The organism is Klebsiella ornithinolytica (genome assembly GCF_030505655.1).
GTDB classification, from domain to species: Bacteria; Pseudomonadota; Gammaproteobacteria; order Enterobacterales; family Enterobacteriaceae; genus Klebsiella; species Klebsiella ornithinolytica.
In genome coordinates, this window is record NZ_CP130153.1 from 3,585,957 (window position 1) to 3,816,642 (window position 230,686).

General features: G+C 56.3%; 201 protein-coding genes, 2 tRNA genes and 1 pseudogene (2 of these 204 only partly in view). 92 read left to right on the forward strand and 112 right to left on the reverse strand.

Annotated features, from left to right (window positions below; all coding sequences use genetic code 11):
• Positions 1-943 carry the start of a phosphoenolpyruvate--protein phosphotransferase gene (gene ptsP, locus Q1L34_RS17190; protein WP_064359822.1) on the reverse strand. It extends 1,559 nt beyond the left edge of the window, so the window shows 943 of its 2,502 coding nt (coding positions 1-943); the start codon lies at positions 941-943; the stop codon falls past the left edge of the window.
• 308 nt (positions 944-1,251) lie between these two features.
• Here ptsP and Q1L34_RS17195 point away from each other — a divergent pair, with 308 nt between their 5' ends.
• The 5 genes from Q1L34_RS17195 to Q1L34_RS17215 all read left to right on the forward strand — a co-directional run bounded on the left by Q1L34_RS17195 (position 1,252) and on the right by Q1L34_RS17215 (position 6,304).
• Positions 1,252-2,328, forward strand: a complete 1,077-nt coding sequence (locus tag Q1L34_RS17195) for a PTS fructose transporter subunit EIIC (protein ID WP_004860366.1) — start codon at positions 1,252-1,254, stop codon at positions 2,326-2,328.
• 20 nt (positions 2,329-2,348) lie between these two features.
• Complete coding sequence (locus Q1L34_RS17200) at positions 2,349-2,669, forward strand: PTS fructose-like transporter subunit IIB (RefSeq protein ID WP_004860362.1); 321 nt, start codon at positions 2,349-2,351, stop codon at positions 2,667-2,669.
• A gap of 139 nt (positions 2,670-2,808) precedes the next feature.
• The gene (locus Q1L34_RS17205; protein ID WP_032724221.1) at positions 2,809-5,106 is read left to right on the forward strand and encodes a formate C-acetyltransferase; all 2,298 of its coding nucleotides are present in this window, start codon (positions 2,809-2,811) and stop codon (positions 5,104-5,106) included.
• Positions 5,072-5,947, forward strand: a complete 876-nt coding sequence (locus tag Q1L34_RS17210; protein WP_137056502.1) for a [formate-C-acetyltransferase]-activating enzyme — start codon at positions 5,072-5,074, stop codon at positions 5,945-5,947. Before Q1L34_RS17205 ends, Q1L34_RS17210 begins: the two co-directional genes overlap by 35 nt.
• 15 nt (positions 5,948-5,962) lie before the next feature.
• Positions 5,963-6,304, forward strand: a complete 342-nt coding sequence (locus Q1L34_RS17215) for a PTS fructose-like transporter subunit IIB (protein ID WP_015584681.1) — start codon at positions 5,963-5,965, stop codon at positions 6,302-6,304.
• Positions 6,305-6,677: 373 nt separating this feature from the next.
• Here Q1L34_RS17215 and Q1L34_RS17220 read toward each other — a convergent pair whose 3' ends face one another.
• A complete protein-coding gene (locus tag Q1L34_RS17220) occupies positions 6,678-7,445 on the reverse strand; it encodes a phytanoyl-CoA dioxygenase family protein (RefSeq protein WP_015584682.1) in 768 nt (255 codons plus the stop codon).
• A 250-nt stretch (positions 7,446-7,695) separates the two neighbouring features.
• Here Q1L34_RS17220 and Q1L34_RS17225 point away from each other — a divergent pair, with 250 nt between their 5' ends.
• Entirely contained in the window at positions 7,696-8,529 is an 834-nt protein-coding gene (locus tag Q1L34_RS17225; protein WP_163980458.1) for an AraC family transcriptional regulator, read from the forward strand.
• Positions 8,530-8,534: 5 nt separating this feature from the next.
• On the opposite strand, the gene Q1L34_RS17230 is transcribed toward Q1L34_RS17225, so the two are convergent.
• From Q1L34_RS17230 to hpxU, 8 genes are all read right to left on the reverse strand, one after another.
• Positions 8,535-9,440, reverse strand: a complete 906-nt coding sequence (locus tag Q1L34_RS17230; protein WP_004860347.1) for a GGDEF domain-containing protein — start codon at positions 9,438-9,440, stop codon at positions 8,535-8,537.
• 338 nt (positions 9,441-9,778) lie between these two features.
• Positions 9,779-11,041 carry an allantoate amidohydrolase gene (hpxK, locus tag Q1L34_RS17235; protein ID WP_065906278.1) on the reverse strand — a complete coding sequence of 421 codons (1,263 nt, stop codon included), beginning with the start codon at positions 11,039-11,041 and terminating at the stop codon, positions 9,779-9,781.
• Positions 11,038-12,279 (reverse strand): pyridoxal-phosphate-dependent aminotransferase family protein, encoded by a 1,242-nt coding sequence (locus Q1L34_RS17240; RefSeq protein ID WP_015584685.1) that lies wholly within the window; start codon positions 12,277-12,279, stop codon positions 11,038-11,040. The genes hpxK and Q1L34_RS17240 overlap by 4 nt, the downstream gene beginning before the upstream one ends.
• A 15-nt stretch (positions 12,280-12,294) precedes the next feature.
• Positions 12,295-13,032 carry an amino acid ABC transporter ATP-binding protein gene (locus tag Q1L34_RS17245; protein ID WP_004860340.1) on the reverse strand — a complete coding sequence of 246 codons (738 nt, stop codon included), beginning with the start codon at positions 13,030-13,032 and terminating at the stop codon, positions 12,295-12,297.
• The gene (locus tag Q1L34_RS17250) at positions 13,013-13,669 is read right to left on the reverse strand and encodes an amino acid ABC transporter permease (protein WP_015584686.1); all 657 of its coding nucleotides are present in this window, start codon (positions 13,667-13,669) and stop codon (positions 13,013-13,015) included. Before Q1L34_RS17250 ends, Q1L34_RS17245 begins: the two co-directional genes overlap by 20 nt.
• Positions 13,669-14,334, reverse strand: a complete 666-nt coding sequence (locus Q1L34_RS17255; protein ID WP_004860336.1) for an amino acid ABC transporter permease — start codon at positions 14,332-14,334, stop codon at positions 13,669-13,671. Before Q1L34_RS17255 ends, Q1L34_RS17250 begins: the two co-directional genes overlap by 1 nt.
• Before the next feature lie 9 nt (positions 14,335-14,343).
• A complete protein-coding gene (locus tag Q1L34_RS17260) occupies positions 14,344-15,129 on the reverse strand; it encodes a transporter substrate-binding domain-containing protein (RefSeq protein ID WP_004860334.1) in 786 nt (261 codons plus the stop codon).
• Positions 15,130-15,342: 213 nt separating this feature from the next.
• Positions 15,343-16,182 carry a MurR/RpiR family transcriptional regulator HpxU gene (gene hpxU, locus Q1L34_RS17265; RefSeq protein ID WP_004860331.1) on the reverse strand — a complete coding sequence of 280 codons (840 nt, stop codon included), beginning with the start codon at positions 16,180-16,182 and terminating at the stop codon, positions 15,343-15,345.
• 165 nt (positions 16,183-16,347) lie between these two features.
• Here hpxU and hpxW point away from each other — a divergent pair, with 165 nt between their 5' ends.
• From hpxW to hpxZ, 4 genes are read left to right on the forward strand one after another with little or no spacing between them, the layout of a single operon-like run.
• The gene (hpxW, locus tag Q1L34_RS17270; RefSeq protein WP_032717659.1) at positions 16,348-17,931 is read left to right on the forward strand and encodes an oxamate amidohydrolase; all 1,584 of its coding nucleotides are present in this window, start codon (positions 16,348-16,350) and stop codon (positions 17,929-17,931) included.
• Positions 17,932-17,940: 9 nt separating this feature from the next.
• On the forward strand, positions 17,941-18,129 hold the full coding sequence (gene hpxX, locus Q1L34_RS17275) for an oxalurate catabolism protein HpxX (RefSeq protein ID WP_004860327.1): 189 nt from the start codon (positions 17,941-17,943) through the stop codon (positions 18,127-18,129).
• Complete coding sequence (locus tag Q1L34_RS17280; RefSeq protein WP_032717658.1) at positions 18,126-19,523, forward strand: AtzE family amidohydrolase; 1,398 nt, start codon at positions 18,126-18,128, stop codon at positions 19,521-19,523. The genes hpxX and Q1L34_RS17280 overlap by 4 nt, the downstream gene beginning before the upstream one ends.
• Positions 19,520-19,906: an oxalurate catabolism protein HpxZ gene (gene hpxZ, locus Q1L34_RS17285; protein WP_071359281.1), complete on the forward strand. Its 387-nt coding sequence runs from the start codon at positions 19,520-19,522 to the stop codon at positions 19,904-19,906. Before Q1L34_RS17280 ends, hpxZ begins: the two co-directional genes overlap by 4 nt.
• 34 nt (positions 19,907-19,940) lie before the next feature.
• Here hpxZ and puuE read toward each other — a convergent pair whose 3' ends face one another.
• Genes puuE through Q1L34_RS17300 form a run of 3 tightly spaced genes read right to left on the reverse strand, consistent with a single transcriptional unit; the run spans position 19,941 to position 22,349 of the window.
• Positions 19,941-20,873 (reverse strand): allantoinase PuuE, encoded by a 933-nt coding sequence (gene puuE, locus Q1L34_RS17290; protein ID WP_004860320.1) that lies wholly within the window; start codon positions 20,871-20,873, stop codon positions 19,941-19,943.
• A 10-nt stretch (positions 20,874-20,883) separates the two neighbouring features.
• On the reverse strand, positions 20,884-21,633 hold the full coding sequence (hpxA, locus tag Q1L34_RS17295; RefSeq protein WP_004860317.1) for an allantoin racemase: 750 nt from the start codon (positions 21,631-21,633) through the stop codon (positions 20,884-20,886).
• Positions 21,633-22,349, reverse strand: coding sequence for a GntR family transcriptional regulator (locus Q1L34_RS17300; protein WP_015584690.1), 717 nt, complete (start codon positions 22,347-22,349; stop codon positions 21,633-21,635). The genes hpxA and Q1L34_RS17300 overlap by 1 nt, the downstream gene beginning before the upstream one ends.
• A gap of 145 nt (positions 22,350-22,494) precedes the next feature.
• Between Q1L34_RS17300 and Q1L34_RS17305 the strand changes: the two genes are divergently transcribed.
• Both Q1L34_RS17305 and guaD read left to right on the forward strand, forming a co-directional pair.
• A complete protein-coding gene (locus Q1L34_RS17305) occupies positions 22,495-23,988 on the forward strand; it encodes an NCS1 family nucleobase:cation symporter-1 (protein WP_015584691.1) in 1,494 nt (497 codons plus the stop codon).
• Between the two features lie 109 nt (positions 23,989-24,097).
• Entirely contained in the window at positions 24,098-25,414 is a 1,317-nt protein-coding gene (gene guaD, locus Q1L34_RS17310; RefSeq protein ID WP_327204212.1) for a guanine deaminase, read from the forward strand.
• Positions 25,415-25,447: 33 nt separating this feature from the next.
• On the opposite strand, the gene uraH is transcribed toward guaD, so the two are convergent.
• Positions 25,448-25,774, reverse strand: coding sequence for a hydroxyisourate hydrolase (uraH, locus tag Q1L34_RS17315; RefSeq protein ID WP_004860309.1), 327 nt, complete (start codon positions 25,772-25,774; stop codon positions 25,448-25,450).
• Positions 25,771-26,271 (reverse strand): 2-oxo-4-hydroxy-4-carboxy-5-ureidoimidazoline decarboxylase, encoded by a 501-nt coding sequence (gene uraD / locus Q1L34_RS17320; protein ID WP_004860307.1) that lies wholly within the window; start codon positions 26,269-26,271, stop codon positions 25,771-25,773. The genes uraH and uraD overlap by 4 nt, the downstream gene beginning before the upstream one ends.
• Before the next feature lie 498 nt (positions 26,272-26,769).
• On the opposite strand from uraD, the gene hpxO reads away from it, so the two are divergent.
• Complete coding sequence (gene hpxO, locus Q1L34_RS17325; protein ID WP_004860305.1) at positions 26,770-27,924, forward strand: FAD-dependent urate hydroxylase HpxO; 1,155 nt, start codon at positions 26,770-26,772, stop codon at positions 27,922-27,924.
• On the opposite strand, the gene hpxR is transcribed toward hpxO, so the two are convergent.
• Entirely contained in the window at positions 27,921-28,838 is a 918-nt protein-coding gene (gene hpxR / locus Q1L34_RS17330) for a LysR family hpxDE operon transcriptional regulator HpxR (RefSeq protein WP_004860304.1), read from the reverse strand. The two genes, hpxO and hpxR, sit on opposite strands and share 4 nt — an antisense overlap.
• A gap of 126 nt (positions 28,839-28,964) precedes the next feature.
• On the opposite strand from hpxR, the gene hpxD reads away from it, so the two are divergent.
• The 3 genes from hpxD to Q1L34_RS17345 all read left to right on the forward strand — a co-directional run bounded on the left by hpxD (position 28,965) and on the right by Q1L34_RS17345 (position 31,552).
• Positions 28,965-30,002, forward strand: coding sequence for a molybdenum cofactor-independent xanthine hydroxylase subunit HpxD (gene hpxD / locus Q1L34_RS17335; protein ID WP_032717653.1), 1,038 nt, complete (start codon positions 28,965-28,967; stop codon positions 30,000-30,002).
• A 13-nt stretch (positions 30,003-30,015) separates the two neighbouring features.
• Complete coding sequence (locus Q1L34_RS17340; RefSeq protein ID WP_327204213.1) at positions 30,016-30,990, forward strand: PDR/VanB family oxidoreductase; 975 nt, start codon at positions 30,016-30,018, stop codon at positions 30,988-30,990.
• A 220-nt stretch (positions 30,991-31,210) separates the two neighbouring features.
• Positions 31,211-31,552 (forward strand): hypothetical protein, encoded by a 342-nt coding sequence (locus tag Q1L34_RS17345; protein WP_044023548.1) that lies wholly within the window; start codon positions 31,211-31,213, stop codon positions 31,550-31,552.
• 177 nt (positions 31,553-31,729) lie between these two features.
• Here Q1L34_RS17345 and Q1L34_RS17350 read toward each other — a convergent pair whose 3' ends face one another.
• From Q1L34_RS17350 to Q1L34_RS17380, 7 genes are all read right to left on the reverse strand, one after another.
• Positions 31,730-32,050 (reverse strand): hypothetical protein, encoded by a 321-nt coding sequence (locus Q1L34_RS17350; protein WP_048023096.1) that lies wholly within the window; start codon positions 32,048-32,050, stop codon positions 31,730-31,732.
• Positions 32,047-32,289: a hypothetical protein gene (locus tag Q1L34_RS17355; RefSeq protein WP_015584697.1), complete on the reverse strand. Its 243-nt coding sequence runs from the start codon at positions 32,287-32,289 to the stop codon at positions 32,047-32,049. The genes Q1L34_RS17350 and Q1L34_RS17355 overlap by 4 nt, the downstream gene beginning before the upstream one ends.
• A 16-nt stretch (positions 32,290-32,305) precedes the next feature.
• Positions 32,306-33,031, reverse strand: coding sequence for a DarT1-associated NADAR antitoxin family protein (locus Q1L34_RS17360; protein WP_004860292.1), 726 nt, complete (start codon positions 33,029-33,031; stop codon positions 32,306-32,308).
• A gap of 4 nt (positions 33,032-33,035) precedes the next feature.
• Positions 33,036-34,091, reverse strand: coding sequence for a DarT ssDNA thymidine ADP-ribosyltransferase family protein (locus Q1L34_RS17365; RefSeq protein WP_327204214.1), 1,056 nt, complete (start codon positions 34,089-34,091; stop codon positions 33,036-33,038).
• Between the two features lie 364 nt (positions 34,092-34,455).
• Positions 34,456-35,478, reverse strand: a complete 1,023-nt coding sequence (locus tag Q1L34_RS17370) for an ABC transporter ATP-binding protein (RefSeq protein ID WP_004860286.1) — start codon at positions 35,476-35,478, stop codon at positions 34,456-34,458.
• Positions 35,479-37,053: an ABC transporter permease gene (locus Q1L34_RS17375; RefSeq protein WP_048023103.1), complete on the reverse strand. Its 1,575-nt coding sequence runs from the start codon at positions 37,051-37,053 to the stop codon at positions 35,479-35,481.
• A gap of 24 nt (positions 37,054-37,077) precedes the next feature.
• Positions 37,078-38,094: an iron ABC transporter substrate-binding protein gene (locus Q1L34_RS17380; protein WP_327204215.1), complete on the reverse strand. Its 1,017-nt coding sequence runs from the start codon at positions 38,092-38,094 to the stop codon at positions 37,078-37,080.
• A 471-nt stretch (positions 38,095-38,565) separates the two neighbouring features.
• On the opposite strand from Q1L34_RS17380, the gene Q1L34_RS17385 reads away from it, so the two are divergent.
• Positions 38,566-39,012 (forward strand): GNAT family N-acetyltransferase, encoded by a 447-nt coding sequence (locus Q1L34_RS17385; RefSeq protein ID WP_032717645.1) that lies wholly within the window; start codon positions 38,566-38,568, stop codon positions 39,010-39,012.
• 253 nt (positions 39,013-39,265) lie between these two features.
• Here Q1L34_RS17385 and Q1L34_RS17390 read toward each other — a convergent pair whose 3' ends face one another.
• From Q1L34_RS17390 to Q1L34_RS17430, 8 genes and pseudogenes are all read right to left on the reverse strand, one after another.
• Positions 39,266-40,333, reverse strand: a complete 1,068-nt coding sequence (locus Q1L34_RS17390; RefSeq protein WP_015584701.1) for a hypothetical protein — start codon at positions 40,331-40,333, stop codon at positions 39,266-39,268.
• 47 nt (positions 40,334-40,380) lie between these two features.
• Positions 40,381-40,959 (reverse strand): hypothetical protein, encoded by a 579-nt coding sequence (locus Q1L34_RS17395; RefSeq protein ID WP_004860277.1) that lies wholly within the window; start codon positions 40,957-40,959, stop codon positions 40,381-40,383.
• A gap of 414 nt (positions 40,960-41,373) precedes the next feature.
• On the reverse strand, positions 41,374-42,285 hold the full coding sequence (locus Q1L34_RS28495; protein WP_369974016.1) for a helix-turn-helix transcriptional regulator: 912 nt from the start codon (positions 42,283-42,285) through the stop codon (positions 41,374-41,376).
• 48 nt (positions 42,286-42,333) lie between these two features.
• Positions 42,334-42,447: pseudogene (locus Q1L34_RS17410) on the reverse strand (helix-turn-helix transcriptional regulator); the annotation flags it as partial.
• A 560-nt stretch (positions 42,448-43,007) separates the two neighbouring features.
• Positions 43,008-46,094 (reverse strand): efflux RND transporter permease subunit, encoded by a 3,087-nt coding sequence (locus Q1L34_RS17415; RefSeq protein ID WP_327204216.1) that lies wholly within the window; start codon positions 46,092-46,094, stop codon positions 43,008-43,010.
• Positions 46,091-47,200 (reverse strand): efflux RND transporter periplasmic adaptor subunit, encoded by a 1,110-nt coding sequence (locus tag Q1L34_RS17420; protein WP_015584704.1) that lies wholly within the window; start codon positions 47,198-47,200, stop codon positions 46,091-46,093. The genes Q1L34_RS17415 and Q1L34_RS17420 overlap by 4 nt, the downstream gene beginning before the upstream one ends.
• Positions 47,201-47,273: 73 nt before the next feature.
• A complete protein-coding gene (locus Q1L34_RS17425; RefSeq protein WP_004860265.1) occupies positions 47,274-47,888 on the reverse strand; it encodes a TetR/AcrR family transcriptional regulator in 615 nt (204 codons plus the stop codon).
• Between the two features lie 607 nt (positions 47,889-48,495).
• A tRNA-Ser gene (locus Q1L34_RS17430) sits at positions 48,496-48,583 on the reverse strand.
• A 146-nt stretch (positions 48,584-48,729) separates the two neighbouring features.
• Between Q1L34_RS17430 and Q1L34_RS17435 the strand changes: the two genes are divergently transcribed.
• Positions 48,730-49,512, forward strand: a complete 783-nt coding sequence (locus Q1L34_RS17435; RefSeq protein ID WP_004860193.1) for a hypothetical protein — start codon at positions 48,730-48,732, stop codon at positions 49,510-49,512.
• Between the two features lie 156 nt (positions 49,513-49,668).
• Here the strand turns inward: Q1L34_RS17435 and Q1L34_RS17440 are convergent.
• A tRNA-Ser gene (locus Q1L34_RS17440) sits at positions 49,669-49,756 on the reverse strand.
• Between the two features lie 145 nt (positions 49,757-49,901).
• Positions 49,902-51,530, reverse strand: coding sequence for an ABC transporter substrate-binding protein (locus Q1L34_RS17445; protein ID WP_015584707.1), 1,629 nt, complete (start codon positions 51,528-51,530; stop codon positions 49,902-49,904).
• 268 nt (positions 51,531-51,798) lie between these two features.
• On the opposite strand from Q1L34_RS17445, the gene yccA reads away from it, so the two are divergent.
• On the forward strand, positions 51,799-52,458 hold the full coding sequence (gene yccA / locus Q1L34_RS17450; RefSeq protein ID WP_004860189.1) for an FtsH protease modulator YccA: 660 nt from the start codon (positions 51,799-51,801) through the stop codon (positions 52,456-52,458).
• An 88-nt stretch (positions 52,459-52,546) separates the two neighbouring features.
• Positions 52,547-52,876 (forward strand): sulfurtransferase TusE, encoded by a 330-nt coding sequence (gene tusE, locus Q1L34_RS17455; protein WP_004860187.1) that lies wholly within the window; start codon positions 52,547-52,549, stop codon positions 52,874-52,876.
• On the opposite strand, the gene yccX is transcribed toward tusE, so the two are convergent.
• Genes yccX through Q1L34_RS17470 form a run of 3 tightly spaced genes read right to left on the reverse strand, consistent with a single transcriptional unit; the run spans position 52,873 to position 54,569 of the window.
• Positions 52,873-53,154, reverse strand: coding sequence for an acylphosphatase (gene yccX, locus Q1L34_RS17460; RefSeq protein ID WP_015584708.1), 282 nt, complete (start codon positions 53,152-53,154; stop codon positions 52,873-52,875). The genes tusE and yccX overlap by 4 nt on opposite strands.
• Positions 53,155-53,205: 51 nt before the next feature.
• Positions 53,206-53,994 (reverse strand): helix-turn-helix transcriptional regulator, encoded by a 789-nt coding sequence (locus Q1L34_RS17465; RefSeq protein ID WP_004860184.1) that lies wholly within the window; start codon positions 53,992-53,994, stop codon positions 53,206-53,208.
• Positions 53,995-54,014: 20 nt separating this feature from the next.
• Positions 54,015-54,569 carry a kinase inhibitor gene (locus tag Q1L34_RS17470; protein ID WP_004860181.1) on the reverse strand — a complete coding sequence of 185 codons (555 nt, stop codon included), beginning with the start codon at positions 54,567-54,569 and terminating at the stop codon, positions 54,015-54,017.
• Between the two features lie 190 nt (positions 54,570-54,759).
• Between Q1L34_RS17470 and rlmI the strand changes: the two genes are divergently transcribed.
• Both rlmI and hspQ read left to right on the forward strand, forming a co-directional pair.
• Positions 54,760-55,962 (forward strand): 23S rRNA (cytosine(1962)-C(5))-methyltransferase RlmI, encoded by a 1,203-nt coding sequence (gene rlmI, locus Q1L34_RS17475; protein WP_044349118.1) that lies wholly within the window; start codon positions 54,760-54,762, stop codon positions 55,960-55,962.
• A gap of 59 nt (positions 55,963-56,021) precedes the next feature.
• Complete coding sequence (gene hspQ / locus Q1L34_RS17480) at positions 56,022-56,339, forward strand: heat shock protein HspQ (RefSeq protein WP_004860177.1); 318 nt, start codon at positions 56,022-56,024, stop codon at positions 56,337-56,339.
• A 34-nt stretch (positions 56,340-56,373) separates the two neighbouring features.
• Here hspQ and Q1L34_RS17485 read toward each other — a convergent pair whose 3' ends face one another.
• Complete coding sequence (locus Q1L34_RS17485; RefSeq protein ID WP_004860175.1) at positions 56,374-56,787, reverse strand: CoA-binding protein; 414 nt, start codon at positions 56,785-56,787, stop codon at positions 56,374-56,376.
• Positions 56,788-56,940: 153 nt separating this feature from the next.
• On the opposite strand from Q1L34_RS17485, the gene mgsA reads away from it, so the two are divergent.
• Complete coding sequence (mgsA, locus tag Q1L34_RS17490) at positions 56,941-57,399, forward strand: methylglyoxal synthase (protein ID WP_015584710.1); 459 nt, start codon at positions 56,941-56,943, stop codon at positions 57,397-57,399.
• Positions 57,400-57,427: 28 nt separating this feature from the next.
• Here mgsA and helD read toward each other — a convergent pair whose 3' ends face one another.
• On the reverse strand, positions 57,428-59,482 hold the full coding sequence (gene helD, locus Q1L34_RS17495) for a DNA helicase IV (RefSeq protein WP_032717632.1): 2,055 nt from the start codon (positions 59,480-59,482) through the stop codon (positions 57,428-57,430).
• A gap of 122 nt (positions 59,483-59,604) precedes the next feature.
• On the opposite strand from helD, the gene Q1L34_RS17500 reads away from it, so the two are divergent.
• A complete protein-coding gene (locus Q1L34_RS17500) occupies positions 59,605-60,051 on the forward strand; it encodes a YccF domain-containing protein (protein WP_004860167.1) in 447 nt (148 codons plus the stop codon).
• A gap of 17 nt (positions 60,052-60,068) precedes the next feature.
• The gene (yccS, locus tag Q1L34_RS17505; protein WP_004860163.1) at positions 60,069-62,204 is read left to right on the forward strand and encodes a YccS family putative transporter; all 2,136 of its coding nucleotides are present in this window, start codon (positions 60,069-60,071) and stop codon (positions 62,202-62,204) included.
• On the opposite strand, the gene Q1L34_RS17510 is transcribed toward yccS, so the two are convergent.
• Positions 62,192-62,815: a TfoX/Sxy family DNA transformation protein gene (locus Q1L34_RS17510; RefSeq protein ID WP_004860161.1), complete on the reverse strand. Its 624-nt coding sequence runs from the start codon at positions 62,813-62,815 to the stop codon at positions 62,192-62,194. The genes yccS and Q1L34_RS17510 overlap by 13 nt on opposite strands.
• A 461-nt stretch (positions 62,816-63,276) precedes the next feature.
• On the opposite strand from Q1L34_RS17510, the gene sulA reads away from it, so the two are divergent.
• A complete protein-coding gene (gene sulA / locus Q1L34_RS17515) occupies positions 63,277-63,786 on the forward strand; it encodes an SOS-induced cell division inhibitor SulA (RefSeq protein ID WP_004860159.1) in 510 nt (169 codons plus the stop codon).
• Positions 63,787-64,138: 352 nt separating this feature from the next.
• The gene (ompA, locus tag Q1L34_RS17520) at positions 64,139-65,209 is read left to right on the forward strand and encodes a porin OmpA (RefSeq protein WP_004860157.1); all 1,071 of its coding nucleotides are present in this window, start codon (positions 64,139-64,141) and stop codon (positions 65,207-65,209) included.
• A 108-nt stretch (positions 65,210-65,317) separates the two neighbouring features.
• Here the strand turns inward: ompA and matP are convergent, their stop codons facing one another.
• Entirely contained in the window at positions 65,318-65,770 is a 453-nt protein-coding gene (gene matP / locus Q1L34_RS17525; RefSeq protein WP_004860155.1) for a macrodomain Ter protein MatP, read from the reverse strand.
• Positions 65,771-65,955: 185 nt separating this feature from the next.
• Between matP and Q1L34_RS17530 the strand changes: the two genes are divergently transcribed.
• Together Q1L34_RS17530 and fabA are read left to right on the forward strand one after the other, a co-directional pair.
• On the forward strand, positions 65,956-67,713 hold the full coding sequence (locus Q1L34_RS17530; RefSeq protein ID WP_004860153.1) for an AAA family ATPase: 1,758 nt from the start codon (positions 65,956-65,958) through the stop codon (positions 67,711-67,713).
• Between the two features lie 69 nt (positions 67,714-67,782).
• The gene (gene fabA / locus Q1L34_RS17535) at positions 67,783-68,301 is read left to right on the forward strand and encodes a bifunctional 3-hydroxydecanoyl-ACP dehydratase/trans-2-decenoyl-ACP isomerase (protein ID WP_327204217.1); all 519 of its coding nucleotides are present in this window, start codon (positions 67,783-67,785) and stop codon (positions 68,299-68,301) included.
• A 66-nt stretch (positions 68,302-68,367) separates the two neighbouring features.
• Here fabA and rmf read toward each other — a convergent pair whose 3' ends face one another.
• From rmf to rlmKL, 6 genes are all read right to left on the reverse strand, one after another.
• Positions 68,368-68,535, reverse strand: a complete 168-nt coding sequence (rmf, locus tag Q1L34_RS17540) for a ribosome modulation factor (RefSeq protein ID WP_004871568.1) — start codon at positions 68,533-68,535, stop codon at positions 68,368-68,370.
• 255 nt (positions 68,536-68,790) lie between these two features.
• Positions 68,791-69,351 carry a membrane integrity-associated transporter subunit PqiC gene (gene pqiC, locus Q1L34_RS17545; RefSeq protein WP_004860145.1) on the reverse strand — a complete coding sequence of 187 codons (561 nt, stop codon included), beginning with the start codon at positions 69,349-69,351 and terminating at the stop codon, positions 68,791-68,793.
• On the reverse strand, positions 69,351-70,988 hold the full coding sequence (gene pqiB / locus Q1L34_RS17550) for an intermembrane transport protein PqiB (protein ID WP_004860144.1): 1,638 nt from the start codon (positions 70,986-70,988) through the stop codon (positions 69,351-69,353). The genes pqiC and pqiB overlap by 1 nt, the downstream gene beginning before the upstream one ends.
• On the reverse strand, positions 70,978-72,246 hold the full coding sequence (gene pqiA / locus Q1L34_RS17555) for a membrane integrity-associated transporter subunit PqiA (protein ID WP_044346494.1): 1,269 nt from the start codon (positions 72,244-72,246) through the stop codon (positions 70,978-70,980). Before pqiA ends, pqiB begins: the two co-directional genes overlap by 11 nt.
• A gap of 14 nt (positions 72,247-72,260) precedes the next feature.
• On the reverse strand, positions 72,261-74,168 hold the full coding sequence (locus Q1L34_RS17560) for an ABC transporter ATP-binding protein (RefSeq protein WP_004860139.1): 1,908 nt from the start codon (positions 74,166-74,168) through the stop codon (positions 72,261-72,263).
• A 12-nt stretch (positions 74,169-74,180) separates the two neighbouring features.
• Positions 74,181-76,286, reverse strand: a complete 2,106-nt coding sequence (rlmKL, locus tag Q1L34_RS17565) for a bifunctional 23S rRNA (guanine(2069)-N(7))-methyltransferase RlmK/23S rRNA (guanine(2445)-N(2))-methyltransferase RlmL (RefSeq protein WP_015584713.1) — start codon at positions 76,284-76,286, stop codon at positions 74,181-74,183.
• Between the two features lie 98 nt (positions 76,287-76,384).
• Between rlmKL and Q1L34_RS17570 the strand changes: the two genes are divergently transcribed.
• A complete protein-coding gene (locus tag Q1L34_RS17570) occupies positions 76,385-77,494 on the forward strand; it encodes a YcbX family protein (protein ID WP_054828927.1) in 1,110 nt (369 codons plus the stop codon).
• A 6-nt stretch (positions 77,495-77,500) separates the two neighbouring features.
• On the opposite strand, the gene zapC is transcribed toward Q1L34_RS17570, so the two are convergent.
• Together zapC and pyrD are read right to left on the reverse strand one after the other, a co-directional pair.
• The gene (zapC, locus tag Q1L34_RS17575) at positions 77,501-78,043 is read right to left on the reverse strand and encodes a cell division protein ZapC (RefSeq protein WP_004860132.1); all 543 of its coding nucleotides are present in this window, start codon (positions 78,041-78,043) and stop codon (positions 77,501-77,503) included.
• A 167-nt stretch (positions 78,044-78,210) separates the two neighbouring features.
• A complete protein-coding gene (gene pyrD, locus Q1L34_RS17580) occupies positions 78,211-79,221 on the reverse strand; it encodes a quinone-dependent dihydroorotate dehydrogenase (RefSeq protein ID WP_004860131.1) in 1,011 nt (336 codons plus the stop codon).
• 250 nt (positions 79,222-79,471) lie between these two features.
• Between pyrD and ssuE the strand changes: the two genes are divergently transcribed.
• The 5 genes from ssuE to ssuB are packed head-to-tail and all read left to right on the forward strand — an operon-like array spanning position 79,472 to position 83,716.
• Positions 79,472-80,047 carry an NADPH-dependent FMN reductase gene (gene ssuE / locus Q1L34_RS17585; protein WP_004860128.1) on the forward strand — a complete coding sequence of 192 codons (576 nt, stop codon included), beginning with the start codon at positions 79,472-79,474 and terminating at the stop codon, positions 80,045-80,047.
• Positions 80,040-81,002, forward strand: coding sequence for a sulfonate ABC transporter substrate-binding protein (locus tag Q1L34_RS17590; RefSeq protein ID WP_075808834.1), 963 nt, complete (start codon positions 80,040-80,042; stop codon positions 81,000-81,002). Before ssuE ends, Q1L34_RS17590 begins: the two co-directional genes overlap by 8 nt.
• Positions 80,999-82,144, forward strand: coding sequence for an FMNH2-dependent alkanesulfonate monooxygenase (gene ssuD / locus Q1L34_RS17595; protein WP_015584716.1), 1,146 nt, complete (start codon positions 80,999-81,001; stop codon positions 82,142-82,144). Before Q1L34_RS17590 ends, ssuD begins: the two co-directional genes overlap by 4 nt.
• A 10-nt stretch (positions 82,145-82,154) precedes the next feature.
• Positions 82,155-82,946 carry an aliphatic sulfonate ABC transporter permease SsuC gene (ssuC, locus tag Q1L34_RS17600; protein ID WP_004860122.1) on the forward strand — a complete coding sequence of 264 codons (792 nt, stop codon included), beginning with the start codon at positions 82,155-82,157 and terminating at the stop codon, positions 82,944-82,946.
• On the forward strand, positions 82,943-83,716 hold the full coding sequence (gene ssuB, locus Q1L34_RS17605) for an aliphatic sulfonates ABC transporter ATP-binding protein (protein WP_004860120.1): 774 nt from the start codon (positions 82,943-82,945) through the stop codon (positions 83,714-83,716). Before ssuC ends, ssuB begins: the two co-directional genes overlap by 4 nt.
• Positions 83,717-83,826: 110 nt before the next feature.
• Here the strand turns inward: ssuB and pepN are convergent, their stop codons facing one another.
• Positions 83,827-86,442, reverse strand: coding sequence for an aminopeptidase N (gene pepN / locus Q1L34_RS17610; RefSeq protein ID WP_004860118.1), 2,616 nt, complete (start codon positions 86,440-86,442; stop codon positions 83,827-83,829).
• 330 nt (positions 86,443-86,772) lie between these two features.
• Between pepN and pncB the strand changes: the two genes are divergently transcribed.
• The 4 genes from pncB to aspC all read left to right on the forward strand — a co-directional run bounded on the left by pncB (position 86,773) and on the right by aspC (position 92,601).
• On the forward strand, positions 86,773-87,975 hold the full coding sequence (pncB, locus tag Q1L34_RS17615; RefSeq protein ID WP_004860115.1) for a nicotinate phosphoribosyltransferase: 1,203 nt from the start codon (positions 86,773-86,775) through the stop codon (positions 87,973-87,975).
• A gap of 177 nt (positions 87,976-88,152) precedes the next feature.
• The gene (gene asnS, locus Q1L34_RS17620; RefSeq protein WP_004860113.1) at positions 88,153-89,553 is read left to right on the forward strand and encodes an asparagine--tRNA ligase; all 1,401 of its coding nucleotides are present in this window, start codon (positions 88,153-88,155) and stop codon (positions 89,551-89,553) included.
• A 591-nt stretch (positions 89,554-90,144) separates the two neighbouring features.
• Positions 90,145-91,227: a porin gene (locus Q1L34_RS17625; RefSeq protein ID WP_004860110.1), complete on the forward strand. Its 1,083-nt coding sequence runs from the start codon at positions 90,145-90,147 to the stop codon at positions 91,225-91,227.
• Between the two features lie 183 nt (positions 91,228-91,410).
• Positions 91,411-92,601: an aspartate transaminase gene (gene aspC / locus Q1L34_RS17630; RefSeq protein WP_004860107.1), complete on the forward strand. Its 1,191-nt coding sequence runs from the start codon at positions 91,411-91,413 to the stop codon at positions 92,599-92,601.
• A gap of 65 nt (positions 92,602-92,666) precedes the next feature.
• Here the strand turns inward: aspC and Q1L34_RS17635 are convergent, their stop codons facing one another.
• The 7 genes from Q1L34_RS17635 to cmoM form a co-directional block, all read right to left on the reverse strand.
• A complete protein-coding gene (locus tag Q1L34_RS17635; protein ID WP_015584787.1) occupies positions 92,667-93,314 on the reverse strand; it encodes an MBL fold metallo-hydrolase in 648 nt (215 codons plus the stop codon).
• A 13-nt stretch (positions 93,315-93,327) separates the two neighbouring features.
• Positions 93,328-93,879 (reverse strand): peptidoglycan L,D-endopeptidase MepK, encoded by a 552-nt coding sequence (mepK, locus tag Q1L34_RS17640; RefSeq protein WP_015584788.1) that lies wholly within the window; start codon positions 93,877-93,879, stop codon positions 93,328-93,330.
• Positions 93,880-94,059: 180 nt separating this feature from the next.
• Positions 94,060-95,850, reverse strand: a complete 1,791-nt coding sequence (gene ldtD / locus Q1L34_RS17645) for a L,D-transpeptidase (protein WP_327204218.1) — start codon at positions 95,848-95,850, stop codon at positions 94,060-94,062.
• Positions 95,851-96,034: 184 nt separating this feature from the next.
• Positions 96,035-100,483, reverse strand: coding sequence for a chromosome partition protein MukB (gene mukB, locus Q1L34_RS17650; protein ID WP_004860100.1), 4,449 nt, complete (start codon positions 100,481-100,483; stop codon positions 96,035-96,037).
• Positions 100,483-101,187 (reverse strand): chromosome partition protein MukE, encoded by a 705-nt coding sequence (gene mukE / locus Q1L34_RS17655; RefSeq protein ID WP_004860098.1) that lies wholly within the window; start codon positions 101,185-101,187, stop codon positions 100,483-100,485. Before mukE ends, mukB begins: the two co-directional genes overlap by 1 nt.
• Positions 101,168-102,490: a chromosome partition protein MukF gene (gene mukF / locus Q1L34_RS17660; RefSeq protein ID WP_004860096.1), complete on the reverse strand. Its 1,323-nt coding sequence runs from the start codon at positions 102,488-102,490 to the stop codon at positions 101,168-101,170. Before mukF ends, mukE begins: the two co-directional genes overlap by 20 nt.
• 3 nt (positions 102,491-102,493) lie before the next feature.
• The gene (gene cmoM, locus Q1L34_RS17665) at positions 102,494-103,273 is read right to left on the reverse strand and encodes a tRNA uridine 5-oxyacetic acid(34) methyltransferase CmoM (RefSeq protein ID WP_032695666.1); all 780 of its coding nucleotides are present in this window, start codon (positions 103,271-103,273) and stop codon (positions 102,494-102,496) included.
• A 121-nt stretch (positions 103,274-103,394) separates the two neighbouring features.
• On the opposite strand from cmoM, the gene elyC reads away from it, so the two are divergent.
• Positions 103,395-104,174 (forward strand): envelope biogenesis factor ElyC, encoded by a 780-nt coding sequence (elyC, locus tag Q1L34_RS17670; RefSeq protein ID WP_004860091.1) that lies wholly within the window; start codon positions 103,395-103,397, stop codon positions 104,172-104,174.
• Here the strand turns inward: elyC and Q1L34_RS17675 are convergent.
• The 13 genes from Q1L34_RS17675 to Q1L34_RS17735 all read right to left on the reverse strand — a co-directional run bounded on the left by Q1L34_RS17675 (position 104,151) and on the right by Q1L34_RS17735 (position 119,195).
• A complete protein-coding gene (locus Q1L34_RS17675; protein ID WP_327204219.1) occupies positions 104,151-105,044 on the reverse strand; it encodes a YcbJ family phosphotransferase in 894 nt (297 codons plus the stop codon). The genes elyC and Q1L34_RS17675 overlap by 24 nt on opposite strands.
• Positions 105,045-105,185: 141 nt before the next feature.
• On the reverse strand, positions 105,186-105,932 hold the full coding sequence (gene kdsB, locus Q1L34_RS17680) for a 3-deoxy-manno-octulosonate cytidylyltransferase (RefSeq protein WP_004860088.1): 747 nt from the start codon (positions 105,930-105,932) through the stop codon (positions 105,186-105,188).
• Entirely contained in the window at positions 105,929-106,111 is a 183-nt protein-coding gene (locus Q1L34_RS17685; RefSeq protein ID WP_004860086.1) for a Trm112 family protein, read from the reverse strand. The genes kdsB and Q1L34_RS17685 overlap by 4 nt, the downstream gene beginning before the upstream one ends.
• Positions 106,112-106,212: 101 nt before the next feature.
• Positions 106,213-107,442, reverse strand: a complete 1,230-nt coding sequence (locus Q1L34_RS17690; protein ID WP_064368002.1) for a winged helix-turn-helix domain-containing protein — start codon at positions 107,440-107,442, stop codon at positions 106,213-106,215.
• A 55-nt stretch (positions 107,443-107,497) separates the two neighbouring features.
• The gene (lpxK, locus tag Q1L34_RS17695) at positions 107,498-108,478 is read right to left on the reverse strand and encodes a tetraacyldisaccharide 4'-kinase (RefSeq protein ID WP_032716986.1); all 981 of its coding nucleotides are present in this window, start codon (positions 108,476-108,478) and stop codon (positions 107,498-107,500) included.
• Positions 108,475-110,223: a lipid A ABC transporter ATP-binding protein/permease MsbA gene (msbA, locus tag Q1L34_RS17700; protein ID WP_004860079.1), complete on the reverse strand. Its 1,749-nt coding sequence runs from the start codon at positions 110,221-110,223 to the stop codon at positions 108,475-108,477. The genes lpxK and msbA overlap by 4 nt, the downstream gene beginning before the upstream one ends.
• Before the next feature lie 36 nt (positions 110,224-110,259).
• Positions 110,260-112,524, reverse strand: a complete 2,265-nt coding sequence (locus Q1L34_RS17705) for a ComEC family protein (RefSeq protein WP_327204220.1) — start codon at positions 112,522-112,524, stop codon at positions 110,260-110,262.
• Between the two features lie 209 nt (positions 112,525-112,733).
• Complete coding sequence (gene ihfB, locus Q1L34_RS17710) at positions 112,734-113,021, reverse strand: integration host factor subunit beta (RefSeq protein WP_004100704.1); 288 nt, start codon at positions 113,019-113,021, stop codon at positions 112,734-112,736.
• A gap of 151 nt (positions 113,022-113,172) precedes the next feature.
• A complete protein-coding gene (gene rpsA / locus Q1L34_RS17715; RefSeq protein ID WP_004860074.1) occupies positions 113,173-114,846 on the reverse strand; it encodes a 30S ribosomal protein S1 in 1,674 nt (557 codons plus the stop codon).
• Between the two features lie 136 nt (positions 114,847-114,982).
• Positions 114,983-115,666, reverse strand: coding sequence for a (d)CMP kinase (gene cmk, locus Q1L34_RS17720; protein ID WP_004860072.1), 684 nt, complete (start codon positions 115,664-115,666; stop codon positions 114,983-114,985).
• 204 nt (positions 115,667-115,870) lie between these two features.
• On the reverse strand, positions 115,871-117,154 hold the full coding sequence (gene aroA / locus Q1L34_RS17725) for a 3-phosphoshikimate 1-carboxyvinyltransferase (RefSeq protein WP_015584795.1): 1,284 nt from the start codon (positions 117,152-117,154) through the stop codon (positions 115,871-115,873).
• Between the two features lie 72 nt (positions 117,155-117,226).
• Complete coding sequence (serC, locus tag Q1L34_RS17730; protein ID WP_004860069.1) at positions 117,227-118,315, reverse strand: 3-phosphoserine/phosphohydroxythreonine transaminase; 1,089 nt, start codon at positions 118,313-118,315, stop codon at positions 117,227-117,229.
• A gap of 187 nt (positions 118,316-118,502) precedes the next feature.
• The gene (locus tag Q1L34_RS17735; protein WP_032716981.1) at positions 118,503-119,195 is read right to left on the reverse strand and encodes a DUF421 domain-containing protein; all 693 of its coding nucleotides are present in this window, start codon (positions 119,193-119,195) and stop codon (positions 118,503-118,505) included.
• Positions 119,196-119,310: 115 nt separating this feature from the next.
• Between Q1L34_RS17735 and ycaO the strand changes: the two genes are divergently transcribed.
• The 4 genes from ycaO (at position 119,311) to pflA (ending at position 125,588) form a co-directional block, all read left to right on the forward strand.
• Entirely contained in the window at positions 119,311-121,071 is a 1,761-nt protein-coding gene (gene ycaO, locus Q1L34_RS17740; protein WP_004860065.1) for a 30S ribosomal protein S12 methylthiotransferase accessory factor YcaO, read from the forward strand.
• A gap of 384 nt (positions 121,072-121,455) precedes the next feature.
• On the forward strand, positions 121,456-122,313 hold the full coding sequence (gene focA / locus Q1L34_RS17745) for a formate transporter FocA (RefSeq protein WP_004860063.1): 858 nt from the start codon (positions 121,456-121,458) through the stop codon (positions 122,311-122,313).
• A gap of 51 nt (positions 122,314-122,364) precedes the next feature.
• Positions 122,365-124,647 carry a formate C-acetyltransferase gene (gene pflB / locus Q1L34_RS17750; RefSeq protein WP_004860061.1) on the forward strand — a complete coding sequence of 761 codons (2,283 nt, stop codon included), beginning with the start codon at positions 122,365-122,367 and terminating at the stop codon, positions 124,645-124,647.
• 200 nt (positions 124,648-124,847) lie between these two features.
• The gene (gene pflA, locus Q1L34_RS17755; protein WP_004860059.1) at positions 124,848-125,588 is read left to right on the forward strand and encodes a pyruvate formate lyase 1-activating protein; all 741 of its coding nucleotides are present in this window, start codon (positions 124,848-124,850) and stop codon (positions 125,586-125,588) included.
• An 89-nt stretch (positions 125,589-125,677) separates the two neighbouring features.
• On the opposite strand, the gene Q1L34_RS17760 is transcribed toward pflA, so the two are convergent.
• Positions 125,678-126,526 (reverse strand): MurR/RpiR family transcriptional regulator, encoded by an 849-nt coding sequence (locus Q1L34_RS17760; protein WP_015584797.1) that lies wholly within the window; start codon positions 126,524-126,526, stop codon positions 125,678-125,680.
• A gap of 122 nt (positions 126,527-126,648) precedes the next feature.
• On the opposite strand from Q1L34_RS17760, the gene Q1L34_RS17765 reads away from it, so the two are divergent.
• From Q1L34_RS17765 to Q1L34_RS17785, 5 genes are read left to right on the forward strand one after another with little or no spacing between them, the layout of a single operon-like run.
• Positions 126,649-126,924: a PTS sugar transporter subunit IIB gene (locus Q1L34_RS17765; RefSeq protein WP_015584798.1), complete on the forward strand. Its 276-nt coding sequence runs from the start codon at positions 126,649-126,651 to the stop codon at positions 126,922-126,924.
• Between the two features lie 17 nt (positions 126,925-126,941).
• Positions 126,942-128,207, forward strand: a complete 1,266-nt coding sequence (ulaA, locus tag Q1L34_RS17770; protein ID WP_015584799.1) for a PTS ascorbate transporter subunit IIC — start codon at positions 126,942-126,944, stop codon at positions 128,205-128,207.
• A gap of 12 nt (positions 128,208-128,219) precedes the next feature.
• Positions 128,220-129,017 (forward strand): transketolase, encoded by a 798-nt coding sequence (locus tag Q1L34_RS17775; protein WP_004860052.1) that lies wholly within the window; start codon positions 128,220-128,222, stop codon positions 129,015-129,017.
• Positions 129,017-129,928 (forward strand): transketolase family protein, encoded by a 912-nt coding sequence (locus Q1L34_RS17780; RefSeq protein WP_099144542.1) that lies wholly within the window; start codon positions 129,017-129,019, stop codon positions 129,926-129,928. Before Q1L34_RS17775 ends, Q1L34_RS17780 begins: the two co-directional genes overlap by 1 nt.
• A gap of 52 nt (positions 129,929-129,980) precedes the next feature.
• The gene (locus tag Q1L34_RS17785; RefSeq protein ID WP_032716976.1) at positions 129,981-130,421 is read left to right on the forward strand and encodes a PTS sugar transporter subunit IIA; all 441 of its coding nucleotides are present in this window, start codon (positions 129,981-129,983) and stop codon (positions 130,419-130,421) included.
• 56 nt (positions 130,422-130,477) lie between these two features.
• Here Q1L34_RS17785 and Q1L34_RS17790 read toward each other — a convergent pair whose 3' ends face one another.
• The 9 genes from Q1L34_RS17790 to lrp all read right to left on the reverse strand — a co-directional run bounded on the left by Q1L34_RS17790 (position 130,478) and on the right by lrp (position 144,211).
• Positions 130,478-131,626, reverse strand: coding sequence for an MFS transporter (locus Q1L34_RS17790; RefSeq protein WP_015584800.1), 1,149 nt, complete (start codon positions 131,624-131,626; stop codon positions 130,478-130,480).
• Positions 131,627-131,897: 271 nt separating this feature from the next.
• A complete protein-coding gene (locus tag Q1L34_RS17795; protein ID WP_004860046.1) occupies positions 131,898-132,761 on the reverse strand; it encodes a dimethyl sulfoxide reductase anchor subunit family protein in 864 nt (287 codons plus the stop codon).
• Between the two features lies 1 nt (position 132,762).
• Positions 132,763-133,380 (reverse strand): DMSO/selenate family reductase complex B subunit, encoded by a 618-nt coding sequence (locus Q1L34_RS17800; RefSeq protein ID WP_015584801.1) that lies wholly within the window; start codon positions 133,378-133,380, stop codon positions 132,763-132,765.
• A 10-nt stretch (positions 133,381-133,390) separates the two neighbouring features.
• Positions 133,391-135,829, reverse strand: a complete 2,439-nt coding sequence (gene dmsA, locus Q1L34_RS17805) for a dimethylsulfoxide reductase subunit A (RefSeq protein WP_032716974.1) — start codon at positions 135,827-135,829, stop codon at positions 133,391-133,393.
• A 201-nt stretch (positions 135,830-136,030) separates the two neighbouring features.
• Entirely contained in the window at positions 136,031-137,323 is a 1,293-nt protein-coding gene (gene serS, locus Q1L34_RS17810) for a serine--tRNA ligase (RefSeq protein WP_004860040.1), read from the reverse strand.
• 91 nt (positions 137,324-137,414) lie between these two features.
• Positions 137,415-138,758: a replication-associated recombination protein RarA gene (gene rarA / locus Q1L34_RS17815; protein WP_015584803.1), complete on the reverse strand. Its 1,344-nt coding sequence runs from the start codon at positions 138,756-138,758 to the stop codon at positions 137,415-137,417.
• An 8-nt stretch (positions 138,759-138,766) separates the two neighbouring features.
• On the reverse strand, positions 138,767-139,378 hold the full coding sequence (gene lolA, locus Q1L34_RS17820) for an outer membrane lipoprotein periplasmic chaperone LolA (protein ID WP_004860037.1): 612 nt from the start codon (positions 139,376-139,378) through the stop codon (positions 138,767-138,769).
• Positions 139,379-139,501: 123 nt separating this feature from the next.
• Complete coding sequence (ftsK, locus tag Q1L34_RS17825) at positions 139,502-143,581, reverse strand: DNA translocase FtsK (protein WP_327204221.1); 4,080 nt, start codon at positions 143,579-143,581, stop codon at positions 139,502-139,504.
• A 135-nt stretch (positions 143,582-143,716) separates the two neighbouring features.
• The gene (lrp, locus tag Q1L34_RS17830) at positions 143,717-144,211 is read right to left on the reverse strand and encodes a leucine-responsive transcriptional regulator Lrp (protein WP_000228469.1); all 495 of its coding nucleotides are present in this window, start codon (positions 144,209-144,211) and stop codon (positions 143,717-143,719) included.
• Positions 144,212-144,746: 535 nt separating this feature from the next.
• Here lrp and trxB point away from each other — a divergent pair.
• The 5 genes from trxB to infA all read left to right on the forward strand — a co-directional run bounded on the left by trxB (position 144,747) and on the right by infA (position 150,786).
• On the forward strand, positions 144,747-145,715 hold the full coding sequence (gene trxB, locus Q1L34_RS17835; RefSeq protein WP_004860029.1) for a thioredoxin-disulfide reductase: 969 nt from the start codon (positions 144,747-144,749) through the stop codon (positions 145,713-145,715).
• 114 nt (positions 145,716-145,829) lie between these two features.
• Positions 145,830-147,596, forward strand: coding sequence for a heme ABC transporter permease/ATP-binding protein CydD (gene cydD, locus Q1L34_RS17840; protein WP_004860027.1), 1,767 nt, complete (start codon positions 145,830-145,832; stop codon positions 147,594-147,596).
• Positions 147,597-149,318, forward strand: coding sequence for a heme ABC transporter ATP-binding protein/permease CydC (gene cydC / locus Q1L34_RS17845; RefSeq protein ID WP_327204222.1), 1,722 nt, complete (start codon positions 147,597-147,599; stop codon positions 149,316-149,318).
• A 160-nt stretch (positions 149,319-149,478) separates the two neighbouring features.
• Positions 149,479-150,183, forward strand: coding sequence for a leucyl/phenylalanyl-tRNA--protein transferase (gene aat, locus Q1L34_RS17850; RefSeq protein WP_004860021.1), 705 nt, complete (start codon positions 149,479-149,481; stop codon positions 150,181-150,183).
• A gap of 384 nt (positions 150,184-150,567) precedes the next feature.
• On the forward strand, positions 150,568-150,786 hold the full coding sequence (gene infA, locus Q1L34_RS17855) for a translation initiation factor IF-1 (RefSeq protein ID WP_002211347.1): 219 nt from the start codon (positions 150,568-150,570) through the stop codon (positions 150,784-150,786).
• 130 nt (positions 150,787-150,916) lie between these two features.
• Here infA and clpA read toward each other — a convergent pair whose 3' ends face one another.
• On the reverse strand, positions 150,917-153,196 hold the full coding sequence (clpA, locus tag Q1L34_RS17860; RefSeq protein ID WP_004860019.1) for an ATP-dependent Clp protease ATP-binding subunit ClpA: 2,280 nt from the start codon (positions 153,194-153,196) through the stop codon (positions 150,917-150,919).
• Between the two features lie 30 nt (positions 153,197-153,226).
• Complete coding sequence (gene clpS, locus Q1L34_RS17865; protein WP_004860017.1) at positions 153,227-153,544, reverse strand: ATP-dependent Clp protease adapter ClpS; 318 nt, start codon at positions 153,542-153,544, stop codon at positions 153,227-153,229.
• Between the two features lie 325 nt (positions 153,545-153,869).
• Between clpS and cspD the strand changes: the two genes are divergently transcribed.
• Positions 153,870-154,091 (forward strand): cold shock-like protein CspD, encoded by a 222-nt coding sequence (cspD, locus tag Q1L34_RS17870; RefSeq protein ID WP_004860015.1) that lies wholly within the window; start codon positions 153,870-153,872, stop codon positions 154,089-154,091.
• A gap of 68 nt (positions 154,092-154,159) precedes the next feature.
• Here the strand turns inward: cspD and macB are convergent, their stop codons facing one another.
• The 3 genes from macB to Q1L34_RS17885 form a co-directional block, all read right to left on the reverse strand.
• Entirely contained in the window at positions 154,160-156,106 is a 1,947-nt protein-coding gene (gene macB / locus Q1L34_RS17875) for a macrolide ABC transporter ATP-binding protein/permease MacB (RefSeq protein WP_015584805.1), read from the reverse strand.
• Positions 156,103-157,218 (reverse strand): macrolide transporter subunit MacA, encoded by a 1,116-nt coding sequence (gene macA, locus Q1L34_RS17880; RefSeq protein ID WP_032716971.1) that lies wholly within the window; start codon positions 157,216-157,218, stop codon positions 156,103-156,105. The genes macB and macA overlap by 4 nt, the downstream gene beginning before the upstream one ends.
• Before the next feature lie 101 nt (positions 157,219-157,319).
• Positions 157,320-158,978, reverse strand: coding sequence for an ATP-dependent endonuclease (locus Q1L34_RS17885; RefSeq protein ID WP_004860008.1), 1,659 nt, complete (start codon positions 158,976-158,978; stop codon positions 157,320-157,322).
• Positions 158,979-159,373: 395 nt separating this feature from the next.
• Here Q1L34_RS17885 and aqpZ point away from each other — a divergent pair, with 395 nt between their 5' ends.
• From aqpZ to hcr, 4 genes are all read left to right on the forward strand, one after another.
• On the forward strand, positions 159,374-160,069 hold the full coding sequence (aqpZ, locus tag Q1L34_RS17890; protein WP_004860006.1) for an aquaporin Z: 696 nt from the start codon (positions 159,374-159,376) through the stop codon (positions 160,067-160,069).
• Positions 160,070-160,196: 127 nt separating this feature from the next.
• On the forward strand, positions 160,197-161,096 hold the full coding sequence (locus tag Q1L34_RS17895) for a LysO family transporter (protein WP_086816961.1): 900 nt from the start codon (positions 160,197-160,199) through the stop codon (positions 161,094-161,096).
• A 223-nt stretch (positions 161,097-161,319) separates the two neighbouring features.
• Entirely contained in the window at positions 161,320-162,972 is a 1,653-nt protein-coding gene (hcp, locus tag Q1L34_RS17900; RefSeq protein ID WP_015584806.1) for a hydroxylamine reductase, read from the forward strand.
• An 11-nt stretch (positions 162,973-162,983) separates the two neighbouring features.
• Complete coding sequence (gene hcr / locus Q1L34_RS17905; RefSeq protein ID WP_004860001.1) at positions 162,984-163,952, forward strand: NADH oxidoreductase; 969 nt, start codon at positions 162,984-162,986, stop codon at positions 163,950-163,952.
• A 151-nt stretch (positions 163,953-164,103) separates the two neighbouring features.
• Here hcr and Q1L34_RS17910 read toward each other — a convergent pair whose 3' ends face one another.
• Positions 164,104-164,538 (reverse strand): DoxX family protein, encoded by a 435-nt coding sequence (locus Q1L34_RS17910; RefSeq protein WP_327204223.1) that lies wholly within the window; start codon positions 164,536-164,538, stop codon positions 164,104-164,106.
• A gap of 151 nt (positions 164,539-164,689) precedes the next feature.
• Between Q1L34_RS17910 and poxB the strand changes: the two genes are divergently transcribed.
• The 4 genes from poxB to Q1L34_RS17930 all read left to right on the forward strand — a co-directional run bounded on the left by poxB (position 164,690) and on the right by Q1L34_RS17930 (position 170,116).
• Positions 164,690-166,408 (forward strand): ubiquinone-dependent pyruvate dehydrogenase, encoded by a 1,719-nt coding sequence (gene poxB / locus Q1L34_RS17915; protein ID WP_004859997.1) that lies wholly within the window; start codon positions 164,690-164,692, stop codon positions 166,406-166,408.
• 152 nt (positions 166,409-166,560) lie between these two features.
• The gene (gene ltaE / locus Q1L34_RS17920; RefSeq protein ID WP_015584808.1) at positions 166,561-167,562 is read left to right on the forward strand and encodes a low-specificity L-threonine aldolase; all 1,002 of its coding nucleotides are present in this window, start codon (positions 166,561-166,563) and stop codon (positions 167,560-167,562) included.
• A 10-nt stretch (positions 167,563-167,572) separates the two neighbouring features.
• Positions 167,573-169,006 carry an SDR family oxidoreductase gene (locus Q1L34_RS17925; RefSeq protein WP_015584809.1) on the forward strand — a complete coding sequence of 478 codons (1,434 nt, stop codon included), beginning with the start codon at positions 167,573-167,575 and terminating at the stop codon, positions 169,004-169,006.
• 96 nt (positions 169,007-169,102) lie between these two features.
• Positions 169,103-170,116 (forward strand): 3-beta-hydroxysteroid dehydrogenase, encoded by a 1,014-nt coding sequence (locus Q1L34_RS17930; protein WP_004859991.1) that lies wholly within the window; start codon positions 169,103-169,105, stop codon positions 170,114-170,116.
• A gap of 7 nt (positions 170,117-170,123) precedes the next feature.
• Here Q1L34_RS17930 and Q1L34_RS17935 read toward each other — a convergent pair whose 3' ends face one another.
• Entirely contained in the window at positions 170,124-170,951 is an 828-nt protein-coding gene (locus tag Q1L34_RS17935) for an N-acetylmuramoyl-L-alanine amidase (RefSeq protein ID WP_088884087.1), read from the reverse strand.
• Positions 170,952-171,355: 404 nt separating this feature from the next.
• Between Q1L34_RS17935 and yahO the strand changes: the two genes are divergently transcribed.
• Positions 171,356-171,628, forward strand: coding sequence for a DUF1471 family periplasmic protein YahO (yahO, locus tag Q1L34_RS17940; RefSeq protein ID WP_004859987.1), 273 nt, complete (start codon positions 171,356-171,358; stop codon positions 171,626-171,628).
• A 305-nt stretch (positions 171,629-171,933) separates the two neighbouring features.
• Complete coding sequence (locus tag Q1L34_RS17945) at positions 171,934-173,121, forward strand: OmpP1/FadL family transporter (RefSeq protein ID WP_327204224.1); 1,188 nt, start codon at positions 171,934-171,936, stop codon at positions 173,119-173,121.
• A gap of 50 nt (positions 173,122-173,171) precedes the next feature.
• Here Q1L34_RS17945 and Q1L34_RS17950 read toward each other — a convergent pair whose 3' ends face one another.
• Entirely contained in the window at positions 173,172-174,038 is an 867-nt protein-coding gene (locus Q1L34_RS17950) for a hypothetical protein (protein WP_327204225.1), read from the reverse strand.
• A 301-nt stretch (positions 174,039-174,339) separates the two neighbouring features.
• Between Q1L34_RS17950 and Q1L34_RS17955 the strand changes: the two genes are divergently transcribed.
• The 6 genes from Q1L34_RS17955 (at position 174,340) to artJ (ending at position 178,903) form a co-directional block, all read left to right on the forward strand.
• Positions 174,340-174,858, forward strand: a complete 519-nt coding sequence (locus tag Q1L34_RS17955; RefSeq protein WP_004859979.1) for a lipoprotein — start codon at positions 174,340-174,342, stop codon at positions 174,856-174,858.
• Between the two features lie 223 nt (positions 174,859-175,081).
• Positions 175,082-175,810 (forward strand): arginine ABC transporter ATP-binding protein ArtP, encoded by a 729-nt coding sequence (artP, locus tag Q1L34_RS17960; protein ID WP_004859977.1) that lies wholly within the window; start codon positions 175,082-175,084, stop codon positions 175,808-175,810.
• A 19-nt stretch (positions 175,811-175,829) separates the two neighbouring features.
• A complete protein-coding gene (gene artI / locus Q1L34_RS17965; RefSeq protein ID WP_004859975.1) occupies positions 175,830-176,561 on the forward strand; it encodes an arginine ABC transporter substrate-binding protein ArtI in 732 nt (243 codons plus the stop codon).
• Positions 176,562-176,567: 6 nt separating this feature from the next.
• Complete coding sequence (gene artQ, locus Q1L34_RS17970) at positions 176,568-177,284, forward strand: arginine ABC transporter permease ArtQ (protein ID WP_004859972.1); 717 nt, start codon at positions 176,568-176,570, stop codon at positions 177,282-177,284.
• Complete coding sequence (gene artM, locus Q1L34_RS17975) at positions 177,284-177,952, forward strand: arginine ABC transporter permease ArtM (protein WP_004859971.1); 669 nt, start codon at positions 177,284-177,286, stop codon at positions 177,950-177,952. The genes artQ and artM overlap by 1 nt, the downstream gene beginning before the upstream one ends.
• A 219-nt stretch (positions 177,953-178,171) precedes the next feature.
• Complete coding sequence (gene artJ / locus Q1L34_RS17980) at positions 178,172-178,903, forward strand: arginine ABC transporter substrate-binding protein ArtJ (RefSeq protein ID WP_004859969.1); 732 nt, start codon at positions 178,172-178,174, stop codon at positions 178,901-178,903.
• 78 nt (positions 178,904-178,981) lie between these two features.
• Here artJ and Q1L34_RS17985 read toward each other — a convergent pair whose 3' ends face one another.
• The 12 genes from Q1L34_RS17985 to Q1L34_RS18040 all read right to left on the reverse strand — a co-directional run bounded on the left by Q1L34_RS17985 (position 178,982) and on the right by Q1L34_RS18040 (position 190,139).
• The gene (locus Q1L34_RS17985) at positions 178,982-180,460 is read right to left on the reverse strand and encodes a sensor histidine kinase (protein ID WP_048756116.1); all 1,479 of its coding nucleotides are present in this window, start codon (positions 180,458-180,460) and stop codon (positions 178,982-178,984) included.
• Positions 180,457-181,173, reverse strand: a complete 717-nt coding sequence (locus Q1L34_RS17990; protein WP_004859966.1) for a response regulator transcription factor — start codon at positions 181,171-181,173, stop codon at positions 180,457-180,459. The genes Q1L34_RS17985 and Q1L34_RS17990 overlap by 4 nt, the downstream gene beginning before the upstream one ends.
• A gap of 78 nt (positions 181,174-181,251) precedes the next feature.
• Entirely contained in the window at positions 181,252-182,382 is a 1,131-nt protein-coding gene (gene rlmC, locus Q1L34_RS17995) for a 23S rRNA (uracil(747)-C(5))-methyltransferase RlmC (RefSeq protein ID WP_004859963.1), read from the reverse strand.
• A gap of 42 nt (positions 182,383-182,424) precedes the next feature.
• Positions 182,425-182,898 (reverse strand): YbjO family protein, encoded by a 474-nt coding sequence (locus tag Q1L34_RS18000; RefSeq protein WP_004859962.1) that lies wholly within the window; start codon positions 182,896-182,898, stop codon positions 182,425-182,427.
• Between the two features lie 75 nt (positions 182,899-182,973).
• Complete coding sequence (gene potI, locus Q1L34_RS18005) at positions 182,974-183,819, reverse strand: putrescine ABC transporter permease PotI (RefSeq protein WP_004859959.1); 846 nt, start codon at positions 183,817-183,819, stop codon at positions 182,974-182,976.
• A complete protein-coding gene (gene potH, locus Q1L34_RS18010; protein WP_004859957.1) occupies positions 183,816-184,769 on the reverse strand; it encodes a putrescine ABC transporter permease PotH in 954 nt (317 codons plus the stop codon). The genes potI and potH overlap by 4 nt, the downstream gene beginning before the upstream one ends.
• Positions 184,770-184,779: 10 nt before the next feature.
• Positions 184,780-185,913, reverse strand: a complete 1,134-nt coding sequence (gene potG / locus Q1L34_RS18015; protein ID WP_004859956.1) for a putrescine ABC transporter ATP-binding subunit PotG — start codon at positions 185,911-185,913, stop codon at positions 184,780-184,782.
• 187 nt (positions 185,914-186,100) lie between these two features.
• Positions 186,101-187,213: a spermidine/putrescine ABC transporter substrate-binding protein PotF gene (gene potF / locus Q1L34_RS18020; protein WP_004859954.1), complete on the reverse strand. Its 1,113-nt coding sequence runs from the start codon at positions 187,211-187,213 to the stop codon at positions 186,101-186,103.
• Between the two features lie 348 nt (positions 187,214-187,561).
• The gene (locus tag Q1L34_RS18025; protein WP_004859952.1) at positions 187,562-188,041 is read right to left on the reverse strand and encodes a type III secretion system chaperone family protein; all 480 of its coding nucleotides are present in this window, start codon (positions 188,039-188,041) and stop codon (positions 187,562-187,564) included.
• Between the two features lie 88 nt (positions 188,042-188,129).
• Positions 188,130-189,032 carry a 30S ribosomal protein S6--L-glutamate ligase gene (gene rimK, locus Q1L34_RS18030; protein ID WP_004859950.1) on the reverse strand — a complete coding sequence of 301 codons (903 nt, stop codon included), beginning with the start codon at positions 189,030-189,032 and terminating at the stop codon, positions 188,130-188,132.
• Between the two features lie 113 nt (positions 189,033-189,145).
• Complete coding sequence (gene nfsA, locus Q1L34_RS18035) at positions 189,146-189,868, reverse strand: oxygen-insensitive NADPH nitroreductase (protein WP_004859949.1); 723 nt, start codon at positions 189,866-189,868, stop codon at positions 189,146-189,148.
• Positions 189,852-190,139 carry a YbjC family protein gene (locus Q1L34_RS18040; protein WP_015584819.1) on the reverse strand — a complete coding sequence of 96 codons (288 nt, stop codon included), beginning with the start codon at positions 190,137-190,139 and terminating at the stop codon, positions 189,852-189,854. Before Q1L34_RS18040 ends, nfsA begins: the two co-directional genes overlap by 17 nt.
• Before the next feature lie 209 nt (positions 190,140-190,348).
• On the opposite strand from Q1L34_RS18040, the gene Q1L34_RS18045 reads away from it, so the two are divergent.
• The gene (locus tag Q1L34_RS18045) at positions 190,349-190,612 is read left to right on the forward strand and encodes a GrxA family glutaredoxin (protein ID WP_004859945.1); all 264 of its coding nucleotides are present in this window, start codon (positions 190,349-190,351) and stop codon (positions 190,610-190,612) included.
• A 6-nt stretch (positions 190,613-190,618) separates the two neighbouring features.
• Here Q1L34_RS18045 and Q1L34_RS18050 read toward each other — a convergent pair whose 3' ends face one another.
• On the reverse strand, positions 190,619-191,002 hold the full coding sequence (locus Q1L34_RS18050) for an inner membrane protein YbjM (protein ID WP_004859943.1): 384 nt from the start codon (positions 191,000-191,002) through the stop codon (positions 190,619-190,621).
• A gap of 268 nt (positions 191,003-191,270) precedes the next feature.
• Here Q1L34_RS18050 and Q1L34_RS18055 point away from each other — a divergent pair, with 268 nt between their 5' ends.
• The 3 genes from Q1L34_RS18055 to Q1L34_RS18065 all read left to right on the forward strand — a co-directional run bounded on the left by Q1L34_RS18055 (position 191,271) and on the right by Q1L34_RS18065 (position 195,105).
• Positions 191,271-192,956, forward strand: coding sequence for an aspartate:alanine antiporter (locus tag Q1L34_RS18055; RefSeq protein ID WP_004859941.1), 1,686 nt, complete (start codon positions 191,271-191,273; stop codon positions 192,954-192,956).
• 462 nt (positions 192,957-193,418) lie between these two features.
• Entirely contained in the window at positions 193,419-194,225 is an 807-nt protein-coding gene (locus tag Q1L34_RS18060; RefSeq protein ID WP_327204226.1) for a DUF6216 family protein, read from the forward strand.
• Positions 194,226-194,304: 79 nt separating this feature from the next.
• A complete protein-coding gene (locus Q1L34_RS18065) occupies positions 194,305-195,105 on the forward strand; it encodes an SDR family NAD(P)-dependent oxidoreductase (protein ID WP_064357222.1) in 801 nt (266 codons plus the stop codon).
• A gap of 43 nt (positions 195,106-195,148) precedes the next feature.
• Here the strand turns inward: Q1L34_RS18065 and Q1L34_RS18070 are convergent, their stop codons facing one another.
• The gene (locus Q1L34_RS18070; RefSeq protein WP_004859910.1) at positions 195,149-195,697 is read right to left on the reverse strand and encodes a TetR/AcrR family transcriptional regulator; all 549 of its coding nucleotides are present in this window, start codon (positions 195,695-195,697) and stop codon (positions 195,149-195,151) included.
• A gap of 158 nt (positions 195,698-195,855) precedes the next feature.
• Between Q1L34_RS18070 and Q1L34_RS18075 the strand changes: the two genes are divergently transcribed.
• On the forward strand, positions 195,856-197,058 hold the full coding sequence (locus Q1L34_RS18075) for an MFS transporter (RefSeq protein WP_048025043.1): 1,203 nt from the start codon (positions 195,856-195,858) through the stop codon (positions 197,056-197,058).
• Positions 197,058-197,870, forward strand: a complete 813-nt coding sequence (locus tag Q1L34_RS18080) for a Cof-type HAD-IIB family hydrolase (protein WP_327204227.1) — start codon at positions 197,058-197,060, stop codon at positions 197,868-197,870. The genes Q1L34_RS18075 and Q1L34_RS18080 overlap by 1 nt, the downstream gene beginning before the upstream one ends.
• A gap of 47 nt (positions 197,871-197,917) precedes the next feature.
• Here the strand turns inward: Q1L34_RS18080 and Q1L34_RS18085 are convergent, their stop codons facing one another.
• Positions 197,918-199,156 (reverse strand): MFS transporter, encoded by a 1,239-nt coding sequence (locus Q1L34_RS18085; RefSeq protein ID WP_004859906.1) that lies wholly within the window; start codon positions 199,154-199,156, stop codon positions 197,918-197,920.
• 326 nt (positions 199,157-199,482) lie between these two features.
• Between Q1L34_RS18085 and ybjG the strand changes: the two genes are divergently transcribed.
• Positions 199,483-200,076: an undecaprenyl-diphosphate phosphatase gene (gene ybjG / locus Q1L34_RS18090; protein WP_015584823.1), complete on the forward strand. Its 594-nt coding sequence runs from the start codon at positions 199,483-199,485 to the stop codon at positions 200,074-200,076.
• 70 nt (positions 200,077-200,146) lie between these two features.
• The gene (gene deoR / locus Q1L34_RS18095; RefSeq protein ID WP_004859902.1) at positions 200,147-200,905 is read left to right on the forward strand and encodes a DNA-binding transcriptional repressor DeoR; all 759 of its coding nucleotides are present in this window, start codon (positions 200,147-200,149) and stop codon (positions 200,903-200,905) included.
• A gap of 28 nt (positions 200,906-200,933) precedes the next feature.
• Here deoR and dacC read toward each other — a convergent pair whose 3' ends face one another.
• Positions 200,934-202,136: a serine-type D-Ala-D-Ala carboxypeptidase gene (dacC, locus tag Q1L34_RS18100; protein WP_015584824.1), complete on the reverse strand. Its 1,203-nt coding sequence runs from the start codon at positions 202,134-202,136 to the stop codon at positions 200,934-200,936.
• Positions 202,137-202,392: 256 nt separating this feature from the next.
• Here dacC and Q1L34_RS18105 point away from each other — a divergent pair, with 256 nt between their 5' ends.
• Positions 202,393-203,019, forward strand: a complete 627-nt coding sequence (locus tag Q1L34_RS18105) for a glutathione S-transferase family protein (protein ID WP_004859898.1) — start codon at positions 202,393-202,395, stop codon at positions 203,017-203,019.
• A 2-nt stretch (positions 203,020-203,021) separates the two neighbouring features.
• Here Q1L34_RS18105 and Q1L34_RS18110 read toward each other — a convergent pair whose 3' ends face one another.
• Positions 203,022-204,110, reverse strand: coding sequence for a PQQ-dependent sugar dehydrogenase (locus Q1L34_RS18110; protein WP_224050162.1), 1,089 nt, complete (start codon positions 204,108-204,110; stop codon positions 203,022-203,024).
• Between the two features lie 141 nt (positions 204,111-204,251).
• A complete protein-coding gene (gene bssR, locus Q1L34_RS18115) occupies positions 204,252-204,635 on the reverse strand; it encodes a biofilm formation regulator BssR (protein WP_004859892.1) in 384 nt (127 codons plus the stop codon).
• Between the two features lie 406 nt (positions 204,636-205,041).
• Between bssR and Q1L34_RS18120 the strand changes: the two genes are divergently transcribed.
• A complete protein-coding gene (locus Q1L34_RS18120) occupies positions 205,042-206,280 on the forward strand; it encodes an oligosaccharide MFS transporter (RefSeq protein WP_162098177.1) in 1,239 nt (412 codons plus the stop codon).
• A 128-nt stretch (positions 206,281-206,408) separates the two neighbouring features.
• Entirely contained in the window at positions 206,409-207,734 is a 1,326-nt protein-coding gene (rimO, locus tag Q1L34_RS18125) for a 30S ribosomal protein S12 methylthiotransferase RimO (protein WP_004859888.1), read from the forward strand.
• A 117-nt stretch (positions 207,735-207,851) separates the two neighbouring features.
• On the opposite strand, the gene gsiD is transcribed toward rimO, so the two are convergent.
• From gsiD to iaaA, 5 genes are all read right to left on the reverse strand, one after another.
• Positions 207,852-208,763 (reverse strand): glutathione ABC transporter permease GsiD, encoded by a 912-nt coding sequence (gsiD, locus tag Q1L34_RS18130; RefSeq protein ID WP_004859886.1) that lies wholly within the window; start codon positions 208,761-208,763, stop codon positions 207,852-207,854.
• 1 nt (position 208,764) lies between these two features.
• Complete coding sequence (gene gsiC / locus Q1L34_RS18135) at positions 208,765-209,685, reverse strand: glutathione ABC transporter permease GsiC (protein ID WP_015584828.1); 921 nt, start codon at positions 209,683-209,685, stop codon at positions 208,765-208,767.
• Between the two features lie 106 nt (positions 209,686-209,791).
• Positions 209,792-211,333 (reverse strand): glutathione ABC transporter substrate-binding protein GsiB, encoded by a 1,542-nt coding sequence (gsiB, locus tag Q1L34_RS18140; RefSeq protein WP_015584829.1) that lies wholly within the window; start codon positions 211,331-211,333, stop codon positions 209,792-209,794.
• Between the two features lie 37 nt (positions 211,334-211,370).
• Positions 211,371-213,227 carry a glutathione ABC transporter ATP-binding protein GsiA gene (gsiA, locus tag Q1L34_RS18145; RefSeq protein WP_327204228.1) on the reverse strand — a complete coding sequence of 619 codons (1,857 nt, stop codon included), beginning with the start codon at positions 213,225-213,227 and terminating at the stop codon, positions 211,371-211,373.
• Positions 213,228-213,238: 11 nt separating this feature from the next.
• Entirely contained in the window at positions 213,239-214,180 is a 942-nt protein-coding gene (gene iaaA, locus Q1L34_RS18150) for a beta-aspartyl-peptidase (protein WP_004859879.1), read from the reverse strand.
• Positions 214,181-214,459: 279 nt separating this feature from the next.
• On the opposite strand from iaaA, the gene moeA reads away from it, so the two are divergent.
• From moeA to Q1L34_RS18180, 6 genes are all read left to right on the forward strand, one after another.
• Complete coding sequence (moeA, locus tag Q1L34_RS18155) at positions 214,460-215,695, forward strand: molybdopterin molybdotransferase MoeA (protein ID WP_004859877.1); 1,236 nt, start codon at positions 214,460-214,462, stop codon at positions 215,693-215,695.
• Entirely contained in the window at positions 215,695-216,450 is a 756-nt protein-coding gene (gene moeB / locus Q1L34_RS18160; protein ID WP_015584830.1) for a molybdopterin-synthase adenylyltransferase MoeB, read from the forward strand. The genes moeA and moeB overlap by 1 nt, the downstream gene beginning before the upstream one ends.
• Positions 216,451-216,603: 153 nt before the next feature.
• Positions 216,604-217,503, forward strand: a complete 900-nt coding sequence (locus Q1L34_RS18165; RefSeq protein ID WP_004859872.1) for a glycyl-radical enzyme activating protein — start codon at positions 216,604-216,606, stop codon at positions 217,501-217,503.
• Between the two features lie 4 nt (positions 217,504-217,507).
• On the forward strand, positions 217,508-219,940 hold the full coding sequence (locus Q1L34_RS18170; protein ID WP_316960963.1) for a formate C-acetyltransferase/glycerol dehydratase family glycyl radical enzyme: 2,433 nt from the start codon (positions 217,508-217,510) through the stop codon (positions 219,938-219,940).
• A 250-nt stretch (positions 219,941-220,190) separates the two neighbouring features.
• Entirely contained in the window at positions 220,191-221,006 is an 816-nt protein-coding gene (locus Q1L34_RS18175; RefSeq protein WP_044348295.1) for a Cof-type HAD-IIB family hydrolase, read from the forward strand.
• 140 nt (positions 221,007-221,146) lie between these two features.
• Complete coding sequence (locus tag Q1L34_RS18180) at positions 221,147-222,412, forward strand: DUF1479 domain-containing protein (protein WP_327204229.1); 1,266 nt, start codon at positions 221,147-221,149, stop codon at positions 222,410-222,412.
• Here Q1L34_RS18180 and Q1L34_RS18185 read toward each other — a convergent pair.
• Positions 222,409-223,500, reverse strand: a complete 1,092-nt coding sequence (locus tag Q1L34_RS18185; protein ID WP_162897399.1) for a LacI family DNA-binding transcriptional regulator — start codon at positions 223,498-223,500, stop codon at positions 222,409-222,411. The two genes, Q1L34_RS18180 and Q1L34_RS18185, sit on opposite strands and share 4 nt — an antisense overlap.
• Positions 223,501-223,784: 284 nt before the next feature.
• Here Q1L34_RS18185 and Q1L34_RS18190 point away from each other — a divergent pair, with 284 nt between their 5' ends.
• The 3 genes from Q1L34_RS18190 (at position 223,785) to Q1L34_RS18200 (ending at position 227,860) form a co-directional block, all read left to right on the forward strand.
• Complete coding sequence (locus Q1L34_RS18190; RefSeq protein ID WP_015584831.1) at positions 223,785-225,086, forward strand: MFS transporter; 1,302 nt, start codon at positions 223,785-223,787, stop codon at positions 225,084-225,086.
• Positions 225,087-225,100: 14 nt separating this feature from the next.
• Positions 225,101-227,467: a glycoside hydrolase family 31 protein gene (locus Q1L34_RS18195; RefSeq protein WP_104896156.1), complete on the forward strand. Its 2,367-nt coding sequence runs from the start codon at positions 225,101-225,103 to the stop codon at positions 227,465-227,467.
• A gap of 144 nt (positions 227,468-227,611) precedes the next feature.
• Positions 227,612-227,860 carry a hypothetical protein gene (locus Q1L34_RS18200; protein ID WP_064359761.1) on the forward strand — a complete coding sequence of 83 codons (249 nt, stop codon included), beginning with the start codon at positions 227,612-227,614 and terminating at the stop codon, positions 227,858-227,860.
• Between the two features lie 406 nt (positions 227,861-228,266).
• On the opposite strand, the gene Q1L34_RS18205 is transcribed toward Q1L34_RS18200, so the two are convergent.
• On the reverse strand, positions 228,267-229,862 hold the full coding sequence (locus Q1L34_RS18205) for an ABC-F family ATPase (RefSeq protein WP_004859854.1): 1,596 nt from the start codon (positions 229,860-229,862) through the stop codon (positions 228,267-228,269).
• A 178-nt stretch (positions 229,863-230,040) separates the two neighbouring features.
• Here Q1L34_RS18205 and Q1L34_RS18210 point away from each other — a divergent pair, with 178 nt between their 5' ends.
• Positions 230,041-230,686, forward strand: partial view of a tyrosine-protein phosphatase gene (locus tag Q1L34_RS18210; protein WP_015584834.1) — the 5' portion only. The gene runs 137 nt beyond the window's last position; 646 of the gene's 783 nt are visible here — the first part of the coding sequence; its start codon is at positions 230,041-230,043; its stop codon lies off the right edge, out of view.

The window sequence follows — 230,686 nt, forward strand, 5'->3', positions numbered from 1 at the left end:
CCAGAGTCGGAATATTAAACGAACGCGCCAGAATCACGGTATGCGAAGTGGTCCCGCCGCCGCTCAGCAGCAGGCCTTTCAGCAGCGTTTTATCCAGCTCAAGAAACTGGCTGGGCGTTAACTCATCGGCAAGACAAATCGCCGGGACGGTCAGCTTACCCGGAGCCGGGAAGCGGGACTCGCCGTAGATATGCTGCAGAAGCTGGAAGCAGACATCGCGGATGTCCAGCACCCGCTCCTGTAAATAGCGGTTGCCGGAGTCGTGGAACTGAGCGCAGAAGTGCTCGCCGCTGGCGACGATCGCCTGGGCGCAGCTCAGGCCGGTCAGCAGCCCGCCAAGCAGATGCTGGCGTAGAGAAGCATCCGTCGCCAGCGAACGATGCGCCTCCAGAATGGCGCCGGCGGTTCCGTCGTTATCCAGCAGCCGCAGCTCGATATTTTTAACCAGCAGCAGCAAACCTTGATCCAGCAGCGCCTGCTCGTGCTCAACATTCCCGGCAGCGGGCAGCGGGCCCGGGTCGCGCAGATCGAAAGATTTCAGCCGGGTGAGCGTGCCCCCGGCGCTCCCGGCACACACTGGCCGCCCGTGCAACAGGATGGGATTCAGCCGCGACAGCGATTCCGGAACCGGCTGTACCTCTGGACTTTCCGCCGCCGGCAACGGCGTATCGCAGTGCGGAAATTCATCCTGAATAAATGCCGACAGGGCAGCAAGCGCCCGCTGCTCATCCTCACCGCGGATAATTAACTGGCACTCGTCGCCCTGTATTGTGTTGGTGGCAATAATAGCCAGCGCGCTTTTCGCATTGCCGCGCAGGTCGCTGCGCGTATTCCACCAGTCAACAGAAGACAAAAAGGTATTGCATAGCGTTTCTACCAGACTAGCCGGACGGGCGTGGACGCCATTTGGCAAATCACAACGGAATTTAATAACCTGGGCCATTGGCTTTCTCCTGAGCAAGACATCATTACCTCAACGGTAAAGAAAGCGCGCCGCAGGAACTACGCGAGAAAAGAGTGAATTACTGGAAAATTGTACACAGAGATCTTTTTTCTGTTCCGGCTCACAATTCTCTCGTTTGCTCGCAACATTCCCCCATAACACCTAAGATTTGAGGTGGATCGCAATTTCACGCGCACCTTACAAATATCCAGTAAATGCACTTTTTCTCTACTGTTTTCTCCCCCGCCATTTTCCTACTGTTGAAGCAACAATACTGTCACGAGCGTTAGCGCGCTCAGGAGCAAGCAATGAACGAACTGGTGCAAATACTAAAAAATACACGCCAGCATCTCATGACCGGCGTCTCACATATGATCCCCTTTGTGGTCTCCGGCGGGATCCTCCTCGCCGTCTCGGTCATGCTATACGGCAAAGGCGCCGTGCCCGATGGCGCGACGGATCCCAACCTGAAAAAACTGTTTGATATTGGCGTCGCCGGACTGACCCTGATGGTGCCTTTTCTGGCGGCCTATATCGGCTACTCCATTTCTGACCGCGCGGCGCTGGCCCCGTGCGCCATTGGCGCGTGGGTCGGCAACAGTTTTGGCGCCGGTTTTTTCGGCGCACTGATCGCCGGGATGATCGGCGGCCTGGTGGTTTACTACCTGAAGAAAATCCCTGTCCACAAAGTGCTGCGCTCCGTGATGCCCATTTTTGTTATCCCCATTATCGGCACTTTTATTACGGCCGGGATCATGATGTGGGGGCTGGGTGAACCTATCGGCGCGCTCACCGCCGGTCTGACAACCTGGCTACAGGGCATGCGCGAGGGCAGCATCGTGCTTCTCGCCATCATCATGGGGCTGATGCTGGCCTTCGACATGGGGGGGCCGGTCAATAAAGTGGCCTACGCCTTCATGCTGATTTGCGTCTCCCAGGGGGTTTATAGCGTGGTGGCTATCGCCGCCGTCGGGATCGCCATTCCGCCGCTGGGCATGGGTCTGGCGACGCTGGTGGGTCGCAAATACTTCACGCCAGAGGAGCGAGAAGCGGGCAAAGCCGCGCTGGTCATGGGCTGCGTTGGCGTGTCGGAAGGCGCCATCCCCTTCGCGGCCGCCGACCCGCTGCGCGTCATCCCGTCGATCATGATTGGCGCCGCCAGCGGCTGCGCGACGACCGCCCTGCTCGGCGTTCAGTGCTACGCCGGCTGGGGCGGACTGATTGTCCTGCCGGTGGTTCAGGGTAAAGGCGGGTTCATCATCGGCCTGCTGGTCGGGGCATTGGTCAGCGCCGCCTGCGTCATCGTGCTTAAAGCCCTCACCAGGAAGAAAGCGTCAGAAGCCAAAGCCGATGACGAACTGGATCTTGATTTCGAAATTAACTGAAACCGCAGAAGGAATAGTTTATGACCAGGATTATCGCCGTTACCGCCTGCCCGTCCGGCGTCGCACACACCTACATGGCAGCGGAGTCGCTGGAGAGCGCCGCCACAGCCAAAGGCTGGCAGGTCAAGGTGGAGACCCAGGGCTCCATCGGTATTGAAAATGAGCTGTCGGCAGACGATGTCGCCAGCGCCGATATCGTGATTCTGACCAAAGATATCGGCATCAAGAGTGAAGAGCGGTTTGCCGGTAAAACCATCGTTCGCGTCAATATCAGCGATGCCGTGAAGCGGGCTGACGCCATTATGAACAAAATCGACAGCCATCTTTCGCAGAAAGCCTGAATACCGTCGCGCGCAGCGACGCTGCGCAAGACTCAGCGCCCCGCTCCACGAGCGTCATAGTGACCGGCAGTCCGTGCGCAACGCGCGTCGCGAATTGCCTCAATCCGCGCGTGGAGAGGGCGTTCACATGGAGTTTGTCATGACCAATCGTACCCAACGCTTAATAGCGGGCCTGTTCGCTCACCCGCGGGAAATCTCGCTCGAACGCGCCCTGCTCTATACCGAAAGCCACAAACGCACCGAGGGGGAGCCGACGATGATTCGTCGGGCGAAGGCCACCGCCTGGATCCTTGACCATGTACAGATTTCGATTCGTGATGATGAACTGATCGCCGGCAACCGGACAATCAAACCGCGCGCCGGCATCGTCTCGCCCGAGATGGACCCCTACTGGTTGCTTAACGAGCTGGATCGGTTCCCGGTTCGCCCGCAGGATCGCTTCGCCATCAGCGATGAAGACAAGCGCATCTACCGTGAAGCGCTGTTCCCGTACTGGGAAAAACGCTCGATGAAAGATGTTATTAACGCCCAGATGACCGACGAGGTGAAAGCGGCGGTAGGCACGCAGATTTTCAGCATCAACCAGACCGACAAGGGCCAGGGGCACATCATTATCGATTATCCCCGCCTGCTGAATAAAGGACTGGCGGCGCTGGCGACGGAAATGAAAAGTCTGGCCCGACAGCATCCGGAGAACGATTTTTATCAGGCGGTGCTGATTTTACTGGCGGCCTCGCAGCGCCACATTTTGCGTTACGCCACCCTCGCCGCTGACATGGCCCGCCGCTGCGACGATCCGCAGCGACGCCAGGAGCTGGAGACGATTGCCGCTCATTCGCGCCATAACGCCGCGCATCGCCCGGAAGATTTCTGGCAGGCCTGCCAGCTGTTCTGGTACATGAACATCATTCTGCAGTACGAGTCCAACGCCAGTTCGATTTCGCTTGGCCGTTTTGACCAGTATATGCTGCCGTTTTATCAGGCGTCGTTAACCCGTGGCGAGGATCCCGCGTTGCTGAAAACGCTGCTGGAATCGCTGTGGGTCAAGTGCAACGATATTGTCCTGCTGCGCTCATCCAGCAGCGCCCGCTACTTTGCCGGCTTTCCGACGGGCTATACCGCCTTGCTCGGCGGCCTGAGTGAGACCGGACGCAGCGCGGTAAACGTGCTCTCCTTTCTCGCGCTGGATGCCTACCAGAACGTCCGTCTGCCGCAGCCCAATCTCGGCGTGCGCGTCAACGAACTGATCGACCGCCCGTTCCTGCACAAAACGGCGGAAACCATCCGCTTAGGTACCGGGATCCCACAAATTTTCAACGACGAAGTGGTGGTTCCGGCCTTTCTCAACCGCGGCGTCTCGCTGGAGGATGCGCGGGATTATGCCGTCGTCGGCTGCGTCGAACTCTCTATCCCCGGCCGCACCTATGGGCTGCACGATATTGCGATGTTCAACCTGCTGAAGGTCATGGAGATCGTGATGCTGGAGAACGAAGGTAACCCCGATATCAGCTGGGACGGGCTGATTCAGCAGATCCGCGAGAAAATCCGCTACTACATCAGGCTGATGGTCGAAGGCAGCAACATTTGCGACCTCGGCCACCGGGATCAGGCGCCGGTTCCCCTGCTCTCTTCGTTTATTCAGGATTGCGTGTTGCACGGAAAGGACATCACCGAAGGCGGCGCGCGCTACAACTTCTCCGGCGTTCAGGGAATTGGTATCGCCAATCTCAGCGACTCCCTGCATGCGCTCAAGGGGATGGTCTTCGAGCAGCAGCGCATGAGCTACGACGAGCTGATTCAGGTCCTCAAGGCCAATTTCCAGACGCCGGAAGGCGAGAAAATCCGCGCCCGACTGGTTCACCGCTTTGAAAAATATGGCAACGATATCGACGAGGTAGACAATATCAGCGCCGACCTGCTGCGCTTTTACTGTAAAGAGGTTGAGCAGTACCGCAACCCGCGCGGCGGGCACTTCACCCCCGGTTCCTATACCGTCTCGGCGCACGTTCCGCTCGGCTCGGTGGTCGGCGCAACGCCGGATGGCCGCCTGGCCGGCGAGCAGTTAGCCGATGGCGGTCTGTCGCCGATGGTCGGCCAGGATTCTCAGGGGCCAACGGCGGTCCTGAAATCGGTCAGCAAGCTGGATAACTACCTGCTCTCCAACGGCACGCTGCTGAACGTGAAGTTCACCCCGGCGACCCTGAGCGGAGAGAGCGGGCTCAACAAGCTGGCTGATTTCTTACAGGCTTTCACCAGCCTGAAGCTACAGCATATCCAGTTTAACGTGGTCAACGCACAGACGCTGCGCGAAGCGCAGCAGCGCCCTCAGGATTTCGCTGGCCTGGTGGTACGCGTCGCGGGCTACAGCGCCTTCTTTGTGGAGTTATCGAAGGAGATCCAGGATGACATTATCCACCGCACCACGCATCAACTGTGACGTTATCGAGACGCGCGCCGACCGGGCGCGCATTTTCAATCTCCAGCGCTACTCGCTGAACGATGGCCAGGGGATCAGAACCGTCGTCTTTTTTAAAGGTTGCCCGCATACCTGCCCGTGGTGTGCCAACCCGGAATCCCTCTCCCCCCAAATTGAAACCGTGCGCCGGGAAAGCCGGTGTCTCCACTGCGCTCGCTGCCAGCAGGACGTCGAAGAGTGCCCTTCCGGCGCATGGGAGCAGATTGGCCGCGATGTCACTCAGGAAGCTTTGCTCAAAGAGGTTCTGAAAGATGAGATCTTTTTTCGTGCCTCGGGCGGCGGCGTCACGCTATCGGGTGGAGAGGTGTTGATGCAGGCCGGGTTTGCCACCCGTTTCTTACGCGCGTTGCGCCAGTGGGGGATCCACACGGCGATAGAAACGGCGGGCGACGCCGCCTTCAGCCGCGTTTACCCTCTTGCCCAGGCGTGCGACGAAGTGCTGTTTGATCTGAAAATGATGGATCCCGGGCAGGCCAGAGAACAGCTCGCCATGAATCTCCCCCGGGTGCTGGAAAATTTCAGCCGGCTGGTGGAAAATGGCGTTCACGTCATTCCCAGAGTGCCGCTCATTCCCGGCTTTACCCTGTGTGAAAAGAACTTCAGCCAGATTCTCTCCTTCCTGGCGCCGTTTGCGCTGCCTGACATTCACCTGCTGCCGTTTCACCACTATGGCGAACCGAAATACTCGCTGTTGGGCAAGAGATGGGCGATGGCAAAGGTCGGAGCGCCATCGGCAGCAGAGATTAACCGATTCACTCTCATGGCTGAACAAGCTGGTTTTCGCGTAACTGTCGGTGGCTAATGCCCGGAGGATGCTATGGATCTCAAGATCGTTGCGGTCACGGCCTGCGTGAGCGGCGTGGCCCATACCTATATGGCGGCGGAGCGGTTACAAAAAGTCGGCCACCACGAAAAGTGGCAGATCAAAATCGAAACCCAGGGCGCGCTGGGGATTGAAAATAAAATTACCCCCGACGATATTGCCGGGGCCGATGTCGTCCTGCTGGTTACGGATATTGAAATCGACGACGCCAGGCGCTTTTGCGGCCAGCGCACGATTAAAACCAGCATCAAAACGTTTTTACTCCATCCGCAGCAGATCGCTGAAGCGGTAAAAAGCATCATGAAAAAGCCGGTCGTCTATTTAGAGATCCCCTGAGAGCGGGCTGGCGCATTCCACTGCTTCTCAGGAACGACGAACCGCTATCGTCTGCCGGTTTGTCGCCCGGACAGCAGAGCCGCGCCGCCGGGACGACAAGGGATGCCGGGCCGTAGCCCGGGCAAATAATCTATCCCGCCGCCCGGGAACCTCCCCGGTGACGCTGCGCTTACCGGGGCTAGCTGATACCGAACCGACAAGGGATGCCGGGCCGTAGCCCGGGCAAATAATTTATCCCGCCGCCCGGGAACCTCTCCCCGGTGGCGCTGCGCTTACCGGGGCTACCTGATACCGAACCGACAAGGGATGCCGGGCCGTAGCCCAGGCAAATAATTTATCCCGCCGCCATCTGGCAAAAAATGGACGCCCGGGCTTACTCCACATCCAGCAGCCATTTTTGCGCCGGCGTCAGGCGACTGGCGGTTTCCGGCTTTAACCAGCGCCGCTGGTCCTGCTGCGCGCTGTCCTGGCGGTCAATGTATAAACCGTGCAGCACCCGTCTTCTGCTGCCGGTGGTATTACAGGTTCCGCCGTGCCAGGTATGTGCGTTATAAATCATTACGCTCCCCGCCGGGGCGGCAAACACCACCTCATCCGGGTGCGGCAGTTCAGGGTCGCTCAGGACCTCCTCGGGCAGCTCCGGGCGCAGATGCGTACCGGGAATAATTCGCGGGGCGCCATTCTCAGCACTCAAATCATCGATTGCCCAAATGGTATTCACCAGATGCACTTTGGGAAAATCGGGACGCGGTTTTTTCCAGTCGGCATGTAGCGGCTGATGGCCGCCGTTAACCAGCGCCTCGCGCGCATTCAGGCTGGACACTTTAAAGTCGCCCTGAAAAATATAGCGGCAGGCCGACAGCACCAGCGGATGGGACCACACCTTCTCCCAAATCACCCCTTTATTCACCAGGTTGGCAATGCGCGTCGCGGTCGCCTCCTGATGGTGTTCCATGGCCAGGTTATCCCCTTCGCTCTCGACAAGCGTATCGATGAGCTCGCGCATCGCCGCCAGCCACGCCGGGTCGGCCAGATGATGCACCACGGTGTAGCCAAGCGTATCCAGCTCCTGTTTCATTTTGTCGGATAAGGCGATGTTGGCGCCGAGGGCATCCAGATAGACAGCAGATTGATGTTCCATATTTCCTTTCCTTAACCTTTCGATAACACGAAATAAACTCTAATCGTCGGCCAGGGGAAATACATGAGGCGATTGCTACGAAAAACTGGACATCCGTACGCGGGGAGGCAAAGTGTGATGATCGTCAAACTCTGAGACTCAGGTGGCCGCAGGCTGGCTCTGCGCGCTCAATCGGGCGAACTAAAAGAGATCTGCGGATATTAAATAGATTATATTCAACAGGATAATAGTTCGCTCTCGGGGTGAAGGGATGATTGAAGATCTGCCGGATATTTTAAATCGTCTGGTCAATCAGAAGGACAGGCTGCTGGTCAGGTTCCCGGAACCGGATATTTCTGTCCCGGAACTGGCCTATCAGGTCGCGTTTCCGCGTCTGGAGATTGTGCTGGAGGGCGAGCTGCAGGAGAACGGTTTACCCTTGTCCGATATGGTGCTGTCAACATCGCAGGTGCTTTATGTCCAGGCGGGAAAGTGGACCTGCCCGCAGTGGACCGGTCAGGCATCGACCTTAAGTATTTTATTTGGCAGACAAAAGCTGGGGTTTTGCATCCAGCACTGGGACGGTAAACGGCTGCGAACGGAGAAACAAAGCGTCGCCCGCCTGGGGCCGCGCGTGGGCTCTTATCTGCTGCTGGCGCTGAACGAAATCTGTCTGCAGCCAGACCCGGTCACCGCCCGGCTTGTGGTGTCGGCGCTGCTGAGCCACTGCCTTGAACAGCTGGTCGGCCTGGAGATGCGGGTCAGCCGCAGCCGCGATCTGTTTATGGCGGTACAGGATTATCTGGAGGAGAATCTCAGCCAGCCGTTAACCCGCGAATCGGTGGCGAAACGTTTTCATATCACCCCAAACTACCTGTCGCACATTTTTCAGAAATCGGGTTCCGTCGGCTTTAACGAATACCTGACCCGCGTCCGGCTGGAGCAGGCCAAAAAGCTGCTGCGGGGTTACGACTTAAAAGTCAAAGAGATTGCCCACAACTGCGGTTTTATCGACAGCAACTATTTTTGCCGGGTGTTTAAACGCTATACCGAACGTTCGCCTTCCGAATATCGCCGCCATTGTCGCAGCGCGCAGCAGGGGTAGCGGCCTCAGGATGCGGCCCACTCGACGCGTCCGCGGCCGTTATGTTTAGCCTGGTAGAGCGCTTCATCCACCTTCTTAATAAACGCATCCTGCGCTTCATCTTTTTCACGCATGCCGACGCCAATGCTGACCGACAGCGGATAATCATGATTAATCAGAATGGAGCGGACATTCTCCAGAATGGACTGCGCCAGATTGCGCACCTCTTCGGCCGACATTCCGTCAACAATAATGGCAAACTCTTCGCCACCAATCCGGGCAGGCAGAATTTTATCGCTGGTTAATTTTGCCAGCTGTTTACCCAACGCGAATAGCACCTCATCGCCCACCAGATGGCCGTAGGTATCATTTATCTTCTTGAAAAAATCAATATCCAGAATCATCAGCGCCAGCTGATGGCCCTGTTTTTCCCGGATAGTATCAATGAAAAAGCGCCGGTTAGGCAGTTGAGTCAGCTCGTCTTTTAACGATTGAGAACGCGCGTCCACGTACAGCACGTTAATACGCTCGATAATTTTGTAGATGCCGATAGTCGTCAACAGCATGCCGGAAAGGCGGAGCAGATCTTCGCAGTAATAGCCCATCCATTTCGGCTGGACAAATATCTCGTCCATTAAATCAAAGGTGCCGCCGGCTATCCAGAGTAACAGCCCGTAGCGCACCCAGTTTACCGCGACATAGCTCATTCTGACTTTTGCCGAAATCCATAACATAAACACCAGGAACAATAAGGCTAACAGATCAATATACAGCCCGGCGTTGGCGAAGATAACCTCCCAGGGACCTAATGGTTTCGATATCACGACACACAATGTGGAAACGGCGATAATCACCAGTAATGCGGGGAAAAGATTCATCCCGGAACGGGAGGACTGCGTCTGTATATTAATACTCTTATCTGAATTCAGCATCGGCATGTCTCTCGTCAGCAGCATATCTTTTCACAAGGTAGCATAACAGTCGGGGAATTTTCAGCGAATAAAAATGATGATTATCTGAGGGTTAAAGGCGTCATCGATGCTTGACAAGAAGAGCAGACTGACCCCGCGGAATTATTCCAACTGACTACCAATCCATGGCGACGAGGTCAGTGCCGCGGATGGTATAGAGTTCATCACCCGCACATTTAGCACTTTGTGCTACTTTCGCGTAAAAAAAGCCCTTCACTGCGGTCAATCTGCCGCCGGTCAGCGGCCTCCAGCGCGGCGCCGGCGCAGAAGAAGCCGCGAGTGCGACCGCGCGGGACGACTTATGCGTTTTCGGCCAGCGCCCAGGTCGCGCGGCGAAACGCGGCAATAGCCAACGCCACATCCTGCCGGGTCACGGACTCCGCCGGGTGGTGGCTGACGCCGCCTTTGCAGCGCACAAACAGCATACCTACCGGCCAACGTTCGGCGATGGCGATCGCATCGTGCCCGGCGCCGCTCGGCAGGGACAGCGAGCGCCCCTGAACCTCACTGACGGCTTGCGTCAACACCGCCTGTAGCCGCCGATCGCAGGCGGTCGCGGCGATGTGGTAGAACGCTTCGGCGGCAAAGTGCAGATGGCGACGAGCGGCTATCGCCTGCGCGGCATCCAGCAACGTGGCGAGCAGCGCGTCGAGCGGACCATCCTGCGGGCCGCGAATATCCAGCGTCAGCGCCACCTCGCCGGGAATGACGTTAACCGCACCCGGGGCGCAGCGCAGCGTCCCCACCGTAGCCACCAGGTTTCCCCCGTGCTGCCGGGTTGTCGTCTCAATGAGGACCATCCATTCGGCGGCGGCGGCCAGCGCATCCCGACGCTGACTCATCGGAACCGTTCCGGCATGGCCCGCTTCGCCGGTAAAACGGCAGTTCAGGCGGCGGGCACCGTTGATCGCCTCCACCACCCCGAGCGCCAGCCCCGCTTGCTCAAGGCACGGCCCCTGCTCAATGTGCAGCTCCAGATAACCAGCGATATCCGCCGTCGGACGCGCGGCCAGACTGACTCGCGCAGGATCAAGCCCGACCTGCACCATCGCCTGCGCCACGCTGATCCCCTGGGCATCGGTCTGCGTCAGCCAGCTCTCTGGCCAGGTTCCCGTCAGGCCGCGGCTGCCCAGCAACGTGATGCCAAAACGGGTCCCTTCTTCATCGCAGAAACCCACAATCTCTATCGCTTTCGCCAGGCGACGCCCCTGCTGATGCAGGTTTTCCACCACGTCAATCGCCGTGAGCACCCCCAGCATGCCGTCGTAGCGCCCGGCATTGCGTACCGTATCCAGATGCGACCCCAGCAGAATTGCCGGCGCCCCCTCCTGCTCGCCTTCATAGCGCCCGCAAATGTTCCCGACGCTATCCTGCCAGACGGTCATCCCCGCCTGCGTCATCCAGCGCGCCACCTGCTGATTGGCCTGCAAATGCTGCGGCGAGAGATACACCCGGGTCAGTCCTTCTGCCGTTTCGCTGATCGCGGCCAGCTCATCGGCGCGGGCCATCACCCGCTCCGCGGCCGCCATCATCTCCGCCTGCTGGCGTGTTGATTGATTCATCGCGCACTCTCGCTGCAATAGTGATCCCACGCCGCCTGCATCGCCGCGCCCTGGGTGGTAGAGAATTTCAGGTAATTCAGTACCGACTCCAGAGCGCTGAGCGTGGTCAGCACGCAATCTTTCCGCGCGTTATAGCCCATAGTGCCGATGCGCCACACTTTGCCATGCAGCGGGCCAAAGGAGGTGCCGATCTCAATGCCGAAATCTTCCAGCATCAGTTTCCGTACCTGGTCACCGTTGATGCCCTGCGGAATCATGACGCCGAGCACGTTGTTCATCTTATGTTGCAGGTCGCCAAAGGTCTCCAGCCCCATCGCCTGAATGCCTTTGAGCAGCGCATCGCCATGCAGCTTATGCCGGGCGATCCCCTGTTCCAGCCCCTCCTGCAGGATCAGGCGCGCGCATTCGCGGGCGCCAAACAGCGCCGATGTAGCTTCGGTGTGGTGATTCAGGCGCTCCGGCCCCCAGTAGTCCATCACCATGCCGAGGTCGAAGTAGTTGGAGTAAACCATCTCATCCACACCATCAAGGTGGGCGTCGGTACGAATGCCCTCCTCCACGCATTTGCGGCGGCGAATCACCTCCTCCATGCGCGCGCTGAGGGTAATCGGCGAGGTTCCGGACGGGCCGCCGAGGCATTTCTGCATGCCTGCCGACACCGCATCCAGCCCCCAGGCATCGGTCTCCAGGGCGTTGCCGGCCAGCGAGGCGGTCGCGTCGGTGTAAAACAGCACCTCGTGACGGCGACAGATATCGCCCAGCTCCGCCAGCGGCTGGAGCATGGTGGTCGAGGTGTCGCCCTGCACGGTCAGCAGCAGGCGCGGACGCACGCGTTTGATGGCGTCTTCAATCCGATCGGGAGTGAAGACTTCGCCCCACGGTACCTCGATGGTGTGAACCTCGGCACGACAGCGGCGGGCGATTTCGCACAGCAGATGGCCGAAGCGGCCAAATACCGGCACCAGCACCTTATCGCCAGGGCGAATAGCCGATACCAGAATCGCTTCGATTCCCGCGCGCGAGGTGCCGTCCACCAGCATCGTCCAACGGTTTTCGGTACGGAACACCCCGCGATACAGCGCCATGACCTCATTCATATAGTGGGTCATCGCCGGATCGTACTGACCAATCAGCTGACTCGACATGGCGCGCAGCACGCGCGGGTCGGCGTTAATCGGCCCCGGTCCCATCAGCAGGCGCGGCGGCGGGTTGAGTTGCGAAAATTGAGCGATATCCATTTTAGAGTCCTTTGATTAATTCAGGCCGCGAACGGAGGAGATAAACTGCTTCAGTTCATTGGTCTGCGGGTTGGCAAACAGCGTTTTACTGTCACCCTGTTCCCAGACCCGTCCCTGATGCATAAACACCACCCGATCGCCCACTTCACGGGCAAAATTCATTTCATGGGTGACGAGAATCAGCGTCATTCCCTCAGCAGCCAGCTGCTCAAGAACCTTGAGCACTTCACCCACCAGTTCAGGATCCAGCGCCGAGGTAATCTCGTCACACAGTAACACCTTTGGCGACATCGCCAGCGCGCGGGCAATCGCCACCCGCTGCTGCTGGCCGCCGGAGAGACTGGAAGGATAATAGTCCAGCCGATCGCCAAGACCGACCTTCTCCAGCATTCGCTGCGCCAGCTCACGACATTCGGCGGCGCTTTTTTTCAGCACCCGTCGCGGCGCCAGCATGACGTTTTCCAGCGCGGTCATGTGCGGAAACAGGTTAAAGTTCTGGAACACCATCCCGACGGAACGGCTGATCTCGCGGGCCTGCGAATCGCGGTCGGTGATGGTCATGCCGCCCAGTTTGATGCTGCCATCCTGATAACCTTCCAGCCCGTTGATGCAGCGCAGCAGCGTGCTTTTCCCCGAGCCGCTACGGCCAATAATGGAAATCACCTCGCCCATCTCGATGTCCAGATCGACACCTTTCAGCACGTGGTTGTCGCCGTAGTACTTCTGCATCTGATTAATGGTGATGAGAGGCATTGAATTTATTCTCCAGATAGCGGCTGTAGCGGGACAGCGGGTAGCACAGAATGAAGTAGCCCAGCGCCACCAGCGCAAAGACTTTAAACGGCTGATAGGTGACGTTGGTCAGCATCGTGCCGGCCTTGGTCAGCTCGACGAAGCCGATAATCGATGCCAGCGCGGTGCCTTTCACCACCTGCACCGCAAACCCCACGGTGGGCGCAATGGCGATACGCAGCGCCTGCGGCGCAATGACGCGAAACAGCGTCTGGGCGAAACTGAGGCCCAGACAGCGCGAAGCTTCCCACTGCCCTTTCGGCAACGCGCGGATGCTGCCAAACCAGATATCAAGTAAAAAGGCGCTGGTGTAGAAGGTCAGCGCCATCGACGCAGCGGTCCACGGCGAAACATCGATGCCGAACAGCGCCACGCCGAAGAAGGCCAGAAACAGCTGCATCAGCAGCGGCGTCCCCTGAAACAGTTCGATATAGCCGCGAATCAGACGTCTGACCTGGCGTCCGCCGGTCAGGCGCAGCAGCAGCAGCGGCAACGTCACCAGCGCGCCGCCGATAAAGGCCACCAGCGACAGCAGCACCGTCCAGCGGCCGGCCAGCAGCAGATTGCGAATAATGTCCCAGTCGGTAAAGGTGACCATCATGCCTGCACCCCCAGCCATTTTCGCCCTGCCGCCATCAGCAGCTGACGCAGCGTTATCGATAACACTAAGTAGATCCCCGTCGTCACCAGATAGACCTCGAAGCTCAGAAACGTCCGCGACTGGATCAGGTTGGCGGCAAAGGTCAGCTCTTCATAAGAGACCTGAGAAACCACCGACGATCCCAACATCACGATAATGCACTGACTGACCAGCGCCGGATAAATCCGCTGTAGCGCCGGCGGTAATACCACCCGGATAAAGGTCTGCGTGCGGCTCAGCCCCAGCACGCGCCCGGCCTCCCACTGCCCTTTTGGCGTCACCTGGATCCCGGCGCGGACAATCTCGGTACTGTAGGCGCCAAGGTTGACCACCATCGCCAGCAGCGCGGCTTCACCCGCCGTCATCTTGAGCCCGAGGTTAGGCAGCCCAAAGACGATAAAAAACAGCTGGACCACGAACGGCGTGTTGCGAATCAGCTCCACATAGCCGCCCCAAATCCGACTCAACCACGATGGCCGCCCGCTGCGAATGGCGGCCCCCAAAATGCCGATAGCCAGGCCGCCGATCGTGGCCATGACCGTCAGTTGAATAGTCACCCACAGCCCGGCCAGCAGCTCCGGCCAGTGCGGCCAGAGCGCAGAAAAATGAAGTTGTTCCGTCATTCACTGACCTTATGCGGAAAAGTCGGCGGGCAACGGCGCTTTCAGCCACTGCTGCGATAACGCGTTGAGGGTACCGTCTTTGATGCCTTGCTCAATCAGCGCATCCACTTTGGCTTTCAGCGCCGGTTCATTCTTTTTCAGACCAATCACGCACGGCGAATCTTTCAGCATAAAACTCGGTACCGGCGCTTTCGCCGGATTCTGGCGGGCGATCGCCGCTACCACCAGGTTCCCGGTCGCCACGTACTGTACCTGCCCGGAGAGATAAGCCGACAGCGTGGTGTTGTTGTCTTCGTAGCGTTTAATCTGCGCCTCTTTTGGCGCGATACCGGTCAGCACCATATCTTCCACCGCACCGCGGGTCACGCCGATGGTTTTCCCGCTCAGCGCCGCCGCCTCTTTGATCTCCGCCCCTTTCGGGCCAAACACGCCGAGGAAGAACGGCGCATAGGCGCGGCTGAAATCAATCACCTTCTCGCGCTCGGCATTCTTACCGAGGCTGGAGATCACTAGGTCAACTTTATCGGTTTGCAGATAAGGTACCCGGTTGGCGCTGGTGACCGGCACCAGCTGCAGCTTGAGCTTCATCTGACTGGCAAGGTAACGCGCCATATCGATGTCATAGCCCTGCGGCTGGAGATCGGTTCCCACCGAACCGAACGGCGGGAAATCCTGCGGTACCGCAATGCGAATCACGCCGCGCTTTTCAATATCCTGCAGCTGGTCGGCTTTTGCCGCTGTGATTTGCGTGAACAGACAAGCGGCCCCGGCCAGTGCGATCAGCAGTTTTTTCATGATGTTTACCCGTTACGTTAGTATGAAACAAAAGATTCTTTAAATAAACTTCTGCAACTAATGTGCCAGATACAAAAAATGAGAGGGCCACGCCAGAAAGCGCAAGAAAAGAGAGAATAAACAGGATATAGCGGAAAGAAGTGGGAAAACGGAGCTCATTTCCCCACTATTTTATTGCACCAAAAAAGAGCAAAGCACCAGCCTGAGGCCCCATTATCGTTGCTCAAGCTCGTCCAGCTGCTGATAGAGGGTGGCTATATCGTGGATACGCGGACGGCCTTTATCGAGAATTTCATGTAAAAACGCATTCGCCAGCAGGTTGATCAAGCTGTTTACCGAGCTGTAGCTGTCATAGGCCGAGACGCTATCCAGGGGGGCGCACAGCTGCCAGCGGGACAGCGGAAACAGGCTGTATGCCTGCGGTTCGCAAATCAGCAGTACCGGAATACCGCGCAGCTGGAGCTGCTGCAACAGCGGGCGAATAATGCGCGGACGGCGGCGAAAAGCCATAACCACCACCAGATCGTCCGCCGTCAGATCCACCAGCTCTTCGCTTAAACTCTGTCCCGGCTGCGGCAGCACCTGTACCTGCCCGCGCGCCTGCAGCAGCTGCTGGCGCAGGTGCAGCGCCACCGGCCAGGAGTTGCGCATTCCGATGATCGCAATGCGCCGGGCATCGACCATCCCGCTAATCGCATCGGCAAACTGCTGCGCGTCGAGCGCATTGACCCACTGCGTCAGATTCGCCATTTCCTGTTTATAGTGCCGCGCCAGCAGCGTGTTCCCCTGCACCGCATCGCGATGATCGGTCAGCGGCATTCCGCTCTGGCGTAACGTGCGCAGCTCATCGCGCATATCCTTATATTTTTCGTAGCCCAGCCGCTTAAACAGACGGCTCACCGTGGCTTTTGACACCCCGCTCAGCTGCGCCAGCTCGGCGCTGTTATAGCTAATCAGGTCGTCGAAGTGATCGAAAATAAAATCCGCCACCCGCTGTTCCTGAGGCGACAATGAGGCATATTGCCCTTTCAAGCGTTCATCCAGTTGTTCCATACGGCCTCTGTAACTTTTGTTTCATCAAACTATACATGATGTGAGCCCTTTCATAATGCATGCCAGTTTAAGAAAAAGGTCCGTCCCCTGACGAATGAAACTTTACGCTCAAAGTGGAACAGCTTTTGCAGCGTTGGCATCACGTTTGGATCATGAGGACAACCCATGCAGAGTAATGTATCCGCCCACGGGATGGCGGTCGCCCCGCACCATCTGGCCAGCCAAAGCGCGGTTGCCGTGCTGCGCGAAGGCGGCAGCGCGATAGAAGCCATGGTCGCCGCGGCGGCCACCATTGCGGTGGTTTACCCACATATGAACGGCCTGGGCGGCGATGGCTTCTGGCTTATCGTCCCGCCGGAGGGCGAACCGATAGCCATTGACGCCAGCGGCGCGGCGGGGTCGCTGGCCACCCCGGAAGCCTACGCCGGGCTGGCGCAAATTCCGCACCGCGGGCCGCAAGCGGCGCTGACCGTCGCCGGGACCGTCAGCGGCTGGGATGAAGCGCTCAAGATCTCGCAGACGCTGACCGGAAAAGCGCTGCCGCTGGCGCGCCTGCTGGAGGATGCGATTCGCTATGCCGCTGACGGCACGCCGGTGACGGCGTCCCAGTCCAGCGCCAGCGCCGGAAAACTCGGCGAACTCCGCGACCTGCCGGGGTTCGCCGAGACCTTTCTGGTCAACGGCCAACCGCCGGTCGCCGGCAGTCGGTTTCGCCAGCCCGCGCTGGCATCAACGCTTAAGCAGCTGGTCGACGATGGCCTCGACAGTTTTTATCGCGGCCCGCTGGCCCGCCGTCTGGCGGCGGGGATGGCGGCCTGCGGCCTGCCCGTCACCCTTGCAGACCTCCAGCAGCATCGCGCCCGTCGCCCTGCGCCGCTGAAGCTTCAGCACCAGCACGGCGAATTGTGGAATCTGGCGCCGCCCACGCAGGGACTGGTCTCGCTGGCGATCCTCGGGATTACCGACCGGCTGGCGATGCACGATGCCGATGACGCGCAGACCGTGCACCGTATCGTCGAGGCCACCAAGCAGGCTTTTGGCCTGCGCGATGCCCACATTACCGACCCCCGTCATCTCGACGTGGATATTCAAAGCCTGCTCGACCCGCAGGCGCTCCAGCAGCTGGCCGAAAACATCGACGATCGGCAGGCCGCCCCCTGGGGAGCGGGAAAAGGCCCCGGCGACACCGTCTGGATGGGGGTGATAGACAGCAGCGGGCTGGCGGTATCCTTTATTCAAAGTCTTTATCATGAATTTGGCAGCGGTGTCGTCCTGCCGGATAGCGGGATCGTCTGGCAAAACCGCGGCGCCTCGTTCAGTCTCGACCCCGCGCATCTGCTGGCGCTGGCGCCAGGCAAACAGCCGTTTCATACCCTCAACCCCGCCGCCGCGCGCCTTAACGATGGCCGGGTCATGGTATATGGGTCAATGGGTGGGGATGGCCAACCGCAAACTCAGGCGGCCATTTTCACCCGCTACATTCTGCAGGGCATCCCGCTGCAGGAGAGTATTTCGCGCCCGCGCTGGCTGCTGGGCCGGACCTGGGGGCAAACCTCAGATTCACTGAAGCTGGAAGGTCGCTTCCCGCCGGATAGCATCGCCCGTCTACGGGCGCTGGGTCATGACGTGGAGGTGCTGGCCGATTATAGCGAAGCCATGGGCCACGCCGGCGCCATCGTCCGCCATCCCAACGGCCTGTTTGAAGGGGCCTCCGATCCACGCAGCAACGGCTCCGCCGCCGGTTATTAGGAGACCAACATGACGCATAGCGTAAACGACTGGCGCGCTTATCTGGCGCAAATGGAACACCTGCTGGCGCTGGAACTGGACGACACCCGCCGCGGCGAGCTTCAGCTACAGTTCGCCCGCATTGCCGCCATGGCTGAGCCGCTGATGGCCTTTCCCCTCGATGAACGCCTGGAGATTGCCGGAGTGTACAAAGCATGACGCTGACTGAGATGACGATTGCTGATATTCAGCGCGCGCTGGCCGAGGGTGAGCTGAGCGCCAGAGAAATTGCCCGCCGCACCCTGGACGACATGGCGCAGGTTAACCCGCAGATTAATGCCTGGACGCAGATCACCGAACGCCGGATGCTCGCCGAAGCCGACCAGATTGATGCGCTGCGTCGAACCCGTCAGCCGTTACCGGCGCTGGCGGGGGTCCCCTACGCGGTAAAAAATCTGTTCGACGTTGCCGGGGAAACCACCCTCGCCGGCGCACAGCTGTTCAGCGACCGCCCGCCTGCCGTCAATGACGGCTGGGCGGTACGGCAGATCTGCGCGGCTGGCGGCCTGCTTAGCGGAATGGTCAATATGGATGCCTACGCCTACGGGTTCACCACCGAAAACAGCCACTATGGCGCCACCCATAATCCGCACGATCTGCAGCGTATTGCCGGCGGCTCTTCCGGCGGTTCGGCAGCGGCGGTTGCCGCCGGGCTGGTTCACTTCTCTCTGGGAAGCGATACCAACGGCTCAATCCGCGTCCCGGCCTCCCTGTGCGGCATTTTTGGTCTGAAACCGACGTTTGGCCGCCTGTCGCGTGCGGGCAGCCATCCGTTCGTCGCCAGCCTCGATCACATTGGCCCGTTTGCCCGCTGCGTCGACGATCTGGCGGCGGTGTACGATGCCTTACAGGGGCACGACCCCGATGATGATGCCCAGGCGGACGAAGCCGTTGCCCCCACTCGCCAGCGGCTGGAACGCGGGGCGGAGGATCTGCGCTGCGGAGTGCTGGGCGGCTATTTCAGCGACTGGTGCGATAGCGACGCCCGTGCCGCCGTGGCACGCGTGGCGCAGGCCCTTGAGGCCCGCGAAGAGCATGTTTTCCCCGAGGCGGAGCTTGCCCGTTCGGCGGCGTTTATCATCAGCGCCTCCGAAGGGGGGAATCACTATCTGCCGGCGCTGCGGCGTGAACCGGCTCGCTTTGAACCGAACTCGCGGGAGCGTCTGCTGGCCGGGGCGATGATTCCTTCGGCCTGGTATCTTCAGGCGCAGCGTTTTCGGCGCCATGCCCGGGAGGCGATAAAATCGCTGTTTCACCACGTCGATGTACTCATCGCCCCGGCGACGCCGTGCAGCGCCACCCTTATCGGCCAACCGACGATGACGATCAACGGCGAGATGCTGCCCGTTCGCGCCAGTATGGGCATGCTCACTCAGCCCATCTCGTTCCTTGGCCTGCCGGTGGTGACGGTCCCGTTGCGCACCGCGTCCAACCGCCCCATTGGCGTGCAGCTGATTGCCGCGCCGTTTAATGAACTGGCCTGTCTGCGCGCCGCGCGCGCGCTGGAACACGCGGGCATCAGCGAGGCCCGCCCTGCGGAGAGAGCACGATGATCAATCAGGATAATATTAACCGGCCGCGCGTTCTGGCCGAGGTAACGGCCGCCTTTTACCGCTACGAAGAGGCGCTGGTCAGCAACAACATTGCGGTGCTGGATGAGCTCTTCTGGCACGATAAACGGACGGTGCGCCTGGGCGCCGGCGAGAACCTCTACGGTATCGATGAAATTCGCGCCTTTCGCGCCGCCCGTCCGGCGGCGGGATTACAGCGCGAATTACGCCACACCGAGATCGTCACCTTCGGCGAGGATTACGCGGTGTGCAGCACCGAGTTTACCCGCGCCGGCAGCGATCGCATCGGCCGCCAGCAGCAAACCTGGGTCCGCTTTCCTTTTGGCTGGCGGATTGTTGCCGCGCAGGTCAGCCTGATGAGCTAGCCCGGCGCTGAGCCGGGCTAGCCGGGAACGACAGCTATTCCCGGTACGGATGGACTTCGCGCCAGTGCGTGGCGATCTGCTGGCGCGTACAGACCCACACCCGCTCGTGCTGCTGGACATAATCGAGGAAACGCTGCAGGGCGCGGAAGCGCCCCGGCCGGCCAAGCAGGCGACAGTGCATACCGATAGACATCATCTTCGGCGCATCTTCCCCTTCTTCATACAGCACATCAAAACTATCTTTCAGGTAGGTATAAAACTGCTCAGCGGTATTGAACCCCTGCGCGGTGGCAAAGCGCATGTCGTTGGCGTCGAGGGTATAGGGGACGATCAGATGCGGCTTGCGCGAACCGTCGCCGCACGGCACCTCGGTCCAGAAAGGTAAATCATCGCCATAGTAGTCGCTGTCATACTCGAAACCGCCGTGTTCCACCACCAGCCGCCGCGTATTGGGACTGTCCCGCCCGGTGTACCAGCCGGTTGGCGGCTTGCCGAACAGGTCGGTTAAGACGTGCACTGCCTTGTGCAGATGCTCGCGCTCCATGTCGCTATCCATATGCTGATAGTGGATCCAACGCCAGCCGTGGCTAACCACGTCGTAGTCGGCGGCTTTAATCGCCGCAACGATATCGGGGTGACGCGCGAGGGCCATCGCCACGCCGAACACCGTCAGCGGCAGCCCGCGCCGGCTGAACTCCTGATGAATGCGCCAGAACCCGGCGCGGCTGCCGTACTCATACAGCGAGTCCATCGACATGTGCCGGTCCGGGTAGCTGGCGGCGCCGATAATATCGGAGAGAAACTGCTCGGAACCGGCGTCGCCATGCAGAACATGGTTTTCCGCCCCCTCTTCATAATTGAGGACAAACTGCACGGCAATGCGCGCCTGGTTCGGCCACTGCGCGTGCGGCGGTTGACCGGCGTATCCTCGCAGGTCGCGAGGGTAATTCTGTGCTGCTGACGTCATCTCCCACCCCTTAAATTGAAAATGTATTGAATGCCTGAAATTTACCGCTCAGGGTTTTGGCTTCCGGGAACGCCAGGTCCCCGCGTTTGCTGGTCGACAGCCCCAGCGCCACCAGCGACTCCACCATTTTTACCGCTGCGCTGACGCCATCAATGACCGGCGCCTGCAGTTCGCGGGTCAGCTCCTGGGCCAGGGTCGCCATTCCGCCGCAGCCCAGCACGATGGCGCCACAGCCATCCTCTTTTAATGCCTGGATACAGCGCGCGCGCACCTTCTCCTGCGCCACGCCGCTGCCGTCTTCCAGCGCCAGCACCGGCAGATCGATGGCGTGTAGCCCGGAACAGTGGTCGTAAAAGCCATACTGGTGCAGCAGATGGCGGGCGATGATCAGCGTACGCGGCAGCGTGGTCACAATGGAAAAGCGCGTGGCTACCAGCGTGGCCATATGCATCGCCGCTTCGGCAATGCCGATCACCGGCCCCTGCGCCAGTTCGCGGGCCGCCAGCAATCCCGGATCGCCGAAACAGGCGATGACGTGGCCCGAAACGCCCTGCTGGCGGCCGGCCTGAATCTGCTCCAGCACGCCGACGGCGGCGATGGCTTCATCAAAATGGCCTTCAATGGACGGCACCCCTTCCCGTGAAGAGACCGCCATAATCTCGGTCCCCGGCGCCGCCGCCATGCGGGCGGCGGTCGCGATGGTGTCGGTCATCCCGGCGTTGGTGTTGGGATTAATCACTTGTATACAAATAGCGGCCATCAGGACTCCTTGTCGCCGGCAAAGAGCCGGGCAAAATCAGGCAGGCATTCACCAGCCCGCTCAAAGCAGAGGCTGGCAACAATATGTTCAAAATGGTGCGTTAACGCCGCGCTGAGGGGCGGCAGCGCTTTTTGCCGCAGCAGCTGGACAAGCTGCTGGTGATCGTCGCAGCGACAGCCCTGACGCCACGGCGCCCCCCATGCCGCAATCACTAATGAAGAGCGCTGACTCAGGCGGGTCACCATTTCGGTGAGGACCTGATTGCCGGAAATGGCCTGCAGCTGAATATGAAATTCGGCGGAAAAGCGAATCGCCGCCGGGCCATCACCGGTTTCATGCGCCTGCTGCTCCTGGCGAATAATCGCCTCCAGCGCCGCCAGGTGCGGTGGCTGGCAGCGGGCGATGACATCGGGCAGGTTCGCCACCTCCAGCAGCGCGCGGGTGCGGAAGATCTCCCGCGCCTCTTCCACCGTCGGGCTGGCGACCTGTGCACCACGTTTGGGCGCTAATGTCACCATTTGCACAGCATTGAGTCGTTGCAGCACCTTGCGGATCCCGGTCCGACTCACGCCGAACACTTCGGCCAGCGCCTCCTCCGGCAACCTGCTGCCCGGCAGGAGCTGATGTTCGACGATGGCGGTCATCAGGGCCTGATAGATGGATTCATCCTTGTCATGCGGCGCTGCCGCGGCCTGCTGACGGTTTTCATTACGCATTCACCCACTCCGGATTTTACTTTTCGATAGCCAATCGTATACATAAAATAAATTTCTTGTATACAAGATTAACGATTCTGGCCTGAATCCTGCAACAGCCTCAACCAGTAACGTAAAAGGGTTTTCATTCAGAGGAGCAGGTTTCATGCCAAACAGACAACATACCCATCAGGTTAAGGCCGCTGACTCCACCGTCGGCTACAGCCCACGGCTGTGTAATGAGGATCTGGCGCCGACGCGCGACCAGAACTGGAGCTGGTACAACATCTTTTCTTTCTGGATGTCCGACGTCCATAGCATGGGAGGCTACGTGGTCGCGGCGAGCTTCTTCACGCTCGGGCTGGCCAGCTGGCAGGTCCTTCTCTGCCTGCTGGTGGGAATTTGTATCGTCCAGCTGTGCGCCAACCTGGTGGCGAAGCCGAGCCAGATGGCGGGGGTACCCTATGCGGTCATCTGTCGTCAGGCATTTGGCGTCTTTGGCGCCAATATCCCGGCGGTGATCCGCGGTCTTATCGCCTTCGCCTGGTACGGCATTCAGACCTATCTGGCGGCCAACGCGCTGATGCTGGTGCTGCTCAAGTTCTGGCCTTCGCTGGCGACATTAACCGCAGCCTCCTTTCTTGGCCTGTCGCACCTCGGATGGCTCTGTTTCGCCACCATGTGGCTGCTGCAGGCTATGGTCTTCTGGCACGGGATGAGCGCTATTAAGCGCTTTATTGATATTGCCGGGCCGGCGGTCTACGTGGTGATGCTGGCGCTGGCGGGCTGGATTGTATACAAAACCGGCTTTGACGGTATTTCCTTTACTCTGGCCAGCAAATCGCTGACCGCCGGCGAGCAGACCTGGCAGATGATCACCGCCACTGCGCTGGTGGTCTCCTACTTCTCCGGCCCGCTGCTGAACTTCGGCGACTTCTCGCGCTACGGCAAAAGCATGGGGGAAATCCGCCGCGGTAATCGCTGGGGTTTGCCGTTTAACTTCCTGCTGTTTTCGATCGTTACCGTGGTGATTGTCTCCGGCACCCAGTCGCTGTTCGGCCGGATGATCACCGACCCGATTGAAACCGTCAGCCGCGTGGGGAACGACCTGGCGGTCGCCATTGGTCTGCTGACGATGATTACGGCCACCATCGGTATCAATATTGTCGCCAACTTTGTCTCACCGGCGTTTGACTTCTCCAACTGCTCACCGCAGAAAATCAGCTTCCGTACCGGCGGCATGATCGCCGCGGTCGGCTCCATTGTGCTCACGCCGTGGAACCTGTTTAACTCACCGGAGCTGATTCACTATACGCTGGATGTTCTGGGCGCCTTTATCGGCCCGCTGTTTGGTATTCTGATTGTCGACTTCTACCTGATTAAGCGTGGCCAGGTGTCCGTCGACGACTTGTTTGATGCCACGCCGCAGGGTCAGTACTGGTATCGCAACGGCTTTAACCCGAAAGCCATTGCGGCGTTGATCCCATCGGTGGCGATCGGTCTGGTGATTAGCTTTATTCCGGCCCTGCATGAAGTGGCGAACTTTAGCTGGTTTATCGGCGTCTTCCTGAGCGGCGCGGCCTATCGCTGGATCGCCCGCGACGATCGCGCCCCCGCCGCATCGCGCTTGACCTCCCGCCCGCTTGCCCAGAAAGAGTAGCCCGCTCCCTTTTGCCGCGGCGCTGCGCCGCGGTATCTCCCGTCCGGCAAACTGGCATTAATTTTGCTCAATACCCCTGCCCCTGTCTGGAACAAAGAAGGTTGTCCTGATGATTGAATACCACACCGCCGTTCGCGGCGCTTTTTTCGATATCGCCCGCATCGCCGACAGCGCCGACGATATCGCTCGCCATGCGCGCTACCTTGATGATGGCGTGCTGTTTATCCAGCAGGGAAAAATTCAGGCGCTGCTGCCGTGGCAGGAGGGCGAACGGTACCTGCATCCGCAAACAGGCTATCTCGATCTGCGCGGGCAGCTGTTGCTCCCCGGTTTTGTCGATGCGCACGTGCATTATCCGCAAACTGAGATGATTGGCGCCTTCGGCGAGCAGCTGCTGGAGTGGCTGACCACCTACACCTTTCCGGTGGAGAGTCAGTTTTGTGATGAAGAGTATGCCGCAGAGATCGCGCAGTTCTTTATCAACCAGCTGCTGAGCCACGGCACCACCACCGCGCTGGTGTTTTGTACCCTGCATCCCGAATCGGTCGATGCGCTGTTTACCGAAGCCCTGCGGCTGAATATGCGCCTGCTCGCCGGTAAAGTGATGATGGACCGCCACACTCCGGACTATCTGAGTGAAACGGCGGAGCAGAGCTACCGGCAGACCCGGGAGCTCATTCAGCGCTGGCACCATCAGGGCCGCCTCGGCTACGCCATCACGCCGCGTTTTGCCCCTACGTCGACGCCAGAGCTGCTGACGGCGGTTCAACGCCTGCGGGAAGAGTTCCCGGATACCTGGCTGCATACCCATTTGAGCGAAAACCTCAATGAGATTGCGTGGGTGAAAAGCCTGTGGCCGGAGCATGAGCACTATCTTGATGTGTATCACCACTACCGCTTAACCGGCGAACGCAGCGTATTTGCCCACGGAATTCATCTCGCCGATTCGGAGTGGCGATGCCTGCACGAAACCGGCTCGGCGCTCGCCTTCTGCCCGACCTCAAACCTGTTTCTCGGCAGCGGTCTGTTCCGCTTGCCCACCAGCTGGCAGCAGAAGGTGCGTATTGGCATCGGCAGCGACGTCGGCGCGGGGACGACCTTCAGTATGCTACGCACTCTGGGTGAAGCCTATAAAGTGGCACAGCTGCAAAGCTATCGTCTGCGCGCCAGCGAAGCGTTTTACCATGCTACGCTGGGAGGAGCCCGCGCGCTGTGTCTCGATGAGAGGATTGGCAACTTCCAGCCGGGAAAAGAGGCCGACTTTGTCGCCATCACGCCAGGGGTGACGCCGCTGCAGCGGCTGCGCCTCTCCCGCTGTCAGGATATTTACGAACAGCTGTTTGTCCTGATGACGCTGGGCGACGAACGCAATATTCACCAGACCTGGGTCAACGGCGAGTGCGTCTGGCAGAGAGAGGCGGAATAAGCAAGCCCGGCCAGCCGCCGGGCGTCGGTGCGCTCAGCTTCCGCGATAGGTTGACCAGCCCCCCGGGGCAATCAAGAACGGCAGATGGAAATGCTCATCCGCCTCCTCGGCAATCGCAAAATCAATCTGCGCGCACAGATACAGCGTCTCGAGGCCGCCGCGTGTGAACCAGTCGCCCGTCTCCGCCACCAGCCGGTAGCGACCGGCGGTTAGCTTGCCCGGCGCCAGCGACGCGATACGCCCCTTTTCATCCGTGATGCCGCTGGCGATAGATTGCCCTCCCCGCAGCAGATTGACCGCCACTCCCTGTGCAGGCTTACCGGTGGAAATATCCAGAATATGGGTACTTAACGTATTCATTCGCCAATGACTCCCGTTAGTCGTAATAAGGTAATTTCACGGAGCTGTGCCAGCGCGGACGCAACCTCTTGCGCCGCGTTGTGGGTCAGTCGTTGCCCCAGCGCCTGCAGTATCTCCTCCCCGCTGCGGCCCGTGGCGCGAATCAGGAATACCCGGCCAAAGCGCGCTTCGTAGCGGGCGTTCCCCTCCGTTAACGCCTGGATGAGCGACGCGTCACGATCGTTGACCGCCGCCTGTTCCTGCCGCGACAGCGCGGCATGCCCGTGCCGGGCGGCGGGTTTTTCGCCAATGCGCGGATGCGCGCTCAGCGCCAGATCCAGTTCCGGTTCGCCCCACGCCAGCGACGTCTGCCGCGCTACGGCGTGCAGCGTCGCAAGGTCCGGATATGGCCGGGCCTGCACCAGCGCCGTCACCCAGCTATCAATCGCCACGCACGGTTCCAGCAGACGCGCGGCCTCGTCGGGAGGAAGTTGGTTAAAGTGAGTCAGCGGGATCATTGTCGCTCCTTGCCGCCGCCCCGCGTTGTCCGCGTGATATCGCCCGGCGCAGGGTCGTCGCCAGCCGTTGACCGCGCCGACAGGATCCAGCGCCATTGCCCATTGTCCCGGCCGTAAACTGACCGCGGTTCTTGTTTTGCAACATTATCATTCCCCTGTTTCACATCAACGTTGTCTGCACAGTGCACAAAGCAGGCCAGAGTGGCACCGCGGATCTCTCATCAGTTGCAGAGTTCAATAACCGATTGTTTATTAATGATAATTATCCTATGACACCGTTGCTTGTCCGCTCATCAGGGGGGCGCCATTCATGAAACTTTCGATTCCGTCATCACCATTAAGAAATTTTTAGTTCATAAAATGGCAGTTGCCACCCTCCAACGCACCAGATGAGTGCGAAACCTTGCCGTGCTGTCGCCGCAAGGCCGATTTTGGTGCTTTGCGCAAGCTGGTACGCAAATTGCTCACCTCCTGATGACGCAATATAAGGAGAACAGCATGAAAGCATTAGTGATTGGTGCCGGCATCGGCGGTCTGAGCGCGGCGGTGGCCTTGAAGAATGCGGGAATCACCTGCGAGGTGTTTGAGGCGGTGAAAGAGATAAAACCGGTCGGCGCGGCGATCTCCATCTGGCCAAACGGCGTGAAGTGCATGAAAAACCTCGGCATGGGCGAGATCATCGAAACCTACGGCGGCCCGATGCACTTTTTAGCCTATAAAGAGTATCAGGGCGGAGAAACCCTGACCCGGTTTAGCCTTGCCCCGCTGGTTGAACGCACCGGCGGCCGCCCCTGCCCCGTGTCACGTAGCGAACTACAAAGGGAGATGCTCGATTTTTGGGGACGCGAGGCGGTGCAGTTTGGTAAACGGGTGACCCGTGCGGAAGAAAACGCCGACGGCGTGACCGTCTGGTTTAGCGACGGGACCACGGCCCACGGTGATTTTCTGATCGCCGCCGACGGCAGCCACTCGGCGCTGCGCCCCTATGTACTTGGTCATAAGCCCGAACGCCGCTATGCGGGTTACGTCAACTGGAATGGACTGGTGGATATCGATGAGAGCATTGCCCCGGCGGATCAGTGGACCACCTTCGTTGGTGAAGGCAAGCGCGTCTCGCTGATGCCGGTGGCGCATGGCCGTTTCTATTTCTTCTTTGATGTTCCGCTGCCCGCCGGTCTGGCCGAAGATCGGCACACTTTGCGCGACGATCTCAGCCGCTACTTCAGCGGCTGGGCGCCAGCGGTACAAAAACTGATTGCCGCTCTGGATCCACAGACGACCAACCGCGTTGAAATCCATGACATTGAGCCCTTCGATACCCTGGTGCGCGGCAAGGTCGCGCTGCTCGGCGACGCCGGACACAGCACGACCCCGGACATCGGACAGGGCGGCTGCGCGGCAATGGAGGATGCGGTGGTGCTGGGCAATATTTTCCTGGAAAATCGCGAGATTGTTTCCGCGCTGCGGCAGTACGAAGCGCTGCGCTGCGCGCGCGTGCGCGACCTGATACTCAAGGCGCGCAAGCGCTGCGACATCACGCACGGGAAAGATATGGCTCTGACCCAGGCGTGGTATCAGGAGCTCAAGGAGGAGACCGGAGAGCGAATTATCAATGGCCTGTGTGAAACCATCCAGGGCGGCCCGCTGGGCTAACCTCCGCCAACGGTTTGCATCTCCTCCATCACCGCCGTCAATTTTTGAATCGCCATTTGCGCCGGGCGAGATAGCTGGCGCGATGGCGCCGTACACAGCGCCAGCGTCAGCGGCCGCAGCAGCTTATTGCGCAGCGGAACAAACGCCAGCTGGCCGCTTTTCACGTCATCCAGAACATCCAGCAGGCTCAGAACGGTCACGCCGCTGCCCTTCAGCACCAGCGATTTAATCAGCCGGATATCGTTGCAGCTGATGCTGTTGGCCGGGCTAAAATCATAATGGCGATAGAGCATGCCGACACGGTCGTGCACAATCAGCGGAGCGCCAGGGACGATATGGCGCTGCTGGCTGAGCTCCCCCAGCGAGAGCGTAGCCGCATCCGCCAGGGGATTATCCGGACGCATGACCACCCCCATTTCCAGTTCAACAAACGCCAGTACGCTCAGCCCCGCCTGGCCTTCCGGGTCAAGAATCAGGCCGAAATCGAGATCGGCCTGACGGACTTTTTCACTGACCGTATGGCTGTCGGCCACCTGCAAAACCAGCTCCAGCCAGTCCCAGGTGCCGATGATATCGGCCAGCGCCGCGGCAAAGCTCCCCTCCGCCAGCGCCTGCACCATCCCCACGCTGACCGTTCCACGCTTCAGCCCCTGCAGCTCATCAAACTTTTGCCGGGTCAGGCGAAACTCTTTTTGCCAGCGCAGCAGATTGTCATACAGCAGCTCGCCGGCGGCCGTCATCCGCAGACCTTCCGGTAGACGTTCGAACAGCGGCGTACCAAATGCCTCTTCGGCCTGCAGGATCTGGCGATTGATCGCCGAAGCCGAAATATGCAGCTTTTCAGCGGCGCGACGCAGGCTGCCGCTGCGGGCGACTTCAGCAAAATAGAGCGCAAAACGCGAAAACGGACTCATGCCTACCCTGTCCTCTTTTTTGCAACGGGTGAGTGAAATAATGCTGATGGATGTCAACACCCTAATATGACAACAATAAACTCACAACAATTAAACAAATGTATTCTGTGAGCAGGAAGGAAAATCATGAACAGAGCCGCGCCAACGCCCCCCGCCCATTGCACTTTCGATCCTGAAGACTGGCTACGCCTGGCCCGCTGCTGGCATCCGGTCGCCCGCGCCGAAGATATTGGCGCCGCGCCGGTGAAAGCAGTGTTGCTGGATGAACAGCTGGTTATCTATCGCGTTAAGGGGCAGGTCGTGGTTGCGCGCGACGTCTGCCCGCACCGCGGCGTGCCGCTGACGCTGGGCTTCCATGATGGAGAAGGGATCGTTTGTCCCTATCACGGCCTGCGCTTCGGGGAGGATGGCCTCTGCAACCGCATTCCCTCAAGCCCCGATCGTCCGGTGCCGGCGAAGCTTAATCTTACCTGCTACGCGGTCGAAGAGCGCTACGGGCTGATCTGGACCTGCCTGGCTTTCGACGCGGAAAACCCAATGCCGTTGCCCACCCTTCCCCACTGGGACGATGAGGGCTTCCAGCAGATTAACTGCCCCGGATTTGAGGTCAATGGCTTTGCCGGCCGCCAGGTCGAGGGATTTCTCGATGTTGCCCACTTCGCCTGGATCCATACCGACACCTTTGCGGATCCCGATAATCAGCTGGTTCCCGACTATATCCCGCAGGAGACCCCCTTTGGCTTCACCGCCGACTACTGGAGTTCGGTCGGCAATTACCCGGCCAGTTCTGAATTTCGGGCCCCGGACGGCTTCCAGTGGCTGCGCCATTTTGAGTTGCACCTGCCCTTCACGGCGACCCTGACCATCCATTTCCCCGGCGAGGCCCGACTGGTGATCATGAATGCCGCCTCACCGGTCTCATCGCGGATGACCCGAATGTTTGCCCCCATTGCGCGCAATTTTGATCTGCATGTGCCGGTCGAAGAGGTACATGCCTTCAACCTGCGCGTGTTCGAGGAAGACCGTCTGATGGTGGAGACCCAGCGTCCGGAACGACTGCCGCTGGACTTAACGCTTGAGGCGCATATTCCCGCCGATCGCAGTTCAATCGCCTATCGTCGTAGCCTGAAGAAAATGGGCTTTGGTGAGTTTTTCCTGGTGTAAAGGGAGAAGAGTGATGAGTGACGTATTGAAGGTGGTTGTCGATGGCCTGTGGCGCGAGGGGGACAAAAGCCTCGCTATCAAATTGTTAGCCCAGGACGGCAGACCGCTTCCCGGCTGGCTGCCGGGGGCGCATATTGATGTTCACCTGCCCTGCGGGATAATTCGCCAGTATTCGCTTACCGGTCCCCACGCCGAAGCGGGCGCCGACGCTTATCTGATCTGCGTTAGCCGGGAGGAGGCCTCCCGCGGCGGGTCACGTTATATTCATGAGACGCTGCGCCCGGGCCAGACGCTGCTTATCTCTCCGCCGCGCAATCTGTTTGCGCTGCAGCCTGCGCGACAGGTAACGCTGCTGGCCGCCGGCATTGGCATCACGCCGCTGTATACCATGGCGCTGTATCTCGACGCGGTGGGCACGCCGTTTGAGCTGCATTATTACGTTAAACGTCGGGAAAATGCGGCTTTTGTCGGCGAAATGGCAAAAATCATCAGCCACGGCACCTGCGTGGTCCATTGTTCAGATGAAGGGCAAAGTCCACGCTCATCGTTGGCTGATACGCTGGGCGATGCGCGCGCCGACCACCATCTGTATCTCTGCGGCCCGTCGGGTTTTATGGCTACCGCCCGGCGGATTGCGGCGGAAAAAAACTGGCCCGAGGCGCAGGTTCACAGCGAAGCCTTCCAGCCGCTGAAGGTCGCCGCGGCGACCGATGGTCAGGATACGTTTACCGTCACCCTGGCGTCGTCGGGCGAGACGTGGCCGGTCCCGGGCGATAAAACCATTGCCCAGGTGCTGCAGGAACATGGCGTTGCCGTGGCGCTCTCCTGCGAAATGGGGATGTGTGGCGCCTGCCTGACCCCGCTGATGGCCGGCGAGGCCGATCATCGTGATACGGTACAGTCAGAGGCCGAGAAAGCCGCCGCCGCGCAGCAGATAGCCCTGTGCTGCTCCCGCAGCCGCTCGGCCAACTTGCTGATTGATTTGTAATTTTTATCTTTCCGGGGTCTGATGATAGCGCACACCAGCCTCTCAGACGCCGGACCTGCCCTCTCCCGCGCATCACAATAAAATTTATTATAATCAGCAAGATATAAAATCATGCCATTCATTCATAATTAAGATAAAAATTATTCATTTTCCTTCTGAATCAATCATCGCCATATTTGTATGACAAATAACCCCACAGCGAACGGGCCGTGCCGATATCATGGTAACAACACTGCAAGAGAAACAGATTCAGGCGCAAAGTCTGCAGGAGCGGGGATTATTGCGGCGCGCCTTAGCGATCTGGAACGAAATAGCGCGACACGACGACAGCGAGCTGGCGCCGATAGCCCGCCAAAAGCAGCAGGAGATCGCCGCCCTGCTGGCGCAGCAAAAAGTAGAGAAAGAGGCAGCGAAATACCACTGCCGCTCCCATGTCGACGCCGATCGGCAATGGATTATGACCCATCTGCGTAACGGCATGAAGCCGAGGGAGATTGAAGGGTTAACCCGGCGTTCCAGCGCGTTTATCTACAGTTGCAAAAAGCTGCTGGCCGGAGAATAACCCCGCGAGGCGACGATAGCTGGCCAGCTTTCTGGGTATTGCAGCGTCTACCGCCGTGTCCAGACAGGTGTTCAGGTTCCCCCGAAACACCAATCATAATATGGAGTTGTATCCGAAACTTTGCCAGCCAGTTCCTGGCTGGCTTTTTTTTCGCCGCCGGAATACAGCGATGGCGGCTTACTTTCCGGGGTGTTTTTCATTCAGCAGCCGGGCGTATCTGGCCCTGTTTTCTTCGTACAGCGCGTTAAACGCCTCCCGATTTTGGGGATCCATTTCCGCCAGCATCGCCTCATGTTTTTCCTGGCGCTGGATACGCTCCTGCACCGATTTCAAGGCCGCTTCCATCGCAATCAGCTCTCCGGAGAGCGCGCTCTCCAGCATTGAGCGATACAAATACTCGCGTGCCAGCGTCCCGAGCGCATTATTGGCCTGGTTGATGGCGTCGTGGGTTTTACTAAGGGATTCAGCAACGGCGGCCAGGATTTTATTCTCATTCATTTTTTCGTCTCCCCGACCGACAGCAATGCCAGCGTCTCCGTCAGACTACGGTGAAACATTTCGCGCTGGGTAATGGTCATCGCATCCACCTCTTTTTTCACAGCCTGGAGGCGCGCGTAATAGTCGTCCATCACCTCTTCCCGAATCGCCTGCTTACGCGCCTGCGGAATATCGTCAAAGGTATCTGCCGCAGAAGCGGTCGGCACAGGGATATCGCCATTGAGTCGTTGCCTTGCCATTATCGCTCCTGATTAGTTAGAAAAGAGACATATTGCGGAGATCGCCATCGCTGGTGTTGTAAATGGTGAAGCGTTCGATCAGTGCGATGAACGCATCTCGCGGGGGAATAGCCGCTGTTAACAATTGCCGCTGGCGTAGCGCGCACCACAGCGCCACGGAGTAGGCCTGGCAGTTGACCGATTTCGCCGGATTAAATTCAATATCGGTAAAGGCCGAATAGTTCAGCACCTGCTCTTTGCAAGGCGAGTGGTACAGCGCGTTGAGATACAGCCAGTCATAGAACGCGCTTTTCGGCTCCAGCGGCCAGATAACCGGTTCACGCGCCTCGTTGGGCTGAAAGGAAAAGTGGGTTAAGCGCCCCGAAGTTTTGAGCACCTCCGCGCGCCGGGCCTCTTTTGGCGCCTTTCGCATCAGCTCGCGAAAGGGCCCGCGTACCGTTCCGCTATCGGTAAACACTTTCGAAGACTGGAACAGCGATTCCACGCTGATAAATTGTCCGCCGAGGCTACCGACGCCCATGTTAAAGGCGCTGAGCTGAACGCCCAGTGCATCCGGAGATTTACTGGATACTTCAAGAATCTTTGCTCCCGGCGACATCCGGGCGTAACCGTCATGCAGCGCGGCAATAGACTTTTGTTTCTGGCTGACCGCCAGACCCGGTGACCAGCTGAAATCCACGTTAACGATGTCAACCAGCGCCTCCCCTTCTCGGGTCGGGATAAAGACGGGACGAACGGCCATAAACTCACCTGAAAGAAAAATGTGAAGGGTCAACCACGATGTTCACCGTATAGTCGCGTAACCACGGCGGGATCTTATCCGCGGAATAAAAAATAACGTCACTAATAAACCAGACTGGGATCTCGCCAGAATATAAAATTTCGGCCTGGATATCATACGGGCGATCGCCGGAATCTTGATGATTATCACCGCAAAACATCGCCTGGAAAGCCTGATGTTTTTGCCGCTGCTCCACGCTGATGGCTCTGACAGCGGAAGACGCCGCGTTGTGGTGGCAAAAAATGGCTCGTTTGAGCAAAGCCCGATGATCGAATGAAGGTTGGGTGGGTCCGCTAATTAGCTCTTTTTTAATTTTGAAGATCACCCAGTCGCGATCGCGCAGCCCCTGGGAATATTTGTAGAGCATTTTTTTATTCACCTCACCTAACGACAGGGAAATCGCATCCCTTACCCCCTCCAGCCTCAGTTCATCATTATAGTGAAAACGGTGCCCACCCTCTTCGAGTCGTTGGCGGCTAATAATCCCAGATTTAAATATGCTTCTCAGATTTGACAGGTGGCTAAAGTGATATAACGAAGAAATATTTCTCCGCGGGGTAGAAGAAAAATCAATGACTCGTGCCCAGTTAAATTGCTGAATAGCATAGAAGGGTTTATTCACAATTAAGCGCATGAAATTATCATGGACATCGGACATATAAGCCGGTGCCAGGTGAGTTAATCCCGTTATTGCATAGCGCGTTAACATATACTCTTTAAACCCGTCAATATGCATAATAAGATTTAGCGCTTCCGCTATCGTAATACCGGGCGCAGCCTTATTTACATCGACCATTAACGAGTGCGGCGCCTTGTCATCCGTCGCTATGTCACTCAAAAGCATCCGCGGCTTCGTCACCGTCTTTACCGGGTCAACCTGCAGGGTATATGCTTTTCGTTTTTCAACGTCAACCAACGGCTCGGCCACCCGACTACCTTTTTTAGTAGGGGGCGTTTCTTTTTTCTTTATTACATTGCCGATAAAAACCAGAACTAAAAAAATGCCAATCACAGTCCACATATGAACTCCAGCACTATCATTATTCTCTTATTGTGCATTACCACGCACGCCGTTACGCTTCACCGATAGCAAAGAGGAAGTGAGTGTTATCTTATTCGTATTTTTAGTTGTTCAGAGGCCCCACGGAACGTGCAAAGGATGGGTGAACGACGACTCACATTAATCGATTCATTCAGTTAACTCAAGGGCTAACGCTAGCCTGTACGCCGGCATGACGGGCGCGAAAATGCGGCGCGATTAGCCGACAGGGATCCGCAATCAGCATTTTTAACCGCCAGACCATGCGTGTCGATATTATTCATCCACGTCACGGTCGCCGGTAGAATAAATGACGCCAGAAATACCCAGGCGCGATTTTCATTTATTAAGGAATAAACACCCGCCCTTTACCGCTGACCTCAATATGTACCCGGCGGCCCGGCACCCAGTCCGCCCGGCTGACGGTTTTCAGGGTCAGCGTCTGCTGCGCGATCGCCAGCGTTAAAGTCGACAAATGGCCGGAAAAATCCACGTCGAGGATGGTGGCGGCACTCTCCTCATTCTGGCAAGGCGTAATCATCAGCTGTTCCGGACGCAGCATAACCCGCCCCTGCCCCGTGACATCGTCATTATCGGTCAGCAGCGCGCCAATCGCGCACTGCGCCCGTCCGCCTTGAAGCTCGGCAGGAAGCACCAGCGCATCGCCCAGAAACAGCGCCGTGGCTTCATCGGCGGGCCGCGAATACACCTCAAACGGGGTGCCCACCTGGGTAAAGCGCCCCTGACGCATCACCGCAACCTGGCTGGCAAACGACAGCGCTTCATTCTGATCGTGGGTCACCAGAATCGCGGCGACGCCGGCCTGGGCAAGCAGGTCTGCCGTCGCCTTTCGCGTGGTGGCACGAAGTCCGGTATCGAGGGCGGAAAAAGGTTCATCCAGCAGCATCAGCGACGGCCGCTGCGCCAGCGCCCGGGCGAGGGCCACGCGCTGCTGCTGGCCGCCGGATATTTCATGCGGCCAGTGCGTGGCCAGCTGCCCATCCAGCGACACCATCTCCATCAATGCCGCGACCCGACGGCGCTTCTCCTGCCGGGAGCAATCTAAGCCCCAGGCAATATTGTCGGCGACGTTAAGGTGCGGGAACAAGGCTCCCTCCTGCGGGACGAAACCGATGCCGCGCTGATGGGCGGGAATAAAAATCCCCTCATCAAACAGCGTTCTGCCCTGCATCACGATGCGCCCGGCATCCGGCGTTTCAAACCCGGCGAGAATACGCAGCAGCGTTGTTTTTCCGGAGCCGGACGGCCCGACGATGGCCGTGCGGCTGCCGGGGGCCACCGACAGAAAAAGGTTATCCAGCACCTGAACATCGGCAAAAGATTTTGAGATCGAGGTTAATTCCAGCATTTACAGACCTGCAATTTTTTTCGACTGGTGATAGAGCACACCGGTCAACGGTAGAGAAATCGCGATCATCAGCATCGCGTAGGGCGCCGCAGCGACATAATCTATCTCGCTGGTTAGTGCCCAAAAGCCGGTGGCCAGCGTACGGGTTCCCAGCGGTGAAAGCAGCAGCGTCGCGGTCAGTTCGTTGCTGACGCCGAGAAAGACCAGAGCGGCCCCGGCCGTCGCGCCCGGCGCGGCGAGACGCAGCGTGATGCTCCACAGCGCCCGCCCCGGGCTTCTTCCCAGACTCCGCGCGACGTTTTCCAGCTCCACCGGCGCCTGGGCGATTCCCGCGCGAAGATTGATCAGCGCACGAGGCATAAACATCAGCAGGTAGGCCAGAAACAGCGTCACTTCAGTCTGATAGATGGGCCGGGCATAGTGGATGGTCACCGTAACCAGCGCCAGCGCGGTCACAATACCCGGCAGCGAACTGGTCATGTAATTGCACCCTTCAAGCAGGCGAAACAGACGATGCGGGTAGCGAATCCCCAGCCAGGCGATGGGGATACCGCAGGCGGTCGTCAGCAGCGCACCGCTGGCCCCCAGCACCAGCGTCTGGCGAAGAGAGTGCCACAGGTCGGCGTTCATCCAGTTCTCGAGGCCCCCCAACCACAGCCAGCGACACAGCACCAGCAGCGGTACCCCTAGCGCCAGCAGCACCAGCGCACACAGCAGCGACTGTGCAGCGAGAGTCGCCATCACATTCATGCGTTTGCGTTTCTGCTCCCGCGCGGCCCCGGCGCCAATACGGGCATAGCGCGCTTTCCCCCGGGTGGCGCTCTCCAGCAGCAGGAACGCCAGGCAGCACAGCGCCAGCACGCCGGCCAGCATATTGGCCGCCGGACCGCTGAACGTGGACTGGAACTGGTCATAGATCGCGGTCGTAAAGGTATCGAAACGGATCATCGCATACAGGCCGTATTCCGCCAGCAGGTGCAGCGCCACCAGCAGCGCGCCGCCGCAAATGGCCAGCTTCAGCTGCGGTAACACCACACGGAAAAAAACCTTCCACGGCGGCGTGCCCAGCGAGGCGGCAACGTCTTCCAGCGTCGGATCCAGGCGGCGAAGCACCGCCGCGACCGGCATATAGATGAAGGGATAATAGGCAAGCACCGAGAGGAACACGCCGGAGGAGAGGCCGTGCATCGATGGCACCGCGCTGACCCAGGCATAGCTCTGAACAAACGCCGGAATCGCCAGCGGGGCAACCGCCAGCGCCGACCAGACCTGCCGCCCTGCCAGGGTCGTGCGTTCAGTCAGCCACGCGACCGTCACGCCGAGCGCAATGCACGCCGGGACGGTCAGGGCGCTGAGCCACAGCGTATTGCTGAGCAACTCCCCGACGCGCGGACGGAACACCAGCGCCTTAATGGTCTCCCATCCGGTATCAATCCCCACGGCAACGACAAAACCCGGCGGGAGGAGTGCTAATAATGAAAACAGTACCGCTAATGCAACCATCGGAAATGCAGGACGCCTGCGCTCAGGCAGGCGTCGTACTTTTTTTCCGAGTGTAATACTCAGACCAGACATAAGGTATTCACTTCACCGGAGGGATCACAGCAGGCCAGCTTGCGTCATCAGTTCGATAACTTTTTTGCTGTTCAGCGAAGAAGGCTCTACTTTCGGCGCATCCAGTTCTTTCAGCGGCGTCAGTTTCGGGTTAGAGGCGGCATCGACACCTACGGCATATTCAAAGGCATTATTGGTTCTCAGCTCATCCTGACCCTGCTTACCGGTGATCCACTTGATGAAGGCCTGCGCCTGCTCTTTATGTTTGCTGGAGGCCAGCACGCCGCCGCCGGAGATACTCACGAAAGCACCCGGATCCTGATGTTTGAAATAATACAGTTTGGTGTTTTTGCTGTTTTCACCGGTTTTGGCCTGATCGACAAAGCGATAGTAGTGGTAAATCACCCCGCCATCAATTTGCCCGGCATTGACGGCCTTCATCACGGTGCTGTTGCCTTTATAGGCCACGAAGTTGGTTTTCATCGCTTTGAGCCAGTCCAGCGTCGCTTGCTCGCCCTTCAGTGCCAGCATCGCGCTGACAATGGCCTGGAAATCAGCACCCGATGGCGATGCGGCCCAGCGCCCTTTCCATTCCGGTTTCGCCAGATCCATCAGAGAATGCGGCAGCTGAGCTTCGCTGATTTTTTCCGGGTTATAGACAAAAACGGTGCTACGCGCCGCGATGCCGATCCAGCGGCCGTGATCAGGGCGAAATTCCGGCGCCACCTGACTTAAGGTGTCGGCGTTCAGCGGCGCGAATAATTTTGCATTGTCGACCAGGACCATTGACGGGGAGTTTTCCGTCAGGAAAACGTCAGCCGGCGAAGCCGCGCCTTCCTGCACCAGCTGATTTCCCAGCTCGCTATCACCGCCGTTACGCAGAGTCACTTTAATACCGGTTTCTTTGGTAAAGCCATCCACCCACGACTTGACCAGATTTTCATGCTGCGCGTTATAGACAACAATGCCTTCACCGCTTTCGGCCGCCAGGACCTGAGGAGCAAGAAACACAGAAGCAGCGACGAGCGCGGCGGAGCAATAAGACGACAGGCGAAAATTCATGTGCTAATCCTTAGTATTAATGGATAAATGGCCGCCGATAGCCTGGCCGGAAAGGATTAAAACACAGAGAAATGGGAATGATAATGAAAACAATTCCCATAAAATAAAAACAGTTAAAAATATTGCCCCGCATCGCTTTCTTATCTGAAAATGCTTTATTTAAAACAAGATAAAATAAAAGATTAAAACAACCTTAAGATGCGATCGTTTTTCGCGGAAAATATTAAAAATATGATCCAGATTGCATTTATGCCGCGAACAAAAATCCTACACCATCAGCTCACCGGACGCCAGCGAGCGCGAATATGCGCCACAATAGCAGCGGGTCTGCCCGCTGACGGCACGTTCAATCCTCCGCACACCCACCGCGCGCTGTGGGTGAAATGGTCAGTATTTTGTTCCCCCACAAGGTTGGTATTTACAGTGGGATAATTCGGCCTACAATAATGGGTCTTTGCCACGAGGTTTAAGATGAATATTTATCAGGCGCAACCCAAGGATGTGGATAAAATCCTGCCGCTGTTTCTTGCATATCGCGAATTTTATGATGTCGGGACCCAGCGTGAGCAGGCGCGTGATTTTATTCTGCAACGCTTACAGCTTAATGAATCGACTATTTTCTTTGCTCAAATTGCCGACAAAGTCGTGGGATTTACGCAACTGTATCCGCTGTTCTGCTCATTAGAAATGAAGCGTATCTGGTTACTGTATGACTTGTTTGTTGATCCTTCGTCCCGTAAACAGGGGGTTGCTGAAGCGCTTATCGCCCGCGCCGGGCAGTTAGCCAAAGAGTCCGACTCGGCTTTTATTATGCTCAGTACCGCAACGGATAATACGCGAGCACAAGCGCTGTATGAGAAAAATGGCTTCGTACGCGACACGGATTTCTACGTCTATAATAAGCTGCTAAATAAATAACCCCTCTCGCCGCCGCGATAATAGATCGGGATTGCGCGCCCTGCACGCTGCCAGCGAGGAATGCAGAGCAGATGCTTTGGAGGCTTAGCGCCGAATGAGCGTAGAGGGCCAGCCGCCAAATATCGCGTGGGTCCTGCGCGGCAACTGCTGAAATAACGCAGTTGCCGACTTGTGCTTCAGCTCGCGTTGACGGTTCCCCGGCCGCAGCGGGAGAGACGCTACGCGCTAACCAGGCCGATCTTTGTTGGTTGCTTCAGACCGGGCGCAAAAAGAATTTCGTCGGTGTTTTACCCTTTCCGCTGGCGAGTCGTTCATGAGGTAGGGGTTGTTGATTATCGACAATCACCATTTTGTCGCTGTCCTGGCGTTCCAGCACCAGATAAATATGATCATAACCATGGTGGGCCGTCGGGCCGCAGGTAGAACCAACATCTCCAGGTTGCTGTTGTCCAACAGGAATTTTTTGCCATTTTCTTTCATCGTGAAGATAGTTGCCCAAAGCTAATGCTTGCGTAATATCGGGAACGGCAATGCCACCTTCCTGCAATAGATTAGCCAGATTTAACGCACAGCCGTCATGTGGCCAGCTCTCATGGGTTAGCTTAAAGAGCTCACTCGCGGCAATCTCCTGTACTTTTTCATAACGGGCTGGCGTTCTGGCAATATTTATCACCTCAATCATTTTATCTTTGTCGCTGAGCGGCCCGATACCTGCCGCGGAGAGCGTTTGGGACGATATTCGGGGCGAGAGAAATGTCTGAAATTCCTCTACGGCATCGCGCCGCACGTGGGAGATAACCTTAGTCGGGTCTTTTATCGTACCGCACCAGGCGGTGCTGATCCGCAATAATCGGGCACAATATTCCACGGCCAGGCCGTGGTCCGTTTTCATTTTAGTAATGAACGTTTCTGCCGTGTCTATGCCATGCTGTTTCGCAAAACCCAGCAGTGCCGATTGTCTGGTGCCAATACTGTCAAATGATACCTGGAAGGCTCCGGTCTCTTCGCTTTCAATGTGAGTCCGGGAACGATGATTTCCCGAATCGACGCCAGCATCCCAGCGCCAGTCCGATTCAAACCCCGCCTGCACGCGAAGCACTTCACACATCACTGCTTTTCGGTGTTTAAGGCTGGTGTAAGGCCCAAGCACACCTTTCATGACGGCATAGATATCATGAAGCTCATTTTCAGCAAAAACATCATCGGGTAACCCATCCAGAGTCTCCACCAGTTGTTGCAGAAACGCGATGGGCGGGCGACCATGTTGCGCGCTGACGGGATAGCGGGTCGTGATGAATATACGTTTGTTGATCGTCTCCATAATATTCTCCTTCATGGGTTTATTACTGCAGAGACGCGATTTCGTCTCTATTTATTTGAGGACAGGCTCTGAAACAAAGAAGAGAACTTATTCACCAGGTATGGTGCAAATAATGTCATCCCGGCAGACAGGAATTTAATAATCTCGCCAACGGATTCAGGACTTGATATTTTACCAGTCATGCCATAATCAAGTAATATTAAGGACCCAAAACCAATAAACATAAATAAAATGACCAGCATTCCTGTCAGTGCAATGAGTCGACTCGAGCTGGCTTTCATTACGGTTTCCAGAACAGGTTTGCCTGCCGGGTCATAAAGCGGTGTTTTGGTCACTGTATCAATACCATCTTTTGTTTCCTTAACTTCAGTGACGGCAGATAACTCCACATCTTCAGAAAGCGCATCCGCCAAAGACCACGTTTCAGGAAGAGAGCGGCGGATAACTAAAATAGAAACCAGCGTACCGCAGATGACAATAAAAAGTATGACAGGTAAGAAAATACATCTGTAATTTTCCTCACACAGATACTGCCCCTGTGCTGATGGTTCCCCAGCCAGGACTGAAGCAGAAAAAAAGAGCAGGCATATTGCATGTGCTGACCAGTATGTTTTGCGAGAAAACATAAATACACTCCTCATCAATATAACTTTCATTTATTATTGACATGTGAAGATAGCGTCATTCATATAATGACATCCGTTACACAGGATGCGATCTCGCTTCTTTTCGCCATTCCGGGGTTATGTGCTTCGCGCCTGTTCAGAACCACACGCCGATAGCAGTGATGGCAGAATGATGAACGAAAGACGTTTCAGGTTATTTCTCATCAAATTCCACACACCAAACACAACCCGGCGCGCTAAAAACAGTAAGACGGTCAGATAAAGATAAAACATCATTCCCGCATCCCGTAAACAGACACGGATATACTGCCGGCATGAATGACGGTAGTGAAAATCCGGTCAGCCGTATAAGCATGAGTATAATGGCGGGAATGCAACTCTCACTCATTCATATGAAGGAGTGCGTGAAATAAATCAGCCGTGAATGGCCCGGATAATGAGCAGCAATTCGGACTGATTTCGGGTATGTGTTTTCCGGTACAGCGCACTGAGATGGCTTCTGATGGTGGTGATGGATACGCCCAGATGTAGGGCGCATTCATCCGGGGTCATCCCCCTGACCAGCAGTTCTGCCACCGCATTCTCGGCGGGTTTAACATCAAACACCTCCATTAAGGCGCTGCCGCTGAGGAAAGGCTCGGGGATGATAATGCAGGCGACTCCGGGAATACGGGAGGCCGGAAGCACCAGGATCGGTTTTGCAGGGCGTCTGGTGGTGTAGCACAATCCCGCCCGGGGGGGCGCCCCGGTTCGCGTGGCCTGTTCGATGGCATGTTTCAGTTTTTTGCTGTCAGTATCCAGACTGAGTGTATCCGCGCCGGCAGACCAGACCAACCGGACGCTCGCACGCTGGTAACTTTCGGCATGGGCACTGGCGTAAAGAATTTTCCCGCTACGATCCACCAGCCAGACCGGGTAAATACCGTTATCCATAATCGCAGTTTGATACTCAATCGTGTCACGAAGTTGCTCAAATCTGGCGTGAAGCTGACTGGCGGTAATTAACGCCGGGATGAGCCGCCGAAATACGTCAAATTGTGCAGACTGCGGATAGGCGGCATCGTTGGCTGTCATCAGCGATAAATAGGTGGAATAACCGTTGACGGTACACAGCTTGACACTGGTCAGATAATTCAGGTCATTCGGGTGATGAAATTCATTGTAATAAATGCTGTTAGCAATAAATTTATCGCCTAAAAACTCCCTGTCCCTGTACATCTGCCCGACAGGCAGCCCCGTCAGTATTTTTTCAGCAGGGTCAATGGCCAGAAATACATCCCGGTAGGCCGTAAATACCTTTTCTTCAAAGAGGAAGGAATCGGTCATCAGATGCGCATTACCTTTATCATAAAAAAGTAATGCCGCGTACTGATGACCTGTCAGGAACGACAGCTTCTGCAGCGCGAGTTTCCACAGCTGGGGATCCAGCGTGGCCATCAGGATAGTTTCCAGGATCTCAAGATAAATCAGTTCCGGATCAGTGGCCATAACAACACCTGTTAATCAGTGTTTAACCTGCCTGGACGGCACATGATGCCTGCTCATTCAGCATAGACCCGGAAGATAAATCATGGCAATCCTGACAGGGAAATACAGCAACAACGCCGATCCCGTGAGTTTTACGACGTCAGGCATGGCGCAAGACTCGTGGCGATAGCATTATCTGGCGGGCATCATCTGGAAAAGCGCAAATAGCCTGCGCCAGACAGATGTTCTCGCTCAGCGGCCTATAGCCCAGCGATGGATGAGTGAATCCCTGGCGCAAGGTCAAGAACGCGTTGGCTGGAATGTGTTGGATTCGGTGCTGGTTTCGGCCATTGAATCCGCCTGACGTGCAGCCGATCGCCGGTCAGCACTCGCGGGAAGAAAAAAAACCCGCAGAGATAGAGCGGGTCGATTCAAATTCAAATCCATTGCATGCAAGTAACATCACAATAACCGGGGGTTATTTTATGACTTGCATCACAAAAATACCCCTCCCCGTTCGGGGGGGAGCCTGAGGTCTCCTCCCCTCCTGGTCGGTCGCGCGCGATGAGAAGAAATACCGTTTACGCCTGTGGTCGTATCGAATGGAACGGAACCTCAGGACGGATCCGGAACCAGATCGCATACATCGCCGGCAAGAAGACCAGCGTCATGATGGTGCCCCCTAACGTTCCGCCAATCAGCGTATAAGCGAGGGTCCCCCAGAACACCGAATGGGTCAGGGGAATAAACGCCAGCACAGCGGCCATTGCCGTCAGGAGTACGGGTCTTGCCCGCTGTACCGTAGCTTCTATCACCGCATGGTACGGGTCGAGGCCTTGCCTCTCGTTATGATGGATTTGGCCGATAAGAATCAGCGTATTACGCATAAGGATCCCCGAAAGCGCGATCAACCCGACAAGAGCATTGATGCCAAACGGTTGATTGAAAAGCAGCAGCGCAGGAACCACGCCGATCAGCCCCAGCGGAGCGGTAAGAAACACCATCACCATGGCTGACATTGAACGTACCTGCAGAATGATGATCAGCAGCGTCAGGGCGATCATGATGGGGAACAACGGCGCCATCGCCTGAGTGGCTTTGCCCGATTCCTCAATCGAGCCCGCCATGTCGATACGGTATCCGGGCGGGAGCGAATCAATAATCGGCTGTAGCTGCTTCATGAGGGCGGCAGAAACGTCCGGCGGCTGAAGATTATCGGCAATGTCCCCCCGCACGGTAATGGTGGGCGTTCGATCGCGACGACGCAGTAGCGGGTCTTCCATTCTCACCTCCACCTCGCCGATTTGCGCCAGAGGAATGCGCTGCCCCGCCTTGCCCACCAGGGTAAGCCCCTCAATTTTCGCCGGATCCAGACGTATATCACCGGCGGCGCGCCCCGTTACCTGCACCGAGCGAATATCTTCCCGTACCGAGGTAATGGGAATACCCGATAACAGGAACTGGAGCTGTTGGGCCACGGCATTCGACGTTAAACCGGTTGCCTGCAGACGGTCCTGATCGAGGATGAAATGTAAGGCTGGTACCTTTGTCCCCCAGTCGGTATTGACGGTCCTCATCATCGGGCTTGCCTGCAGCACGGCCTTAACCTTATCGGCGATGTCGCGCAATTTATCGCTATCTGGCCCCATCACCCGCCATGCCACCGGGAAAGGTGAATACGGGCCAAACACCAGTTGCGTTACGCGAACGCGCGCTTCTGGCGCCAGTCCGCTGGCGACGGCTTCCCGCAGTCGAAGTTTGAGCGCATCGCGTGATTGCTGGCTGTCCGTCAACACCACTATTTTGGCAAACGACGGGTCGGGTAGCTCGGGGGCCATCGCCAGATAAAAGCGCGGTGAGCCCTGGCCGATGTAGGCGGTAACAATTTTCGCTTCCGGCTGTTTTTGCAACCACGCCTCTATTTTGGCCGCCGCTGCGCTGGTCTGCCCAATCGAGGTGCCATAGGGCATCTGCACTTCGACCAGAACTTCCGGCCGGTCAGAGGTGGGGAAAAATTGTTTTTTCACCAGCCCCATTCCGAGAACGGCCAGAACGAAAATAGCGACGACGGAACCGGCCACTCCCCATTTGCTTGCGATAACGCGGGCCAGCATACGGCGGAAGCGGTTATAGCGCGGCGTGTTATAGATAGCGGCATGGCCGCCTTCCACTTTTACAATATCCGGCAGCATCTTCACGCCCAGATACGGTGTGAAAACAACGGCAACCAGCCACGAGGCGATCAGAGCGAGGCCGACAATCCAGAACATATTGCTGGTGTATTCTCCGGCCGTAGACTGCGCAAAACCATTTGGCATAAAGCCAATGGCTGTCACCAGCGTTCCTGCCAGCATTGGCGCGGCGGTATGGCTCCAGGCGTAGGCCGAAGCTTTAATTCTGTCGTAGCCCTCCTCCATTTTCACCACCATCATTTCGATGGCGATAATGGCATCATCGACCAGCAGGCCGAGAGCAAGAATAAGCGAGCCGAGGGTGACGCGGTCAAAGTTGATACCGGAGGCTTCCATCACCACAAAAACAATCGCCAGCGTCAGGGGGACCGCCGCCGCGACCACAACGCCCACGCGCCACCCCATGCTGACAAAACAGACCATCATAACGACCAGCAGGGCGGCGAAGAATTTGATCATGAACTCGTCGACCGACGCGCCGATATTCACCGACTGATCGATGACTTTCGTCAGGGTCAGCCCCAGCGGCATAGCCGCATTGATTTTTGCCGCTTCGGCATCCAGCGCTTTACCTAACGCCAGACCATTCCAGCCTTCGCGCATGACAATACCGAGCAGCAGCGCTGGTTCAGACTGGTTACGAATCTGCAGCGTGGGAGGATCTTCATAGCCTCGTTCCACCGTTGCCACGTCGGATAGCTTGAGCGTTTTACCCTGAGCGATAAATGGCGTATCGCGGATCTTCTGCAATTCGTCGAAAGCGCCATCGAGGCGAATAAAGATCTGCGCGCCGCGAGTCTCGATGGAGCCCGCCGGGGTTAAGGCGTTCTGGCTGTTAAGCGCATTGAAAATATCCTGCGGAGAGAGTCCCATCGTAGCCAGACGCTCATGCGAGAAAGAGATATAAATCCGTTCAGCCTGCTCGCCGATAATATTGACTTTCTTCACGCCAGGGACGTGCAGGAGCTGCTGGCGTAATGTTTCGGCATCACGAACCAACAGGCGCTGCGGCTCCCCTTTCGCTTTCAGCGCAAAGAGCGCGAAAGTCACGTCGGCGAATTCATCATTGATCATCGGCCCGGTCACGCCAGCGGGGAGATTTTTGGCCTCATCCCCAAGCTTTTTTCGCGCCTGATAGAACTCTTCCTGCACCTGAGATGGCGGCGTGCTGTCCTGCAATGAGAGCGTGATAAATGCCATGCCGGGGCGGGTATAGGTTTCCGTACGGTCATACCATTTGAGCTCCTGCAGACGTTTTTCCAGCGGCTCGGCAACCTGATCCTGAATTTCCTGCGCGGTCGCCCCTGGCCAGACGCTGATAATGGTCATCTGTTTGACCGTAAAGGGCGGATCTTCCGCTCGCCCAAGGCCAAAAAACGAATAAATACCGGCTATCGTAATCAGAATAATCAAAAACAGCGTGATCGAGCGCTCGCGCACCGCAAGCGCTGACAGATTGAAGCGTTTTGCGCTCATGGTTTGCTCCCCGCATGGGCAGCATCGCGTGGTTCAGCAAGTCGGACAGACTCGCCTTCATGCAGAAGATGCGCCCCTAGCGCCACAATCTTCTCGCCCGGCCGCAGATCGCCAGTCACCTGCACCGCTTCCGCACCTACGCTAAGCACCTTCACCGGCTGCCAGACGACCTTTGTCGGCCGCGCGGAAATGCGCCAGATACCGGGCCCTTTGCCCGCATCGTACAGAGCAGCCAGCGGAACCTGCATCACCGGGCGCTCCCCGCTATTTTTTTGGATTTGCAGCGTCACGGTCGACCCCAGCGGGGCGTTCGCCAGCGGCCCTTCCAGCACGTACCGCGCCTCGAATGTGCGGGTCGTCGCATCGGCCGAATCCGAAAGCAGCCGCAGTCTGGCAACGACAGGCTCTGTTTCGTTGCCATAGCGCGTAGCCTGAGCTTCGCTGCCGATGGCGGGACGCAACGTCTCCGGTAGCTGCACCAGCGCCTCGCGCTGCCCCGCTCTCGCCAGCCGGATCACCGCCTGTCCGGCGCTGACGACCTGACCGGGTTCGCCGAGGGTCTCCATCACCACGCCGTCGGAATCGGCCAGCAGCACGGCATAGCCCGTCGCGTTTTGCGCCACGTTTGCCTGAGCCTGGGCGGCGCTGAGCTCCGCTTTAGCCGAATCGGCCGCCGCTTTAATCTGGTCATACTCTGACGCGGATACGGCGCCAGAGGCAACGAGGCCACGATAGCGCGCCTCATCACTGATTGCTTTTCTTGCGCGTGCCCTGGCGGCATCAACGGCCTGTTGCTGCGCCAGCGCCTGCAGCTTCAGGTCAACAGGGTCCAGTCGCATCAATGGCTGACCACGTTTAACGCTCTGGCCAGTATCCACAAAACGTTCGAGGATCTTACCCTGCACCCTGAAACCAAGATCGCTTTGCGTTCGTGCTACCACCACGCCGGTAAAGCTCCGGGAAGTGGTGTTCGCGAGTTCAACGGACCCGGCTCTGACGAGCGGCGGCCGCGTGCGCGGATCGTCATTAGCGGAATTGTCGCCGCAGGCCCCCAGGATGAACGGCAGGAGGCAGACGGCAAGGCGGGCTGAATTAAGCCTGAGCATGGGAACCTTATTGCATTAGCAGAATGGTATCCGCATTCTCAGACCGGTGACCAATAAAGTCAATGGTCACAAATCAGGGGGCCAGGCTTCTTAAAATCAGTGAAGAAAGCAGTACCGCTGCTTTGGGAGCCGCTTCGAGATTAAACTGCAGCTGGACGGGGTTAACGAAAGGACACATCACCAGATATACCGCGTGCGTGGCTTCATCCAGCGGCGTTTTTCTTTCAAACTCCCCGTTCTTCCTGCCTTCAAGCAGAATGCCCTCAATCAGCTTCATCAGATGTTCTGTATACTTTTCCGTCGCAGGCCACCGGTCCCGTGCGGCTACGGCGGCAATGTCGTAAAGCTTACGATCGTGGAAAAACAGCTCGCTCCCCGCTTCGGTGAGCGCCCCGAAGAGACGACGGAGTTTCTCGCTGGCTGACGGCGCATCGGCTATTGCCGAATGCACGGCCTCCATGATCAACGACAGACGGTTAGCGCAGATCACCTCGCCGATAGCCTGTTTAGAATCAAAAAATTTATAGATGTAAGATTTTGAAAAACCTATAGATTTAGCAAGCTCTGCCACGGTGGTTTTTTCGTAGCCGTAGTGGCCGAAATGCTCAAAAGCAGCTTCGACAATTTGCTCTCGGACGCTGTGATCAAGTGGACCACGTGATGATGGGACGTTCATATTCTTAGTCATTTTTTCAGCTTAGCGTGATAGCCATTGATTGAAATTTGTGACCACATTTGAATTTAGTCACCTTTCCGGCTAGTTTCAAGGTCGCGCAATGTTATCCTCGCCGGCGACGCTACCTGCGCAGCGCATCTGTTCGCTGCGGGATATGCTGGCGGATCGGTTCGAATGCTCCAGTACCGAAATTGTACCAGACAAATACCTTTGCCAATAAAAGTGCCGAATCCCTATATGAAAGCTTATCTCAATGACAGAAGTGAATGCCCCCGCAGGAATGGTCTCTGCTTTTCATCAATGCGAGCAAGCAGTAAGGCGATGCGTTGCAATCTATCCATAACAGATAAGTTCCCTGGGAGGGGTTATTCCGGGCCAGGCAAGATAGTCACTATCGCTGAGCAGGATGCTCTACTTTTGGCGCCTGATAGCAGACTGGATGAACGGGTGATGCCGGGAAACGGCGAATAGACAACGGCCCGGAACTCAGTTCGCGGCCCCGGCGCAGCAGGGTCAAGAGCGTGGCGTCCTGAGCGCCTCACAATGGAGGCGATGTTACTGATGGGGAAACGACCCCAAAGCAAAAAGGGGTTACCTTTCGGTAACCCCTTTTTTTATTTGGCGGAAGCGTAGAGATTCGAACTCTAGAACCCTTTCGGGTCGCCGGTTTTCAAGACCGGTGCCTTCAACCGCTCGGCCACGCTTCCAGAATGACGCGCACTATAAACACCTCTTAGCGCCATGTAAAGCAGGAATTTATCGAACGCGGAGGTTTCTCTCGCAATGGCGCAAAAAACGAGCAATGCGCTAACATCGTTATTTACAACGGCGCCCATAGAGAAGGTTCGCCGATATGAAAAGGGTCAACGCCTTAGCTATTTTGGCGTTTATTTTATTGCTCCCCTCTGAAGCATCGGCTCAATATCCTGCATTTGCGGCATTCACCCCACCGTCGAAAGAATATGTGGTGCAAAGCGATCTGAGTGAAGTCACTAACTTACCCAACGTGCCTGCACAGGGTGGCCGGGGGATCTGTTACGCCGCCTCTGCGGCAGTCATGCTTACTGCAGAAAACGGCCTCAAATTACCTGAGGATTGTACTCGCTATACGCCAGACAAGATTTTTTCACCTTACGGGCTGGTAAAACCTTTTGGTGAAGAGGATTCAGGAAGTCATGAGCCTCTTGCAGATGAAGGCGGGAGTGCAATAAATGCCTTAAATTATGCCGCATATGTCGCGTTCGGTAACCCATCACTGGAGTGCTCGTCAAAAGATAAAACGATGCCTGATTTCGCCGATAACGATGATGGTGGTATTCGGGAATATACAATGTGGAATCAGGTTTATAATATTTACGAAAACCTCACAAACACAGTTCAAAAAATAAACTTTAATTGTCAGGCATGCATTGAGAATTTTTTTCATACTCACAAAACAGCATTCTCAACCTTAAAGAAAATATTTCCCAATATAAAACAGGAGTCGGTCAGTTTTCTCAGGCTCATGCGGGAACCTACTTATCGCGACTTCGTGGTTAAACTTACCGTGCCGATGAAATGCCAGCGGAAATCCGTGCATAGAGGTTCTGAAGGTTATAAACAGCTGGGGAGAATCCTGGCAAAAAGAAGTCAATGATGGCTGGGTGCAAGCAAAGCCTCTGCTGGATAGCACACGTTACGCTGAATCTATGATGGGCTGGCGCAGTGACAAGACCAGGCCCTGACAGCAAGATTCCGCAGTATAGACAAAAAAAAATCCCGCGATATTTCTATCGCGGGATTTTTTTGTATCTGGCGGAAGCGTAGAGATTCGAACTCTAGAACCCTTTCGGGTCGCCGGTTTTCAAGACCGGTGCCTTCAACCACTCGGCCACACTTCCGTAATGAGGCGCACTATAAACAGCTACTTGCGTCGTGTAAAGCCAGCAACCGTTCACTTGCTTCAAAAATAACCAAAATGCTGTTAATCGGTTGAATCAACAACAGATTGACCGTTTTTTCAGCACAAAATCTTACCCCTGAGCGTTAGTGCTTTTTGATGTACATATCTTTGGTGAAGTAGTATCCCAGCTTATCCGGCGTAAATCCCCCCACCCACGGTTTTACCAGGTGGGTACGAACATAGTGATAAACCGGAACCGCCGGCACATCTTTCGCCAGCAGATCCTCTGCCTGCTGGTAGTACTTACCGCGCGTCACCCCATCTGACGCTTTGGCGGCGTTCTTTAAGGCTTCATCATAGGCAGGATTGCTGTACTGGCTGGTATTCTCACTGTCGCCGGTGCGGAAGTTATTCAGGAAAGTGGCGGCATCGTCATAATCGGCAATCCACGCATAGCGCACCGCATCAAAATTGTGCGTGTGCATGGTGTCGAGCATCGTCTTCCACTCCTGGTTTTGCAGCTTCGCCTCCACGCCGAGATTTTTCTTCCACATCGAACTGGCGGCAATCGCCACGCGCTGGTGTGATTCCGATGTGTTGTACAGCAGATTAAACACCAGCGGGTGACTATCTGAGTATCCCGCTTCGCTCAGCAGTTTTTTGGCTTCGGCAATGCGTTTCTCGCGCGGCCAGCTGGCGTATTCCGGATTTTGCAGTTTTACGCCGCCGATATCAGGCTGGCTAATCAGCCAGGCCGGGCGTTGTCCCTGCCCCAGTACTTTTTCCGCAATGATGTCTTTATCCAGCGCCATGTTCAGCGCCAGCCGGACACGCGGATCGTTAAATGGCGGCCTGGTGGTGTTGAACTCGTAATAATAGGTCGCCAGCTGCGGCGACACATTCAGCTGATCGCCCATGGTCTTTTTAAGCTGCGCGAACTGGTTAATCGGTACCGTATAAACAATATCGATTTCACCTGCTTTATAACGGTTCACGTCCGCCGCTTCTGAATGAATCGGCAGCCAGGTCACTTTATTGATTACCGTATGCTGATTGTCCCAATAACGCGGGTTACGTTCGGCCACGATGCGCTCGTTAACGACCCACGCAGACAGCTTATATGGACCGCTGGTCACGATATGCTCCGGTTTGGTCCACTGTTCGCCAAAGCGGTTTACCAGCACTTTATCAATCGGAACCAGCGAAGGGTGCGCCAGCATCGCTAAAAACGCCGCGTTCGGCTGGGTTAATGTAACTTCCAGCGTCGCATCATCCACCGCCTTCACCCCCAGCGTCTCCGGCGCTTTTTTCCCTTCGGCAATCTCCTTCGCGTTCACAATATGCATATTGCCCGGGTAGCTGGAATAAGGTGATGCCGTCAGAGGAGAGACCAGTCGCTGCCAGCTCCAGACAATATCCTGAGCGGTAATGGCGGTCCCGTCCGACCAGGTAATGCCCGGACGTAAATGGAAGGTCCAGACGGTGTTCTCTTTATTTTCCCACTTTTCCGCCAGCCGCGGCTGTATTTCACCAGCCGGTGAGACGCTGACCAGCCCTTCGAAAAGATCGCTGATAATATTAAACTCAACGTCACTCTCGACCTTATGCGGATCCAGTGATGCCGGCTCGCTGCCGTTATTTCTTACCAGTTCCTGCTTCTCTGCCAGCACCGTCCCGGGGGGAACCTGAGCGGCAAATACCGTGGCCGTCGTGCAGAGTAAACCGAGAGCCAGCACTGCTTGCGTGATGTGATTGTATTTTTGTGATTTCATATCCCTTGCCTTTATTACGCTTCGTTTGTACCCTCTCCACACTTAGCCACAGAACGGCAATAACGCAATATTTTTCAGTAACCTATCAGATTCCGATCTGGTTCCTGAAGCCAAACACACAAACTCACCACCTTTCCATTATTTATTAGCATAATATGCTGCGTGATTGCCTCGGGGGTCTAAGTAAAGATGGGTAAAAGCACTATGGCTTCCGTCGTGGTTTTTTTATGCTTCATTATTAATTACATCTGTCATAAGAGAGTGACTCATGGATCGTATTATTACGTCGTCGCGTGACCGTTCATCGCTGCTCAGTACGCATAAAGTTCTGCGGAACACCTATTTCCTCCTCAGTCTGACGCTGGCATTTTCCGCCATTACGGCAACGGCCAGCACGGTGCTGATGCTGCCTTCTCCAGGGCTGATTCTGACGCTGGTGGGTATGTATGGTCTGATGTTCCTGACCTATAAACTGGCCAATAAGCCGACAGGTATTCTGGCGGCCTTCGCTTTCACCGGCTTCCTGGGTTATATCCTTGGGCCAATGCTCAACGCCTATCTGTCTGCGGGCATGGGTGACCTGATTGGTCTGGCGCTGGGCGGTACCGCTCTGGTGTTCTTCTGCTGCTCGGCCTATGTGTTGACCACCCGTAAAGACATGTCCTTCCTCGGCGGAATGCTGATGGCAGGCGTAGTGGTGGTGCTGATCGGTATGGTTGCTAACATCTTCCTGCAGCTGCCGGCTCTGCACCTGGCCATCAGCGCGGTGTTTATCCTGATTTCTTCAGGCGCAATCCTGTTTGAAACCAGCAATATCATCCGCGGCGGTGAGACCAACTATATCCGCGCTACCGTCAGCCTGTACGTGTCGCTGTACAACATCTTCGTCAGCCTGCTGAGCATCCTTGGCTTCGCAAGCCGGGACTAACCTCTGCCGACGCCGTACTCAGGCCCCGCTTATGCGGGGCCTTATTTTTTGCTACACTGCGGCCAGTCTGAACGGTATGTGAAGAATTATGTTTATCTTTGAAGGCAACGAAATTGAGACCGATAGCGAAGGCTATCTGAAAGAGACGACACAGTGGAACGAAGCCATGGCGGAAGTTATCGCCGGGCAGGAGGGCATTACGCTTTCCGTTGAACACTGGGAAGTGGTGCGTTTTGTGCGCGAATTTTATCTGGAATTCAACACATCGCCCGCCATTCGCATGTTAGTAAAGGCGATGGCGAATAAGTTTGGCGAAGAGAAAGGCAACAGCCGCTATCTCTATCGCCTGTTCCCGAAAGGACCGGCTAAACAGGCCACCAAAATTGCCGGCCTGCCTAAACCGGTGAAATGCATCTAATAGAGGATGGCAAATTTTTGCCACTCTCTGGTGGGTTGATGAGGCTCAGTATTGACCCTGTCAACCCGCGCACTGCGCGGCCCACCGGCGTTTAGCCAGGCGATAAGTGCCGCAACCTGGTCTTCTTCCCCGCAGGCCAGCACCTCCACGCTGCCATCATCAAGATTACGTGCATAGCCCGTCAGCCCAAGGCGTAGCGCCTCCCGCTGCGTCGAGTAGCGAAACCCCACGCCCTGAACCGAGCCATATACCCATGCCATTGTGCAGATTGTCGCCATCGTTACACTCCTTTTTTGGCCTGCCCTGAAGCACAGAATAGCAAATTCTCGTCAGCGCACATGCTTCGGCAACAGGCCATAGTGTTGACGAAAACGCGCGGTAAAGCGTGACCCGGACTGATAGCCGCTGTTGAGTGCGATCTCACCTATAGGCAGCGACGTTGACTGCAGCTGGCCTAAGGCGTACGCCATACGAACCTCTTCAACGATCAGGCGAAAACTTTGCGATTCCTGCTGTAAACGGCGGCGCAGCGTCGACTCCCCCAGAAACAACATCCTGGCCACCCGAGGAACGCTCCACGCTTCCGCCGGCGACAGCATGATAATTTGCCGTACCTGGCCGGTCAGATCCTGCTGTCTTTCGTTTAATAGCGGTCCGGCATATCCCGCCTGCTGCAATGCCAGCAGCAGCCCCATCGCCTGATGATGCTGCAGCTCCGTCGAGAGTCCCCCTCTCACCGCTTGCAACACGTTCTGCCACATAAACGACAGCTCCGGGGTCATCGGCGCGCATAGTGATGTCAGCCGGCCGGGCGGCGGCTCGCTCATGTAACGTGCTTTAAAATCCGCGAGCAGGTCTGCGGTCAACGAGAGCAGGTCGGAACAAAATAGCCCATTGTCCGGCTGATTAATGACTTCAAGCTCAAGGTCGGCGGGCAAAATAATCAGCTGCTGCGGGGTGACCTGCATCTGACTGGCCCCCTGCACGATGATTTTACTTCCACGATTGACCCGACACAGCGCAGGCGAAAAAAGCCTGACGCGGTGCAGTTTATATAATCGCCGGGAGGTGATTTCTGCCGCCGATAACGCGTTATGCTGAAAGTGAATATTCCGCATTTGAGCTCTCTGTCTGTCGTTTAGCGTCCTGACATGGCCGTCAGCCGGGCGCTGGCGATAGCATGGCTGCGCAGCATAAAGCCCACCAACGCGCCGCTGGCCTGTGCATCAATCGGTAAAGTCGGCGTATTCAGCGCCCATACCGTAAAGTGGTAATGATGAGGCTTATCCCCGGGCGGAGGACACGCTCCGCCAAAGCCCGCATAGCCGAAGTCATTTCGCCCCTGCACGGCACCTGCAGGCAGTTTAGCGTTGTTTTTATCTCCGGCACCAGTCGCCAGGCTGGAAACCGTCGACGGTATGTTCACAACCGTCCAGTGCCACCACCCGCTTCCGCTGGGGGCATCCGGGTCGTAGGCGGTCACCGCAAAACTGCGGGTGCCCGTCGGCGCATGTTCCCAGACCAGCTGGGGCGAGATATTCCCCCCGCGACAGCCAAAACCATTAAACTGTTGGGATGCCGCCAGGCTATCCCCTTCGCGCATGTCGCTGCTGGTGACGCGAAATGGCGCCGCTGCCGCGCTGGTACTGATAACCGCAATTAAGATTGCCGCTAACCGGGATCCTGTTTTCATCGTATTTTCCTCCGTTGGGTGAGGAATCACTGTAAGATCGCGGGAAGGTTTTTATTGTGCCAAAGCGCCTGCGTTTTGTGCCGAAACGCTCACCTGTCGGCGCAGGTGGAATGATGCTTGCGCCGGTCACTTGTGCTAACCTACGCGCCATTTTTCGGTGCCGACATTCCCGTTGCTTAAAGGTAGCTCCATGACAGATTCCATTTTCCCCCGCTTAGTGTTAACCAAAGGACGCGAGAAATCCCTGCTGCGTCGCCATCCGTGGATTTTCTCCGGCGCCGTCGCCCGGATGGAAGGTAAAGCTCGCTCCGGTGAGACCATCGATATCGTTGATTCGCAAGGGAAATGGCTGGCCCGCGGCGCGTATTCGCCCTCTTCGCAGATCCGCGCTCGCGTCTGGAGCTTCGATCGCAATGAAGCTATCGATAACGCCTTTTTCGAGCGTCGCCTGCAGCAGGCGCAGACCTGGCGCGAATGGCTGGCGGCTCGCGATGGCCTTGACAGCTATCGTCTGATCGCCGGCGAATCCGACGGTCTGCCGGGCGTGACCATCGATCGCTTTGGTCACTTCTTCGTCCTGCAGCTGCTGAGCGCCGGTGCTGAATACCAGCGTGCCGCCATCGTCAGCGCGTTGCAAACGCTGTTCCCGAACTGCTCTATCTACGATCGCAGCGACGTCGCGGTGCGTAAAAAAGAGGGGCTGGAGCTGGCGCAAGGTCCGGTTGTCGGCGAACTGCCGCCGGCCCTGCTGCCGATTACCGAGCACGGTATGCAGCTGCTGGTCGACATTCAGGGCGGCCACAAAACCGGTTACTACCTCGACCAGCGCGATAGCCGTCTGGCGACCCGCCGCTATGTCGCCGACAAGCGCGTTCTTAACTGTTTCTCCTATACCGGTGGTTTCGCTGTTTCCGCCCTGATGGGCGGCTGCCGCCAGGTTATTAGCGTCGATACCTCCCAGGAGGCGCTGGACGTTGCGAAACAAAACGTAGAGCTGAACAAGCTGGATCTTTCCAGAGCGGAATTTGTTCGCGACGACGTCTTTAAACTGCTGCGTAAATATCGCGATCAGGGGGAGACGTTTGACGTTATCGTCATGGATCCGCCGAAGTTCGTCGAGAATAAAAACCAGCTGATGGGCGCCTGCCGTGGTTATAAAGATATCAATATGTTGGCGATTCAGCTCTTGAATCCCGGCGGCATCCTGCTGACCTTCTCCTGCTCGGGTCTGATGGCGACCGATTTATTTCAGAAAATCATTGCCGATGCCGCAATTGATGCCGGACGTGATGTACAATTTATAGAACAGTTCCGTCAGGCTGCCGATCACCCGGTGATTGCAACCTACCCGGAAGGGCTGTATCTGAAAGGGTTTGCCTGTCGCATCATGTAACTTGAAAAGCGGAACATTGCCCGCATATAGCAGGTAATAACGTTTCCCAGGAGGTGCCTATGATTGCCAGCAAATTCGGTATCGGCCAGCAGGTTCGCCATACGCTATTAGGCTACCTCGGCGTGGTTGTTGATATCGATCCGGTATACTCGCTCGCCGAGCCGGAAGAGGATGAAATTGCAGCCAATGACGAACTGCGCGCCTCGCCCTGGTATCATGTGGTCATGGAAGATGAGGACGGCCAGCCGATCCACACTTATCTTGCGGAAGCGCAGCTGAGCGGTGAAGCCAGCGATGAACATCCGGAACAGCCGTCGATGGACGAGCTGGCCAGAACGATTCGCCGGCAGCTGCAGGCCCCGCGGCTACGTAACTGATGTAAAAAAACCCCGCTATTGCGGGGTTTTTTATTTACTTCGCCAGCCCTAAGCGCGGTATTTCAATCGCCGGGCAGCGATCCATCACCACATTCAGCCCAGCCTCGCGCGCCAGTACCGCCGCCTGTTCGTTAATCACTCCCAGCTGCAGCCACAGCGTTTTCGCACCAATTGCGATAGCCTCCTGAGCAACGGCCAGCGCCGCATCGGAGTTGCGGAAGACATCGACCATATCCACTTTTTCCGGTACATCGCCAAGGGTGGCGTAACCTTTCTGCCCCATCAGCGTGGTACCAGCAACTTTCGGCGAAACGGGGATAACGTGATAGCCCTGTTCAAGAAGGTATTTCATCACCCGATAACTTGGGCGATCCGGTTTGTCACTCGCCCCCACCAGCGCAATCGTCTGGGTTGAGGTGAGAATGCCTGCGATATCGTTCTCTTTCATTTTATCCTCCACTCTTTAGCCCAAGTGTATGCTAATCCGACTGAACGAGCCATTCATCCTAACTTACGGATGCGTCAAAAATTTTCACCCGGATACTTGCAGCAGCAGTCACTTCCAGTAATCTGTCTGCAGGTCAAAATGTGGAATGAAAATATGGAACTGACGACACGTACGTTACCCGCACGCAAACATATCGCGCTGGTTGCTCACGATCACTGTAAAGATATGCTGATGAAATGGGTTGCGCGCCACCAGCCGCTGCTGGCCCAGCACGAACTCTATGCAACCGGCACCACCGGTAACCTTATCTCCCGCGCAACCGGGCTGGAGGTTAACGCGATGCTGAGCGGACCGATGGGTGGCGATCAGCAGGTCGGCGCGCTGATCTCGGAAGGTAAAATCGATGTGCTGATTTTCTTCTGGGATCCGCTCAACGCCGTGCCGCACGACCCGGACGTCAAGGCACTGCTGCGCCTGGCTACGGTGTGGAACATCCCTGTAGCCACCAATGCCTCAACGGCCGACTTTATTATTCTGTCGCCGAATTTCGCCGAACCTCTCGATATTCTGATCCCGGATTATCAACGTTACCTCGCCGACCGTCTGAAGTAATCCCGGCCGGCGGCCCGCCCGCCGGCACTTACGGTTTTCTCGCCACCGGCACATCCAGATCTTCTAACATTTCGACAAACGGCGAAGGCCGCGCTTTGTTGAACAACAGCCAGACGCGAAGCCGCGCACGCGTAATAGCGACATAGAGCAAGCGCCGCTCTTCCGCATCCGGAAAATCCTCCGGCTGCGGCAGTAGCGCCTGCTCCATAATGGATTCGCGCGCCGGGGCCGGAAACGCATCGTCCCCCTCCTGCAGCCCCAACACAATGACATAATCCGCCTGCTGGCCTTTACTGGCATGAATGGTCATAAAATCGAGCTGCAGATGCGGCCAGCGCGTCGCCGCTTTTTCCAGCGCCTCGGGTTTCAAATGATGATAGCGCGCCAGCAATAAAATCCGCTGGTCCGGTTTCGCATAGCCGCTGAGTTTATCGAGGAGATCGTCGAGCTTATCGTCCGCCAGCAGCGTCACGGCTTTCTTGTCTCCGGTCGTCAGGCTGTTCAATGGTTTACTCAACTGATGCGGGTTTTGTTGTATAAAACCGTTCGCCACCTCCCCAATACGCCCGTTAAACCGGTAGGTGGTATCCAGCGCACAGCAATCGCCTTCGCCAAAATAGTGATTGAATGCGGTGGTCAAAGAGAGTTGAGCCCCGCTGAAGCGATAGATAGCCTGCCAGTCATCGCCAACGGCAAATAACGTCGCCTGCGTGTTCTGCCGACGCAGCGCAGCAAGCAAGGCGGCGCGCTGCGGCGAGATATCCTGAAACTCGTCGACCAGAATATGTTTCCACGGGCTGACGAAGCGCCCTTTATCCAGAATATTAATCGCCTGATGTATCAGCCCGGAAAAATCGACCGCGCCTTCGTCTTTCAGCGCCGTTTTCCACGCTTTTAACAGCGGCGCCATCAGCTTAACGCGCTTGCCGAACAGGTCGCGCACCTCTTCCGGCGCGCCGGCGATCATCTCCGCCTGCGATCCCCCGTGCATGCGCATCAGGCTAACCCAGCGATCGAGGCGACTGGCCATTCGCCGCTGGATTTTTTTATCCTGCCAGAATTCGCCGTCCGGCACCTGCCAGCCCATCTCTTCCTCCAGCCACTGCCGCCACCCCTTGGCCTGCGCTTTTTTCTCCTGGCACTGCTGGCGCCAGTTTTTCAGCAGCAAGGTCTGGCGGGCCGTGCTGTCGCTCTCCAGCTTGCTGATGGTCGGCACTTTTTTGCTGCCCTGCTGAATAATATGTAATGCCAGAGAGTGAAAGGTACGAGCCGCGATCTCTTCTGAACCCAGACGTTCACGAATACGCTCATCCATTTCCTGCGCCGCCTGGCGGCCAAATGCCAGCAGCAGAATCTGATCGGCGGCGGCTTCTCCCCGCGTTAATAACCACCCGGCTCGCGCCACCAGCACGGAGGTTTTGCCGCTTCCGGCCCCGGCAAGCACCAACAAAGCGCGCTCGCCGTTGACCACCGCCCGCGCCTGCGCGGGATTCAGCGGAGAAGTTTCGACGCTGGCAAAAAATCCGTGATACTGCTCGAGCATCGATTCGGTAAAAGCCTGATTATGAGCCAGCCGGGCCTCTTCGGTATCAGCCAGCCAGCTTTGGCACTGCCGCCACAGCTCACGACAGTTCTCGAAAGCGTCAAGACGGCTGGTCGGCATCGGCAGACCGGTCAACGCACGACGAATCTTCACCTGAATATCAGTAACCTGCTGACGGGTTAGCCACTTGCCTTCGGCGCTGGCGCGGGCAACCTCCTCCAGCTGCTGCTGGAGAACACCGGCGGCAATACCGCTCATTTCCGCGCTCCACTGCTGCCAGAGGGTATTCAGATGATGATAAAAACGCTGCGTTTCATTCCACTCGGTGCCGTGTAAACGCACGACTTTGCTGTCCGGTAAAACGAACTCCAGTTCGCCCCAGACCAGGCCGCGCTTACATTGAACTGACAATAACTGATTGAAAGGGATAAGATACTCATGGTTATCACCCGAGACTTTTACTCCCGCGTTAAGCAGTTGCACCCGGTCGTAGGGATGCTGTGCCATACGTTTGCCCAATGTTGTCGCTTTAAGTTCCATATCATGCCGAATTTCAATCAGGTTGGATGTTTTTAAGTTTAACCGCCAGCGACCAGGTGCTCCAGCGTAAAAAACGTTACAATGGTCAGGTCTTATTATCTCCAGGACTGAACTGAGGGTTTATGCGTACCATTCTGAATATTTTGAACTTTATCCTTGGCGGTTTCGCCACCACGCTGGGCTGGCTGCTGGCAACCCTGGTCAGCATCATCCTGATCTTCACCTTGCCATTAACCCGCTCATGCTGGGAAATTACCCGACTCTCCCTGCTGCCTTACGGGAATGAAGCCATTCATGTCGATGAACTTGAACCGCAAGGCAAAAATAGCCTGCTGAATGCCGGTGGTACGATTCTGAATATTTTGTGGTTTATCTTTTTTGGCTGGTGGCTGTGCCTGATGCATATTTTCAGCGGTATCGCCCAATGCCTGACCATCATTGGCATCCCGGTCGGTATTGCTAATTTTAAAATTGCCGCCATTGCATTATGGCCGGTGGGACGTAGAGTGGTTTCCGTCGAAACGGCTCGTGCCGCGCGTGAAGCAAATGCGCGTCGTCGCTTTCAGTAACCGGACGGAACACGACCATGCTTAGCCCCTTGCTACGCCGTTATACATGGAACAGTGCCTGGCTGTATAACGCCAGGATTTTTATCGCACTCTGCGGCACAACCGCCGTTCCATGGTGGCTTGGCGAAGTCAAACTGACCATTCCCCTGACGCTGGGCGTGGTGGCCGCGGCATTGACCGACCTCGACGATCGTCTGGCCGGCCGGTTGCGCAATCTGGCCATCACGCTGGTGTGTTTTTTTATTGCTTCCGCCTCGGTGGAGCTACTGTTCCCCTGGCCCTGGCTGTTTGCGCTTGGGTTAACCGTATCGACCACTGGATTTATTTTGCTCGGCGGTCTGGGACAGCGTTATGCCACTATCGCATTTGGCGCCTTGCTGATCGCCATTTATACCATGCTGGGCGTAACGCTCTACGATCGCTGGTATCTGCAGCCGTGCTTTCTGCTGACCGGTGCGGTCTGGTACAACCTGCTGACCCTCTGCGGACACCTGATTTTCCCGATTCGCCCCCTGCAGGATAATCTTGCGCGCAGCTATGAACAGCTGGCGCATTACCTTGAGCTCAAATCCCGTCTGTTTGACCCGGATATTGAGGATGAGAGCCAGGCGCCGCTGTATGATTTAGCCATTGCCAATGGTCAACTGGTGACGACGCTCAATCAGACCAAGGCCTCTCTGCTGACGCGTCTGCGCGGCGACCGTGGCCAGCGCGGCACCCGCCGCACGTTACAATACTACTTTGTTGCTCAGGATATTCACGAGCGCGCCAGTTCATCACACATTCAGTACCAAACGCTACGCGATCATTTTCGCTATAGCGATGTAATGTTCCGCTTCCAGCGCATGCTGTCGATGCAGGCGCAGGCATGCCAGAAATTATCCCGCGCGATTCTTTTACGCGAACCTTACCAGCACGATGCCCATTTCGAGCGGGCATTTATGCACCTTGATGCCGCCCTCGACCGCGTACACGCCAGCGGCGCTCCGGCTGAACAGATGAAAGCGCTGGGCTTTCTGCTTAACAATCTCCGTGCGATCGATGCTCAACTGGCGACAATTGAGTCGGCGCAAACCAGTGCCCCGGCAAACAGCGCGACCGAAAACCTGCTCGCGGACGATGGACTTAACAGTTTCAGCGATATTTGGCTGCGGCTGCGCCGCAACATGTCGCCAGAATCGGCGCTGTTCCGTCATGCGGTCAGGATGTCACTGGTCCTCTGTACCGGCTATGCGTTTATCCAGTTCACCGGCTTAGACCACGGATACTGGATACTCCTGACCAGCCTGTTTGTCTGCCAGCCGAACTATAACGCCACCCGTCATCGGCTCGCGCTGAGGATTATCGGTACCCTGGTTGGGGTGGCCATAGGCCTGCCGATATTACTGCTCGTGCCATCTGTTGAAGGCCAGCTGCTGCTCATTGTCCTGACCGGCGTGCTGTTTTTTGCTTTTCGCAACGTACAGTATGCCCACGCGACAATGTTCATCACCCTGCTGGTTCTGCTGTGTTTTAACCTGCTAGGTGAAGGTTTCGAGGTCGCGCTACCGCGTATTTTCGACACGCTGATTGGCTGTGCGATCGCCTGGGCGGCCGTGAGCTTTATCTGGCCAGACTGGAAGTTCCGCAATTTGCCGCGGGTGCTGGACCAGGCTATCAACGCCAACTGCCGATACCTCGATGCCATTCTCGAGCAATATCACCAGGGACGCGATAACCGCCTGGCCTATCGCGTTGCCCGCCGCGATGCCCATAGCCGGGATGGCGAACTGGCATCTGTGGTATCAAACCTGTCGACGGAACCGCGGGCAAACTCAGCCATGCGCGAAACGGCATTCCGTTTGCTTTGCCTGAACCATACCTTTACCAGCTATATTTCCGCACTCGGCGCGCACCGGGAAAAACTCACGACGGCGGAAATTCTCGCCCTGCTTGATGATGCCGTCTGCTACGTGGATGATGCGCTGCACCACACGCCTGCCGACGAGCAGCGGGTGCAGCAGGCGCTTAATAGTCTGCAGACCCGGATCCAACATCTTGAGCCCCGGGCTGACAGCAAAGAGCCGCTGGTGCTTCAGCAAATTGGTCTGCTGCTGGCGCTGTTACCGGAAATCTGCAGGTTGCAAAAACAGGTTGCGGTTCAACCCGAGTAAGCATCGATACTCTTGTGCTGGCTGTCGGCCCAAACCTTAAGCTCCTGACGCCGCTGCGTCGGGAGCGCTGCGGAATGCACGCCGGCAATCGCGCCTTCCAGCGCATAGAGAACATTCAGGGTGAGGGCTTTATTTGACTCGCGCAATTTCAGCCAGACTTTCTCTGCACCAAACTGACGGAGCATGTTTTCATCGCTCACGCCCGCGTTAATCAACAGCAGCTCCATGTGAAAACTGATGTTCGGGAGATCTTTTAATCTTCCGGACGCGCGCTGTCGGTGCTTTTCATTACGTGCACTTTGTAATGAGGACGCCGATAGATTGAAAAGCGTTTTGCTATCCCCCCAGAGAGTCTCGTCAACCTGATAATATTTCAGTAATACCGGGCGACCATTTTTCCGCATCGTCAAAAGAGGGGTAGCATGCACAACGCGATATTCCGCGCTCTGCTCACAAATTTTAAGATAGATTTCGCCCTCGGCAACCATGGCAAAAACGGTATCGTCTATGGCAAGGCTATAGCCCCCAAAGAGCGGGCGACAGCTTATTTTGCCGAGTGGAGATAAACATTCCTGGAGTTGATGGAACCGTAAAGATGAAATTTTCTTCATGATTATTCCTTTGTTAATCATGTAAATAGAATATTATTTGTGAACGGATCCGTTAATATAGAAAGTAAGTGACTTCGTATATTGCAGCAAGATGATTTTTACACTGTTCAACATTTAATCATCATTTTGCGAGGTGCTTTCAGAAAACTGTCTGCCGGGAATACCCGATATATAAGGAATAAATACGCAAGCCCCGCGCACTGAAATACAAGTGAATAGTTTGGCGAGCAGGGTGAAAAATTTGAGAGATATGAATATAGCGATGGACCAGACGATCTGGTCTCTGCCATAACCATTGCCGAGAAGTATCGATCTCTCCACTCTCCCCACCAGGAAGGTCTGACGCGGAAGCGACAAAAATCATGTACAATTTTCAACCAATGAAGTGATAAATGAGGTTGATCTTTTCCCCTGCTGGATATACTGTATATTCATACAGTAACCCACAGGCGGGATAGACTATGTTTACTTCAGCTTACGCAAATCGTTCATCACTGACTTCTGCTTCAGTACGTCGCCCTTCACATGACGTCGTCGAACAACCGGCCAGCGGGCTGATCAGTGAAATTGTCTACCGTGAAGATCAACCTATGATGACGCAATTACTCCTGCTACCTTTATTACAGCAGCTTGGCCAGCAGTCTCGCTGGCAGCTCTGGCTCACGCCGAAGCAGAAATTGAGTCGCGAATGGGTTCAGTCTTCCGGATTACCGCTGTCGAAGGTTATGCAGATTAATCAGCTCTCCCCTTTCAACACCGTCGATTCGATGATCCGCGCGCTGCGCACAGGGAATTACAGTGTGGTGATTGGCTGGCTGACAGATGAACTGACGGCAGAAGAGCACGAACGTCTGGTCATCGCCGCACAAGAAGGACATGCAATGGGGTTTATCATGCGGCCGGTTGGAAATACGAACCCGGCTGGGAGACAACTCAGCGGGCTAAAAATTCACTCGAATTTGTACCATTAAGCCAAATTAGGATTAATCCTAGAATTTTTTTTGCTTACAACAATACCATTTTCTGAACAGGGTGATTTGTACCGGAATGCCTGTCTGATGCGGTTTCGCGGCTTTATTTGGCGAACAAAAATTAACCATATTTGTTAAATCTTGTGTACACAACCCTTTTTTTTCATATGCCTGACGGAGTTCACACTTGTAAGTTTCGAACTAAGTTGTAGACTTTACATCGCCAGGGGTGATCGGCTTACGCTGCATGTATCAGCATAGTTAACAACAAGTCACGCCCCGGGTGAAGGATTTAACCGTGAGGTCTTTTGTAACTTCATGGCGAATTTTGGATGATAATGAGGCGCAAAAAATGAAAAAGACAGCTATCGCGATTGCAGTGGCACTGGCTGGCTTCGCTACCGTAGCGCAGGCCGCACCGAAAGATAACACCTGGTATGCAGGTGGTAAACTGGGCTGGTCCCAGTTTCACGATACCGGTTTCTACGGTAACGGTTTCCAGAACAACAATGGCCCAACCCACAACAGCCAGCTCGGTGCTGGTGCGTTCGGTGGTTATCAGGTAAACCCGTACCTGGGTTTTGAAATGGGTTACGATTGGCTGGGTCGCGTTGCATATAAAGGCAGCGTAGACAACGGCGCTTTCAAAGCTCAGGGCGTTCAGCTGACTGCTAAACTGGGTTACCCGATCACTGACGATCTGGATATCTATACCCGTCTGGGTGGTATGGTCTGGCGTGCAGATGCTGACGGCAACTACGGTTCTACCGGCGTTTCCCGCAGCGAACACGACACTGGCGTATCCCCGGTATTTGCTGGTGGTTTAGAGTGGGCTGTTACTCGTGACATCGCTACCCGTCTGGAATACCAGTGGGTTAACAACATCGGTGACGCAGGTACCGTTGGCGCGCGTCCTGACAACGGCATGCTGAGCCTGGGTGTTTCTTACCGTTTCGGTCAGGAAGAAGCAGCTCCGGTTGTTGCTCCGGCACCGGCACCGGCTCCGGAAGTGACTACTAAGCACTTCACTCTGAAGTCTGACGTTCTGTTCAACTTCAACAAATCTACCCTGAAACCGGAAGGTCAGCAGGCACTGGATCAGCTGTACACTCAGCTGAGCAACATGGATCCGAAAGACGGTTCTGCAGTGGTTCTGGGCTACACCGACCGTATCGGTTCTGACGCTTACAACCAGCAGCTGTCTGAGAAACGTGCTCAGTCCGTTGTTGATTACCTGGTGTCTAAAGGTATCCCGGCTGGCAAAATCTCCGCACGTGGCATGGGTGAATCCAACCCGGTTACCGGCAATACCTGTGACAACGTGAAAGCTCGCGCTGCACTGATCGACTGCCTGGGCCCAGATCGTCGCGTAGAGATCGAAGTTAAAGGTTACAAAGACGTAGTAACTCAGCCGCAGGCTTAAGTTTAACTACCGATAAAAAACCCCGCTTTGGCGGGGTTTTTTTTGGGCTAAATTCTGGTATCAACACACAGTCTGCCCGGTACTGTCGTCCTGCCCTGTCCTTTGCAGCTACTCTTTCCCCAACAGCACCTGTAGATCGTGCTTCAGGCTGGACATTTTACTGGCGTACTTCTCTTTATGCTCGGCGTCTTCAATCAACTGTACGATGGTTTCAGACAGGGTTTTTCCACGCCGCTGCGCGAGTCCCGCCAGTCGCTGCCAGACGATAAACTCCAGATCGATCGACTTTTTGCGCGTGTGCAGATGCTCAGCGTTGAAGTGCCGTTTCCGACGCGCGCGGATTGTCTGCTTCATCCGGTTCATTAACTCCGGATTCATATGCTGCTCAATCCAGGTATGCACCAGAACAGGTTCATTTTCGAGCGTCAGTAAGACATCGACCGCGGCTTTCGCTGCGCTGGCTTCAATGTAGCGGGTAATCAGCTCACCTTCCCGGTGCTTTTTTACCAGATATTTCCATTTCCAGCCGCTTTCAAGGTTTTCCAGTTGTTGATATTTCATTGCGATCTCAATGTGACCGTGTAACTCATTTCAGGATATCAGTTTTTTCCCAATGTGCTGAGAATAAATCATCATTCGTGATGCAGGTAGCCCGGTAATCATCGCGGCAAACGCAATCCCCCGTGTGCTCAGACGCAGCATAAGGTATAATCGCGCGTTTTACATCTGACTAAAAAACAGCGACTTTGACCATTACGAAACTTACCCGAAACGACCTCGCTCCTGATACGGAAAGTTATCAGGCGCTGTTTGCACAAGCCGATTTAGCCCAGGCGGAAGATGGCCTCTCCGGCGAACTGCAGCCCCGTTTATTCTATGGTCTGGAGCAACTTCTGGTGACTCCGACCATCTCGCCATTCATGCTGGTGAAAGCCCCGGAAGAGCCGGAGTACCTGCAGTGGCTGGCGACGGAAACGCGAACCTTACATGAGCCTGCCGCACCGCTCTACGGTGTGCGCTATCAGGTCAATGGCGGCAACGTCACCCTCACCCCGGCTAAAGATGCCGACGATAATTTTGCCAGCTCCGCGCCGGTTGAAACTGCCGACTGGGTAGAAGCGGAGCAGCTCTTTGGCTGCGTGCGCCAATTTAACGGCGAAATCACTCTCCAGCCGGGACTGGTACACCGGGCCAACGGCGGCGTACTGATTATTTCTCTGCGCGCGTTACTCGCTCAGCCGCTGCTCTGGATGCGTCTGAAAAGCATGGTCACCCGCCAGCGCTTTGACTGGCTGTCCATTGACGAGTCTCGTCCTCTGCCGGTCGCGATTCCCTCTATGGCGCTCAGCCTGAAAGTGATTCTGGTTGGAGAACGTGATTCATTGGCCGATTTCCAGGAGATGGAGCCCGAACTCTCCGCTCAGGCGATTTACAGCGAATACGAAGAGAATATACAGATTGCCGATGCGGATACGCTCAAACTGTGGTGTCAGTGGGTAGGGAAAAACGCGCAGCAGCTCGGACTACCGGGAGTGGCCGCTGACGCCTGGCCCCTGCTGATTCAGGAAGCCGCGCGTTATACCGGCGATCAGGAGACATTACCGCTGTGCCCGCTCTGGATAGCCCGCCAGCTACGCGAAGCGGCGGCGTTCTGCGAAGGTGGGCAGATCACCGCGGAAGAGATGCAAACCATGCTGGCCCGCCGCGAGTGGCGTGAAGGCTATCTCGCCGAGCGGATTCAGGACGAAATCCTGCAAGAACAGATAATGATTGAAACCGAAGGCGAATGCATCGGCCAGATTAACGCCTTGTCGGTCATCGAATTCCCCGGACATCCGCGTCCGTTTGGCGAACCGTCTCGCATCAGCTGCGTGGTACACATCGGCGACGGTGAGTTCATTGACGTTGAACGTAAGGCGGAACTGGGCGGCAACATCCATGCCAAAGGCATGATGATCATGCAGGCGTTCCTGATGTCCGAGCTGGAACTCGAACAGCAGCTCCCCTTCACGGCTTCGCTGACCTTCGAACAATCCTACAGTGAAGTCGACGGCGACAGCGCCTCGATGGCCGAGCTATGTGCGCTAATCAGCGCTCTCGCTGGCGTACCGATTAATCAGAGCATCGCCATTACCGGTTCCGTCGATCAGTTTGGTCGCGTGCAGCCGGTAGGCGGCCTTAATGAGAAAATCGAAGGCTTTTTCACCATTTGCCAGCAGCGCGGATTAACCGGTAAGCAAGGGGTCATTATTCCCGCGGCAAATATCCGCCACCTGAGTCTGGCAGCAGAACTCCGGCAGGCCGTTGCTGACGAGCAGTTTTTCATCTGGGCGGTGGAAGATGTCACGGAAGCGCTGCCTGTTCTGACCCAGCTGCTCTGGGACGGTGAAGGGCAAACTTTACGGCAAACCATCCAGGAACGGATCGCGCAGGCGACGCAGCAAGAGAGTCGTCATCGTTTTCCGTGGCCGCTACGCTGGTTAGGTGGTTCAGGTTCGAACTGATCGGACTTGTTCAGCTTACACGTGTTAGCTATCCTGCGTCCCGAACTCAAAATAAGGCTTACTGAAAACATGGTAGATAAACGCGAATCCTATACGAAAGAAGACCTTCTTGCCTCTGGCCGTGGTGAACTGTTTGGCGCAAAAGGCCCACAGTTACCCGCGCCGAATATGCTGATGATGGACCGCGTCATCAAAATGACTGAGACGGGTGGTAACTACGATAAAGGTTATGTTGAAGCAGAACTCGATATTAACCCGGACCTGTGGTTCTTCGGTTGCCACTTTATCGGCGATCCGGTTATGCCTGGCTGTCTGGGACTGGATGCCATGTGGCAGCTGGTTGGTTTCTATCTGGGCTGGCTCGGCGGCGAAGGCAAAGGCCGCGCACTGGGCGTTGGCGAGGTAAAATTCACCGGCCAGGTCCTGCCGAGTGCGAAGAAAGTCACTTACCGTATTCACTTCAAACGCGTTGTTAACCGTCGTCTGATTATGGGCCTGGCGGATGGTGAAGTGCTGGTTGACGATCGTCTGATCTACACCGCAAACGATCTGAAAGTCGGTCTGTTCCAGGATACGTCTGCATTCTGATAAGCAGCGATGCTTAAAAAAGGCGAAGCCCCCGCTCTGCGGAGGCTTCTTTTTTTAAAGAGACAGTCAGGCAGTTTGTACCCTGTCCTCCATGGCTTCTCGCCAGCCTCCTAGCCAGTAGGACCTTTGGTTCAAGGTCTGGTAGGGACACATTTCTTTCGATCTTCCGGTTATCCCGGCCTGGTATCCACGTTGATGTGCCCGTTCCAGGCGATCTCGTTTTTGTCTCTTCATGCCTCGTTTCCCTCATTATTTGATCTGGTGGAAAAGAAAACAGTGGTCACTAAACGTGCAACCACGGTTAACGAATACCGCGAATCAGAGGCAACGTCAATGCGCAAAATTCACGCCATTGTCATAATTGTGAGCTACATGAAAATTCATTTGTACAAAAAATGTGAACCGGCACAAGTAACGATCTGACGAGACAAATAAAAAAACCGCGGGGTTTTTCAGACCACCGCGGCGCTTCATTTTCATTCATTTTGCTTATGGCAGGCGATTCAATTCGCTGGCAATTGCCGTGGCTTCCTGAGACCAGGCCTGAGCCAGGGTCTTCACCATCGCATCATAGCCATCCTGCTGCTGCTTAAGCTCAATATTGAACGGACGCTTAATCAGCTGCCCCTGATGCTTGAGCAACCACTCACCGCTGACAATGACCCGGCCATCGTAACGGCCATGGAAGCCATTAACCGCCACGTTGAGCGTATCCTGTTCGCTGCCCAGAGGCTGTGAAGCAACCACCCAGCCCGGAAGTTGAGCACTCAGATTCGCCACCAGCGTCGTACGCAGCTGCTGATCGAGCGGGCTGGCCCACAGATTGTTATTGGCAATGACATACTGCACGTCACTGGTTTGATAGACCACCCCGTTGCCCGCCAGATAATCCGGGATACTGACCTGTTCAACCCACAGCAGATTTCTGCTCTGGTGGGCGGCGCTTTGCGCGCCGCTTTGTACAACCGGAAGCTGATAGTAGGTTTTATTTTCCCCACTGCTGCAGGCCGCCAACGCGCAGGCCGCAGCCACAATTAGCCATTTTTTCATTATTTCGCTCCCTTCGGCTGAGGATCTTTCTTATCCTTGGCCTCGAATACCAGCGCATTGCTCTTATCATTGAGCGTTTTCAGTACCGGCTGCAGTTCGCGAAGAACCTGATCCAGTCGCTGCATATCGGCCACCATTTTATTGTATGCCGCCGAGCCTGGCTGGAAGCCCTGCATACTGCGGTTCAGTTCGCGCAGCGTATTCTGCATATCGCCAGGAAGCTGCTGCATTGACGGGCTTGCCGCTATCTTGTTCAGGCTATCCAGCGTGGTCTGAACATGCTGCATCGTTTTTTCACTTTGCGCCAGCGTGGTGGTCGCTTGTTCCAACAGCGGATTTATCGGCAGGTTGTTAATCTTATCCAGCGCTTCCATCAGGCGCTGCTGGATCTGCGCCAGACCACCGCTGATTGTTGGAATGATCGGATAGGATCCAAACTCCTGAATCTTGCCGCGCGGAGGCGCCTTCGGATAGAAGTCGAGATCGATATACAGCGCACCGGTCACCAGGTTCCCTGTTTTCAGCGATCCCCGCAGGCCACGATTAATCAGATCATCAATATGCGTACGGATATTTGGATCGCCGCCGAGCTGACTGATCAGCCGTTCTGGTTCAATACGAACCTCTACCGGGATACGATAGTCTTCATTCAGGTGCTGATACAGTCCTGGAATAAAGAACGGCACTTTACCGACGGTACCCAGGCGGATTCCACGGAACTCGACCGGAGCCCCCGGCTGCAGTCCGCGCACCGAGTCTTTAAAGAACATGACGTAATCAATATGCTGGGTAAAGACGGAATCCTGAATGCTCTTCTGATCGTCAAACAGATGGTAACCCGTTTTGTTCGCCACCGGCTCGCCCATATCCAGACCTTCCGGGATATCAAAGCTGACGCCGCCGCCGAACAGGGTCGCCAGCGATCCCATCTCCACGCGCATCCCGGATGAGGAGAGATCGACCGCAATACCGCTGTCTTTCCAGAAGCGGACGTTGGTTGTTACCAGACGATCGTTGGGCGCATTGATAAACAGCTGATAGGTGATGCTGCGCTTTTGGGCATCAAAGGAGCTGGTTTCCACTGATCCAACGCGATAGCCACGGAAGAGTACCGGATCGCCAGGCGACAGCTGACCCGCTTTATTACTCTCCAGCAGAATACGGATCCCTTTTGCATCCGGCGAAGCCAGCGGCGGAGAGTCCAGCAGCGGGAAACGGGCGGGCTCCCCGCCTTTCGTCCCCGGCTGCAGTTCAATATATGCTCCGGACAACAGCGTACCGAGTCCGCTGATCCCTTCACGTCCTACCTGCGGTTTGACGACCCAAAAAACGGAATCTTCATGCAACAGTTTCTTCATGCCGGCGTTCAGCCGGGCTTTAATCTCTACGTGGGTCAGATCGTCGGTCAACGTGGCGCTCTCGACGACCCCCACATCCACGCTGCGGCTTTTAATCCGGGTTTTCCCGCCTTCAATCCCTTCAGCGTTGGTGGTGATCAGCGTCACTTCCGGCCCTTGATGGCTGTAGTGATAAAAAAGAATCCACGCGCCGATTAGCACAGTGACGATGGGGAAGATCCACACGGGTGACCAGTTCTTCACCTTTTGCACTTTCGCTTCTCCGCTCTTATTTTCCATGCTGCTGCATTTCCTCATGGCTTGAATCTGGTTCACGGTCCCACAACAAACGAGGGTCAAAGGTCATGGCTGAGAACATTGTCATGACAACAACGAGCGCAAACATCACCGCCCCTATCGCAGGATAGATACTCATCAACCCTCCCATGCGCACCAGCGCCGAGAGCACAGCGATGACAAAAACATCAATCATTGACCAGCGGCCAACAAACTCCACAATTTCGTAAATCAGGTGCATGCGCTCCGAGTCGCGCTGTCCGTTACCGTTAGCGTTCCAGCACAGCCAGGCAATGGCGAGCATTTTCAGCGTCGGCACCATAATACTGGCGATAAATATCACCAGCGCCACCGGGTACGAGCCTTCACTCCACAGCAGGATCACCCCCGCCATGATCGTTGACGGCAATTTATCGCCCAGTAAATCGGTAATCATGATCGGCATGATATTGGCGGGCAGATAAAGGACGCATGAGGTCAGCAGCAGGGCCAGCGTCCACTGCAGGCTATGCTTGCGTCGCGCGGTACCTTTTGTCTGACAGCGGGGACAAACGGCTTCATCAGCGGGCAAAACCGCGGTACAGCACGAACATGAACGTAGCCCCTGGCGGATCCCCGTCACGCCGATCTTCAGCGGCTGCGTCACCGCCGGCATCGGGGCAATATCGTCCCACAACCAGCGCCGGTCTACGCACTGCAGCGCACGCAGCTGCAGCATGCAGAACAAACACCAGGGAACGAAGCTTAAGCCGACGCCGATATCACCGTATGCCATCAGCTTGACGAAGCTCACCAGCACCCCGGCGAGGAAAATCTCCGCCATTCCCCAGGTTTTAAGGTGAAACAGAATGCGCGCCAGAAACGCCTTTAGCGCGCGCGGCATATGAATGCGGTTGACCAGCAGCAGAATGGTGACCAGACAAAAAGCGGGCACCAGCTGTACGAAGAGTAAAAAGAAGGTGCCGAGGCTGGCGTAATCTTCGCTAAACAGCACACCGGGGATTTCCAGCAGCTTGATTTCGCTGCTGAGACCGCTCACCTTCATATCCACAAAGGGAAACAGATTGGCCAACAGCAGCATAAACAACGCCACCAGCGCATAGGCTGTAGGACGCTGCCGGGGCGCGTCCCACGAAGTTGTCAGCGTCGTGCCGCAGCGCGGACACACGGCTTTCTGGCGATGCTCCAGCTGCGGCAAAGCCACCAGCAAATCACATTGTGGGCACAGGATATGCCGCGCAGCATGATGATGATCGCACATGAAAACTCCTCAGCTTATGCGCCGTTTTTTAATCCTTCGAGATATTCCCAGCGTTCAAAGGCAGTTTCCAGCGCCTGTTCCGCCTCGGCCAGCTGCGCCAGCACCTGCTGCGTATGATCATGGGACTGGCCAAAGAAAGAAGGATCGGCAACCTGTTCCTGCAGGGTTTGCAGTTGGGTTTCCAGTTCTTCGAGCCGTTGTGGCAACTGTTCCAGTTCGCGCTGCAGGTTATAGCTTAGTTTGCCTGATGCTCGTTTGACACTTTCTGCTTTCGGTTGAGCAACCTCTACCGCTTTTTTGCTAATCTGCTGCTTTTGCGCCAGATACTGCGCTTGCTGGCCGCGGGCGTCGTGATAGCCGCCGACATATTGCCCGATGCGCCCTTCCCCTTCGAAGATCCAGCACTCGGTAACGGTATTATCGACGAATTGACGGTCGTGGCTGACCAGCATCACGGTGCCCTGATAACCGTCCACCAGCTCTTCCAGCAGTTCGAGGGTTTCGACATCCAGATCGTTGGTCGGTTCATCGAGGATCAGCAGGTTGCTGGGCTTGAGGAACAGACGCGCCAGCAGCAGGCGGTTACGCTCACCGCCGGAGAGCGCGCGCACCGGTGTCATCGCGCGCTTCGGATGGAACATGAAGTCCTGCAGGTAGCCCAGAACGTGGCGCGGCTTACCGTTGACCATCACTTCCTGCTTGCCTTCCGCAAGGTTGTCCATCACCGTTTTATCCGGGTCAAGCTCCGCGCGGTGCTGGTCGAAGTAGGCCACTTCCAGCTTGGTCCCGACGTGAATACGTCCGCTATCCGCTTTCAGCTGACCAAGCATCAATTTCAGCAGCGTGGTTTTCCCACAGCCGTTCGGGCCAATCAGGGCAATTTTGTCACCGCGCTGGATCTGGGCGCTGAAATCCTTAATCAGGACCTTGCCATCAACCTGGTAGTTGACGTTCTCCATTTCGAAGACAATCTTACCCGAGCGAGCAGCCTCTTCGACCTGCATCTTCGCGCTGCCCATCACTTCACGGCGCTCGCCACGTTCGCGGCGCATGGCTTTCAGTGCCCGCACACGCCCTTCGTTACGGGTACGACGCGCTTTGATCCCCTGACGGATCCACACCTCTTCCTGCGCCAGCTTACGATCGAATTCCGCATTCTGGAGCTCTTCCACGCGCAGCGCTTCTTCTTTATCCAGCAGATACTGATCGTAGTTCCCCGGGTAGGTCACCAGCTTGCCGCGATCGAGATCGACAATCCGCGTCGCCATGTTGCGAATAAAGGAACGGTCGTGCGAGATGAAAATAATGGTCCCTTTGAAGGTCTTGAGGAAACCTTCCAGCCAGTCAATGGTTTCAATATCCAGGTGGTTGGTCGGTTCATCGAGCAGCAGCACGCGCGGCCCGCTGACCAGGGCGCGGCCGAGAGCCGCTTTACGCAGCCAGCCGCCGGAGAGCGAGGAGAGCTCGGCGTTGGCATCGAGATTAAGCTGCTCCAGCACTTCGTTAATACGGCTGTCGAGCTGCCACAGCCCTAAATTGTCCAGCTGCTCCTGCAGACGCGCCAGTTCATTCAGGTTCTTGTCGCTCGGGTCGGTCATCACCAACTGCGAAACATCGTGATAGCCTTTGAGATAGGCCGCCTGCTCGGCGATGCCTTCGGCAACGAAATCATAGACGGTTCCGCTCACATTACGCGGCGGATCCTGCTGCAGTCGCGCGACCACCAGATCCAGCTCATAAATAATGCGCCCGTCATCCAGCCCCTGCTCCCGGTTAAGGATTTTCATCAGGGTGGATTTGCCCGCGCCGTTGCGCCCGACCAGACAGACGCGTTCGTTATCTTCGATATGCAACTCGGCATTATCCAGCAGCGGAGAGTCGCTGAAGGAGAGCCAGGCACCATGCATACTAATTAATGACATTCTTTATTCCTTTCAGGCTGCAGTAATCAGCCAGCAGTTGTGGATCTGACGGTTACGGGCGAAATCCTGAGACAGCGTTTTTTGGGTAATTTCTTGCGCTTTCAGCCCCAGCTGCGCCAGCCCGTCATGATCCATACGGAAACCGCGTTTGTTATTCGAGAACATAATCGTGCCGCCTTTACGCAGCAGACGTTTGAGATCCGTCATCAGACGCAGGTGGTCGCGCTGCACGTCGAAGGCATCTTCCATGCGTTTTGAGTTAGAGAACGTCGGCGGATCGATAAAGATCAGATCGAACTGCTCATCGCTCTCGCGCAGCCAGCCCAGCACGTCAGCCTGCATCAGGCGATGCGCGCGCCCGGTTAAGCCGTTGAGGCGCAGGTTACGTTCGGCCCATTCAAGATAAGTTCGCGACATATCGACGGTGGTCGTTGAACGCGCCCCGCCGAGGCCGGCATGAACGCTGGCGCTGCCGGTGTAGGCGAAAAGGTTGAGGAAGTCTTTCCCTTTGCTCATCTGGCCCAGCATGCGACGCGCAATACGGTGGTCAAGGAACAGACCGGTATCCAGATAGTCGGTCAGGTTGACCCACAGACGCGCGTTATACTCCTGAACCTCGAGGAAATCGCCCTTCTCGGCCATTTTCTGATACTGGTTTTTCCCTTTCTGCCGCTCGCGGGTTTTCAACACCAGCTTATTCGGCGCAATGCCAAGCACGGAGATCGTTGCGGCGATAATATCGAACAGACGCTGACGCGCTTTATGCGCATCAACCGTTTTCGGCGGCGCATACTCCTGTACCACAACCCACTCGCCGTAGCGGTCGATCGCGACGTTATACTCCGGCAGATCGGCATCATACAGCCGGTAACACTCGATCCCTTCCTGACGCGCCCATTTCTCGTATTTCTTCAGATTTTTGCGCAGGCGGTTAGCGAAATCTTCCGCCAGGGAGACCGCGCCGCTGCCGTCGTTTTCCGCCAGATGGTAATTCTTCTGTACGCAGTCCAGCGGGCCGTTCTTGGCTTTAAACTGCTTGTCCGCACGCAATTGCAGGCAGCTCAGAAGCTCCGGCGATGCGCTGAACAGCGACAGATTCCAGCCGCCAAACTGGGTTTTCATCGTCCGACCAAGCAGGCTATGCAGGGCAATCAGCGCCGGCTCGCTTTCAAGACGTTCGCCGTACGGCGGGTTGCTGATAACGGTCCCGTACGGGCCTTTTGGCAGCGGATTGCTGAGTTGGGCAACATCTTTCGCTTCAAATGTAATCAGTTCGCCGACGCCCGCGCGACGGGCGTTGCTGCGCGCGCGTTCAATGACGCGGGCATCGACATCAGAGCCATAGAAACGCGACTCATAGGCCGCCAGCCCTTTACGTGCGCGGGTCTGTGCTTCGGCCTTCACCTCTTTCCAGACCGCGTCATCGTGCTGCAGCCAGCCGTTGAAGCCCCAGTGACCGCGATGCAGACCCGGTGCGCGGTCGGTCGCCAGCATAGCGGCTTCAATCAGCAGCGTACCGGAGCCGCACATAGGATCGAGCAGCGGCGTTCCCGGAACCCAGCCAGAGCGCATGACGATCGCCGAAGCGAGCGTCTCTTTGATCGGCGCCATGCCGGTGCCGTCGCGGTAGCCGCGCAGGTGCAGACCTTCGCCGCTGAGATCGAGTGAAATGTGCGCCGTCTCTTTATTCAGCCAGACATTAATCCGCAGATCGGGGTTTTCACGATCGACGTTTGGCCGCGGCAGATTTTTACGCGTGAAGCTATCGACGATCGCATCTTTAACCTTTAACGCCCCGTACTGACTGTTGCGAATCTCATCGTTCAGCCCGCTAAAATGGACGGCGAAGGTGGCGTCAGGGGTGAAAATCTCCGTCCATGGAATGGCCTGCACACCGAGGTACAGATCCAGGTCGCTATACACGCTACACTGGCCCAGCGGCAGCATGATGCGCGAAGCCAGTCGGCTCCACATCAGGCTTTGATACAACAGGCGCGTATCCCCCTGAAAATGGACCCCGCCCTGGACAACCTGGCAGTCCACCGCGCCAAGTGCTTCCAGTTCAGTTTTTAACAGCTCTTCAAGGCCACGAGCCGTACTGGCAAACAGAGAATTCATATCGTCACTTTTACTAAAAGAAAATTGTTGCGCATTATAGCCAATATGCGCCCCATGTCATAAAGTTAAAGGCTTATTTTTAAGCCCAGAGGCAGCGCATGATAACGCTATCGCGACTTTTTATTCATCCCGTCAAATCCATGCGTGGAATTGGTCTGACGCACGCGTTTGCCGATATCAGCGGCCTGGCCTTCGATCGCGCCTTTATGGTGACGGAAACCGATGGCACCTTTATTACTGCCCGCCAGTTTCCACAGATGGTGAAGTTTACGCCATCCCCGCTGCACGACGGTATTCATCTGACGGCGGTAGACGGCAGCAGCGCGATAGTGCGCTTCAGCGATTTTTCAGCGCAGGGTGCGCCTACCGAGGTATGGGGGAATCACTTCACCGCGCTGATTGCTCCGCCATCGGTCAACCAGTGGCTCAGCGGTTTCTTTAACCGCGATGTTCAGCTCCGCTGGTTAGGCCCTCACCTCACCCGGCGGGTGAAGCGCCATGATGCCGTCCCACTCACCTTCGCCGATGGTTTCCCCTATCTGCTGGCTAACGAAGCCTCACTGCGCGATCTGCAACAACGCTGTCCGGCCAGCGTACGAATGGAGCAGTTTCGCCCTAATCTGGTGGTGATCGGCGCGGCGGCCTGGGAAGAGGATACCTGGAAAGTGATTCGCATTGGTGACGTGGTTTTTGACGTCGCCAAACCATGTAGCCGCTGCGTGCTGACGACCGTCAGTCCGGAACGGGGGCAAAAGCATCCCTCCGGTGAACCGCTGGCCACGCTGCAGCAGTTCCGCACCGCGCTGGATAACGGCGATGTCGATTTTGGGCAAAACCTGATTGCCCGCAACAGCGGCGTCGTGCGCGTGGGCGATGAAGTGGAAGTGCTGACTCGCGGCCCGGCAAAAGCCTACGGCGCAGGCGAGAGCGACGATACGCCGGCGGTTGTCGCACAGCCGGATGCGGTCATTGAAATTGAATGGCAGGGGCAGCGGTTTAGCGGCAATAATCAGCAGGTATTGCTGGAGCAGCTGGAGCAAAAAGGCATTCGCATCCCCTACTCTTGTCGGGCTGGGATTTGCGGCAGCTGCCGCATCAGACTGGAAGAAGGCGAGGTCAGCCCGTTGAAGAAAAACGCGGTCGCTGGCGATGGTACGATTCTGTGCTGTAGCTGTATACCGAAAACGGCCTTACGGCTGGCGCCTTAGCGCGTTTTAGACCGCCTGACCCAGGCTGTAGCTGGTCATACCCTGCGCCGGTTGCAGCCTGTCATTCATGATTTTAATCACATCCCCCAGCTGCATGACTCGCCCGGCGACCGTCACGCCCGGCTGCGCCAACAGACAGAGCGCGGCATTTTCACCCGGTTCAACCACCAGCAGATTAACCTGCTGTCCGCTATCGCTGAGCCAGGCGCTGGCGGCATCGCCGGTGGCGGGCTGCCAGGAGACCTCATGCGTTGTGAAGTGCCAGCTTTTTGGCATCTGCGGTTTCAGGAAGCGAATGGCGACCAGCGCGTTGAGAACTAATTCCGCGCGCTGCTCTTTAGATAACTCGATATCGCGACATTTTTCTTCAAAAGAGAAATACAGCGCGGCATCGTCAACACAGAATCCGGAAGGTGAGAAGGCGTCGGGCGTCAACATTCGACGCGCAAACCGCGAACGGAACAACATACCATTGGCCAAATCGAGCATCATACGATCGTGCTCTTCATCGTAATACCAACGCCAGTTATCGTCAGGTTTAATTCGCATCGTTCCCCCGTCCTCTTTCCCGTGCATCTCTTATGCAATAGCATCCTGCAGCAGAATAATTTCCAAAATTAAGAAAAGACTAAAATGTCTAAATAAGCAACAATGAAGGAATATAAAACAACCAGGGCCGGAAATAAAGCCCTGGGGGGGATCAGAGGGGGAAAAGATTAGATATGGGTAACAATTTCTTTAATCAGCGGAGGGCCTTTAAAAATAAATCCGGAATAAATCTGGACAAGGCTGGCACCGGCGGCGATTTTTTCCCGTGCCGCGATCACCGAGTCAATCCCTCCGACTCCGATAATGGGCAAACGACCATTTAATTCTGTCGCCAGCATACGGATAATTTCCGTACTCTTTAATTGCAACGGACGACCGCTGAGACCACCGGTTTCATCACAGAATTTCATTCCCTGGACCAGCGAACGATCGAGGGTAGTATTGGTGGCAATGACGCCATCAATATTATGACGAACTAAACTATCGGCCACCTGGATCAATTCCTCAAGAGAAAGATCCGGCGCGATCTTCACAGCGACTGGAACATATTTCTGATGCTTTTGCTGCAGCTCAAGCTGCTTATTTTTAATACCAGAGAGTAAATCATCCAGGGCATCGCCGTATTGTAAGGTGCGCAGGCCTGGGGTATTCGGTGAAGAGATATTAATGGCGATATACCCGGCATACGGATAGACTTTTTCCATACAAATCAGATAATCATCTTTACCCTGCTCAACCGGCGTATCTTTATTCTTACCGATATTAATACCGAGAATACCGTCAAAATGCGCCTTTTTAACGTTCTCAACCAGGTTATCAACACCGTGGTTATTAAAGCCCATGCGGTTGATCAAACCTTCGGCATCCACCAGACGGAAGATCCTCGGCTTATCGTTCCCCGGCTGCGGACGCGGCGTTACGGTACCAATTTCAATGGAGCCAAAACCCATGGCGCCGAGCGCATCAATGCACTCGCCGTTCTTGTCCAGCCCAGCGGCCAGACCCAGCGGATTTTTAAACGTGAGACCCATGCAGGTGACCGGTTTGGACGGTACCTTCTGACGGACCAGCATTTCCAGCGGCGTACCTGATACACGGCGTAATTGTTGAAAAGTAACTTCATGAGCGCGCTCAGGATCGAGCTGAAAAAGGGCTTTACGAACGAAGGGGTAGTACATGAACTCTCCTGGATTCCCGGTGTGCAAACCGGGGGCGTATTATGTTCGATCGACGCCTGAAAGGGAATTGACCTACGACAAAAAATCTCGCATCCAACGCAAACGTTTACTTTTCTCCCCCGCGTTATGCAATTTCTGACAAAACTAGGGTGGAAAAATCATTTAGGGAAATAAATCGGCTCTGTCACACTGCCATTAAATGTTATCAATTATAGATAAATGCAAACATTTGGTTATAAGGAGAGAGAAGATGCGTGTCATTACACTTGCGGGCAGTCCGCGTTACCCTTCCCGTTCCAGCGCGCTTCTGGAATATGCCAGAGAGACGCTCTCCGCGGCAGATGTTGAAGTCTGCCACTGGCATCTGCAAAATTTTGCTCCGGAAGACCTGCTGTATGCTCGCTTCGATAACCCGGCATTACATACGCTGAATGAACAGCTGGCAGGCGCCGACGGGCTTATCATCGCTACCCCGGTCTATAAAGCCTCTTTTTCCGGCGCGCTGAAGACGCTGCTCGACCTGCTCCCGGAACGGGCGCTGGAGGGAAAAATCGTCCTGCCGCTGGCGACCGGCGGCACGATCGCCCACATGCTGGCGGTGGATTATGCACTGAAGCCGGTGCTCAACGCCCTGAAAGCGCAGGAGATTCTGCACGGAGTGTTTGCCGACGATAGCCAGGTTACCGACTATCAACATAAACCGCAGTTTACCCCTAATCTGCAGGGGCGGCTCGATCTGGCGCTGGAGACCTTCTGGCAGGCGCTGCATCGCCCGACCAGCCGCGCTCCCGCGCTCAAGACCCTCCGCGGGGTGGAACATGCATAACCTTTTCAGGACTCTCGCGCTGGGCGGGTTGCTGACGCTATCGGCCCTGAGCCATGCCGCACAATCCGCGCCGGACGCGCTGCGCATCGGCTACCAAAAAGGCAGCGTCAGTATGGTGCTGGCTAAAAGCCATCAGCTGCTGGAAAAGCGCTACCCGAACACCAACATCTCCTGGGTAGAATTTCCCGCCGGTCCGCAAATGCTTGAAGCGCTAAACGTCGGCAGTATCGATCTGGGGAGTACCGGCGATATCCCACCGATTTTCGCCCAGGCCGCCGGAGCCGATCTGGTTTACGTCGGCTCGGAACCGCCGAAGCCAAAAGCGGAAGTGATTCTGGTTGCGGAAAATAGCCCAATCAAAACCGTCGCTGAACTGAAGGGTCGCAAAGTCGCGTTTCAGAAAGGCTCCAGCTCCCACAACCTGCTGCTAAGGGCATTGCAGCAGGCGGGACTGAAATTCAGCGATATTCAGCCCGTTTATCTTGCCCCCGCGGACGCCCGCGCGGCGTTTCAACAGGGCAATGTTGATGCCTGGGCTATCTGGGATCCCTACTATTCAGCCGCTCTGCAACAAGCGAGCGCCCGGGTGCTTAAAGACGGAACCGATCTGAAACAAACCGGCTCTTTCTATCTGGCTTCACGCCCCTATGCAGAAAAGAACGGCGCCTTTATTAGCGGCGTGCTCGATACATTCAGCCAGGCGGATGCCCTGACGCTGAGCCAACGCCCGCAGAGCATTACCCTGCTGGCAAAAACGATGGGACTCCCTGAAACGGTGATCGCCAGCTATCTGGATCATCGGCCGCCGACCACCATCACTCCGGTCAGTAGCGAAACCGCCGCCCGGCAACAGCAAACCGCCGATCTGTTCTACGAGAATAAGCTGGTGCCGAAAAAAGTCGACATCCGTACCCGCATCTGGCTGCCCGCAACCGCACAAGGAGCAAAATCATGAGTCTGAATATGTTCTGGTTTTTACCGACCCACGGTGATGGTCGCTACCTGGGGACTGAAGAGGGCGCCCGCCCGGTTGATTACGGCTACCTGCAGCAAATTGCGCAAACCGCGGATCGCCTCGGTTTTACCGGCGTCCTGATCCCGACCGGACGTTCCTGTGAAGATGCGTGGCTGGTTGCTGCTTCGATGATTCCCGTCACCCAGCGTCTGAAATTTCTTGTCGCCCTGCGCCCGAGCGTGACCTCCCCGACTGTCGCCGCCCGCCAGGCCGCGACGCTCGACCGCCTGTCTAACGGCCGGGCGTTGTTTAACCTGGTGACCGGCAGCGATCCGCAGGAGCTCGCCGGCGACGGAGTTTTCCTCGACCATACCGAACGTTACGAAGCCTCTGCTGAATTTACTCATATCTGGCGCCGCCTGATGGAAGGTGAAACCGTGACCTTCAATGGAAAACATCAGCGGGTACGCGGCGCGAAGCTGCTATTCCCTCCCCTGCAGCAGCCGCGCCCGCCGCTCTACTTTGGCGGGTCGTCCGACGTGGCGCAGGATCTCGCCGCCGAGCAGGTCGATCTCTATCTCACCTGGGGAGAGCCCCCGGAGCAGGTTGCGGAAAAAATCGCCCAGGTGCGTGAAAAAGCCGCCCGCCACGGTCGTAGGGTCCGTTTCGGTATTCGTCTGCATGTGATTGTCCGGGAAACCAATGAAGAGGCCTGGGAAGCGGCCGAAAGCCTCATCTCGCATCTTGATGACGATACCATTGCCCGGGCGCAGGCCGCCTTTGCCAAAACCGATTCCGTCGGACAGCAGCGGATGGCCGCGTTGCACAACGGTCGGCGCGACAAGCTTGAAATCAGCCCTAACCTGTGGGCCGGCGTCGGGCTGGCACGCGGAGGGGCGGGAACCGCTCTGGTCGGCGATGCGGCTACCGTTGCTGAACGAATCAATGAATATGCAGCGCTGGGTATCGATAGCTTCATCTTCTCCGGCTATCCGCATCTTGAAGAGGCTTATCGCGTCGGCGAACTGCTGTTCCCGCTGCTGGATGTCACTATCCCGTCGATTCCGCAACCGCAACCTCTGGGTCTGCAGGGCGAGGCGGTGGCAAACGAGTTTATTCCGCGCAAAGTCGCACAAAGCTAAGGAGCACGCCATGGCTACGTCTGCGCAAAAGCTGCTGCTGCGGGTTGCCCCCTGGCTTCTGCCGGTGGGGACCGTCATCATCTGGCAGCTCGCCTCTTCCGTGGGCTGGTTATCCACCCGCATCCTTCCCTCTCCGGAGGGGGTGCTCAAGGCCTTCTGGACGCTTTCCGCCAGCGGCGAACTGTGGCAACACCTGGCCATCAGTTCGTGGCGTGCTCTGCTGGGCTTCGCCATCGGCGGTTCCATCGGGCTGGTGCTGGGCCTGATCAGCGGTCTGTCGCGTTGGGGGGAGCGTCTGCTGGATACCTCGATTCAGATGCTGCGTAACGTCCCGCATCTGGCGTTGATTCCGCTGGTTATTTTATGGTTCGGCATTGATGAAAGCGCCAAGATCTTCCTCGTCGCGCTGGGGACCATGTTCCCGATCTACATTAATACCTGGCACGGCATCCGCAATATCGATCGCGGGCTGGTGGAAATGGCGCGTAGCTATGGCCTGTCCGGCTTCGCCCTGTTCCGCCATGTGATTCTGCCGGGGGCCCTGCCCTCAATAATGGTCGGCATCCGCTTCGCCCTCGGGCTGATGTGGTTAACGCTGATTGTCGCCGAAACCATCTCCGCTAACGCCGGCATCGGCTATCTGGCGATGAATGCGCGGGAGTTTTTACAAACGGATGTGGTGGTCGTCGCCATTATTCTTTACGCCATTCTTGGCAAACTGGCCGACTTCAGCGCGCAGCTGCTGGAACGCGTCTGGCTACGCTGGAACCCGGCTTATCATCTTCAGGAGGCCAACGCATGACCACTGCCCGTCTGAACCCAGGGATCCCGCTGTTGCTTAACGGCGTGACCAAACGCTACGGCGAAAATACCATTCTTAACGCACTGGATTTACATATTCCGACCGGGCAGTTTGTCGCGGTGGTCGGGCGCAGCGGCGGCGGCAAAAGTACCCTGCTGCGTCTGCTGGCCGGGCTCGAAAAACCCAATGGTGGCGAGCTGCTGGCCGGCTCAACGCCGCTGGCGCAGGTCCAGGAAGACAGTCGCATGATGTTCCAGGACTCGCGGCTGCTGCCGTGGAAAACGGTGATAGACAACGTCGGTCTTGGACTGAAGGGGCAATGGCGTGATGCCGCCCTGCAGGCGCTGGCCAGCGTTGGCCTGGAAAACCGCGCCGGCGACTGGCCAGCAGCCCTCTCCGGCGGACAAAAACAGCGCGTTGCGCTGGCCCGCGCGCTGATTCATCGTCCTCGCCTGCTGCTTCTCGATGAACCGCTGGGCGCGCTGGATGCGTTAACCCGGCTGGAGATGCAGGATCTGATCGTCTCGCTGTGGGAAGAATACGGTTTTACCGTACTGCTGGTCACACACGATGTGAGTGAGGCGGTGGCCATGGCGGACCGGGTGCTGTTGATTGAAGAAGGGAAAATTGGCCTCGATGTCGCCGTCGATATTCCGCGGCCGCGGCGGACCGGATCGGCCAGGCTGGCTGAACTGGAAGCCGAGGTACTGAACCGAGTCATGAAACGTGGCAAGAGCGAATCGGCGCCGCGCTTATTGAGCCACGGTTAATCCCGCCCGAAGATCGCCCCGGCGACGCTGCAGCTGTCGGGGCGACGGTCTGAGGTTGTGAATAGCCCGGATAAGGCGCATCCGCGCCGTTATCCGGGAGTCCTGCCCCGTTACGCCAGCGCCTTACTGATTTTTTCGAACAGATCCCCGGAGAGATTCTCCAGACCTTTCAGCTGTTCCAGCGCCGCGCGCATCAGCGCCTGGCGTTTAGCATCGTAGCGTTTCAGCCGAATCAACGGCTCAATCAACCGGGACGCCACCTGCGGGTTGCGGCTGTTGAGCTCGGTCAGCATCTCCACCATGAACTGATAGCCACTGCCATCTTCGGCGTGGAATGCCGCCGGGTTACTGCCGGCAAACGCGCCAATCAGCGAGCGTACGCGGTTCGGGTTGCTCATACTAAACGAGCGGTGATTCAGCAGACCGCGTACCGTCTCCAGAACATTGTCCGCCGGGCTGGTGGACTGCAGGATAAACCATTTATCCATTACCAGGCCGTCCTGGTGCCATTTGTCATCATACTCCTGCATCAGCGCATCACGGCAAGGCAGCTGCGCGGCAACCGCGGCCGACAGGGCAGCCAGCGCATCGGTCATGTTGTCGGCCTGATGATACTGGGCGACGACCAGCTTATCCGCCAGCTCAACGTCGCCAAACGCCAGATAGCGCAGGCAGGTATTGCGCAGTGAACGCTTGCCGATATCGGCGTGTTCCACGCGATAACTCGCCAGCTTGTTGACGTTGTAAACCGCGAGGAACTCGTCCGCCAGCTCTTTTGCAAGCGTGCGGGTCAACGCTTCACGGACCGCCGCAATGGCGATCGGATCGATGATCGCAAACAGCTCAGCGATTTCATTGGCGGAAGGCAACGTCAGAATTTCAGCCGCCAGCGCCGGATCGATCTTCTCATCCAGCAAAATCGCGCGGAACGCATCGGCAACGTGAACCGGCAGCGACAGCGGCTGGCCCTGCTGATGGCGGTTGACGTTCAGCTTGATATAGGTTGCCAGCAGGCTCTGCGCAGCATCCCAGCGGGAGAAGTCGTTGCGCGCGTGGCGCATCAGGAAGGTGAGCTGCTGGTCGCTCCATTTATATTCCAGCTTCACCGGGGCGGAAAACTCGCACAGCAGCGCCGGTACCGGCTGGAAGTAGACGTTGTCGAAGACAAAAGTCTGCTCGGCCTGGGTCACATTGAGCACGTGATGCACCGGGTGGCCCCCTTTCTGCAGCGGGATCACCTTCCCTTCGTTATCATACAGTTCGATATCAAACGGAATATGCAGCGGCTGTTTCTCCGGCTGTTCCGCGGTCGGCGGCGTACGCTGGCTGATGGTTAAGGTGTACTGTTCGGTTTCCGGGTTGTAGTCATCATGGACGCTCACCACCGGCGTGCCGGACTGGCTGTACCAGCGACGGAAATGCGACAGGTCGACGTTAGAGGCATCCTCCATCGCCTGGACAAAATCGTCGCAGGTGGCGGCGCTGCCGTCGTGGCGTTCGAAGTACAGCTGCATCCCTTTCTGGAAATTCTCTTCGCCCAGCAGCGTATGGAGCATGCGGATCACTTCCGCCCCCTTCTCATACACCGTCAGGGTATAGAAGTTATTCATCTCGATGACGCTATCCGGGCGAATCGGATGGGCCATCGGGCTGGCATCCTCAGCGAACTGCAGACCGCGCATGGTACGCACGTTGTTAATCCGGTTCACCGCGCGCGAACCGAGATCGGAGCTGAACTCCTGATCGCGGAACACGGTCAGCCCTTCTTTCAGGCTCAGCTGGAACCAGTCGCGGCAGGTCACGCGGTTGCCGGTCCAGTTATGGAAGTATTCGTGGCCGATGACGCGTTCAATATCGAGATAATCTTTATCGGTGGCGGTATCGGTGCGGGCCAGTACGTATTTGGAGTTAAAGACGTTCAGTCCTTTGTTCTCCATCGCTCCCATATTAAAGAAGTCGACGGCGACAATCATATAGATGTCGAGATCGTACTCGAGACCAAAACGGGTTTCGTCCCATTTCATCGAGTTCTTCAGCGAGGTCATCGCCCACGGCGCGCGGTCGAGATTGCCGCGGTCAACGAACAGCTCCAGCGCGACTTCTCGCCCGGAACGGGTTTTAAAGGTATCGCGCAATACGTCGAAGTCGCCGGCCACCAGCGCAAAGAGATAGCACGGTTTCGGGAACGGGTCCTGCCACTGGATCCAGTGACGACCATTTTCCAGCTCGCCCTGCGCCACGCGGTTGCCGTTGGAGAGCAGGTACGGATATTTCGTTTTGTCGGCGATAATTTTGGTGGTGAAGCGGGCCAGCACATCCGGACGATCCAGATACCAGGTAATGTGACGGAAACCTTCCGCCTCGCACTGGGTGCACAGGGCTTCGCCAGACTGATAGAGACCTTCCAGGGCAGTATTCGCCGCCGGGCTGATTTCATTGACGATGGTCAGGGTGAAATGTTCCGGCAATCCGCCAATCACCAGCTGGTTATTTTCTTCTTTATAGTTGCTCCACGGCTGGCCATCCACCTGCAGGGAGACCAACGTCAGGTCTTCACCATCCAGACGCAACGGCACATCGGACGCCGCCGCGTGACGGGAGACTTTGCTCTCAGCCGTAACCACGGTTTTCTCGGCATCCAGGTCAAAGGTCAAATCGATATCGCTAATGAGATAATCCGGCGCACGGTAGTCGTGGCGGTATTTGGCTTGGGGCTGTTGTGTCATAAAAAACCTTTAGCATGTTCCATAAAGTGTCAAACCCAGTCTATTCCTGTTGTGTAGATCGCGCTATGCAGAATCTTCATCTTTTCAACGCTAAACACGAAAATTGCTACATATTGATAACACAAGAGGCACGAAATGCGCTCGACCGGGTGCAAAGCTTGTGGTGTGATCCCTGTTCAATATATTAAACTAGGCCTCGCAAATGACCGCCAGCGTCGCCATCGACCGTCACTGCGGGACAGAGTCGGGTAATAAAGGTATACTCAGCCTCCTTTTTTCTGCTTCGGTTTTTGATGGAAACGCTCCAGTGAGAGGACGCTACTGCGCACCATGACACAATTCACTTCTCCTGTACTGCACTCGCTGCTCGATACGGACGCCTACAAGCTGCACATGCAGCAGGCTGTCTTCCACCGCTACGGCGATGTACACGTTGCGGCGGAGTTCCGCTGCCGCGGGGACGATCTGCTCGGTATCTACGCCGACGCAATTCGCGAGCAGGTTGAAACCATGCGCGACCTGAAGCTGCAGGACGATGAATATCACTGGTTGTCTACCCTGCCGTTCTTTTCTCAGGATTATCTCGACTGGCTACGCGACTTCCGTTACGACCCGGGCCAGGTCACCGTCAACAATGAAAACGGCAAGTTAAATATTCGCCTGTCCGGCCCGTGGCGTGAAGTCATCATGTGGGAAGTTCCGCTGCTGGCGGTGATTAGCGAGCTGGTCCATCATTACCGCTCGCCGGAAATCAGCGTCGATTTAGCGCTGGAAACCCTCGAACACAAGCTGGCTGATTTTGCACAAATCACCGCCGGCCTCGATCTCAGCCACTTCCGTCTGATGGACTTCGGCACCCGTCGTCGCTTCTCGCGTGAAGTGCAGCAGGCCATCGTCGAACGCCTGCAGCAGGAGCCGTGGTTTATCGGTACCAGCAACTACGATCTGGCTCGCCGGCTTCATCTGACGCCAATGGGCACCCAGGCGCATGAATGGTTCCAGGCGCATCAGCAAATCAGCCCCAGTTTAGCCAACAGCCAGCGCGCGGCGCTGGCAGCCTGGCTGGAAGAGTATCCTGACAAACTCGGTATCGCTCTCACCGACTGCATTACCATGGATGCTTTCCTGCGCGATTTCGGCCCGGAATTTGCCAGCCGCTACCAGGGGCTGCGCCACGATTCCGGCGACCCTGTCGAGTGGGGCGAAAAAGCCATCGCCCATTACCAGAAGCTGGGGATCGACCCCATGAGTAAAGTGCTGGTCTTTTCCGATAACCTCGATCTGGCAAAAGCCGTCGATCTCTATCGCCACTTCTCTTCGCGGGTCAATCTGAGCTTCGGCATTGGCACGCGTTTAACCTGCGACATCCCACAGGTTAAACCGCTAAACATCGTGATAAAGCTGGTGGAATGTAACGGTAAACCGGTCGCGAAACTCTCCGACAGCCCGGGGAAAACCATCTGTCACGACAAGGCTTTTGTCCGGGCACTGCGTAAAGCCTTTGACCTTCCGCCGGTGAAAAAGGCCAGTTAATCACCACATTAATCATCGCAAGGAGCCGTTCTGGCTCCTTGTTCTTTATTTATTTCCGAAAACTCCCCTTGATGGTGCGAAATCTGCTTGTCTGATGGAAGATGACAGGTAACATAGATATCCCCCATTATCGGGGGATACAGATTTTTTTATTGGACTACGAATAGAGAGACTATTATGAGCGTTGTGCCTGTAGCCGACGTACTCCAGGGCCGTGTTGCCGTTGACAGCGAAGTCACCGTGCGCGGATGGGTACGTACCCGCCGAGATTCAAAAGCTGGCTTTTCCTTCCTGGCCGTCTATGACGGTTCCTGCTTTGATCCTGTACAGGCCGTTATTAATAATTCTCTGCCCAATTACAATCAGGAAGTGCTGCGCCTGACCACCGGCTGCTCGGTCGTCATTACGGGTAAAATCGTGGCATCTCAAGGCCAGGGTCAAAGTTTTGAAATCCAGGCCAGCCACGTTGAAGTGACAGGTTGGGTAGAAGATCCGGATACCTATCCGATGGCCGCTAAGCGTCACAGCATCGAGTATCTGCGTGAAGTTGCGCACCTGCGTCCACGTACCAACCTGATTGGCGCGGTCGCTCGCGTACGTCATACCCTGGCACAAGCGCTGCATCGCTTCTTTGACGAGCAGGGCTTCTTCTGGGTTTCCACGCCGCTGATTACCGCTTCCGATACCGAGGGCGCGGGTGAAATGTTCCGTGTCTCCACGCTGGATCTGGAAAACCTGCCGCGTAACGATCAGGGCAAAGTAGATTTCGATAAAGACTTCTTCGGTAAAGAGTCGTTCCTGACCGTATCCGGCCAGTTGAACGGTGAGACCTATGCCTGCGCGCTGTCTAAAATCTACACCTTTGGCCCAACCTTCCGTGCCGAAAACTCCAACACCAGCCGCCACCTTGCGGAATTCTGGATGCTGGAACCGGAGGTCGCGTTTGCCAACCTGAACGACGTTGCAGGCCTGGCGGAAGCCATGCTGAAATACGTCTTTAAGGCGGTACTGGAAGAACGAGCGGACGATATGAAGTTCTTCGCCGAGCGCGTGGATAAAGAAGCCGTTTCCCGTCTGGAGCGCTTTATTGATGCCGACTTCGCTCAGGTCGATTACACCGACGCCGTCACCATTCTGGAAAACTGCGGTAAGCAGTTTGAAAACCCGGTTTACTGGGGCGTGGACCTCTCTTCCGAGCACGAGCGCTACCTGGCTGAAGAACACTTCAAAGCGCCGGTGGTCGTGAAAAACTATCCGAAAGACATTAAGGCGTTCTATATGCGCCTTAATGAAGACGGTAAAACCGTCGCCGCCATGGACGTTCTGGCGCCTGGCATCGGTGAAATCATCGGGGGTTCCCAGCGTGAAGAGCGCCTGGATGTGCTTGACGCGCGTATGGCGGAGATGGGTCTTAATAAAGAAGACTACTGGTGGTACCGCGACCTGCGTCGTTACGGCACCGTACCGCACTCCGGCTTCGGCCTGGGCTTTGAGCGCCTGATCGCCTATGTCACCGGCGTACAAAACGTGCGTGATGTGATCCCGTTCCCGCGGACTCCGCGCAACGCCACATTCTGATTAATTTTTCTTATCATTGCCGAAGGCCAGCGTAAGCTGGCCTTTTTTTATGTCAGGCTCTGTTAATGAATATCAAGAAATTTAAACATCAACCCTTCCAGTTCACATTTATGTTACTCACTATTACGACTTGTTCCTGCACGCCAAACCGCACCTTATGTTCATTCATCGACGAAATGCCTGATAATTTTGTTCATTTTTTAACCTCACGCAGCACAAGATGTAAAGACAAATGCTGAGCGAAAAAAAAGCGAAATGCAGACATAAAATGCACAAACGGGCCTTTATCTAAATTAATCATAATTAATTCATATAGATATATATAGCCTGTCTGTTTTGCGAGCAAAGTGGAACGGAATTTTGATTGAGTTCACAAAGTTCCAAAAAATACACATTTAGTTACACACTCTTTCGTCTTGTTACTCATATGCGACATTGGTAGCATTTTCCGGCTAGCGAAACGCTGGCGCGGATGGAAAGATGCCTTCAGACACCAAACTATCATCAATAGTTCTGTAAATTTTTATTGACGGAATTTATTGGCGGCAGTGGCAAGTGTTCATATAAAAATATTAATGAGGGTAATAAATAATGATGAAGCGCAATATTCTGGCAGTGGTAATCCCTGCCCTGCTGGTAGCCGGCGCAGCTAACGCTGCAGAAATCTATAACAAAAACGGCAACAAACTGGACTTCTACGGGAAAATGGTTGGTGAGCACGTCTGGACCACCAATGGTGACACCAACAGCAGCGACACCACCTATGCACGTATCGGCCTGAAAGGCGAAACCCAGATCAACGATCAGCTGACCGGTTACGGCCAGTGGGAATACAACATGGATGCGTCCAACGTTGAAGGTTCCCAGGGTACCAAAACTCGTCTGGCCTTCGCGGGTCTGAAAGCGGGTGAATACGGTTCATTCGACTACGGCCGTAACTACGGTGCTATCTACGACGTTGAATCCGCAACCGATATGCTGGTTGAGTGGGGCGGCGACGGTTGGAACTACACCGACAACTTCATGACCGGCCGTACCAACGGCGTAGCAACCTACCGTAACTCTGACTTCTTCGGTCTGGTTGACGGTCTGAGCTTCGCGCTGCAGTACCAGGGTAAAAACGACAGCAGCCGTGCTATCCAGAAACAAAACGGCGACGGCGTCAGCACCTCTGCAACCTATGCATTTGACAACGGTATCGCGCTGTCTGCTGGTTACGCCTCTTCTAACCGTAGCGTCGCGCAGAAAGCTGACGGTAACGGCGACAAAGCTGAAGCGTGGGCAACCTCCGCTAAGTACGACGCAAACAACATCTACGCAGCAGTCATGTACTCTCAGACCTACAACATGACCCCGGAAAACCAGGCGAACTACTTCGCTGGCAAAACTCAGAACTTCGAAGCCGTTGCTCAGTATCAGTTCGACTTCGGTCTGCGTCCGTCCATCGGCTACGTTCAGACTAAAGGTAAAAACCTGCAGGGTCGTACCGGTTTCTCCGGCGGCGATGCTGACCTGGTTAAATACATCGAAGTGGGTACCTGGTACTACTTCAACAAGAACATGAACGTCTACGCAGCATACAAATTCAACCTGCTGGACGACAACAGCTATACCGAAACGGCTAAAGTGTCCACCGATGACCAGGCTGCAGTAGGTATCGTTTACCAGTTCTAATCAGTACACCCCTTCGCGATATGCCTAAAAAGCAGGACTTCGGTCCTGCTTTTCTACATTACTAAGATAAAGATCGTAACTTTCGAAAACCTTCTCGCTTTTTGTCGCAAACGGTTGGCAATTTGTAAATCTCCCGTTACCCTGATAGCGAAATTCCCTCAGTAATCACAATGGAACCTCGTCATGTTTGAGAACATTACTGCCGCCCCTGCCGACCCCATTTTAGGCCTGGCCGATCTGTTTCGTGCCGATGACCGCCCGACTAAAATTAACCTCGGGATTGGTGTTTACAAAGATGAAACGGGTAAAACCCCGGTCCTGACCAGCGTTAAAAAAGCAGAACAGTATCTGCTGGAAAATGAAACCACAAAAAACTATCTGGGTATCGACGGTATTGCGGAATTTGGTCGCTGCACCCAGGAACTGCTGTTCGGTAAAGGAAGCGCAATCATCAGCGATAAGCGCGCACGTACCGCCCAAACCCCTGGCGGCACCGGCGCTCTGCGCGTTGCCGCTGACTTCCTGGCGAAGAACACCGCTGTAAAACGCGTCTGGGTAAGCAACCCGAGCTGGCCGAACCACAAAAGCGTATTTAATTCCGCAGGCCTGGAAGTGCGCGAATACGCCTATTACGATGCGGCCAACCATACCCTCGACTTCGACGGTATGCTGGCAAGCCTCAATGAAGCACAGGCGGGCGACGTGGTTCTGTTCCATGGCTGCTGCCATAACCCAACCGGTATCGATCCTACGCTGGAGCAGTGGCAGCAGCTGGCACAGCTGTCCGTTGAGAAAGGCTGGCTGCCGCTGTTCGACTTCGCCTACCAGGGCTTTGCCCGCGGTCTGGAAGAAGATGCCGAAGGTCTGCGCGCGTTCGTTGCGCTGCATAAAGAGCTGCTGGTTGCGAGCTCCTACTCGAAGAACTTTGGTCTGTACAACGAACGCGTGGGTGCCTGCACGCTGGTTGCGGCGGATGCCGAAACCGTTGACCGCGCTTTCACGCAGATGAAGTCGGCGATTCGTGCGAACTACTCCAACCCGCCTGCGCACGGCGCGTCGGTGGTAGCGACGATCCTCAGCAACGATGCACTGCGTGCTATCTGGGAACAAGAGCTGACCGATATGCGCCAGCGTATTCAGCGTATGCGTCTGCTGTTCGTCAATACCCTGCAGGAAAAAGGGGCCAGCCGCGACTTCTCTTTCATCATCAAGCAAAACGGGATGTTCTCGTTCAGCGGCCTGACCAAAGAGCAGGTGCTGCGTCTGCGTGAAGAGTTCGGGGTCTACGCCGTAGCTTCCGGGCGTATCAACGTCGCCGGTATGACGCCAGACAACATGGCGCCGCTGTGTGAAGCGATTGTCGCCGTGCTGTAATAGCATCGCTGGCAAAAAATAAAGGCCGCTTGCGCGGCCTTTATTATATTTTCCGTCGGGAAGTATTACCAGACGGGCATTTCATCCTGCAGGAAAGGGTTGTGCTGACGCTCATAGCCCAGCGTCGACATCGGCCCGTGACCGGGAATAAACGTCACATCATCACCCAAAGGCAGTAATTTACGTTTAATCGCATCAATCAGCTGACCGTGGTCGCCGCGCGGGAAGTCGCTGCGCCCAACGCCACCTTTGAAAATGACATCGCCGGAAATCAGCAGCCGGGAAGCCTCATCAAAAAAGACCACGTGCCCTGGCGTATGCCCGGGACAGTGCAGCACCTGCAGAGAAATATTCCCCACGCTGACGACGTCGCCTTCATTGAGCCAGCGGTCCGGCTGCAGGGGCTGGCAATCCTCCAGACCAAACATCCGGCTCTGCGCCGGCAGACCTTCCAGCCAGAACTCATCTTCTTTTTCCGGTCCGATAATCGGCACGCCATAGTGCTGTGCCAGTTCGGCCGCCGCACCAACGTGATCGAGATGGCCGTGGGTGAGCAAAATCTGCATCAGGCTGACGCCTGCTGCCGAGACTTCCTGTTTGATTCGCTCAGCGTCACCGCCGGGATCGACCAGCGCAGCGAGCCGGGTTTGCTCACACCAGATTAAAGAACAGTTCTGAGCGAACGCGGTAACCGGAATAATACGATAGTTCATGATGCTCCTTTCGTTACCAGTGCCTGACCGGACCGGTATCAATATGCACAAAGTTGCTACGTGGATAGTATCCTACACCACCTGCGCCCATAGATAACGCCGCTTTGCGAACATTGCTTAACGAAATGCCTTCTATGTGGAAATCCATTGCCTGTCCCTTGGTGTGATAGCTATGTTTCGCCACACCACGGCTTCGTGCACGGAGCTCATCATTGGTATCAAGGGAACGATAGCCGGAGATAAGCTGAACAGGTTTATTGGTACCAAGTAATCCCTGCAGACGATAGAGTTGATCAAACAAACTCGGATCGATTGGCTTAATTTTATTCGCGCGAAAATCACGGAAAAAATGGTTAAGCCTTGCTAATTCATCCTGAATATAGCCTCTGCCATCGAAAAACTCCGCCTTGAGTGATTCACCAGTATGCAGGTTATTCAACGTCAGAATACGCGGTCGGGGGGTCGAGAGGGTGGCAAATGCCGGCGCAGGCAGAATGGCGGCAGCACCGAGCGCAGCCCCACCTAACGCCAGCAATTTGCGGCGATTAGCGTCAAATTTGTCCATGATAATCAGGTCTACAAGTAAATGAATCGAATATATGCACTTCTGGCGCACGAAAGGCACCTTACCGGGCATTATTGCCAACGTCAAGGTAGCCTAACCCCAGTAAATACGGGCCCTGTAGAGGAACAGGGCCTGTTTTCACTGAGAGTTAGGACAACGAAATTCGTTGAACTACTTCATTTACCTGATTAATTGTTCTGCTTTCGCCAGAATTTGTGCGCCAGATCGCGCGGTGAGATCGTAATTGTAAATATCTGTGCGATATTGCATGCGGCCATCCGCATCGACGAAGGCGGTCAGATAATAGAGATTGACCGGGATGTTCTGGCGGATATTAACATAGCGGGTATCGCCCTGCTTGAGCGCATCAGAAATCCGCGTGTCATTCCAGCCGGCATCCTGCAGCAGCATATTCGCCAGCTCCGAAGCTTTGTTGACCCGCACGCAGCCGGAACTTAAGGCCCGCACGTCTTTCTGGAACAGATTGTGGTTCGGCGTATCGTGCAGATAGATAGCATCGGAGCTGGGCATATTAAACTTGTAGCGCCCCAATGAGTTACGCGCGCCAGGCGCCTGCTGAAAACGGAACGGCAGATTGTTTTCAGTGATCGTCGACCAGTCAACGCGATACGGGTCGATAGCCTCTTTGCTGTTCCAGCCGCGCATCACGGTGTAACCATGCTGCTCAAGATAGCCCGGATCGTTACGCACCTTCGGCAGGATATCTTTGCGCGCCAGCGTCGGCGGTACGTTCCACGGCGGGTTAACCACCACGTTGTTTAGCGCGCTGCTCATCATCGGCGTTTTACGGTCCGGCCGCCCCACAATCACTCGCGATGCCAGCACCTGACTGCCATCCTGGTAATAGACCAGAGAAAAGGCCGGAATATTGACCATAATGCCGGTAGAGAGTTTGCCCGGCAGCAGACGCAGGCGCTGAATGTTCAACGCCAGCACGCCCGCACGCTGAGCCGCTGAGACGTTGAGCCAGTCGCGGGTGGATTGACCAATCACGCCATCGGCGCCCAGCCCCTGCCAGGCCTGGAAGCGCTTAACGCCCTCAACAAGCTGGCGATCGTAGACGCCGCGCGCCGCGGGTTTACTCTTCTTCCCGGCAGACGGACTCACGACATCCCCCGGCAGCGCAATTTTCGCGGAATCATCGAGCATACCGTTGCGCTGTAAAATTTCGCGCAGCGCGCCAATATCGTTACTCCACTCCCCCGGACGCAGCGACGCGTTGCTGGTCAGCTGCGGCCACGGACGGGAGTCGGCCACCAGCGCCAGCAGCGCCCGGTGCATCGCCTCATACTGCGGATGCTTCGGCGACAGTCCGGCAATAAACGGCACCAGAGAGCCATTATCCAGCGCCAGCTGCCACTGATTAATCACCGACAGCGGCGGGGTCGCCATGGCGTACGGCTTCGTTCCGTACAGCCAGCGGTTCCCCTGCACCGGAATACCGCTGATAAAATGCAGGTATCCCATCATGGCGTCGGAGAGCACGATGTCGCGAGCCATGCCGTTCACCGCCGGATCGGTCAGCAGGCTGACCCAGGTGGTAAATTGCGGCTGAAAACCGGCGATGGCGACCTCAGCCAGCTGCTGCTGGAAAGCCTGAACCGCGTCGCGGTTCTCCCACATCGGCTTCATCTCTCTGGCCGCATAGAGCGACACCAGCGGGTTCATAAACACGGGCTGATAGCCGGCCGGCAGCAGCGCCGTTATCGCGGCGCGGCTTTTTTCTGCGGCACCGGCAGCCAGCGGCTGTTCGCCGGCCATTTTCGCCACCGCCGCGGATTGACCATCGCTCTGGATAAGCGCAGACGACAGCTCTCCCAGCGTCGCAGAACTGTCCGTGGGTACAATTTCAGGCTCTTCGGCCTGGGCATTAAACAGTGGAGCAAATGCAAATGCCAGGCTCAAACTCAGCGCTGACAATTGACGACCATACCGTTTTTTTAGCAACATCCCTTGCCCCCTGTTGTCACATTGCCGCCCGTAAAACCGGGTTTTACTCTCAGTATATAGAGGCGCAAAAGCTTTTGCCTCCCCAAATGTAAAGAAGTTTAAAGATTATAAAGCGTTAACTTAGCGAATCCGATAACAAAAAGGGCGACATCAAGTCGCCCTTTTATCTATCGATCGATGACCGCTAAGAGGCATCCGCCGTTCCAGGCAGCGTTTCCGGCAGCTGGGCGGCAAAACCGCGCAGCCCGACAACGTGGACGTGTTCGTGGTTATTAAACACTTTACGCACTAGCTTGTAGGTGGTGCCTTTTTCCGGGCTGATGTTTTCCGGCGCCGCGATAATCAGCTGCATCTCCAGACGCTCGCACAGCTCGAACAGCGTGGCGATAGAGCGGGCATCGAGACGCGCCGCTTCATCGAGGAACAGCAGACGGCACGGTGACAGGTCTTTGCCGCGCAGGCGACGAGACTCATCTTCCCAGCTCTGCACCACCATCACCAGAATCGACATCCCGGTACCGATAGCTTCCCCGGTGGACAGCGCGCCGGATTCTGCACGCAGCCAGCCGTCGGAGCCGCGGTTAACTTCCACTTCCATCTCCAGATAGTTGCGGTAGTCGAGCAGCTCTTCGCCGATGGTCTGCGGCGTACGTTGTCCCATATCGATCTGCGGGTTCAGGCGCTGATACAGCTTCGCCAGCGCTTCCGAGAAGCTCAGGCGGTTGCTGTTAAACAGATCCTGATGCTGCTCGTGCTGTTCGGACAGCACATCAAGCAGCGTCGAGTGGGTTTCCCGCACGTTGACATTCAAGCGCACGCTGTTGACCTGGCCGAAGGAGACGCTTTGCAGCCCCTGGTTGAGCATACGGATGCGGTTCTGCTCGCGCTGAATCGTTTTGCGAATAATATTGGCCACGCTGCGGGAGCTGATGGCCAGTTTCTGCTCACGGTTGGTCAACTCTTCCGTCAGACGGCTCAGCTCGATTTCCATCTGTTCAATCGCTTCTACCGGGTCGTCGGTGCGGATAATATCCTGACGGATACGCTCGCGCAGATGCTGGTAGACCGCGACAAAGAACTGAATTTTACGTTCAGGACGTTTCGGATCCTCGGAGACACGCAGCACATCGCGCAGATGTTCGTTATCCGCTACGGCCAGACGCAGCGCACCCAGCGCTTTATCCGACATCGAGCGTAGTTCGTCAGCGGAGAGGTAGGCCAGCTCGCGGCGATGCAGACGACGTTCGACCCCGTTATCTTTCACCAGCCGCATAACCGCACACCAGCCCGCCTTGGCGCTCACCACCTGCTCACGCATTTCACAGTAGTCGCGCTCAAGTTTACGCAGCCTGCGGGTCAGGTTGTCCATTTCGGCTTCACAGAAGGTCAGCGCTTTTTCCAGCTGATTCCGGCGTGAGCGGTTGTTGCTTAACTGCGTATGCAGCTGATCGCGGCGCGCACGCGCACGCTCTTCCGCGCCGCTGTCGGCACGTACGCCGATATCCTGCAGCTCTTTGTACAGATCGCTGAGCAGCTCTTTTTTGGTATCAAAGGAGCTTTTCAGCGACGCCAGCACCTGATTGTACTGGTTCAGCTGCGCAGAATGGGTACGCATCGCGTCGCGGGCGCGGCTACGTTCAGCCTCCGCCTGCTCCAGGCGCTGGCGCAGTTTTTCATTGAGGTCGCTGTTGCCGTTCAGCATTTCCGCCGAATCGGAATAGCTGAAGTGGGCACGACGCTGAACCACTTCACTCAGCGCAAACGCCTGTTGACGCGCGTCGCGCTGCATCTGCTGCGCATAGGCATAGTCTTCTTTCAGCTGTTCAAACTGTTCCGGGTCGCTCTGCAGGACTGAAACGATCGGCTCCAGTTTTGCCAGCTGATTGCCGTACTGTTGAATAAAGCGCGCCGCTTCCTGGGCCTCATCCAGCCGTTCCTGGATTTCGTCAACGCGGTCGGCCAGCGTATCGTCCGCCAGCAGGTTAAGGCGCGGCAGCAGGCGGTTGAGGGCGGAAACCCCCTCTTTCGCCTGCTCAAACTGCACCCGGTTCTGCTGGTTGTCGCTTTCATGCGCGTTGAGCGCGCGCTCCAGCTCGCCGCGGCGGCTGTTGAGCTTACGGATCTCTTCTTCCGGATCGTCTTCAAACGCGACGGCCAGATGGCTACCGATAAAGCGACTGAAGGCCTGGTGCTGACGCTGCGTTTTCTGCACGTCGAATGAGAGGGTCGCAAAACGCTCTGACAGATCCTCACGCTCGGCATGCAGACTCTCAATGCGGCTTTCACGCGCGGCGCGGCCAAACAGCGGCAGCGTCGGGAAGCGCGAGTAGCGCCACTGGCGATCGGCCACCTTAACGACAACCGCTTTTTCCAGCTCATCGACGCTGAATACGCTGTCATCGAAGGATTGCGGATCGCCCTCGATCAGATAGAGATCTTCCGGACAATCTTCCAGCCCTTCCAGCTGTTCGGCGATCTGCGCCAGATTAGGTACCACGATCGCGTGACGCGACGGGCCATACAGCGCGGAGAAGTACGGGGCGTCTTCAAGGCTGACATCGTCATAAATTTCCGACAGCAGTACGCCACCAAAACGTTCCGCCAGCGCGTTAAGGCGAGGATCTTCAGACCCTCCCGGTTGGCTGAGGCGTTCGATCTCTTCGTCGATAGCGCGTTTACGGGCGCCCACTTCGTCGCGTTCGACGATGGCTTCGCGCTCGCGCTCCAGCAGCTGCTGGAGATATTCAGTGACATCCTGGCTTGATTCAAACTGCTCACCGCTCTGTTCGCAGAGCTGGTTGAGACTGTTTTGCGCGGCCAGCCAGATCGGCGCCCGACGCAGCAGAGACTGAGTGCGCGACTGCAGCTGCTCCAGCTCCTGACGCAGGTTCATGCGCTGTTCGCTGGCAGAAGAGACGCTATCGGATAAGGAGGCGATGCGCGCTTCCAGCTCCTGATGCAGCGCTTCCAGATCGTCAATATCGTAGCGTTTTCCTTGACGCTTGCAGAATTCGCTCAGCTGGCGTTCAGCGTCCTGCTGCTCGCGCAGACGTTGTTCCAGCTCGGTCAGACGGCTGCGCAGCCCTTGTGCCTGCTCGGCGAGGTGACGTTGGTTGACGCCATCGCGCAGCAGCTCGCGCGCTACGTCCCAGGCCTCATTACGCGCCAGCGGGCCATTGATGGCCACCACCAGCTGGTAAGCTTGCTCAAACTGGCCGTGGGCGGTCTGCGCCACGCTCATTTTTTGTTCCAGCGACAGCATTTTTTCCGTCGCTTCTTGCTCTTTGGCCTGGAATGTTTCCAGCCATTGGTCGGCGCTTTCCGGCGTTAAATCCGGTAAATGACACAGCGCCTTCGCACGTTCCAGCGCCTGCAGCGCCTGGTTGTACTGAATCGCGCGGGTCTGCTGCACGTCCAGCGCCTGCTGGTAGTCGGCGAGCTGGCTTTTCAGCTCATCCACTTCCAGTTCAGCGGCCTCTGCGCGAGCTTCGTTCTCTTCCTGCAAATCGGTCGCTTCGGCGACGACTTCATTCTGCTCTTCAAGACGAATCTGCAGTTCATCGAGATCCGCTTCATAACGCTCGATTTTTTCCTGCTGGCGCAGCGCGGTTTGTACCAGATTCAGGTGGTCGCTGGCAGCCTGATAATCGGCTTCCAGATCGCCTTCTGCGCCGTTATGTTCCTGCAGTTCACGAGCCATATCGACGTGCTTATACTGCTCTGCCGCCAGCTGCGCCCGCGAGGTAAAGAGATCGCGACGATACTCCAGCGCTTTATCCAGATGCACGCGACGTTCATTGGCGTGACGCATATAGTCCGCCGCTACATAGTTCGTCGCTTCGCTGATCAGATGTTTAAACAGGTCGCGATCGGACTGGGTGACGCGAATGGCTTCGAGCGTCATGCGGTTTTCGCGCAGCGCGGCTTCCATATCCTGGAATGCTTTACGTACGCCGCTGTTTTCCGGCAGCAGGTAGTCGCGCAGCGAGCGGGTAATAGTGTTGGAGATCCCGCCATACAGCGAGGCTTCAATCAGGCGATAGTATTTGCTGCGATCGGAAGCCGAACGCAGACGACGCGCGACAACGCCCAGATCGAACATCAGCGAGTGATAATCGGTTATCGAGTTAAACTGCTTGAACTGCACCCCTTCCATCTCTTCAAGCTTATCTTTCAGCTCGTTGAGGCTCAGCACGCGCGCCTGGCGCTCGTTAAGGGTTTCCGTCAACAGCTGGGTCGGCTGAATGGACATCGGCAGCCCCTGGATAGCAAACGGCTTGATATCCACTTTACGATCGCGACCGGCGATCTGCTGCAGGCGCACGCCCACGACCACGCGCTGGTGGTGCGAGTTGACCACGTCCAGTACCGAATAACACACCCCGGCCCGCAGCTTCCCGTGCAGACCTTTATCGCGCGAACCGCTGGTGGCCCCCGCTTCGGTGGTGTTGCGGAAGTGCAGCAGGGTCAGGTCCGGAATCAGTGCCGTGACGAAAGCCGCCATGGTGGTCGATTTCCCGGCGCCGTTGCCGCCGGAGAGGGTGGTGACCAGCTCATCCAGATCAAAGGTGCGGGCAAAAAAACCGTTCCAGTTAACCAGCGTCAGCGAGCGAAATTTACCGCGTTCAATCATTACTCTTCCTCCCCGCTATCCGGCTGATTCTCTTCATTCTCGTCATGGAGCCGCAGATGATTTTCCAGCGCCATCGCTTCGCCGTCGCGAATCATGCGCAGCTGCGCCTCACGCGGATCGTCGCCGACGCGAACGTCAGCCCCAAAGCGGAAGACCGACTCGGTGATGCGAAATTTGCTGCTGTCATGGCCCATAAACCAGACCATGCCCAGGCGGCGCAGACGGTTGAGCGACGCGCGCATTTTTTCCTGTAGCTTCTGGCGGTCGAGATCGGATCCGGTAGAGCGGTTGTTCACCAGCTTCAGCAGTTTAGCCTCGTCCGCCAGGGTCAGAAGCTCGTCGTAGAGCTCCTGCTGGGTAAAGATCCCTTCGTTGGCCAGCCGTTCCGGGCTGAGATAGAGGTAGCAAAGAATTTTGCCGACCATCATATCCAGCTCGGAGAGCACCGAGCGCGGGATCAGCGTCGTGGAGCGCGGGCGCAGATAGAAAAACCCTTCCGGCGCGCGAATCAGCTCAACGTTATAACGAGCGTAAAACTCTTCCAGGTAATCCTGGAAATCCATCAAAAAAGCGTGATTATCCAGTTCGTCCAGGCCGATATGACGGCCTGCTCGCAGGGCGCTATCCAGCGCCGGAAATAACGGATTGCCCAACGCCAGCGCCAGTTTAACTGGCATCACTTGTTCAATATTTGTCGATGACATGCGCCTGTACCTTGGCTCCGTAATCATTAATCGGCTGCCATTTTGCCGGCAGTCCGGTGAAATCTGCTTGTGCGACGCCCAGGCGTACCGCCTGATCGACGACGATTCGCGCCACATCAAAATGGCGAGCTCGCGGATACTGCGCCAGATATTCGCGCACCACCAGACCGAGGTCCAGCGGGACGCCTTTGTCTTTGTAAACCACCAGCTGCGCTTCAATCAGCGCGGCGAGCTGCTCGCGAATTTCGTTAAACTCTTCGTATTCCAGATCCGCCGGGAGCTCCCCGGTAACCTCTTCGTCACGCAGCGCCATCTCTTCATCGCGCATATCCAGCAGACGATCGGCGCTGGCGTGAGTCAACGCCCACGGGGCGTCAAAGTAGGTCTGGATCGACTGACGCAGACGCTGGGCGAAGACGCGGTTTTTATCCATATCGATAGCGGTACGGATAAATTTGTGCACGTGGCGATCGTAGCCGATCCACAGGTCAATCGCCTGCTGGCCCCAGCTGACGATACGGTCCAGTTTACTTTGCAGATCGAAGACTAAGCGGTCGACAAAATGCAGGTCGTCGCGTGAAATTGTCGCATCCTGAATTCTCAGCAGGTTAGCCTGCAGCTTATCGCCTGCGGCATCCAGCGTATCCTGCAACTCGCGCAGGGTGCCGGACGTTTCTGACAGCAGCAGCTCACAGCTGGAGATCGCCGCGCGCCAGTCTTTGTTTAACAGCTGAGCGATATCATCTTTGACCAGCTGCTGCTGTTCATCCATGATGCGCTGCGTCAGATCGATACTGTCGAAAATCTCAGCAACCGAATATTTCAGCGGCGCAAAGACGTTGCGATGCCAGTGAAACTCATCGCCGCCCTCTTCTGCCGAGTCGGCTGCGCGCTTGAGCTCACCGGCGACGATCGACAGCTGCATCGACAGACGCAGAGTGGAAAATTCGCGTTGGCGAATATAGTAGTCGGTAATCCCGATGCCCAACGGCGTCAGGCGATAAATTGCATTGCCTTCCGTGATTTCGCTGGTAAAGCGGTTCAGCAGACGTTGGCGCACCATATCGTTGATCGCATTATTGGCGCGCTGGCTGATGGTTTCGCTGGTCTGCTCAAACGCATCACTGACGTGGCGGAACGCATCCACCAGTTCTCCCTCGGTCATTTCCCCTTCGAGCCGCTCGCCGTTCAGCGTAGCAACCGCCAGCAGAAACGAGAGTCTGTCTACCGGCAGCGAAATAGAAAAATCATTTTTTCTGGCCCAGGCAACCAGTTCGGGGACTGTCTGGGAAAATTCACTCATAGTTTATCCTTGCATCTGCGGCTTAAGCGCTGTGACATGAATGTAGCGACCCAGGCTGATATACGGCTCCTGGCGACAGTAGCGCGTCTCCAGCTCCAGCAGCGCCGCAAAATTGTCGCGCTGTTTGCGTTTTTCACGCAGATAATCATGAAACACCCGCACGCCGGTTTTACCGGTAATGTGCCAGCCCTGCTCTTCCAGCCAGCCATAAACCTGCTGCGGGGAACGCGGATAGTCCGGCGACAGCGTGCGTTTTTTCTTTTTCGGCATGCCGAGTTGTACGTAGTCGAAGTTCCCGACGACCATGTTATGCATCAACAGACCGTTAGCATTGTAGAACATTAACGATAACGCACCGCCGGGCCGTAAAACCGACCACAGCGTTCGCAGCATCTCCTGCGGCTCGGCCACCCACTCCAGCACCGCATGAAACAGTATCAGATCGACCGGGCTTTCCAAATGCTGCGCAATATCCTGAGCGGCGCATTGTACAAAATGCATGTTGTCGATCACACCTTTATCGGCAGCAGCCTGCCGGGCGCGCGCGACCATTTCAGCCGAAAGATCGCATAACGTCACATGGTGGCCCATTTCCGCGACTTTTACCGCCGTTTGCCCTTCGCCACCGCCGGCGTCAAGAACCCGAAGCGGCCCTGGCCCCAGCTGGCTTAACAGCGGTTGCAGATCCTGCCACAGAATGGCCTGACGCAGTTCGCCCTTGGTGGTGCCGTAAATATTGCGCGAAAACTTTTCAGCCATGTCATCGAAATTACGATCTTTCACGGACGGTTCCACCTGCCAACACAAAGCCGCTATTTTGTCATACCCACGCTGAGAATGAAGCGATCTGTTATAAGATCCGGACATAACTTTGGTTATATGGTTAAAAAAGGACCCATCTGGCATGCTTTTTACACTGAAAAAGTATTTAGGCGGCATGATGCTGCCGCTTCCCCTGCTGCTGCTGCTGATGGCGGTCGGAATCGCGTTACTGTGGTTTAGCCGTTTCCAGCGCACCGGCAAGCTCTGCGTCAGCCTCGGCTGGCTGCTGTTGCTATTGTTGAGCCTGCAACCGGTAGCCGATAGTTTGCTCAAACCAATCGAAGATAAATACCCGACGTGGCGGGATGCCGGGCGCGTGCAGTACGTCGTCGTACTTGGCGGGGGCTACACCTGGAATCCGGACTGGGCGCCCAGTTCAAATCTCATCAACAACAGCCTGCCGCGGCTGACGGAGGGAATCCGCCTGTGGTATGAGAACCCGGGCGCAAAACTCATCTTTACCGGCGCAGCGGCGAAAACAAATCCCGTCAGCACGGCAGAAGCCGGCGCCAGAGTTGCGGAGAGTCTGGGGATACCGCGCAGCGAAATTATCGTTCTGGATAAACCAAAAGATACCGAAGAAGAAGCCGAAGCGGTGAAACAGGCCATCGGCGATGCGCCGTTCCTGCTGGTGACTTCCGCATCGCATTTACCCCGGGCGATGATTTTCTTCCAGCATGTCGGGCTAAACCCGCTGCCGGCACCCGCCAATCAGCTGGCGATCGCGTCACCGCTCAATCCGTGGGAACAGGCGATCCCTTCCCCCGTCTGGCTGATGCACAGCGATCGCGTCGGCTACGAAACGCTGGGGCGCATCTGGCAATGGTTAAAAGGCGCCTCAGGCGAGCCAGGGGAGAATTGATTTAGCGGCCAGGTCAAACCGGGCGCGGTCAAAACGCCCGGTATTGACCAGATTATCCACCTCATCCCACAGCAGATAGAGCCAGCGTCGCCACAGGAAAGATTCGGCCACCGGCGCACGGCGCAAATAGTGCCACAGCAGTTGCTCCGCCTGTCCTCCGTCGGACAGGCGAAACAGTTCATATTCTCGCGGCGCCCACAACATCATCCCCGGCCCGACCATCGCCAGCAGCTGATCGCTACGCGCATCCTTCAGCATGCTGCGCAGCGTGAAGCTGCCGTGCACCAGCACGCAGTTATCATTAAAATCTTTCAATAAATCCGGAAGGCACGCGCGGGCGCGGAACAGAATTCGTTTATCCTGCATCGTCAGGCCGGTATCCTGATACAAATTAAGGGTACTCCACAGCATCTCAACCCGCTGGCGATACCAGTTCGGCCACAGGTTTTCCTGGGTGCTGTCCACCATGCCGACGCAGCCGCCGCTATCGTGCCGGTGCCATGCCAGAAGAGCTTCCACGATCTGCTCCTGCAGCTGTTCCCAGCGCGCCGGCGTACGGGCCGGCGCTTCCGCAGAGACTCCGCGCAGCCGCTCAATCAGCAACACGTCCGGGCCAGGATGTTCTTCATGCGTCAACACCCCATAGACCACCGGCATGCGCACGGTACCGCTGCGCGCCAGCATTGAGATTTTCCACGCCAGCTGGCGGGCAATCCCTGGCGTGGTAAAACTTCTCGCCAACAGCGGCAGCGGGTTTCCCTGCGCGTCATAAAGCGACCACAGTGCCGAGGAGGGTTTCTCGCTGATACACTCCACGCGGCTCAGTTTCTCTCCCAGCAGGTGGCTAAGTTCGGTTCGCAGCTGTTCCATCTCTGATTACCCCTGTGAATACTACTGGTTTTATAATGAGCGCCAGCCGCAGGGATGTCATCAGGTGAGATCAAAAATTGAGGGAAAAAGTATGGAAAAATAGCGTGAAGATATCCCCTCACGACGGAGGGGATGAACGGATTAACGCAGCTCTGCGCGCACGCGCTCCAGATCTTCCGGTGTATCGACACCGGTTCCAGGCACAACTTCGGCCACCGCGACATGGATTTTTTCGCCATACCACAGCACCCGCAGCTGCTCCAGCATTTCGATCTGTTCCAGCGGGCTCGGCGACCAGCTGACGTAGCGACGGATAAAGCCGGCACGATAACCGTAAATACCGATATGACGTAGCAGCGTATCGCCGATAGTTTCGCGTGATTGCGCAAAGCGATCGCGATCCCATGGAATGGTGGCGCGGGAGAAGTAGAGCGCATAGCCCTGCGCATCCATCACCACTTTCACGGCATTCGGATTAAATGCTTCCTCAGCGTCGTGAATCGGAACGGCGAGCGTGGCCATACCGCAGGCATTGGCCGCCAGATTGTCCGCCACCTGGCGGACGATCGCCGGCGGGATCATCGGCTCATCGCCCTGGATATTGACGATGATCGTGTCATCACTGAAGCCACACTTTTCAACAACTTCGGCCAGACGCTCGGTGCCGGATTGATGGTCCGCACGCGTCATGCACACTTCGCCGCCGGCAGCTTCGACCGCACGCGCAACATCGTCATGATCCGTCGCGACGATAATGCGATCGGCCCCGGATTCGCGCGCGCGCTCGAGAACATGAACGATCATCGGCTTACCGTTGATATCCTGTAGGGGCTTGCCCGGCAGACGCGTGGAGGCAAAACGTGCAGGAATGATGACCACGAAACTCATGAATGGCTCTCTCCCACGGCTAATGCGCGGGCTTCGGTTTCCAGCAAGACGGGAATGCCTTCACGGAAAGGAAAGGCCAGGCTGTCAATTTTGCAGATCAGCTCTTGCTTATCCTGGCTGTAGTACAGTTTGCCGTTGCAGACAGGACAGGCGATGATTTCTAGTAAACGGTGATCCATGATTCCTCCTGATGGACCGAATAGATTCCGCAGCAGCATATCACATGATGGCAAACTCAGGGATCCGTTTGCGGCAAAGGCTGAGCGGGGTGTGGTCTTGTTCAGACCGGGGAAATCTCCCAGCCCTGCTGACGGTCGGAGAAAAGCCCCGGCGGCAGACGACCGAAGGTGATACGTTGAGCCGACTGCCAGATGGCAAACTCTTCAATCGCCCGGAGCAACCCTTTCTCCAGCCCCGAGGTGACTCTGATCCCCTCTTCCAGCCACAGCGAAAAAACCTCCAGAACCCCGTTTTTCCGATGCACCTTGCTGTCCATTCTGCCCACCAGTTTTCCCTGGTGCAGCAGCGGCAGAACAAAGTAGCCATACTGACGCTTCGGCGCCGGCGTGTAGCACTCGAGGCGATAGCTGAAATTGAAGAGTTGCTCAGCGCGTTTACGGTCCCAGACTACCGGGTCAAATGGCGAGAGTACCGCGCTATGGCTGGCGGCGAGTTTACCGCCGGGCGCCGATTCCAGCTGCCCGAGCGCTTCGTGGTGGAGCCACATGTCGCCCAGTTCCTCGACCTTCACCGGAACCACCGTGCCCTCCTCCTGCCAGCTCGCCAGCAGCGTCGGCAAAGCGGGCTGGCGGAGACGATAGTAATCAGCCAGCCACTGGGGGCGAAAAATGCCGAGGCTCCGGGCACTGTTGCGCAGCATTAACGCCTCCGCCTGCGGCTGCGTCAGCGCATCGCGCTCATCGTCCCAGTGCGGCATGACGCGATGCGTCAGGTCGTACACCCGCTGGAAGTTACGCCGCTCCACCACCATCACTTTACCTGCGGTAAACAGGCCTTCCAGATGGCGCTTGTGCGGTTTCCACTCCCACCAGCCGCTGGCGCCTTTGCGCGGATGTTCAAAGTCGGCCGAACGAACCGGACCATTCTGCGCGATATGCTCCAGCAGCAGCCGAATATCGTCAGCATGTTCCGTCATCCACGCCTTGTGATACTTCCAGCCCATATTATCGGGCGTCAGCATACGGTGGCGCACCAGGGCAAAGTCGCTACGGGGCAGGAAACAGGCTTCATGAGCCCAGTATTCCATCAGCTCCCCGCTGCGCAGGGCGTCCTCCAGCCAGCTTTGCGGATAGCTGCCAAGACGGCTAAAAAGCACAAGATAAGGGCTGCGGGCAACGACGTTGATGGTATCGATTTGCAGCAATGACATCTGCTGAATAGTTGACAGAATATCGCTGGCGCGGGCACGTCGCCGGGGCTTCTTCAGCAATCCCTGCGCCGCAAGATGGAGATGACGGGCTTCTTTAAGCGACAGTTGTAGTACCGACATGCAGGTTCTCCGTAAAGGACTCCGGCACAGCGTTATTGAAGCGAACGTGGCAGAACTAACGTTGCGCCAGCGTCACCAGTTCCGTCAGCAGCTGCTGTGCGCGTTCATCCGTCATTATGGCGTCGACAGGTAAATACCACCAGTTTGCTTCGGCAAACCCACGACATTTCACCGCATCTTTCTCGGTCATCAGCAGCGTTTGCTGTGGATTCACAAGGGCGGAAACGCTCGCCTGAGTCAATGCCTGGTGATCGGCAAGCGCGACGGTTTTTACCGGCAGGACGCCGCAGCTTTCCAGCGTGGCGAAAAAGCGCGGCGGATGACCGATCCCGGCCATGGCAACGACATTATCGAAAGAAGCCACGTCACGCCGTTCGCCGCTGCGTAAATTTACCGCCAGTCCGGGTCGCAGCTGCATGGGAATTTCCCCCGCCTGCGCGATGCCGCCGTTAACAATGATGGCGTCGACGCTGCGTAAACGTGACGCGCGTTCACGCATCGGCCCGGCCGGTAGCCACCAGCCATTGCCAAAACGGCGCTCGCCATCAATTACCACAATTTCTTTGTCCCGCGCCAGCTTGTAGTGCTGCAGGCCATCATCGGTGATAATGAGCTGCAAATCATGTGCATGAAGCAGCGCCTGCACCGCCTCACGACGCGCTGGCGAGACCGCAACCGGCGCGCCGGTGCGTTGAAAAATGAGTACCGGTTCATCGCCGGCTTCCGCGGTACTGGTGTCATTGCTGAGCAGTAACGGATAGCTCGCCGCTTTCCCGCCATAACCGCGGGAAACGACGCCAACGCGGATACCGCGCTGCTGGAGCTGTTCCACCAGCCAGATGACCACCGGCGTTTTGCCGTTGCCTCCGGCGGTGAGATTCCCCACCACCGCCACCGGAACCGGCGCTCGCCAGGCTTTCTTCAGCCCCAGCCGATAGCTGAGGCGGATCAGCCCGCTCACCAGGCCATAGAGCCAGGAGAGCGGCAGCAAGAGTCGCCATACGGGCGACTCACCGGACCAGATGCGCGCAATCATTGGCCAAACTGCATCTTATGTAGCTGGGCGTACACGCCGCGGTGTTCCAGCAGATCGGCATGGCTACCGCGCTCGACAATGCGGCCATCTTCCACCACCACAATTTCATCGGCTTGTTCGATGGTGGAAAGACGGTGGGCAATCACCAGCGAAGTGCGGTTTTTCTGCAGTTCGTCGAGGGCGGCCTGGATCGCGCGTTCAGACTCGGTATCCAGCGCCGATGTCGCTTCGTCCAGAATCAGAATCGGGCTGTTACGCAGCAGCGCACGCGCGATGGCAATACGCTGACGCTGACCGCCGGAGAGCAGTACGCCGTTCTCACCGATAACGGTATCGAGGCCATTATCCATTTTGCTGATAAAGTCCATCGCGTAGGCCATACGCGCCGCTTCTTCGATCTGCTCACGGCTGTACTCTTCCGTGCGCGCATAGGCAATGTTGTTGGCCACGGTATCGTTGAACAGATGAACGTTTTGCGACACCAGCGCCACCTGATCGCGCAGGGATGCCAGAGTGTATTCACGCAGATCGTGGCCATCCAGCAAAATCTGGCCGTTATCGATATCGTAAAAGCGCGTAATCAGGCTGGCGATGGTCGATTTACCCGACCCCGAACGCCCGACCAGGGCGACCGTTTTACCTTCCTGGATGTTGAGGTTGATATTTCGCAGCGCCGGCGTTTCACGGCCCGGATAGGTAAAGGTGACATCTTTGAATTCCAGGTTGCCCTTCGCCCGCTCGATAACCAGCTTGCCTTCGTCTTTTTCCTGTTCGGAATCAAGAATCGCAAACAGCGTCTGGCAGGCGGCCATCCCGCGCTGGAACTGAGCATTGACGTTAGTCAGCGACTTCAGCGGGCGCATCAACGCGATCATCGAGGAGAAGACGACGGTGATGGTACCGGCAGTTAACGTTTCCATGACGCTCGGGAAGCTGGCGGCATAGAGAACAAATGCCAGCGCCAGTGACGCAATCAGCTGAATAACCGGGTCAGAAATAGACGACGCAGAGACCATTTTCATCCCCTGCAAGCGCATTTTGTTGCTGACCTTATCAAAACGTTTGGTTTCTACCGCCTGACCGCCAAACATCAGCACTTCTTTATGCCCTTTCAGCATCTGCTCTGCGCTGGTGGTCACCTGCCCCATGGTGTTTTGCATATTCTTGCTGATATTACGAAAACGCTTCGATACCACGCGAATCGCCATCGAGACGATGGGGGCCAGGACGATCAGAATCAGCGACAGCTGCCAGCTGTAATAGAACATCATCACAAACAGACCGATGATCGAGGCGCCTTCGCGCACGACGGTAATCAAGGCGCTGGAAGAGGATGACGCCACCTGTTCGGAATCATAGGTAATGCGTGACAGCAAGGTACCCGTGGACTGTTTATCAAAGAAGGAGACGGGCATCCCCATCATATGGCTGAACAGACGGCGGCGCATTGTCATGACGACTTTGCCTGAAACCCACGAGATACAGTAGCTCGAAATATAGCTGGTGACGCCACGCAGTAACATCAACCCAATCACGACCAGCGGCATCCATAGCAGCACTGAGCGATCCGTTTTACCAAAACCATCATCCAGTAACGGTTTAAGAAGCGATAGCATGAAGGTATCACTAGCGGCGTTAAAGACTAACGCAACTGCCGCGACGATCAGTCCGGTTTTAAATGGCGCAATAAGCGGCCAGAGGCGGCGGAAGGTCTGCCACGTGGAGAGATCTTTATCATTCTGCATTCAATAAACCAGCTTATGTTGAAATAGCCGCATATTCTACCCGTTATCCACGGTCTCGCCAAACCACTGATGATACCAACGCGGTAAAAGTTGATCTCGTAAGCTTTGGATTTGCCAACCTTCTGGAGAAAAAATAACCGTAATTTGTCCCTGATGCGGCGTATCGAGCCATCGATAGCCCTGCTGACGGTAGCGCTGCACCACTTTAGCCGCAGGCATACGCCAGGCATTATATCGCGAGGCCGAAGCCAGCGCCGCCGCGCCGCCGACCCGCTGCAATAAGGCAAGCGCAGAAGAGGTATGACTCCCGTGGTGCGGAACCTGGATAAGTGTAGACGCAAGATGCTGCCAGTAGTGGCTCAGCATGGCCCGTTCTGCCGGAATTTCAATATCTCCGGTCAGTAGAATGCTCCGCTTGCCGTCATCAATACGGACCACGCAGGAGCGGTTATTGCCCGTCAGGCTGGAATCCGGCAGCGGCCACAGCACGCGAAAAGTTAATCCACGCCATCGCCAGCTTTCGCCTCGTCGACAGGGAAGATGCCCCCGCCAGCCCAGCGGACTGCGGATCCAGAGCTCGGGCCAGGCCTTCAGCAGCGAATTGAGACCGCCGCGGTGGTCAAGGTGTTCATGGCTCAACACAACGCCCTCCGGGCGCAGGTGATGCCAGCGTAGCCAGGGAATAATAATCTGCTGACCGCTATCACCATCGGGCCAGGCCAGTCCGGTATCATAGAGGATTGCCGCCCCCTCGCGCTCAATGACCATAGCCAGCCCCTGCCCGACGTCCAGCATCGTGACCCGCCATTCATCTTTCGCTCCATGGCGCCAGAAGGGCCAGCTCAGCAGCAGCGTGCTGCTAAGACAAAGCGCCGGTAGCGAACGCCAGGCATGAAAACGCCACACCAGCAGTATCAGCCAGGGCAACGCGCTGAGCCCCGCCCAGCGAAAATCCAGACTGAGCCAGCCCTGCGGCAGCAGATGCAAAAACCAGAATAGTGCTGCCAGCAGGCGGTCGGCCAGCCACCACACCGCCATTTCAACCACGACAGGTCCGCTGAGATGCAGCAGCATCGCCAGCAGAATCGTGGGAACAACCGCAAAGGTGACCAACGGTACGGCTATCAGATTTGCTACCCAGGCGGTCAGGCTGATGCCGTGGAAAAGGAGAATCTGAATTGGCAATAGCAGAAACATCAGCCCAAGCTGCAGATGGCCTAAAGCAAGCCCTTCGCGCCACGGCCAGCGCCACGTATGCCGCTGCAGCGGCACCAGCTGATACCAGAAAATCAGCGTTGCGACGGCGAAGATGGACAGCCACAGACTATCAGACAACACCGCCAGCGGATCGGCGAATAAGATAGCGCCAATACAACAGAGCCAGATTTGCCAGGACGACCAGCGTCTGGCAGATAGCCGTAGGCCCACCACGCAGCTCAGGGCTACGCAGGTCCGCAGCGCAGGCGGCTGCATACCGGTCAGCCAGGCATAAAATAGCGCGCAGCCCAGACCGATAAGTAACGGCATTCTCCAGCCAATCCATCGGCACGGGAAAAAGAATTGCAGCCCCCGAACCACCAGTCCACCGAGTATGGCGCCTAACGCAATATGCAACCCCGAAATCGCCATCAGGTGTGAGGTACCGGTCTCCTGCATCAGACGTTTGATATCCCGCGGTACAACCAGTCGCTCGCCCATCCCGAGCCCGAGTATCACCGACTGCCAGGGAAAAGCGTCGAGAGTACGTTCCAGCGATGCCAGATAGCGAGCGCGGTAGCTGCACGTCAGGTCTGATGCTTCGGCCGACGTAAAGCGCCCGGTTAGCGAACGATGTTGCGCCAGGGCAAAACGCTGGCCGTCAAAGCCCCCTACGTTGAGCTGACTATGGACCGGGCGAAGACGGACGGTCATCTTCCAGCGCTGCCCGGCACACGGCAGGTCGGGCAGCGCATTACCATAAAGAGTTACCCCTGGCGCCGGCCATAGCCTCTGCCCGTTGAAACGGAGAATATTTCCCTGGTAGGTGGTCTCACCTTCGACGGCCGTTAGCTTAATTTCAATCTGCCGGTTGCCACCGGGTAGCACCTGCATCGGCCACAGCACCTGACGCGCGCTCAGCACACCCCAGGCAAAAAACAGCATGGTCAACGCCAGGTAACGCAATGGCCTCCAGCGGTAAAGCGACATCAGGATCGCGCCGCCGATAATGACCTGAACGGCGAGCGGTGTGGGCAGTTCTGGCAAGAACAGCAGTGGGCAGATCCCGACAACCACGCACCCGGCAAGCTGTGATAAACGCATGTCCCCTCCCTGTTGACGGAGAGTATCGCGTGAAAGCTAAAGGTCGTCAGCGGTCGGCGGCCGGGTATGGATTTCGGCTTCCGCAAAACCTACGGGGTTGCAGCAAAACGAAGATGTTGCTGTGAGGCGGGGCAAACCGGAGGCATAAAAAAAGCACCGCAAAGGTGCTTTTTTTATCATCGGAGTACGTTGTCGCGGCTGTGCGAAACTTACTCTTCGTAAATATTGGCGCGGTCGCGTAATTCTTTCCCAGGCTTAAAGTGCGGAACGTACTTACCTTCCAGTTCGACTTTATCGCCAGTCTTCGGGTTACGCCCGGTGCGAGGTGCTCGATAATGCAAAGAGAAGCTGCCGAAACCGCGGATTTCAATGCGCTCACCTTGAGCAAGCGTTGAGGCCATATGTTCCAGCATTTCTTTAACAGCATCTTCGACCGCTTTCGCAGGAATGTGAGATTGCTGGCTGGCAAGTCTTTCTATCAATTCTGACTTGGTCATTATTCCTCCGGTTTCCTTCAAGGCAAAATTAGCTAACTGCTTTAAACAAGGGCGGCCGTAGCCGCCCTTTGTGCTTGATTACAGGACGAATCCTGCAATCTGTCAAGTAAACTCGTCGTAATTCAGGTTGTTGTAACCTGAATGACTAAGATTACTCGCCTTTAGCTGCTTTGAAAGCTTCAGCCATTGCGTTGTTAGAGAAGTTTGCATCTTCCTGTTTGTTAACAGTTGCGATTGCATCTTTCTCATCAGCTTCGTCTTTAGCACGAACAGACAGGCTGATTGCACGGTTTTTACGATCAACGCCGGTGAATTTAGCTTCAACGTCGTCGCCAACGCTCAGAACCAGAGTTGCATCTTCAACGCGGTCACGGGAAGCTTCAGAAGCGCGCAGGTAACCTTCAACGCCGTCAGCCAGTTCTACGGTTGCGCCTTTAGCGTCAACTGCAGTGACTTTACCGTTTACGATTGCGCCTTTCTTGTTCAGTGCAACCCAGTTGTTGAACGGATCTTCTGCGAGCTGTTTAACGCCCAGAGAGATACGCTCACGCTCTGCGTCAACCTGCAGAACAACTGCTGCGATTTCGTCGCCTTTTTTGTATTCACGAACTGCTTCTTCGCCTGCAACGTTCCAGGAGATGTCAGACAGGTGAACCAGGCCGTCGATGCCGCCGTCCAGGCCGATGAAGATACCGAAGTCAGTGATAGACTTGATTTTACCTTCAACACGGTCGCCCTTGTTGTGGGTTTCCGCAAACTGCTGCCACGGGTTGTTTTTGCACTGCTTCAGACCCAGGGAGATACGACGACGTTCTTCGTCGATATCCAGAACCATAACTTCCACTACGTCGCCAACGTTAACAACTTTGGACGGGTGGATGTTTTTATTGGTCCAATCCATTTCGGAAACGTGAACCAGGCCTTCAACGCCTTCTTCGATTTCAACGAAGCAGCCGTAGTCGGTCAGGTTGGTCACGCGACCGGTCAGTTTGGTACCTTCCGGATAACGCTTAGCGATAGCTACCCACGGATCTTCGCCCAGCTGTTTCAGGCCCAGAGATACACGAGTACGCTCGCGGTCGAACTTCAGCACTTTAACAGTGATTTCGTCGCCAACGTTTACGATTTCGCTCGGGTGCTTAACGCGTTTCCACGCCATGTCGGTGATGTGCAGCAGGCCGTCAACGCCGCCCAGATCAACGAATGCGCCGTAGTCAGTGAGGTTCTTAACGATACCTTTGACTTCCATGCCTTCCTGCAGGTTTTCCAGCAGCTGATCGCGTTCTGCGCTGTTTTCGGATTCGATAACGGCACGACGGGATACAACAACGTTGTTACGCTTCTGGTCCAGCTTGATTACTTTGAACTCAAGCTCTTTGCCTTCCAGGTGCAGAGTGTCGCGAACCGGACGAACGTCAACCAGGGAACCCGGCAGGAACGCGCGAATACCATTCAGCTCAACAGTGAAGCCACCTTTAACTTTGCCGTTGATAACACCGACTACAGTTTCAGCTTCTTCGTAAGCTTTTTCCAGCGTGATCCAAGCTTCGTGACGTTTAGCTTTTTCACGGGACAGCAGGGTTTCACCGAAGCCGTCTTCTACTGCATCCAGAGCAACGTCAACTTCGTCACCGACCTGGATTTCCAGCTCGCCCTGGGCGTTTTTGAACTGCTCTGCCGGAATGGCAGACTCAGATTTCAGACCAGCGTCAACCAGTACGATATCTTTGTCGATAGCAACAACAACACCACGAACGATGGAACCCGGACGGGTTTCGATTGTTTTTAAGGATTCTTCAAATAGTTGAGCAAAAGATTCAGTCATGTTTAATCTTCAGGTTTCATATTTAACGTCCACCTGGCTCCGTGCCGGATGGGGTTGTTTAACATACCCGCTAACACTCCATTGCTGCGGGGGTACTGCTATAATTCTGAGGCCGTTTCGCTTCACCGCTTCGCGGTCAGGCGACTGCCAGTTTTTCGCGCGCATAGTGTAGCGCTTTTTCAATAACTTGCTCAATGTTTAGTTCAGTAGAATCGAGAACTAAAGCATCGGCGGCCGGGACAAGCGGCGCGACGCTGCGATTACGGTCGCGATCGTCACGTTCTTTTATCTCGGACAAAAGACGTTCAAAGTTAACACTAAAGCCCTTTTCCTGCAACTGCAGCATACGGCGATGGGCGCGCTCTTGTGCCGAAGCATCAAGGAAAATCTTCACTGGCGCATCGGGAAACACGACGGTTCCCATATCGCGTCCGTCGGCAATCAGGCCAGGCAGTTCACGAAATGCGCGCTGACGACGAAGCAATGCTTCACGCACGCGGGGAAACGCGGCAACTTTCGATGCGGTATTAGCCACTTCCTGAGTACGAATGGCGGCGCTGACGTCTTCGCCTTCAAGAATCACTTCCAGAGTGCCGTCGGTGGAGATAAAACGCACGTCCAGGTGCGCCGCCAACGGTACCAGCGCCTCTTCAGATTCGACATCAACATGGTGATGCAGCGCCGCGAGGGCCAGAACACGATAGATGGCCCCGGAATCCAGCAGATGCCAGCCCAGCGCTTCCGCCATTGCCTTGCACAATGTGCCTTTACCCGCACCGCCAGGCCCATCAATGGTGATTACCGGAATATTTGCCGTCATCTTTTTCTCCTTCAGCAAGGCGCATAGAATATAAACGCCGCGCATTATACGCATCTCTACGCCGGAAAGTGAGCATTGCTTGCAAATTACGGACTACCAGAAATGAAACGCAGAAGAATTGCGCAATTATAGCGGGCTGACGGAACGTCAGCCCGGAAGATGACAATATTTTACCTTTTCGGTTTGCTTTTTGCGCAGCGAACGTTACGCCAGCGTACTGATTCGCGCCAGCTGCTCGAAGTAATCCGGGAAGGTTTTCGCCGTACATTTCGGGTCAAGAATAGTCACCGGCGTATCAGACAACGCCACCAGCGAGAAACACATTGCCATACGGTGATCGTTATAGGTGCCAATCTCGGCAAACTGCAGCGTCAGCGGAGGCGTAATGCGAATGTAATCCTCCCCCTCTTCCACTTCAGCGCCCACTTTACGCAGTTCGGTGGCCATCGCAAACAGACGGTCGGTCTCTTTGACGCGCCAGTTATAGATGTTGCGTAGCGTGGTCGTTCCCCTGGCAAACAGCGCCGCAGTGGCGATAGTCATCGCCGCATCCGGAATATGGTTCATATCCATATCGATAGCATTCAGCTCGCCGCGGGTACAGGCAATATAATCCTCGCCCCAGGTGACGGTCGCCCCCATTTTTTCCAGCACGTCGGCAAAACGAATATCGCCCTGTACGCTGTTGCGGCCGATACCGGTGACTTTTACCGTCCCACCTTTGATGGCGCCGGCAGCGAGGAAATAAGAGGCCGAAGAGGCATCCCCCTCCACCAGGTAATCACCCGGCGACTGGTACTGCTGATTGCCGCTGACAATAAAGCGCTGATAGGCCTGATTCTCGACCTCAACGCCGAATGTTTTCATCAGATGCAGCGTGATGTCGATATATGGGCGGGAAACCAGCTCGCCTTTAATCGCGATGACGGTATCCTGCGGCGCCAGTGGCGCAGCCATCAGCAGCGCGGTGAGGAACTGGCTGGATACGCTGCCGTCCACTTCAACTTCGCCGCCGGTAAAGCCGCCGCGCAGGCGCAGAGGCGGATAGTTTTCCTGCTCCAGATAATCAATCTGCGCGCCGCCCTGGCGCAGCGCGTCGACCAGATGGCCAATCGGGCGCTCTTTCATGCGCGGTTCGCCGGTCAACACGATATCGTTGCCGCCCAGACACAGCGCGGCCGCCAGCGGACGCATGGCGGTCCCTGCGTTACCGAGGAACAGCTCCAGCGCACTACCAGCCTGCAGCGGCCCAGCGTTGCCGGTCACTTCACAGCGGGTGCGGTCAGCAGACAGAACGTAATGAACTCCCAGGGCGCTCAGGGCATTCAGCATATGGCGTACATCGTCGCTGTCCAGCAGGTTGGTCAGCACCGTGGTGCCACGGGCCAAAGCCGCCAGCAGCAAAGCACGGTTAGAGACACTTTTTGACCCAGGCAGGTTCACGGTGCCATCTACTCGCGCAATGGGTTGTAACGTCAGGGATTCCATCAAACTTAACTCTCAAACAAACAGAATAAAAACCCCGCAGACCAGCCGCGGGGATGAAAAACAGGAGGGTGATTAGCCGTGGCGGCGTTCAAAATCCTGCATAAAGTCGGTCAGTGCCTTCACGCCCGCCAGCGGCATCGCGTTATAGATAGAAGCACGCATGCCGCCCACTACGCGGTGGCCTTTCAGTGCATGCAGACCTGCGGCAAAGGACTCTTCAAGGAACAGTTTATCCAGCGCACTGTCGGCCAGCTGGAACGGGACGTTCATACGGGAACGGTTAGCCGCTGCCACATCGTTACGATAGAAGCTGCTGCGGTCGATCGCACCATACAGCAAATCGGCTTTTTGCTGATTGATTTTGTCCATTGCCGCGACGCCGCCCTGCTCTTTCAGCCACTTGAACACCAGACCGGCCAGGTACCAGGCGAACGTCGGCGGGGTGTTAAACATGGAGTCGTTAGCATCCAGTACGGTGTAGTCGAGAATTGACGGGCAGGCGATACTGGCTTTACCCAGCAGGTCTTCACGTACAATCACCAGCGTCAGGCCCGCCGGGCCGATATTTTTCTGTGCGCCCGCATAGATAACGCCGTAACGGCTGACATCAATCGGGGCAGAGAGAATGGTGGAGGAGAAATCCGCCGCAACCACGACGTCGTCCGCAAAATTCGGCGTTTCATCAATCGCAATGCCGTCGATGGTTTCATTCGGACAGTAGTGCAGATAGGCCGCGCCTGGCGTCAACTGCCATTCGCTCATCGGCTTAACTCCGCGCAGGCCGTCAACCGTGATTTTCGCGTCAATGGCGTTCGGCGAACAATATTTTTTCGCTTCTTTAATCGCGCTTGCCGCCCAGTAGCCGGCATCAACATAGTCAGCGGTGGTTTTATCACCCAGCAGGTTCAGCGGAACGCCCGCGAACTGACCGCGACCACCGCCGTGGCAGAATAAAACTTTGTAGTTGGAGGGGATATTGAGCAGATCGCGAAAATCCTGTTCAGCCGCCTCAGCCACCTGGATAAACTCTTTACCACGGTGACTGATTTCCATGACCGACGTACCCAGGCCATGCCAGTCACACAGCTCCTGCTGTGCCAGTTTGAGAACTTCCGCCGGCAGCATTGCCGGGCCCGAACTAAAGTTATAGACCTGAGCCATTTCCCCTCACCACGTTGCTATGTTGTCTGCCCGCGAACCATCGCGGGCATAAGTTATTCCTGTGGCTATCGGTTTTATCATTCAGTGACACGCACCGCAACGAGTAAAACTAAGCAGCCACGAAATGTGGCTGTCGTCACACAAAAGAATCTGCCGGCTTGACGTCATAAAACCGACATAATTGCTGTCAGGTGACTCTTTTCGCCCTGCTGGCCTGCGACCATTCTGCATTTGCGCAGCGGGGACATAATTGTTTATCCCCGGCGCGGAGATTAAGAACTGCGCTACACCGTACGCAGGCATATTCATCGTCGCGCGGAATGGTAGCGAAGCTTGCGTTATGGGGAGGAGGTAAAATAGACAGACCGGCTTTGACGTCTCGATCCGCATAGTAGTAGAGACTGATTTGCCCGTTGGTTTCCAGAATAGCCAACCGGACCTGTCCCAGCTGTTCGACGCCGTTGATCCGCAGCTCCATAAAAAACTCGAATTCGGTCATGTTTTCCGCCTGTAAATTTTTCCAGGCCAGTTCCCCCTGTTCGATGACCGGGATCGGTTTGCCCTCAAGCAGGTTCTCCAGCTTCTCGCTTTTGCCCATCAGCCACATGATCAGCCGGTAGAGCAACGCCAGGGTGACAAAGACCACCAGCACCGGCAGCATCGGGACATCGTCATAGAAAGCGACATCCCCTGCCGCGGATCCAAGGGTCAGGATAATGAGGACTTCGAACAGCGACATCTGCCGCACGCCGCGTCGGCCGGTGATTTTGAGAAAGATAAATACCAGGACAAAGGTGTACACGCTCCTCAGCGCCACCTCAGCCAAAAAGTCCACTGGCACTTTATCCAGCGCCATACGATGCCAATCAAATGCCTTCATGGTTAACGCCTGCACAGTTATCGGGTGTCAGTAAGGATAGCCAGACGATGGAGATAGCGCCGGTCATCTAAAAGCCGTATCATTGCGCGCTTTACGTACGATAAAAGTGATCGCCATGACTCAAACGTTTATTCCCGGCAAAGATGCCGCCCTGGAAGATTCCATCGCCCGCTTCCAGCAGAAATTGCTCGACCTCGGATTTGATATTGAAGAGGCCTCATGGCTGAATCCCGTACCGCACGTGTGGTCAGTACATATCCGTGATAAAGAGTGCTCGCTGTGTTTCACCAACGGCAAAGGGGCAACCAAAAAAGCGGCGCTGGCCTCGGCTCTTGGTGAATATTTCGAGCGTCTGTCCACCAACTACTTTTTTGCTGACTTTTGGCTGGGCGAAACCATCGCTAACGGACCATTCGTCCACTATCCAAATGAGAAATGGTTCCCGCTGACCGAAGACGATGAAGTGCCGGAAGGTCTGCTGGATCCTCGTCTGCGCGCATTTTACGATCCTGACGATCAGTTGACCGCCAGCATGCTGGTCGATCTGCAGTCGGGCAACGACGAACGCGGCGTTTGCGGCCTGCCGTTCACCCGCCAGTCCGATGGCGAAACCGTCTATATCCCGATGAATATCGTCGGCAACCTGTATGTCTCTAACGGGATGTCCGCAGGCAACACGGCGAACGAAGCGCGCGTTCAGGCACTGTCGGAAGTCTTCGAGCGTCACATTAAAAACCGCATCATTGCTGAGAGCATCAGCCTGCCAGAAATTCCGGCAGAGGTCATGGCGCGTTATCCAGGTGTGGTGGAGTCCATCAATAAGCTGGAAGCCGAAGGTTTCCCGATCTTTGCTTACGATGGCTCGCTGGGCGGCAAATACCCGGTTATCTGCGTGGTGTTGTTTAACCCGACCAACGGAACCTGCTTCGCCTCTTTCGGCGCGCATCCGGACTTCGGCGTCGCTCTCGAACGTACCGTCACCGAGCTGCTGCAAGGCCGTAGCCTGAAAGATCTCGATGTCTTTACGCCACCAACCTTCGATGACGAAGAAGTCGCTGAACACGCCAATCTTGAAACCCACTTTATTGATTCCAGCGGTCTGATCTCCTGGGATATGTTCAAACAGGATGCTGACTATCCGTTCGTCGACTGGAGCTTCTCCGGCACCACGGAAGAAGAGTTCGCCACCCTGATGGCCATCTTTAAAGAAGAAGATAAAGAAGTTTACATCGCCGATTATGAGCACCTGAGCGTCTACGCCTGCCGCATCATCGTTCCGGGAATGTCAGATATTTACCCGGCTGAAGATCTGTGGCTGGCCAATAACAGCATGGGCAGCCATCTGCGCGAAACCCTTCTCTCCCTGCCGGGCAGTGAATGGGAAAAAGAAGATTATCTGGCGCTGATCGAACAACTGGATGATGAAGGGAATGACGACTTCACCCGCGTACGCGAGCTGCTGGGCCTGGCGACGGGCAAAGACAACGGCTGGTATACGCTGCGTATTGGCGAACTGAAAGCGATGCTGGCGCTGGCCGGTGGCGATCTGGAGCAGGCCTTGATCTGGACGGAATGGACCATTGAATTCAATGCGTCTATCTTCAGTGCGGAACGCGCAAATTACTACCGCTGCCTGCAGACGCTGCTGCTGCTCAGTCAGGAAGAAGAACGCCAGCCTCTGCAGTACCTGAATGCCTTTATCCGTATGTACGGCGCCGATGCGGTAGAAGCTGCCAGCGCGGCGATGAGCGGTGAAGCGCCGTTCTATGGCCTGCAGGCCGTAGATAGCGATCTCCAGGCTTTCCCGGCCCATCAGTCTTTACTGAAAGCCTATGAAAAACTGCAGCGGGCAAAAGCGGCATTCTGGGCTAAATAAGGCTTCATTTTACTGCAGCCGCATTATTTACGGGGTCGATAAAGACCCCGTTTTTCATCGCTAAGTAGACCCGCGGCTAATTTGTAGTTGCAACGTTAATTTACAGTAAACTTTTTTTACGCATCACTTTAGGATTGTTAATTTTAATAAAAAATACCCCATTTTAATTAACCGTCCACAGCGGCCCAAAATGAAAAAAATCAACATAAGTTGTAAATTTTAAAATTTATTTTTTTCATTTAAAACAATCATTTATTCACATAATAAGTCAAAACCACACATATCCAGGGCTTATAGTTCCGGTGGGATATGATCTACATCAATTTCCCTTCTATAATGCTTTGTTAGTATCTCACCGCCAACTTTTATAAAGAGAGAGTTAGTGTGAAAGCTGACAACCCTTTTGATCTTTTACTCCCTGCAGCCATGGCGAAAGTCGCCGAAGAAGCAGGTGTCTACAAAGCGACAAAGCACCCGATGAAGACGTTTTATCTGGCGATTACCGCTGGTGTTTTCATTTCCATTGCTTTTGTCTTCTATATTACGGCGACAACCGGCACTGCCGCGATGCCTTTCGGAATTGCTAAACTGATCGGGGGGATCTGCTTTTCACTCGGCCTGATTCTTTGCGTCATCTGCGGTGCCGACCTGTTTACCTCCACCGTACTTATCGTCGTGGCGAAAGCCAGCGGACGAATTACCTGGGGTCAACTGGCAAGAAACTGGCTCAACGTCTATGTTGGTAACCTGATAGGTGCACTGCTGTTTGTATTGCTGATGTGGTTATCTGGAGAGTATATGACCGCCAACGGTGCATGGGGCCTGAACGTCCTGCAAACCGCCGACCACAAAATGCACCATACATTTATTGAAGCCGTGTGTCTGGGTATCCTGGCTAACCTGATGGTCTGTCTGGCGGTGTGGATGAGCTACTCCGGCCGCAGCCTGATGGATAAAGCCATGATTATGGTTTTACCGGTGGCGATGTTTGTTGCCAGCGGCTTTGAGCACAGTATCGCTAACATGTTTATGATCCCGCTGGGTATCGTAATTCGCGACTTTGCAACCCCGGAATTCTGGACCGCGATTGGTTCTGCTCCGGAAAATTTCTCTCACCTGACCGTGATGAACTTCATTACTGATAACCTGATTCCGGTAACTATCGGGAACATTATCGGCGGTGGTCTGCTGGTTGGGTTGACATACTGGGTCATTTACCTGCGTGGCGACGACCATCACTAAGGGCCGTTTCAGGCAGTAAATAAAAAATCCACTTAAGAAGGTAGGTGTTACATGTCCGAGCTTAATGAAAAGTTAGCCACAGCCTGGGAAGGTTTCGCGAAAGGTGACTGGCAGAAAGAAGTCAACGTACGTGACTTTATCCAGAAAAACTATACCCCGTATGAAGGCGACGAGTCCTTCCTGGCTGGCGCAACTGAAGCGACAACCAAGCTGTGGGACAACGTTATGGAAGGTGTTAAACAGGAAAACCGCACTCACGCGCCTGTTGACTTCGACACTTCCCTTGCATCCACCATCACGTCTCATGACGCGGGCTACATCAACAAAGCTCTTGAGAAAATCGTTGGTCTGCAGACTGAAAAGCCTCTGAAACGTGCGATTATCCCGTTCGGCGGCATCAAAATGGTTGAAGGTTCCTGCAAAGCGTACGATCGCGAACTGGACCCGATGCTGAAAAAAATCTTCACCGAATACCGTAAAACCCATAACCAGGGTGTATTCGATGTGTACACCAAAGACATTCTGAACTGCCGTAAGTCTGGCGTTCTGACTGGTCTGCCGGATGCGTATGGCCGTGGCCGTATCATCGGTGACTACCGTCGCGTTGCGCTGTACGGTATCGACTTCCTGATGAAAGACAAATACGCACAGTTCCTGTCTCTGCAGTCTGACCTGGAAAACGGCGTAAACCTGGAAGCGACTATCCGTCTGCGTGAAGAGATCTCTGAACAGCACCGCGCTCTGGGTCAGATCAAAGAAATGGCAGCGAAATATGGCTGCGATATCTCAGGTCCGGCAACCAACGCGCAGGAAGCTATCCAGTGGACCTACTTCGGCTACCTGGCCGCGGTTAAGTCTCAGAACGGTGCAGCAATGTCCTTCGGTCGCGTATCCACCTTCCTGGATGCTTACATCGAACGTGACCTGAAAGCAGGCAAAATCACTGAACAAGACGCTCAGGAAATGATTGACCACCTGGTCATGAAATTGCGTATGGTTCGCTTCCTGCGTACTCCGGAATATGATGAACTGTTCTCCGGCGACCCGATTTGGGCAACTGAATCCATCGGTGGTATGGGCGTTGACGGCCGTACCCTGGTCACCAAAAACAGCTTCCGCTTCCTGAACACCCTGTACACCATGGGTCCGTCTCCGGAACCGAACATCACCGTTCTGTGGTCTGAAAAACTGCCGCTGAACTTCAAGAAATTCGCCGCTAAAGTGTCTATCGATACCTCTTCTCTGCAGTACGAGAACGATGACCTGATGCGTCCGGACTTCAACAACGACGACTACGCTATCGCATGCTGCGTAAGCCCGATGGTTGTTGGTAAGCAAATGCAGTTCTTCGGTGCTCGTGCTAACCTCGCGAAAACTATGCTGTACGCTATCAACGGCGGCGTTGATGAAAAACTGAAAATGCAGGTTGGTCCGAAATCTGAACCAATCAAAGGCGACGTTCTGAACTTCGACGAAGTGATGGAGCGTATGGATCACTTCATGGACTGGCTGGCTAAGCAGTATGTCACCGCCCTGAACATTATCCATTACATGCACGACAAGTATAGCTACGAAGCCTCTCTGATGGCGCTGCACGACCGTGACGTCATTCGTACCATGGCATGCGGTATTGCTGGCCTGTCCGTTGCGGCTGACTCCCTGTCTGCTATCAAATATGCGAAAGTTAAACCGATTCGTGACGAAGACGGCCTGGCCGTTGACTTCGAAATCGAAGGTGAATACCCGCAGTTCGGTAACAACGATTCTCGCGTTGATGACATGGCGGTTGACCTGGTAGAACGTTTCATGAAGAAAATTCAGAAACTCACTACCTATCGTAACGCTATCCCGACTCAGTCCGTTCTGACCATCACCTCTAACGTGGTTTATGGTAAGAAAACAGGTAATACCCCTGACGGTCGTCGTGCTGGCGCGCCGTTCGGACCAGGTGCTAACCCAATGCACGGCCGTGACCAGAAAGGTGCTGTTGCCTCTCTGACCTCCGTTGCTAAACTGCCGTTTGCTTACGCGAAAGATGGTATTTCTTACACCTTCTCTATCGTGCCGAACGCGCTGGGTAAAGACGACGAAGTGCGTAAAACCAACCTTGCAGGCCTGATGGATGGTTACTTCCATCACGAAGCGTCAATCGAGGGCGGTCAGCACCTGAACGTCAACGTCATGAACCGCGAAATGCTGCTCGACGCGATGGAAAACCCGGAAAAATATCCGCAGCTGACCATCCGTGTATCTGGCTATGCAGTACGTTTTAACTCCCTGACTAAAGAACAGCAGCAGGACGTTATCACTCGTACCTTCACTCAGACCATGTAATGGTTGTGACTGAAATCGCGATTTAAAAAGCGTACAATAAAGGCTCCACGTAAGTGGGGCCTTTTTAGCACCTCCCGTACTACAGTCTCTTTTGCCCGCTATCTATACTGCATGGATAACAGCCAAAACAGACTTAACACAGCCGGTTTGAGCTGTGCATCACAGGCCCCGGACGGGCCGAATCTGGAGATATCACCGCAATGTCAACTATTGGTCGTATTCACTCCTTTGAATCCTGCGGCACCGTCGATGGCCCCGGGATCCGCTTTATCACCTTCTTCCAGGGCTGCCTGATGCGCTGCCTGTATTGCCACAACCGTGACACCTGGGATACCCACGGCGGCACCGAAGTCACCGTCGAAAGCCTGATGAAAGAGGTTGTAACCTATCGCCACTTTATGAACGCTTCCGGCGGCGGCGTGACCGCGTCCGGCGGTGAGGCCATTTTGCAGGCCGAGTTCGTGCGCGACTGGTTCCGCGCCTGCCGCAAAGAAGGCATTCATACCTGCCTCGATACCAACGGCTTTGTTCGTCGCTACGACCCGGTTATTGACGAGCTGCTTGAAGTGACCGATCTGGTCATGCTCGACCTCAAACAGATGAATGATGAGATCCATCAGAATCTGGTTGGCGTGTCTAACCACCGTACGCTGGAGTTTGCCCGCTACTTATCGAATAAAAACATCAAAGTCTGGATTCGTTACGTGGTGGTTCCCGGCTGGTCTGACGATGATGATTCCGCGCACCGCCTCGGCGAGTTTACCCGCGATATGGGCAATGTCGAAAAAATCGAACTGCTGCCCTATCACGAGTTAGGCAAGCACAAATGGGTAGCGATGGGTGAAGAGTACAAGCTGGATGGCGTACATCCGCCTAAGAAAGAGACCATGGATCGGGTCAAAGGCATTCTCGAGCAGTATGGCCATAAGGTCATGTACTAAGCCGACGGGCGGCATGGCCGGCTAAGCAGAATTTTCCCCGGATAGCGACGCAGAACGTCTTATCCGGGTGGAAAACGCTTCGGCAAGCATTACGACATAAAGTATTGCGACAGCTTATTCGCCACGCTTTCAATCGAGAAAATGCGTTTCTGATGCGCCTTACGATATTCCGCATAGCGCTCATCCTGCTCCTCCAGCGCGCGAAGCATTCGATCGGCAACCATCATTGCCCCCGCAATTTCGGCAAATCCTGATTCACCTTCTCCCTGTAAAGCCACCGCGGCCTGCAGGTTCCAGTCCGATAAACGGGCCAGCGGCGTAAACGTGCCGCGGGTCAGCGACAATATTTTCACCCCCTGCTGCTTCGCCAGCGTCAAAGCCTGGATCATATCCGCCGAGGCCTGTTCGGTATGCACGACGATAATTCCCGTCTTTTGCCGATCGGTTGCTATCGGGATCGCCGCCGGATAAGAGCGATCGACGAAGCTGGCAACTTTGCCCATGTTAATTAAATTCATTTGCAGAAACAGGGCAACGGGCACCGCCGTACCCACCGCATAAATAGCGATGTTATTCAGCGCATTCAGCCACACCGCTGCGCTTTGCAGCTCCTGAGCATCGATAATGGTATTGCTATCGCGAATGCTCGCCAGCACCGGCGCAATATCGTCGTCATCGCCGGCTTCCGGGCGGGCAGCCCCCTGCTCAACCGCCAGCGCCGTTCTGAAATCGGAGAAACCTTTAAATCCAAACGCCCGACAAAAACGGGTGATGCTGCCCTCGCTGGTGTCAACAGAGTCGGCCAGTTCTGAAATCGTATGCCGCATCACAAAATCAGGATTTTCCGCAATAAAACGGCCCACTTTCTCCAGTATCGGGCTGAGTTCTGAAGACCCATTTCGTATGTTTATCAACAGGTTGTTATCTATCTGGCTCATTTTTTGCCTTTCTTGCTCAAAATGCAAACACAGTCACATCTTTCGTTTCGCGCTAAAGATAATAATTATTATCTCACACAAACAAATAAAAATAATTATTTTTACAAACAGGAGAACATCTCATGAAAGGTCTCATCGTCTGTCGCACCGGTATGGGCAGTTCCTTAATGCTCAAAATAAAAGCACAAAAAATCATCGATAAACACGGCTGGGATATCGAGCTGGAACACGACGTCCTCTCCGGGTTACGAACCTGGCGAGATATTGATTTCGTGATCACGATGCGCGATCTCACCGAGGAAGTCGAAGCTGCCGGATTTAACGCTATCGGTATCACCGACCTGATGAACAGTGAAGAAATGGAATCAGCGCTTATCCGCGTAATCCAGCACAACTAACCTCTCCCGGAGGCAATATGGATTTCCTCAGATTTATTGTATTCGACATTCTGGGCGTCACCCCACTTTTAGTTGGTTTTATCGCATTAATTGGCTTATTGATCCAACGAAAGCCCATTGAAAAAGTGCTCTCCGGGACTTTCAAAACCATTGTCGGCTTTCTGGTTTTTGCCGGCGGGGCCGGGCTGGCCGTGACCTCTCTCGGCAATTTTCAGACATTATTTAGCGATGGCTTTGGTCTGAAAGGCGTGATGCCGCTGGCGGAAGCGCTGACCGGGCTGGCGCAAACTAAATTCGCGATGTGCGTCTCGCTGATTATGGTGATTGGTTTTGGCTGGAACCTGTTCTTTGCCCGCGTGACCCCTTTCAAATACATCTTTCTCACCGGACAGCATAATCTCTATCTCTCGGCCCTGCTGACCGTCACCCTGAAAGCGCTCGGCTATAGCGACATGACCACCATTATTGTCGGTTCAATCCTGCTGGGGCTGGCCGCCTGTCTGTACCCGGCAATTGCCCAGCCGTGGATGAGAAAAATCACCGGTAATGATGAAATTGCGATGGGGCACTACGTGACGCTGGCCTACGCGGCATCCGGATGGATCGGTTCAAAGGTGGGCGATCCTAAACAGTCGACCGAAAAGCTGAACCTGCCCGGCTGGCTGGGGATCTTTAAAGATTACATCGTCTCCGTATCAATCTCGGTCAGTATTTTCTATTACATTGCGGCGCTCGCCGCCGGGAAAGCGGCGGTCACGGCGGCGGCTGGCGGAATGCACTGGCTGGTTTACCCTCTGTTCCAGTCGCTCACTTTCACCGCGTCTCTGTACATCATCATTACCGGGGTACGCCTGCTGTTGTCTGAAATTGTCCCGGCCTTCCTCGGCATTTCGGAGAAATTCATTCCCAACGCCAAACCCGCCCTCGATTGCCCGGTCGTTTTCCCGTATGCGCCAACCGCCACGGTACTGGGATTTATCTCTTCATTTGTTGGCGGGCTGGTGGTGATGGGCTTTCTGGCGATCCTCGGGCAAACCGTCATTATTCCGGTGGCGATCCCCTACTTCTTTATCGGCGCCACCGCAGCGGTATTTGGTAACGCTTCGGGCGGCTGGAAAGGAGCTATCGCCGGCAGCTTCGTCACCGGGATCCTGATCGGCATCGGTCCTGCCTTGATCTACCCCATCATGGAGTCCGTCGGCCTGTCGGGAACCAGCTTCCCGGAAACCGACTTTGTCGCCCTGGGCCTGGTTGTGTACTACATCGGCAAAATGCTGCCATAAGAAGGAAACCACATGAACATTGATGAACTGAAGTCCCATGCGCTCGCCGCTCGCCGCGATATTGTCACGATGATTTATGAGTCCGGCATTGGCCACCCGGGCGGCGCCTTATCGATAATCGATATCCTCACCTGGATCTATTATCAGGAGGTTGACCTGGCGGCCTCGCCCCGCGCGCGCGTCGTTATGAGCAAAGGGCACGCCGTTGCCGCGCAGTACGCCATGCTTTACCAAAAAGGGAAAATCGATCGCAGCGAGTTCAATACCTTCCGCCAGATCAATTCGCGCCTGCAGGGACACCCCAGCATAAAATCGCTGCCGGATGTCGATGCGACGACCGGTTTGCTCGGCCAGGGGCTATCCGTCGCCTTCGGTATGGCGGCCGCTAAAAAGCGCCGCGACGAGCCTCATCGGGTATTTGCCATCATCGGCGATGGCGAAATGCACGAAGGGCAAATCTGGGAAACCTTACAGCAGGCCGGGCATATGAAAATGGATAATCTGGTCGCGATTATCGATTACAACGGCTTCTCTTCCCACGATCCGGTCAATGAGGTGGTTAATCTCGAGCCGCTGGCGGATAAGATCCGCAGCTTCGGCTGGCACGTGCTGGAGCTGCATAACGGTAATGATATGCACCAGGTGGCCGACACCCTGATGCTCTCCCGCCATCTGAAAGGCAAGCCGGTAGCCATCGTTGCCCATACCACCAAGGGCTCCGGCGTCAGCTATATGGAAAATAACGGCGACTGGCACTCAAAAACCCCGACCACAGAACAATACCAGCAGGCAATGGAGGAGTTACAGTGATGAAAGCACCGCGTGATGAGATCGGTAATGCACTGATTGCCCTGAAAGAAAAAGGCTACCCCATCGTCGCTATCGATAGTGACTTAGCCAGTTCAACCCGCACCGACCAGTTTCAGGCGCGCTACCAGGAGGCCTTCTTCGAAATGGGGATTGCGGAAGGTTCAGCGATGAGTTTTGCCGTGGGTCAGGCGCTTGAGGGCTATATCCCCTTCTATGTCAATTTTGCGATGTTTGTAACGGGGACGGCATGGACCCAGCTGCGACAGGCCTGCTACGCCAAAGCCAACGTCAAGCTGGTGGGTAGCCATCCGGGGATGGATGACGGCCCGGACGGCGCCTCGCACCACGCGCTGGAGGATCTTGCCCTGACCCGCGTGCTGCCGGGCCTGACGATCCTGACGCCGGCCGATGCCGAAGAAATAGCCGACGCCTTTGAGCAGGCGGCAAAAATCAAAGGCCCGGTTTATATCCGCGTGGCGCGTGAACCGATGCCGGTGCGCGATAAGAGCGTGATACCCCGGGTCACCGATATCGCGGCTATCGCCAGCAGCGGCAACGAGTTCGCCATTCTCTTTGAGGGCACGGTGCTGGAACAGGCCAGCGAAGGCTATGAAAAGCTGGTTGCCAGCGGCAAGAAAGGCAAGCTCATCCACGTGGCGACGCTCAAACCGTTTAACCAGCAGGAGTTTTATGCGCTGGTAGCAGACTGTCCGCAGATCGCCACGCTGGAGAATCACACGGTAAACGGCGGCCTTGGCGGCCAGGTAGCCGAAGCGATGGCCCAGGCGGCCCATCCGGCGCGCCTGACGCGCCTGGGAACGCAGGATACCTTCACCGAGTCGGGCAACAGCCGGCAGCTCAAGGCAAAATACGGCATCTCCGGCGAGGCGCTGTATAACGCGCTTCGCTGACCGTCGCACGAGCCGGTCGCCCACTGACCGGCTCGCTATTTGAGGAGCCGACATGGATGAAAAATTATTTGCCGCTTGTCAGTACACCGAGCGTGGTCTGGACTGGCGCGGCGCGATTAAGCTGGCCTGCCGTCCGCTGGCGCAGCAGGGGAAAATCAGCGCCGGCTATGCGGATGCCATCATCAGCGCCACCGAGAAAAATGGCCCCTGGTACATACTCACTGCGGAATTTGCCCTCCCGCACGCCCGCCCGGATGAAGGGGTTCTGAGCCCGCACAGCGTGCTCTCACTGGTTTGCTGCGCCGAAGCCGTGGCGTTTCCCGATCACCCCGATGTACGGCTGATTATCGTCCTGGCCGCGGCCGATAGCGAACAGCATATTCAGACGATCCAGCGATTAGTCTGCTGGCTGGATGAGGGGGATCGGCTGCATCGGCTCACCAGGGTGGAGCATCAGAGCCAGCTTGATGCGCTCGTCGCTGGCGGTAAATAAATCAAAGGGGACAACGTCCCCTTTGATTATCACCGTAGCGAAGGCCGGAAGAAAAATTACGCGTGCGCCACCGGCGTCGGATGATGACCGGCTTTACGCAGCAGCGTCAGCAGATAAATAAACGACACGCTGGCAATCATGATAAATAGCAGGTTGTCGGAAAAGTTCTGCATCAGCATGGCGGTGAAGGTTGGCCCGAGCAGGCTGCCGACGGTATAGCTCATCAACAGCGCCTGGTTCATGGCGACCAGCTGATGGCGCTCGACTTTCTCACAGGCCCAGGCCATTGCCACCGGGTACAGCGTGAAGCCCGATGCGCCAAGGATAAACAGCGCCGGAGCCATTGCCGCGCCGCTAAGCATTGCCAGGCAGCCTAAAATCACCACAAAAACCTGAACGCGCAACACCAGCAAGCGACCATAGCGGTCGGCCATACGGCCGATCGGCCACTGGCCCAAAATACCTGCGCTGACCATAACCGCCATCCAGAAACCAATGCCGGAGTCACTGACGCCCTGATGGTTCAACCACAGCGGCATCAATCCATACAGCGACCCAAGAACAATCCCGGAGATAATGCAGCCGTTCACGCCATGGCGGGCCTGACGCAGCCTGAGCATTGGCCAGATCCGCGCCGGCTCATGCTGTTCATCACTTTGATTCACGACGCGGGTAAACAGCAGCGGCAGAATCGCCGCCAGCGTCAGCGCGGTCACCCACGGCAGCACGCTCATTAGATCCGTCGGCAGTTTGCTGACCATCAGCTGACCCAGCACGGTTCCCACATAGTAAACCATCATATAGGCGGCCAGCAGACGACCGCGGCTACGCGACGTTCCGCTGCAAACCAGCGCGCTTTCGACCACTACCCAAATCATCGCGCAGCCGACGCCGGCGAGAAAGCGCCAGCTGAACCAGGTCCAGAAACCGAGGGTAATACCAAGTCCGACGCAGCCCACCGCAAAGATCAGCGACGCAAGATAATAGCTACGGTTAAATCCCAGACGCTTAATCACCCATCCGGCCAGCAGCGTCCCGACCAGGTTACCGGTGAAATAGGACGAGCCCACCATTCCGACCTGCCAGGTTGGCATATTTTCATGGGCGAGCCAAAGCGGGACGAGGGTATTTAAAACCGCAATCGCCAGCGTCAACAGAAGCAGGCCGCAGAGCAACATTTGCACCGGCCGGGTGTAGATGGACATGGATATAACCGTGAGGAAGTTTAGATTTCGTGCGCATCATGCCACCGCTAAAAACATTGTCAATCCACCAGAAATCAGGCGGGACGCGGTTTCACGGGCAACGATAGAAGTTTTTCATCCAGCGGAGCGACAACAGAATTATTCTTTATATTATTCCATTGTTTTTATTAATTTATTGAAAATAAACGGCGGGAATATCAGTAGAAAAATTTCATGAATCAACAGCACTTTTTTGTTGCGCCAGAACCGGGGGTTCTGGCGCAACAGCTTATCAGCTGGCGATAGCCATGCCGACCGTCATATGCAGACCGTAGAAGATGCCACGCCCTACCATCTCGCCGACCAGTACCAGCACCAATGCCAGGCTTAACAGCGGCACGGCGGGCTGATAGCCTTTGAGCAGCGGAACAACCCAGCATGCCAGAGCCAGCACCAGCGCAACCACACGCCAGGCCATCAGTGAGCCATAATCCGGCACCAGCGCGGAGGCCTGCTGAATAGAGCTGTGGATCATCGGCAGCTCGCTGCCTTGCATCAGGGCCACAATAACGCTGGCCACCAGCGCCAGCAGCGTGACCACCGGCAACAGACGCATCGCCCAACCGTCAACGCCCGCCACGCGCAGCAGTAGATAGCCCAGCAGCGGGCCGCCGAGAAACAGCGTCAGGAAGAAGCTCAGCGGCGTCCAGACGGTATACCAGGTCGGTACGGTATCAATGGTGTTATACACCCGCACCATCATCCAGACGAAGAGAATACCCAGCACCATCGTCGCGACCAGCCAGAGGCTGCGCAGCCCGGCCGGCAGCTTCTTCACCACCGCCAGCAGCCAGCCAATTCCGCCGACGGCGAAAAAGAGGGCTCCGCTGGCAATTTCGTTACTTAACGACGACGCACCAATCCGGTTAAGCGAGTTAAAAGCCCGCATCGGCGATCCCAGGTGCATCGTTGAGGCAATAAACCCAATCCCCATCAGCACCCACAAGCCAAACATGCTCAGCACTACGCGCTGCTGCTGCTCATTCGACAAACCGCCTTTCATCAGCGCCAGGGCCAGGACGATAAAACCGCCCGCCACACATTGTCCAAAGACCGTGAAGATCATCAGCGGCCATTCATGCCATCCACTTCCCATCTCACACCTCCTTCGGGTTGGCCAGATAGCCGGTTGTATCACCACACGGACGACTATTGGCGTTCGGTTTGATGACAATACTGGGTTTGGTAAAGTGCGCGGATGGCAGCGGCGCAACCGCAGCCAGTTCGCCGTGTTTCTTACGCAGTTCTTCGATCGGGCCAAAGTCCAGCGCGCGCAGCGGGCAGGATTCGACGCAAATCGGTTTTTTACCCTCGGCAACGCGCTGGTAGCAGCCATCACACTTGGTCATATGCCCTTTCGCCGCATTATACTGCGGCGCACCGTACGGGCAGGCCATATGGCAATAGCGACAGCCGATGCACACATCTTCATCAACCACGACAAAACCGTCATCGCGTTTATGCATAGCGCCGCTCGGGCACACTTTGGTACAGGCAGGGTCTTCGCAATGGTTACAGGCGATGGATAAGTAATAGGCAAAGACGTTCTGATGCCAGACGCCGTTATCCTCCTGCCAGTCACCGCCCGCATATTCATAAATGCGGCGGAAGCTAACGTCCGGCGTTAAGTTCTTGAAGTCTTTACAGGCCAGCTCGCAGGTTTTACAACCGGTACAACGAGCAGAATCGATAAAAAATCCGTATTGAGTTGTCATCGGTTATTCCTTACAGCTTTTCAACCTGGACCAGGTTCGTGTGCGATGGGTTACCTTTCGCCAAAGGCGACGGGCGTTGGGTGGTGAGCACGTTGATGCTCCCCGCCTGATCCACGCGTCCTGCGTCCGGGTTATACCAGGCGCCCTCACCCAGCGCGACAACGCCAGGCATCATTCGCGGCGTCACTTTGGCTTCGATATGCACTTCACCGCGATCGTTGTAAATACGGATGCGATCGCCGTTGGCAATGCCGCGTTGTTTCGCATCGAGTGGGTTAATCCACATCTCCTGACGACAGGCGGCCTTCAGCACATCGACGTTGCCGTAGGTGGAGTGAACGCGCGACTTGTAGTGAAAACCGGTCAGCTGCAGCGGGAATTTCGCCGTCAGCGGATCGTTATAGTTTTCAAAACCTGGCGTATAAATCGGCAGCGGATCGATCACATCGCCTTCGGGGAGTTCCCAGGTGGCGGCAATTTGCGCCAGCGCCTGGGAATAGATCTCAATTTTGCCCGACGGGGTCTCCAGCGGATTTGCCTGCGGATTGTCACGGAATGCCTTATAGGCAACATGATGCCCTTCCGGGTCGCGCTGCTTGTAAATCCCCTGCTGACGGAAGGTATCGAAGTCCGGCAAATCCGGGATAGCCTTGCGGGAAAGTTCGTGCAGATAACGCATCCAGCCTTCCTGGGTACGGCCTTCGGTAAACTTCTGCTCCACGCCCATGCGTTTTGCCAGTTCCGTCGTCATGTCATAAATCGTTTTGCACTCAAAACGCGGTTTAATCACCTGGTCGGTGAAGATGACGTAGGACATGTTGCCGCATGAAGCATCCAGCGCGAAGTCCATCTGCTCGGAAGCGGTGCAGTCCGGCAGCAGAATATCGGCATATTTTGCCGACGAGGTCATGTGGCAGTCGATCACCACGATCATCTCGCACTTCTTATCATCCTGCAGGATTTCATGGGTGCGGTTGATATCAGAGTGCTGGTTAATCAGACAGTTACCGGCATAGTTCCAGATCATTTTGATCGGGACGTCCAGTTTATCTTTACCGCGCACGCCGTCACGCAGCGCCGTCATCTCCGGGCCACGTTCAATCGCATCGGTCCACATAAACATGGAGATACTGGTCTCAACGGGGTTCTCCAGCGTCGGCATACGTTCAAAAGGCAGGTCGTAAGAACCTTCACGCGCGCCGGTATTCCCTCCGTTGATGCCAACGTTTCCGGTCAGAATCGACAGCATCGAGATAGCCCGGGTGGCGATTTCACCATTCGCGTGGCGCTGCGGCCCCCAGCCCTGGCTGATAAAGGCAGGTTTGGCTGTCGCAATTTCGCGTGCCAGCTGCACAATACGCTCGACCGGAATCCCGGTGATAGTCGATGCCCACTGCGGCGTTTTGGCAGTGCCGTCCCTACCCTGACCGAGGATGTAAGCCTTGTAGTGACCGTTGGCCGGCGCATCGGCAGGCAACGTTTTCTCGTCATAGCCGACGCAGTATTTATCGAGGAACGGCTGATCGACCAGGTTTTCGGTGATCATCACCCAGGCGAGCGCGGAAACCAGCGCGGCGTCGGTACCGGGGCGAATCGGTATCCACTCATCTTCACGGCCGGCGCCGGTATCGGTATAACGCGGATCGACAATGATCATCCGGGCGTTGGATTTTTGCCGCGCTTGTTCCAGGTAGTACGTTACCCCGCCGCCGCTCATCCGCGTTTCGCCGGGGTTGTTACCGAACAGCACCACCAGTTGACTGTTTTCGATATCCGACGGGCTGTTACCGTCGGCCCAGCCGCCGTAGGTGTAATTCAGACCCGCGGCTATTTGCGCCGATGAATAATCACCATAGTGGTTAAGGTAACCGCCGCAGCAGTTCATCAGACGCGCAATGAGCGTTTTCCCCGGTGGCCAGGAGCGGGTCATGGTGCCGCCAAGAGTTCCGGTCCCGTAATTCAGATAGATCGATTCGTTACCGTAATCTTTAATCAGGCGCTGCATATTGCTGGCGATAGTATCGAATGCTTCTTCCCAGCTGATGCGCTCAAATTTTCCTTCCCCGCGCTTGCCAACGCGCTTCATGGGATACTTCAGACGATCGGGGTTGTAGACACGGCGACGCATGGAACGCCCGCGCAGACAGGCGCGTACCTGATGCAGGCCATCATAGTTGTCATCGCCGGTATTATCCGTTTCAACGTATTTAATTTCACCATCAACCACATGCATCCGCAGCGGACAGCGGCTGCCGCAGTTCACGGTACAGGCACTCCAGGTGACGGTTTCATTCACCGGCGCCAGAGCGTCGGCAGCATGGGCAATGCGTGTAAACGGTAGGGTAAATGCGCTGCTGGCCATCGCCAGACCGCCAATTGCCGTGGTTTTCATTAAACCACGCCGGCTTACTTCGGCAGCCAGTAAAGCATCGGGGGCTTTAATTTTCATGGATACTCGCTTTGGTTGCTCACAATTCACTGACAATCGTTATATATATACATATATAACGAATTTAATCTTTTATAGTTTTTTATGCTGCGTTAACACCAAGGGAGTATGGGGGGAATCACCGGGGGGATTATTGCCCGGCATCAATAAGGGGATAAAAAAAAAGCGCCCGGAGGCGCTTTTGAGAAACAGGTAAAAAAATCAGCCGATAAATTCGAGGCCACGCATATAGGGGCGCAGAATTTCCGGGATTTCGATACGGCCATCCGCCTGCTGATAGTTTTCCATCAGCGCAACCAGGGTACGACCTACCGCCAGCCCGGAGCCGTTCAGCGTATGCACCAGACGGGTTTTCTTGTCGGACTTGCTGCGGCAGCGTGCCTGCATACGACGCGCCTGGAAGTCCCAGACGTTAGAGCAGGAGGAGATTTCACGATAGGTGTTCTGTGCCGGAACCCAGACTTCCAGATCATACGTTTTGCATGCGCTGAAGCCCATATCGCCGGTGCAGAGCGCCACTTTGCGGTATGGCAGACCCAGCAACTGCAGAACTTTTTCCGCATGGCCGGTCATCTCTTCCAGCGCCGCCATCGAATCTTCCGGACGCACGATCTGCACCATTTCCACTTTGTCGAACTGATGCATACGAATCAGACCACGGGTATCACGACCATAGGAGCCCGCTTCAGAACGGAAACACGGCGTGTGAGCGGTCATTTTGATCGGCAGATCGTCTTCGTCAATGATCTCATCGCGAACGAGGTTGGTCAGCGGTACTTCCGCAGTTGGAATCAACGCATAGTTGCTGCTGTCGGCTTCTTCTTCCAGCGGACGCGTATGGAACAGATCGCCGGCAAATTTCGGCAGCTGACCGGTACCGTACAGCGTATCCTGGTTGACCAGGTACGGTACATAGTTTTCACTGTAGCCGTGCTGTTCGGTATGCAGATCCAGCATGAACTGCGCCAGCGCACGGTGCAGACGGGCCAATTGCCCTTTCATCACCACAAAACGGGAACCGGTCAGCTTAACGGCTGCGGCAAAGTCCAGCCCACCGTGCATTTCGCCCAGCGTAACGTGATCGCGGACGTCAAAATCGAACTCGCGCGGCGTACCCCAGCGGCTGACTTCAACGTTGTCGTTTTCGTCGCGACCGGCCGGAACGTCGTCGTGCGGAATATTAGGGATAGTCAGCGCGATATCGCGGATCTCTGCCAGTAACACGTCCAGCTCGGCTTTCGCCGCATCCAGCTGTTCGCCCAGTTTGTTGACTTCCAGGCGTAATGGCTCGATATCTTCCCCGCGCGCTTTCGCCTGGCCAATGGATTTCGATCGGGAGTTACGCTCCGCCTGCAGGTTTTCTGTTTCAACCTGCAGAACTTTACGACGCTCTTCCAGAGCGCGCAGTTTATCTACATCCAGCTTAAAGCCCCGGCGTGCCAGTTTTTCAGCGACTGCGTCTGGCTCGGTACGCAGCAGATTGGGATCGAGCATGCTTATCCTGTGCTTATCGAATAAATAAAAGAAAAGTGGCCGCAGACTACGACCACCGGGATATCTTGATAACCTTACCGCAACGTCTCTGTTAGCGGTAGCGTTTTATGGGGCTATTTTGATCCTGTTCGGTAAGCCAGGCGAGCTTTTCGCCAATTTTCCCCTCCAGCCCCCGATTTGTAGGCCGATAATAACGAGTTTGGGCCATTTCCTGCGGGAAATAGGCTTCCCCGGCAGCATAGGCGTTTGGCTCATCATGGGCATAGCGATACTCCTGCCCATAGCCCATCTCTTTCATCAGGCGGGTTGGCGCGTTGCGCAGGTGCACCGGCACATCGTAATCAGGACGCTCGCGGGCATCGGCCATGGCGGCTTTAAATGCGGTGTAGACCGCGTTGCTTTTCGGCGCGCAGGCGAGATAAACGATGGCCTGCGCAATAGCACGCTCGCCCTCCGCTGGCCCTACGCGGGTAAAACAATCCCAGGCAGAGAGCGCGACCTGCATGGCTCGCGGGTCAGCATTTCCGACATCTTCGGAAGCGATCGCCAGGCAGCGTCGGGCCACATACAGCGGGTCGCCGCCGGCGGTGATGATTCGTGCGTACCAGTACAGCGCCGCATCCGGCGCGCTGCCGCGAACGGACTTGTGCAGCGCGGAAATCAAATCGTAGAAACGATCGCCTTTATTATCAAACCGCGCGCTGCGTTCACCGGCAATTTCGGTCAGCAGTTCCGCTTTCAGCACCCGGTTGCCGGAGGCATCCGTCTCTGCCATATCGGCCATCATTTCCAGCGTATTAAGCGCCCGGCGCGCATCGCCGTTAACCAGCCCGGCGATAGCCTGGCGGGTATCATCCGGCAGCACGATATTTTGCCCGCCATAGCCACGATCTTTATCGTTCATCGCCTGCGTGAGCACATGCTCAATATCCTCGCTGGACAACGATTTCAGCAGATATACTCGCGCCCGGGATAGCAATGCGGAATTGAGTTCAAAAGAGGGGTTTTCCGTCGTCGCGCCGATGAAGGTGATGGTGCCGTCTTCAATATGCGGTAAAAACGCATCCTGCTGGCTTTTATTGAAACGATGGACTTCGTCAACGAACAGAATCGTGCGGCGTCCGGCATTGCGGTTCTGCCTCGCGCGCTCGATCGCTTCGCGGATCTCTTTTACGCCGGAGGTCACCGCCGAGATCCGTTCAACATCGGCGCTGGCATAGCGAGCAATCACTTCAGCCAGCGTAGTTTTGCCGGTGCCAGGCGGCCCCCATAAGATCATCGAATGCAGATGCCCGGCCTCAATCGCCCGCGGCAAAGGTTTCCCCGGCGCCAGCAGATGCTGCTGGCCTATGTACTGCGCTAAATTTTCTGGCCGCATGCGGGCGGCCAGAGGTTGAAACGCATTGTCGGAAAAATCGAGCGACAGATTGCTCACATTCGCCTCTACTTACGTTGATCGTCCACCGTCACCCCTTTCGGCGGTGTAAAGGTGAACTTAGATGCATCGACCGCACCGTTTTGCTGAGACTTCAGCTGGTAGCTGCTGCGCTGGTCATCCTGCTCTACCGCGCTGAACTGATGGATGGTCCCGTCGCGGCCAACGTTAATCGTAAACTGCTTCAGGTTGCCGCCGCCGCTTTTCGGCGTAAGAACAAAATCATCGCCGTTCTGCTTGATGTTGTACTGCTGCCAGTCGTTGGACTGGTTGCGGGCAATCAGCATAAACGGCGTGTTGCTGGTAGCGTCTTTCAGCCAGGTGACGGTTGCCTGCTCGACAAACGGGTTGTAGAACCACAGGGTTTTCCCGTCAGAGACCAGAATGCTTTCATCCGGCTGGGTCATATGCCAGTTAAACAGATTCGGACGTTTAACCCACAGGTCGCCCTGCCCGTCCTGTACGGCGTTACCGCTGCCATCGGTCACTTTTTGGGTGAAACTGGCATGGAAGCTGCTCACTTTATCGAGGCGGCTTTTCAAATCACTGGCGGCATCCGCCCAAACCTGGCTCACGACAAATCCAGACAGTAATGCACAGGTGATTGCGAGTTTTTTCATTGTTATTCCTTAATGTGCGTCACTCCCGACGCGGGAGCCTCTTCTGCCTCCTAATGTAGGACCGCCTGGCACGACGGAACAGCAGAACAGGCTGATTTTGCGCTTATTTACCCAACTTTGCACTTACTCGAAGGGAGGCGGCGCCAGCACTTCGCGGTTACCATTATGGCCCTGCTCGCTGACAATACCCTGCGCTTCCATCTGTTCGATAATACGTGCCGCACGGTTATATCCGATGCGGAACTGACGCTGAACGCCGGAAATAGAGGCTTTACGTTTTTCAGTGACGAAGTTCACCGCCTGATCGAACAACGGATCCAGCTCTTCACCACCGTCAAAGCCGCCGCTGCCGCCTTCGCTTTCGCTATCTGATGTAATGCCGTCAACATACTGCGGACGCCCGCGCGCTTTCCAGTCCTGAACCACAGCGTGGACTTCCTGGTCGCGAACAAACGCGCCGTGTACACGAACCGGCATGGTCGAGTTCGGCCCGGAGTAAAGCATATCCCCCATCCCCAGCAGTGATTCCGCGCCGCCCTGATCGAGGATGGTACGCGAGTCAATTTTGCTCGAGACGGTGAACGCGATACGCGTCGGAATGTTCGCTTTAATAAGACCGGTAATCACGTCAACCGACGGACGCTGCGTTGCCAGCACAAGGTGAATACCCGCCGCACGCGCTTTCTGCGCCAGACGCGCAATCAGCTCTTCGACCTTTTTGCCGACAGTCATCATCAGGTCGGCGAATTCATCCACCAGAACAACGATATACGGCAGTTTTTCCAGCACCGGATGCACGGCGTCCATGCTGTCGCCCGGTTTCCAGTACGGATCCGGAATGGGACGGCCCATCCGCGCCGCTTCGGCGATTTTCTCGTTGTAACCCGCGAGGTTACGCACGCCCAGCGCCGACATCAGCTTATAACGACGCTCCATTTCATTCACGCTCCAGCGCAGTGCGTTAGCGGCGTCTTTCATATCGGTAACGACTTCGGTCAGCAGATGCGGGATCCCTTCATAGACCGACAGTTCAAGCATTTTCGGGTCGATCATAATGAAGCGCACATCTTCCGGCTGCGCTTTATAAAGCATGCTGAGGATCATGGCATTCACCCCAACCGATTTACCGGAACCAGTGGTACCGGCAACCAGCAGGTGCGGCATTTTTGCCAGATCGGCAACGACCGGATCGCCGGCGATGTCTTTCCCCAGCACCACGGTAAGCGGCGACGGGTTATCGCGGAATTTCGTGTTATCCAGCACTTCTCGCAGATAAACGGTCTGGCGTTTTTTATTCGGCAGTTCCAGACCCACGTACGGTTTACCCGGAATGACTTCCACGACGCGCACCGCAATGGTGGACAAGGAGCGGGCCAGGTCACGCGAAAGGTTTGAAATCCGCGCGGCCTTCACGCCTGGCGCCAGATTCAGTTCGAAGCGGGTGATAACCGGGCCTGGCGAGTAGTTCACCACATCGGCTTTAATGCGGAAGTCAGCCAGACGAGCCTCAACCAGGCGCGCCATTTGCTCCAGCGCGAAGGTATCCACCGGCTCGACTTCGCTCGGCGGCGGGGTCAGCAGATCCAACGACGGCAGCGGCGTTGTCGGCCGTTGCATCGGCTGGCTGTTGCCGTTACGCATCAGCAGCGGATGAATCAGGCTATCCTGCGACGGCACCGGGGCTGTCTGCTGCGGCATGTGGCCCTGATGGGCTTGCTGCGGCTGATAGCTCTGTGCGGCAGGCTGATGCTGCTGCGCCATCTGCGGAGGTTGAGCCGGCTGCACAGGCTGCTGATACGGTTGTTGTACCGGCGACGACGGCACCGGCTGTTGATACTGTTGAACCGGTTGCTGCTGTGCCGGCTGCTGGTACTGCTGCACCGGCGGCGGTGTCTCCGGCAGCGGTGTGAACAGCGGTTCGCTCGGACCGTCATCGACCAGCGCTTTCATCGGCGAGAAATCATAATCCGCAGGAGAGAACGGCGTTGCGCCCTGCGGCTGTTCGCTGCTGTAGCGCTGCTGCTGCGACGCCGCAAACTGACGGGCCAGTTCAGCTTCAGCTGCGGAGTCATCCTCTTCATCCTGCGCGTAGACTTCGCCGTAACGCTGCTGCTGGGTGGCGGCAAACTGGCGAGCCAGTTCGTCCTGTTCCAGCGCATCCGCTTCTTCATCTGTTAACGGCTCGTCGTCATAGGCCTGATTGAGTTCAGCTTTACGCGCCCGTTCTTCAGCCATACGTTGTGACGGCAGTTTAATACCATACGATGCCAGCTCACGGCGCGTAGGGACGCGGACATGATTAGGACGCGGCAGTTTTGGACCAATCCCCTCTTTCACCTGCGCACGCGGGCAACCGGATGCCGGACTGAACAGCGGTGCAGCGGATGACGCGGTGGAAGCGACCGTCGCCGCGGTTGCACCCGCGCTCGTCGCCTGGTGTACGCCGGCGGCAAGGGTGGTCACCGCTGCGGCTTCGACCGGAGAGACCGGTGGCGGTGTAACAGGACGCGTGGCGACCGGGCTTGCTGGTTCAGGGATCGGCTGATACCAGGCGGCCAGCTGCTCGCGCTCGCGCGCGCGCTTCTCTTCGACCTCTTCAAAATAATACATTGGCGGACGCTGTGGCTTCACCTCTTCCTGCGGAGCCTCAGGCGTTACGGCAGGAGCCGGTGGCTCCGGCTGGTAAACCGGCTGCTGCACCGGTGCCTGCTCGGGCTGATACGCCTGATGCTGCGGGTAGGACGGCTCCGGCTGGTAAACCGGCTGCTGCACCGGCGCCTGCTCGGGCTGGTACGCCTGATGCTGCGGGTAGGACGGCTCCGGCTGGTAAACCGGCTGCTGTACCGGCGCCTGCTCGGGCTGGTACGCCTGATGCTGCGGGTAGGACGGCTCCGGCTGGTAAACCGGCTGCTGCACCGGCGCCTGCTCAGGCTGGTACGCCTGATGCTGCGGATAAGACGGCTCCGGCTGGTAAACCGGCTGCTGCACCGGCGCCTGCTCAGGCTGGTACGCCTGATGCTGCGGGTAGGACGGCTCCGGCTGGTAAACCGGCTGCTGTACCGGCGCCTGCTCAGGCTGATACGCCTGATGCTGCGGATAAGACGAATCTGGCTGGTAAACCGGCTGCGGCACGTGCTCAGCTACCGGTTCAGCCCATGCCTGTGGCGCTGCGGTGGCAGCAGCTGCTGCAGCCAGCGGGTCGGCAATACTGTGACCATTTAATAGCGGATCGTAAGGGTCAAAATCTCCCGGCCGCGCCGCGCTGGCGCCAGAGAACAGCACATCGTCAACATCGCCCGGACGTGCGGCGCTGGAACCCGAAAAGAGTACATCGTCCGCCGCTACGGGCGCCCCGTTGGCGCTGAACTGCACATCCTCTTCGGCATCATCCATACGTTTGCCAGAGAACAGCGCGGCATCGGTTTTACGCCCCATCGGATTGGAGAATTTCTCCGCCAGACGCTGACGGCGCGCGAGCGCGCTGCGTAAAATGCGCGCACGACGAGATTCCTGCGGCTTCACGGCGTCGTCGTAGTCGTCTTCATCGTCTTCGTATTCGTCCTCATCCACCCAGGTATCGTCCCGACGGGTACGGTTACTGGCGAATGTCAGAACAGACAAAATCGCACCGCCGAGTTTTTCGGCAATGCTGACCCATGACCAACCGGTAAACAGCGTTAAACCTGCCGCCCAGATGCACAGCAGCGCAATAGTGCCGCCGCTGCTGTGCAGCAACGGTTGCAGAGTGGTGCTCAGCAAACTGCCGATCACGCCGCCGGAGGCAAAATACCAGATATCATCGGCGTTAATCGCGGCCAGGCCGCAGGAGGTCAGAATCAGCGCCAGTGCGCCAATTAAGCGTAGCGATACGGCGAAGTAGTCGATGTACTCGTCGCTGGCCTGATTACGCCAGGCGAACCAGCAGCCGCCGATAATAATTACGGGAATGGTGTAAGCCATTACGCCAAAAATGAAAAATAGCGTATCGGCAAGCCAGGCTCCCGGAATGCCACCTATGTTATGAATAGGTTCGTGCCAGGCCGTTTGCGACCAGCTAGGATCCGAGGGATTAAAGCTCAGTAATGCCGCCATCAGCCAGATGGCAAACAGGGAGCAAAGGATGAGTAACGCCTCAAGGAGTCGGCGCCCGCTGCTTAACTTGGTCAGTTTGACTTCTTTGTCTTCGGTGTATTCCTGGCTCAAAAAAGGCTCTCCAGGTATCAGGCTGTTTCCTGCCTGCTGCTAAAACGGACAACAGTGCCGGGTCACCCCGGCACTGTTGCTGTATGGATTAACAGGAGTGTAATCAAACTACGTCGATTTTGCACCTGTTCCGTGTTAGCGCGTCTTAATTACCAGACGATTACTTTGCTTGACTTCTTCCATTACCACGTAGGTACGGGTGTCGTTCACGCCCGGCAGACGTAGCAGGGTCTCGCCCAGTAATTTGCGATACGCTGACATATCCGGCACGCGGGTTTTCAACAGATAGTCGAAATCACCGGATACCAGATGACACTCTTGAATTTCTTCAAGTTTTTGCACAGCGGCGTTAAATTGCTCAAACACATCCGGCGCGCCACGATTCAGAGTAATCTCAACAAATACCAGAAGTGATGCATCCAGATAGTGCGGGTTGAGCAGCGCCGTATAGCCCTGAATAAAACCCTGTCTTTCCAGTCGACGCACGCGCTCAAGGCAAGGCGTCGGGGAAAGTCCCACCCGTTTAGAAAGTTCGACGTTTGAAATACGCCCGTCTTTTTGAAGCTCATTCAAAATATTACGATCGATGCGGTCGAGATCTTTGCCAGGGCGCTTCTTGCTATCTACCATTATTATTGTCTCTCTGTATTCCTTCCCTACTCCTGTTCCGACTCAGAGCCTTCACTGCCCGAGTCCATCCTGTTCTTACCCGTATACGACATCGAGTAACCCCAGGGGTACGTGAGAAGCCCGTTGCCTGACGGCAGCCACCGACATCACGCATGGCGTCTGTCCACACCATGCGTAGATTTCGCTAACCCGGATAAAAATGGCATTTGCGTGCATGAAAATTCGCCGCACGCGAAACACTGCTTTTTGTCTTCCATGAATGTTTTCGCAAAAGCACAGGGGATTGTCAAAGCAAAACATCGATTTTTAGTACAAGATGCCAGATATTCATTATCCACCCCCGGTGATTCTCATGTTTTCCTCTTATAATTGTCCTGCCGACAGTAGAATTAGTTATATTCTTCGCACGTAAAATCGCCAGTTCATTGGCGGCCTCTATTGCACATATCGTTAACAAAACTGCTGCGCTCTTTTTTTACGACAACAAATTCCCTACAATCCAGCCCAATGTATGCCAATAAATTATGGGGATCTCATGGGCACGACCAAACACAGTAAACTGCTTATTCTTGGTTCTGGACCTGCGGGATATACCGCTGCAGTCTACGCCGCGCGCGCAAACCTGCAGCCGGTACTGATTACCGGCATGGAAAAAGGCGGTCAGCTGACCACCACCACGGAAGTGGAAAACTGGCCGGGCGATCCCAACGATCTGACCGGGCCGCTGCTGATGGAACGTATGCACGAACATGCGACGAAATTTGATACCGAAATTATTTTCGACCATATCAATAGCGTCGATCTGCAAAACCGTCCTTTCCGCCTGGTCGGCGACAGCGGCGAGTACACCTGTGACGCGCTGATTATCGCCACCGGCGCTTCAGCACGCTATCTGGGGCTACCGTCAGAAGAAGCGTTCAAAGGACGCGGCGTATCCGCCTGCGCAACCTGCGACGGATTCTTCTATCGCAACCAGAAAGTGGCCGTCATTGGCGGCGGCAATACCGCGGTGGAAGAAGCCCTGTACCTCTCTAACATCGCGTCCGAAGTCCACCTGATTCACCGCCGTGATACCTTCCGCGCGGAAAAAATCCTGATTAATCGTCTGATGGACAAAGTGGCCAACGGTAATATCGTGCTGCATACCCATCGCACGCTGGAAGAAGTGACGGGCGACCAGATGGGCGTCAGCGGTCTGCGTCTGCGTGATACGCAGAATGCCGACAATGTCGAGTCTCTGGAGGTCGCGGGTCTGTTTGTCGCGATTGGCCACAGCCCCAACACGGCCATTTTCGAAGGCCAGCTGGCGCTGGAAAACGGCTATATCAAAGTGCAGTCCGGGATCCACGGCAATGCCACCCAGACCAGCATTCCGGGCGTATTCGCCGCGGGTGATGTGATGGACCATATCTATCGCCAGGCCATCACCTCTGCCGGTACCGGCTGTATGGCGGCGCTGGATGCTGAACGTTATCTTGATGGTTTAGCTGACGCGTGCAAATAATCTTTACAAGTCAGTAACAAAGGTAAAGAAGGCGACGAAAAGTCGCCTTTATTTTTTCCTCGTTGTAACATTGCGTGGCCTAAAAACCTCATAACTACACCTGCTAAGTGCGCAATGAATAAAACCCGTCAACAAGAGTTAACACGCTGGTTAAAAGAGCAAAGCATTCTCTCCCGTCGCTGGTTGATGATTTCCCGCGCGCTGGGCGTCATTAGCGGCCTGCTGATCGTCGGTCAGGCCTGGCTGCTGGCGCGGATCCTTCATCGCATGATTATGGAGAGTATTCCGGCGACGGCGCTGGTATTGCCGTTTATCGTCCTGGTGCTGATTTTTGTTCTGCGTGCCTGGGTGGTATGGCTACGCGAGCGGGTAGGTTTCTATGCCGGGCAGCATATTCGCTATGAAATCCGCCGCCAGGTGCTCGATCGCCTGCAGCAGGCCGGCCCTGCGTGGATTCAGGGGAAACCCGCCGGAAGCTGGGCGACGCTGGTACTTGAACAAATTGACGATATGCACGACTACTACGCGCGTTATCTCCCGCAGATGACCCTCGCCGCCAGCGTCCCGCTGCTGATTGTGATCACCATTTTCCCGATAAACTGGGCGGCGGCGCTGATTCTTCTCGGCACTGCCCCGCTGATCCCGCTGTTTATGGCGCTGGTCGGCATGGGCGCGGCGGAGGCCAATCGCCGCAACTTCCTGGCGCTCGCTCGCCTGAGCGGCCACTTTCTCGACCGCCTGCGCGGGATGGAAACGCTGCGCCTCTTTCACCGTGGCGAAGCGGAGACGGACAATATTCGCCATGCTTCCCAGGATTTCCGCCAGCGGACGATGGAAGTGTTGCGCCTCGCCTTTCTCTCCTCCGGCGTACTGGAGTTTTTCACCTCGCTCTCCATTGCTCTGGTCGCGGTTTACTTCGGTTTCTCCTATCTCGGCGAGCTCAACTTTGGCCACTATGGCGTGGGCGTCACCCTGATGTCAGGTTTCCTGGCCCTGATCCTGGCGCCGGAATTTTTCCAGCCGCTGCGTGATTTAGGCACCTTTTACCATGCCAAAGCTCAGGCCATCGGTGCTGCGGATAGTCTGAAAACGTTTATGGAAAAGCCGCTGGCGCAGGAAACTCGCGGCGAGAAGATCCTCAGCGACAACGAATTGATTAGTCTCGAAGCGCGCGATGCGGTTATCAAATCGCCGGAAGGCAAAGTCCTGGCGGGGCCGCTGAACTTTACGCTCCCGGCCGGTAAACGCGTCGTGCTGGTCGGGCAGAGCGGCTCCGGCAAAAGTTCGCTTTTGAATGCATTGACCGGTTTTCTCCCCTACGACGGCTCGCTGTTGGTCAACGGCGTTGAACTGCGCGATCTTGACGTCAGCCGCTGGCATCGTCTGCTCAGCTGGGTGGGGCAGAACCCGCAGCTACCGGCCGCCACGCTACGCGAAAACGTTCTGCTGGCCTGGCCGGAAGCCAGCGAAGCACAGCTTCAGCTCGCGCTGGATAAGGCCTGGGTGAGCGAATTCATCTCCCAACTGCCGCAAGGGATTAATACGCCGGTCGGCGATCAGGCGGGTCGTCTGTCCGTCGGGCAGGCGCAGCGTATCGCCGTAGCGCGGGCGCTGCTGGTACCGTGCCGGCTGTTGTTGTTGGATGAGCCGGCCGCCAGCCTTGATGCGCATAGCGAACAGCGGGTCATGCAGGCGCTCTTTAATGCCTCTTCGCAGCAAACAACGCTGATGGTGACCCACCAGCTGGAAGGTATCGCCGACTGGGATGCCATCTGGGTGATGCAGGATGGTCAGATCGTCGAACAAGGGACCTATAGCCAGTTGGCTATGGCAAACGGGCCTTTTGCCGCCCTGTTGGCCCACCGGCAGGAGGAGATTTAAATGCGCGCACTATTACCTTATCTGGCGTTGTACAAACGGCATATCTGGCTGCTGACTCTCGGCGTGGTACTGGCTATCGTCACCCTGCTGGCCAGTATCGGCCTGCTGACGCTATCAGGCTGGTTTTTATCCGCTTCTGCCGTCGTTGGCGTCGCCGGTATTTACAGTTTCAACTATATGCTGCCGGCAGCCGGCGTTCGCGGGGCGGCGATTATCCGTACCGCCGGTCGCTATTTCGAACGTCTGGTCAGCCATGACGCCACTTTCCGCGTGTTACAGCATCTGCGGGTGTTTACCTTCAGTAAGCTGCTCCCCCTCTCCCCTGCCGGGCTGGCGCGTTTTCGTCAAGGTGAACTCCTCAACCGGGTGGTCGCCGACGTCGACACCCTGGATCATCTCTACCTGCGGGTCATCTCGCCGCTGATCGGCGCACTGGTTGTCATTGTGGTGGTCACCGCAGGCTTAAGCATTCTCGATGTCACGCTGGCGCTGACGCTAGGCGGTATTATGCTGGTGACCCTGCTGGTCCTGCCGCCGCTGTTTTATCGCGCCGGGAAACCCGCCGGTGAGAGCATCACGCAAATGCGCGGGCAGTACCGGCAACAGCTAACCGCCTGGCTGCAAGGACAGGCTGAACTGATGCTGTTCAGCGCCAGCGACCGCTACCGCAAGCAGCTGGAGAAAACCGAGCAGCGCTGGCAGGATGCCCAGCGTCGTCAGGCAGAGCTGACTGCGCTGTCGCAGGCGCTGATGCTGCTGATTGGTGGTGTTGCCGTGGTTGCTATGCTGTGGCTCACCTCTGCTGGCGTAGGCGGCAACAGCCAGCCCGGCGCGCTGATCGCCCTTTTTGTCTTCTGCGCGCTGGCGGCATTTGAAGCGCTGGCGCCGGTTACCGGCGCCTTTCAGCATCTCGGACAGGTCATTGCTTCCGCCCGCCGAATTACGCAGATTACCAGGCAACAGCCGGAGGTCACTTTCGCCGCCGGCGAGGGGCAGGCGTTCGGGCAGATCTCATTGACGTTGAACCAGGTCACCTTCAGCTATCCGCAGCAGCCTTCTCCGGCGCTGGAAAATATCTCATTGCAGGTCGGCGCAGGAGAGCATATTGCCATTCTTGGCCGCACCGGCTGCGGTAAATCTACGCTGCTGCAGCTTCTGACCCGCGCCTGGGATCCGGCGAATGGCGAGATTTTACTCAACGACCAGCCGTTAACTCACCTCAACGAAGCCACTTTGCGTCAGGCGATGAGCGTCGTCCCCCAACGTGTGCATCTGTTCAGCGCCACGCTGCGCGATAACCTGTCGCTGGCCGCCCCCGGCGCCAGCGATATCCAGCTGATGAAAGCCCTGGAACGTGTCGGGCTGGAAAAATTACTGGAAGATAGCGGTCTCAACGCCTGGCTGGGCGAAGGCGGCCGCCAGCTTTCCGGCGGTGAACTGCGCAGACTGGCCATTGCCCGTGCGCTGCTGCACGATGCGCCGCTGATGTTACTCGATGAGCCGACCGAAGGCCTTGATGCGACGACAGAGAGCCAGATCCTCGATTTACTGGCTGAAGTGATGCGCGAAAAAACCGTGCTGATGGTGACTCACCGCCTGCGCGGACTGGCGCGGTTTAATCGGATAATTGTCATGGACAACGGCAAGATTATTGAGCAAGGTAGTCACGCGGAACTGCTGGCTGAACAGGGGCGTTACTACCAGTTTAAGCAGCGTCTGTAGTCCGGCTGTTTCACGCCGTTTTGCGTATATACTCAATGAGTTTCAGGCGTGCTGAAAAGAGCGGTCCGCTGCGTCCTGGCTTTGCCAGCATGGCGACGGACCGTCCGCTTGAATAACAGCGAATATATTGAACAATTGCCTGGTGCGTATTGAGGTTAAAATGCGTCTGGTTCAGCTCTCCCGTCAGTCCATTGCCTTCCCTTCCCCGGAGGGAGCGTTACGCGAACCCAATGGCCTGCTGGCGCTCGGCGGCGATCTCAGTCCGTCGCGTCTGCTTATGGCCTATCAGCACGGAATTTTTCCCTGGTTTTCTCCTGGCGATCCGATTTTATGGTGGTCCCCCGATCCGCGGGCGGTGTTGTGGCCCGGGCAGTTCCATCTCAGCCGCAGCATGAAGCGTTTTCATCAGCGATCGCCCTATCGCGTCACGCTGAACCACGCGTTTGGTCAGGTGATTGAAGGTTGTGCCGACAATCGCGATGAAGGGACATGGATCACCTCCAGCATCGTCAAGGCCTATCACCAGCTGCATGAGCTTGGCCATGCGCACTCGATTGAAGTGTGGCAAGGCGAGACCCTGGTGGGAGGAATGTATGGCGTAGCGCAAGGCGCGCTGTTTTGCGGCGAGTCCATGTTCAGCCGCGCGGAAAATGCGTCGAAAACGGCCTTGCTGATATTCTGCCAGGCGTTTATCCGCGACGGCGGGAAATTAATAGATTGCCAGGTTCTGAATAAGCACACGGCATCGCTGGGCGCCGTCGAAATCCCCCGCCGCGATTATCTTGATGCGCTGTCGGTATTGCGCACCCGTCGCCTGCCGGAAAGATTCTGGGTGCCCAGGGTGCTATTTACCGGCAATGTGTAAATGTTTTCAGCACATTTTTTACCGTGATGGTATAATTGCGCAGTAGAGTAGCTTCTGCCTGTTGCCCCGCCGCCGTTTGGGAATAATAAGAGTCAGATAACGCCCATCGTTCTGTCGCTCCCCTTTACGTTTGCGCCTGTCATGCGGCTTATCCGTGTGAATTCCGGGCAATGCGCCAAAACTACTTCAATGATTTTACCCTTAATAATTTTGGATGCTTCAGGTAGCACCGCAAAGCGCCTGGCTGCGTCAATAACTATGTAACCGAGTGAGCGAAGGCAGCCTGAAAGATAAAGTGCACAAACGTAAACCTTTACTTACTCGCTGAACTTCGGCATTATCTTGCCGGTTCAAAACTACGGTAGTGATACCCCAGAGGACTAGATGGCCAAAGAAGACAATATTGAAATGCAGGGCACCGTACTTGACACGTTGCCTAACACAATGTTCCGCGTAGAACTGGAAAACGGTCACGTGGTAACTGCGCATATTTCCGGTAAAATGCGTAAAAACTACATCCGCATTCTGACGGGCGACAAAGTGACTGTTGAGCTGACCCCGTACGACCTGAGCAAAGGCCGCATTGTCTTCCGTAGTCGCTGATAGTTTTCCGCCCTCGTGGCGTCAGATGCTGAAGGCCGGGATAATTCCCGGTCTTTTCATATCTGCAGCCGGCTAAAAGCGGCATAAAAAAACCGGCCCGCAGGCCGGTTTTTGCTATCACAGAGCGGCATTAATGTGCCGTTTCTGGTTTGTGCTTCTGCGCGCTCTGGAAGTCATAGGTCAACGCGCCCTTCTCTTTATCCAGCGCAACGGTGACCTGTCCGCCGTCCACCAGTGAACCAAACAGCAGTTCGTTAGCCAGCGGTTTCTTCAGGTTATCCTGAATCACGCGCGCCATCGGACGTGCGCCCATTGCCCGGTCGTAGCCTTTTTCTGCCAGCCAGTCACGCGCTTCCTGGCTCACTTCCAGCGAGACGCCTTTCTGATCCAGTTGAACCTGCAGCTCGACGATAAACTTATCCACCACCTGATGGATCACCGTCGTGGACAGATGATCGAACCAGATAATGTTGTCGAGACGGTTGCGGAATTCCGGGGTAAAGATCTTCTTGATCTCATCCATCGCATCCGGGCTGTTATCCTGCTGGATAAGACCAATCGATTTACGCTCGGTCTCACGCACGCCGGCGTTGGTCGTCATCACCAGCACCACATTGCGGAAGTCCGCCTTGCGGCCGTTATTGTCGGTCAGCGTACCGTTATCCATCACCTGCAGCAGCAGGTTAAAGACGTCCGGATGCGCTTTTTCGATCTCATCAAGCAGCAGTACCGCATGCGGATGTTTAATCACCGCATCGGTCAGCAGCCCGCCCTGATCGAAACCGACGTATCCCGGAGGCGCACCAATTAAGCGGCTGACGGTATGACGTTCCATATATTCGGACATATCAAAACGCAGCAGCTCAATGCCCAGCGCTTTCGCCAGCTGCACGGTGACCTCGGTTTTCCCGACTCCGGTCGGCCCGGCGAAGAGGAAAGACCCGACAGGCTTGTGCTCGTGACCGAGGCCCGCGCGCGCCATCTTGATCGCTTCGGTTAACGCTTCGATCGCTTTGCCCTGACCAAAGACCAGCATTTTCAGGCGGTCGCCGAGATTTTTCAGCGTATCGCGATCGCTCTGCGAGACGCTCTTCTCAGGAATACGGGCGATACGCGCCACCACGGACTCGATATCGGCGACATTGACGGTTTTCTTCCGTTTGCTGGCCGGCATTAACCGCGCCCGCGCCCCGGCTTCATCAATGACGTCAATGGCCTTATCCGGCAGATGGCGATCGTTAATGTATTTCACCGCCAGCTCCACCGCCGCACGCACCGCTTTCGCGGTATAGCGCACATCGTGGTGCGCTTCGTACTTCGGCTTCAGGCCGTTGATAATCTGCACCGTCTCTTCCACGGAAGGTTCGGTAATATCTATCTTCTGGAAGCGACGAGCCAGCGCCCGGTCTTTTTCGAAGATATTGCTGAATTCCTGGTAGGTTGTGGAACCCATCACCCGAATCTTACCGCTGGAGAGCAGCGGTTTAATCAGATTAGCGGCATCGACCTGGCCGCCTGACGCCGCGCCCGCACCGATAATGGTGTGGATTTCATCAATAAACAGAATACTGTTGGTATCCTGCTCAAGCTGTTTAAGCAGCGCTTTGAAGCGTTTTTCAAAATCACCGCGATATTTTGTGCCCGCCAGCAGGGAGCCAATATCCAGCGAGTAGATGGTGCAATCGGCCATGATTTCCGGCACGTCGCCCTGAACGATCCGCCAGGCCAGGCCCTCGGCGATCGCGGTCTTACCCACGCCGGACTCCCCCACCAGCAGCGGGTTATTTTTACGGCGGCGGCACAGCACCTGAATCGCGCGCTCCAACTCTTTGTCGCGGCCGATCAGCGGATCGATCCCGCCGACGCGAGCAAGCTGATTAAGATTGGTGGTGAAGTTTTCCATACGATCCTCCCCGCCTGCTTGCTCTTCATTGCTGGGCTGGCTTCCGCTGTTATCGGAAGACTGGCTCGGCTCGTCTTTGCGTGTACCGTGAGAGATGAAGTTGACGACGTCAAGACGGCTCACTTCATGTTTACGCAGCAGATAGGCCGCCTGTGACTCCTGCTCGCTGAAAATCGCGACCAGAACGTTAGCGCCGGTTACTTCGCTGCGGCCAGAGGATTGTACATGGAAGACGGCACGCTGCAGCACGCGCTGAAAACTCAGCGTAGGCTGGGTGTCACGCTCTTCTTCCGTGGCGGGCAGAACGGGTGTGGTCTGTTCGATGAAGGCTTCAAGTTCCTGACGCAGCGCCACCAGGTCCACGGAACACGCTTCAAGCGCCTCGCGGGCCGAGGGGTTGCTGAGCAGCGCCAGCAGCAAGTGCTCGACGGTCATGAACTCATGACGGTGCTCGCGCGCTCTGGCGAAAGCCATGTTTAAACTGAGTTCCAGTTCTTGATTGAGCATAGGCACCTCCCCCAATTTTCACGCCTGTCTTCAGGCTTTCTCTAGCGTACACAGCAATGGATGCTCGTTCTCCTTCGCGTATTCATTCACCATCGCGACTTTGGTCTCCGCCACTTCTGCGGTAAATACACCACAAATCGCTTTACCTTGATAGTGAACCGTCAGCATCAGTTGCGTTGCACGTTCTACATCATAAGAAAAGAATTTTTGTAACACGTCAATAACAAACTCCATTGGAGTGTAGTCATCATTGAGCAATATCACTTTATACATAGATGGTGGTTTAAGCTCATTACGAACTTCGTCTTCTACCAGCTGATCGAAGTCCAGCCAATCTCTCTTACTCATCGTCAGTATTCATCATCGGTTGCTGTTGCCAACAGGCGGCGGCCTGTCGATGACCAGAGGCTATGCACATCGCAAATCTACAATAGATCATAGATAACTATCATCTATTACTTCCATCCGCGATGTCTGTCACATTCCCCGGCAATAGCGTTAACTGCTTCAAATTTTGACGCATTTTTCGCCTCCCACTACCGTCAATTGCTTGACGCATTTCCTTATTTCTCTAAATTGTACTAGCGAGAGTTGGCGAGCATTTGAACAACTCGTCACTCCACCACCGGTTCATTCCATCTTACTAATAAAGATTTACGAAGGATGTCGAAGTATGGAAATGGGTACTGTTAAGTGGTTCAACAATGCCAAAGGGTTCGGCTTTATTTGCCCTGAGGGCGGCGGCGAAGACATTTTCGCCCATTACTCCACCATCCAGATGGATGGTTACAGAACGCTAAAAGCCGGACAAGCCGTTCGGTTTGATGTTCACCAGGGGCCGAAAGGCAATCACGCCAGTGTGATTGTTCCTGTGGAAGCAGAAGCGGCTGCATAACTCTTTTGCTTCATTGTGTACATCCTGCCAGTAAAATGCCAGTCCTTCTGACTGGCATTTTTTTGTTTCTACTCGCGGGCCAGCGCATCCACCGGATCGAGGCGCGCGGCATTTCGCGCCGGCAGCCACCCGAACAGTACGCCGGTTAGCGTCGAGCACAAAAACGCCGTCAGCAGCGCCAGCGGAGAAAAACCGATCTCCCAGCCGGGTAAAAACAGCTGCAGAACCACCGCGATCATCAGCGATAACGTCACGCCCAGCGCGCCGCCGACCAGACAGACTAAAACAGCCTCAATCAGAAACTGCTGCAGTACGTCGCTGGCCCGCGCCCCGACCGCCATCCGAATCCCGATTTCACGCGTTCGTTCGGTCACCGACACCAGCATGATATTCATGACGCCGATACCGCCCACCACCAGCGCAATCACCGCGACCAGAGTCAGAAACAGCTGTAATGTATGTGTGGTCCGTTCCGCCGTTTTCAAGATGCTGTCCATATTCCAGGTAAAAACATCTTTTTTGCCATGGCGCAGCTCAAGTAAACGCAACAGCTGCTGTTCGGCGGCGGCGCTGTCATACCCTTCCCTTACGCGAACGGTAATCGAATTGAGCCACGATTGCCCCATCACTCTCCCGGCCATAGTGGTGTACGGCAGCCAGACGCGCAGGATTTTACTGCTGCCGAACATCGACTGTTTCTCATCCGCGACGCCGACGATGGTCGCCGGCATATTGCCGACGAGGATTATCTCCCCGACAACCCGCGTTTTGTGCGGAAACAGCTGGCGACGCGTATTGCTATCCAGCACCACCACCTGCGCCCGACTGTTGAGCTGCAGCTCGTTAAACGTATTGCCTTCGCTAAAGGTCATGCCGTAGACATTAAAATACTGTGGCCCGACCCCTTCCGCGCTGGCGGCAACATCGATGTTGTCGGCACGCAGGCGCAGGCTTTTTGACACCGCGGGCGTCGCCGAACTCACCCAGGGCTGCTTTTGAATGGCCAGCAGATCGTCATATTTCAGCGCCTGCTGATAGCGGGGGTCGTCATCGCCAAAATCTTTACCGGGATAAACATCGATGGTGTTGGTGCCAATTGCGCGAATATCCGCCAGCACCATCTGTTTGGCCGCATCGCCCACTACCACGATCGACACCACCGATGCGATACCAATAATGATGCCGAGCATGGTCAACAGGGTGCGCATTTTATTGGCCGCCATCGCCCGCCAGGCCATGACCAGCGCTTCACGAAAGCCGCTGGTAAACTGGCGCCATGCGGAAGGCTCTTCACCGCCCAACGGCCGGGCTACCCCGCCGCCGGTCAGACTTTTCGCCGGCGGGTTACGCACAATTTCCCCATCGTGGATCTCAATGATCCGCTCGGCCTGTGCCGCCACCTGCGGATCATGAGTGACGATAATCACCGTATGCCCCTGCGATTTCAGCTGATGCAGGATAGCCATGACCTCTTCACCCGAGCGGCTGTCCAGGGCGCCGGTCGGCTCATCGGCCAGAATCACCTCCCCGCCGTTCATCAGCGCGCGGGCGATACTGACCCGCTGCTGCTGGCCGCCGGAGAGCTGCGAAGGCTGATATTCCGCCCGCTCTCCCAGACCAAGCCGTACCAGCAAATCATGCGCCCGGGCCAGGCGTTCTCGTCGCTCGGCCCCGGCATACACCGCCGGGACTTCAACGTTCTGCGCTGCCGTCAGGTGCGAAAGCAGATGGTAACGCTGGAAAATAAAACCAAAATGTTCCCGTCGCAGGCGGGCCAGCGCATCACCGCTGAGTGAGGAGACATCGGTTCCGGCAACGCGGTAGCTGCCGCTGGTCGGTTTATCGAGACAGCCGAGAATATTCATCAGCGTCGATTTTCCTGAACCCGATGCCCCGACAATCGCCACCATTTCACCAGCAGCAATGCTCAGCGTCACGCCCTTGAGCACCTCAACACTGCCGTCACCGGAGAGGTAGCTGCGGCGGATATCACGCAGTTCGAGCAACGCCGTCATTTTGTCGTCCCGGAACGACTTTCGCCGACGATCACCTCATCGCCTTCTTCCAGCCCTTTCACCACCGCCACATCGGTATCGTTGCGCGCGCCGATAGTCACTTCGCGCTCTTTCACCTCGCCGGTGCGCAGCAGACGAACGTGGTAACGGTTATCGCCGATGGCATCGCCCAGCGCGCTGAGCGGGATGGTGATGACATTTTTTACTTCCGCCATCTGGATATGCACCTGGGCCGTCATCTCCAGGCGCAGGATCCCCTGCGGATTCGGCACTTCAAAGCGGGCATAATAGAAAATGGCGTCGTTGACTTTTTCCGGGGTGGGTAAAATATCCTTCAGGCTCCCCTCGTAGCGGGTCAGTGGGTCGCCGAGTACGGTAAACCAGGCTTTTTGCCCCGGACGAAGGTGAATCACGTCCGCCTCAGATACCTGAGCTTTGACCAGCATCGTACTGAGATCGGCCAGGGTCAGAATATTGGGTGCCTGCTGGGCGGCAATCACCGTTTGCCCCTGCAGGGTGGTAATTTGCGTCACTTCACCGGACATCGGTGCCAGAATCCGCGTGTAGTCGAGGTTGGTTTTTGCGGTATCCAGCGTCGCCTGATTACGCTTTATCTGCGCCTCGATGGTGCCGATCTGCGCCTCTTTCACCGCCAAATCCGTAGCCGCCGTATCCAGCTCCTGGCGGGAAACCAGCTGACGTTGGGCCAGCTGCTGCTGGCGAGCCAGGGTGACCGCGGCAAGCTGGCGTTCAGCGCGAGCCTGATTCAGCTGGGCGCGCAGTTCCATCAGCGTCGCGTCGACTTCTTTGATCTGGTTTTGCGCCTGCTCGGGGTCAATCACCCCCAGCAGCTGATCTTTCTGAACCTTGTCGCCAATATTCACGCGCAGCGTTTTTAACTGGCCGCTCACCTGCGCCCCGACATCGACTTTGCGCAGCGCGTCCAGTTTGCCGGTGGCCAGCACGCTCTGCTGTAAATCGCCTTTACGCACCACTAATGTCTGATACTGCGGCAGCGGTGCATTGAGTATCCGCCATCCCCAGAAGGCCAGCGCCAGCACGACAACGACCAGCAGCCACCAGACTTTCCTGCGTTTTCCATTGAGCTTCATAAAAATTCCTGATGTTTTAACTCGCAGAGCCAGGGGGTGATTCTATCCGCAGCGGGTAAAAACATAACGCTAAATTTGAATCATTCTTATTGTCACCACACTTAGTCCGCGCGACCGCGCGCCAGCCACAGCACGCGGGAGAACATTTTCTTCAACAGCGTCGGCACCGACTCCACGCCGCGGCGCCCGGCCTCCATCGCCACCTCAATGGCCAGATCCGGTTTTGACGAGCGGTGAATCGCCTTGGTAATCACCCGTCGCATATTCATCGGCACATTCGCCGGTAGCTGCGCCACCCGATGATAAACATCGTTAAAGCCCTGGCGATACATAAAGTGTTCCATGTCCAGCGCCGGAAGCGTGGTCAGGTGATCGCGTTCAAGATCGCGGTCATCATTGAGCAGGCTACGAACCGTCGCCGCATATTTTTTCCCCGCCTCATCGCCGTCGACCAGCACGTGCCATTGAATCCCCATCCGACGGGCAAACTTGATCAGCGGCTTCAGGCCCGACTGAGCAAATTCAATGACCTTGACCCCTTCAGCATCAAAATGATGCCCACACTGCCGGGCCAGTTCGTTTATCACCCAGGTCTCAGTCTCCCCTTCAACCAGCAGCCAGCAGCGGGCAAACAGTGAGGAGGAGCGGTTAAACCGAATGTGAAAAGCGATGCGCCGGCTGTCTTCTGCATTCATTCCCCCAGGACCAAGCCGCCAGGCCGACACGCGCGAGGATTCGCGCACCAGCCGGCAGACCTGTTCCACCGGCGTCAACGACAGGAGCTCGCCGGAATTGGTGGTTGTGACGCGTTGCAGCGGCAGCAAATTGAGTAAATGCCAGGCGACCGACAGCATAATTGGATGCAGACGTGTTTCCGGGTCTTCAATCAGCAGCAGAGGCCGCGCATCGCGGTCGAGCCTCACCGTCCCTTTTGCCTGTAGCAGGGTTGAAAACAGACCAAGCAGGATCACCCGATGGCTGCGGCCGCCGGGCTTATCAATCATCCGGTTGATAATATCCAGGTAGCGCCAGCTGCGCTGTTCGTCATGCGAGTGGCGACGCATCAGGCGGTGACGAGATTGCGCGCTACTCTGCTCGGCAAAATAGTGTTCCAGCAGCTGCACCATAGCCGATAGCCCCTGGCGTATCTGACTATCGGTTAAATTTTGCGGGTGACTCACCAGCTCGCGGGAGAGAAAATCCAGCTGGCGAGCGGTTATCTCAATCTGCGGCGAGTGCGGAACGGCATCATTATGAATGCGCCGCATAAAGCGCGCATCGCGCAGACGCAGAACCGGCATCAGCCGCACCAGGTGGCGCACCATTTCGTCAATATCGTCCAGCGTTAGCGCCTCGCCTTTACTGTTGATAAAGCTGCGCAGCGTCATGACGCTGTTATCATCGGTCAGTTCGCCTTCCAGGCGATAAAAAATGCGCTGATAGCCATCCTCGCAGGGTACCCAGCAATCGCTCAGCGGACGGAAACGGCGCACCCGATGATGGCCGGGCTCATTCTCGCGGAAGGTCAAGATGATATGCAGATGATGTTCACGTCCCTGGACATCGCCCGGCGGAAACCAGAAATCATCGCGCACGAAGTGATAGAGCTCAAATTCAGGCGAAAGCAGTAGCGTCAGCGCATCCAGCAGACTGGATTTACCCCATGCATTCTCGCCGATCAGAACGTTATTTTGCTCCAGCATCAGCGATAAACGATTGATGCCGCGAAAACCGACGATTTCTACCCGCTCAAGATGCATATCTCCTCCGCTCAGTAACCACTTTCTCCTTCAATAATCAGCAGTATAGCGATACATGCGTAAACATGACACTACCGGCCTAAACGCGGCCTCGCGCCGACGAATGATAATGTCCAGGTTATGATTATTAACCGTGCTATTTATTTTGGAAATAATTCATCCGCTAAAGTGGTTATTTTTATTATTTTTGTTCTACACTTTTGTGCAATCACCAATGGTGCAAGGATTAAGATCACATTGCCCTAAATCAAATTAGATCTAGTTATTTAGCTAGCCGCAGGATGACGATCGTCCATAAAATAGCGTCGCTTTATTTTTATCGTTATCCTTTACGTCGATAAATAAAGATCGGCACAAAAGTCTGTGCCCATTAACATTATTCTTTTGAGGTGGTTATGTTCAGAAAATTAGCAGCGGAATGCTTTGGTACATTCTGGCTCGTGTTTGGTGGCTGCGGTAGCGCAGTACTTGCCGCAGCCTTCCCGGAACTGGGAATTGGGTTTGCCGGGGTGGCTTTAGCCTTCGGTTTAACTGTATTAACCATGGCATTTGCCGTCGGTCATATTTCCGGCGGGCACTTCAACCCGGCGGTGACTTTAGGTCTGTGGGCCGGCGGTCGTTTCCCGGCGAAGGACGTTATTGGCTATATTATCGCCCAGGTTGTTGGCGGTATTATTGCCGCTGCCGTTCTGTATGTGGTTGCCAGCGGTAAAGCCGGCTTTGATGCCGCAGCCAGCGGCTTTGCTTCCAACGGCTTCGGGGAACACTCGCCGGGCGGCTACTCCATGCTCTCCGCCATTGTGATTGAAATTGTCCTGACCTGCGGCTTCCTGCTGGTGATTCATGGCGCAACGGATAAAAACGCACCGGCCGGTTTTGCGCCGATTGCGATTGGCCTGGCGCTGACCTTAATTCACCTGATCAGCATCCCGGTCACCAATACCTCTGTTAACCCGGCACGAAGCACCGCCGTGGCGATTTTCCAGGGGGGTTGGGCGCTGCAGCAGCTGTGGTTATTCTGGGTGATGCCTGTTATCGGCGGTATCCTCGGCGGCGTGCTGTATCGTACTCTGCTGGAAAAACGCGATTAATCGTTTATCTGGTTTCACGCAAGGCCTGGCAATGCCGGGCCTTTCTTTTCAGGCACAGCTTTACTCGGTTCTCTGATTTGGGTAGTGTCAGTGGCGCTCACCTCATTCTGCAAGGACCAGATCGTTCATGTTTTCGGGATTATTAATCATTCTGCTGCCATTGGTTGCCGGCTACCTTATTCCTCTGCGTCACCCTTCAGCACTAAAACTTATTGCGCGACTGTTGAGCTGGATTGTCTACGTGATCCTCTTTTTCATGGGGATTAGTCTCGCCTTCCTCGACAATCTCTCCAGCAACCTGCTGTCCATTCTTCATTATGCTGTGGTCAGCGTGATTGTTATTCTGCTGTGTAATATTGGCGCATTAATGTGGCTCGAGCAGAAAATGCCGTGGCGCCACCAGCACCGGCAGGAGAAATTACCTTCGCGCGTCGCAATGGCCATGGAATCCCTGCAGCTGTGCGGCGTGGTGCTTATTGGTTTCCTGATTGGTCTGAGCGGTTTGTCATTTTTACAGCATGCCACCGAGGCGAGCGAATATACGCTGATCTTCCTGCTGTTCCTGATTGGTATTCAGCTGCGGAATAACGGAATGACCTTACGGCAAATAGTCCTTAATCGTCGCGGCATGATTGTGGCGGTGGTCGTCACGGTGAGTTCATTAGTCGGCGGCGTGATTAACGCCTTTATTCTCGACCTGCCGCTGAAGACCGGTCTGGCCATGGCCTCCGGGTTCGGCTGGTATTCGCTCTCCGGGATCCTGATGACGGAATCCTTTGGGCCGGTCATCGGCAGCGCCGCATTCTTCAACGACCTTTCCCGCGAGCTGCTGGCCATCATGTTGATCCCGGGCCTGGTTCGCCGCAGTCGTTCCACGGCATTAGGGCTATGCGGCGCCACCTCAATGGACTTTACTCTGCCGGTTTTACAGCGTTCCGGCGGCGTCGAGATTGTCCCTGCCGCTATCGTCCACGGTTTTGTTCTGAGCCTGCTGGTGCCGGTGCTGATCGCCCTCTTCTCGGCCTGAGGCACTTAGCGCCCGCACTCTGCCTCCGGCGACGATATTCGCCGCGTCCCGGGGGCGCATCGTCCTGGTCTCGATCTATACCTCCGTGGCGGTAGCCCGCCGCGGCCAAATTTGCGCTAAATCAATCTCCCTTTAAATTGTATCAGAAATACCTTTTCTCCCTTCTTTTACCGGCATAACCTTAAACATGTATCTCAAATATAACTTTAAAAAAGGTGTGACCATGTTTTGTGTGCAATGTGAACAAACCATCCGTACCCCGGCAGGGAACGGCTGCTCTTACGCGCAGGGTATGTGCGGTAAAACGGCCGAAACGTCCGATCTCCAGGATCTGCTGATTGCTTCCCTACAAGGTCTGTCTGCATGGGCGGTAAAGGCCCGTGAATATGGCATCATCAATCATGATGTTGATAATTTTGCCCCGCGCGCATTTTTCTCCACGTTGACCAACGTTAACTTCGACTCCCCGCGGATTGTTGGCTACGCGCGTGAAGCGATTGCTATGCGCGACGCGCTGAAAGCGCAGTGCCTGAGCGTTGATGCGACCGCCAGCGTCGATAACCCGATGGCCAATCTGCAGCTGGTGAGCGACGATCTCGGCGATCTGCAGCGCCAGGCGGCGGACTTTACCCCCAACAAAGACAAAGCGGCTATTGGCGAGAACATTCTCGGCCTACGTCTGCTCTGTCTGTACGGCCTGAAAGGTGCAGCAGCCTATATGGAGCACGCGCACGTTCTCGGTCAGTATGACAATGACATCTATGCGCAGTACCACAAAATCATGGCCTGGTTAGGCACCTGGCCCGCCGATCTGAACGCGCTGCTGGAGTGCTCGATGGAAATCGGCCAGATGAACTTCAAAGTGATGAGCATTCTGGATGCCGGTGAAACCACTAAATATGGCCACCCGACCCCGACTCAGGTCAACGTCAAAGCGACCGAAGGCAAGTGCATCCTGATCTCCGGCCACGACCTGAAAGATCTCTACAATCTGCTGCAACAAACCGAAGGCACCGGCGTCAACGTCTATACCCACGGTGAAATGCTGCCGGCGCACGGCTATCCGGAACTGCGTAAATTCAAACATCTGATCGGTAACTACGGCAGCGGCTGGCAAAATCAGCAGGTAGAGTTTGCCCGCTTCCCAGGTCCTATCGTGATGACCTCGAACTGCATTATCGACCCGACCGTTGGCGCCTATGATGACCGTATCTGGACCCGCAGCATTGTCGGCTGGCCGGGCGTCAATCACCTCGAGGGGGATGATTTTGCTCCGGTTATCGCTCAGGCACAGCAGATGGCGGGCTTCCCGTACAGCGAAATTCCGCACCTGATCACCGTCGGCTTCGGTCGCCAGACGCTGTTGGGCGCCGCGGATACCCTTATCGACCTGGTCAGCCGTGAAAAACTGCGCCATATCTTCCTGGTCGGCGGCTGCGACGGTGCGCGCGGCGAACGTAACTACTTCACCGATTTCGCCACCAGCGTCCCGGATGATTGCCTGATCCTGACCCTGGCCTGCGGTAAATACCGCTTTAACAAACTGGACTTCGGCGATATCGAAGGCCTGCCGCGTCTGGTCGATGCCGGTCAGTGCAACGACGCCTACTCGGCGATTATTCTGGCGGTCACCCTGGCGGAGAAACTGGGCTGCGGCGTCAACGATCTCCCGCTCTCTCTGGTGCTCTCCTGGTTTGAGCAAAAAGCGATTGTTATTCTGCTGACCCTGCTTTCGCTGGGGGTGAAGAACATCGTGACCGGCCCGACCGCGCCAGGCTTCTTCACGCCGGACCTGCTGGCAATTCTCAATGAGAAGTTCGGTCTGCGTTCAGTGACCACCGTCGAAGAAGATATGCAGCAGCTGCTGAGCGCGTAAGGAGTAAGAGAATGACCATGCCAACCCATCAGTGCCCGTGGCGGATGCAGGTTCATCACATCCATCAGGAAACGCCGGATGTCTGGACGATTTCGTTGCTCTGCCACGACTATTATCCGTACCGTGCCGGGCAGTACGCGCTAGTAAGCGTACGCAATTCGGCAGAGACGCTGCGCGCTTACACCCTTTCGTCGACGCCGGGGGTCAGCGAATATATTACGCTGACCGTTCGCCGGATTGACGAGGGAGCCGGCTCACAGTGGCTGACCCGTGAGCTCAAACGCGGGGATTATCTCTGGCTGTCCGACGCGATGGGTGAGTTCACCTGTGAAGATAAGGCGGAAGACAAGTTTCTGATGCTGGCCGCCGGCTGCGGCGTTACGCCGATTATGTCGATGCGCCGCTGGTTGGCAAAATATCGTCCGCAGGCCGATGTGCAGGTGATTTACAATATTCGCTCGCCTCAGGATGTGATTTTCGCCGATGAGTGGCGGCAGTACCCGGTGACGCTGGTGGCGGAAAATAACGCCACTCACGGTTTTGTCGCCGGGCGTCTGACCACGGAGTTACTGAAAAGCGTGCCGGACCTCGCAACCCGTACGGTAATGACCTGCGGACCTGCGCCCTATATGGATTGGGTGGAGCAGGAAGTGACCGCCCTTGGCGTGACGCGCTTCTTTAAAGAGAAGTTCTTTACGCCGGTTGCGCAAGCGGCCACCGACGGACTGAAGTTCACCAAACTGCAGCCGGCGAAGGCGTTTTATGCGCCGGTCGGTACTACGCTGCTGGAGGCGCTGGAAAGCAACCAGGTGCCGGTGACCGTCGCCTGTCGCGCGGGTGTATGCGGCTGCTGCAAGACCAAAGTGGTTTCCGGCGATTACACGGTCAGCAGCACCATGACGCTGACCGATGCAGAAATCGCTGACGGCTACGTACTGGCCTGCTCCTGCCATCCGCAGGGGGATCTGGTTCTCGCCTGATCGTAGAGGTACCCGACCTACGAGAGCAGCGGTCGTTTTGTAGGTCGGGTAAACACCGAGCCCCCGACAAAAATGCCCGGTGGCGCTAACGCTGACCGGGCCTGTGAGAGTCGCGGTAGGCCGGATAAGCGCAGCGCCATCCGGCCGTTCTTCACCGCCAGACCGAGTTTCCCGCCACCGAGAAACGCCCCGCCCCAAGACAGGCAATCGCCAGCGCGCCAGTAAAGAAATAGACCAGGCTCTCAATTGCCCAGGCCCCGGTTTTATCCAGCGACCCGGTTTCGCCCATTCCCACCATCAGCCACGCCACGATCATCGTAAACGCCAGCACCAGCGCCGCCGGGCGGGTAAGGATCCCCAGAATCAGCAGACAAGGCGCAACCACCTCCCCCACCAGCACGCCATACGCGATAAAACCGGGCAATCCTTTGGCCACCAGCATGCCGCTAATGCCGTCCACGCCGGCAAAAAGCTTATGCAACCCGTGAAACAGCATCAGCCCACCCACCGCAAGTCGTAACAAGAGTTTGCCGACATCATCATTCGATAACATTTTATTAACAGAACTTAACAGCGATTTAACCATTTGAAATGATTCCTGTTTACCGTCTGGTGTGTCGACAGAATATGCGGGATTTGCGAACAATAAACCAGCGGAAAATGAGGGGAACGGGCGGGCGGAACGGTCAGTTTCATCTAAGCTTGTAAGCGTTATCACAAAAAGGAGATGGAGAACCATGAAGCAAACTGTGGCGGCATACATAGCAAAAACTCTTGAACAGGCCGGCGTAAAACGCATTTGGGGCGTCACCGGCGATTCCCTCAACGGACTGAGCGATAGCCTGAACCGGATGGGCACCATTGCCTGGATGCCCACCCGACATGAAGAGGTCGCCGCCTTTGCGGCAGGCGCCGAAGCGCAGTTAACCGGTGAACTGGCGGTTTGCGCAGGTTCGTGCGGCCCGGGTAACCTCCATCTGATCAACGGCCTTTTTGACTGCCATCGCAACCACGTTCCGGTGGTGGCTATCGCCGCCCATATTCCCTCCAGTGAAATCGGCAGCGGCTATTTCCAGGAAACCCATCCGCAGGAGCTGTTCCGCGAATGCAGCCACTATTGCGAGCTGGTCTCCACGCCAGAGCAAATCCCGCAGGTGCTGGCAATAGCGATGCGCAAAGCGGTGATTAACCGTGGCGTATCGGTGGTGGTGCTGCCCGGCGACGTGGCGCTGAAAGCCGCGCCGGAGAACGCCAGCACGCACTGGTACGCTGCGCCGCTGCCGACGGTTACGCCGCCGGAAGAAGAGATCAAAAAGCTGGCGCAGGTCCTGCGCTACTCCAGTAATATCGCCCTGCTGTGCGGCAGCGGCTGCGCCGGCGCGCACGCCGAGCTGGTCCAGTTTGCCGCCAAATTAAAGGCCCCTGTCGTCCATGCCCTGCGTGGCAAAGAGCACGTTGAGTATGATAATCCCTATGATGTCGGGATGACCGGACTGATTGGCTTCTCCTCGGGTTTCCATACCATGATGAATGCCGATACCCTGGTGCTTCTTGGCACCCAGTTCCCCTACCGGGCCTTCTACCCCACCGACGCCAAAATTATCCAGATTGATATCAACCCCGGCAGCATCGGCGCCCACAGCAAAGTCGATATGGCGCTGGTCGGCGATATTAAATCCACGCTCGCTGCGCTGCTGCCGCATCTGGAAGAGAAAACCGACCGCGCGTTTCTGGATAAAGCCCTTGAGCACTACCGCGAAGCGCGTAAAGGGCTCGATGATCTGGCGAAACCAAGCGACAAAGCCATTCATCCGCAGTATCTGGCGCAACAGATCGGCCAATTTGCCGCCGACGACGCGATTTTCACCTGCGACGTCGGGACGCCAACCGTCTGGGCCGCCCGCTATCTGAAAATGAACGGCAGACGCCGCCTGATCGGGTCGTTTAACCACGGTTCGATGGCTAACGCCATGCCGCAGGCGATTGGCGCCAAGGCGACAGCGCCGGATCGCCAGGTGGTGGCGATGTGCGGCGACGGCGGTTTCAGCATGTTGATGGGCGACTTCCTTTCGCTGGCGCAGATGAAGCTGCCGGTGAAAATTATCATTTTTAACAATAGCGTCCTCGGCTTCGTGGCAATGGAAATGAAAGCCGGAGGCTATCTGACCGACGGCACCGAATTGCACGACACGAATTTCGCCCGCATTGCTGAAGCCTGCGGGATCACCGGGATCCGCGTCGAAAAAGCCAGCGAGGTCGATAGCGCGTTACAGACCGCGTTTAGTACCGATGGCCCGGTACTGGTGGATGTTGTCGTCGCCAAAGAGGAGCTGGCCATTCCGCCGCAGATCAAACTGGAGCAGGCCAAAGGATTTAGTCTGTACATGCTACGTGCCATTATCAGCGGACGCGGCGATGAGGTAATCGAACTGGCGAAAACCAACTGGCTCAGGTAAAACATTCTTTTAGTTAATACCTGAAATCATGCCTGATGCCGTGATGCGGCGCGCCCGAACATCCCCGACGACAGCACCACGCCTGTCGCCGGGGTCAGAAAAGTCGCGCCCCAGCAACTGCCTGCGGGATGAGCTACCCAGAAGGAAATGCCGTGATAGATTTACGCAGTGATACCGTAACCCGCCCATCACCCGCCATGCTGGAGGCGATGATGGCCGCCCCGGTCGGAGACGACGTGTATGGTGACGACCCGACGGTAAATGAACTTCAGCGCTACGCCGCACAGCTGGCCGGTAAAGAAGCCGCGCTGTTCCTGCCCACCGGTACTCAGGCTAATCTGGTCGGCCTGCTGAGCCACTGCCAACGCGGCGAAGAGTATATCGTCGGCCAGGGCGCGCATAACTATCTGTATGAAGCGGGCGGAGCGGCAGTGCTGGGTAGCATTCAGCCGCAGCCGATAGACGCCGCCGCCGACGGCACCCTGCCGCTGGATAAAGTTGCCGCGAAGATTAAACCTGACGATATCCACTTTGCCCCAACTCGCCTGCTGAGCCTTGAAAACACCCATAATGGTAAGGTTCTGCCGCGCGACTATCTCAAAGAGGCCTGGCAATTTACCCGCGAGCGCAATCTGGCGCTGCACGTTGACGGCGCGCGTATCTTCAATGCGGTCGTGGAATACGATTGTGAGCTGCGGGATATCGCCCGGTATTGCGATTCTTTTACTATCTGTCTTTCTAAAGGATTGGGCACGCCGGTCGGCTCGCTGCTGGTCGGTAGCCACGAGTACATTCGCCGCGCCACCCGCTGGCGGAAAATGGTCGGCGGCGGCATGCGCCAGGCCGGTATTCTGGCGGCGGCAGGCCTTTATGCCCTGCAAAACAACGTCCAACGGTTAAAAGAGGACCACGACAATGCGGCGTGGATGGCCGGGCAGCTCAGCGCAATTGGCGCCGACGTGACCCGACATGATACCAACATGTTGTTTGTCCGCGTGGGGGAAGAACACGCCGAAGCGCTGGGCGCATTTATGCAGCAGCGCGGCGTGCTGATCAATGCCTCGCCGATCGTGCGCCTGGTGACCCATCTGGATGTCAGCCGCCAGCAGCTTACGGACGTCGTCGGCCACTGGCAGGCATTTTTGCAACGCTAAGGAGAGCGGCGTGGCGCAACGAATTCTGGTACTCGGCGCCAGCGGCTATATCGGCCAGCATCTGGTGCAGGCATTAAGCGAGCAGGGTTACCCGGTGCTGGCGGCGGCACGCCATGTCGACAGGCTGCAGAAGCTCAATCTCCCGGGCGTAAGCTGCCATCCGCTCGATCTTAACCAGCCGCAGGGGCTTTCCGCCCTGCTGGCGCAGGTGGATACCGTTTATTATCTGGTGCACGGGATGGGTGAAGGCGGCGATTTTATTGCGCACGAACGCCGGGTCGCGGTCAACGTTCGCGATGCCCTGCGCGCTACGCCGGTCCGGCAGCTGATTTTTCTCAGCTCCCTGCAGGCGCCGGAAGCTGAACAATCGGATCATCTGCGCGCCAGGCAAATCACCGCCGACATTCTGCGGGAATCCGCCGTCCCGGTCACCGAACTGCGGGCGGGAATTATCATCGGCGCCGGTTCCGCCGCTTTCGAAGTGATGCGCGATATGGTCTACAACCTGCCGGTCCTGACGCCACCGCGCTGGGTTCGCTCGCGAACGACGCCTGTCGCTCTGGAAAACCTGCTCTATTATCTGGTGCAACTCCTTCACCATCCGACCCGCGTTCATCGCGTACTGGAAGCCGCCGGACCAGAAGTCTTAAGCTACCAGCAGCAGTTCACTCGCTTTATGGCGGTTAGCGGCAAACATCGCCTGTTAATCCCGATCCCCTTTCCCACCCGCTGGATTTCGGTGTGGTTTCTCAACGTGATTACGTCGGTGCCTCCCACTATCGCCCGGGCATTGATTCAGGGATTAAAACACGATCTGATCGCCGACGATCGCGCCCTGCGAGCGCTGATCCCCCAGACGCTGATCTCCTTTGATGAAGCGGTGCGCCGCACGCTAAAAGAGGAAGAGCAGCTCGCCAACTCCAGCGACTGGGGCTATGACGCCCAGGCGTTTGCCCGCTGGCGGCCGGAGTATGGCTACTACCCTAAACAGGCCGGTTGTACGGTCAGCACCCATGCCAGCGCGGCGGCGCTGTGGCAGGTGGTCAATCAAATCGGCGGCAAAGAGGGTTACTTCTTTGGCAATATTCTGTGGCAGATCCGCGGGGCGATGGACCTGCTGGTCGGCCACCGGCTGGCGAAAGGTCGTCCCGATCGCGCCAGCCTACAGACCGGGGATACGGTGGACAGCTGGAAGGTCATTATCGTCGAACCGGAAAAGCAGCTAACCTTATTATTCGGCATGAAAGCGCCGGGTCTTGGGCGCCTGAGTTTTACGCTGAGAGATAAAGGCGATCGCCGCGAGCTGGATGTCCGCGCCTGGTGGCATCCTCACGGCATGCCCGGGCTGTTCTATTGGCTGCTGATGATCCCGGCGCATCTGTTTATCTTTCGCGGCATGGCGCGACGCATTGCCCGGCTGGCCGAACAAATCACAGGCAAATAGGCAGTATGTGTGGCATTCTTTCATCATTCTCATTGCATCATGAGGAGAATCACGGAAAAATGCGCACGAAATTCTTTTCTGGGACAGTAGGTTGATATGAAGGTACTGGTTACCGGTGCGACCAGCGGATTAGGCCGCAACGCGGTGGAATATCTGCGCCATCAAGGCATCAGCGTCAGAGCCACCGGGCGTAATGAAGCGATGGGCAAGCTTCTGAGCAAAATGGGCGCCGAGTTTGTGCCTGCTGATTTAACCGAACTGGTTTCTTCGCAGGCCAAAGTGATGCTCGCCGGTATCGATACCCTGTGGCACTGTTCAAGCTTTACCTCTCCCTGGGGTACACAGCAGGCTTTTGATCTCGCTAACGTGCGGGCTACCCGCCGTCTCGGAGAGTGGGCCGTTGCCTGGGGCGTGCGTAATTTCGTTCATATCTCCTCCCCGTCGCTCTATTTCGATTATCACCATCATCGCGATGTGCAGGAAGATTTCCGCCCGCAGCGTTTCGCCAATGAATTTGCCCGCAGCAAGGCGGCCAGCGAAGAGGTCATTCATCTGCTGGCCCAGGCGAACCCCAATACCCGCTTTACCATTCTGCGTCCGCAAAGCCTGTTCGGCGCCCATGACAAAGTGTTTATTCCTCGCCTGGCGCAAATGATGCAGCACTACGGTAGCGTTCTGCTGCCGCGCGGCGGCAGCGCGCTGGTTGATATGACCTATTATGAAAATGCGGTACATGCGATGTGGCTCGCCAGCCAGCCACAGTGCGATCATCTGCCCTCCGGCCGCGCCTGGAATATCACCAACGGCGAACCGCGTACGCTGAACAGCATCGTGCAGAAGCTGATTGATGAACTGGGCATTAAATGCCGGATCCGCTCAGTGCCCTACCCGATGCTGGATATTATCGCCCGCAGTATGGAGCATTTTGGCAATAAGTCCGCCAGGGAACCCGCCTTTACCCACTACGGCGTCTCCAAGCTGAACTTTGATTTTACCCTCGATATCTCCCGCGCTCAGCAAGAGCTGGGTTATCAGCCGGTGGTCACGCTGGATGACGGCATTATTCGCACCGCCGCCTGGCTGAAAGACCACGGCAAATTACACCGCTAGCCTCAGGTTATCCCTGGCCATACTTTTCCAGCAGCGCATCGGCGATGGCCTGGGTTTCAGCATCGGCGACGCCATCCCAGCGCGCCGGGCGGAAGTGCATCTGAAAGGCCATAATGACCCGTTTCTGTTGCGCGGGAGTCATCTCCGGGGTGACCTGATAGCCATAGCGAGAGAGCGTATCCAGCAGTTCAGCGCTATCAACCGGTTGATACGATGGCCGACCGTTGAGATAAAACGCCACCCGGCTGGCATCCGGCCACGCGCCAATACCTTGCCCAGCCAGCTGCCGCCATGGGAATAACGGCCCGGGGTCGTCCTTACGCTGCGGGGCAATATCGGCGTGGGCAACCACGTTTTGCGGCGCAATGTGGTAGCGGGCAATAATATCTTTTGCCAACGGAATCAGCGCATTAATCTGCGCCGGGCTAAACGGTGTAAAGCTTTTCACCCCCGCGCTCTTCTGCCAGCCGCGGTTCTCCAGTTCAATGCCGATCGAGGTATCGTTAATACGCGTACTGCCGCGCCAGAAGCTAATTCCGGCATGCCAGGCCAAATCTTGTTCCGGCACCAGCTGCCAAATCCGCGGTTTGCCCTGATACAGCGGCGGCTGCTGGGGGATCAGGTAGTGGGAGCTGACCTGATTGTCCGTCAGAGTCGCCAGGGAGACGTCAAAGTCATCGGCGGTATAGTGAATGACTAATACTTTCACTCTCGGGTAGGCTGCCTGCGCCGGATGGCGAGTATCGAGCTGGTAACCGTCGCAGTCAATAATCCCTTTTTCTGCGCTACAACCGGCCAGCAGCAGTAAGAGCGCGATAAGTCCAGAACGTTTCATCGGGAGGCAATCCCCCAACCTACGGTGAGTCGGGCCATCAGTCAGATCCTTATATAAACCACCTTCCGCCAGTGTCGATAGCGGCTTGACTCATGATAAACCATCAACTCAACGCTGTCTGCCGGTACCATTTTTCACATTTCACCGCAGTAATACATAAGGTAAATTTATACTAACCACTGTTTAAAATGAGATTAAGTAAAGTCTTAACGGCCCTTTTTAAAAATGACGACACAAATCATAACCCTGGAGTCATCTTTTCCTTATGAGTTCACAAGTTAAGGATCATAGTTTTGTAGTATTTAGCTTGAAAAAAAAATTCACTTGATTCAATCTGGTGCCGCTCATTGGTTAGTTAAAACAAGGGCATGATGATAGCAAGTTAAACAATGGAGATTAAAAATATGAAATATGCAGCTTTAGTGGCAGGTGCAGCATTGTTTTTAACCGCAAACGCATTCTCTGCGGAAATTTTGTCCAAAGAAGATTTCGCAAAAGTGCAGACCCAGTATCAAAAAGTGGGTACCATTTCCTCTACAGGCCAGACCGCTCCTAGCGATGCGCGTGCAGAGCTGCTGAAAAAAGCTGAAGAAAAAGGTGCTGATGTTGTCGTTCTGTCTTCTGGCAACACCGACAAGAAACTTCATGTTTCTGCCAATATTTATAAGAAAAAATAATTAATCTTTCTTTCTGAAGGGGTAATATCGCCAAATGGCGATATTACCCCTTTTGTATTTATGACAAGGTTTATTTTTAGATAGCATTTATATTTACAGCCCCTACATATCATTATTAAATAGCGCCCCGCGCACGGCCAGCACACTCAAATTCAGATCTACATATTTTAAATCCCGGCGAAATTCTTCTGACACCATGCAGCGAAATGATATTTAAAAACAGAAATTCATTCTGCCGCAGGCGGGTTGGCGATACTTATCGGGCATAAAAACAAGACTAAAATTTACAGCATTGCAGGTGGCAAATGAAAAAGGTCGTATTGATCCTCTCTGGGTTGGTCTGTTCCAGTTTTTCGCACGCGAGTGCGCTCTATTTTTATGAAATCGGTACGGAAGATGTCGGTCTGGCGGGAGCCGGTCAGGAGGCGCGGGCGCAGGATGCCTCCACTATCGTCACCAACCCTGCGGGAATGACCCGCCTGCCGGATCACATGTTTACCGGGGGAATGCAGGTCATGGGCGGCGATATCTCTTATCAGTTAAACGATGAAAACGGTCGAAGCAGTCCGGGAAACGTGATGAATTTGTTTCCTGGCGCCAGCGGTTTCTATGCGCAAAAAATCGATGATGATCTCTATGCCGGCCTGGGTTTATACGGTAATTACGGCTCAGGCATCGATTTTGGCAACTGGGCCGGAGATCGTCTGATTAAGAAAAGCACCATGGTCGCCATGACCCTGAGCCCGTCCCTGGCATACAAGCTTAACGATCGCCTCTCAATCGGCGCCTCCGCCAACCTGAATTACGGCTATCTGAGCCTGACGCGCGACGTCGAAGGCAGCGATCAAAAAGATAAAGACAACGATTGGGCGATGAGCTATCGACTGGGGCTGCTGATGCAGTTGACCGAGCAAACTCGCGCCGGCATCACCTGGAACAGTAAGACCGACTACGACTTTAAAATCGATGGCAAAGCCCGCCTCTCGAGGCCGGAAAATACCACCTATGACCTACCCATTTCGGCACAGGTACGCGCCCCTCAACAAATTATGTTTAGCCTTGTGCATGACATCAATAAGCAGTGGTCGGTGATGGGTGACCTCGGCTGGCAGGACTGGAGCCAGTTTGGCAGCCCGCAAGTGACCGTCGCAGGGCGGCAAAGTGATAAACAGAATCGCCTGAAAGACGCCTGGCACACCGCGTCTGGCGTTCAGTATCGCCCAACCGAACAGTGGCGCCTGAACGCCGGGGTGGGCTTCGACAGTACGGTTTATGATTCACAAAGCGATATTGCTCTGTCGATGCCGACAGGCGACGAGTGGCGCTTTGCCGCCGGCGCGCAATATCAGATAACGCCAGCCAGCAATATTGGCATCGCGGTCTCCTGTTTGCATATGCAGTCCGGGCAGGTGAAAACACCGGCTGTTGTCGCCGGTGATTACGATCATCCCTACCTGTGGTTTGCCAGCATGAACTACAGCTACCGGTTCTGACGCAAAATATCGCCCGCGGCAACTGCGCATCGGGCGATATTCTCCGGTCGTTAAATCAGCTTGAATAAGAAACGTACCGGCTTAATCTGCAAAATATCCTGCCATATTTTATGTAAATCGATAACGCCAGCCAGCCCGAGTAATGCCAGGGTAATCAATACCGTCGCGGCGGTAATAAGCAGCATCAGGCGGACCATATTTCGCTGAATTTTTTCCTGCTGCCGGGCGTGGCGCTGTTCTTTTTCATACTCGACCAGCGTGGTAATCGCCTTGCCCTGCACAATATAGCGGCCACGCTCTTCGGCCAGCTCACCTGAAAGGGCAAGCGATTCCATCAGCAGCGTGACTTTATACTGGAATGACTCATTGCGGATATGTTTATACCACAGCCTGCCGTAGAGAAGTTCAATCACCTCATCCACAGTGAGACCTGCCGCGGGGTCTGACGGGCGCCGCCTCACGAACTCATTCATGATTAAACGCAATAAAAATATACGTTCCTGACTTTTGAGTTCACGCTCCCGGAAGAATGTGGAAACAACAGCCCCCTTCCCTTTTAAAAGAAAAATTTTGCTATCGACGATATGCAGATAATAGTTAATGGCGTAATAAAATATAGATTCCGATATGATTTTGCCATATTTTTTATAGTGCACAATTTCGCTTTCCATCCCGAGAATACGGGAAACGGGTAACTTTTCCGTTTGCACATCATCAGATGCCGACAGGGCTAAACGCTCAACGTGGACGTCGCAACCATTGAATCCAATCAGCCGATAGCGCTGCCTGCCAGCATCGGCAAAATGTACCGCATAATAGTCATACGGTTCCCCCAGCCGGTCGTTTTTTGCCACAAAGCGAGGTAAAAACTTCGCCCATAATCGGGCCTTAACATTTGCTATAAAGTTATTTAACACGAATAATCCCGTTGTGCTGACAGCCTCTTTTAATCTAAATATAAACACTATCCCTACTGCTTATTTAGCATTTAACCAGATATATAAATTTACTTTTACGTAAAAAACAGATTGTATTGGCGAGAATAAATAGCGTGCCATCGATGATAAGAAATAGCATTATCGCGGACAACGCATGGGCACAAATAGACCGTGGGGAAAAAATGTATTGCCTGAGCTCTAAGAGTCAAGCGCATTCCGGAACCAGTACGCTATGCTTGAACAGAAACTAATAACGTAGTGAGCTTATAAGGAAATCATCATGCGCTACAAACTCGTTGCTTTTATTATCCCGTGCGCGCTCGCGCTGAGTGCCTGTACCACCGTCACGCCCGCCTATAAAGATAATGGCACCCGCAGCGGGGCCTGCATCGAAGGTGGGCCGGATGAGGTAGCACAGAAATTCTACGATTATCAGATCCAGCATCGGAACAACGACCTGGCGGCCCTGCGACCTTATCTCAGCGACGATCTGGCCAGGCTGTTAAACGATGCCCGCCAGGATCCCTCGCGCAGCTCGCTGCTGCAATCGAACCTCTTCTCCAGCTCGACGACCCCGGCCGATAGCGCCAGCGTAGCCAGCGCCTCAACTATCCCAAACCGCGATGCCCGCAATATTCCTCTGCGCGTCGATTTAAAACAGGGCAGTCAAAGCTGGCAGGATGAAGTGCTGATGATTCAGGAAGGTCAGTGCTGGGCCGTCGACGACGTGCGTTATCTTGGCATTAACTCCCATGCCCCGGCCGGTTCCCTGCAACAGAGTCTTGAAAAACGCGGATAAGGGCGTGGAACCCACGCCACTTAAACGATAACCCCGGTAAAATGTCGGTATTTCTCCAGGTTATGCCGACATTTGTGCCTCCCCACCCCGCGAACCCATATTTTGTGCTAAGTTTAGAGGTAAATGTGGTTTACATTTAACTTTTAACGCATAAATATTGCATAACTATTCTGTCAAAGGTAGTATTTGCGGCCTCAATAGCTATTCGTATCAGACAGCCCAGATGAGTATTAAACTAAACGGCATTAACTGCTTCTACGGCGCGCATCAGGCGCTGTTCGACATCACGCTGGATTGCCCGCAGGGGGAAACGCTGGTGCTGCTCGGCCCCAGTGGCGCCGGGAAAAGCTCGCTGCTTCGCGTACTCAACCTGCTGGAAATGCCGCGTTCCGGGACATTACATATCGCCGGTAACCACTTCGACTTTACCAAAGCACCTTCTGACAAAGCCATTCGTGAGCTGCGCCAGAACGTGGGTATGGTTTTCCAACAGTATAATCTGTGGCCGCACCTGACGGTGCAGCAAAACCTGATTGAAGCCCCCTGCCGCGTGCTGGGGTTAAGTAAAGACATGGCGCTCGCTCGCGCCGAAAAACTGCTGGAACGTCTTCGTCTCAAGCCCTACAGCGATCGCTATCCGCTGCATCTTTCCGGGGGCCAGCAGCAGCGCGTCGCCATTGCGCGGGCGCTGATGATGGAACCTCAGGTCCTGCTGTTTGATGAACCTACCGCAGCACTCGATCCGGAAATCACCGCTCAGATCGTCAGCATTATCCGCGAACTGGCCGGCACCGGCATTACGCAGGTTATCGTCACCCACGAAGTGGAAGTGGCGCGTAAAACGGCAAGCCGCGTAGTGTATATGGAAAATGGTCACATCATTGAACAAGGGGATGCCAGCTGCTTTACGCATCCGCAGACCGACGCGTTTAAAAACTATCTTTCACATTGATGTTTTCGGGGAAATGACGATGAAAAAAGTACTGATTGCCGCGATCCTGGCCAGCATGAGCCTGTCAGCTACTGCCGCCCAGACCATTCGTTTCGCCACTGAGGCCTCCTACCCTCCGTTTGAATCGATTGATGCCAACAATAAAATTGTCGGTTTTGATGTCGATCTGGCCAACGCGCTGTGTAAAGAAATTGATGCTACCTGCACCTTTACCAACCAGGCCTTCGACAGCCTGATCCCCAGCCTCAAATTCCGCCGCGTCGATGCGGTGATGGCCGGGATGGATATCACGCCTGAGCGTGAAAAACAGGTGCTGTTCACGACGCCTTACTACGAAAACTCGGCGCTGTTTGTCGGCCAGCAGGGTAAATTCACCAGCCTCGAACAGCTGAAAGGCAAAAAGGTCGGCGTCCAGAACGGGACCACGCACCAGAAATTTATTAACGACAAACACCCTGAAATCACCACCGTGCCATACGACAGCTACCAGAATGCGAAGCTGGATCTGCAAAACGGCCGTATTGATGCCGTGTTTGGTGATAATGCCGTCGTCACCGAGTGGCTGAAGAGCAATCCGAAGCTGGCCGCGGTGGGCGATAAAGTCACCGATAAAGACTACTTCGGTACCGGTCTGGGCATTGCGCTTCGTCAGGGCAATACCGAACTGCAGCAGAAATTTAATGCTGCGCTGGAAAAAGTGAAAAAAGATGGGACTTACCAGACCATCTATAGCAAATGGTTTCAGAAGTAACGCTAAATGAATGAAATTTTTCCCTTAGCAAGTGCCGCCGGGATGACCGTCGGCCTTGCCGTTTGCGCGCTCATCATCGGCCTTGTGCTGGCGATGCTGTTTGCCGTGCTGGAGTCAGTAAAATGGCGCCCGCTGGCATGGTTCGCAACCGGCGTGGTCACGGTTCTGCGTGGACTACCGGAGATTCTGGTGGTCCTGTTTATCTATTTCGGCTCCTCTCAGCTGCTGCTTACGCTCTCTGACGGTTTTACGATCAATCTTGGCTTTGTGCAGATTCCGGTACAGATGCAGATTGAAAACTTCGACGTCAGTCCGTTCCTGTGCGGCGCCATCGCGCTGTCCCTGCTCTACGCCGCTTACGCCTCGCAAACTCTGCGCGGGGCGCTCAAGGCGGTACCTCAGGGGCAGTGGGAGTCCGGCCAGGCGCTGGGGCTATCGAAAGGGGCGATCTTCTTCCGTCTGGTGATGCCGCAAATGTGGCGTCATGCGCTGCCGGGCCTCGGCAACCAGTGGCTGGTTCTGCTGAAAGATACCGCGCTGGTCAGTTTAATCAGCGTCAACGATCTGATGCTGCAAACCAAGAGCATCGCCACCCGCACTCAGGAACCGTTTAACTGGTACATCATCGCGGCGGCGATCTATCTGGTCATCACCCTGCTCAGTCAGTACATCCTCAAACGTATTGACCAACGTGCGACGCGCTTCGAACGGAGACCAGGCTGATGCTCGATTATTTACCTGAACTGCTGAAAGGGCTGCATACCAGCCTGACGCTGACCGCGGCGTCGATCGTCGTGGCGCTGATTCTGTCGCTGGTTTTCACCATCGTCCTGACGCTGAAAACGCCGGTACTGGTGTGGATTGTTCGCGCTTACATCACCTTATTTACCGGTACGCCGCTGCTGGTACAGATCTTCCTGATTTACTATGGCCCGGGTCAGTTCCCCTCTTTGCAGAACTACCCGGTACTGTGGCATCTGATTTCTGAACCCTGGCTGTGCGCCATGATAGCCCTGTCCCTGAACAGCGCGGCTTACACCACCCAGCTGTTTTATGGTGCGATCCGCGCCATTCCTGACGGCCAGTGGCAATCCTGCAGCGCGCTGGGAATGAGCAAGAAAGACACGCTGGCGATTCTGCTGCCGTACGCCTTTAAACGCGCCCTCTCTTCGTATTCCAACGAGGTTGTGCTGGTGTTCAAAAGCACCTCCCTGGCTTACACCATTACGTTGATGGAAGTCATGGGACACGGCCAGCTGCTGTACGGACGTACCTATGACGTTATGGTGTTTGGGGCGGCCGGTATTGTCTATCTCATCGTCAACGGTCTGCTGACGCTGCTGATGCGGTTAGTGGAGCGTAAAGCGCTGGCGTTTGAACGACGGAATTAGCGTTGACCGACGCAGCAGCTCACATCACGAGTGAGTTGCATGAGATGAATGCATAAGTAGCAAACATAAAGACGGGCATGTCTATAGAATGCCCGTCTTTTTTATTTCCACAAAAAATAATTATACGTAATTATTGAATACAAATTCATTTAGTGGCATTGTGAAAATCAGCCGCAGACACGGCACAACATCATAAGATTGACCGACGGGAGTTCCACGATGAAAAAGTTAGTTCTGGCTGCACTGCTTTCCTCTTTCGCCTTTGGCGCCGCTGCCGCAGAAAAAATCAGCTTCGGCGTTTCTGCAACCTACCCCCCTTTTGAATCCATGGATGCGAACAATCAGATCGTCGGTTTCGATCTGGATCTGGCAAAAGCGCTGTGCAAACAGATGCAGGCTGACTGTACCTTTACCAACCACGCTTTCGATAGCCTGATCCCGGCGCTGAAATTTAAAAAATATGACGCGGTGATCTCCGGTATGGACATTACCCCGGAGCGCAGCAAGCAGGTCGCATTTACCGATCCGTACTACGCCAACTCGGCGCTGGTTATTGCTAAAAAAGACGCCTTCCACTCCTTTGCCGATCTGAAAGGCAAACGTATTGGCATGGAAAACGGCACCACCCACCAGAAATACCTGCAGGATAAACATCCGGAAGTGAAAACTGTCGCCTATGACAGCTATCAGAATGCGATTATCGACCTGAAAAACGGCCGTATTGACGGGGTGTTTGGCGATACCGCCGTGGTGAATGAGTGGCTGAAAACCAACCCGCAGCTGGGCGTCGCCACTCCAAAAGTGACCGATCCGCAATACTTCGGCACCGGCCTCGGTATCGCAGTACGTCCGGACAACAAGGCGCTGCTGGAAAAACTCAATGGTGCGCTGAAGGCGATTAAAGCGGACGGCACGTATCAGAAAATCAGCAACCAGTGGTTCCCGGAATAATTTTCTGCTGACCCGCGGTGCGGAAATACCTTGCCCGGGCGGCTTCCCGGCCAGCACAGCCTGACCGGGGAGCTATCGCTACGAACGCAACGGCAGGGTAAAGCGGAAGCTGGCCCCTGCCGGCACATCGACCAGGTGAATATCACCGCCGTGCAGCTGCAGCATTCGCCGCACAATCATCAGCCCCAACCCGCCCCGTGATTCCGGGCTCTGACCGGGTTCAAGCACTGAAGGCCGTTCAAACAATGTCGCCCGCAGCTCGCCGGCAACTCCGGGACCGCTATCGGCTACCTCAACCACCATCTCCGCCCCCTGCTGACGGGCCGTCAGGCTGATACTGCCGCCATCCGGCGTGTGGCGAATCGCGTTATCCAGTAAATTGGTCAACACCCGCTCCATCATCGATAAATCCGCCACCACCGGCGGCAATCCCCCGGCCAGCGAGAGCTGTAATCGGATGTGGCGGGTGGCAATCGCCAGATCGAACTTCTGCGCCACGTCCTGGACCAGCTCCGCCAGCACAAATTTCTCCGGCTGCAGCTTGATCCCACCATGTTCGAGGCGCGCCAGCTCAAACAGCTGCTGAGAAAGAGAGCGGACTTTATTCCCCTGGCGCAGCGCAATATTGAGGTAGCGCTTGCTCTCTTCCACGCTCAGCCGATCGGCTTTCAACGTCAGCGTCTCCAGATAACCCAGCAGCGAAGTCAGCGGAGTCCGCAGATCGTGAGAAATATTGGCGATAAATTCACGCCGCTGACGATCGCTGTCGGCCAGTCGATCCCACTGTCCGGCGATCTGCCGGGCCAGGTCGATAAACCGGTTATGCAGGATCGCCACTTCATTACCGGGATGCGGCTCCGGCGCTTGCGCCGCCAGCAGTTTAATCGCCCCGATGCTGTCTTCTCCGGGGATCCCCACCTGTGCGGTCAGCTGACGTACCGGGCGCGTCACCCAATACCAGGCAAGGCCGCCGGCGAGCAGACCAAACAGGGCCACCAGCAGCAGCGTCCAGATCAGCAGACTACCCAGCGTCTTCTGCCAGGCGCTGGCCGCCAGCTCATTAAAGGTTTCCCCTTGCAGGATAATATAGAGATAGCCGCGCAGCTGGCCGTCGACATTCAACGGCGCCACGCTGAAGACCTTGCGCTGATCCTGGCTACGCGGATCGTCACCGTACACCGGCCAGGTGCCGCCGGAGAGAAACGTCTGTATCGGCACGATGTCAACGCGCTGGCGTTTGATATGGCCCGGCGGCGCAGCATCGGCCAGCAGCTCGCCGTCAGGAGAGACCAGATAGAGTTCGACGCTGGGGTTGAAGACCATCAGCCGATCGAAAAGCGGTTTCAGCGCCTCGCGATTGACCTGGCCCTGCGCATCGAGCAGCGGTTCACGGGCAACAATCTGCTGCGCCAGCCCGACCGAAAGACGTTGGACCATCGCATTACCGTATTGCGCGCTGCTGTACAGCTGAACCGCACAGACCGCCGCCGCGCAAAGCAGCAGCAGCGAAGTAAACACCAGCGCCAGGCGCTGGCTCAGGCTTAACCGGCGCATCATTGCCCCGCTCCTTGACGCGCAGGCGCGAATTTATAGCCCTTGCCCCAGACCGTCAGAATGATTTCCGGCTCCGCCGGGTCGCGTTCGATTTTACTGCGCAGACGGTTGATATGCGTATTGACCGTATGCTCATAGCCTTCATGCTGGTAGCCCCAGACGCGGTCAAGCAGAGCCAGACGAGAAAAGACCTCGCCGGGATGGCGGGCAAAGTAGTACAGCAGATCAAATTCGCGCGGCGTTAAATCCACCGGCTCACCGTGCAGTCTGATTTCGCGCGAAAGCGGGTCGATGCTCAGGCCGTGGCAATCGATACGCCCGGAATCCATCAGCAAATTAAGCCCCATCGCCTCCTGGCGACGAAACAGCGCTTTGACTCGCGCAACCAGTTCAATAACCGAAAACGGTTTGGCCAGGTAGTCGTCCGCCCCCATCTCCAGTCCCAGCACTCGGTGCGTCTCGCTGGAACGGGCGCTGATAATAATCACCGGCAGATAGCGGGTCATCTGGCGAATGCGCCGGCAAATCTCCAGCCCATCGACGTTGGGCAGCATCAGGTCAAGAATCGCCGCATCCCAGCCGCCCTTTTCCAGCTGCACCAGCGCCTGGGCGCCGTCCGCTTCATGCACAATCTGATATCCCTCATCCTGCAGATTTAAACGCAGCAACGCGGCAATATCGTCGTCATCTTCGACCAACAGGATTTTCTTTGCCATGGGTAGTGCTCCGCTCATTTCACGCCGTTATTAGCCAAGCTTACCCGATTTACGCCGGCAGAAGAGTTCACATTTTGTTTAAACTTCGCGAACCAGCAGCGTCAGCACTTCGTAGTGGGCGGTGTGGGGGAACATATCAAACAGCTGCACCCGCTCAACCCGATAGCCCGGCAGCCGCGCGATATCTTTCGCCATCGTCTGCGCGTTACAGCTGGAGTAGATAATAAAGGGCGGCGCCATACGGCATAAATAGTCGCACAGCTCGCGGCCGATCCCGCGGCGCGGCGGGTTGACCAGCACCAGGTCAGGAATCTCGCCCTCAGCGGTGGCAAACTGCGTCGAGTCCAGCGCCTGAAAATGAAGGTTGGTCAGGCCCAGTTCGGCGGCAGACTGCTTCGCGCTGGCGATCGCCTCCGGCGCAATCTCAATCCCGGTCAGGCGCATTTCCGGCGTGGCGCAGTGCAGGCCAAAGCCCCCCACTCCGCAGAACAGGTCCCACATATGATTGACCGGCAGCTGGCGTACCCAATCGCGGGCGGTCGCATACAGCTGGCCGGCAACGGCAGGATTCGTTTGAAAGAAGCTCTGCGGGCGGATCCACAGCGGTACGCCGTTAAAGTTTTCCGCCAGCGCCGCCTGCTCGCTGAGGAGAATCTCCTCTTCGCCTTCCATAATGGCCATATGCACCGGCTGAATATTGGCGGTAATCACCTTCAACTGCGGCAGCTGCGCCTGCAGCCACGGCAGCGCGGCGCGGAGCTGCGCAAGTTTCGTCGGGGAACGCAGCACAAAACGCAGCATCATGCCGCCATCCAGCTGGCTTTCCGTTAACAGCAGATACTTCAGCTCGCCGCGCCTGCGGGCAACGTTATAGGGCGTTAATCCGGCGCGGGCGATAAACGGTTTCAGCACGGCAAATACCGCTGCAAAACTGGCCGGATAGAGCGGACAGTCGGTCAGGTCTTCCGGGCTGCCATCGCGGTGCAGCATCCCCAGCAGCGGACGTTCAACGCTGCCGCTGACCACCATTTTAGCTTTGTTGCGAAAACCGGCTTCCGGGCCGGAAACCGGCTCAAACCATGTCGCCACCGGGCTGTCCGCCAACAGCGTTCTGAGATCGGCCATTTTACTGGCGAGCTGTTGTGTTAACGGCCGTTCCAGCCACTGACAGGAGCGACAGCGGCCCGCGTCATAGAGTGCGCAGTGCATAAAAAGACCTTCCAGAAATCAGGGGCGGGGATTGTATCACCGTTATTGCAGTCGGAAAAACCGTCGACACGACGCCGGAACAAACAGCAGCGCCAGCACCAGCAAATCGGGCAGTTTTTGCATCACCAGAGAACGCAGAATTTCACGTTTTGACTCGCCGGCAATACTGAACAGCTCCGGGTAGCCGTACCCCAGCGAGGCCGCCCAGAGATAAGCGGTGACGGTAATTTGCGTCAGGAGAAAGATCCAGCGCGCCAGATTGCGCCCTTTTACCAGTGAAAATGCGCACCAGATCTCAATAAAGACCAGCAACAGGCTGGAGAGAAACACCAGCGTCAAGGTCCATGTCTGCACGCTACGCTGAATAAACGCCTCTATCCCACCGATACCCAGCTGATTCAGGATCATCAGCAGATCCACGGCACGAATCAAAATAATGGCGAACGCCGCCACCTGCACCAGTGCAGGGACGTTAAGACGCGCATGAGATGAACGAGTTTTTGTAAACAGTCCCAACGGAAACGTCTTCCATGAAAACGGCGTCGCACTATCGCGACGCCGATACCAGTTTTACCGTAGATTTTAGGGGCTTCAGCTCCGTCTTGCACGCTGGATATCGCGCACCCGCTGCTTTTCTGCGCGCGCCATCAAATACCAGGCGATAAAACCAACAATGCCGACTACGCCGAGGATTAAGGTTGCCAGGGCGTTGATTTCCGGGTTCACCCCCATACGCACGCTGGAGAAGACCAGCATCGGCAAGGTGGTGGCGCCCGGGCCGGAAACAAAGCTGGCGATGACCAGATCGTCCAGCGATAAGGTAAACGCCAGCAGCCAGCCGGAGATAACCGCCGGCATGATCATCGGCAGCGTAATGATGAAAAAGACCTTCAGCGGCGGCGCGCCTAAATCCATCGCCGCCTCCTCAATCGAGTGGTCCAGTTCACGCAGCCGCGACGAGATCACCACCGCCACGTAGGCAGTACAGAAGGTCACGTGCGCCAGCCAGATGGTCAACATGCCGCGATCCGACGGCCAGCCGATGGCATGCCCGAGCGCCACAAACAGCAGCAGCAGCGACAGCCCGGTAATGACATCCGGCATCACCAGCGGCGCCGTAATCATAAAGGCAAAGCCGTTTGATCCCCGAAAGCGACCAAAGCGCACCATCACGACCGCGGCAATCGTCCCCAGAATCGCCGCCGCCGTCGCCGCACAGGTCGCGATGGTCAGACTCAGCCCGACGGCGCTCATCATCGCATCATCATGGAACAATTCGCTGTACCAGCGCGTCGACCACCCCGCCCACACCGTCACCAGCTTCGAGCTGTTGAATGAGTAAATCACCAGCATTAGCATCGGTGCATATAAAAAGGTAAAGCCGAGTACGAGGATTAAAATTCGCCACGGCGAACGGACTACCGGCAAATCGTTCATCCATGATCCCCCATCTGTTTTTGCTGATGTTTGTGGAACCACATAATCGGCACGATCAGCAGGAGCAGCATCACGATGGCCACCGCCGAGGCGACCGGCCAGTCGCGGTTATTAAAGAACTCCTGCCACAGGACCCGCCCGATCATAATACTGTCCGGACCGCCCAGCAGTTCCGGGATCACGAACTCCCCAACCGCCGGGATAAAAACCAGCATCGAACCGGCGATAATCCCGCCTTTGGTCAACGGGACGATCACCTGGAAGAAGGTTTTCAGCGGCCGGGCGCCCAGATCCAGCGACGCTTCCACCAGCGAGTAGTCGATCCGCGTCAGCGCGGTATAAATGGGCAGCACCATAAACGGCAGATAGGCGTAAACAATGCCGATATAGACCGCCAGGTTGGTATGCAGGATCTCCAGCGGCTGGTCGATGACCCCCAGCCACAGCAGGAAGTTATTCAACACGCCGTTGCTTTTCAGCAGCCCCATCCACGCATAAACGCGGATCAGGAATGAGGTCCACGATGGCAGGATCACCAGCAGCAGCAGAATATTTCGCGTGGACGGTTTGCTGTGCGCCACCGCCCATGCCAGCGGATAGCCCAGCAGCAGGCAGCAGAACGTCGAAATCCCCGCCACCTGCAGCGACTGCAGATAGGCTTCGAAATAGAGCGGATCGTCGGTCAGCTGCAGGAAGTTGCCGAGGTTCAGCGTCAGCGTGAGCTGGCCGTCCGCCCACTCCCACAGATCGGTGTAGGGCGGGATCGCCCTCGCCATCTCCGCCAGGCTGATTTTAAAGACGATCAGGAACGGCAGCAGAAACAGCAGGATTAGCCACAGATAGGGCAGCGCAATCACCAGCTTGCGCCCATGCGCCATCTGCAACCGCGTGAGCCATTGGGCAAAACCGCCCGTTTTCTTCACCCCGGCCGGTGGTTGTAATACACTCATCGCCCTCTCCTTACACCGTCAGAACAACGCAGCTGTCGGCATCCCAGCACAAACGCACTTCATCACCCCAGGTTGGCGTACCTTTACGATGACGATGTTCGTTCTGCAGCTGGGCGCTGATCATCTGCCCGCTTTTGAGGCGTACGTGGTAGATAGACAGATCGCCGAGATAGGCGATATAGATCACCTCTCCTACCGCAAAGTTGTAGCCATCCGCCGGCGGCTCATCGCAGAGCATGATTTTTTCCGGGCGCAGAGCGACCCACACCGGCACATTATCGATAACGGACGCATCAGGATCGACTTTCAGCGGGTGCGTCAGCCCCGGCGAGCTCAGCACCAGACCATCTTCCAGACGATCTTTTACCACCCCTTCAAACACGTTGACCGAGCCGATAAATTCCGCACTGTAGCGGGTTGTCGGATGCTCGTAGATCTCCTCCGGCTCGCCGATTTGCACGAACTTCCCGCGGTTCATAATGGCGATACGTCCCGCCATGGTCATCGCCTCTTCCTGATCGTGGGTCACCATGACGCAGGTGGCCCCCACGCGTTCGAGGATATCCACCACTTCCAGCTGCATGCGGTCACGGAGCTTTTTATCCAGCGCGCCCATCGGCTCATCCAACAGCAGCAGTTTTGGTCGTTTCGCCAGGCTACGGGCCAGCGCCACGCGCTGACGCTGACCGCCGGAAAGCTGATGCGGTTTACGTTTGGCGAACTCCTGCATATGCACCAGCGCCAGCATCTCCTGCACCCGGCTGGCGATTTCGGCTTTCGGCAGCTTGTCCTGCTTCAGCCCAAAGGCAATGTTCTGCTCCACCGTCATATGGGGGAACAGCGCGTAGGACTGGAACATCATATTGATCGGCCGCTGATAGGGCGGTACGCGCGACAGGTCAACGCCATCGAGCATAATTTGCCCGGCCGTCGGCTCCTCAAAGCCGGCCAGCATACGCAGCAGCGTCGATTTGCCGCAGCCGGATGCGCCCAGCAGTGCGAAGATTTCACCTTTATAAATCGTGAGGTTGACGTCATCGACGGCGTGCTGCCCGTCGAAAGACTTCGTCAGATTACGGATTTCCAGCAGCGGGGTCAGCGCTTTGGGGGTTTTCGCTTGTGGGCGGGGAATTGCGTCGTTCACTCAGGTGCTCTCCGGCAAAAAACTACCACCGTATGGCCCGGTTGCCATACATTGAACTTTACAGTGCAGGTGCACCATCCTGGTGCATGTTTTCGCTGCACTTTAATCCGTTTGTTGCCCGGCCGCGTGGAGCATCCACCCGGCCGGGTCAGACCTTTTCAGGCCCGGTGAACCGGGCCATCAGGTTTTATTTCCCGCTTTTGACTTTCGTCCACGCACGCGTGCGTACGCGGTCGATTTTCGGATCCTGCACCTTCAGGGTGAACAGTTTGGCGAACACATCGGCCGGCGGGTAGATAGCCGGGTTATTACGGATGGTTTCGCTCACCAGCGGCGTGGAGGCTTTGTTGCCGTTAGCGTAGTACACCTGATCGCTGATTTTGGCGATCACTTCCGGGCGCATCAGATAGTTAAGGAACTGATAAGCCTCATCTTTGTTTTTCGCATCCGCCGGCATCGCGAAGACATCAAAGAACGCCAGCGCCCCCTCTTTTGGAATGAAGTAGGAGACGTTCACACCGTTCTTGGCTTCTTTTGCCCGGTTCGCCGCCTGCCAGACGTCGCCAGCCCAGCCGATGGCGACGCAGATATCGCCGTTAGCAAGGTCGTTAATATATTGCGAGGAGTGGAAGTAGCGGATATTCGGCCGCAGTTTCAGCAGCAGGTCGGTCGCCGGACCGGTGTAATCATCGGCTTTTGTGCTGTTCGGATCTTTGCCCAGATAGTTCAGGACGGTGGCAAAAATCTCTTCCGGTGCATCGAGGAAGGAGACGCCGCAGCTTTTCAGTTTTTCAAGGTTCTCCGGCTTAAGCACCAGATCCCAGCTATTCAGCGGCGCATCTTTACCGAGTACGGCTTTCACTTTATCGACGTTATAGCCAATGCCGGTGGTCGCCCACAGATACGGCATCGCGTACTTGTTATCCGGGTCGTGTTTGGCGACCAGCTTGAGGACTTCCGGGTCAAGATTCTTCCAGTTTGGCAGCTTGCTCTTGTCCAGCGGCTGGAAGACACCCGCCGCCAGCTGACGTTCAAGGAAGCTGGCGGACGGGACCACCAGGTCAAAGCCGGTGCTGCCCGCCATTAATTTGCCTTCCAGCACTTCGTTGGAATCAAAAACGTCGTACACCACTTTAATGCCGGTCTCTTTTTCAAAATTTGCCACCGTATCCGGCGCAATATAATCAGACCAGTTATAAACATGCAGGGTTTTTTGTTCAGCGGCGAGTGAACCGGCAGAGACGGCCATCAACGCACCCGTAACCAGACCTGTTAACCATTTTTTACCAAAGGCGGTCATATCTCTTTTTCCTTCTCAATGCCCGTTAACAAGCGGGCTTAATATACGCACTTGTCTGCATGCAATAATCATGCATATTTTCTCATTGCCTAAGAAAAGGAGAGAGGACCTCTCCCGGAATGGTTGCCCGCAACTGGAAGCATCGTCAGAATAACTGTAGCCAGAATAAGAGGCTATAGCCCAGGTAAAATAACGCCTTTTATCAATTTTTTATGCAGTAACGGTCTACGTGATAAGCCAAAAGCGGCTGAATGGCGGTGAAAAATTCTTTAAGGGAAGGTTAAATGCAGAATAAAAGCACGTAATACGCAGCCGCTATGGCAGTGGCTGCGCTATTCATCGACAGGTTTAGTGAAGAAAATGGTGCTGAATATCTTCAGCGACGTACTCTTCTTCTTCGGCTTTATAGAGCACCTGGTTGGCGGCTGCTTCGAGGATAACCATAGAGATCTGCTCTTCGCTCTGACGGAAGAACCAGCCAAACTGTTCGACGGTAATGCCGACGCCAACGGATAGCGCCTGACACACCACCAGTTTAGGCAGATTGTCATCCTGAATATCGAGGAAGGCTTTGACGGTCAACGAACTGGCGTTAATTGCCGAAAGATCTGCGGAAAGCCCGAGCAGCGCCGAAGGCTTCACTTCCGCCAGAGCAGAAAAGAGCACGACGTTATCCACCAGATCGAGCTTCGCATCAAAAATGCCGTCGAAATTCTGCATATGCGGCAGATGCAAGGCCTGGCAGGAATCACACTCAAAGAAGTTGATGCCTAACTCATCGAGCCAGTGACGTAGCGTATCCAGACCCGGAACGACCAGTGAATCCATATGACCTGTGACCTCTTACTGTAGAAAAACGACGCCATAGCTTACGCAAAAAACGCAGCGCATACCATGAAAGTGTCGCCCGCGTCGGTTATCCGCCCATTTTCAGACAAAATTCTGGCGTGGCCTGACGCTCAATCCAGGCGATCATGCGCCCGGCAATATCAATTCCGGTGGTCGTTTCAATGCCCTCCAGACCCGGAGAGGCGTTCACTTCCATGACCAGCGGCCCACGGGTCGCGCGAAGGATATCCACCCCGGCGACATCCAGCCCCAGGGTTTGCGCCGCCCTGATGGCCATCTCACGTTCCTGATCGCTGATCGTGGCGACCGTCGCCACACCGCCGCGGTGCAGGTTAGAGCGGAAATCGCCCTCTTTCGCCCGCCGCTCGATCGCCGCCACCACTTCATTACCCACGACCAGGCAGCGGACATCCCGCCCTTTCGCCTCGGCGATATACTCCTGAACCAGAATATGCGCATTCAGGCCGCGGAAAGCGTCGATCACGCTCTCTGCCGCCTGGCGGGTCTCCGCCAGCACCACCCCGATGCCCTGCGTCCCTTCCACCAGTTTGACCACCAGCGGCGCGCCGCCGACCATGGCAATCAGGTCGCTGGTATCATCCGGAGAGTGCGCGATCCCGGTCAGCGGCAGATCGATCCCCTGCCGCGCCAGCAGCTGCAGCGAGCGCAGCTTGTCGCGGGCGCGGGTTATCGCCACCGATTCATTGAGCGGATAGCTGCCGAGCAGTTCAAACTGACGAAGGGCGGCGGTTCCGTAATAGGTAATCGCCGAACCAATGCGCGGGATAACGGCATCGAAATGCGGGAGCTGACGTCCTTTATAGTGAATCGATGAGGCCACCGGACTCACGTTCATATAGCAGGAAAGCGGATCGAGGATTTCCACCTGGTGGCCGCGTTTTTGCGCGGCTTCGCGCAGGCGACGACATGAATAAAGCGTTCCATCCCGGGATAATATAGCAATTTTCACCCTGCACCTCTGCAACAAGGCCCGCTCCGGCGGGCCTGCAATATGTTAATTGCGCCACGACCGCCCGGTGCACCAAATGGCGGGGCGGAAAGCAGGCAGCAGTGTACACGCAATCAGCGCGTTGCCCACCCCTGCTTATGCAGATATTCGAGAATAAACGGGCGACTTTCTTTAATGATAGTGCGGCGAATATGGTCGCTCCAGGTATCACGGCGGGTGTTGCTGCCGCGCGACAGGTAGTATTGCGCCATCTGCTCATCATATTGCGCCAGCACTGCCTCATCCACCGGCTGGTACGCATTTTCATGCACCAGCATAGCGGCGGGCATACGCGGCTTCACCTCAGGGTTATCGGCAGGCCATCCCAGACACAGACCAAACAGCGGCAGGACGTGCTGTGGCAGTTTCAGCAGTTCGGTCACCTCTTCAATGCTATTGCGGATCCCACCGATATAGACGCCGCCGAGGCCCAGGGATTCGGCGGCAACCAGCGCATTTTGCGCCATCATTGCGGTATCCACCGCCCCCAGCAGCAGCTGTTCGGCCAGCCCGAGCCGGGCATCCGGACAGATTTGCAGCAGACGGTTAAAGTCGGCGCAAAATACCCAGAATTCCGCCGCGCGCGCCACGTGCTGCTGGCCGCCGCTCATCGTGACCAGCTGCTGACGAAGCTGAGGATCGGTGACGCGAATAATAGAGCTGCATTGTAAAAAGCTCGAGCTCGAGGCCCCCTGCGCGCTGGCGATAATAGCTTCGCGCTGTTCGTCGCCGATCGGCGCATCGGTGAAGTGGCGGATGGAGCGGTGGCTACGCAGCAGATCAATGGTCGGCGTCATCTTGTTTTTCTCTGTCTGATGAAGAAGTTGGTTTTGGAGTGTGAGTCAGCTGCGGCGCGACGATCCTGGCCATTCGCCACATTAATGCTATCGCGGCCGGGAGCATCAGCAGGATCCCAGAAAAGATCATCAGCATCGCCGCCGTCGGGCTGGAAAACGGCGCCGGCAGCTGCAGGTACTGATTGAGCGAGAGCCAGGCGAGGGTCAACAGCGCAATCCCGATGATCTCTACCACCAGAACGCTTTTCGGCAAAACGGCAGGCGATCGCATAGCTCAGCTCTCCTCCAGTCAATATTATTCGCGCGCTCTCCTGGCTAATCGCGCGCGGCAGACACAGTATAATGATTTAACCACGAAGACATTTATCAAACATAGCCTTAAACCATCGAAGAAAAAGGCAGAACCTTCTTTTCCTCGCCGGCATAACGCGTCATCATAGCGGTCATTCGCCATCCGGCTGAGATTTAAGGAGAGAAAGTATGTTTACCGTTATTTTTGGTCGTCCTGGTTGCCCGTATTGTGTTCGCGCCAAAGAGCTGGCAGAGAAACTGACCAATGAACGCGATGACTTCAACTACCGCTACGTTGATATTCACGCCGAAGGCATCAGCAAGAGCGACCTGGAAAAGACCGTAGGCAAACCGGTTGAGACCGTTCCGCAGATTTTTGTCGATCAAAAACATATCGGCGGCTGCACTGATTTTGAAGCCTGGGCGAAAGAGAATCTCGGTCTGTTTGCCTGAGCCGACTCATTTCTCTGACGAATGATTGCGTCTGGTATCCAGCCAGGCGCAGATAAACAGAAAGCACAGCGCGCCCAGCGCGCACCAGAACACCGCGCTAAACAGCCACGCCAGCTGTTGCCAGAAGGTACGCTGAGCCGCAAAAAAAATCCGCATGATCAGCAGACAGACAGGGGTAGCCAGAATTGCCCCCACCAGCGGCTGGATGACGCGTCGCCCCGGAGAGAGGCAGCTGGCGGCCGCACCGGGCAGCAAAAAATAGAGCAGTCCAACCTCAGGATTACCGGTAGCCCGAAAGACGCCTTTCATATGCAGTAACAGCAATAAACACACTACGATAAACAGAAAGAACCCACAGGTAATACCCACCCAGGCACGCTCAGATTTCACAATATCCTCCTGATTCTGCTTCTAACCCACTTCAATTCGTCCAGTCAGATAAAGCATTCCGGCAATCCATGCCAATTTAGCTCCCCATCGGCGTAAAAACGATTGTGACTAGCCGCAGCATCCAGGAAGGATTAAACTACCGGCTCTGTTTTTACTGGTTATAACGGGATGCCAGAACAGGGTTCGGGACAACGCGAACACTGGACCAACCTTAGACCAAATAACCATTTCCTTCAACAACTTACTAGTAAATGAGAAGTTGGCTTTCGTGAATATAAACGTCGCAGATTTGTTAAACGGGAATTACATCCTGTTATTATTCGTTGTACTTGCCCTGGGGCTTTGTCTCGGGAAACTTCGTCTCGGGTCAGTACAACTTGGTAATTCTATTGGCGTTTTAGTGGTTTCATTATTATTAGGTCAGCAGCATTTCAGTATTAACACTGATGCGCTAAATCTGGGCTTTATGCTGTTTATTTTTTGCGTTGGCGTGGAAGCGGGTCCCAACTTTTTTTCTATTTTTTTCCGCGACGGAAAAAACTATCTGATGCTCGCCCTGGTGATGGTCGGCAGCGCGATGCTGCTGGCGATGGGGCTGGGAAAACTGTTCGGCTGGGACATCGGCCTGACCGCCGGGATGCTCGCAGGCGCGATGACGTCAACGCCGGTGCTGGTCGGTGCGGGGGACACGCTACGGCACTTTGGCCTGCCCAGCGATCGGCTGGCGCTCTCCCTCGACCACCTGAGTCTGGGCTACGCCCTGACCTATCTGATTGGTCTCGTCAGTCTGATCGTCGGCGCGCGCTATATGCCGAAGCTGCAGCATCAGGATCTGCAAACCAGCGCCCAGCAGATTGCGCGTGAACGCGGACTCGATACCGACTCCAAACGTAAAGTCTACCTGCCGGTGATCCGTGCCTATCGCGTCGGCCCGGAGCTGGTCGCCTGGGCTGACGGTAAAAATCTGCGCGAGCTGGGGATTTATCGGCAAACCGGCTGCTACATTGAGCGTATTCGCCGTAACGGTATTCTGGCGAACCCGGATGGCGATGCCGTCCTGCAGATGGGCGATGATATCGCGCTGGTGGGTTATCCGGACGCCCATGCCCGCCTTGATCCCAGCTTCCGTAACGGCAAAGAGGTCTTCGACCGCGATCTGCTGGATATGCGCATCGTCACCGAAGAGATCGTGGTGAAAAACCACAACGCCGTAGGCCGCCGTCTGGCCCAGCTGAAGCTGACCGATCACGGCTGCTTCTTAAACCGCGTCATCCGCAGCCAGATTGAAATGCCGATCGACGATAACGTGGTGCTCAACAAAGGCGACGTGTTACAGGTCAGCGGCGATGCGCGACGCGTCAAAACCGTTGCCGACCGTATCGGCTTTATCTCCATTCACAGCCAGGTGACCGACCTGCTTGCCTTCTGCGCCTTCTTTATCGTCGGGCTGATGATCGGCATGATCACCTTCCAGTTCAGCTCTTTCAGCTTTGGTATCGGTAACGCGGCGGGGCTGCTGTTTGCCGGGATTATGCTCGGTTTCCTGCGCGCCAACCACCCGACCTTCGGCTATATTCCGCAGGGCGCGCTCAATATGGTGAAAGAGTTCGGCCTGATGGTCTTTATGGCCGGGGTCGGTCTGAGCGCCGGCGCCGGGATTGGCCACGGCCTGGGCGCCATCGGCGGCCAGATGCTGGCGGCGGGTCTGATCGTCAGCCTGGTGCCGGTGGTGATTTGCTTCTTGTTTGGCGCCTATGTGCTGCGTATGAACCGCGCGATGTTGTTTGGCGCCATGATGGGGGCGCGCACCTGCGCCCCGGCGATGGAAATTATCAGCGACACCGCGCGCAGCAACATTCCGGCGCTGGGCTACGCGGGCACCTATGCGATTGCCAACGTGCTGCTGACCCTGGCGGGGACGCTGATTGTCATCATCTGGCCAGGGCTACAGTAAATATTTAAGAAAAAAATGGATAGAGGCAGAACTTTTCTCTTGGGCATCAGTCATAAGTAGTGCCACTGCTTTTCTTTGATGTCCCCATTTTGTGGAGCCCATCAACCCCGCCATTTTGGTTCAAGGTTGATGGGTTTTTTGTTGCCTGAATTTTATGATGTTTAAAATTATTCGGTTACAACCGCCAGGCGGTACCATTGGCGATAGCCCGGCGACCGCCGCCGCCACCTCAGCCAGGCATCTTCCCTGGACCTGCTCCTCACCCCACCATTTCTGTTGTCCCAGACCTCATGGATGCGTTGCCCTCCCCTGACCCCGCGGGTGATGTACACTGATACGCCGGGTGAAGCGCCGAGTTGCACACGTCATCAGCAAAGAACAGAGCGATCCGCTCGCGACGCCTCCCGCTTGCCCCGCCAGTCAAATCATACCCATAAGGAATGTTCACCACAGGAGATGTTGATGCCCGCTTTCCAACCTGATGTTATTTCTGAGTTCTCCGGCGCGCCGCTGAGCACAACTGTCGCGGCCCTGACCGTTCTCGCTTTTCTGTTCCAGCCATTGCGAAAAGCCGTCAATGGGATTTTCAAATATAAAAAAGGCCACGGCAGCGTATTAAAGAATGCGGGGGTGCCCCCCTTCATTTTGAACTTCTTTGCCATCTCCATCCCATTGAAAAAATTGCCCTCGACAGGCTGGCCCGAGAAATTAATCACCCTCTTGTTCTCAGCTCTTTTCGCATGGTCTTTGTGGTATTTTGTCCCACCGCTTGTGCAAACCTTTACCGCCCCGCCAGACACGGCACTGTTGATTTGGAAAAAGTCAGGCGATCGCTTTTACATCTCCAGAACCGCAGCCACGGAGGCTACGCTGCTGACGCCCCCTCGCTGGACCGTCACAGCCAACGACTGTCAGGCCAATAAAGCCCCGACGAAAAACACCGCCAGCGTCCTGGATCGCGAATATCGTGACGATCTTTGCCGCTTGCTGACAACAGCCGAAGGCAAGGAGTATTTTGAAGAATCAATTAAAAACTTCGAAAAAGATAAAATCTTCACTTACTCATCCATTTTTATTATTGAATTTATGCTGCTATGGCTGCTGTTGGGATTCATGTTAATGATTCACTACACCAATAAAGTCAGGCACTTTATTTTGCTTGAACAACAAAAAGCGATTCATTGCGTCCAGGGCAACTTCGCGGCGACAGGTATCTACGCCATCTATCAGGAGCTGGAGGAGAGAGACGCTCGCAGACCCCGGCGGTAACTGTATGCTCCGTCGCATTGGCATCCTTCCGGTTATTGCTCATACTTTGACCAGCTCAGTCCGGTGAGAGGTAAAGGCGATGCTGGTGAAAGATAAAGTTGCCGTCATCTTCGGCGGTAGCGGTGCGATAGGCTCCGCCGTGGCGCATGCTATGGCGCGCGAGGGGGCGCGAGTCTACCTCGGCGCGCGCGATCGGAAGAAGCTGGATCGGGTGGCGGATGACATTCGTGCCGCGGGCGGCAGGGCCGAGACCTTTGTCGTTGATGTCCTCGATGAGCGATCGACCGGCGAGCGGATAGCGCAGCTGACGCAGCACAGCGGCGGGCTCGATATCGTCATCAATGCTACCGGCTTCGTCCATAATCAAGGCAAGGAGATCACGACGCTCTCCCTCGCCGAGTTTATGCAGGGCATCACCCCGTTCCTGGCGGCCCAGTTCAACCTGGCGAAAGCCGTTATCCCCCATATGGGCGGCGCTCGCCCGGGCGCCATTATCACCGTCGTGGCTCCGGCGGCAACAATGGCCATGCCGGGCCACCTGGGCCATATCGTCGGTTGTGCGGGTAGCGAAGCCTTTATCAAAGCGCTCGCCAGCGAACTGGGGCCGAAGAATATCCGCGTCCTCGGCGTGCGCTCGCACGCCATTACCGACGCGGTTGAGGCCGGCTCTTACACCGCGGAAGTCTTTGCGGCAAAAGCGCAGGCGATGGGATTGACGGTCGAACAGTGGGTTGGCGGTGCGGCACACAGCACCATGCTCAAACGTTTGCCGACGCTGGCGCAGGTGGCGGATGTCATCACCTTTCTGGCATCCGATCGTGCCGACGCCATGACGGCAACGATGGTGAATATGACGGCCGGTGCCACTACCGGCGGATAGCCCTCGGATCTCGCAATACCTCGGCGTACAGCGCTTTATCTGGCTATTGCCCCTCTCCGGCCAGGCGTCCGACCATCAGGCGGATAGCCTGCTTTGAGAGCGGCGCGCTATCGGTGACAAAATGCAGGGTCATTCCCTCGATAAACGCATCCAGTCCGCGAGCCGTAGCCGGCTCAAACCACTGTTCCAGCGTTTGCTGACTGCGCCGCATCCAGTGCTGCATCACCGCCTTCAGCGCCGGCTGGCTGCTGCAAAACGCATACAGCTGATACATCAACTCCATATTTCGCGCGGTCGTCACCTGGGCGCTAAAGATCAGCTCGGCAATCGCATCGCAGGCCTCTTCACGGCTGCTGACCGAGGTAAAAAACTGCTGGTACTGCGCGGACATATCGCGGGTAAAAATGCGAAACGCCTCTTCTATCAGCGCGTCAATGCCGCTGAAATAGTAGGTCAGCGAGCCTAACGGGACTTCCGCACAGCTGGCAATTTTACGATGGGTTACCGCGTGAATCCCGTGGGTGGCAATGGTATCCAGCGTGGCCTGTAAAATGCGCTCCCGGCGCTGCGGATCGTTCGGTCGACGGGCCATATCTTTCCTCTTAGTCGCTGTCATGCGCAGGCAATCGGCAGCAATATCACGCTCCCTGGCGCCCGGTTCTTGTCCGAATACGCATTCTGAAGAATATGTACAAATGTACACAGTCTTGCTACTGTTGTCTCCATCTTCTCATTCACAGGCGTTTACGGATGACAGCGCAAACCTCCCGCCGGGCCTTACAGCTCCGACTCTGGGCCCTTTTCATGTTCTTTTTTATCCCTGGATTGCTGATGGCCTCATGGGCTACCCGTACTCCGGCGATCCGTGACCTGCTGACGCTGTCAACGGCGGAAATGGGCATCGTTTTATTTGGCCTGTCGATTGGTTCGATGAGCGGGATTCTCTGCTCGGCGTGGCTGGTCAAACGTTTTGGCACCCGCAAGGTGATTCGCACCACCATGTCTTGCGCCGTGGTCGGCATGATGGTACTCAGCGTGGCGCTGTGGCTCACCTCGGCGGTCCTGTTTGCCATCGGGCTGGCCATTTTCGGCGCCAGCTTCGGTTCGGCGGAGGTGGCGATTAACGTTGAAGGCGCCGCCGTCGAGCGCGAAATGAATAAAACCGTCCTGCCGATGATGCATGGATTTTACAGCTTCGGCACGCTGTTCGGCGCCGGCGTGGGGATGGCGGTGACCGGTTTTGGTCTGCCCGCCGCACCGCATATTCTGCTGGCTGCGCTGGTGGCGATAGCCCCGATTGCTATTGCGATTCGCGCCATCCCGGATGGAACCGGACGAAATGCGGCAGAAAACGCGCATCATGAGGAAAAAGGTCTGCCGGTATGGCGTGATGTTCAGCTGTTGCTGATTGGCGTCGTGGTGCTGGCGATGGCCTTTGCTGAAGGATCTGCCAACGACTGGCTGCCGCTGCTGATGGTGGACGGCCACGGCTTTAGCCCCACCTCCGGCTCCTTGATTTACGCCGGCTTCACCCTCGGGATGACAATAGGTCGCTTTACCGGCGGCTGGTTTATCGATCGCTACAGCCGGGTCACGGTAGTCCGTGCCAGCGCCGTGATGGGCGCGCTGGGTATCGGCCTGATTATCTTCGTCGACAACCCGTGGGTGGCCGGCGTCTCGGTACTGCTGTGGGGTCTTGGCGCATCGCTCGGTTTCCCGCTGACCATTTCCGCCGCCAGCGACACCGGTCCCGATGCGCCGAAGCGCGTCAGCGTGGTAGCGATAACCGGCTATCTTGCCTTCCTGGTCGGGCCGCCGCTGCTGGGCTTCCTTGGCGAACACTTCGGCCTGCGCAGCGCCATGATGGTGGTGCTGGGTCTGGTTATGGTAGCGGCGTTGGTCGCCAGAGCGGTGGCTAAACCACAACATGAACCTGTCATGGAGAACAGTTAATGAGCGTCAAACTGATTGCGGTAGACATGGATGGCACCTTCTTAAGCGATGCCAAAACCTACAATCGCCCGCGCTTCCTGAACCAGTATCAGCGCATGCGCGAACAGAATATTCGCTTCGTCGTCGCCAGCGGCAACCAGTATTACCAGCTGATTTCGTTTTTCCCGGACATCGCCCACGAGATAGCCTTTGTCGCCGAAAACGGCGGCTGGGTGGTCAGCGCCGGCGATGACGTTTTTAACTGTCAGCTGCCGAAAAATCATTTCCACACCGTCATCGACTATCTGCAGACGCTGACCAATATTGAAATTATCGCCTGCGGTAAACGCAGCGCGTATACCCTCAATAGCTATAACGATGAGTTAAAGACGGTCGCCGCGAAATATTACCATCGCCTGCAGCTGGTGGACGATTTCAACCATATCGATGACGTGATACTGAAATTCGGCCTCAACGTACCTGACCAACTGATTCCGCAAATCCAGCCGCAGCTACACGCGGCGTTGGGCGATATGGTGACCGCCGTGGCAACCGGCTACGGCAGTATCGATCTGATTATTCCCGGTGTGCACAAAGCCAACGGTTTGCGTATTTTGCAACAGCGCTGGGGCATTGAGAATCATGAAGTCGTCGCCTTTGGCGACAGCGGAAATGATATTGAAATGCTGCAACATGCCGGATTTGGCTTTGCGATGGCCAACGCGGCAGCTCCGGTGAAAGCCGTCGCCGACTATGATGCGCCGCATAACAATGAGGAAGGTGTGCTGCACATCATCGACAAAGTGCTGAATCGCGAAGCGCCGTTCGCCTGACCTTCGTCCGGGTGCGGCAGTCGTGCCCCACCCGGAACGCTTCGCCGCTATGCCTGCGGGTCGTTGGAACTGCCGACGCTCTTGTCTTTGAGAAAATAGACAATCATCGCCAGCCACACTACGCCGCTGAGCAAGTTAAACAGGCTGAATACCCCGCTACCACCCAGCTCATACGCATGCTTACTGACCTCGATGCCGACGGTAAATATCAGCATCTGCAGCATCCCCATCGCGGCCGAAACCGTACCTTTGCTCATGTCACTGGCAAACAGCGTCAGGCGGACTAACCCGGCGTTCGCCAGACCAATCCCGAAGGCGTAAACGCTCAGCCCGGCGGTCATCCACAAATAAGCATGGGTCGATACCACCGTCGCCACCGCAGAGAGCAGCAGCCCGAACATAATCGGCCAGCCGCCGAGAATAATCAGCGAGCGTACCGTCCGCCGCGAGGTCAGTCGCGCCAGCACCAGGTTACCGGCAATCAGCGCGCCGAAAATCGGCACCTGCAGCAGGCCATACTCATAGCTGGTGGCCTTTTCGCCGCTGATGATAATCACCGGCGACTGGGCAATCCACGCCAGCAGCGGCAGACTGACAAACCCGGTCGCCAGCGCGCCGGCGACGAAGCGCAGATTCTTCAGCACCAGGCCATAATCGCGACCCAGCTCTTTCATCGACAGCTTCTCGCCCATCCGCGTCGCGGTTTCCGGCATCGCGCGCTGCAGGCCCACAAAGGCAATAGCGGCCAGCACGGCAAACAGCACGAACATCATTTCCCACGGCAGGATGTGGACCCAGGCCGCTCCCACCAGCGGACCGAGCAGCGGGGCAATCAGCGCAACGTTCGCCATCAGGGCGGTGATTTTGATACACATCGCCTCCTCAAACGACTCCTGAATGGCGGCATATCCCACCGCGCCGATGAAGCACAGACTAATGCCCTGCAAAAAGCGCAGCAGCGTGAACTGCTCAATGGTCTGCGCCAGCAGCGTGGCCAGACAGGTGACGATAAACCACACCACCCCGGTGAGCATCACCGGGCGACGGCCGATACGATCCGACAGCGGCCCCAGCAGCCACTGCAAAAACATACCGCCGGCGAGATAGGCGGTCATCGAGGTCGGAACCCATTCATTACCGACCTGAAACTCTTCCACCACCGAGAGCATTCCCGGCTGGATCATATCGTTGCCGATATAAGTGGAAAATTCGTATAACACCAGGCAGAGCGGGAATAGAAGCGCCTGCCGTCCGAGGCGTTTGCCTGAAAGCGAATAATTCTGCATGCAATCTCTTCGTTAAACAAAAATCGCGCAAAGTTTAATGAAAGTCTTGCGGAGGAGATAGTGAATTGTGAGTGACAATTAAAAATAGCGCAATGCGCCTTCAGCCGGCGGATATTGCCGCCATTTTAATTAAACCTGTCTATATTTCGTTTATATTTCAATTAGGTTACAGGCGATATACTCATCCTCTGCGGCATATTCACCACCATATGCCGCGCCCACGGCTTCTTAACAAGCTGATAATTAAGACAATACTGCTTTACCTTATCGCCACCGTTTTTTAAGGTGGGCGGCTGATTGCTATCGGATACCAAGAGCCTGAATCTATGCTGGAAAATATCAACGACGCGCTGTTTGCCTTAATCAACGCCACCCCCGCCTCGCCCTCGTGGGTCATCGCCCTGGCGACATTCGTTGCCAAAGAGGTGATTCTGATTGTGCCTCTGTTGACCGCGGCGCTGTGGCTCTGGGGGCCAAACCAGCGGCAGCTGGTGTTTAAAGTGCTCCTGGCGCTGGCGATTAGCCTGAGTCTGTCATGGATTTTTGGCCTGCTCTTCCCGCATGAGCGTCCGTTTGCCGCAGGCGTCGGCTATCAGTTCCTGCATCACGCGCCGAATAACTCCTTCCCCAGCAATCACGGCACCATCAGCTTTACCTTTGCGCTGGCCTTCTTGTTCTGGCATCGCCTGTGGTCCGGGATCGCGCTGCTGGCGACTGCCGTGGCGATCGCCTGGTCCCGGGTCTATCTTGGCGTTCACTGGCCGCTGGATATGCTGGGCGGCCTGCTGACCGGGATGTGCGGTTGCCTGGCCGCCGGATTACTGTGGCAGGCCGGCGGTCAACCGCTGTATCAATACCTGCAGCAGCTGTACCGGGTTTGCTTCTCCCTGCCGATTCGTAAAGGCTGGGTGCGTGACTAACCCTCTTTCGGCAGGTAAAATTGCCCACTGACGCCCTGCCGATGCAGGGCGATTTCAGCGTAGAGGGAATATGGAAACACGTCGTGATGAACGTATCAGCCAGCTCATTCAGGCGCTCAAGCGCAGCGATAAGCTTCATTTAAAAGAGGCCGCCGCGCTGCTTGGCGTATCAGAAATGACCATTCGTCGCGACCTGAACGGCCATAATGGCCCGGTGGTGTTGTTAGGCGGTTATATCGTTCTCGAACCGCGCAGCGCAACCCATTACCTGCTCAGCGACCAGAAAACCCGCCTGGTGGAGGAAAAACGCCGTGCCGCCCGTCACGCTGCCGCGCTGCTTGAAGCCCATCAAATGGCCTTTTTCGACTGTGGGACCACCACGCCCTGGATCATTGACGCGATCGATAACGCCCTGCCCTTTACCGGCGTCTGCTATTCGCTGAACACCTTTCTGGCGCTGCAGGAAAAACCCCAGTGTCGGGCCATTCTCTGCGGCGGCGAGTTCCATGCCAGCAATGCCATTTTTAAACCACTCAGCCTGCAGGATACGCTCAGCCATCTGTGCCCGGACATCGCCTTTTATTCCGCGGCCGGAATCGACTGCGCGCAGGGCGCCACCTGCTATAACCTCGAAGAGCTGCCGGTTAAACACTGGGCGATGAGCAGCGCGCGCTATCACGTACTGGTTGTCGATCACAGTAAATTTGGCAAAGTCAGACCGGCGCGGATGGGCGATTTATCGCGTTTTGATGTGATTGCCAGCGATGTCTGTCCGGATGAGGATCTGCTCGCGCTGGCGAAAGAAAAGCAGATTTCACTACTCTACTGACCGCACCCCGCAGGGCGCGGCCTGTCGGTTATGAGAACCAGCTACCGAACCAGCCGTGCAGTTTCATCAGCACGAAGTCCATCATCCGGCTAAAGAAACCGCCTTCATTGACCGCTTCCATGACGATCAGCGGGCGCTGCTCGATGGTTTTATCATTGAGCTTAAAGTCGATGGTCCCGACCACCTGCCCTTTGCTAAGCGGCGCCGTCAGCTGCGTATCCGTCAGGGTATAGCTGGCTTTCAGGTTTTTCAGCTGCCCGCGCGGCAGGGTGATCGAACCGGCTTCGCCCGCCCCGAGTTTGGCTTCGTTGCTGTCGCCAAACCAGACGCGCTGGGTGATAAAGGTGGCATCCGGTTTAATCGGCGTCACGGTCTCGTAGAAACGGAAGCCCCAGGTCAGCAGCTTTTCGGATTCATTAAAACGAATACGGTCGGTCTTGGTGCCGAGCACCACGGCAATCAGACGCATGTCTCCCTGGGTAGCCGAGGAGACCAGGTTGTAGCCAGCGCCGGCGGTGGTCCCTGTTTTGACGCCATCCGCGTTCAGGTTTGAGCTCCACAGCAGACGGTTGCGGTTCGGCTGACGAATCTTATTGAAGGTAAACTCTTTCTCTTTATGAATGGCGTACTCTTCAGGCACGTCATGAATCATCGCTTTGGTCAGCAGCGCCATGTCGCGCGCGGTACTAAACTGGCCCGGCGCATCCAGGCCGTGCACGGTCATAAAGGTGGTATTGGTCAGCCCCATTTTCTGCGCATAGCCGTTCATCAGGCTGACGAATGCATCCTGGCTCCCCGCCACGTAGTCGGCGATCGCGATGCTGGCATCGTTGCCGGACTGGATAATCACGCCTTTATTCAGGTCTTCGACTGAAACCTGCATCCCCGGCTTAAGGAACATCACCGATGACCCGCGCAGCGCCGGGTTACCGGTAGCCCAGGCATCGCGACCGACGGTGACCATATCGGTGGACTTAATCTTGCCCGCCTTCAGCGCCTGTCCGACGACATAGCTGGTCATGATCTTGGTCAGACTTGCCGGGTCGAGTTTTTCATCGGCGTTGCCCTCGCTCAGCACTTTACCGCTGGCGTAATCCATCAGGATCCAGGCTCGGGCATCGATCGATGGGGCATCGGGGAGTTGTTCCGCAGCCTGCACCGCAGGTGCGACAAGAACGAGAAGCGCGCAGCCTGCCACGAGGCCGCGAAGAGAAAAAGCGTCATGCGTCATAAGAGCCACCCAAGTATCCTTTCCAAACAAAATATGCCGCAACACTCTATCGGCGCAGCAGCAGCCGGTGAGTAAAGCGTACAAATGACCTTAAAGAAACAGCGAGTTGGTAAAGTTTTTAAAGTTTACGCAATAACCTCGCTCCCTGCTGAAAACAGAGCAATTTTTTTGATCATGATTGCCTAAATATTATCTTTATTCCAACATGATTGCTCACCATGCTGCAACGACGGCTCAATAACAGGCAGGAACCGATATGATTACGCTATGGGGCAGAAATAACTCGACGAATGTGAAGAAAGTACGCTGGGTGCTGGCGGAGCTGGGCCTTCCATATCAGCATATTATGGCAGGGCTGGAGTTTGGCTTAAATCATGACCCGGAGTATCTGGCGATGAACCCGAATGGCCTGGTGCCGCTGCTGAAAGATGATGCCAATGATCTCGTCCTTTGGGAATCGAATGCCATTATTCGCTATCTGGCCGCCGAGTATGGACAGGACCGTTTATGGGTCACTTCGCCGCGCAAGCGCGCCCAGAGCGACAAATGGATGGACTGGGCAAACGGTTCGCTTTCTCCCGCCCATCGTCCGGTGTTAATGGGGCTGGTCAGAACGCCGGCGGATAAGCGCGACCCGGCGGCTATCGCCGCCGGTATTGCCGCCTGTGAGGCGCTTTTCGCGATGCTTGATGATGAGCTGGCGACCTCCGCCTGGCTATCCGGAGAGGCCTTTGGCCTCGGCGACATCGCCGTGGCGCCGTTCGTTTATAACCTGATGACGATTGTTGAAAGCTGGCAGCCGCGCCCGCACCTGCAGCGTTGGTACCAGCAGCTTAACCAACGCCAGGCGTGGCGCGATGTGGTGATGATTCCGGTCACCTGATGCTAGTCGGCCGGACTGACCTTCAGCAGTTCACCGTTGGACTCGTCGGTTAATACATACAGATAGCCGTCGGGTCCGACGCGCACATCGCGGATCCGCTTGCCGCGCTCGCCCAGAATACGCGCCTCTTCGCGCACCTTATCGCCATCCACCTTCAGAACAATCAGCGACTGGTCCTTCAGCGCCCCGATAAACAGCTTATGCTGCCACTGTGGGAAGGTCGACGCTGCGTAGAAAGCCATCCCGCTTACCGCCGGAGAGTGCTTCCAGACGAAAAGCGGCGCTTCCGTTCCGGCGACCGCCGTGCCCTGCGCTTCGGGGATCGCCAGTCCGCTGTAGTTGACGCCATGCGTCGCCAGCGGCCAGCCGTAGTTCTTACCCTTCTGCGGAATATTGATCTCGTCACCGCCGCGCGGCCCGTGTTCGTTGAGCCACAGCGTATCGCTCCAGGGATTCATCGCCATTCCCTGCGGATTGCGGATGCCATAAGACCAGATTTCCGGTCTCGCCCCCGCGCGATGAACAAAAGGATTATCGGCAGGCACTTCGCCGTCCTGGGTCAGACGCACCACTTTTCCCTGCAGTTTATCCAGATCCTGGGCCGTGGGGCGTTGGTTATTTTCGCCCAGGCCGATGAATAAATACCCTTTCCCATCAAACACCAGGCGCCCACCGAAATGGTTGCCGGTGGAGAGCTTCGGCTGCTGGCGGAAGACAACCTGAAAATGCTCCAGATGCTGAAGGTTGTCGCTCAGGCGGCCATAGCCTACGGCGGTACCGGCTTTGCCGTCATCGCCGACTTCAGCAAAACTCAGCCAGACCCGGCGGGAGTGGGCGAAATCCGGAGCCAGCGCCACATCAAGCAATCCTCCCTGGCCGCTGGCCCAGACCGGTGGGACGCCGGTTATCGCGGGCGAAAGACCTTCCCCCTGCCGCCAGCGCTTCAGTTCGCCGGAACGCAGGGTTATCAGTATTCCCCGATCATCGGGGAGAAAGGCCAGCGCCCACGGATGGGCGAGCTGATTTTGCAAAACCTCAACACGCACCTTCCCGGCGAGAGTCACGACGGGAAACAGCAGGGTGGCGAGCATCAGCGAAATGGCGACCTGGCGCATGGCATTTTCCTTTCATCGGCAATATTTTCGGCAATGCGCTAAGGGTAGCCAGCGGGGGAACATCAGGAGGGGATTTTTACATAACATTAAGCAGGGGGAGCTGACCTCCCCCTGAATTCAGACGTGGGTCACTGGCGCCTGTTTATTCAGTTTACGAATATTCATCGTCAGCTCTGCCAGACAGCGTTCTAGCGTCTCTACGTTAACCGCAATATACGACGGGCAATCATGATGCCCGCTCATCAGGCAAACCGCCGCAGACGCGATGGCTCCACCTGCAAGACGGAGAGCGTCCTTTTCTTCCGGTGCAAGATCGTGCTGCAACTGCAGCCCGTACTTACGCATTTCACCACACAGTTCGAACAAGTTATCACGCAGATGCTCATTTTCGCTGACTGACATATAGCCCTTCGCTTTGCGTAGCTGCAAATAAGCGTCGAGATCAATATTGGCATTAATCAGCTTATTCAGAAGGTTACGATACAGTCTGTCAACGTTCATCAGGGTTCCTCCTCTGTCATCCATTACCATTATCAGAATATGGCTATTTTTCGTACAAAATGATGCGCGAGGTCAATAATTCCTGGTTAATTAACATCATTTACAATGTTACATTTATGTTCAAAATTGCGATCCGCTCGCCCTCTCTTTCAGGCTCCCATGAAAAAAATCACAATCAATGTTATACGCTCTCATAAAAAACCCCATCGTAATGAAGGTGTGAATATCAATAAATAACTCTTTTTTGCCGCTAAGATCACAAATAACCATCATTTCAATTGATCAATTTTTCCAGCGGGTGTCATATCAACGCCATTAATGTAATACGTATAACATTTAATAAAAAACACAATCTGCGGCCATTGCCCGCAGCATTAACTCCGATCCGCCTGAAGGAACTGAAATGATTACGCCCGGCAAAAGAAACTATATCTTGTTGAGTCTTTTCGATTTCCTCTATCTATTCGCCTGGTCATCCACCATGGCGTTCTTTGTCATCTGGACAACTCAGCATCTCGGCATCAGCGCCACCAAAACCGGCCTGCTGTACTCCGTCAACGCCTTCATTGCTCTGTTGATGCAGCCTTTTTTTGGCTTTATTGCCGATAAATTTGGTCTGAAAAAACGGCTTATCTGGATCCTGCTGGCCATGCTGCTGCCGGTCGGCCCATTCTTTATTTATCTCTATGCCCCGCTGCTGGTCCACAGCTTCTGGCTGGGCGCCTTACTGGGCGGTATCTACCTGGGGATAATTTTTAACTCCGGCTGCGGAGTGATTGATTCGTATATCGACAAAATTTCTCGGCGCTATCGCTTTGAGTATGGCCGGGTGCGGATGTGGGGCTCGTTAGGTTGGGCCGCCGCCGCGTGGATCGTGGGAAAATATATCGACAGCAACCCCAATCTGGCCTTCTGGCTGGCCAGTATTGCCATTGTGATTGCCGCCATCTGCTTCATGCTGACTAAAATCGAACTCACCGAAGCCGAGATGGAAAAAACCAGCGCGCTGAAGGTCTCCCATGCGCTGGAGCTGGCGAAAAACGGGCAGTTCTGGATGCTGCTGATCTTTACCTTATTCGTTACGCAAATTTATGACACCTACGATCAGCAGTTTGCGCAGTACTTCTCATTGCAGTTCCCGACCCCGGAAGAAGGCAACCGCTGGTACGGAATTCTGGCCTCCATCCAGGTCTGCGGTGAAACGCTCTTTCTCTGCCTGATGCCGTGGTTTGTTAACCGCACCGGGGCCAAGTGGGCGCTGATTATTGCCGGATTGATTATGTCGGTACGTATCGTGGGTTCCGCCATCCCGCTTGGTCCGGTGTGGATTGGCGCGGTGAAAATGATGCACGCGCTGGAAAAACCACTGATCCTGGTATCAGTATTTAAATTCATCGCCGCCAACTTCGACCATAAGTTGTCATCAACGGTCTATTTGCTGGTGCTGTTTGTGGCCTCCATCGCCACGGCGATTTACTCGCCGCTGGCCGGCTATCTGTATGACACCATCGGCTTCGCGCATACATATTATATTCTCGGCAGCATCGCCGGGCTCTTCACCCTGATATCGATTTTCACCCTACGCGATAAGCGAGAACCCACCGCCCCAGGTTCAGCACCGGCAGGAGGCGTCGCGCAGCCATAACGAACCATCCGCCCGGGGGGATCTCCCGGGCTTTTTCATCATCTGTCACACCGTGGCTATACTCTTTTTCATAAAGATCTGTAAAATTCCTGCCCTGACCATTCCAATAATCGAACACTTTTTAAACTATGAGCAATGTAACGCATCAGCCGAAGATCGGCTTTGTCTCTCTGGGCTGCCCGAAAAACCTCGTGGACTCAGAACGCATCCTGACCGAACTGCGTACCGAAGGTTATGACGTGGTCCCCACCTACGACAATGCCGATATGGTTATCGTCAACACCTGCGGCTTTATCGACAGCGCCGTTCAGGAGTCTCTGGAAGCCATTGGCGAAGCGTTAAAAGAAAATGGCAAAGTTATTGTGACCGGCTGCCTGGGCGCGAAAGAAGACCAGATTCGCGAAGTGCATCCGAAAGTGCTGGAGATAACCGGGCCGCACAGCTATGAACAGGTTCTGGAGCATGTCCATCACTATACGCCGAAGCCGAAACACAACCCGTTCCTGAGCCTGGTGCCGGAACAGGGCGTGAAGCTCACGCCGCGTCATTACGCCTACCTGAAAATTTCCGAAGGCTGTAACCATCGCTGCACCTTCTGCATTATCCCGTCGATGCGCGGCGACCTTGTCAGCCGTCCGATTGGTGAAGTGCTGTCCGAAGCCAAACGCCTGGCCGATGCCGGCGTCAAAGAGCTGCTGGTTATCTCTCAGGATACCTCCGCCTACGGCGTCGATGTGAAGCATCGCACCGGCTTTCACGACGGCGCGCCGGTAAAAACCAGCATGGTCAGCCTGTGCGAAGAGCTGGCGAAACTGGGTATCTGGGTCCGTCTGCACTACGTCTACCCGTACCCGCACGTCGATGACGTGATTCCGCTGATGGCGGAAGGTAAAATTCTGCCGTATCTGGATATCCCGCTGCAGCATGCCAGCCCGCGCATTCTGAAACTGATGAAACGTCCGGGTTCTGCCGACCGTCAGCTGGCACGCATTAAGCAGTGGCGTGAAATCTGCCCTGACCTGACCCTGCGTTCGACCTTCATCGTCGGCTTCCCGGGTGAAACGGAAGAAGATTTCCAGATGCTGCTCGACTTCCTGAAAGAGGCTCGCCTGGACCGCGTCGGCTGCTTTAAGTACAGCCCGGTTGAAGGCGCGACCGCTAATGAGCTGGCGGATCAGGTGCCTGAAGAGGTAAAAGAAGAGCGCTGGAACCGCTTTATGCAGCTGCAGCAGCAGATCTCCGCCGAACGTCTGCAGGAGAAGGTCGGCCGCGAGATCATGGTGCTGATCGATGAAGTGGACGAAGAAGGCGCCATTGGCCGCAGTATGGCCGATGCCCCGGAAATTGACGGTGCGGTCTACCTGAACGGCGAAACGAAGGTCAAACCTGGCGACGTCGTCCGTGTGAAAGTCGAACATGCCGACGAATACGACCTGTGGGGCAGCCGGGTTTAATCCTGCGCCTCTTATCCCCGGATTGCGGCGCTAACGCGCCTGATCCGGGCTACAAAACTGCACTCATCCGCACCAATCGTAGCCCCGGTTAGCGACAGCGCCACCGGGGAATAGCCCCTACCCCTTTATCTTCGGATCCAGCGCATCGCGCAGGCCGTCCCCCAGCAGGTTAAACGCCAGCACCGTCAGGAAAATCGCAATCGCCGGGAACAGCGCCACATGCGGCGCCATCACCATATCCGCCCGCGCTTCATTGAGCATTGCCCCCCATTCCGGGGTCGGGGGCTGCGCCCCGAGTCCCAGGAAAGAGAGGCTGGCAGCGGAGATAATCGATACCCCGATACGCATGGTGAAATAGACCACGATCGACGAGACCGTTCCGGGCAGAATATGGCTGAACAGAATCGTCGTATCGCTGGCGCCGATGCTGCGCGCCGATTCAATAAAGGTCTGCTGCTTGAGCACCAGGGTGTTACCGCGCACCAGGCGGGCAAATGCCGGGATCGAAAAGATCGCCACCGCAATGATCACGTTCGACATCCCGCTGCCCATCACCGCTACCACGGCAATCGCCAGCAGGATCCCCGGGAAGGCGAACAGCACGTCGCAGATGCGCATGATGATGCGATCCCACCAGCCTTCATAATACCCGGCCAGCAGACCGAGCACGGTACCGATCGCCGCGCCAATCAGTACCGCCAGCACGCCGGCGGCCAGCGAAATCTGCGCCCCCACCAACACCCGGCTAAAGATATCGCGCCCGAGCGAATCCACCCCGAACCAGTGCATCATCGACGGACCGTCGTTGAGCCGGTCGTAATCAAAATAGTTTTCCGCATCGAACGGCGCTATCCACGGCGCCGCGAGAGCAACTGCAATCAGCAGCAGGACAAATACACCGGCGCCCATCGCCACCGGCTGACGACGAAATCGCCGCCAGAACTCACGCCACGGCGTGCGTATTTGTCCGGGCTTAACTCCCGGCATGGCGTTAATAGCCGCCTGTCTTCTCCAGTTGAGCAATCGCACCTTACTTGTACCTGATAGCCGGGTTAATGGCGGCGTACAGAACATCCACCACTAAATTGATAAGAATAAATTCCAGCGAAAAGAGGAGGACTTCCGCCTGAATGACCGGATAGTCGCGCATCTCCACCGAATCCACCAGCAGCCGTCCAAGACCTGGCCAGTTAAAGACCTTCTCGACCACGATCGACCCACCGAGCAAAAAACCGAACTGTAGTCCCATCATGGTCACCACCGGGATCATGGCGTTGCGCAGACCGTGTTTCAGCACCACCCGGGTCTCACTGACCCCTTTGGCGCGCGCCGTGCGCATGTAATCTTCATGCAGAACATCGACAAAAGAGGCGCGGGTAAAACGCGCCATCACCGCCGCGACCGCCGCCCCCAGCGTCAGGGAAGGCAAAATATAGTGCCGCCAGCTGTCGGCGCCCACCGTCGGCAGCCAGCCCAGCTCCACCGAGAAGACCTGCATCAGCAGCATACCGAGCGCAAAAGCCGGAAACGAAATACCGGTCACCGCCAGCGCCATCCCCAGGCGGTCAGGCCAGCGATTGCGCCACACGGCCGCCACAATGCCCGCCGCCATGCCGAAGATCACCGCCCAGCTCATGCTGGCCAGAGTCAGCCACAACGTCGGCATAAAGCGGCTGGCTATTTCGCTGCTGACCGGACGGCGTGACGCCATCGAGGTGCCGAAATCGCCCTGCAATACGCTGGTGATATAGTGCCAGAACTGGACATGCAGCGGCTGGTCGAGCCCCAGCTGCTGGCGCACCATCGCCACCACCTGCGCGTCGGCCTCAGGTCCGGCAATCAGCCGCGCCGGATCGCCAGGCAACATATGCACGAACAGGAATACCAGCACCGCCACAATCAGCAGCGTGGGAATCAGCCCCAGCAGACGCTTAATCACATAATTGAGCATCGTCCCCCCTTGCTGGTATCCCTGTCGCCCTCGGGCGCGAATGAAGAGCAGAGCCCCTCGCGCCACCTTCCTCTCCCGCTGCGGGAGAGGGTCAAAGTCCCTTCCATCACTGGCTTAAATCCGCCTGCTCGAAGCTGAACCCGGTATCCGGCTGGATATAGAAACCGGTCAGATTTTTGCTGTGCGCTGAGACCAGTTTTTCCACCACCAGCGGCACCCACGGGGACTCTTTCCAGATAGTCTCCTGCGCCTCTTTATAGAGCCGCGTTTTTTCCTTCACATCGGTGGTTTTCAGCGCATCCGTCAGATCTTTATCCACCTGCGGATTGCCATAAAACGCGGTGTTGAACAGGGTCGGCGGCCAGTTTTGCGAAGCAAACAGCGGCGACAGCGCCCAGTCAGCTTCGCCGGTTGAAGCCGACCAGCCGGTGTAGAACATGCGTACTCCGCTCTCTTTCTGCCCTTTACCCTCGACTTCCGCCGCACGCTGGCCGGCATCCATCGCCGTCAGCTGGGCCTTAATGCCCACCTGCGCCAGCTGCTGCTGGGTGAACTGCAGCACTTTCTGCGCGGTACTGTGGTTATGCGATGACCACAGCGTGGTGCTGAAACCGTTAGGGAAACCGGCCTCTTTCAGCAGCTCGCGGGCTTTCGCCGGATCGTACGGCCACGGCTTAAAGCTTTCGGCATAGGCAATAGACGGCGGTACGACGCCGGTGGCCGGTGTCGCATAGCCGGCGAACGCCACTTTGACCAGCGCCTGGCGGTTGATGGCGTAGTTGATCGCTTCACGTACTTTCGGGTTATCGAACGGTTTTTGCGTCACGTTCATGCTGATGTAACGCTGCATGATCGACGGGCTGGCCACCAGCTCCAGCTTGCTGTTTTTTTCCAGCAGCGGTGCCTGTTCATAAGGGATGGGGAATGCGAACTGCGCTTCGCCGGTTTGCAGCATCGCCGCACGAGTGTTGTTATCCACCACCGGACGCCAGGTGATCGAGTCGAGCTTCGGCAAGCCTGGCTGCCAGTAGCCGGTAAACTTCGTCACCTTCACGAAATCGGTCTGATTCCAGGTGTCCAGCTTATACGGCCCGGTTCCCACCGGATGGAAGCCGATCTCTTTGCCGTACTTTTTCAGCGCCGCCGGAGAGATCATCGCCGTGGCCGGGTGGGCCAGGATATTGATGAACGCGGAGAACGGCTGCTTCAGGGTAATTTTTACCGTCGTCGGATCGAGCGCTTCAGTACTGGCGATATTTTTATACAGGTTGTAGCGCTTGAGATGATTATCAGGATTGCTGGCGCGATCGAGGTTGGCCTTCACCGCCTCGGCATTAAAGTCGGTGCCATCCTGGAACTTCACCCCGGAATGGAGTTTGATGGTGTAAACCAGTCCGTCCGGCGAGATGGTGTAACTCTCCGCCAGCACATTTTGCAGCTTCATCTCTTTATCCAGACCAAACAGCCCTTGATAGAACGATTTGGCGACGGCCTGGGACAGGGTGTCATTGGCATCATACGGGTCGAGGGTCGTGAAGTTAGAGCCGACCGCGACGACCACATCTTTCGCGGCAAAAGCCGGGCCTGCCGCCAGCGCTGACGTGACGACCAGCGCCAGCAACCCTTTGCGTAATACACGTTGTGTCATGTTGTTCTCCTGAAAGGCTGTACTGTTGGTGTCGTTGTTATCTTCCCAGCACGTCGGCGACGGGTTCCCTGGCGACAAAATGGCCCGGCCCCACCTGTTGTAACGGCATGCTGCTAACCTCGGTGCCCCGCTTATAGATATTGCCCGGCAGTTCGTCAGAGAGCAGTACGCGCTGCGGATGACGATGCGTCGGGTCGGCAACCGGTACGGCGGCCATCAATTTACGGGTATAAGGGTGCTGCGGGTTTTCAAACACGGCGCGCCGCGGGCCTATCTCGACAATTCGCCCACGATACATCACCGCCACGCGATGACTGATGCGTTCAACCACCGCCATATCGTGTGAAATAAACAGGAATGCGATGCCCATTTCGCGCTGTAAATCGAGCATCAGATTAATAATCTGCGCGCGGATGGAAACATCCAGCGCTGACACGGCCTCGTCGGCAATCACCACTTTCGGATTGAGCGCCAGCGCGCGGGCGATGCAAATACGCTGGCGCTGGCCTCCGGAAAACTCGTGCGGGTAGCGCCAGGCATGTTCCGGCTGCAAACCGACTCGCTCCAGCAGCCAGGCGACGCGCGCGCGGGCCGCGACCCCCTCCAGCATGCCGTGTACGCGCAGCGGCTCCATGATCGAATAACCCACGGTTTGTCGCGGGTCGAGCGACGCAAACGGATCCTGGAAAATAAACTGGATATCGCGGCGCAGCGCCTGAAGTTTGCTGTTTGCCAGCGTATCAATCCGCTCGCCGTTAAAGACGATGGTGCCGCCCTGCGTCGCCACCAGCCGGAGCAGAGCCCGGCCGGTCGTTGACTTCCCGCAGCCGGACTCGCCGACCAAAGAGAGGGTCTCTCCTGGCCACAGGTCAAAACTCACCTTCTCCACCGCATGAACTTCGCGGGTGACGCGATTCAGAATGCCGCTGCGCAGCGGGAAGCGCGCCACCAGATCGCGCACTTTAAGAATCGGCTCGCCGGCGACGACGGTATTCTGCTCGCCCTCGTCAGGCGCGGCTTGCTGTAATAACGGAAAATGACGCGGCAGATCGCTACCGCGCATCGACCCGAGCCGCGGGACCGCGGCCAGCAGCGCCCGGGTGTAGGGGTGCTGCGGCGCGCGGAAGATCTCCTCCACCGTGCCGCTCTCCACCGCTTCTCCGCGGTACATCACCAGTACCCGATCGGCGATATCGGCGACCACCCCCATATCGTGAGTAATAAAGATCACCCCCATCGCCATCTCTTTTTGCAGCACGGCAATGAGCTGAAGAATCTGTGCCTGAATTGTCACATCCAGCGCCGTGGTGGGCTCATCGGCAATCAGAACCGCAGGACGACAGGAGAGCGCCATCGCGATCATCACCCGCTGACGCATCCCACCGGAAAGCTGATGGGGATAGCGCGAGAGCACCGTTTCCGCCTCGGGGATCCTGACCTGATCGAGCATTTTCTTCGCTTCGCGCAGCGCCGCATCATGCCCCAGCCCCTGATGCAAACGAATAGACTCGGCAATCTGCTCTCCGATAGTAAATACCGGGTTTAGCGAGGTCATCGGCTCCTGGAAAATCATCGCCATGTCCGCCCCGCGCACGCTGCGCATCCCCGCGGCGGACTGCTCGCTCAGGGAGACGACCTGACGGTTGCGACGGCGCAGCCACAGCGCTTCGCTGCTGACCTCGCTTACCGCCCGATCGAGCAGGCGCATCAGCGCCAGCGCGGTCACGGATTTTCCTGAACCCGATTCGCCGACAATGGCTAACGTTTCGCCCCGCCGCAGGGTAAACGACAGCTGACGCACCGCGGAAAACGTCTCCTGCTGCTGGCGAAACGCCACGTTCAGATCGCGTACCACCAGAACATCATCGGCGTCGATTTCTTGACTATGCGGCAACCTGCTTCCCCTTATTCCCGATAAATACCAATCGTCGGCGTATCCCCGGCATAGCACCAGGCCCGATACATGCCTTCGCTGTTAAACGGCAGAACCACGTTGCCTTCTCTGTCGATGGCAATCAGGCCGCCGCTGCCGCCGAGCGCCGGCAGTTTTTCCATCACCACCCGCTCACAGGCCTCATACAGGCTGAGATTGCCATACTCCATCAACGCCGCAATATCGTAGGCCGCGAGCGTGCGCATAAACACTTCGCCGGTTCCGGTGCAGGAGACCGCGACGCTGGCGTTATTGGCATAGCAGCCGGCCCCCGGTAACGGGCTGTCACCGACGCGCCCGGGGAGCTTATTGGTCATGCCGCCGGTCGAGGTCGCCGCCGCCAGATTACCGGCCAAATCCCGCGCTACCGCCCCGACGGTCCCCATCTTATGGCGCTCATCGAGCGGCGCGGGGCGATGATCGAGCACGATTTCATCGTCGGCCTGGGCCTGTTGTAGCTGGAGTAAACGCTCGGTGGTCGAAAACAGATGGTTCTCGACCCGTTCCATGCCATGAGAAACGGCAAAGGCTTCCGCCCCTTCACCAATCAGCAGCACGTGCGGGCTTTGTTCCAGCACCAGACGCGCGGCCAACACCGGATTACGCAAATGTTTTACTCCGGCAACCGCCCCGGCCTGCAGCCGGTTGCCGTCCATGAGGCAGGCATCCAGTTCATGGGTTGCATCGCGGGTAAAGACCGATCCGATACCCGCGTTAAACAGCGGACACTCCTCAAGCAGCCGCACCGCTTCCGTCACCGTATCCAGCGCGCTGGCACCTGCCGCCAGCATTTTTTGCCCGCTATCGACGATCGCTGAAAGCGCCGCCACGTATTGTCGTTCACGTTCCGGCGTCAGGGCGGAACGCGTAATCGCCCCCGCCCCGCCATGAATTGCTATCACCGCCTTGCCCATTCAGCGATCCTTTACCGATAAAGTGTCTTGATACATCCTGCAAACCGCTCCTGACAGGCGACGGATAACCCGCTCTTTTCCAGGTGTATTCCCCTGCTGCCCCGCTGTATTCAGGATGATTTTGTGTATAAATATCATTATCGTGCTGACTGTCCTATACAATTTTTGAATATAGAAAGCGCGGAGTGCGGTGTAAACCCTGTACCGTGGTGGCATATAGCCGCCAGCGCTTTTCTGTCATAATAGGTGTTTTCGATGTTTTGCCCGCAGGAGACCCCCATGGATTTTACCGCCGGACTGATGCCGCTCGACACAGCCCTGACTCAGATGCTCAATCGAATTACACCGCTCAGCGCGGTGGAAACCGTCCCGCTGTTGCAGGCCTTTTCGCGCGTAACCGCCCATGATCTCATTTCACCGCTGGACGTCCCGGGTTTTGATAACTCGGCGATGGACGGTTATGCCGTGCGTCTGGCCGACCTCGCCGACGGCGCGGCGCTGCCGGTGGCAGGTAAAGCGTTCGCCGGACAGCCGTTCCACGATGCCTGGCCTGCCGGAAGCTGTATTCGCATCATGACCGGCGCACCCGTCCCGCCAGGCTGCGACGCGGTGGTGATGCAGGAAGAGACGGAGCAGACCGAAGAGGGCATCCGCTTCATCGCGCCGGTCAAAGCCGGGCAGAACATTCGCCGCCGTGGAGAAGATATCGCCGATGGCGCCGTGGTCTTCCCGGCAGGAACCCCGCTTACCGTCGCCGAACTGCCGGTGCTCGCTTCGCTGGGGATTGCGCAAGTTGCGGTGGTGCGCAAAGTGCGCGTCGCGGTCTTCTCGACCGGGGATGAACTGCAGCTGCCGGGCCAGCCGCTGGGCGACGGGCAAATTTACGATACCAACCGCCTCGCCGTTCACCTGATGCTTGAGCAGCTGGGCTGCGAGGTGATTAACCTTGGCATTATTCCCGACGATCCGGATCGACTGCGCGAGGCGTTTATCGAGGCCGACCGGCAGGCCGACGTAGTCATCAGCTCCGGCGGCGTCTCCGTCGGGGAAGCGGACTACACCAAAGAGATACTCGAAGAGCTGGGTGAAATCGGCTTCTGGAAGCTGGCCATCAAGCCGGGTAAACCTTTTGCCTTCGGAAAACTGAATAACAGCTGGTTCTGCGGCCTGCCGGGTAATCCGGTTTCCGCCACCCTCACCTTCTATCAGCTGGTGCAGCCGCTGCTGGCAAAACTGGGGGGCAACGGCGGCCAGGCGCAGCCGATGCGCCTGCGCGTTCGCGCCGCTACGCGGCTAAAGAAATCACCGGGCCGTCTCGACTTCCAGCGCGGCGTGCTGCGACGCAATCCGGACGGTGAGCTGGTGGTTGAATCGACCGGTCATCAGGGGTCGCACATCTTCAGCTCTTTCAGTCTCGGTAACTGTTTTATCGTTCTCGAACGCGAGCGCGGCGCCGTTGAAGCGGGTGAGTGGGTTGAAGTCGAGCCCTTTAACCATCTGTTCGGGGGGCTGTAATGGCGGTTGAACTGAGCGATGAGGAGATGCTGCGCTACAACCGTCAAATCATCCTGCGCGGTTTCGACTTTGACGGTCAGGAGCAGTTGAAAGCCTCCCGGGTGCTGGTGGTTGGCCTGGGCGGGCTCGGCTGCGCGGCCGCGCAGTATCTGGCGGCGGCGGGCATCGGTCAGCTCACGCTGCTGGATTTCGACACCGTGTCGCTCTCCAATCTGCAGCGTCAGACGCTGCACAGCGATGCGACCCTCGGCCAACCGAAGGTCGACTCCGCGCGCGACGCGCTGGCACGCATCAACCCGCACGTTCAGCTCACGACGCTGAATGCGGTGCTGGAAGAGGAAGCCTTGCGGGCGCAGATCGCCGCCCACGATCTGGTGCTCGACTGTACCGATAACGTCGCTATCCGCAACCAGCTTAACGTGGGCTGTTTCCGGCACAAAACGCCGCTGGTTTCCGGCGCGGCGATTCGCATGGAAGGTCAGATCAGCGTTTTTACCTGGCAGGAGGGTGAGCCGTGCTATCGCTGTCTGAGCCGTCTTTTCGGCGACAACGCCCTCACCTGCGTTGAGGCGGGCGTGATGGCGCCGCTGGTGGGTGTCATCGGCGCGTTACAGGCGATGGAAGCGATTAAAGTGCTCAGCCGCTACGGCACGCCGGCGGCAGGCAAAATCGTCATGTATGACGCAATGACCTGTCAGTTTCGTGAAATGAAGCTGCCGCGTAATCCGCAGTGCGAGGTATGCGCAAGCCACTAACCCCCCACCGGCGGCGACCGTCGCCGGATAATCTGTGACCCGCTACACCTTTCCCTCTTCTCCCCGATCGTATCCGTTCTGCTTGTTGATTTGCATCAATGTAACTTTCATTCGAAAGTAATTTAATCTTCATATGCAAAGAGAGGGCTCAACATGATCTTCAACATTCAGCGCTATTCAACCCACGACGGCCCGGGGATTCGCACCGTCGTATTCCTTAAAGGCTGCTCGCTGGGTTGCCGCTGGTGTCAGAATCCGGAAAGTCGTTCCCGCACCGCGGATCTGCTGTATGACGCTCGTCTGTGTCTCGACGGCTGCGATTTGTGCCAGCAGGCGGCGCCGGAGGTGATAACCCGCAAGCTGGATGGCCTGATTATCCATCGTGAAAAGCTCACCGACGACCACTATGCGCGGCTGCGCGAATGCTGCCCGACCACCGCACTCACCGTCTGCGGCGAAGAGAAGCCTGTGGAGGAGATTATGGCCACGGTACTGCGGGATAAACCATTCTACGATCGCAGCGGCGGCGGAGTTACCCTCTCAGGCGGTGAGCCGTTTATGAATCCTGAGCTGGCGCAGCAGCTGTTTCAGGCCAGTCATGAAGCCGGTATTCACACCGCCGTCGAAACCTGTCTGCACGTGCCGTGGAAATATGTTGCGCCTTCGCTGCCGTGGGTAGATCTGTTTCTCGCCGACCTTAAGCACGTGAACGAAGCGATTTTCAACCAATGGACGGACGGCAGCGCTCGCCGGGTGCTGGATAACCTGCAACGCGTTGCGCAGGCCGGGAAAAAAATTATCATCCGCGTCCCGCTGATTCAGGGATTTAATGCCGATGAAGCCGCCATTACCGCCATCACCGATTTTGCCGCCGACCGTCTGAAGGTCGAGGAGATTCACTTCCTGCCGTACCACACGCTGGGAATGAACAAATATCAGTTACTCAGTCAGCCCTATACCGCTCCGGACAAACCGCTTGCTGCACCCGAGCTGCTCGCCTTCGCGCAGCACTATGCTCAGAGCAAAGGTTTAACGGCTACTTTACGAGGATAAACTCATGACTACCCTGAAACTGGATACGCTGAGCGCTCGCATTCAGGCGCATAAAATGGCGCTGGTACATATCGTTAAGCCGCCGGTATGCACCGAGCGCGCGCAGCATTACACCGCCGCTTATCAACAGCATCTGGATAAGCCGATCCCGGTACGCCGCGCGCTGGCGCTGGCCCATCACCTGGCGGAGCGGACTATCTGGATCAAACACGACGAGCTGATCGTCGGCAACCAGGCAAGCGAAGTCCGCGCCGCGCCGATCTTCCCGGAATATACCGTCAGCTGGATTGAAAAAGAGATCGATGATCTGGCCGATCGTCCGGGAGCCGGTTTCGCCGTCAGCGAAGAGAACAAGCGGGTGCTGCATGAGATCTGCCCGTGGTGGCGTGGACAGACCGTTCAGGATCGCTGCTACGGGATGTTTACCGATGAACAAAAAGCGCTGCTGGCCACCGGCATTATTAAAGCGGAAGGCAATATGACCTCCGGCGACGCCCACCTGGCGGTCAACTATCCGCTGCTGCTGGAAAAAGGCCTCGACGGCATGCGCGCCAAAGTAGCCGAGCGCCGTTCACGCATCAACCTTACGGTGCTGGAAGATTTGCACGGTGAGCAGTTCCTCAAAGCCATTGATATCGTGCTGGAAGCGGTGAGCGAACACTGCCAACGCTTTGCCGAACTGGCCCGTACCATGGCTGCCGCCGAGACACGCGAAACGCGCCGGGACGAGCTGCTGGCCATCGCCGAAAACTGCGACCTCATCGCCCATGAACCGCCAAAAACGTTCTGGCAGGCGCTGCAGCTGTGCTACTTCATCCAGTTGATTTTGCAAATTGAATCCAACGGCCACTCGGTTTCCTTCGGCCGTATGGACCAGTACCTCTATCCATACTACCGTCGCGACGTCGAGCTGCAGCAATCGCTGGCGCGTGAACAAGCGATTGAACTGCTGCATAGCTGCTGGCTGAAGCTGCTGGAAGTGAACAAAATCCGCTCCGGCTCGCACTCGAAAGCCTCCGCAGGCAGCCCGCTATATCAGAACGTGACGATCGGCGGCCAGAACCTGGTGGACGGCAACGCGCAGGATGCGGTGAATCCGCTCTCCTATGCGATTCTCGAATCCTGCGGCCGTCTGCGCTCCACCCAGCCGAACCTCAGCGTGCGCTACCACGCCGGTATGAGTAATGACTTCCTTGACGCCTGCGTACAGGTCATTCGCTGCGGCTTCGGGATGCCGGCGTTTAATAACGACGAAATCGTTATTCCGGAATTCATCAAACTCGGTATCGAACCGCAGGATGCCTACGACTACGCGGCCATCGGCTGCATCGAAACCGCCGTCGGCGGCAAGTGGGGCTATCGCTGTACCGGGATGAGCTTTATCAACTTCGCCCGCGTAATGCTCGCCACCCTGGAAGGTGGCCGCGATGCTACCAGCGGTCAGGTGTTCCTGCCGCAGGAACACGCGCTGTCGAAAGGCAACTTCACCCGCTTCGAGCAGGTGCTGGAAGACTGGGATACCCAGATTCGCTACTACACGCGTAAATCGATCGAGATTGAGTACGTCGTCGATACCATGCTGGAAGAGAACGTCCATGACATTCTGTGCTCGGCGCTGGTGGATGACTGCATCGAGCGGGCGAAGAGCATTAAACAAGGCGGCGCCAAATACGATTGGGTATCCGGACTGCAGGTCGGGATCGCCAACCTCGGCAACAGCCTGGTCGCCGTGAAAAAGCTGGTGTTTGAGCAGGGGGCAATCGGTCAGCAGCAGCTGGCGAAAGCGCTGGCGGAAGACTTTGAAGGCCTGACCCACGAGCAGCTGCGTCAGCGTTTAATCAACGGCGCACCGAAGTACGGTAACGATGATGACAGCGTGGATACCCTGCTGGCGCGCGCGTACCAGACCTATATCGATGAGCTGAAGCAGTACCACAACCCGCGCTACGGCCGCGGTCCAATCGGCGGTCACTACTACGCCGGTACCTCGTCCATCTCTGCTAACGTGCCGTTTGGCGCCCAGACCATGGCCACGCCGGACGGACGTAAAGCGCACTCACCGCTGGCGGAAGGTGCCAGCCCGGCTTCCGGGACTGACCATCTGGGGCCAACGGCGGTCATCAGCTCCGTCGGCAAACTGCCGACCGGTTCGATTCTCGGAGGCGTGCTGCTAAACCAGAAGCTGAACCCGGCGACGCTGGAGAACGAGTCCGATAAGCAGAAACTGATGGTGCTGCTGCGTACCTTCTTCGAAGTGCATAAAGGCTGGCATATTCAGTACAACATCGTGTCGCGGGAGACGCTGCTGGAAGCGAAGAAGCACCCTGACCAGTATCGTGATTTAGTGGTCCGCGTGGCGGGATACTCGGCGTTCTTTACCGCCCTGTCGCCGGATGCCCAGGACGATATCATCGCCCGTACCGAGCATACGCTGTAAGTAAAAGCCCCGGCTGGCGCTGCGCTGAGCCGGGCTACGGATTCACGGCCATTTGCGCGCCAGTAGCCCGGGTCAGACGTGAGCGCCGCAACCCGGGGATTTTCTCCCGTACATTGTCAGCCGCTAGCGGAGTCAATCCACCTATCAGGAGCGCAACGAGGCGGATGAAGTTTCATTCGAAATAAATTTGTGCTTCAGGTCACATTGTAATTAGAATGTTACTGGTCGAAGTTAGCCAGGAGCATTTGTTATGACCGTTAAAGTTATCGTCACCGATATGGACGGAACTTTTCTCAATGACGCCAAGCAGTACGATCGCCCGCGTTTTCTCGCGCAGTTCGCGCAACTTCAGCAGCAGGGTATTGAATTTGTTGTCGCCAGCGGCAACCAGTACTATCAGCTGATCTCTTTTTTCCCGGAAATTCGCGAGCAGATCTCTTTTGTCGCCGAGAACGGTGCGCTGGTGTACGAACACGGCCAACAGCTGTTCCACGGCGAGCTGACCCGCCATGAATCCCAGGTGGTGATTGGCGAGCTGCTGAAAGACCGCCAGCTGAACTTCGTCGCCTGCGGTCTGGAGAGCGCCTACGTCAGCGACAACGCCCCCGACGCGTTCGTCGCCCTGATGTCAAAACACTATCATCGCCTGCAGCGAATCAGCGATTATCAGAACATTAACGACACCCTGTTCAAATTCTCGCTCAATCTGCCGGATAGCGATATCCCGCAACTTATCGATAAACTGCACGTTTCACTCGATGGCATCATGAAGCCCGTGACCAGCGGTTTCGGCTTCGTTGATTTAATTATTCCCGGGCTGCACAAAGCGAACGGCATCAGCCGCCTGCTCAAACGCTGGCAGCTCTCGCCGCAGGAGTGCGTCGCCATCGGCGACAGCGGCAACGATGCGGAAATGCTGAAGCTGGTGAAATACGCATTCGCCATGGGCAACGCCGCCGAAAGCATCAAAGCTATCGCCGATTACACGACTGACGACAACAACCATCACGGCGCGCTGAAGGTCATTCAGGCCGTTCTCGATAAGACGCCTCCCTTCTCCTGCTGACCGCTGACCGGGGCCCCCTGCCCCGGTTTTTTCCATTTTGTGCACCTCCTCTAAATTTTAAACTTGCATTAACTTTAATTTAACTTAAATTAACGTTTGTAAGATTTAATACTTTCGAATGAAAGCCGAGTGAGGTCACCATGGCTGCTATCTACACCCACGAAACATTACCCGCCGACCACAAAGCGGCGATTCGCCAAATGAAACAGCATCTGCGCACGCAAATCGGCGATGTGCAGGCGGTATTCGATCGCCTCAGCGCAAAGATTAGCGCCCGCCTGGAAGAGATTGAGGCGTTGAAAACCCGCGGCGAAGATGTCTGGCCGGTGATCCCGTTCAGCGATATCGCGCAAGGGAAAGTCAGCGACGCCCAGCGCGAGGCCATTAAGCGCCGCGGCTGTGCGGTGATCAAAGGTCACTTCTCGCGCGAACGAGCGCTGGCCTGGGATAACGCGATGCTTGAATATCTCGATCGCAACCATTTCGACGATGTCTACAAAGGCCCTGGCGACACCTTCTTCGGCTCACTTGACGCTTCGCGCCCGGAGATTTACCCGATTTACTGGTCACAGGCACAGATGCAGGCGCGTCAGAGCGATGAGATGGCCGCCGTGCAGTCTTTCCTTAACCGCCTGTGGACCTTTAACCATGACGGCAAGCAGTGGTTCGACCCGGACGTGAGCGTTATCTATCCGGATCGCATCCGCCGTCGCCCGCCGGGAACCACCTCGAAAGGGTTGGGCGCACACACCGATTCCGGCGCGCTGGAGCGCTGGCTGCTGCCGGCCTATCAGCGCGTCTTTGCCAACGTCTTCAACGGCAATCTTGATGCCTATGACCCGTGGAATGCGGCGCACCGTACTGAAGTCGAAGAGTACACCGTCGACAACACCACCAAGTGCTCCGTCTTCCGGACTTTCCAGGGCTGGACCGCGCTCTCGGATATGATTCCCGATCAGGGGCTGCTGCACGTAGTGCCGATTCCGGAGGCGATGGCGTATATCCTGTTGCGCCCGCTGCTGGACGATGTGCCGGACGATGAGCTGTGCGGCGTGGCGCCGGGGAAAGTACTGCCGGTTTCCGAGAAATGGCATCCGCTGCTGATCAAAGCGCTCAGCTCTATCCCGGCGCTCAATGCCGGCGATTCGGTATGGTGGCACTGCGATGTGATTCATTCGGTGGCGCCGGTGGAAAACCAGCAGGGCTGGGGCAATGTGATGTACATTCCCGCCGCCCCGATGTGCGAGAAAAACCTCGCCTACGCGCAGAAGGTCAAGCTGGCGTTGGAAAACGGCGCTTCGCCGGGGGACTTCCCCCGTGAAGACTATGAGGCCGACTGGCAGGAGCGTTTTACCCTGGACGATCTCAATATTCATGGTAAACGGGCGCTGGGTATCGCCGTCTAGTTGTCGTAGAGCCCTGCCTGCACAACCGTGGTAAGGCGGTTACCGGAACGTATCCGCCTTACCGAATCCCGTACCACCAGCGTGCCGTGCAGCAGCAGCGAGCCGCGCGGCGCATCCGGGCGAATCAACCGCTGCTGAAGCAGATGTACCGCTTCCGTACCCAGCTCGTCACGCGGGACGTGAACGGCGGTCAGCGGCACATCCTGAATGGCGGCCAGATTGAAACCGTCGATACTCATCACCGAAATATCCTGCGGCACCCGCAGCCCGCGCTTTTGCAGCGCACTCACCGTCCCGGCGACCATAAAATCTCCGCCGACCAAAAATGCCGTTGGCAGCGATTTGCCTGCCCGCGCGTCGAGCCATTCGCCTACCCGCTCTTCGCTGTCCCTGGCGCTAAAGCTGGCGACCGTAAGCAGGTCACGCCCATCGGTAAAATGCAGGTTGCGCATCCGCCAGGCCTCTTTGATACCTGCCAGCCGCAGGTCCATCGTGTAACGCCGCAGGCACATGACATTCAGCACCGCCCGATGGCCCATATCAAACAGATACTGCGCGGCAAACTGGCCAATCAGCCGGTGATCCGGCGCAATGGAAGAGAGGCGCATCGCTTCGTCGCGGCAGTTGATCAGCACGCAGGGTTTCGCCAGATCTACCGCCAGATCGTGAATATGAGGATCGTCAATGCCCAGCAGGATCGCCGCTTCGGTTTCCGGTTCGTTCATGCGGGCCAGGAACTGATTGGCATCGCTGTCATTCTCTTCCAGCGCGCAGGTTCGCAGGCGCACCTCATGAGCAGCCAGCGCATGGTGGATACTTTGAATGACCCGGTAGTAATAGATATCAGAACGCTCATCAAACGCCCGCTGGGGCGCAAAGACGACCAGACTGTTGAGCAGCATACGCCCGGCGGCAATGCCTTCCAGCACCCCCATGTCGCGCGCGCACGTCAGCACGGCCCGCCGGGCCTTGTCACTGGTGTTCGCTTTTCCTGCCAGCACTCTGGAAACCGTGCTCGCCGACATCCCCGTCCGGCTGGCGATCTCGGCTATTTTGAGCTTTTTATCCATTTTGTGATCCAGCTCCATCTTCAAAATGAAAGAATTTTCATCATCGACAAAGCCAGATTATCAAGTAAATGTTTGCCTCTTCAGTGAGCATTTCATCATCTTATGAAAAAACTTTCATAAATAACGCTACTGCCCGCCGATTTTCTCGCCTAACCTGAATTGGTCCGATAGCTTCCATACTAGTTACCCGGATATAAGAAGAAATAAAACAATATTATTCAAACTATTACAGGAACCGGTATGACAACTCGTGGTGCGAGTCGCTCATTACCCTACATTAAAAAAACCTCGTGGAGAGTTCTATGAGTCAAGGCCTCAACAACGATATCGCCGCCAGCAAATCCCGGCGGGTGATAAAAAATTTACGCTGGTGGATGCTGGTCCTTTTTTTGCTCGGCGTTACCGTCAACTACATCACACGTAACTCTCTGGGGATTATCGCCCCGGAGCTGAAGGTCTCGCTCGGCATCACCACCGAACAGTATTCGTGGATTGTCGGCGCTTTTCAGTTGGCCTACACCCTTTTCCAGCCGCTGTGCGGCTGGCTTATCGACGTCATCGGCCTGAAGCTCGGCTTTATGATTTGCGCCACCCTGTGGGCCGTTGCCTGTATCGCTCATGCCGGTGCCGGTAGCTGGCTGCACCTGGCCATCCTGCGCTTCTTTATGGGCGGTGCGGAAGCCGCCGCCACGCCGGCAAACGCCAAAACTATCGGCGAATGGTTCCCGAAATCGGAACGTCCAATCGCCGCCGGTTGGGCCGGCGTCGGCTTCTCGATTGGCGCGATGCTGGCGCCGCCGATTATCTACTTCGCCCACGCCTCTTTCGGCTGGCAGGGCGCGTTCATGTTCACCGGCGTGCTGGCGCTGCTGTGGGTCGTGCTGTGGTGGGCGCTTTATCACAACCCTGAAAAACACCCGAACCTCGACAAAAGCGAGCTGGCGTTCATTCGTCAGGACAATGAGCCGCCGGCCGTTAAGCTGCCGTTCTTCACCGCGTTAAAAACCGTCTCGAAAAACAAGCGTTTTTACGGTATCGCGATTCCGGCGTTCATGGCCGAACCGGCCTGGGCCGTGCTGAGCTTTTGGGTCCCGCTGTACCTTGCTAAAGAGCACGGCATGGATCTGAAACAGATTGCCATGTTCGCCTGGCTGCCGTTTCTTGCCGCCGACCTCGGTAGCGTCGTCAGCGGCTATCTGACCAGACTGTATACCCGCTGGTTCGGCTATACCCGGGTTAACGCCGTCGTCGCCAGTTCGGTGACCGGCGCCTTTTTGATGATTTCGCTGGCCCTCGTTGCCATTACCCGCGACCCCTATATCACCATCGTGCTGATCTCCATCGGCGGCTTCGGCCACCAGATCATCTCCTGCATGCTGAGCGCGCTGGTGGTGGAGTCGTTTGATAAAGGCCAGATGGCAACCGTCAACGGGATGCGCGGTTCCGCGGCCTGGATTGCCAGCTTCCTGTTCTCGCTATTAATCGGGGTAACTGCCGACAAAATTGGCTTCAACCCGCTGTTTATTGCCATGGGGTTCTTTGACCTGATTGGCGCCATCTTCCTGGTGGCATTTATTGCTGAACGTCGCGCCAAACGCGCCTGAGAGTGGATACAAAGATGAAAACGCTGAAACACTGGACATTGCACCAACGGTTGGCTCATCACGTTGAGTTAACTATCGACGGGCAGCACACGCTGTGCCTGTATGTACTGGAGGAGAACCTGTTCCGCGTCCTGCTAAAGCGCAAAGGTCAGCTGGCGCTGGACCGTACCTGGAGCATTGCACCGCAGCAGGACGTGCCGTGGGAAGGACGTCCTCGCGAGGATCTGAGCGGCTTTAGTCTGCCCGCGTGGACGCTTGAACAACGCGCTGACAGCCTGACGGTCGCCACCGGGCAGCTGCGCGTCACCGTTCACCAGCCGCTGTGGCTGGAATGGAGCTATCGTCATGACGACGGCGAATGGCTCCCGCTGGTCAATGACCGCCCCACCAGCGCCTATCTGCTCAACGCCCACGGCGACGGCGCGGCACACTATCTGAGCCGCCGCAAGGACGAACGATTCTATGGCCTTGGCGAGAAGGCCGGCGATCTTCAGCGTAATGGTAAACGCTATGAAATGCGTAATCTCGATGCGATGGGCTATAACGCCGTCAGTACCGACCCGCTGTACAAGCATATCCCCTTTACCCTCACCCAGCGTAGCGACATCAGCTACGGCCTGTTCTACGATAACCTGAGCAGCAGTTGGCTGGATCTGGGCAATGAAATTGATAACTACCACACCGCCTATCGCCGCTGGCAGGCGGAAGCGGGCGATATCGATTACTACCTGTTCACCGGCCGACGGGCGCTGGACGTCACCAAAGCGTTTGTTCGCCTGACCGGCAAAACGCTGTTCGGGCCGAAGTGGAGTCTCGGCTACAGCGGCTCCACCATGCATTACACCGACGCGCCGGATGCGCAAAATCAGCTGATGAACTTTATCCGTCTGTGTGAAGCGCATGCGATTCCCTGCGACTCTTTTCAGCTCTCTTCCGGCTACACCTCGATCAACGGCAAGCGCTACGTGTTTAACTGGAACTACGACAAGGTACCGCAGCCGAAAGTGATGAGTCAGCGCTTCCATGACGCCGGCATCAAGCTGGCGGCCAATATTAAACCCTGTCTGCTGCAGGACCATCCGCGCTATAGCGAAGTGGCGGAAAAGGGGTTATTTATTCGCGACTCGGAGACCGACGCACCGGAACGCTCCAGCTTCTGGGATGACGAAGGATCGCACCTCGACTTCACGAATCCCCAAACCGTCGCCTGGTGGCAGGACGGCGTTACCCGCCAGCTGCTGGAGATGGGCATCGATTCCACCTGGAATGATAATAACGAATTTGAAGTCTGGGATGGCGAGGCCCGCTGTCACGGCTTTGGCCAGAACATCGCCATCAAGCATATTCGCCCGGTGATGCCGCTGCTGATGATGCGCGCCTCAATGGAAGCCCAGCAGCGTTTCGCGCCACACAAGCGACCGTATCTGATCTCCCGTTCCGGCTGCGCCGGAATGCAGCGCTATGTCCAGACCTGGAGCGGCGACAACCGTACCAACTGGGAGACCCTGCGCTATAACACCCGCATGGGGCTGGGGATGAGTTTATCCGGCTTATATAACGTGGGCCACGACGTCGGCGGTTTTTCCGGTGATAAACCGGATGCCGAGCTGTTCGTACGTTGGGTGCAGAATGGCGTGATGCACCCGCGCTTTACCATTCATTCATGGAACGATGACCAGACGGTCAACGAGGCGTGGATGTATCCGGGCGTGACCCCGGCGATTCGCAGCGCGATTGAACTGCGCTATCGTCTGCTGCCCTATCTGTATACGCTCCTGTGGCAGGCCCACGCTGACGATGAGCCAATGTTGCGACCGACGTTCCTCGATCATGAGCACGATCCGCAAACCTTTGTAGAGTGCGATGATTTCCTGCTGGGGCGCGATCTGCTGGTCGCCAGCGTCGTCGAACCGGACCAGCGTCAACGCCGGGTGTGGCTGCCGGAAAACTGCTCCGGCTGGTACGATTTTTATAGCGGGGAGTGGTTCTCCGGCGGCCAGTGGATAACGCGAGATGCGCCGCTGGAACATCTGCCGCTGCTGGTCCGCGCCGGAGCCGGCCTGCCGCTCAGCGAACGCATCACCCACGTCAGCGCGACAAAAGACGATCGGCGCGAGCTGAAGCTATACCCGCTAAAAGGCGTGGGGTCGTCGCAGGGTCTGCTGTTTGAGGACGATGGCGAAAGCTGGGGCTATAAAGAGGATGATGCGCTGTGGCTGACGTGGGAGATGGCCTGCGACGCCAGCACCATCCGCCTGCAGCTAACCCCTCGCGGCCGTTATTGCCCGGCCTGGCATGCGCTGAAAGTGACTTTACCCGCCGGTGAAAAGCGCAAGCTGCTGATAAATGGTGAAGAAGCCGGAGAATGGCGCCTGAAGTAGTCCCGGAGCCCTTCCCTGTCGGGAAGGGCCGCTAATTGATGTCCAGCTGTAACTAACTACGCCATAACTGTAAGGCGGCGTGGCGTTTTTGAGGCGTCGGTTATACCGTAAGAGTGCCCCTTCTCTGGATCCGGACCTCTGACGATGAAACTACCGAACGCTCTTATTGTCTGGCTGATGTTATGTTCCACCAGCGCACTGGCATTTCAGGAAAAACCCTCTCCTGAAATGCCGCTGCCCTCCGCCGCGGCCAAAACCACCGCCATCAGCCGCTTTGCCGCTGATGAAAACGATGCGGCGATCGCCCAGGCCTATAGCCCCGGGACATTTACCGGTACCGCGCCAACCTCCCGCGGTTTCCCGGCCCCTGCCGCCGCCGTCCATCACCACTAACTTGCCCTGCCTCTTCGGTTGGTGCCGGGCGGCCGCTGTCGCGAACCTGTCCGGCTCATCAGGTCGTACCGCCGGGCGGCCGTCCCCCTCAAACCGCAGCAATCAGAAAACCAATCAGCACGCAGTAAAGCACCAGGCTCAGTAAAGTCAGAACAATAATCATTGCACGCTACCCCGTTCAGATTCAGAGAAGACGGGGTTCAGCCACGCAATCACTCAGCGAAAACGCGCTCATGGCCCCCTCCTGCAACAGATAATTCAGCGGCTATTTATTCACAGTATTGTGCAGGAAAGATGAGTAAATTAAGGGGTCTGAATGCAGGGCGGATTGCAGCGGAGAGATTCAGCGCAGGGTGGGGCTGAACAACGTTATCCCGGCACGCAGGCGCGCCGGGAACGCAGACACTTAGTTATCGATACCTTTGCTACGCAGGTAATCTTCGTAGTTACCGCTGAAGTCGATCACGCGCTCCGGCGTAATTTCGATCACGCGGGTTGCCAGAGAGCTGACGAACTCGCGGTCGTGGGAAACGAAGATCAGGGTTCCCTGATACATCTCCAGCGCCATGTTCAGCGATTCGATCGATTCCATATCCAGGTGGTTAGTCGGTTCATCCATGACCAGGATGTTCGGCTTTTGCATCATCAGCTTACCGAACAGCATGCGGCCTTTTTCACCACCGGACAGCACTTTAGCGGGCTTTTTGATATCGTCCTGGCTGAACAGCAGACGACCGAGAATGCTGCGCACCGCCTGCTCGTCATCGCCGTCCTGCTTCCACTGGCTCATCCAGTCGAAGACGGTCAGATCGTTTTCAAATTCGTACTCGTGATCCTGCGCATAGTAGCCAATCTGCGCATTTTCAGACCATTTTACGCTGCCGCTGGTCGGTTCCAGCTCACCCACCAGGGTTTTCAGCAACGTGGATTTACCCACGCCGTTGGTCCCCAGCACGGCAAGCTTCTCACCCACTTCCAGCAGAAGATTGACGCCTTTGAACAGCGGACCATTGTCAAAACCTTTCGCCAGCGCTTCCACTTCCAGCGCATTACGGAACAGCTTCTTATCCTGTTCAAAACGGATGAACGGGTTCTGACGGCTGGACGCTTTTACTTCATCCAGCTTAATTTTGTCAATCTGGCGGGCGCGGGAGGTCGCCTGGCGAGATTTTGAGGCGTTCGCGCTAAAGCGGCTGACGAAGGATTGCAGGTCGGCAATTTGCGCCTTTTTCTTGGCGTTGTCGGCCAGCAGGCGTTCGCGAGCCTGGGTCGCGGCGGTCATATACTCGTCGTAGTTACCGGCATAAACGCGCAGTTCGCCGTAGTCGAGATCGGCCATATGGGTGCAGACCATGTTCAGGAAGTGACGGTCGTGCGAAATGATAATCATGGTACTGTCACGTTCGTTCAGCACCTGCTCCAGCCAGCGAATGGTGTCGATGTCCAGGTTGTTCGTCGGTTCATCGAGCAGCAGGATATCCGGGTTCGAAAACAGCGCCTGCGCCAGCAGTACACGCAGCTTCCAGCCTGGCGCCACTTCGCTCATCGGGCCGTAATGCTGTTCAACCGGGATCCCGACGCCGAGCAGCAGTTCACCGGCGCGCGCTTCGGCAGAATAGCCGTCCATCTCACCGTAAGTGACTTCGAGGTCGGCCACTTTATAGCCGTCTTCTTCGCTCATTTCCGCCAGAGAATAGATGCGATCGCGCTCCTGCTTCACTTCCCACAGCTCGCCGTGGCCCATAATGACCGTATCCAGCACGGTGAACTCTTCAAAGGCGAACTGATCCTGACGCAGTTTACCGATACGTTCGTTCGGATCGAGAGAGACGTTACCCAACGTCGGCTCAAGATCGCCGCCGAGGATCTTCATAAAGGTGGATTTACCGCTACCGTTGGCGCCAATCAGGCCGTAACGGTTGCCGCCGCCAAATTTGACGGAGATGTTTTCGAACAGCGGCTTACTGCCAAACTGCATGGTGACGTTGCTGGATACTAGCACGGGGTTATCCTGAAAAAAGAGAATGAGAAGTGTGATACATCGGGCATTATGCCAGCAAAGCCATCACTTTTCACGGTTTGCAATAAAATCGCAGGCAGCGCCTGTGGTACGGTCTCTCTCATATTGCGCGATTCATTTAACCGATACATGATTTTTTCCCTTAATCTGGAAGGAACCTATGACCACATACTCCCGCCATCCGGCATTCTTATCGCTTCAGGGCGGCATCAACTTTCGTGACCTCGGCGGCCTGCATACCGCCGACGGCCGCCGCATACGCGAGGGGAAACTCCTGCGCTCCGGCGCGTTACATCAGATGACCGACGAGGATCTGAGCCATCTGGACAATCTGCCGGTGACCCGGGTCATTGATTACCGCGATCCGCACGAGGTCCAGCGCAGCCCCGACAGGTTGAATGGACGGATGCGTTATCTCAATGCGCCCGCCAATCCTCTGACGCCAGGCGTCGATGCCAAAGTCACGGAACTTAACGCCGCGACGCTCAATGCCATGAGCGGCGAGAAATTTATGCTGCAGCTTTATCGTCAGCTGCCCTTTAATAACGCCGCTTATCGCCAGCTTGCCGGCTGGCTGATGCAGCCAGCTGACGGTGCGCTGTTGCAGCACTGTGCGGTGGGTAAAGATCGTACCGGCGTGGGCTGCGCGCTGACGCTGTTCGCCCTTGGCTGCGACACGCCGACGGTGATGGAGGAGTATCTCCTCACCCACGGTACGCTGAACCAGGTCGAAACCGGACTCCTCGGCCTGCTCGGCGATCAACTGAGCTCCCGCGGACGGCAGAATCTGGCAGAAATCCTGACGG

Coding starts and splice junctions, on each gene's coding strand:
- Q1L34_RS17470 (WP_004860181.1), bottom strand. CDS start 54,569: ATGAAAACAGGATCCCGGTTAGCGGCAATCTTAATTGCGGTTATCAGT.
- kdsB (WP_004860088.1), bottom strand. CDS start 105,932: ATGAGTTTCGTGGTCATCATTCCTGCACGTTTTGCCTCCACGCGTCTG.
- Q1L34_RS18025 (WP_004859952.1), bottom strand. CDS start 188,041: ATGGATTCACTGGTCGTTCCGGGTCTGGATACGCTACGTCACTGGCTC.
- hpxX (WP_004860327.1), top strand. CDS start 17,941: ATGACGCATAGCGTAAACGACTGGCGCGCTTATCTGGCGCAAATGGAA.
- Q1L34_RS17225 (WP_163980458.1), top strand. CDS start 7,696: ATGATTGAAGATCTGCCGGATATTTTAAATCGTCTGGTCAATCAGAAG.
- aqpZ (WP_004860006.1), top strand. CDS start 159,374: ATGTTCAGAAAATTAGCAGCGGAATGCTTTGGTACATTCTGGCTCGTG.
- uraH (WP_004860309.1), bottom strand. CDS start 25,774: ATGAATACGTTAAGTACCCATATTCTGGATATTTCCACCGGTAAGCCT.
- Q1L34_RS17370 (WP_004860286.1), bottom strand. CDS start 35,478: ATGCTGGAATTAACCTCGATCTCAAAATCTTTTGCCGATGTTCAGGTG.
- ulaA (WP_015584799.1), top strand. CDS start 126,942: ATGGATTTCCTCAGATTTATTGTATTCGACATTCTGGGCGTCACCCCA.
- pflA (WP_004860059.1), top strand. CDS start 124,848: ATGTCAACTATTGGTCGTATTCACTCCTTTGAATCCTGCGGCACCGTC.
- Q1L34_RS17355 (WP_015584697.1), bottom strand. CDS start 32,289: ATGGCAAGGCAACGACTCAATGGCGATATCCCTGTGCCGACCGCTTCT.
- Q1L34_RS17260 (WP_004860334.1), bottom strand. CDS start 15,129: ATGAAAAAACTGCTGATCGCACTGGCCGGGGCCGCTTGTCTGTTCACG.
- lrp (WP_000228469.1), bottom strand. CDS start 144,211: ATGGTAGATAGCAAGAAGCGCCCTGGCAAAGATCTCGACCGCATCGAT.
- artQ (WP_004859972.1), top strand. CDS start 176,568: ATGAATGAAATTTTTCCCTTAGCAAGTGCCGCCGGGATGACCGTCGGC.
- ssuB (WP_004860120.1), top strand. CDS start 82,943: ATGACCACTGCCCGTCTGAACCCAGGGATCCCGCTGTTGCTTAACGGC.
- Q1L34_RS17675 (WP_327204219.1), bottom strand. CDS start 105,044: ATGGAACAGCTGCGAACCGAACTTAGCCACCTGCTGGGAGAGAAACTG.
- Q1L34_RS18045 (WP_004859945.1), top strand. CDS start 190,349: ATGTTTACCGTTATTTTTGGTCGTCCTGGTTGCCCGTATTGTGTTCGC.
- Q1L34_RS18080 (WP_327204227.1), top strand. CDS start 197,058: ATGAGCGTCAAACTGATTGCGGTAGACATGGATGGCACCTTCTTAAGC.
- msbA (WP_004860079.1), bottom strand. CDS start 110,223: ATGCAGAATGATAAAGATCTCTCCACGTGGCAGACCTTCCGCCGCCTC.
- rlmKL (WP_015584713.1), bottom strand. CDS start 76,286: ATGAATTCTCTGTTTGCCAGTACGGCTCGTGGCCTTGAAGAGCTGTTA.
- zapC (WP_004860132.1), bottom strand. CDS start 78,043: ATGCGAATTAAACCTGACGATAACTGGCGTTGGTATTACGATGAAGAG.
- Q1L34_RS17790 (WP_015584800.1), bottom strand. CDS start 131,626: ATGTCCATCTACACCCGGCCGGTGCAAATGTTGCTCTGCGGCCTGCTT.
- Q1L34_RS18060 (WP_327204226.1), top strand. CDS start 193,419: ATGCCCGCTTTCCAACCTGATGTTATTTCTGAGTTCTCCGGCGCGCCG.
- Q1L34_RS18040 (WP_015584819.1), bottom strand. CDS start 190,139: ATGCGATCGCCTGCCGTTTTGCCGAAAAGCGTTCTGGTGGTAGAGATC.
- Q1L34_RS17435 (WP_004860193.1), top strand. CDS start 48,730: ATGAAAAGGGTCAACGCCTTAGCTATTTTGGCGTTTATTTTATTGCTC.
- Q1L34_RS17300 (WP_015584690.1), bottom strand. CDS start 22,349: ATGCGTAATGAAAACCGTCAGCAGGCCGCGGCAGCGCCGCATGACAAG.
- hpxA (WP_004860317.1), bottom strand. CDS start 21,633: ATGGCCGCTATTTGTATACAAGTGATTAATCCCAACACCAACGCCGGG.
- ybjG (WP_015584823.1), top strand. CDS start 199,483: ATGCTGGAAAATATCAACGACGCGCTGTTTGCCTTAATCAACGCCACC.
- pncB (WP_004860115.1), top strand. CDS start 86,773: ATGACACAATTCACTTCTCCTGTACTGCACTCGCTGCTCGATACGGAC.
- Q1L34_RS17935 (WP_088884087.1), bottom strand. CDS start 170,951: ATGAAACGTTCTGGACTTATCGCGCTCTTACTGCTGCTGGCCGGTTGT.
- ycaO (WP_004860065.1), top strand. CDS start 119,311: ATGACTCAAACGTTTATTCCCGGCAAAGATGCCGCCCTGGAAGATTCC.
- Q1L34_RS17200 (WP_004860362.1), top strand. CDS start 2,349: ATGACCAGGATTATCGCCGTTACCGCCTGCCCGTCCGGCGTCGCACAC.
- hpxK (WP_065906278.1), bottom strand. CDS start 11,041: ATGAATCAATCAACACGCCAGCAGGCGGAGATGATGGCGGCCGCGGAG.
- macB (WP_015584805.1), bottom strand. CDS start 156,106: ATGACGGCGTTGCTCGAACTGCGTGATATCCGCCGCAGCTACCTCTCC.
- rpsA (WP_004860074.1), bottom strand. CDS start 114,846: ATGACTGAATCTTTTGCTCAACTATTTGAAGAATCCTTAAAAACAATC.
- yccX (WP_015584708.1), bottom strand. CDS start 53,154: ATGGCGACAATCTGCACAATGGCATGGGTATATGGCTCGGTTCAGGGC.
- Q1L34_RS18200 (WP_064359761.1), top strand. CDS start 227,612: ATGAAACTACCGAACGCTCTTATTGTCTGGCTGATGTTATGTTCCACC.
- sulA (WP_004860159.1), top strand. CDS start 63,277: ATGTTTACTTCAGCTTACGCAAATCGTTCATCACTGACTTCTGCTTCA.
- rlmI (WP_044349118.1), top strand. CDS start 54,760: ATGACAGATTCCATTTTCCCCCGCTTAGTGTTAACCAAAGGACGCGAG.
- Q1L34_RS28495 (WP_369974016.1), bottom strand. CDS start 42,285: ATGACCGATTCCTTCCTCTTTGAAGAAAAGGTATTTACGGCCTACCGG.
- Q1L34_RS17280 (WP_032717658.1), top strand. CDS start 18,126: ATGACGCTGACTGAGATGACGATTGCTGATATTCAGCGCGCGCTGGCC.
- Q1L34_RS17985 (WP_048756116.1), bottom strand. CDS start 180,460: ATGATGCGCCGGTTAAGCCTGAGCCAGCGCCTGGCGCTGGTGTTTACT.
- rlmC (WP_004859963.1), bottom strand. CDS start 182,382: ATGCACTGCGCACTCTATGACGCGGGCCGCTGTCGCTCCTGTCAGTGG.
- elyC (WP_004860091.1), top strand. CDS start 103,395: ATGCTTTTTACACTGAAAAAGTATTTAGGCGGCATGATGCTGCCGCTT.
- potF (WP_004859954.1), bottom strand. CDS start 187,213: ATGACCGCCTTTGGTAAAAAATGGTTAACAGGTCTGGTTACGGGTGCG.
- mukF (WP_004860096.1), bottom strand. CDS start 102,490: ATGAGTGAATTTTCCCAGACAGTCCCCGAACTGGTTGCCTGGGCCAGA.
- Q1L34_RS17510 (WP_004860161.1), bottom strand. CDS start 62,815: ATGAAGAAAATTTCATCTTTACGGTTCCATCAACTCCAGGAATGTTTA.
- bssR (WP_004859892.1), bottom strand. CDS start 204,635: ATGAACGTTGACAGACTGTATCGTAACCTTCTGAATAAGCTGATTAAT.
- trxB (WP_004860029.1), top strand. CDS start 144,747: ATGGGCACGACCAAACACAGTAAACTGCTTATTCTTGGTTCTGGACCT.
- Q1L34_RS18110 (WP_224050162.1), bottom strand. CDS start 204,110: ATGCTCGCCACCCTGCTGTTTCCCGTCGTGACTCTCGCCGGGAAGGTG.
- Q1L34_RS17795 (WP_004860046.1), bottom strand. CDS start 132,761: ATGGGAAGTGGATGGCATGAATGGCCGCTGATGATCTTCACGGTCTTT.
- guaD (WP_327204212.1), top strand. CDS start 24,098: ATGATTGAATACCACACCGCCGTTCGCGGCGCTTTTTTCGATATCGCC.
- ssuC (WP_004860122.1), top strand. CDS start 82,155: ATGGCTACGTCTGCGCAAAAGCTGCTGCTGCGGGTTGCCCCCTGGCTT.
- Q1L34_RS17305 (WP_015584691.1), top strand. CDS start 22,495: ATGCCAAACAGACAACATACCCATCAGGTTAAGGCCGCTGACTCCACC.
- Q1L34_RS17910 (WP_327204223.1), bottom strand. CDS start 164,538: ATGGTTAAATCGCTGTTAAGTTCTGTTAATAAAATGTTATCGAATGAT.
- hpxZ (WP_071359281.1), top strand. CDS start 19,520: ATGATCAATCAGGATAATATTAACCGGCCGCGCGTTCTGGCCGAGGTA.
- pflB (WP_004860061.1), top strand. CDS start 122,365: ATGTCCGAGCTTAATGAAAAGTTAGCCACAGCCTGGGAAGGTTTCGCG.
- Q1L34_RS18170 (WP_316960963.1), top strand. CDS start 217,508: ATGACTACCCTGAAACTGGATACGCTGAGCGCTCGCATTCAGGCGCAT.
- macA (WP_032716971.1), bottom strand. CDS start 157,218: ATGAAGCTCAATGGAAAACGCAGGAAAGTCTGGTGGCTGCTGGTCGTT.
- hpxO (WP_004860305.1), top strand. CDS start 26,770: ATGAAAGCATTAGTGATTGGTGCCGGCATCGGCGGTCTGAGCGCGGCG.
- puuE (WP_004860320.1), bottom strand. CDS start 20,873: ATGACGTCAGCAGCACAGAATTACCCTCGCGACCTGCGAGGATACGCC.
- moeB (WP_015584830.1), top strand. CDS start 215,695: ATGGCGGTTGAACTGAGCGATGAGGAGATGCTGCGCTACAACCGTCAA.
- Q1L34_RS17385 (WP_032717645.1), top strand. CDS start 38,566: ATGAATATTTATCAGGCGCAACCCAAGGATGTGGATAAAATCCTGCCG.
- Q1L34_RS17420 (WP_015584704.1), bottom strand. CDS start 47,200: ATGCTCAGGCTTAATTCAGCCCGCCTTGCCGTCTGCCTCCTGCCGTTC.
- gsiC (WP_015584828.1), bottom strand. CDS start 209,685: ATGCTCAATTATGTGATTAAGCGTCTGCTGGGGCTGATTCCCACGCTG.
- aspC (WP_004860107.1), top strand. CDS start 91,411: ATGTTTGAGAACATTACTGCCGCCCCTGCCGACCCCATTTTAGGCCTG.
- Q1L34_RS17685 (WP_004860086.1), bottom strand. CDS start 106,111: ATGGATCACCGTTTACTAGAAATCATCGCCTGTCCTGTCTGCAACGGC.
- potI (WP_004859959.1), bottom strand. CDS start 183,819: ATGAACGATTTGCCGGTAGTCCGTTCGCCGTGGCGAATTTTAATCCTC.
- Q1L34_RS17765 (WP_015584798.1), top strand. CDS start 126,649: ATGAAAGGTCTCATCGTCTGTCGCACCGGTATGGGCAGTTCCTTAATG.
- artI (WP_004859975.1), top strand. CDS start 175,830: ATGAAAAAAGTACTGATTGCCGCGATCCTGGCCAGCATGAGCCTGTCA.
- clpA (WP_004860019.1), bottom strand. CDS start 153,196: ATGCTCAATCAAGAACTGGAACTCAGTTTAAACATGGCTTTCGCCAGA.
- Q1L34_RS18180 (WP_327204229.1), top strand. CDS start 221,147: ATGGCTGCTATCTACACCCACGAAACATTACCCGCCGACCACAAAGCG.
- clpS (WP_004860017.1), bottom strand. CDS start 153,544: ATGAGTAAGAGAGATTGGCTGGACTTCGATCAGCTGGTAGAAGACGAA.
- hpxU (WP_004860331.1), bottom strand. CDS start 16,182: ATGGAACAACTGGATGAACGCTTGAAAGGGCAATATGCCTCATTGTCG.
- rmf (WP_004871568.1), bottom strand. CDS start 68,535: ATGAAGAGACAAAAACGAGATCGCCTGGAACGGGCACATCAACGTGGA.
- Q1L34_RS17230 (WP_004860347.1), bottom strand. CDS start 9,440: ATGCTGAATTCAGATAAGAGTATTAATATACAGACGCAGTCCTCCCGT.
- rimO (WP_004859888.1), top strand. CDS start 206,409: ATGAGCAATGTAACGCATCAGCCGAAGATCGGCTTTGTCTCTCTGGGC.
- nfsA (WP_004859949.1), bottom strand. CDS start 189,868: ATGACGCCGACCATTGATCTGCTGCGTAGCCACCGCTCCATCCGCCAC.
- uraD (WP_004860307.1), bottom strand. CDS start 26,271: ATGATCCCGCTGACTCACTTTAACCAACTTCCTCCCGACGAGGCCGCG.
- ompA (WP_004860157.1), top strand. CDS start 64,139: ATGAAAAAGACAGCTATCGCGATTGCAGTGGCACTGGCTGGCTTCGCT.
- Q1L34_RS17705 (WP_327204220.1), bottom strand. CDS start 112,524: ATGCGTTTATCACAGCTTGCCGGGTGCGTGGTTGTCGGGATCTGCCCA.
- hpxR (WP_004860304.1), bottom strand. CDS start 28,838: ATGAGTCCGTTTTCGCGTTTTGCGCTCTATTTTGCTGAAGTCGCCCGC.
- ihfB (WP_004100704.1), bottom strand. CDS start 113,021: ATGACCAAGTCAGAATTGATAGAAAGACTTGCCAGCCAGCAATCTCAC.
- mukB (WP_004860100.1), bottom strand. CDS start 100,483: ATGATTGAACGCGGTAAATTTCGCTCGCTGACGCTGGTTAACTGGAAC.
- dacC (WP_015584824.1), bottom strand. CDS start 202,136: ATGACGCATGACGCTTTTTCTCTTCGCGGCCTCGTGGCAGGCTGCGCG.
- Q1L34_RS18085 (WP_004859906.1), bottom strand. CDS start 199,156: ATGCAGAATTATTCGCTTTCAGGCAAACGCCTCGGACGGCAGGCGCTT.
- Q1L34_RS17570 (WP_054828927.1), top strand. CDS start 76,385: ATGATAACGCTATCGCGACTTTTTATTCATCCCGTCAAATCCATGCGT.
- Q1L34_RS17635 (WP_015584787.1), bottom strand. CDS start 93,314: ATGAACTATCGTATTATTCCGGTTACCGCGTTCGCTCAGAACTGTTCT.
- Q1L34_RS17590 (WP_075808834.1), top strand. CDS start 80,040: ATGCATAACCTTTTCAGGACTCTCGCGCTGGGCGGGTTGCTGACGCTA.
- gsiB (WP_015584829.1), bottom strand. CDS start 211,333: ATGACACAACGTGTATTACGCAAAGGGTTGCTGGCGCTGGTCGTCACG.
- Q1L34_RS17930 (WP_004859991.1), top strand. CDS start 169,103: ATGAAGGTACTGGTTACCGGTGCGACCAGCGGATTAGGCCGCAACGCG.
- serS (WP_004860040.1), bottom strand. CDS start 137,323: ATGCTCGATCCCAATCTGCTGCGTACCGAGCCAGACGCAGTCGCTGAA.
- Q1L34_RS17485 (WP_004860175.1), bottom strand. CDS start 56,787: ATGAAAGAGAACGATATCGCAGGCATTCTCACCTCAACCCAGACGATT.
- Q1L34_RS17220 (WP_015584682.1), bottom strand. CDS start 7,445: ATGGAACATCAATCTGCTGTCTATCTGGATGCCCTCGGCGCCAACATC.
- Q1L34_RS17500 (WP_004860167.1), top strand. CDS start 59,605: ATGCGTACCATTCTGAATATTTTGAACTTTATCCTTGGCGGTTTCGCC.
- Q1L34_RS17340 (WP_327204213.1), top strand. CDS start 30,016: ATGAGTGACGTATTGAAGGTGGTTGTCGATGGCCTGTGGCGCGAGGGG.
- Q1L34_RS17255 (WP_004860336.1), bottom strand. CDS start 14,334: ATGACGGAACAACTTCATTTTTCTGCGCTCTGGCCGCACTGGCCGGAG.
- Q1L34_RS18175 (WP_044348295.1), top strand. CDS start 220,191: ATGACCGTTAAAGTTATCGTCACCGATATGGACGGAACTTTTCTCAAT.
- hcr (WP_004860001.1), top strand. CDS start 162,984: ATGACCATGCCAACCCATCAGTGCCCGTGGCGGATGCAGGTTCATCAC.
- hcp (WP_015584806.1), top strand. CDS start 161,320: ATGTTTTGTGTGCAATGTGAACAAACCATCCGTACCCCGGCAGGGAAC.
- mukE (WP_004860098.1), bottom strand. CDS start 101,187: ATGTCATCGACAAATATTGAACAAGTGATGCCAGTTAAACTGGCGCTG.
- Q1L34_RS17205 (WP_032724221.1), top strand. CDS start 2,809: ATGACCAATCGTACCCAACGCTTAATAGCGGGCCTGTTCGCTCACCCG.
- Q1L34_RS18070 (WP_004859910.1), bottom strand. CDS start 195,697: ATGGCCCGTCGACCGAACGATCCGCAGCGCCGGGAGCGCATTTTACAG.
- Q1L34_RS18105 (WP_004859898.1), top strand. CDS start 202,393: ATGATTACGCTATGGGGCAGAAATAACTCGACGAATGTGAAGAAAGTA.
- dmsA (WP_032716974.1), bottom strand. CDS start 135,829: ATGAAAATTAAAGCCCCCGATGCTTTACTGGCTGCCGAAGTAAGCCGG.
- potH (WP_004859957.1), bottom strand. CDS start 184,769: ATGAGTGTATTACAACCACCGGCCGGGGTGAAGAAAACGGGCGGTTTT.
- Q1L34_RS18065 (WP_064357222.1), top strand. CDS start 194,305: ATGCTGGTGAAAGATAAAGTTGCCGTCATCTTCGGCGGTAGCGGTGCG.
- Q1L34_RS18185 (WP_162897399.1), bottom strand. CDS start 223,500: ATGGAGCTGGATCACAAAATGGATAAAAAGCTCAAAATAGCCGAGATC.
- cydC (WP_327204222.1), top strand. CDS start 147,597: ATGCGCGCACTATTACCTTATCTGGCGTTGTACAAACGGCATATCTGG.
- Q1L34_RS17360 (WP_004860292.1), bottom strand. CDS start 33,031: ATGGCCGTTCGTCCCGTCTTTATCCCGACCCGAGAAGGGGAGGCGCTG.
- artP (WP_004859977.1), top strand. CDS start 175,082: ATGAGTATTAAACTAAACGGCATTAACTGCTTCTACGGCGCGCATCAG.
- helD (WP_032717632.1), bottom strand. CDS start 59,482: ATGGAACTTAAAGCGACAACATTGGGCAAACGTATGGCACAGCATCCC.
- Q1L34_RS17425 (WP_004860265.1), bottom strand. CDS start 47,888: ATGACTAAGAATATGAACGTCCCATCATCACGTGGTCCACTTGATCAC.
- Q1L34_RS17195 (WP_004860366.1), top strand. CDS start 1,252: ATGAACGAACTGGTGCAAATACTAAAAAATACACGCCAGCATCTCATG.
- Q1L34_RS18190 (WP_015584831.1), top strand. CDS start 223,785: ATGAGTCAAGGCCTCAACAACGATATCGCCGCCAGCAAATCCCGGCGG.
- Q1L34_RS17625 (WP_004860110.1), top strand. CDS start 90,145: ATGATGAAGCGCAATATTCTGGCAGTGGTAATCCCTGCCCTGCTGGTA.
- Q1L34_RS17895 (WP_086816961.1), top strand. CDS start 160,197: ATGTTTTCGGGATTATTAATCATTCTGCTGCCATTGGTTGCCGGCTAC.
- fabA (WP_327204217.1), top strand. CDS start 67,783: ATGGTAGATAAACGCGAATCCTATACGAAAGAAGACCTTCTTGCCTCT.
- lpxK (WP_032716986.1), bottom strand. CDS start 108,478: ATGATTGCGCGCATCTGGTCCGGTGAGTCGCCCGTATGGCGACTCTTG.
- artM (WP_004859971.1), top strand. CDS start 177,284: ATGCTCGATTATTTACCTGAACTGCTGAAAGGGCTGCATACCAGCCTG.
- Q1L34_RS17760 (WP_015584797.1), bottom strand. CDS start 126,526: ATGAGCCAGATAGATAACAACCTGTTGATAAACATACGAAATGGGTCT.
- mepK (WP_015584788.1), bottom strand. CDS start 93,879: ATGGACAAATTTGACGCTAATCGCCGCAAATTGCTGGCGTTAGGTGGG.
- aroA (WP_015584795.1), bottom strand. CDS start 117,154: ATGGAATCCCTGACGTTACAACCCATTGCGCGAGTAGATGGCACCGTG.
- ssuE (WP_004860128.1), top strand. CDS start 79,472: ATGCGTGTCATTACACTTGCGGGCAGTCCGCGTTACCCTTCCCGTTCC.
- moeA (WP_004859877.1), top strand. CDS start 214,460: ATGGATTTTACCGCCGGACTGATGCCGCTCGACACAGCCCTGACTCAG.
- cydD (WP_004860027.1), top strand. CDS start 145,830: ATGAATAAAACCCGTCAACAAGAGTTAACACGCTGGTTAAAAGAGCAA.
- serC (WP_004860069.1), bottom strand. CDS start 118,315: ATGGCTCAGGTCTATAACTTTAGTTCGGGCCCGGCAATGCTGCCGGCG.
- matP (WP_004860155.1), bottom strand. CDS start 65,770: ATGAAATATCAACAACTGGAAAACCTTGAAAGCGGCTGGAAATGGAAA.
- Q1L34_RS17800 (WP_015584801.1), bottom strand. CDS start 133,380: ATGACAACTCAATACGGATTTTTTATCGATTCTGCTCGTTGTACCGGT.
- Q1L34_RS17775 (WP_004860052.1), top strand. CDS start 128,220: ATGAACATTGATGAACTGAAGTCCCATGCGCTCGCCGCTCGCCGCGAT.
- Q1L34_RS17955 (WP_004859979.1), top strand. CDS start 174,340: ATGCGCTACAAACTCGTTGCTTTTATTATCCCGTGCGCGCTCGCGCTG.
- Q1L34_RS17240 (WP_015584685.1), bottom strand. CDS start 12,279: ATGGATATCGCTCAATTTTCGCAACTCAACCCGCCGCCGCGCCTGCTG.
- Q1L34_RS17885 (WP_004860008.1), bottom strand. CDS start 158,978: ATGCATCTTGAGCGGGTAGAAATCGTCGGTTTTCGCGGCATCAATCGT.
- Q1L34_RS17690 (WP_064368002.1), bottom strand. CDS start 107,442: ATGTCGGTACTACAACTGTCGCTTAAAGAAGCCCGTCATCTCCATCTT.
- artJ (WP_004859969.1), top strand. CDS start 178,172: ATGAAAAAGTTAGTTCTGGCTGCACTGCTTTCCTCTTTCGCCTTTGGC.
- Q1L34_RS17560 (WP_004860139.1), bottom strand. CDS start 74,168: ATGTCATTAATTAGTATGCATGGTGCCTGGCTCTCCTTCAGCGACTCT.
- Q1L34_RS17390 (WP_015584701.1), bottom strand. CDS start 40,333: ATGGAGACGATCAACAAACGTATATTCATCACGACCCGCTATCCCGTC.
- Q1L34_RS17215 (WP_015584681.1), top strand. CDS start 5,963: ATGGATCTCAAGATCGTTGCGGTCACGGCCTGCGTGAGCGGCGTGGCC.
- aat (WP_004860021.1), top strand. CDS start 149,479: ATGCGTCTGGTTCAGCTCTCCCGTCAGTCCATTGCCTTCCCTTCCCCG.
- Q1L34_RS17465 (WP_004860184.1), bottom strand. CDS start 53,994: ATGCGGAATATTCACTTTCAGCATAACGCGTTATCGGCGGCAGAAATC.
- tusE (WP_004860187.1), top strand. CDS start 52,547: ATGTTTATCTTTGAAGGCAACGAAATTGAGACCGATAGCGAAGGCTAT.
- hspQ (WP_004860177.1), top strand. CDS start 56,022: ATGATTGCCAGCAAATTCGGTATCGGCCAGCAGGTTCGCCATACGCTA.
- yccS (WP_004860163.1), top strand. CDS start 60,069: ATGCTTAGCCCCTTGCTACGCCGTTATACATGGAACAGTGCCTGGCTG.
- Q1L34_RS17735 (WP_032716981.1), bottom strand. CDS start 119,195: ATGAAGGCATTTGATTGGCATCGTATGGCGCTGGATAAAGTGCCAGTG.
- pqiB (WP_004860144.1), bottom strand. CDS start 70,988: ATGGAAAATAAGAGCGGAGAAGCGAAAGTGCAAAAGGTGAAGAACTGG.
- Q1L34_RS17345 (WP_044023548.1), top strand. CDS start 31,211: ATGGTAACAACACTGCAAGAGAAACAGATTCAGGCGCAAAGTCTGCAG.
- pepN (WP_004860118.1), bottom strand. CDS start 86,442: ATGACACAACAGCCCCAAGCCAAATACCGCCACGACTACCGTGCGCCG.
- pqiC (WP_004860145.1), bottom strand. CDS start 69,351: ATGAAAAAATGGCTAATTGTGGCTGCGGCCTGCGCGTTGGCGGCCTGC.
- iaaA (WP_004859879.1), bottom strand. CDS start 214,180: ATGGGCAAGGCGGTGATAGCAATTCATGGCGGGGCGGGGGCGATTACG.
- pyrD (WP_004860131.1), bottom strand. CDS start 79,221: ATGTACTACCCCTTCGTTCGTAAAGCCCTTTTTCAGCTCGATCCTGAG.
- Q1L34_RS18195 (WP_104896156.1), top strand. CDS start 225,101: ATGAAAACGCTGAAACACTGGACATTGCACCAACGGTTGGCTCATCAC.
- Q1L34_RS17210 (WP_137056502.1), top strand. CDS start 5,072: ATGACATTATCCACCGCACCACGCATCAACTGTGACGTTATCGAGACG.
- yccA (WP_004860189.1), top strand. CDS start 51,799: ATGGATCGTATTATTACGTCGTCGCGTGACCGTTCATCGCTGCTCAGT.
- cspD (WP_004860015.1), top strand. CDS start 153,870: ATGGAAATGGGTACTGTTAAGTGGTTCAACAATGCCAAAGGGTTCGGC.
- Q1L34_RS17380 (WP_327204215.1), bottom strand. CDS start 38,094: ATGAATTTTCGCCTGTCGTCTTATTGCTCCGCCGCGCTCGTCGCTGCT.
- pqiA (WP_044346494.1), bottom strand. CDS start 72,246: ATGTGCGATCATCATCATGCTGCGCGGCATATCCTGTGCCCACAATGT.
- Q1L34_RS17250 (WP_015584686.1), bottom strand. CDS start 13,669: ATGGTCACCTTTACCGACTGGGACATTATTCGCAATCTGCTGCTGGCC.
- Q1L34_RS17365 (WP_327204214.1), bottom strand. CDS start 34,091: ATGTGGACTGTGATTGGCATTTTTTTAGTTCTGGTTTTTATCGGCAAT.
- Q1L34_RS17395 (WP_004860277.1), bottom strand. CDS start 40,959: ATGTTTTCTCGCAAAACATACTGGTCAGCACATGCAATATGCCTGCTC.
- yahO (WP_004859987.1), top strand. CDS start 171,356: ATGAAATATGCAGCTTTAGTGGCAGGTGCAGCATTGTTTTTAACCGCA.
- poxB (WP_004859997.1), top strand. CDS start 164,690: ATGAAGCAAACTGTGGCGGCATACATAGCAAAAACTCTTGAACAGGCC.
- Q1L34_RS17945 (WP_327204224.1), top strand. CDS start 171,934: ATGAAAAAGGTCGTATTGATCCTCTCTGGGTTGGTCTGTTCCAGTTTT.
- hpxW (WP_032717659.1), top strand. CDS start 16,348: ATGCAGAGTAATGTATCCGCCCACGGGATGGCGGTCGCCCCGCACCAT.
- asnS (WP_004860113.1), top strand. CDS start 88,153: ATGAGCGTTGTGCCTGTAGCCGACGTACTCCAGGGCCGTGTTGCCGTT.
- Q1L34_RS17785 (WP_032716976.1), top strand. CDS start 129,981: ATGGATGAAAAATTATTTGCCGCTTGTCAGTACACCGAGCGTGGTCTG.
- Q1L34_RS18165 (WP_004859872.1), top strand. CDS start 216,604: ATGATCTTCAACATTCAGCGCTATTCAACCCACGACGGCCCGGGGATT.
- hpxD (WP_032717653.1), top strand. CDS start 28,965: ATGAACAGAGCCGCGCCAACGCCCCCCGCCCATTGCACTTTCGATCCT.
- ldtD (WP_327204218.1), bottom strand. CDS start 95,850: ATGTTGCTAAAAAAACGGTATGGTCGTCAATTGTCAGCGCTGAGTTTG.
- Q1L34_RS17445 (WP_015584707.1), bottom strand. CDS start 51,530: ATGAAATCACAAAAATACAATCACATCACGCAAGCAGTGCTGGCTCTC.
- Q1L34_RS17375 (WP_048023103.1), bottom strand. CDS start 37,053: ATGTCTGGTCTGAGTATTACACTCGGAAAAAAAGTACGACGCCTGCCT.
- Q1L34_RS17245 (WP_004860340.1), bottom strand. CDS start 13,032: ATGCCTCTCATCACCATTAATCAGATGCAGAAGTACTACGGCGACAAC.
- Q1L34_RS17990 (WP_004859966.1), bottom strand. CDS start 181,173: ATGGCAAAGAAAATCCTGTTGGTCGAAGATGACGACGATATTGCCGCG.
- Q1L34_RS17350 (WP_048023096.1), bottom strand. CDS start 32,050: ATGAATGAGAATAAAATCCTGGCCGCCGTTGCTGAATCCCTTAGTAAA.
- infA (WP_002211347.1), top strand. CDS start 150,568: ATGGCCAAAGAAGACAATATTGAAATGCAGGGCACCGTACTTGACACG.
- ssuD (WP_015584716.1), top strand. CDS start 80,999: ATGAGTCTGAATATGTTCTGGTTTTTACCGACCCACGGTGATGGTCGC.
- Q1L34_RS18075 (WP_048025043.1), top strand. CDS start 195,856: ATGACAGCGCAAACCTCCCGCCGGGCCTTACAGCTCCGACTCTGGGCC.
- lolA (WP_004860037.1), bottom strand. CDS start 139,378: ATGAAAAAACTCGCAATCACCTGTGCATTACTGTCTGGATTTGTCGTG.
- deoR (WP_004859902.1), top strand. CDS start 200,147: ATGGAAACACGTCGTGATGAACGTATCAGCCAGCTCATTCAGGCGCTC.
- mgsA (WP_015584710.1), top strand. CDS start 56,941: ATGGAACTGACGACACGTACGTTACCCGCACGCAAACATATCGCGCTG.
- Q1L34_RS17780 (WP_099144542.1), top strand. CDS start 129,017: ATGAAAGCACCGCGTGATGAGATCGGTAATGCACTGATTGCCCTGAAA.
- Q1L34_RS17415 (WP_327204216.1), bottom strand. CDS start 46,094: ATGAGCGCAAAACGCTTCAATCTGTCAGCGCTTGCGGTGCGCGAGCGC.
- cmk (WP_004860072.1), bottom strand. CDS start 115,666: ATGACGGCAAATATTCCGGTAATCACCATTGATGGGCCTGGCGGTGCG.